The organism is Bartonella harrusi (genome assembly GCF_024297065.1).
In the GTDB taxonomy this organism is placed as follows: Bacteria; Pseudomonadota; Alphaproteobacteria; order Rhizobiales; family Rhizobiaceae; genus Bartonella; species Bartonella harrusi.
Window position 1 is genome coordinate 689,716 of sequence record NZ_CP101114.1, and the last position, 230,686, is coordinate 920,401.

The 230,686-nt window shown below is 39.0% G+C and carries 192 protein-coding genes, 7 tRNA genes and 28 pseudogenes (2 of these 227 running past the window's edge); 121 read left to right on the top strand and 106 right to left on the bottom strand.

The window, feature by feature from the left end; genetic code table 11:
- The 5 genes and pseudogenes from NMK50_RS03170 to NMK50_RS03190 form a co-directional block, all read left to right on the top strand.
- Positions 1-1,582, top strand: a pseudogene (locus tag NMK50_RS03170) (DUF637 domain-containing protein); its annotated part reaches 359 nt to the left of the window's first position; the annotation flags it as partial.
- A complete protein-coding gene (locus tag NMK50_RS03175; RefSeq protein ID WP_254770847.1) occupies positions 1,579-2,043 on the top strand; it encodes an SMI1/KNR4 family protein in 465 nt (154 codons plus the stop codon). The pseudogene NMK50_RS03170 and the gene NMK50_RS03175, both read left to right, overlap by 4 nt.
- A 105-nt stretch (positions 2,044-2,148) precedes the next feature.
- On the top strand, positions 2,149-2,727 hold the full coding sequence (locus NMK50_RS03180; RefSeq protein ID WP_254770848.1) for an SMI1/KNR4 family protein: 579 nt from the start codon (positions 2,149-2,151) through the stop codon (positions 2,725-2,727).
- 152 nt (positions 2,728-2,879) lie between these two features.
- A pseudogene (locus tag NMK50_RS03185) lies at positions 2,880-3,998 on the top strand (DUF637 domain-containing protein); the annotation flags it as partial.
- 936 nt (positions 3,999-4,934) lie between these two features.
- The gene (locus NMK50_RS03190) at positions 4,935-7,463 is read left to right on the top strand and encodes a DUF6990 domain-containing protein (protein WP_254770849.1); all 2,529 of its coding nucleotides are present in this window, start codon (positions 4,935-4,937) and stop codon (positions 7,461-7,463) included.
- Between the two features lie 1,438 nt (positions 7,464-8,901).
- Here the strand turns inward: NMK50_RS03190 and NMK50_RS03195 are convergent.
- A pseudogene (locus NMK50_RS03195) lies at positions 8,902-9,156 on the bottom strand (type ISP restriction/modification enzyme); the annotation flags it as partial.
- An 841-nt stretch (positions 9,157-9,997) separates the two neighbouring features.
- On the opposite strand from NMK50_RS03195, the pseudogene NMK50_RS03200 reads away from it, so the two are divergent.
- The 20 genes and pseudogenes from NMK50_RS03200 (at position 9,998) to NMK50_RS03300 (ending at position 31,207) form a co-directional block, all read left to right on the top strand.
- Positions 9,998-11,798 (top strand): annotated as a pseudogene (locus tag NMK50_RS03200) (ShlB/FhaC/HecB family hemolysin secretion/activation protein).
- 23 nt (positions 11,799-11,821) lie between these two features.
- A pseudogene (locus tag NMK50_RS03205) lies at positions 11,822-19,917 on the top strand (hemagglutinin repeat-containing protein).
- Complete coding sequence (locus tag NMK50_RS03210) at positions 19,914-20,321, top strand: hypothetical protein (protein ID WP_254770851.1); 408 nt, start codon at positions 19,914-19,916, stop codon at positions 20,319-20,321. Before NMK50_RS03205 ends, NMK50_RS03210 begins: the two are co-directional and overlap by 4 nt.
- A 132-nt stretch (positions 20,322-20,453) precedes the next feature.
- Complete coding sequence (locus NMK50_RS03215) at positions 20,454-20,813, top strand: hypothetical protein (protein WP_254770852.1); 360 nt, start codon at positions 20,454-20,456, stop codon at positions 20,811-20,813.
- A complete protein-coding gene (locus tag NMK50_RS03220) occupies positions 20,797-22,566 on the top strand; it encodes a hemagglutinin repeat-containing protein (protein WP_254770853.1) in 1,770 nt (589 codons plus the stop codon). Before NMK50_RS03215 ends, NMK50_RS03220 begins: the two co-directional genes overlap by 17 nt.
- Complete coding sequence (locus NMK50_RS03225; protein WP_254770854.1) at positions 22,563-22,970, top strand: hypothetical protein; 408 nt, start codon at positions 22,563-22,565, stop codon at positions 22,968-22,970. The genes NMK50_RS03220 and NMK50_RS03225 overlap by 4 nt, the downstream gene beginning before the upstream one ends.
- Before the next feature lie 15 nt (positions 22,971-22,985).
- A complete protein-coding gene (locus tag NMK50_RS03230; protein WP_254770855.1) occupies positions 22,986-23,735 on the top strand; it encodes a hypothetical protein in 750 nt (249 codons plus the stop codon).
- A complete protein-coding gene (locus tag NMK50_RS03235) occupies positions 23,732-24,130 on the top strand; it encodes a hypothetical protein (protein ID WP_254770856.1) in 399 nt (132 codons plus the stop codon). Before NMK50_RS03230 ends, NMK50_RS03235 begins: the two co-directional genes overlap by 4 nt.
- A 148-nt stretch (positions 24,131-24,278) precedes the next feature.
- A complete protein-coding gene (locus NMK50_RS03240; RefSeq protein ID WP_254770857.1) occupies positions 24,279-24,638 on the top strand; it encodes a hypothetical protein in 360 nt (119 codons plus the stop codon).
- Positions 24,622-26,355 (top strand): annotated as a pseudogene (locus NMK50_RS03245) (hemagglutinin repeat-containing protein); the annotation flags it as partial. The gene NMK50_RS03240 and the pseudogene NMK50_RS03245, both read left to right, overlap by 17 nt.
- Before the next feature lie 20 nt (positions 26,356-26,375).
- On the top strand, positions 26,376-26,792 hold the full coding sequence (locus NMK50_RS03250; protein WP_254770858.1) for a hypothetical protein: 417 nt from the start codon (positions 26,376-26,378) through the stop codon (positions 26,790-26,792).
- A gap of 131 nt (positions 26,793-26,923) precedes the next feature.
- Complete coding sequence (locus tag NMK50_RS03255; protein ID WP_254770859.1) at positions 26,924-27,670, top strand: hypothetical protein; 747 nt, start codon at positions 26,924-26,926, stop codon at positions 27,668-27,670.
- Positions 27,667-28,074 carry a hypothetical protein gene (locus NMK50_RS03260; RefSeq protein WP_254770860.1) on the top strand — a complete coding sequence of 136 codons (408 nt, stop codon included), beginning with the start codon at positions 27,667-27,669 and terminating at the stop codon, positions 28,072-28,074. The genes NMK50_RS03255 and NMK50_RS03260 overlap by 4 nt, the downstream gene beginning before the upstream one ends.
- Before the next feature lie 133 nt (positions 28,075-28,207).
- On the top strand, positions 28,208-28,867 hold the full coding sequence (locus tag NMK50_RS03265) for a hypothetical protein (RefSeq protein ID WP_254771171.1): 660 nt from the start codon (positions 28,208-28,210) through the stop codon (positions 28,865-28,867).
- A 2-nt stretch (positions 28,868-28,869) separates the two neighbouring features.
- Positions 28,870-29,079 (top strand): hypothetical protein, encoded by a 210-nt coding sequence (locus tag NMK50_RS03270; protein WP_254771256.1) that lies wholly within the window; start codon positions 28,870-28,872, stop codon positions 29,077-29,079.
- Positions 29,021-29,409 (top strand): annotated as a pseudogene (locus NMK50_RS03275) (glycoside hydrolase family protein); the annotation flags it as partial. The gene NMK50_RS03270 and the pseudogene NMK50_RS03275, both read left to right, overlap by 59 nt.
- Positions 29,406-29,632 (top strand): annotated as a pseudogene (locus NMK50_RS03280) (hypothetical protein). The pseudogenes NMK50_RS03275 and NMK50_RS03280, both read left to right, overlap by 4 nt.
- 105 nt (positions 29,633-29,737) lie before the next feature.
- Entirely contained in the window at positions 29,738-29,968 is a 231-nt protein-coding gene (locus NMK50_RS03290) for a hypothetical protein (RefSeq protein WP_254770862.1), read from the top strand.
- A gap of 107 nt (positions 29,969-30,075) precedes the next feature.
- Positions 30,076-30,825, top strand: a pseudogene (locus tag NMK50_RS03295) (DNA adenine methylase).
- Positions 30,826-30,890: 65 nt separating this feature from the next.
- Positions 30,891-31,207, top strand: a pseudogene (locus tag NMK50_RS03300) (XRE family transcriptional regulator).
- A gap of 164 nt (positions 31,208-31,371) precedes the next feature.
- On the opposite strand, the gene NMK50_RS03305 reads toward NMK50_RS03300, so the two are convergent.
- Positions 31,372-31,446: transfer RNA gene (locus tag NMK50_RS03305), tRNA-Glu, on the bottom strand.
- Positions 31,447-33,046: 1,600 nt separating this feature from the next.
- Here NMK50_RS03305 and NMK50_RS03310 point away from each other — a divergent pair.
- A complete protein-coding gene (locus NMK50_RS03310) occupies positions 33,047-34,357 on the top strand; it encodes a homoserine dehydrogenase (RefSeq protein WP_254770863.1) in 1,311 nt (436 codons plus the stop codon).
- A 148-nt stretch (positions 34,358-34,505) separates the two neighbouring features.
- Positions 34,506-35,495, top strand: a complete 990-nt coding sequence (gene glpX / locus NMK50_RS03315) for a class II fructose-bisphosphatase (RefSeq protein ID WP_254770864.1) — start codon at positions 34,506-34,508, stop codon at positions 35,493-35,495.
- Between the two features lie 125 nt (positions 35,496-35,620).
- On the opposite strand, the gene NMK50_RS03320 is transcribed toward glpX, so the two are convergent.
- Positions 35,621-36,727, bottom strand: coding sequence for a branched-chain amino acid aminotransferase (locus NMK50_RS03320; protein WP_254770865.1), 1,107 nt, complete (start codon positions 36,725-36,727; stop codon positions 35,621-35,623).
- A gap of 294 nt (positions 36,728-37,021) precedes the next feature.
- Here NMK50_RS03320 and NMK50_RS03325 point away from each other — a divergent pair, with 294 nt between their 5' ends.
- Complete coding sequence (locus NMK50_RS03325) at positions 37,022-37,315, top strand: hypothetical protein (RefSeq protein WP_254770866.1); 294 nt, start codon at positions 37,022-37,024, stop codon at positions 37,313-37,315.
- 137 nt (positions 37,316-37,452) lie between these two features.
- Here NMK50_RS03325 and NMK50_RS03330 read toward each other — a convergent pair whose 3' ends face one another.
- The 3 genes from NMK50_RS03330 to NMK50_RS03340 form a co-directional block, all read right to left on the bottom strand.
- The gene (locus tag NMK50_RS03330) at positions 37,453-39,984 is read right to left on the bottom strand and encodes an SPOR domain-containing protein (protein ID WP_254770867.1); all 2,532 of its coding nucleotides are present in this window, start codon (positions 39,982-39,984) and stop codon (positions 37,453-37,455) included.
- 174 nt (positions 39,985-40,158) lie between these two features.
- On the bottom strand, positions 40,159-41,916 hold the full coding sequence (gene argS, locus NMK50_RS03335) for an arginine--tRNA ligase (RefSeq protein ID WP_254770868.1): 1,758 nt from the start codon (positions 41,914-41,916) through the stop codon (positions 40,159-40,161).
- A 30-nt stretch (positions 41,917-41,946) separates the two neighbouring features.
- On the bottom strand, positions 41,947-43,149 hold the full coding sequence (locus NMK50_RS03340; RefSeq protein WP_254770869.1) for a deoxyguanosinetriphosphate triphosphohydrolase: 1,203 nt from the start codon (positions 43,147-43,149) through the stop codon (positions 41,947-41,949).
- Positions 43,150-43,441: 292 nt separating this feature from the next.
- Here NMK50_RS03340 and NMK50_RS03350 point away from each other — a divergent pair, with 292 nt between their 5' ends.
- From NMK50_RS03350 to glmS, 5 genes are all read left to right on the top strand, one after another.
- Positions 43,442-43,765, top strand: coding sequence for a HesB/IscA family protein (locus NMK50_RS03350; RefSeq protein WP_254770870.1), 324 nt, complete (start codon positions 43,442-43,444; stop codon positions 43,763-43,765).
- Positions 43,766-43,834: 69 nt separating this feature from the next.
- Positions 43,835-44,803, top strand: a complete 969-nt coding sequence (locus NMK50_RS03355; protein WP_254770871.1) for an RgsD C-terminal domain-containing protein — start codon at positions 43,835-43,837, stop codon at positions 44,801-44,803.
- A gap of 45 nt (positions 44,804-44,848) precedes the next feature.
- The gene (locus NMK50_RS03360; RefSeq protein ID WP_254770872.1) at positions 44,849-45,637 is read left to right on the top strand and encodes a cytochrome c biogenesis CcdA family protein; all 789 of its coding nucleotides are present in this window, start codon (positions 44,849-44,851) and stop codon (positions 45,635-45,637) included.
- A gap of 14 nt (positions 45,638-45,651) precedes the next feature.
- Positions 45,652-47,001, top strand: a complete 1,350-nt coding sequence (gene glmU, locus NMK50_RS03365) for a bifunctional UDP-N-acetylglucosamine diphosphorylase/glucosamine-1-phosphate N-acetyltransferase GlmU (RefSeq protein ID WP_254770873.1) — start codon at positions 45,652-45,654, stop codon at positions 46,999-47,001.
- Between the two features lie 170 nt (positions 47,002-47,171).
- Positions 47,172-48,995 (top strand): glutamine--fructose-6-phosphate transaminase (isomerizing), encoded by a 1,824-nt coding sequence (gene glmS, locus NMK50_RS03370; RefSeq protein ID WP_254770874.1) that lies wholly within the window; start codon positions 47,172-47,174, stop codon positions 48,993-48,995.
- A 396-nt stretch (positions 48,996-49,391) separates the two neighbouring features.
- On the opposite strand, the gene recG is transcribed toward glmS, so the two are convergent.
- Positions 49,392-51,500: an ATP-dependent DNA helicase RecG gene (recG, locus tag NMK50_RS03375; RefSeq protein ID WP_254770875.1), complete on the bottom strand. Its 2,109-nt coding sequence runs from the start codon at positions 51,498-51,500 to the stop codon at positions 49,392-49,394.
- Between the two features lie 403 nt (positions 51,501-51,903).
- On the opposite strand from recG, the gene dnaE reads away from it, so the two are divergent.
- On the top strand, positions 51,904-55,392 hold the full coding sequence (dnaE, locus tag NMK50_RS03380; RefSeq protein WP_254770876.1) for a DNA polymerase III subunit alpha: 3,489 nt from the start codon (positions 51,904-51,906) through the stop codon (positions 55,390-55,392).
- Positions 55,393-56,150: 758 nt separating this feature from the next.
- Here the strand turns inward: dnaE and NMK50_RS03385 are convergent.
- Both NMK50_RS03385 and NMK50_RS03390 read right to left on the bottom strand, forming a co-directional pair.
- A complete protein-coding gene (locus NMK50_RS03385; RefSeq protein WP_254770877.1) occupies positions 56,151-57,401 on the bottom strand; it encodes an FAD-binding protein in 1,251 nt (416 codons plus the stop codon).
- Between the two features lie 35 nt (positions 57,402-57,436).
- The gene (locus NMK50_RS03390; protein WP_254770878.1) at positions 57,437-57,685 is read right to left on the bottom strand and encodes a zinc-finger domain-containing protein; all 249 of its coding nucleotides are present in this window, start codon (positions 57,683-57,685) and stop codon (positions 57,437-57,439) included.
- 327 nt (positions 57,686-58,012) lie between these two features.
- Between NMK50_RS03390 and NMK50_RS03395 the strand changes: the two genes are divergently transcribed.
- Both NMK50_RS03395 and ppx read left to right on the top strand, forming a co-directional pair.
- The gene (locus NMK50_RS03395; RefSeq protein ID WP_254770879.1) at positions 58,013-60,193 is read left to right on the top strand and encodes an RNA degradosome polyphosphate kinase; all 2,181 of its coding nucleotides are present in this window, start codon (positions 58,013-58,015) and stop codon (positions 60,191-60,193) included.
- A 6-nt stretch (positions 60,194-60,199) separates the two neighbouring features.
- Positions 60,200-61,711 carry an exopolyphosphatase gene (gene ppx, locus NMK50_RS03400; RefSeq protein WP_254770880.1) on the top strand — a complete coding sequence of 504 codons (1,512 nt, stop codon included), beginning with the start codon at positions 60,200-60,202 and terminating at the stop codon, positions 61,709-61,711.
- A gap of 499 nt (positions 61,712-62,210) precedes the next feature.
- On the opposite strand, the gene rnd is transcribed toward ppx, so the two are convergent.
- Positions 62,211-63,365 carry a ribonuclease D gene (gene rnd / locus NMK50_RS03405; RefSeq protein ID WP_254770881.1) on the bottom strand — a complete coding sequence of 385 codons (1,155 nt, stop codon included), beginning with the start codon at positions 63,363-63,365 and terminating at the stop codon, positions 62,211-62,213.
- A gap of 134 nt (positions 63,366-63,499) precedes the next feature.
- Here rnd and aspS point away from each other — a divergent pair, with 134 nt between their 5' ends.
- Both aspS and parC read left to right on the top strand, forming a co-directional pair.
- Positions 63,500-65,293 carry an aspartate--tRNA ligase gene (aspS, locus tag NMK50_RS03410; protein ID WP_254770882.1) on the top strand — a complete coding sequence of 598 codons (1,794 nt, stop codon included), beginning with the start codon at positions 63,500-63,502 and terminating at the stop codon, positions 65,291-65,293.
- An 850-nt stretch (positions 65,294-66,143) separates the two neighbouring features.
- On the top strand, positions 66,144-68,393 hold the full coding sequence (gene parC / locus NMK50_RS03415; protein WP_254770883.1) for a DNA topoisomerase IV subunit A: 2,250 nt from the start codon (positions 66,144-66,146) through the stop codon (positions 68,391-68,393).
- A gap of 73 nt (positions 68,394-68,466) precedes the next feature.
- Here parC and NMK50_RS03420 read toward each other — a convergent pair whose 3' ends face one another.
- The 10 genes from NMK50_RS03420 to rpe form a co-directional block, all read right to left on the bottom strand.
- On the bottom strand, positions 68,467-69,723 hold the full coding sequence (locus NMK50_RS03420; protein WP_254770884.1) for a multidrug effflux MFS transporter: 1,257 nt from the start codon (positions 69,721-69,723) through the stop codon (positions 68,467-68,469).
- Positions 69,724-69,815: 92 nt separating this feature from the next.
- Positions 69,816-70,148 (bottom strand): Grx4 family monothiol glutaredoxin, encoded by a 333-nt coding sequence (gene grxD / locus NMK50_RS03425; protein ID WP_254770885.1) that lies wholly within the window; start codon positions 70,146-70,148, stop codon positions 69,816-69,818.
- 98 nt (positions 70,149-70,246) lie between these two features.
- Positions 70,247-70,480 (bottom strand): BolA/IbaG family iron-sulfur metabolism protein, encoded by a 234-nt coding sequence (locus NMK50_RS03430; RefSeq protein WP_254770886.1) that lies wholly within the window; start codon positions 70,478-70,480, stop codon positions 70,247-70,249.
- Between the two features lie 60 nt (positions 70,481-70,540).
- On the bottom strand, positions 70,541-72,751 hold the full coding sequence (gene purL / locus NMK50_RS03435) for a phosphoribosylformylglycinamidine synthase subunit PurL (protein WP_254770887.1): 2,211 nt from the start codon (positions 72,749-72,751) through the stop codon (positions 70,541-70,543).
- A 299-nt stretch (positions 72,752-73,050) separates the two neighbouring features.
- Entirely contained in the window at positions 73,051-73,722 is a 672-nt protein-coding gene (purQ, locus tag NMK50_RS03440) for a phosphoribosylformylglycinamidine synthase subunit PurQ (RefSeq protein WP_254770888.1), read from the bottom strand.
- 13 nt (positions 73,723-73,735) lie between these two features.
- Complete coding sequence (purS, locus tag NMK50_RS03445) at positions 73,736-73,975, bottom strand: phosphoribosylformylglycinamidine synthase subunit PurS (RefSeq protein WP_254770889.1); 240 nt, start codon at positions 73,973-73,975, stop codon at positions 73,736-73,738.
- An 80-nt stretch (positions 73,976-74,055) separates the two neighbouring features.
- The gene (purC, locus tag NMK50_RS03450; protein WP_254771172.1) at positions 74,056-74,820 is read right to left on the bottom strand and encodes a phosphoribosylaminoimidazolesuccinocarboxamide synthase; all 765 of its coding nucleotides are present in this window, start codon (positions 74,818-74,820) and stop codon (positions 74,056-74,058) included.
- A 172-nt stretch (positions 74,821-74,992) separates the two neighbouring features.
- Positions 74,993-75,541 (bottom strand): RBBP9/YdeN family alpha/beta hydrolase, encoded by a 549-nt coding sequence (locus tag NMK50_RS03455; RefSeq protein WP_254770890.1) that lies wholly within the window; start codon positions 75,539-75,541, stop codon positions 74,993-74,995.
- 77 nt (positions 75,542-75,618) lie between these two features.
- On the bottom strand, positions 75,619-76,923 hold the full coding sequence (gene purB, locus NMK50_RS03460; protein ID WP_254770891.1) for an adenylosuccinate lyase: 1,305 nt from the start codon (positions 76,921-76,923) through the stop codon (positions 75,619-75,621).
- A 10-nt stretch (positions 76,924-76,933) separates the two neighbouring features.
- Positions 76,934-77,608 carry a ribulose-phosphate 3-epimerase gene (gene rpe, locus NMK50_RS03465; RefSeq protein WP_254770892.1) on the bottom strand — a complete coding sequence of 225 codons (675 nt, stop codon included), beginning with the start codon at positions 77,606-77,608 and terminating at the stop codon, positions 76,934-76,936.
- A 145-nt stretch (positions 77,609-77,753) separates the two neighbouring features.
- On the opposite strand from rpe, the gene NMK50_RS03470 reads away from it, so the two are divergent.
- Both NMK50_RS03470 and dksA read left to right on the top strand, forming a co-directional pair.
- A complete protein-coding gene (locus NMK50_RS03470) occupies positions 77,754-78,287 on the top strand; it encodes a flavin reductase (RefSeq protein WP_254770893.1) in 534 nt (177 codons plus the stop codon).
- A gap of 332 nt (positions 78,288-78,619) precedes the next feature.
- Entirely contained in the window at positions 78,620-79,036 is a 417-nt protein-coding gene (gene dksA / locus NMK50_RS03475) for an RNA polymerase-binding protein DksA (protein ID WP_254770894.1), read from the top strand.
- A gap of 48 nt (positions 79,037-79,084) precedes the next feature.
- Here dksA and NMK50_RS03480 read toward each other — a convergent pair whose 3' ends face one another.
- Entirely contained in the window at positions 79,085-79,603 is a 519-nt protein-coding gene (locus NMK50_RS03480) for a flagellar biosynthetic protein FliO (protein ID WP_254770895.1), read from the bottom strand.
- Positions 79,604-79,812: 209 nt separating this feature from the next.
- Between NMK50_RS03480 and NMK50_RS03485 the strand changes: the two genes are divergently transcribed.
- Positions 79,813-82,356: an ATP-binding protein gene (locus NMK50_RS03485; RefSeq protein ID WP_254770896.1), complete on the top strand. Its 2,544-nt coding sequence runs from the start codon at positions 79,813-79,815 to the stop codon at positions 82,354-82,356.
- A 270-nt stretch (positions 82,357-82,626) separates the two neighbouring features.
- Here the strand turns inward: NMK50_RS03485 and purN are convergent, their stop codons facing one another.
- Positions 82,627-83,238: a phosphoribosylglycinamide formyltransferase gene (purN, locus tag NMK50_RS03490; RefSeq protein WP_254770897.1), complete on the bottom strand. Its 612-nt coding sequence runs from the start codon at positions 83,236-83,238 to the stop codon at positions 82,627-82,629.
- A complete protein-coding gene (gene purM / locus NMK50_RS03495; protein ID WP_254770898.1) occupies positions 83,235-84,320 on the bottom strand; it encodes a phosphoribosylformylglycinamidine cyclo-ligase in 1,086 nt (361 codons plus the stop codon). Before purM ends, purN begins: the two co-directional genes overlap by 4 nt.
- A 169-nt stretch (positions 84,321-84,489) precedes the next feature.
- On the opposite strand from purM, the gene NMK50_RS03500 reads away from it, so the two are divergent.
- The 5 genes from NMK50_RS03500 to NMK50_RS03520 all read left to right on the top strand — a co-directional run bounded on the left by NMK50_RS03500 (position 84,490) and on the right by NMK50_RS03520 (position 87,389).
- Positions 84,490-85,701, top strand: a complete 1,212-nt coding sequence (locus NMK50_RS03500) for an AI-2E family transporter (protein ID WP_254770899.1) — start codon at positions 84,490-84,492, stop codon at positions 85,699-85,701.
- Positions 85,698-86,387 (top strand): DnaA regulatory inactivator HdaA, encoded by a 690-nt coding sequence (hdaA, locus tag NMK50_RS03505; RefSeq protein ID WP_254770900.1) that lies wholly within the window; start codon positions 85,698-85,700, stop codon positions 86,385-86,387. The genes NMK50_RS03500 and hdaA overlap by 4 nt, the downstream gene beginning before the upstream one ends.
- A gap of 414 nt (positions 86,388-86,801) precedes the next feature.
- Positions 86,802-86,878, top strand: a tRNA-Pro gene (locus tag NMK50_RS03510).
- A gap of 91 nt (positions 86,879-86,969) precedes the next feature.
- Entirely contained in the window at positions 86,970-87,275 is a 306-nt protein-coding gene (locus NMK50_RS03515; RefSeq protein ID WP_254770901.1) for an ETC complex I subunit, read from the top strand.
- Positions 87,276-87,312: 37 nt separating this feature from the next.
- Positions 87,313-87,389 (top strand) — tRNA-Arg (locus NMK50_RS03520).
- A 90-nt stretch (positions 87,390-87,479) separates the two neighbouring features.
- Here NMK50_RS03520 and NMK50_RS03525 read toward each other — a convergent pair.
- From NMK50_RS03525 to bgtA, 5 genes and pseudogenes are all read right to left on the bottom strand, one after another.
- A complete protein-coding gene (locus tag NMK50_RS03525; protein WP_254770902.1) occupies positions 87,480-87,872 on the bottom strand; it encodes a helix-turn-helix domain-containing protein in 393 nt (130 codons plus the stop codon).
- A gap of 125 nt (positions 87,873-87,997) precedes the next feature.
- Positions 87,998-88,216, bottom strand: coding sequence for a hypothetical protein (locus NMK50_RS03530; protein ID WP_254770903.1), 219 nt, complete (start codon positions 88,214-88,216; stop codon positions 87,998-88,000).
- Positions 88,209-88,415 (bottom strand): hypothetical protein, encoded by a 207-nt coding sequence (locus NMK50_RS03535; protein ID WP_254770904.1) that lies wholly within the window; start codon positions 88,413-88,415, stop codon positions 88,209-88,211. The genes NMK50_RS03530 and NMK50_RS03535 overlap by 8 nt, the downstream gene beginning before the upstream one ends.
- Positions 88,348-88,576: pseudogene (locus tag NMK50_RS03540) on the bottom strand (hypothetical protein). Before NMK50_RS03540 ends, NMK50_RS03535 begins: the two are co-directional and overlap by 68 nt.
- On the bottom strand, positions 88,573-89,235 hold the full coding sequence (gene bgtA, locus NMK50_RS03545) for a gene transfer agent endolysin BgtA (protein WP_254770786.1): 663 nt from the start codon (positions 89,233-89,235) through the stop codon (positions 88,573-88,575). Before bgtA ends, NMK50_RS03540 begins: the two are co-directional and overlap by 4 nt.
- 185 nt (positions 89,236-89,420) lie before the next feature.
- On the opposite strand from bgtA, the gene NMK50_RS03550 reads away from it, so the two are divergent.
- From NMK50_RS03550 to NMK50_RS03565, 4 genes and pseudogenes are all read left to right on the top strand, one after another.
- The gene (locus tag NMK50_RS03550) at positions 89,421-89,645 is read left to right on the top strand and encodes an antitoxin MazE family protein (RefSeq protein ID WP_254770785.1); all 225 of its coding nucleotides are present in this window, start codon (positions 89,421-89,423) and stop codon (positions 89,643-89,645) included.
- Positions 89,642-89,968, top strand: coding sequence for a type II toxin-antitoxin system PemK/MazF family toxin (locus tag NMK50_RS03555; RefSeq protein WP_254770784.1), 327 nt, complete (start codon positions 89,642-89,644; stop codon positions 89,966-89,968). Before NMK50_RS03550 ends, NMK50_RS03555 begins: the two co-directional genes overlap by 4 nt.
- 56 nt (positions 89,969-90,024) lie before the next feature.
- Positions 90,025-90,348, top strand: a pseudogene (locus NMK50_RS03560) (type II toxin-antitoxin system RelE/ParE family toxin).
- A gap of 12 nt (positions 90,349-90,360) precedes the next feature.
- The gene (locus tag NMK50_RS03565) at positions 90,361-90,672 is read left to right on the top strand and encodes a helix-turn-helix domain-containing transcriptional regulator (protein WP_254770783.1); all 312 of its coding nucleotides are present in this window, start codon (positions 90,361-90,363) and stop codon (positions 90,670-90,672) included.
- Between the two features lie 68 nt (positions 90,673-90,740).
- On the opposite strand, the gene NMK50_RS03570 is transcribed toward NMK50_RS03565, so the two are convergent.
- From NMK50_RS03570 to NMK50_RS03605, 8 genes are read right to left on the bottom strand one after another with little or no spacing between them, the layout of a single operon-like run.
- Positions 90,741-92,051, bottom strand: a complete 1,311-nt coding sequence (locus NMK50_RS03570; protein WP_254770906.1) for a phage late control D family protein — start codon at positions 92,049-92,051, stop codon at positions 90,741-90,743.
- The gene (locus tag NMK50_RS03575) at positions 92,048-92,272 is read right to left on the bottom strand and encodes a tail protein X (RefSeq protein ID WP_254769780.1); all 225 of its coding nucleotides are present in this window, start codon (positions 92,270-92,272) and stop codon (positions 92,048-92,050) included. Before NMK50_RS03575 ends, NMK50_RS03570 begins: the two co-directional genes overlap by 4 nt.
- On the bottom strand, positions 92,269-92,649 hold the full coding sequence (locus NMK50_RS03580; RefSeq protein WP_254769779.1) for a phage tail protein: 381 nt from the start codon (positions 92,647-92,649) through the stop codon (positions 92,269-92,271). The genes NMK50_RS03575 and NMK50_RS03580 overlap by 4 nt, the downstream gene beginning before the upstream one ends.
- 5 nt (positions 92,650-92,654) lie before the next feature.
- Positions 92,655-94,790 carry a phage tail tape measure protein gene (locus NMK50_RS03585; RefSeq protein ID WP_254769778.1) on the bottom strand — a complete coding sequence of 712 codons (2,136 nt, stop codon included), beginning with the start codon at positions 94,788-94,790 and terminating at the stop codon, positions 92,655-92,657.
- Positions 94,787-94,975, bottom strand: coding sequence for a GpE family phage tail protein (locus NMK50_RS10585; RefSeq protein ID WP_374112203.1), 189 nt, complete (start codon positions 94,973-94,975; stop codon positions 94,787-94,789). The genes NMK50_RS03585 and NMK50_RS10585 overlap by 4 nt, the downstream gene beginning before the upstream one ends.
- Entirely contained in the window at positions 94,900-95,184 is a 285-nt protein-coding gene (locus tag NMK50_RS03595; RefSeq protein WP_254769777.1) for a phage tail assembly protein, read from the bottom strand. Before NMK50_RS03595 ends, NMK50_RS10585 begins: the two co-directional genes overlap by 76 nt.
- Before the next feature lie 2 nt (positions 95,185-95,186).
- A complete protein-coding gene (locus NMK50_RS03600; protein ID WP_254769776.1) occupies positions 95,187-95,693 on the bottom strand; it encodes a phage major tail tube protein in 507 nt (168 codons plus the stop codon).
- A complete protein-coding gene (locus NMK50_RS03605; protein ID WP_254769775.1) occupies positions 95,693-97,084 on the bottom strand; it encodes a phage tail sheath subtilisin-like domain-containing protein in 1,392 nt (463 codons plus the stop codon). The genes NMK50_RS03600 and NMK50_RS03605 overlap by 1 nt, the downstream gene beginning before the upstream one ends.
- Before the next feature lie 356 nt (positions 97,085-97,440).
- On the opposite strand from NMK50_RS03605, the gene NMK50_RS03610 reads away from it, so the two are divergent.
- Entirely contained in the window at positions 97,441-97,989 is a 549-nt protein-coding gene (locus tag NMK50_RS03610) for an antA/AntB antirepressor family protein (RefSeq protein WP_254771146.1), read from the top strand.
- A gap of 66 nt (positions 97,990-98,055) precedes the next feature.
- On the opposite strand, the gene NMK50_RS03615 is transcribed toward NMK50_RS03610, so the two are convergent.
- The 10 genes and pseudogenes from NMK50_RS03615 to NMK50_RS03660 form a co-directional block, all read right to left on the bottom strand.
- On the bottom strand, positions 98,056-98,397 hold the full coding sequence (locus tag NMK50_RS03615; protein WP_241438005.1) for a HigA family addiction module antitoxin: 342 nt from the start codon (positions 98,395-98,397) through the stop codon (positions 98,056-98,058).
- A gap of 10 nt (positions 98,398-98,407) precedes the next feature.
- Positions 98,408-98,686: a type II toxin-antitoxin system RelE/ParE family toxin gene (locus NMK50_RS03620; protein ID WP_241438006.1), complete on the bottom strand. Its 279-nt coding sequence runs from the start codon at positions 98,684-98,686 to the stop codon at positions 98,408-98,410.
- Positions 98,687-98,809: 123 nt separating this feature from the next.
- Positions 98,810-99,037: a hypothetical protein gene (locus tag NMK50_RS03625; protein WP_254770907.1), complete on the bottom strand. Its 228-nt coding sequence runs from the start codon at positions 99,035-99,037 to the stop codon at positions 98,810-98,812.
- 9 nt (positions 99,038-99,046) lie between these two features.
- Positions 99,047-100,441, bottom strand: a complete 1,395-nt coding sequence (locus NMK50_RS03630; protein WP_254770908.1) for a Bgr_08870 family protein — start codon at positions 100,439-100,441, stop codon at positions 99,047-99,049.
- 59 nt (positions 100,442-100,500) lie between these two features.
- A complete protein-coding gene (locus NMK50_RS03635; protein ID WP_254770910.1) occupies positions 100,501-103,644 on the bottom strand; it encodes a DUF4815 domain-containing protein in 3,144 nt (1,047 codons plus the stop codon).
- 1 nt (position 103,645) lies between these two features.
- Entirely contained in the window at positions 103,646-104,752 is a 1,107-nt protein-coding gene (locus tag NMK50_RS03640; protein WP_254770911.1) for a phage tail protein, read from the bottom strand.
- Positions 104,752-105,563 (bottom strand): annotated as a pseudogene (locus tag NMK50_RS03645) (baseplate J/gp47 family protein). Before NMK50_RS03645 ends, NMK50_RS03640 begins: the two are co-directional and overlap by 1 nt.
- On the bottom strand, positions 105,560-105,901 hold the full coding sequence (locus NMK50_RS03650; RefSeq protein ID WP_254770588.1) for a GPW/gp25 family protein: 342 nt from the start codon (positions 105,899-105,901) through the stop codon (positions 105,560-105,562). Before NMK50_RS03650 ends, NMK50_RS03645 begins: the two are co-directional and overlap by 4 nt.
- Positions 105,898-106,587, bottom strand: coding sequence for a phage baseplate assembly protein V (locus NMK50_RS03655; protein WP_254771147.1), 690 nt, complete (start codon positions 106,585-106,587; stop codon positions 105,898-105,900). The genes NMK50_RS03650 and NMK50_RS03655 overlap by 4 nt, the downstream gene beginning before the upstream one ends.
- The gene (locus NMK50_RS03660) at positions 106,568-107,116 is read right to left on the bottom strand and encodes a hypothetical protein (RefSeq protein ID WP_254770589.1); all 549 of its coding nucleotides are present in this window, start codon (positions 107,114-107,116) and stop codon (positions 106,568-106,570) included. The genes NMK50_RS03655 and NMK50_RS03660 overlap by 20 nt, the downstream gene beginning before the upstream one ends.
- Before the next feature lie 59 nt (positions 107,117-107,175).
- Here NMK50_RS03660 and NMK50_RS03665 point away from each other — a divergent pair, with 59 nt between their 5' ends.
- The 3 genes from NMK50_RS03665 to NMK50_RS03675 are packed head-to-tail and all read left to right on the top strand — an operon-like array spanning position 107,176 to position 107,936.
- Positions 107,176-107,448 carry a toxin HicA gene (locus NMK50_RS03665; RefSeq protein WP_254769765.1) on the top strand — a complete coding sequence of 91 codons (273 nt, stop codon included), beginning with the start codon at positions 107,176-107,178 and terminating at the stop codon, positions 107,446-107,448.
- The gene (locus tag NMK50_RS03670; protein ID WP_254769764.1) at positions 107,438-107,755 is read left to right on the top strand and encodes a type II toxin-antitoxin system HicB family antitoxin; all 318 of its coding nucleotides are present in this window, start codon (positions 107,438-107,440) and stop codon (positions 107,753-107,755) included. The genes NMK50_RS03665 and NMK50_RS03670 overlap by 11 nt, the downstream gene beginning before the upstream one ends.
- A gap of 34 nt (positions 107,756-107,789) precedes the next feature.
- On the top strand, positions 107,790-107,936 hold the full coding sequence (locus NMK50_RS03675) for a CopG family antitoxin (RefSeq protein ID WP_254770591.1): 147 nt from the start codon (positions 107,790-107,792) through the stop codon (positions 107,934-107,936).
- Between the two features lie 42 nt (positions 107,937-107,978).
- Here NMK50_RS03675 and NMK50_RS03680 read toward each other — a convergent pair whose 3' ends face one another.
- The 13 genes and pseudogenes from NMK50_RS03680 to NMK50_RS03740 all read right to left on the bottom strand — a co-directional run bounded on the left by NMK50_RS03680 (position 107,979) and on the right by NMK50_RS03740 (position 117,521).
- On the bottom strand, positions 107,979-108,257 hold the full coding sequence (locus tag NMK50_RS03680; RefSeq protein ID WP_254770592.1) for a hypothetical protein: 279 nt from the start codon (positions 108,255-108,257) through the stop codon (positions 107,979-107,981).
- Entirely contained in the window at positions 108,254-108,991 is a 738-nt protein-coding gene (locus NMK50_RS03685) for an antA/AntB antirepressor family protein (RefSeq protein WP_254770593.1), read from the bottom strand. The genes NMK50_RS03680 and NMK50_RS03685 overlap by 4 nt, the downstream gene beginning before the upstream one ends.
- A 436-nt stretch (positions 108,992-109,427) precedes the next feature.
- Positions 109,428-109,721 (bottom strand): type II toxin-antitoxin system RelE/ParE family toxin, encoded by a 294-nt coding sequence (locus tag NMK50_RS03690; RefSeq protein ID WP_254770594.1) that lies wholly within the window; start codon positions 109,719-109,721, stop codon positions 109,428-109,430.
- Positions 109,722-109,736: 15 nt separating this feature from the next.
- A complete protein-coding gene (locus NMK50_RS03695; protein WP_254770912.1) occupies positions 109,737-109,961 on the bottom strand; it encodes a hypothetical protein in 225 nt (74 codons plus the stop codon).
- 130 nt (positions 109,962-110,091) lie between these two features.
- The gene (locus tag NMK50_RS03700) at positions 110,092-110,448 is read right to left on the bottom strand and encodes a head-tail joining protein (RefSeq protein ID WP_254770595.1); all 357 of its coding nucleotides are present in this window, start codon (positions 110,446-110,448) and stop codon (positions 110,092-110,094) included.
- 1 nt (position 110,449) lies between these two features.
- Complete coding sequence (locus tag NMK50_RS03705; protein ID WP_254770913.1) at positions 110,450-111,526, bottom strand: major capsid protein; 1,077 nt, start codon at positions 111,524-111,526, stop codon at positions 110,450-110,452.
- Positions 111,527-111,538: 12 nt separating this feature from the next.
- Complete coding sequence (locus NMK50_RS03710; RefSeq protein WP_254769757.1) at positions 111,539-111,907, bottom strand: head decoration protein; 369 nt, start codon at positions 111,905-111,907, stop codon at positions 111,539-111,541.
- Positions 111,904-112,284 (bottom strand): hypothetical protein, encoded by a 381-nt coding sequence (locus NMK50_RS03715; protein ID WP_254771148.1) that lies wholly within the window; start codon positions 112,282-112,284, stop codon positions 111,904-111,906. Before NMK50_RS03715 ends, NMK50_RS03710 begins: the two co-directional genes overlap by 4 nt.
- Positions 112,167-113,233 (bottom strand): annotated as a pseudogene (locus NMK50_RS03720) (S49 family peptidase). The gene NMK50_RS03715 and the pseudogene NMK50_RS03720 overlap by 118 nt, the downstream one beginning before the upstream one ends.
- Complete coding sequence (locus tag NMK50_RS03725) at positions 113,223-114,767, bottom strand: phage portal protein (protein WP_254770914.1); 1,545 nt, start codon at positions 114,765-114,767, stop codon at positions 113,223-113,225. The pseudogene NMK50_RS03720 and the gene NMK50_RS03725 overlap by 11 nt, the downstream one beginning before the upstream one ends.
- The gene (locus tag NMK50_RS03730; protein WP_254769754.1) at positions 114,767-115,015 is read right to left on the bottom strand and encodes a phage head-tail joining protein; all 249 of its coding nucleotides are present in this window, start codon (positions 115,013-115,015) and stop codon (positions 114,767-114,769) included. Before NMK50_RS03730 ends, NMK50_RS03725 begins: the two co-directional genes overlap by 1 nt.
- A 3-nt stretch (positions 115,016-115,018) precedes the next feature.
- Positions 115,019-116,947 carry a phage terminase large subunit family protein gene (locus tag NMK50_RS03735; protein WP_254770916.1) on the bottom strand — a complete coding sequence of 643 codons (1,929 nt, stop codon included), beginning with the start codon at positions 116,945-116,947 and terminating at the stop codon, positions 115,019-115,021.
- The gene (locus NMK50_RS03740; protein ID WP_254769752.1) at positions 116,940-117,521 is read right to left on the bottom strand and encodes a hypothetical protein; all 582 of its coding nucleotides are present in this window, start codon (positions 117,519-117,521) and stop codon (positions 116,940-116,942) included. Before NMK50_RS03740 ends, NMK50_RS03735 begins: the two co-directional genes overlap by 8 nt.
- Before the next feature lie 52 nt (positions 117,522-117,573).
- Here NMK50_RS03740 and NMK50_RS03745 point away from each other — a divergent pair, with 52 nt between their 5' ends.
- Both NMK50_RS03745 and NMK50_RS03750 read left to right on the top strand, forming a co-directional pair.
- Positions 117,574-117,888, top strand: a complete 315-nt coding sequence (locus NMK50_RS03745) for a type II toxin-antitoxin system RelE/ParE family toxin (protein ID WP_254770917.1) — start codon at positions 117,574-117,576, stop codon at positions 117,886-117,888.
- Between the two features lie 16 nt (positions 117,889-117,904).
- Positions 117,905-118,201 carry a HigA family addiction module antitoxin gene (locus NMK50_RS03750; protein ID WP_004861504.1) on the top strand — a complete coding sequence of 99 codons (297 nt, stop codon included), beginning with the start codon at positions 117,905-117,907 and terminating at the stop codon, positions 118,199-118,201.
- A 41-nt stretch (positions 118,202-118,242) separates the two neighbouring features.
- Here the strand turns inward: NMK50_RS03750 and NMK50_RS03755 are convergent, their stop codons facing one another.
- The 6 genes from NMK50_RS03755 to ssb all read right to left on the bottom strand — a co-directional run bounded on the left by NMK50_RS03755 (position 118,243) and on the right by ssb (position 122,019).
- Positions 118,243-118,521 carry a hypothetical protein gene (locus tag NMK50_RS03755; RefSeq protein ID WP_254770918.1) on the bottom strand — a complete coding sequence of 93 codons (279 nt, stop codon included), beginning with the start codon at positions 118,519-118,521 and terminating at the stop codon, positions 118,243-118,245.
- Complete coding sequence (locus NMK50_RS03760) at positions 118,518-119,246, bottom strand: antA/AntB antirepressor family protein (protein WP_254770919.1); 729 nt, start codon at positions 119,244-119,246, stop codon at positions 118,518-118,520. The genes NMK50_RS03755 and NMK50_RS03760 overlap by 4 nt, the downstream gene beginning before the upstream one ends.
- Before the next feature lie 558 nt (positions 119,247-119,804).
- Entirely contained in the window at positions 119,805-120,347 is a 543-nt protein-coding gene (locus tag NMK50_RS03765; protein WP_254770920.1) for a hypothetical protein, read from the bottom strand.
- A 42-nt stretch (positions 120,348-120,389) separates the two neighbouring features.
- The gene (locus NMK50_RS03770) at positions 120,390-120,710 is read right to left on the bottom strand and encodes a hypothetical protein (RefSeq protein WP_254770921.1); all 321 of its coding nucleotides are present in this window, start codon (positions 120,708-120,710) and stop codon (positions 120,390-120,392) included.
- Between the two features lie 316 nt (positions 120,711-121,026).
- Positions 121,027-121,569 (bottom strand): hypothetical protein, encoded by a 543-nt coding sequence (locus NMK50_RS03775; RefSeq protein WP_254770922.1) that lies wholly within the window; start codon positions 121,567-121,569, stop codon positions 121,027-121,029.
- Between the two features lie 9 nt (positions 121,570-121,578).
- Positions 121,579-122,019: a single-stranded DNA-binding protein gene (ssb, locus tag NMK50_RS03780; protein WP_254770923.1), complete on the bottom strand. Its 441-nt coding sequence runs from the start codon at positions 122,017-122,019 to the stop codon at positions 121,579-121,581.
- A gap of 235 nt (positions 122,020-122,254) precedes the next feature.
- Here ssb and NMK50_RS03785 point away from each other — a divergent pair, with 235 nt between their 5' ends.
- Together NMK50_RS03785 and NMK50_RS03790 are read left to right on the top strand one after the other, a co-directional pair.
- The gene (locus NMK50_RS03785; protein WP_254770924.1) at positions 122,255-122,446 is read left to right on the top strand and encodes a hypothetical protein; all 192 of its coding nucleotides are present in this window, start codon (positions 122,255-122,257) and stop codon (positions 122,444-122,446) included.
- Between the two features lie 70 nt (positions 122,447-122,516).
- Positions 122,517-122,945, top strand: coding sequence for a type II toxin-antitoxin system HicB family antitoxin (locus NMK50_RS03790; protein ID WP_254770925.1), 429 nt, complete (start codon positions 122,517-122,519; stop codon positions 122,943-122,945).
- Positions 122,946-122,995: 50 nt separating this feature from the next.
- Here NMK50_RS03790 and NMK50_RS03795 read toward each other — a convergent pair whose 3' ends face one another.
- The 5 genes from NMK50_RS03795 to NMK50_RS03815 form a co-directional block, all read right to left on the bottom strand.
- Complete coding sequence (locus NMK50_RS03795) at positions 122,996-123,529, bottom strand: antA/AntB antirepressor family protein (RefSeq protein ID WP_254770926.1); 534 nt, start codon at positions 123,527-123,529, stop codon at positions 122,996-122,998.
- Positions 123,530-123,820: 291 nt separating this feature from the next.
- A complete protein-coding gene (locus tag NMK50_RS03800) occupies positions 123,821-124,159 on the bottom strand; it encodes a hypothetical protein (protein WP_254770927.1) in 339 nt (112 codons plus the stop codon).
- A gap of 169 nt (positions 124,160-124,328) precedes the next feature.
- Complete coding sequence (locus NMK50_RS03805; protein WP_254771173.1) at positions 124,329-124,835, bottom strand: hypothetical protein; 507 nt, start codon at positions 124,833-124,835, stop codon at positions 124,329-124,331.
- The gene (locus tag NMK50_RS03810) at positions 124,750-125,832 is read right to left on the bottom strand and encodes a YdaU family protein (protein ID WP_254770928.1); all 1,083 of its coding nucleotides are present in this window, start codon (positions 125,830-125,832) and stop codon (positions 124,750-124,752) included. Before NMK50_RS03810 ends, NMK50_RS03805 begins: the two co-directional genes overlap by 86 nt.
- Positions 125,825-126,301, bottom strand: a complete 477-nt coding sequence (locus tag NMK50_RS03815) for a crossover junction endodeoxyribonuclease RuvC (protein ID WP_254770929.1) — start codon at positions 126,299-126,301, stop codon at positions 125,825-125,827. Before NMK50_RS03815 ends, NMK50_RS03810 begins: the two co-directional genes overlap by 8 nt.
- A gap of 129 nt (positions 126,302-126,430) precedes the next feature.
- On the opposite strand from NMK50_RS03815, the gene NMK50_RS03820 reads away from it, so the two are divergent.
- Positions 126,431-127,207: a hypothetical protein gene (locus NMK50_RS03820; protein ID WP_254770930.1), complete on the top strand. Its 777-nt coding sequence runs from the start codon at positions 126,431-126,433 to the stop codon at positions 127,205-127,207.
- A 19-nt stretch (positions 127,208-127,226) separates the two neighbouring features.
- On the opposite strand, the gene NMK50_RS03825 is transcribed toward NMK50_RS03820, so the two are convergent.
- Together NMK50_RS03825 and NMK50_RS03830 are read right to left on the bottom strand one after the other, a co-directional pair.
- Positions 127,227-127,604: a hypothetical protein gene (locus NMK50_RS03825; RefSeq protein WP_254770931.1), complete on the bottom strand. Its 378-nt coding sequence runs from the start codon at positions 127,602-127,604 to the stop codon at positions 127,227-127,229.
- Positions 127,605-127,660: 56 nt separating this feature from the next.
- Entirely contained in the window at positions 127,661-127,936 is a 276-nt protein-coding gene (locus NMK50_RS03830) for a helix-turn-helix domain-containing protein (RefSeq protein WP_254770932.1), read from the bottom strand.
- 95 nt (positions 127,937-128,031) lie between these two features.
- Between NMK50_RS03830 and NMK50_RS03835 the strand changes: the two genes are divergently transcribed.
- The 9 genes from NMK50_RS03835 (at position 128,032) to NMK50_RS03875 (ending at position 134,719) form a co-directional block, all read left to right on the top strand.
- Positions 128,032-128,685 carry a LexA family protein gene (locus tag NMK50_RS03835; protein WP_254770933.1) on the top strand — a complete coding sequence of 218 codons (654 nt, stop codon included), beginning with the start codon at positions 128,032-128,034 and terminating at the stop codon, positions 128,683-128,685.
- A gap of 19 nt (positions 128,686-128,704) precedes the next feature.
- Positions 128,705-129,760: a type I restriction endonuclease gene (locus tag NMK50_RS03840; RefSeq protein ID WP_126603683.1), complete on the top strand. Its 1,056-nt coding sequence runs from the start codon at positions 128,705-128,707 to the stop codon at positions 129,758-129,760.
- Between the two features lie 409 nt (positions 129,761-130,169).
- A complete protein-coding gene (locus tag NMK50_RS03845; protein ID WP_254770934.1) occupies positions 130,170-130,541 on the top strand; it encodes a hypothetical protein in 372 nt (123 codons plus the stop codon).
- A 70-nt stretch (positions 130,542-130,611) separates the two neighbouring features.
- Entirely contained in the window at positions 130,612-131,355 is a 744-nt protein-coding gene (locus NMK50_RS03850; protein WP_254770935.1) for a Rha family transcriptional regulator, read from the top strand.
- Positions 131,356-131,367: 12 nt separating this feature from the next.
- On the top strand, positions 131,368-131,868 hold the full coding sequence (locus NMK50_RS03855; RefSeq protein WP_254770936.1) for a hypothetical protein: 501 nt from the start codon (positions 131,368-131,370) through the stop codon (positions 131,866-131,868).
- 71 nt (positions 131,869-131,939) lie between these two features.
- Entirely contained in the window at positions 131,940-132,695 is a 756-nt protein-coding gene (locus tag NMK50_RS03860; protein WP_254770937.1) for an ERF family protein, read from the top strand.
- A gap of 1 nt (position 132,696) precedes the next feature.
- On the top strand, positions 132,697-133,320 hold the full coding sequence (locus NMK50_RS03865; RefSeq protein ID WP_254770938.1) for a lambda exonuclease family protein: 624 nt from the start codon (positions 132,697-132,699) through the stop codon (positions 133,318-133,320).
- A 110-nt stretch (positions 133,321-133,430) separates the two neighbouring features.
- On the top strand, positions 133,431-133,673 hold the full coding sequence (locus NMK50_RS03870; protein ID WP_254770939.1) for a hypothetical protein: 243 nt from the start codon (positions 133,431-133,433) through the stop codon (positions 133,671-133,673).
- 2 nt (positions 133,674-133,675) lie between these two features.
- The gene (locus NMK50_RS03875) at positions 133,676-134,719 is read left to right on the top strand and encodes a tyrosine-type recombinase/integrase (RefSeq protein ID WP_254770940.1); all 1,044 of its coding nucleotides are present in this window, start codon (positions 133,676-133,678) and stop codon (positions 134,717-134,719) included.
- A 173-nt stretch (positions 134,720-134,892) separates the two neighbouring features.
- Here NMK50_RS03875 and NMK50_RS03880 read toward each other — a convergent pair.
- The 4 genes and pseudogenes from NMK50_RS03880 to NMK50_RS03895 all read right to left on the bottom strand — a co-directional run.
- Positions 134,893-135,136 (bottom strand): annotated as a pseudogene (locus NMK50_RS03880) (tyrosine-type recombinase/integrase); the annotation flags it as partial.
- A gap of 1,055 nt (positions 135,137-136,191) precedes the next feature.
- A tRNA-Val gene (locus tag NMK50_RS03885) sits at positions 136,192-136,266 on the bottom strand.
- A 96-nt stretch (positions 136,267-136,362) separates the two neighbouring features.
- Positions 136,363-136,725 carry a cell cycle two-component system response regulator CpdR gene (gene cpdR / locus NMK50_RS03890; RefSeq protein WP_254770941.1) on the bottom strand — a complete coding sequence of 121 codons (363 nt, stop codon included), beginning with the start codon at positions 136,723-136,725 and terminating at the stop codon, positions 136,363-136,365.
- 676 nt (positions 136,726-137,401) lie between these two features.
- Positions 137,402-138,320, bottom strand: a pseudogene (locus NMK50_RS03895) (serine aminopeptidase domain-containing protein).
- Positions 138,321-138,592: 272 nt separating this feature from the next.
- Between NMK50_RS03895 and NMK50_RS03900 the strand changes: the two are divergent.
- Together NMK50_RS03900 and NMK50_RS03905 are read left to right on the top strand one after the other, a co-directional pair.
- Positions 138,593-139,087 (top strand): Hsp20 family protein, encoded by a 495-nt coding sequence (locus NMK50_RS03900; protein WP_254770942.1) that lies wholly within the window; start codon positions 138,593-138,595, stop codon positions 139,085-139,087.
- An 875-nt stretch (positions 139,088-139,962) separates the two neighbouring features.
- The gene (locus tag NMK50_RS03905) at positions 139,963-140,454 is read left to right on the top strand and encodes an NADPH-dependent FMN reductase (RefSeq protein ID WP_254770943.1); all 492 of its coding nucleotides are present in this window, start codon (positions 139,963-139,965) and stop codon (positions 140,452-140,454) included.
- 1,892 nt (positions 140,455-142,346) lie between these two features.
- Here the strand turns inward: NMK50_RS03905 and NMK50_RS03910 are convergent.
- Positions 142,347-142,423, bottom strand: a tRNA-Pro gene (locus NMK50_RS03910).
- Positions 142,424-143,056: 633 nt separating this feature from the next.
- Here NMK50_RS03910 and NMK50_RS03915 point away from each other — a divergent pair.
- Entirely contained in the window at positions 143,057-143,410 is a 354-nt protein-coding gene (locus NMK50_RS03915; protein WP_254771174.1) for an iron-sulfur cluster assembly accessory protein, read from the top strand.
- 96 nt (positions 143,411-143,506) lie between these two features.
- Here the strand turns inward: NMK50_RS03915 and mazG are convergent, their stop codons facing one another.
- From mazG to NMK50_RS03955, 8 genes are all read right to left on the bottom strand, one after another.
- The gene (gene mazG / locus NMK50_RS03920) at positions 143,507-144,328 is read right to left on the bottom strand and encodes a nucleoside triphosphate pyrophosphohydrolase (RefSeq protein WP_254770944.1); all 822 of its coding nucleotides are present in this window, start codon (positions 144,326-144,328) and stop codon (positions 143,507-143,509) included.
- 29 nt (positions 144,329-144,357) lie between these two features.
- Positions 144,358-145,287, bottom strand: coding sequence for a lipid A biosynthesis lauroyl acyltransferase (locus NMK50_RS03925; RefSeq protein WP_254771175.1), 930 nt, complete (start codon positions 145,285-145,287; stop codon positions 144,358-144,360).
- Between the two features lie 6 nt (positions 145,288-145,293).
- The gene (locus tag NMK50_RS03930; protein ID WP_254770945.1) at positions 145,294-146,322 is read right to left on the bottom strand and encodes a zinc-binding dehydrogenase; all 1,029 of its coding nucleotides are present in this window, start codon (positions 146,320-146,322) and stop codon (positions 145,294-145,296) included.
- Between the two features lie 65 nt (positions 146,323-146,387).
- Positions 146,388-147,662, bottom strand: a complete 1,275-nt coding sequence (locus NMK50_RS03935; protein WP_254770946.1) for a beta-ketoacyl-ACP synthase — start codon at positions 147,660-147,662, stop codon at positions 146,388-146,390.
- 14 nt (positions 147,663-147,676) lie between these two features.
- Positions 147,677-148,852, bottom strand: a complete 1,176-nt coding sequence (locus NMK50_RS03940; RefSeq protein ID WP_254770947.1) for a beta-ketoacyl-ACP synthase — start codon at positions 148,850-148,852, stop codon at positions 147,677-147,679.
- 9 nt (positions 148,853-148,861) lie between these two features.
- The gene (locus tag NMK50_RS03945) at positions 148,862-149,146 is read right to left on the bottom strand and encodes an acyl carrier protein (protein ID WP_254770948.1); all 285 of its coding nucleotides are present in this window, start codon (positions 149,144-149,146) and stop codon (positions 148,862-148,864) included.
- A 185-nt stretch (positions 149,147-149,331) separates the two neighbouring features.
- The gene (locus NMK50_RS03950; protein WP_254770949.1) at positions 149,332-151,659 is read right to left on the bottom strand and encodes an NADP-dependent malic enzyme; all 2,328 of its coding nucleotides are present in this window, start codon (positions 151,657-151,659) and stop codon (positions 149,332-149,334) included.
- A gap of 944 nt (positions 151,660-152,603) precedes the next feature.
- Positions 152,604-157,166 (bottom strand): hypothetical protein, encoded by a 4,563-nt coding sequence (locus NMK50_RS03955; RefSeq protein WP_254770950.1) that lies wholly within the window; start codon positions 157,164-157,166, stop codon positions 152,604-152,606.
- 683 nt (positions 157,167-157,849) lie between these two features.
- Here NMK50_RS03955 and hfq point away from each other — a divergent pair.
- The 4 genes from hfq (at position 157,850) to NMK50_RS03975 (ending at position 162,615) form a co-directional block, all read left to right on the top strand.
- Positions 157,850-158,089 carry an RNA chaperone Hfq gene (gene hfq, locus NMK50_RS03960; RefSeq protein WP_010705211.1) on the top strand — a complete coding sequence of 80 codons (240 nt, stop codon included), beginning with the start codon at positions 157,850-157,852 and terminating at the stop codon, positions 158,087-158,089.
- 56 nt (positions 158,090-158,145) lie between these two features.
- Positions 158,146-159,486: a GTPase HflX gene (hflX, locus tag NMK50_RS03965; RefSeq protein ID WP_254770951.1), complete on the top strand. Its 1,341-nt coding sequence runs from the start codon at positions 158,146-158,148 to the stop codon at positions 159,484-159,486.
- 142 nt (positions 159,487-159,628) lie between these two features.
- Positions 159,629-161,395 (top strand): hypothetical protein, encoded by a 1,767-nt coding sequence (locus NMK50_RS03970; RefSeq protein ID WP_254770952.1) that lies wholly within the window; start codon positions 159,629-159,631, stop codon positions 161,393-161,395.
- A gap of 128 nt (positions 161,396-161,523) precedes the next feature.
- On the top strand, positions 161,524-162,615 hold the full coding sequence (locus NMK50_RS03975) for a COX15/CtaA family protein (RefSeq protein ID WP_254770953.1): 1,092 nt from the start codon (positions 161,524-161,526) through the stop codon (positions 162,613-162,615).
- Between the two features lie 20 nt (positions 162,616-162,635).
- Here NMK50_RS03975 and argC read toward each other — a convergent pair whose 3' ends face one another.
- A complete protein-coding gene (argC, locus tag NMK50_RS03980; protein WP_254770954.1) occupies positions 162,636-163,571 on the bottom strand; it encodes an N-acetyl-gamma-glutamyl-phosphate reductase in 936 nt (311 codons plus the stop codon).
- A 338-nt stretch (positions 163,572-163,909) separates the two neighbouring features.
- Between argC and glyA the strand changes: the two genes are divergently transcribed.
- From glyA to nusB, 6 genes and pseudogenes are all read left to right on the top strand, one after another.
- Positions 163,910-165,223 carry a serine hydroxymethyltransferase gene (glyA, locus tag NMK50_RS03985; protein WP_254770955.1) on the top strand — a complete coding sequence of 438 codons (1,314 nt, stop codon included), beginning with the start codon at positions 163,910-163,912 and terminating at the stop codon, positions 165,221-165,223.
- A gap of 13 nt (positions 165,224-165,236) precedes the next feature.
- Positions 165,237-165,719, top strand: a complete 483-nt coding sequence (gene nrdR / locus NMK50_RS03990; protein ID WP_254770956.1) for a transcriptional regulator NrdR — start codon at positions 165,237-165,239, stop codon at positions 165,717-165,719.
- Positions 165,712-166,838, top strand: a pseudogene (gene ribD, locus NMK50_RS03995) (bifunctional diaminohydroxyphosphoribosylaminopyrimidine deaminase/5-amino-6-(5-phosphoribosylamino)uracil reductase RibD). The gene nrdR and the pseudogene ribD overlap by 8 nt, the downstream one beginning before the upstream one ends.
- Positions 166,820-167,437 (top strand): riboflavin synthase, encoded by a 618-nt coding sequence (locus NMK50_RS04000; protein WP_254770957.1) that lies wholly within the window; start codon positions 166,820-166,822, stop codon positions 167,435-167,437. Before ribD ends, NMK50_RS04000 begins: the two are co-directional and overlap by 19 nt.
- Positions 167,438-167,518: 81 nt before the next feature.
- Positions 167,519-167,977: a 6,7-dimethyl-8-ribityllumazine synthase gene (locus tag NMK50_RS04005; RefSeq protein ID WP_254770958.1), complete on the top strand. Its 459-nt coding sequence runs from the start codon at positions 167,519-167,521 to the stop codon at positions 167,975-167,977.
- Between the two features lie 2 nt (positions 167,978-167,979).
- On the top strand, positions 167,980-168,450 hold the full coding sequence (gene nusB, locus NMK50_RS04010; RefSeq protein ID WP_254770959.1) for a transcription antitermination factor NusB: 471 nt from the start codon (positions 167,980-167,982) through the stop codon (positions 168,448-168,450).
- An 82-nt stretch (positions 168,451-168,532) separates the two neighbouring features.
- On the opposite strand, the gene NMK50_RS04015 is transcribed toward nusB, so the two are convergent.
- Positions 168,533-169,012, bottom strand: a complete 480-nt coding sequence (locus NMK50_RS04015; RefSeq protein ID WP_254771176.1) for an outer membrane protein assembly factor BamE — start codon at positions 169,010-169,012, stop codon at positions 168,533-168,535.
- 216 nt (positions 169,013-169,228) lie between these two features.
- On the opposite strand from NMK50_RS04015, the gene NMK50_RS04020 reads away from it, so the two are divergent.
- From NMK50_RS04020 to NMK50_RS04040, 5 genes are all read left to right on the top strand, one after another.
- The gene (locus tag NMK50_RS04020) at positions 169,229-169,786 is read left to right on the top strand and encodes a DUF177 domain-containing protein (protein WP_254770960.1); all 558 of its coding nucleotides are present in this window, start codon (positions 169,229-169,231) and stop codon (positions 169,784-169,786) included.
- Between the two features lie 155 nt (positions 169,787-169,941).
- The gene (plsX, locus tag NMK50_RS04025; RefSeq protein ID WP_254770961.1) at positions 169,942-171,012 is read left to right on the top strand and encodes a phosphate acyltransferase PlsX; all 1,071 of its coding nucleotides are present in this window, start codon (positions 169,942-169,944) and stop codon (positions 171,010-171,012) included.
- 49 nt (positions 171,013-171,061) lie between these two features.
- Positions 171,062-172,036, top strand: coding sequence for a beta-ketoacyl-ACP synthase III (locus NMK50_RS04030; RefSeq protein ID WP_254770962.1), 975 nt, complete (start codon positions 171,062-171,064; stop codon positions 172,034-172,036).
- 77 nt (positions 172,037-172,113) lie between these two features.
- Positions 172,114-172,431: an integration host factor subunit alpha gene (locus tag NMK50_RS04035; RefSeq protein ID WP_254770963.1), complete on the top strand. Its 318-nt coding sequence runs from the start codon at positions 172,114-172,116 to the stop codon at positions 172,429-172,431.
- 187 nt (positions 172,432-172,618) lie between these two features.
- Complete coding sequence (locus tag NMK50_RS04040; RefSeq protein ID WP_254770964.1) at positions 172,619-173,122, top strand: MerR family transcriptional regulator; 504 nt, start codon at positions 172,619-172,621, stop codon at positions 173,120-173,122.
- Positions 173,123-173,154: 32 nt separating this feature from the next.
- Here the strand turns inward: NMK50_RS04040 and thrS are convergent, their stop codons facing one another.
- The 3 genes from thrS to NMK50_RS04055 form a co-directional block, all read right to left on the bottom strand.
- Positions 173,155-175,131, bottom strand: coding sequence for a threonine--tRNA ligase (gene thrS, locus NMK50_RS04045; protein ID WP_254770965.1), 1,977 nt, complete (start codon positions 175,129-175,131; stop codon positions 173,155-173,157).
- 118 nt (positions 175,132-175,249) lie between these two features.
- A complete protein-coding gene (gene yidD / locus NMK50_RS04050; protein WP_254770966.1) occupies positions 175,250-175,603 on the bottom strand; it encodes a membrane protein insertion efficiency factor YidD in 354 nt (117 codons plus the stop codon).
- A complete protein-coding gene (locus NMK50_RS04055) occupies positions 175,604-176,032 on the bottom strand; it encodes an iron-sulfur cluster assembly scaffold protein (RefSeq protein ID WP_254770967.1) in 429 nt (142 codons plus the stop codon).
- 138 nt (positions 176,033-176,170) lie between these two features.
- Here NMK50_RS04055 and folE point away from each other — a divergent pair, with 138 nt between their 5' ends.
- From folE to NMK50_RS04095, 8 genes and pseudogenes are all read left to right on the top strand, one after another.
- A complete protein-coding gene (gene folE, locus NMK50_RS04060) occupies positions 176,171-176,788 on the top strand; it encodes a GTP cyclohydrolase I FolE (protein WP_254770968.1) in 618 nt (205 codons plus the stop codon).
- A 127-nt stretch (positions 176,789-176,915) separates the two neighbouring features.
- Positions 176,916-177,000 (top strand) — tRNA-Leu (locus tag NMK50_RS04065).
- A gap of 172 nt (positions 177,001-177,172) precedes the next feature.
- Positions 177,173-178,357 carry an alpha/beta hydrolase gene (locus NMK50_RS04070; protein ID WP_254770969.1) on the top strand — a complete coding sequence of 395 codons (1,185 nt, stop codon included), beginning with the start codon at positions 177,173-177,175 and terminating at the stop codon, positions 178,355-178,357.
- Between the two features lie 133 nt (positions 178,358-178,490).
- The gene (locus NMK50_RS04075) at positions 178,491-179,006 is read left to right on the top strand and encodes a hypothetical protein (RefSeq protein WP_254771177.1); all 516 of its coding nucleotides are present in this window, start codon (positions 178,491-178,493) and stop codon (positions 179,004-179,006) included.
- A gap of 51 nt (positions 179,007-179,057) precedes the next feature.
- A pseudogene (locus NMK50_RS04080) lies at positions 179,058-180,384 on the top strand (phage tail tape measure protein); the annotation flags it as partial.
- A 30-nt stretch (positions 180,385-180,414) separates the two neighbouring features.
- Positions 180,415-180,861, top strand: coding sequence for a phage tail protein (locus NMK50_RS04085; RefSeq protein ID WP_254770971.1), 447 nt, complete (start codon positions 180,415-180,417; stop codon positions 180,859-180,861).
- On the top strand, positions 180,858-181,112 hold the full coding sequence (locus NMK50_RS04090) for a tail protein X (protein ID WP_254769893.1): 255 nt from the start codon (positions 180,858-180,860) through the stop codon (positions 181,110-181,112). Before NMK50_RS04085 ends, NMK50_RS04090 begins: the two co-directional genes overlap by 4 nt.
- Positions 181,103-182,110, top strand: coding sequence for a phage late control D family protein (locus NMK50_RS04095; protein ID WP_254770972.1), 1,008 nt, complete (start codon positions 181,103-181,105; stop codon positions 182,108-182,110). Before NMK50_RS04090 ends, NMK50_RS04095 begins: the two co-directional genes overlap by 10 nt.
- 856 nt (positions 182,111-182,966) lie before the next feature.
- Here NMK50_RS04095 and NMK50_RS04100 read toward each other — a convergent pair.
- Positions 182,967-183,042: transfer RNA gene (locus tag NMK50_RS04100), tRNA-Thr, on the bottom strand.
- 449 nt (positions 183,043-183,491) lie between these two features.
- On the opposite strand from NMK50_RS04100, the gene NMK50_RS04105 reads away from it, so the two are divergent.
- Positions 183,492-183,695 carry a SlyX family protein gene (locus NMK50_RS04105; RefSeq protein WP_254770973.1) on the top strand — a complete coding sequence of 68 codons (204 nt, stop codon included), beginning with the start codon at positions 183,492-183,494 and terminating at the stop codon, positions 183,693-183,695.
- Between the two features lie 338 nt (positions 183,696-184,033).
- Here the strand turns inward: NMK50_RS04105 and NMK50_RS04110 are convergent, their stop codons facing one another.
- The gene (locus NMK50_RS04110) at positions 184,034-184,366 is read right to left on the bottom strand and encodes a hypothetical protein (RefSeq protein WP_254770974.1); all 333 of its coding nucleotides are present in this window, start codon (positions 184,364-184,366) and stop codon (positions 184,034-184,036) included.
- A 179-nt stretch (positions 184,367-184,545) separates the two neighbouring features.
- Here NMK50_RS04110 and NMK50_RS04115 point away from each other — a divergent pair, with 179 nt between their 5' ends.
- From NMK50_RS04115 to NMK50_RS04130, 4 genes are read left to right on the top strand one after another with little or no spacing between them, the layout of a single operon-like run.
- A complete protein-coding gene (locus NMK50_RS04115; RefSeq protein WP_254771178.1) occupies positions 184,546-185,973 on the top strand; it encodes an amino acid permease in 1,428 nt (475 codons plus the stop codon).
- 37 nt (positions 185,974-186,010) lie between these two features.
- On the top strand, positions 186,011-186,691 hold the full coding sequence (locus NMK50_RS04120; protein ID WP_254771179.1) for an energy-coupling factor ABC transporter ATP-binding protein: 681 nt from the start codon (positions 186,011-186,013) through the stop codon (positions 186,689-186,691).
- Positions 186,688-187,344 carry an energy-coupling factor transporter transmembrane component T family protein gene (locus NMK50_RS04125; protein ID WP_254770975.1) on the top strand — a complete coding sequence of 219 codons (657 nt, stop codon included), beginning with the start codon at positions 186,688-186,690 and terminating at the stop codon, positions 187,342-187,344. The genes NMK50_RS04120 and NMK50_RS04125 overlap by 4 nt, the downstream gene beginning before the upstream one ends.
- The gene (locus NMK50_RS04130) at positions 187,341-187,892 is read left to right on the top strand and encodes a biotin transporter BioY (RefSeq protein WP_254770976.1); all 552 of its coding nucleotides are present in this window, start codon (positions 187,341-187,343) and stop codon (positions 187,890-187,892) included. The genes NMK50_RS04125 and NMK50_RS04130 overlap by 4 nt, the downstream gene beginning before the upstream one ends.
- 898 nt (positions 187,893-188,790) lie before the next feature.
- On the opposite strand, the pseudogene NMK50_RS04135 reads toward NMK50_RS04130, so the two are convergent.
- The 7 genes and pseudogenes from NMK50_RS04135 to NMK50_RS04160 form a co-directional block, all read right to left on the bottom strand.
- Positions 188,791-189,027 (bottom strand): annotated as a pseudogene (locus tag NMK50_RS04135) (phage major tail tube protein); the annotation flags it as partial.
- A pseudogene (locus NMK50_RS10505) lies at positions 188,996-189,157 on the bottom strand (phage tail protein); the annotation flags it as partial. The pseudogenes NMK50_RS10505 and NMK50_RS04135, both read right to left, overlap by 32 nt.
- A gap of 1,176 nt (positions 189,158-190,333) precedes the next feature.
- Positions 190,334-191,047, bottom strand: a pseudogene (locus NMK50_RS04140) (hypothetical protein).
- A 76-nt stretch (positions 191,048-191,123) separates the two neighbouring features.
- Positions 191,124-191,567, bottom strand: a complete 444-nt coding sequence (locus tag NMK50_RS04145; protein WP_254770977.1) for a hypothetical protein — start codon at positions 191,565-191,567, stop codon at positions 191,124-191,126.
- A 72-nt stretch (positions 191,568-191,639) separates the two neighbouring features.
- Positions 191,640-192,185: a hypothetical protein gene (locus NMK50_RS04150; protein WP_254770978.1), complete on the bottom strand. Its 546-nt coding sequence runs from the start codon at positions 192,183-192,185 to the stop codon at positions 191,640-191,642.
- Between the two features lie 315 nt (positions 192,186-192,500).
- Positions 192,501-192,893: a hypothetical protein gene (locus tag NMK50_RS04155; protein WP_254770979.1), complete on the bottom strand. Its 393-nt coding sequence runs from the start codon at positions 192,891-192,893 to the stop codon at positions 192,501-192,503.
- 1,981 nt (positions 192,894-194,874) lie between these two features.
- A pseudogene (locus NMK50_RS04160) lies at positions 194,875-195,492 on the bottom strand (type ISP restriction/modification enzyme); the annotation flags it as partial.
- Positions 195,493-195,998: 506 nt separating this feature from the next.
- Between NMK50_RS04160 and NMK50_RS04165 the strand changes: the two are divergent.
- The 11 genes and pseudogenes from NMK50_RS04165 (at position 195,999) to NMK50_RS04215 (ending at position 216,044) form a co-directional block, all read left to right on the top strand.
- The gene (locus NMK50_RS04165; protein ID WP_254771170.1) at positions 195,999-197,759 is read left to right on the top strand and encodes a ShlB/FhaC/HecB family hemolysin secretion/activation protein; all 1,761 of its coding nucleotides are present in this window, start codon (positions 195,999-196,001) and stop codon (positions 197,757-197,759) included.
- A gap of 93 nt (positions 197,760-197,852) precedes the next feature.
- Entirely contained in the window at positions 197,853-205,475 is a 7,623-nt protein-coding gene (locus NMK50_RS04170) for a two-partner secretion domain-containing protein (protein ID WP_254770980.1), read from the top strand.
- A gap of 6 nt (positions 205,476-205,481) precedes the next feature.
- On the top strand, positions 205,482-208,022 hold the full coding sequence (locus NMK50_RS04175; RefSeq protein WP_254770981.1) for a DUF6990 domain-containing protein: 2,541 nt from the start codon (positions 205,482-205,484) through the stop codon (positions 208,020-208,022).
- Positions 208,000-209,373, top strand: a pseudogene (locus tag NMK50_RS04180) (HNH/ENDO VII family nuclease); the annotation flags it as partial. The gene NMK50_RS04175 and the pseudogene NMK50_RS04180, both read left to right, overlap by 23 nt.
- A 17-nt stretch (positions 209,374-209,390) precedes the next feature.
- Complete coding sequence (locus NMK50_RS04185) at positions 209,391-209,861, top strand: SMI1/KNR4 family protein (RefSeq protein ID WP_254770983.1); 471 nt, start codon at positions 209,391-209,393, stop codon at positions 209,859-209,861.
- Complete coding sequence (locus NMK50_RS04190; protein WP_254770984.1) at positions 209,858-210,328, top strand: SMI1/KNR4 family protein; 471 nt, start codon at positions 209,858-209,860, stop codon at positions 210,326-210,328. Before NMK50_RS04185 ends, NMK50_RS04190 begins: the two co-directional genes overlap by 4 nt.
- Positions 210,325-210,924 carry an SMI1/KNR4 family protein gene (locus NMK50_RS04195; protein ID WP_254770985.1) on the top strand — a complete coding sequence of 200 codons (600 nt, stop codon included), beginning with the start codon at positions 210,325-210,327 and terminating at the stop codon, positions 210,922-210,924. The genes NMK50_RS04190 and NMK50_RS04195 overlap by 4 nt, the downstream gene beginning before the upstream one ends.
- Positions 210,925-211,076: 152 nt before the next feature.
- Positions 211,077-213,065, top strand: a pseudogene (locus tag NMK50_RS04200) (DUF637 domain-containing protein); the annotation flags it as partial.
- Between the two features lie 60 nt (positions 213,066-213,125).
- Positions 213,126-213,716, top strand: coding sequence for an SMI1/KNR4 family protein (locus NMK50_RS04205; RefSeq protein WP_254770986.1), 591 nt, complete (start codon positions 213,126-213,128; stop codon positions 213,714-213,716).
- Positions 213,717-213,892: 176 nt separating this feature from the next.
- Positions 213,893-215,857: pseudogene (locus NMK50_RS04210) on the top strand (DUF637 domain-containing protein); the annotation flags it as partial.
- Between the two features lie 61 nt (positions 215,858-215,918).
- The gene (locus NMK50_RS04215) at positions 215,919-216,044 is read left to right on the top strand and encodes a hypothetical protein (protein ID WP_374112198.1); all 126 of its coding nucleotides are present in this window, start codon (positions 215,919-215,921) and stop codon (positions 216,042-216,044) included.
- A 147-nt stretch (positions 216,045-216,191) separates the two neighbouring features.
- Here NMK50_RS04215 and NMK50_RS04220 read toward each other — a convergent pair whose 3' ends face one another.
- Positions 216,192-216,746, bottom strand: a complete 555-nt coding sequence (locus tag NMK50_RS04220; RefSeq protein ID WP_254770987.1) for a helix-turn-helix domain-containing protein — start codon at positions 216,744-216,746, stop codon at positions 216,192-216,194.
- 153 nt (positions 216,747-216,899) lie between these two features.
- Here NMK50_RS04220 and NMK50_RS04225 point away from each other — a divergent pair, with 153 nt between their 5' ends.
- The 5 genes and pseudogenes from NMK50_RS04225 (at position 216,900) to NMK50_RS04240 (ending at position 219,145) form a co-directional block, all read left to right on the top strand.
- Positions 216,900-217,193: a helix-turn-helix domain-containing protein gene (locus NMK50_RS04225; RefSeq protein ID WP_254771180.1), complete on the top strand. Its 294-nt coding sequence runs from the start codon at positions 216,900-216,902 to the stop codon at positions 217,191-217,193.
- Between the two features lie 200 nt (positions 217,194-217,393).
- Positions 217,394-217,786 (top strand): annotated as a pseudogene (locus NMK50_RS04230) (hypothetical protein); the annotation flags it as partial.
- Between the two features lie 96 nt (positions 217,787-217,882).
- Positions 217,883-218,611: a transposase domain-containing protein gene (locus NMK50_RS04235; protein WP_374112208.1), complete on the top strand. Its 729-nt coding sequence runs from the start codon at positions 217,883-217,885 to the stop codon at positions 218,609-218,611.
- A 20-nt stretch (positions 218,612-218,631) separates the two neighbouring features.
- Positions 218,632-218,730 carry a hypothetical protein gene (locus NMK50_RS10590; RefSeq protein ID WP_374112209.1) on the top strand — a complete coding sequence of 33 codons (99 nt, stop codon included), beginning with the start codon at positions 218,632-218,634 and terminating at the stop codon, positions 218,728-218,730.
- 97 nt (positions 218,731-218,827) lie between these two features.
- Positions 218,828-219,145, top strand: coding sequence for a hypothetical protein (locus NMK50_RS04240; RefSeq protein ID WP_374112199.1), 318 nt, complete (start codon positions 218,828-218,830; stop codon positions 219,143-219,145).
- Positions 219,146-219,368: 223 nt separating this feature from the next.
- On the opposite strand, the gene NMK50_RS04245 is transcribed toward NMK50_RS04240, so the two are convergent.
- Positions 219,369-219,572: a helix-turn-helix transcriptional regulator gene (locus NMK50_RS04245; protein ID WP_254770524.1), complete on the bottom strand. Its 204-nt coding sequence runs from the start codon at positions 219,570-219,572 to the stop codon at positions 219,369-219,371.
- 217 nt (positions 219,573-219,789) lie between these two features.
- Positions 219,790-220,957, bottom strand: a pseudogene (locus NMK50_RS04250) (tyrosine-type recombinase/integrase).
- A gap of 781 nt (positions 220,958-221,738) precedes the next feature.
- On the opposite strand from NMK50_RS04250, the gene fabD reads away from it, so the two are divergent.
- The 6 genes and pseudogenes from fabD to gmk all read left to right on the top strand — a co-directional run bounded on the left by fabD (position 221,739) and on the right by gmk (position 227,238).
- Positions 221,739-222,683 (top strand): ACP S-malonyltransferase, encoded by a 945-nt coding sequence (fabD, locus tag NMK50_RS04255; protein WP_254770988.1) that lies wholly within the window; start codon positions 221,739-221,741, stop codon positions 222,681-222,683.
- Positions 222,684-222,703: 20 nt separating this feature from the next.
- Entirely contained in the window at positions 222,704-223,441 is a 738-nt protein-coding gene (fabG, locus tag NMK50_RS04260) for a 3-oxoacyl-[acyl-carrier-protein] reductase (RefSeq protein ID WP_254770989.1), read from the top strand.
- Positions 223,442-223,708: 267 nt separating this feature from the next.
- A complete protein-coding gene (locus NMK50_RS04265) occupies positions 223,709-223,945 on the top strand; it encodes an acyl carrier protein (protein ID WP_220717519.1) in 237 nt (78 codons plus the stop codon).
- Between the two features lie 101 nt (positions 223,946-224,046).
- The gene (fabF, locus tag NMK50_RS04270) at positions 224,047-225,309 is read left to right on the top strand and encodes a beta-ketoacyl-ACP synthase II (RefSeq protein WP_254770990.1); all 1,263 of its coding nucleotides are present in this window, start codon (positions 224,047-224,049) and stop codon (positions 225,307-225,309) included.
- Between the two features lie 128 nt (positions 225,310-225,437).
- On the top strand, positions 225,438-226,508 hold the full coding sequence (gene mltG / locus NMK50_RS04275) for an endolytic transglycosylase MltG (protein ID WP_254770991.1): 1,071 nt from the start codon (positions 225,438-225,440) through the stop codon (positions 226,506-226,508).
- A gap of 65 nt (positions 226,509-226,573) precedes the next feature.
- Positions 226,574-227,238 (top strand): annotated as a pseudogene (gene gmk, locus NMK50_RS04280) (guanylate kinase).
- An 86-nt stretch (positions 227,239-227,324) separates the two neighbouring features.
- Here the strand turns inward: gmk and rsmA are convergent.
- The 4 genes from rsmA to NMK50_RS04300 all read right to left on the bottom strand — a co-directional run.
- Positions 227,325-228,155 carry a 16S rRNA (adenine(1518)-N(6)/adenine(1519)-N(6))-dimethyltransferase RsmA gene (gene rsmA / locus NMK50_RS04285; RefSeq protein ID WP_254770992.1) on the bottom strand — a complete coding sequence of 277 codons (831 nt, stop codon included), beginning with the start codon at positions 228,153-228,155 and terminating at the stop codon, positions 227,325-227,327.
- Entirely contained in the window at positions 228,142-229,155 is a 1,014-nt protein-coding gene (pdxA, locus tag NMK50_RS04290) for a 4-hydroxythreonine-4-phosphate dehydrogenase PdxA (RefSeq protein ID WP_254770993.1), read from the bottom strand. The genes rsmA and pdxA overlap by 14 nt, the downstream gene beginning before the upstream one ends.
- Positions 229,155-230,111 (bottom strand): SurA N-terminal domain-containing protein, encoded by a 957-nt coding sequence (locus NMK50_RS04295; RefSeq protein WP_254770994.1) that lies wholly within the window; start codon positions 230,109-230,111, stop codon positions 229,155-229,157. The genes pdxA and NMK50_RS04295 overlap by 1 nt, the downstream gene beginning before the upstream one ends.
- A gap of 102 nt (positions 230,112-230,213) precedes the next feature.
- On the bottom strand, positions 230,214-230,686 hold the final stretch of the coding sequence (locus NMK50_RS04300; protein WP_254770995.1) for an LPS-assembly protein LptD. Its footprint extends 1,897 nt past the window's final position; 473 of the gene's 2,370 nt are visible here — the last part of the coding sequence; its start codon lies beyond the right edge, outside the window; it ends in the stop codon at positions 230,214-230,216.

Here is a 230,686-nt window from a genome sequence, read left to right on the forward strand (position 1 = left end):
GGCAGGGGTTGGTCAATCTTTGCCCAAAACGGCTCCTTTTGCAGAGCGGATTGCCCATGAAGCAGAAAAGAACCTGATCAAAGCCTCCATTGGCGCGGGTGTGCAAACGGTTCTTGAAGGTGGCTCTCTTGAGAAGAACTTTTTTACCAATCTGCGCACTGCTCTGTCTGATACGGTTGGCAAGACATTGGCAGAAGAAATTGGCACGGCCAAGGCTGAAGGAAAGATTGACACGGTCACCCAGATTGTTGCCCATGCTGGTCTTGGTTGCTTAAAGGGCGCTATTGCAAACGGTGCTTGCTCTTCTGGAGCCGTGGGCGGCGCTGTGGGGGAAGCCACCGCAATGCTCCAGTTTAAACTGTGGGTGAAGGGCATTGTAAAAGAGGAAATGGGCGACCTGAAGGGTCGCACACCAACCCCTGAAGAACAAGCCCGCATCACGGCAAGGATTGATGCTGAATTTGCTTCCTTTAGAGACAACACCATTAATGTTGCACGGGCTGCGGGAGGCTTTGCTGTGGGTCTTGCTGGTGGTGATGTGAATAGCGGTGCTGATGCGGCAGGAAATGCCGCGGAAAACAACTACCTCAGCAGCGCTCAACAAGCACAGAAGAAGAAGGAGTTAGAGGAGTGTCCAGATAAGTGGTGCCGAAGAGACGTTGAAGAAAAATGGCTCGAGATTGATGACCAACAAGATGTGTTTTTTTCGGTAGGTGTGGTTGCTGGTGCACCCGCTGAATTATATGAGACGGCTCAAGGTTTTTGGCAAATGGTGCGCCATCCCATAGAGACTTTGGAAGCACTTAAATCTCTAGTAACGAGTGGAAATGTTACAGAAACAATAAAGCAGTCTTATCTAGAGCGTATTAATTATTTAGAGGAGGAATATCAAAGAGCGGGAATTAGCGGATCGTTTCATGCTGGAGTTGAACTTGGGAAACTATTGACTGAAGCAGCATCTCTAGTGGCGGGAGGTGCTGGGCTAGCCAAGGGTGGTGTGAAGCTTATTGGCAAGCTTACCGAAAAGGCTCTTAACAAACTTGCTGTTAAGGCTGAAACAACGGCTGCAAAAGTAGGTAGCGAAGTTTCTCAAACACTCGGAAAGATGAGCGATGAAGCTATTGCAACTCAATATTTGGGGCAGGAAAGAAAATTCTGGTCAGCTGATCCCATTGAGGTTGAGTTTGGAATGACTTACAAGGGAGAGAAAATTACTCAAAAAAACAAAGTTTATCAAAGAGATGATCTGTTCGATCCTAATAGAATTTCTGAGTGGACAGCCAACAAGAAAAAAGTGACAGGTACAAATATTGAAAGGATGAAAGCAGGAAAAGCCCCTATAGGCTTTGATGGTAGGTCTGTAGAGTTGCATCACATGCTGCAAACGCCAGATGGCCCTATAGCAGAGGTCAGCAGAACATTCCATAAAAAGCATACTTCCATTATTCATATTAATCCCAATACGATGGAATCGGCTATTGATAGAGATATGTTTGGTCAGTGGAGAGAGGAGTATTGGAAGGAACGGGCGAAGGGGTATATAGAGTATGAAAAAAATAATTTAACGGAGAAAAGTCCATGAAAACTTATAATTTATCCGATGTTGCACAATTAGTTGATAAGTATAGCGATCGTATCAATTTTGGTACTGCTGATGATGGAGTTGATGATGTACTAATTGAAAAAGCAGAGAAAACTCTCGGTTTGCAGTTTACAACTTCCTACAAGAGTTTTTTAAAAAATTACGGAGGAGGAGAAATTGGTTATGAAGAAATAATGAGCGTTTATCTTATAGACTTTGAGATTGCACGTAGTGATGATATTGTTTACAACCATTTGACGGATATAAAAAATGGTTTAGCAAAACCACAGCGGCTCGTCGTTTGTACAAATGATTTGGATGAGTCATTTTATTTTGATTATTCTCAATTTCGGGATGGCGAATGCCCACTCTATATTGAAATTGCATCTGGAGATTCAGAGTATTACGCAAATAACTTCTATGAATTCCTTTGTAAAAGAATTATAGCTAATTTGGAATAACGCTTTTTGTCGGGCAGTTTCCTTTTGAAATACACTGTTAAAACCGCCCCCCTTTTTTGTTTTCAAAAATGCAAGAATTGTTAATCACTTTTAAGGGGATCGTCGATGAAAACCTATACCTTAGATGATGTCAGAGAATTAGTTGATAAATATGAAGGTGATATTGTCAATTTTTGTTCTGAAGAAAAGGCGGTTGATGATCTCGTGATTGAAAAGGCGGAGAAAGCTCTCGGTTTACAATTCACAACGTCTTACAAAGCTTTTTTAAAACATTGTAAAGGTGGTGATATTGGAGGTGATGAAATCTATAGTCTTTATGAGAATCCTGTAGGTATTCCTGCTGGTGATATTGTTTTCCAAAACTTAAATGATAGAAAACGTGGTTTTGTAACACCAAAACAGCTGGTCGTGAGTAGAACTGATTTTGGTGAAACCTTTTATTTTGATTATACGCAGTTTCAGGATGGTGAATGCCCACTCTATGTCATGTTTGCGGATGAAGAGTGCGAATATTACGCCAGTAATTTTTATGAATTTCTTTGCAAAAGAATTAAAGAAAGCGTGGGAACTGAGATACCTGATGGTGATCAACCGATTGCAAAGATGGAGAAAACACCCCATCCGCAACCTCTCCCTTTTTACAAGCGTTTTTGGAAAAAAATATGGAGGAGGGACAATTCCTGAAAACCTATAACTTAGTATATTTTGTACAATTGGTTGCAAAGAGAAACCTTATGCAGACCAAAGAAGCAACAAAGATAAAAAACGTGGCAGAGACCTCTATCGTGATGAAATAGGGAGACGCATGTCTTTTATTCTCTCCTTGATCGCATTGATCCAAACAAGTTTCTTGGCACTCTTTTAAATCTGAATTTAAACACTGGGATTATAAATCCCAAGGTCTGACAGAAGCTGGTGCGGCTTTGGTGGCCTTGGTTGTGACAGCAGTGACAGCTGGTGCTGCTTCCATAGCTGCTGGTGCCATGACCAGTGCTTTGGGTGTTGGTTCTAACACCGCCATGAATGCGGCGATGCAAGCCGGTGTGCAAGCTCTGATCAATAAAAGCGCTGTAGCGCTTGTCAATAATCGTGGTGATATTGCCGCCGCATTGCATGAGCTTGGCTCTTCCAAGACACTCCTCAGCATTGTCTCTTCGATGGTGACAGCGGGTTTGACCAGCCAATTGACAGACATGGCAGGGGTTGGTCAAACTTTGCCCAAAACGGCTCCTTTTGCAGAGCGGATTGCCCATGAAGCAGAAAAGAATCTGATCAAAGCCTCCATTGGCGCGGGTGTGCAAACGGTTCTTGAAGGTGGCTCTCCTGAGAAGAACTTTTTTACCAATCTGCGCACTGCTCTGTCTGATACGGTTGGCAAGACATTGGCAGAAGAAATTGGCACAGCCAAGGCTGAAGGAAAGATTGACACGGTCACCCAGATTGTTGCCCATGCTGGTCTTGGTTGCTTAAAGGGCGCTATTGCAAACGGTGCTTGCTCTTCTGGAGCCGTGGGCGGCGCTGTGGGTGAAGCTACCGCAATGCTCCAGTTTAAACTGTGGGTGAAGGGCATTGTAAAAGAGGAAATGGGCGACCTGAAGGGTCGCACACCAACCCCTGAAGAACAAGCCCGCATCACGGCAAGGATTGATGCTGAATTTGCTTCCTTTAGAGACAACACCATTAATGTTGCACGGGCTGCGGGAGGCTTTGCTGTGGGCCTTGCTGGTGGTGATGTGAATAGCGGTGCCGATGCGGCAGGAAATGCCGCGGAAAACAACTACCTCAGCAGCGCTCAACAAGCACAGAAGAAGAAGGAGTTAGAGGAGTGTCCAGATAAGTGGTGCCGAAGAGACGTTGAAGAAAAATGGCTCGAGATTGATGACCAACAAGATGTGTTTTTTTCGGTAGGTGTGGTTGCTGGTGCACCCGCTGAATTATATGAGACGGCTCAAGGTTTTTGGCAAATGGTGCGCCATCCCATAGAGACTTTGGAAGCACTTAAATCTCTAGTAACGAGTGGAAATGTTACAGAAACAATAAAGCAGTCTTATCTAGAGCGTATTAATTATTTAGAGGAGGAATATCAAAGAGCGGGAATTAGCGGATCGTTTCATGCTGGAGTTGAACTTGGGAAACTATTGACTGAAGCAGCATCTCTAGTGGCGGGAGGTGCTGGGTTGGTCAAGGGTGGTGTGAAGCTTATTGGCAAGCTGACCGAAAAGGCTCTTAACAAACTTGCTGTTAAGGCTGAAACAACGGCTGCAAAAGTAGGTATCGAAGTTTCTCAAACACTCGGAAAAATTGGCAATGAAAACAGTGCCAAGGGTAAAATTTCTAAAAAGCCTTCAAAAAGCAATAGCAATCGTGAAACACTCGAAAAAAATAAGGAGCATCATGACGGAAAGCGTACAGAAGAAATGCAAAAATTACAGGAAGCAGGATGCACAACGTGTACGCAAGAAGCATCGTTTCAAAAAATAGTTGAGAGACCTGATGGTAAAGGAGGGACAAAGAATGTTGCAGTCAGATCCCGTCCTGATATTATATATATAGAGAATGGTGAATTAAAAATTGTTGAGGTAAAAACGGGTAATGCTGGTCTAACCGAAAACCAAAAGATTTTGGAAAAGGAGTATAAAACAGGAGATGCACAACCAACAGGAGATGTTGTTTTAAAATTCCTTGAGAAAAACAAAGAAAATCTAAATAAATATCAAGAAGAACTCGAAAAATTTATAGAAAGAGAAAAACCAACTCAGAAACAACTGGATAATTTTAAGAAAAATTGGTCGAAAGAACAACTGGGCAAGCCGTGGAGGAGACCGATAAAATACGAAGTTATTCGTCATCCGAGCCGTTTAACAGAGCTTCTTGCACAAGGAAAGTGAGTCATGATGCAAACCAAAGATGTCACAGAGATTTTAAAAAGACAGGGGTGGGAGCCTTATCGTGATAACGTGGGGGATACTTTTGCGCATTATCATCTTCCCGATCGTATTGTCGGTATTGGTTATGGTGTAAAAAATTATGGAGAGAGAGGTAAAGAGTTTTTGCTTTCGGCTGATCTCACCACCGCTGCTTATTGTCTTGCTTGGGAATATTCTAGAGGTGAAAAATCACAGCGTAAATATGAAGATGTGCTGTTTTACGCGAAGGAGGATTTTAATGTTAAAGCCCCAGATCTTTCCGAAAGCCATATCACAACCGCTTTAAACAAAGTGATTGCATGGGCGCAAGCACAGGATATTGAAAAAAAGTTGTGCGAGGAAGCTATTAATCATTCTGCCGTTGCACAAGCATTACTTGGTGATATGGAGGCTTTAATGAGTGATAGATCTACTCCAAAACTACCTGTTCCAGAATTTGCTAACTATAAAACAATGACATCGGATGATCGCCTGCTTTTTTTTGCACAGGCCTATAAAAATGGGGAATTAGACGATATTCTAACGCGCAAGAAGCCGAAACAGCGCTCGATAAGCCTCACAGCAGCAATGCGCATTCTCAAAACACAAGGGTGGTTTGCAACGGAGCCTGGGAAAATGTGGTTGGTTTTGCCGGATCGTTTTATTCAATTTGATTTTGGTTTTATACGTCTTCATGATAATTACAATGTCCGTATTGAAGCTGAGATATCTAATGAAATGATTTCTGTCGCTTGCAATTGTATTCACTATAGTAGGGAATATTGGTGTGTTTCTCCTACTGGGCTTTATGATTCTTTTAATACGATTGGGGGGGGGATTTTTAGTGGTTTTGGTAAAGGCATTGATATTTGTGTAGAGACATTAAATGAGCAAGAGCTTATCAAAATCTCTGAGCGGATAATACAATGGGCACGCGCCCAAGATTTACAAGCATCAATAGAAAGCAAAACGCTTATCCAAAAATATAGTTACTATATAGATATAGTCTGGCATTTGGCTTGTTTATCATTGACAGGTCAAATTGATGTGCTGAAATCTTATCAAAACTTTTTAGAAACAGGTACGATTTCTGAACATTTGGATGACAGAGAAGTAGAGAGATATATTAACCAGGCCGTTCAATTTGCTGAAGAATATCTGAAAATCCTTAATGAGCGAAAAGCCATAGATGATCGTCTTAGTTTGCAAGATTTGTCTTTTCTTAATATAGTTTCTGAAGACTTAAAAAGGATGGGGTGGACAGTTTATCGCGATAAGGACTATGATCGCAATGCTTATTTTATAAAGAAAGATCGTATCATTAATATAGTGTACGACCTTGATAAAAAAGGAGAGACACCACTTGTTACCTTCAAGGTTTCTCTTTCAACACTTGGTTTTTCTACAGCTTATCGATCTATTTTCATCAATACTCCCCAATATACCGTTCTTAAAGAATCAGAAGAAGTTTATGCTGTTTCTAGTACTGAATTGGATGAAGGCAAGCTGAAACAAATTTGTGCGGATGTTCTTGAATGGGCTGATCGGCAAAATGTCAATCAAATCATTTATGATTATGCGGCTTTGTCCCCAGACAGTGAATATGATTTTGCGAAGTTACACCTTATTGCACTTATTCTTATTGGGGATGTTGAAAAACTCAAATTTTATAAGGAAAGTTTGAAGGATAAAAACTTTTCAGATTTGATAAGGGAAAACATAGCACATATTATTGATAACGTCCTTACTCTTGCACGGCGTTATCGGACCGGTTTTCCAAAAAATGCTCCGATTTTATCCCTTGATCCACAAACAACGACTCTTGTCTCCAAGACAGCATCTGTTGCTGAGAATGAGGAGGTGGATGAAGTGGATGATAATGATGATCGTCTTACCATGGAAAGTGCAACGGCACTTTTGAAAAGCTTGAATTGGTCAGTTAAGAAAATCAATGAAGACGATTATATGGCGAGCTATCAATTGGCCGATCGTGAAGTTGATATTCTTTATAACGACGAAGTTGCTAAAGATTACCCGCAATTTGATAGCGCCTTTTTAATTAGTACCGGCATACTTGCCGCTGCTTGCAAAGTCATTGATCCTACTCATTCTGAAGATTTACCGGATTTAAACCTTAATTTTGAAGCCAAGGGATTGGAAATCTTTGAAGCAGAGGTGAGTGCGGATCGATTAAAGCAGGCACTTGATGATGCATTAGAATGGGCGGTAAACGCCATTGATCTTCATGAAGAACTCCGCTCTCACTATGGTACTGCGTCTTGGGAAGTAAGCAATGTAAATGAAAAAACCGATGCGCATTATGGCTTGCTTCATATTGGTGCCCTTGCTTTATTGGGTGATATTGAAAGCTTACAGTCTTATCAACAAAGCTTTTTGACAGGAGATCATCTAGGCTTTGATGAGAACATCAACCAAACCCATCTTGAACGTGCACTGATTTTAGCCAAAGAAGTAAAAGGAAGCAAACAACTCAGCTACGCTTTGATTAAATAGGTAGCAGAAAAGCTTGATGATCAACGAAAAGTTTCCAGTAAGGAGCAGCCATCCCACTCTTGGAAAGAGAAGATCACTCAGTTTATCGGAAAAAAAGACAAGAAATAGTATTTTTAAAAAATATCGAAAAGGTTTTAGAGATTTTAGAGAAGATGAGGGAGAGTTAAAATTTTTCCTCACCAGTTGAGTGAACGCAATAGCGGCGATAATATCATTATCCTTGGGAAAAAACAACCTCATTACTGACGGAGCTGAGGCTAAGAAAGTAGAGGGTGGTGCAGATTTCAATAACAGCGATGTTCTTTCACTGAATGCTATGCAAGAGTTTAGAGGTGATGATCTAAACTTGAAGAGAAAGATGGCGACAATCTCTTAATTCATGCAGGCGAGGATTTTATAATTGTTTCTCAGGCGAGAATCCTTCCAACTATCAATCGTCAATGATCTATTTGTTCAAAAGTTTTTCTCTATTTATTATGGAATGTAAAAATTTTGAAAAATAAAGTTTTTTCAGTATGCTAAGCAAATTCAAGATCTCTTTTACGGGGTTGCACTATTGTTTTTATTCATTCTCTATAGAGAGCATATCATTCTCATAAAGGATAATATGATCATGCGGTTTTGATTTGTTATGAAAACATTTCGAATTCTTATATCCTTATCAAAATACCTTTTAATGGGCTTTTGTCTCTTTTGTTAGTTTTGTCTGTTGATTTATCCCCCCATCTATTAAAAAATTGAGAGAAAAAATAAAAATATTCTATTTCAATATGTTAGTATTTTTCAAAATTTTGCAATTTCATGCATAAAAGCAATGTGAGTAAGATAGACAATTAATGACACGCATTTTGTCTGTTTTTGTCAATTTTTGTCAGTAAATTTAACAAACAATTGTTATGATTAAAGTGCGTGTTTAAATCCTGTTTTATAAGAGGGCATATGAATCTTTAAAGCCTTCAAAAGACAGCTCGTGATTATGAGGCATGTTATAAAGAGTAACTTAGAGATTTAAAGGGGGTTTTGAGTTTTGAAACTTTGTGTCTTAAAGAAAAAAACACTAAAAAGATAAAAAACATTATTTTTCAATATATTACATTTTATCAATTGTTCAAAAAACAATCTCTATTGATAAATACAACCTATTAATACGCATAATTCTCTTTAAAGAGAGTTTTTGAAAGATATGAAAGACATCATTTGAGATTGCGATATAATCTTTTAAAAGCAATGTAAAAAAAATCTCATTCTATTTAAGATAGAACTTCTTAAAAGCCTTAAAGCAACCAAGATGAGAGTGTCTAAAAGTGCAAGGCTTCTTTTTTTAGAGTATCGCATGGTAAATCTTTCCTTTTAAGACTATAGGTAAGTAACCTAATAAGAGAGTATAGATTATGGTTTTAAGATCTATACCTCTTGTAATTAGTGTATCTTAAAAGCTTTATTTATCATCTTTAATTTCTAATTCAGGTAGGTTTTTAACAATCTTCATTGTTTCTAAACTTACCGTAATAACCCTTTGAAACAATTCCAATGGATAAGCAGGGTTTCCAATTGTTTCAATAGTATAGCGATTGGTATTATTAACAATGCCACTCTTTTTATCATTTTTTACACATTGACGCCCCATAACCCATTCAAGAGTAGATTTACCATTTACAATATAGTTATAAGCTTCAAGAGGAATATCTTGCATGAGGTATAGAGCAATTCCATTGCTTATGACATTGACTCATTAACAATCGAAAAGAATTGCAATGGCGTTTTATAAATACATTTAGAACAAATATCGAGTGCCCAATAAACCAAAATGGCGCGAAAATCTATCAATTGCTTCAAAAAAATTTACCAAGATGCAATTATAAACAGCCTATAAACAGCAAAGTAATGAAATTTGCTATTCGTTTTTGCGACAATAAAGACAAATTTGAACCGTATTTTAAGTGATCAAAATGGTTATTTTGAAGTATTTTATTACCTCTAAAAAACATAACAATTATTTGTTAAATTTACCGATAAAAATTGACAAAACAAACAAAACTCAAGTCACTGATTGTCTATTTTGTTCACATTGCTTTTATGTATTGGATTGCAAAAGTGTATAAAATGCTAACCTATTGAAATAGAATATTTTTATTTTCTCTCTCAACTTTTTTAAATGGGAGGGGGTAAATCAACAGACAAAACTAACAAAAGAGGCAAAACTCTTATTTCAATAGAATTGTGATCATTCGCTTTGCAGAGAGGTGAGCGAACAGAATGCCATTGAAAAGAATTTTGCAAAATTGTTTTGAAGATCTTTAAAAGCACGCGCTTTTTTATTGATGGGGATAGGGAGCATTAAAGATTGACACTCCGAACAGTTTTGGTTAAGAAGTACATGATAAAAGCGTGGGGGAGAGATTTTCACAAAATTAAAATCAGGCAAGGTTTTGGTGCCAATTGTATTGAGATGCTGATATCTCTGGATGCGAACGCATGTACTTTTTTGCTCAAAATTTTCAAATATTTATGAAGCGTTTTTAAAGAGCGCTTTACTGGATGACCAAAAGTGGGGGCGTCTTTCATTGTTTTTTGGATATTTACGTCAAACTTATCGCTTAAGGCTTTTTCTAATCGTTTTTATCTTCTTTTGCATGTTTTGTGGTGGAAGGGGAGTTTTGGCGCGCTCTTCGGCTGTTTTCCAGTCTCCAGCAGATGTTTTTTCACGTCAACAGGCTGAGCAGCAAAGATTAGAGAAGATAGAGAGTTTGCGGGCTTTAACGCCCAAAGGAATGACCTCTTCTTCTGAAAGAGAGCAAGGCGCGCTGTTGGGTGGGGGACCGTGTTTTGCCATTCATCATATTGCTGTTGAGGGTGTGCATCATCTCAAAAAGCGCAGCATCGCAACCGTGACGAATCCTTATGTTGGGCGATGTCTTGGGCTTTCTGATATTCAGGGATTGATGAAACAGCTCACCAAGCTTTATTTAGAGAAAGGCTATGTGACGGCGCGTTTTTATATTCCCGATCAGGATATCAAAAGCAGCAAAACTCTCAAATTTGTTGTTGATGAGGGGCAACTTTCAGAGATCTATTATAATGGTTTTCCGGCTTCTGCTTATAACAATATTGTGTGGAGTGCTTTTCCTGGCCTTAAAGGGCACATTCTCAATATGCGCGATATTGAACAGGGCCTTGATCAGATCAACAGGCTTCATTCAGCGCATGCTAAAAGTGAACTTTTACCTGGTCGTGAAGAGGGCAGCACCATTGTCAATATTAGCCATCATCCTGGTCACACTTTAAGTATGACTGTTAGCCATGACAATTTGGGACCAAGCCTCGACGGGCTATGCGCGTTATAGTGCGGGGATAAAGGTTGAAAATCTTTTGCAGATTAATGATGCGTGGGATTTTAACTATCAACGCAGTGCAACAGATTATTGGGGTGAGAGCAAACAAGAGGGGCATAGCAATAATTTTTCGGCAAGTGTGAGTGTCCCTTACGGTTATTGGACATTTTCTTTGCATGGTTCTGTTTATGATTACCTGAGCATTATTAAGGGCAATTTTACAGAGATTGAGACGACGGGCAATTCCAGTGAATTGCACGGCAATGTGAGCAGAGTGATTGATCGTGATGGTCTTTCGTTAACGACGTTAAATTGGGGTCTTTCTTATAAAAGAACCAACAATTATCTGCTTGGCAATAAGATTGAGGTGGGCAGCCGGCAATACAGTGTTGCCAATATTGGTGTTTCGCATTCGCGCCAGATGTTTGGTGGGACTTGGACATTTGATATCAATTATTTGCAAGGGCTTGGTTTGTTTCATTCTGTCAAGAAGCATCAAGCAGGTGCAGGGGATGGGGAGCCTCAATTTACAAAATTTACAGGCACACTGAGTACGATGACACCCTTTAAGGTGGGGGGATTGGACTTTATCCTCAACACTCTTTTGGTAGGGCAATATTCCCCGCATAATTTATTGGGTGCGGAGCAGATTTCCTTGGGGGGTGCTTCCAATGTGCGGGGTACGCGTGAGAGTTTGCTCTTTGGCAATAACGGTTTTTTCAGCCGCAATGATTTGTCTTTGCGTGCAGTGCCTTGGAGCAATAATGCTTCTTTGCAAAAGATTTTTGGTGAACTTCGTCCTTATGTTGGTTTGGACTATGGGCGTATTTTTTCACAAGCGTGTTATGGCTTGAAGAGTGAACAGCTTGCTGGTTGGACAACAGGGGTCAAGCTTGTGGGGGGAATTGTCTCTCTTGATGCAAGCTATTCGAATATTTTGTGGAGCACCGTAAAACACAACAAGTCGGGCACGGTTTTTGTGACGATGACAGTGAGTCTTTAAACACAGCGATGGGGAGTTAAAAGATGACACACAATCAGAGAACAAAAAGAACCGCTTTCTTTGGAGTTTCAGTCACAAGGAGCATGCTGAAGAAAACTTTGCTCGCGGGGCTTGGTTCTACTTTTCTCTTACAGGCAACAATAATTCAGGCACAGATTACTGTTGATCCTCACGTAGGTAGCGTACATCGTCCTAATATTGTAGAAGCCCCCAATGGGGTTCCCTCGATTGATATTGTCACCCCCAATGGCATGGGTTTATCACACAATAAATATCACGATTTTAATATCGGTCATCCAGGTGTTATTTTCAACAATCATACCAGTGAAGTTGGACAATCGCAGTTGGGGGGCATTATGCCGGGCAATCCGCATTTACGCTCTTCTGGTTGGGCAAAGGTGATTTTAAATGAAGTGACCAGCGGTAACCGCAGTGCCCTTGAAGGTCCAGCGGAGGTTTTTGGGCATCAAGCCGATGTGATTATAGCCAATCCCAATGGGATCAGTTGTAATGGCTGCGGCTTTATTAATACGCCTCGTGCAACCTTAACCACCGGTGTTCCCGAAATTGACGTGAGCGGTTTTCTGAAAGGATTTGCGGTCAAGGGAGGGGATATTAACTTTGGAGAAAAGGGTGCGAATTTTTTCTCTGGCAAGGGTTTGGTTGATATTGTCGATATTGTTTCACGCACAGTGCATTTTGAAGGACCTGTTGCGGGTCGAGAGATAGGGGTGAGTGCTGGGACGGGTCACTTTGATTATGCTTCTCGGCAAATGAAAGATCTCATGGATATTACCGGTAAACCGGAATATGCGATAGATGGTTCTGCGTTGGGCGCCTTACAGGGGGATCGCATTAAACTTGTTGCCACGGAAAAGGTGTAGGGGTTCGCATGCGTCATGATATGGCGGCGAATGTGGGGCAGTTGCAGCTTTCTGCGGATGGGAAAATTTCCTTGAAGAATGTTTTTGGTCATGGCGGTGTTGTCCTGAAATCAAAGAGCAAGAGCATTTTGGCAAAAAGCATTGCCTCGAAAAAGGATGTTGAGATTGCCGCAGCCAAGGATGTTACGTTAGAAAAAGTTGGAGCGGATGGTCATTTGAAAGCCGATGCGCAAGGTGGGGTTTTAACCATTTCAGGAAAAGCAACCTCTGCGGGCAATATGCATTTGTCATCACGGGGTGCTCTGAAAGTTTCTCAAGTTGGCTCTGGAGCGGATTTGACCTTTGCCACAGGGGGTGATCTCACCATTGATGGGATTGTTTTAGCACAAGGGGCTCTTAAAGCACAAGCTGGTGGCAATCTTCAGGCAGGTCTTTTCGCTGGTGGTGTTGATATGGAGGCAACGGGTGCTGCGGGTATTGTTGTTCTTGGTAGCAAAGGGGATGTTGCTCTTGAAAGTGTTAGAGGAAGCATTCATGCCGCCAATATTTATGGGGCAGGAGATGTGCGATTGGTTTCGCATGATGGGCTTTTTGTTTCGCAAACGATTCTTTCGCATCACGATGTATCCATTCATGGGCAACCAAACAGCAATGCTCCTGTTCATTTTGGGCAGCTTTTAGCCTATGGCAAAGCCAACATTGAGGGTGGAGTGGTTGATTTTTACTCTTTAATGACGGGCGATGATGCCCTTTTAAAGGTTGGAAGTTTGGCTGCTGGAACCGTTATGACAGCTGTTGATTTCGCACAATCGACCGAGGATGGGAAGATTGTTTTGCATGATAAAGGCTCTTTTGCGGTGACAGCGCGCGAAGGGATAAAAGTTGGGCAGATTGTGAGTGGTGAGAATATTGACCTTTTTGCCGGCAGCGACATTTATTATGATCATGTCATGGGCTATGGCACAGCAACCCTGACATCCGTGTCTGGAGGGATCAGTGTTGAAAATGAGCTGTCTGTTATGGGGGATGTGCGATTGACAGCCAAGACCCTTGATTTAAGCAATAATCGTTCGCATATTTGCACGCCGCAAACGCTGTTTTTGCAGGGGGATCATATTAATGTTTCAGGCAGCACGTTGACTTATGGGGGATTAGATTTTAACAGCACCAATGCTCTTGATATTCATCATGCTCTTTTACGAGCCATAAGGGATGAAGTGGGGACAGGAGATATTCTCTTTGTTGCTCCAGGCGTTATGGTGGATGAGAGCACATCGGTTTTAGCGGCGCGCGATTTTGTGATCAAAGCGGGGCGATTAGACAATAGCGGTCAATTGGCAGCGGGACAGGATTTAGCCTTTATGGTGAAGGGTGATGTCACCAACAGCAAAACGGGTTTAATCTATGCAGGGGGGCGTGGTGCCCTCAAAGTTGATGGTGCTTTGTTGAATGCTTTTGGCGCCATTATAGCCGAGGGAGATTTGCTATTCAGCAATGCAGAGGGCACGGGCAAGAGCCTTTCGCTTGTCAACAAAGCAGGTTTTATTCAAGCTGGTGGAAACTTGAATATCCAAACCACTACACTTAAAAATGAAGCTGATAGCACGCCGGTCATCACGGAAACATCGGAATATGCAAACATTGCCTTCGAAAAACCAGAGGGTGCTGATCGGCTCAGTGATGGAATGTTATATCAAGATGGACCTAACCTTTGGGGAAAGGGGCATGAACATCAAAGTCATACTGGGCCTTTTAAAGGGCACGTAAAAATCTTTTTGGATGTTCCTCTTTGGACGAGCAAAGAAGAAACTTATGGTACAGTAACCTTGGAAGATGGAACAGTTTATAAGGCATTTACTTGGGAATTTAAACCTGTCTATGATCAAAAGTCCGTAAAACAGTATTCTTGGAATGGTTCTCGGCGGAAGGCAGGATGGTTATGGTCAATAAACGAAAACTGGTCGCATATGACAAAGCAAACTGTCACGCAAGGGCTTTCGCATAAACCAACCGTGCCGGGGATGATACAGTCGAGCGGTGATCTCACCATTAACGCTGATAATATTGACAATCATTATAGTCTTATGAGTGCGGGTGGAAATGCCGATATCCATGCCGATGTGCTGACCAATTTAGGGGCAACAGCCTATAAAAATACGTATATGCATTGTAATGCCAATACAGACAATTGTTATGGCTATAAAGCTGATGGAAGCCGCGATGTTTCTTTAGACATAGCCAATGGCAAGAATCGCCAAATTAGCTCAGAAGCTCTTGATACGGTTTCTGGTCTTGTCCAAGCAGCGGGCACGTTGAATTTGGTGGTTGGGACGCTTAATAACACAGCGGCACAAGGTTCCATTACGGGGGATGCGCATTTTGAAGCCAAAGCCGTTGGAGGAAATCCACTGGATGCCTTAAATGGCTTAACTGCAAATGGCTTAACTGCGGCGGATGCTTTATTTATACCAAAAATCGCCTTGAATGGGACAACGGGTGTTTCCGATGGCAGTTCTTTGCCTGTACCAAAACCGCAATCGGGTGGAGTGGGTGGCACTTTGCCAAAACAAAATTTCCTTTATGAAACGCGGGCAGAATTCCTTGATGTTGGCAAGTTTTATGGCTCAGCCTATTATTTACATAGAATTGGTTACAATCCTGATCGGGAGATTTTTTTCTTAGGGGATGCTTATTTTGAAAAGCAATTGATTGAAAAACAAATGCGTGATCTTGTTGGTCAAGGTTTGGGTAAGGGCGCGTTTATTCCAGGCAAGGATAGCATTGAACAAGTCAAAAACTTGCTGGATGTGGGGGCAGAATATGCAAAAACACACAATCTTCCCTTTGGTGAGGCTTTAACAGCAGAACAATTGGCTTCATTAGAAAGCCCGATGGTGATCTATGTACAGCAAAAGGTAAAGGGTATGGATGTTTACGTACCCGTGCTTTACATTCCAGAAAAGGACAGAGCCTCCTTTGTTTCTGCTGGTGCCTTGATCATGGGGGATGATGTCAATATCACCAGCGAGAATACCAGCAATTCAAGGATTACCAATTCAGGGCGGATTGCGGCATCGCACAATTTATCTGTCAATGTTGGGGATATTCTTGCTCAAGGGGGGCATTTTGCTGCGGGTAATGATGCTGTTATGGTTGCAGAACACAATATTGGTTTTGCAGCAGGGCGCACAACGGTTGACGGTGTGGAGACTGTTTTAAACACGAAGGCGCTTTCTGCGGGGGGCAATGCGAGGGTGATTGCCAAACAAGATCTCACCGCTTCAGGAGTGGGGATCACCACAGGGGGTGATCTTGCCATGACCACAGAGCAGGGCAATTTGACGATAGGCACAGCCAAAACCCATCACCACACGGGGCGCAGTGATGCCACCATGCATCATAAATCGGAAGTTCAGTCTGGGGGGGCAACAACGCTTCTTTCTGGCAAGAAACTTAATGTTTTAGGTTCTGATGTTCAAGCAAAGGATGCACTTCACTTACAAGGCAAAGAGACCGTTTCGATTGATGCCACGCGCAACACTATGAACAATCAGAACGGCAGTGAAACATCCCATGTTGCCTTACATAATGGTTCTCATTTGCGTTCTGGACAAGAGACCATAGTTCTCTCTGGTCAAGATATTCACATAGCTGCTTCTGATATCGATGCCAAGGGCAATGTTGCTCTTGGTGCTCAAGGGGAGATCAGTATAGGGGTGAGAGAAGATGAGATGGAGTATCATCTTCATACCAACAATGCGAAAGCGGATATGCAAGCCTCTATTTCTCAGGGTTCTTTGATAAAATCGGCAGGGGATGTTAGTGTTGTTGCAGGGCAGGATGGCAAACAGCATGATCTCACCATCACGGGTAGTGATGTTGCCGCTGAGGGCAAGGTGGGGCTGAAAGCGAGTAACGATATTGTCATCACCAATGCAGAAGACAGCCTCCATTATGAGATGGAGTACCACAAAAAGGGAGGAACATTTAGCAGCAGCAAATCAGCGCACAACAAGATTGATGCGACAACAGTGGTAGGCTCAAGTGTTACAGGGGGTGAAGGGGTTGCCCTTGACTCTGGCAGAGATACCACCATCATCGGATCAACGCTTGTAGCTGGTAAAGTAGCTGGTAAACAAGAGAAAGCAGCAGATCAGGCAAAAGCGGAGATTTCCATTCATTCGGGTGGCAATATTACCATCAAAGGTGCAAAACAACAATTTGACCAGCAACAACAATCCTCGTCCAGCAGCTTTTTTCACGAGGAATCCTCAGAGAAATCTGAAGCGCACACCACAACGGTTGCTTCTGTTCTTGGCGCGACAGGCAATATTGACCTAGAAGCCCAAGGGAAAGGCAAAATTACGGCGTCTCATCTGGTGTCAAATCAAGATATCAATATGCGTGCGCAAGATGTGACGATTGATGGCATGACAGAGCACCATAGCAGCCATTCAGAAGAGCATAAATCTGGTTTTGGTGTGGGATCAGGAAGTGGCTTTGTGTCGATATACGGGAGTGAGGGAAAAACACAAAATGGAGAGCGTTTTGAATATCAAGGCTCTTCTTTAAATGCGGACGGAAATGTCAACATCATTGCTAGGGAAAAAGATGTGAACGTGGTCGGCTCTGATTTTAATGCGCAAGAAAATATTCATGTTTCGGCAGCCCGCAATATCAATGTTTTACCTGGTCACAATAGTCATAGCGCAAGTTCAAAGGAAGAACGCACAGGTTTTGGCTTTCAGTTTACCAAGAAGACCAGTGGTGCCTCTCTTGGTATTGGGATTGCCAGCACGAAAGACACGGGCGATCAATGGGAAACAACAGCAGTTCAATCGCATCTGATGGCAAAGAATGATGTGCAGATCAGTGCCGGCAATGATGTGAATTTACAAGCGACAAATGTTTCGGCAAATCGTGATGTCAACATTGATGCTGGCAATAATATCACGCTTTCGCAAAGCTATGATACCTCTAACGCAAAAGAAAGCCATGAAAAGTCTTTTGCCGGTGTTACAGCCTCTGTTAATATTGGTATTCTTGGCACCATACAGGATGTAAAGAATGCAGCAAAACGTTTTGACCATGGGGATACCAAACATAAAATTGGCAATGCCATTCTTGGCGGTCTAAAAGGCTATGATTTCTATGATAAAAGCCAAGGTTTTTATCATGGGATAAAGAATGGCTCCCCAAAAGGGGCTCTTGCCAATATCGCTGATGTTTCAGCCAATGTCTCCGTGGGCTTTCAGACTGAGAAAGCAAGTGCCTCTTCTCAGACATCAACCGCAGAAACCACAACAATAGAAGCAGGGCGTTCTGTCACGATGCAAGCCCATCAAGGCAACATCCATGGTGTTGGAACGGATATTATTGCCGGTACCAATCCACTTTATGCAACGGGTAGCGATACACAGAGTGGAAATATCAACTTGGCAGCAGGGAAAGATATCATCCTTGAAAGTGCCAAAAACACCCAAGACACACAAAGTCGCATGCAAAGTGCTTCGGTCAATGTTGGATACAGCTATGGTACGGGTGGTACAGGTTGGATGGGCAATGCCTCTTTTGGTAAAGGCAAGGGCTCCAGTGAACAGGTTCAGCAGAAGAACAGCCATGTCATTGGCACCGGCACGGTTCACACTTCCAGTGGCGCCAACACTACATTGAAGGGTGCCGTGGTTTCTGGGAATCGTGTAGAAATGGCAATTGGTGGGGATTTGACCATTGCCAGCATCAGTGATACGGGACATGCTACCAACGAGCAGAAATCTGTTTCTGTTGGGTTTGATAGTGCGAAGAGTACGGATACAGCTTCAACCAATGTTTCCTTACAAAAGGATCAATCCTCCAGTGAGTATAGCAGCGTTATAGAGCAGTCGGGGATTAGAGCGGGGAAGGGTGGTTTTGAAATCACTGTAAAGGATAAAACAACCCTGACAGGGGGTCTCATTGCCAGCAGTGCACCGGCAGAAAACAACCGTTTGACCACCGGAAGTATTATTGCCACGGATATTGATAACCATGCTGAGGCAAAAGCCAACAGCCGTGGGATTAGCATTGCTATGGGTGGTGCAATGCAAAAAGGGACATATGGTGTTGCGAAAAATGTTGCCAAAAATATTTTAGATCATGCCAAAGCGCAAGATACAAAGGAAGGCGCAACCAAATCCGCTATTAGCAATGGCACTATCGTTATTACCGATGCAACGGGGCAGCAGGCATTGACAGGGCAAGGGGTTGAACAAACCATCGCCTCCCTCAACCGCGACACTGCGACAGCCCATCAAGCTGTACAACCGCTTGATGTCGCCAAGCTAGAACAGATCGTGCATGAAAACCGTGAAATGGCAACCCAATTGCTAGAAGAAGGGTTTAAATACAGTGATGAAGCTTATAAAACCATGTTTATCAAAAAGCACCCCATCTCTGTGGTGGCCCGTGATAAAAATGGCAAAATCATCTATAAAAAAGATGAAAATGGGCAATATATAAGAGACGCTCGTGGTCAACAAATTCCCGAAACGCGTCCTTTAACGGATGAGGATAAGCAGCATTTACAGAAAGGCGCTGATGGCAAAGTGCATATCTCTCTCAATGGGATTTTTACATCGCCTGAAGAGGCTGCTGTTTATGCGGTTCAGCATGCCAATAATCAAAATGATCCGATTTATTTTGTCAACTTTCCGCAAGCAGATTCGGCCATCTCAGAGCTGCTGGTCGCAGGCTATCAAAAGTTTCTAGAAAATGACTTTTGGGGTTTGAGCAATTCAACACAAGAAGCAAAAGATTTGATGTATGGCTACGGTAACAGCGGGTTGGAACTTTATGGCCATAGCCGTGGTGGCATGACAATTTATAACACGTTGAGTTCTTTAAAACATCAAGGCGTGCATGATATAGCAGAAAACACCAATATCAATCTTTATGCGCCAGCTGCTAATGCCGCAGCTACAGCCGGTCTGTTAGCTTATGTGAGCAATGGCAAACAAACAACAGTTGGCTTTGATGGGCATAAAGATGATTTTGTGAGCAGATGGATCGGAGGCAATGGTTATACCTATGAGACAAAGCCTGCTGGCAGTAGTACTTGGAACGAAATGTCGAAAATGTTCAAAAATCCCATAAGTGTCCATACTTGTCTTGGAGATGCAAGTCCAAAATGCCAAAAGCTGTATGGCACATCCCATTTAGAACAAGTTCCTTCAAGAAAATCGTGGAGTAAAAAATGAAACAAATTTTAAAATTATTAAGTACTATAATTCTGTTGAGTATAGTGGGATGCCAGTTTAATAAACCTCCTCTAGGAGAGATAGCTGCGTGGGAGAAACCTGGAGCAGATTTTACTGAGGTTGGAAAAGCATTGCTAGAATGTGGCATGCCAACCCCTTATGATGTCGATCCAGAAAGCAGAAAGCTAAGTATCAATGCGAAAGCATCCATTGATGCATGCATGATTCAAGCAGGTTTTCGTGATAAATATGAGATGAAGGGAGGGGGGTGGTGTTATACTTTTAGAGAGAAAAACCTCCCCATCTGTCGTCCAGGTGCTGTTATTCCGCAGCGCAGTGTCAAGAGGCGCTTAAACAGCCCTTTTTGTAAACAGCATCCAGAACAATATGAATGTTATCCCTAAGTCTTGCTGATGATAATGAACAATCCTGCTCTATGGCGGGATTGTTTTCTTATTTCACCATCGCAATACACAAATATCAACAGGCTTACCAGCCATCTCACCGTAAAATAGATCCCTTAAAGGAGGGACAAAATGAAGAAAACTTTAAAACTATTGAGCTGCATAGTTCTCTTAAGTACGGCTGGATGTGTTAATTCAATTCCCTCACTTTCTCCAGAATTATGGAGAAAGAAAATACTTTTAGAATGTGGAGTACCGGATTTTGATAAGGTTGTGGCGCTAGATTTGAATCAATACGCCAGTATTGAAATGTGTATGGCACAATCAGGTTTCCGCCCTAGCTTTCCAATACAAGGTTTTTGTGAGAATCACAAAGCCGAAAATCTTCCCATTTGTCGTACAGGTGCTGTCATGCCTCAACGAAGTGTTGAGAGACGCTTAAAGAGCCCTTATTGTAAAAAGCATTCAGAACAATATGAATGCCAACCTTAACAGTACCCAAAGCGCTTCGGTCAATGTTGGATACAGCTATGGCACCGGTGGCGCAGGGGGAACAGGCAATGCCTCTTTTGGTAAAGGCAAGGGCTCCAGTAAAGAGCTTCAGCAGAAGAACAGCCATGTCATTGGCACCGGCACAGTTCACACTGCAAGTGGCGCCAACACCACATTGGCAGGCGCTGTAGTTTCTGGAAATCAGGTCAAAGTGGATGTGGGGGAAAGCTTGACCATTACCAGCCGCAGTGATAGTGGACAGACTTCCAACAAGCAGAAATCTATTTCTGTTGGTTTTGGTGGGAGCAAAAGTTTTGATGCAGGCTCAACAAGCCTCTCCTTACAAAAGGATCAATCCTCCAGTGATTATAGCAGCGTTATAGAACAATCAGGCATCAAAGCGGGTGATGGCGGCTTTGATATCAACGTTAAAGATAACACAACCCTGACAGGTGGTCTCATTTCCAGCAGTGCACCGGCAGAAAACAACAGTTTGATCACTGGAAGCATCACAGCCACAGACATCACCAACAGTGCGCATGCCAAAGCGAGCAGTCATGGGGTTAGTGTTTCTGGTGGTGGTCTTTTACAACAGGGGACATCTGGTATCCTAAAGAATCTTGCTAAAAATGCTTTAGGGCATGGCAAAGCCAAGGATGCAGCGGAAGGGGAAACCAAATCGGCTATCAGTGAGGGCACCATTATCCTGACAGGTGCAACCAACCAAAGAGCGATGGGGCAAGATGCTGGACAAATCATTGATGCCCTCAACCGCAACACCGCGGCAGCCCATCAAGCTGTAGGACAGCTAAATGTAGCACCACTTGAGGATATATTGCGTAATCGTTTAGGTATGAAAAATCAATGGGTAGATGAATGGTTTGATTATTGGGACAAAGTACGCGAAATCGCATTTATCAAAAAGCATCCCGTGGGTGAGGTTGAGCATGCTGAAAATGGCAACGTACTCTATTTAAAAGATAAAAATGGAGAGTACATAAAAGATAGCAATGGAAAATATATTACCCTGTATCATTATTTAAAGCCTGAAGAAGAGCAGCATTTGCAAGCTGGCTCTGATGGAATCAGGCGTATGTTCTACAATGGCATTTATAACACACCAGATGATGCGGCCCGTAATGCAGTTCAATTAGCTGATAATAAGAATGAACCACTGTATTTTACGTACTTTCCACAAGCAGAAGACAAGCTCGTAGAATTTGGGGTAGCATTTTATCAAAAGTTTTGGGAAGGTGATACTTGGGGGCTGAGTAATTCAACCAAGAAGTTCCAAAATTTTGTGCGGCAATATGGCAATAAGGGGGCGATAGTTAGTGCGCATAGCCGCGGTACCCTAACAGTAAGCAATAGAGTGAATAACTTTAAAAAGCATGGTGTTCATGGCGTAGCTAAGAAAACAGACTTCTATCTTTTTGGAGCGGCTGCTCACAATCAATCGATAGCAAATACAGTAGATGAGATAAGCTATGGCAAAAAAAATTATGTCTACACACAAGGCCATCTATTAGACCCTATTAGTACGGTTGTTGGTTACAATTGGCCTACAGCTTATAAGGTACCCAATCTATACCTTCTACCAGCAATTCCAACGATAGAGCAGGGGAAAGCACTATTAGGCTATGATCCAAGTACCCATAGGTGTTATGGTGATGCGAGTCGTGAGTGTAAAACTAATTACGGTTCATTTCCTTTTAAAAAAACTCATTCAACGAGAACAGGAAATAAAAAATGAAACAAACCTTAAAATTATTAAGTGGGATCATTCTATTAAGTGTCTCTGGATGTGACATTGAAAATATTGACAAGTCTCCTCGAGGAGAGACGGCTGTGTGGGAGAAGCTAGGAGCAGATTCTACTGAGATAGGAAAAGCATTGCTAGAATGTGGTCTGCCGCACCTTAATTATCTTGAGGATGAAGTTCAAAAGTTAAGCGATAATGATAGTGCAACGATTGATGCTTGCATGATCCAGGCAGGTTTCCATTATAAAGGGAGGGGTTACTGGTGTTCTCCTTTTAGATGGGAAACCCTCCCCATTTGTCAGCGTGGTGCTGTCATCCCAAAACGAAGTGTCGAAAAGCGCTTAAACAGCCCTTTTTGTAAAGAAAGTCCAGTACAACCTGAATGCAAGCCTTAATTTTTTTTGGTGATAATGAACAATCCTGCTCTTTTGGCGGGATTGTTTCTCTGGAGGCATCCTTTAACAGATGAGGAGAAACAGCATTTACAGAAAGGCGCTGATGGCATCAGGCATATGTTCTACAATGGCATTTATAACACACCAGATGAGGCAGCGCGTAATGCGGTTCAGTTAGCTGATAATGAGCATGAGCCGCTTTATTTTACAGTTTTCCCACAAGCAGAAGACAAGCTCGTAGAGTTTGGGGTAGCAGTTTTTCAGAAGTTTTTCGAAGGTAAACTTTTTTTTGGATTGACCAATTCAACCAAGAAATTCCAGAATACCATGTCTCTTTATGGCAATACAGGATTGCATGTTGATGCGCATAGCCGTGGCGCTTTGACAGCGGGCAATGGATTGCGTGACTTTGAGCAGCATGGCATCCACGGTATAGCGGAAAACACAAGTATTAATCTTTTTGGTCCAGCTTATAACGCTCAAAAGATGGCAAATACGTTGTATATCTTAAGTAATGGCAAGCAAACTTATGTGAACTTGGAAAACCACGCTGATGATTTTGTTGGTGTAGTATTTGGTGGAAATCCCGCTACTTTTGACCAGAGACCCCTTGGTAGTAACGCAGCAAAAGAGGCAGGAAAAGTGGTATTTGGTTATCCCAGTCCCCATGGTTGTTATGGTGATGCGGACAAAGCGTGTACAAAGAGTTATGGTTCACCCCATCGTAAAAAAGTTCATTCAACGAGAACAGGGAGCAAAAAATGAATACACTGTTTAAATTATTAAGTGGGATAGTTCTACTCATTATAGCTGGGTGTGATTTTTTTAAGCCTGCTCCAGGTTATATATACATGTGGGAGAAGCCAGGAGCAGATTTTACTGAAGTAGGAAAAGCCTTATTAGAATGCGGAATGCCAACACCTTATGATGAGGATCCAGAAAATAGAAAGCTGAGTATTAATGAGGATGCGACAATTGATGCTTGTATGGTGCAAGCAGGATTCCGCTATAAAGGGAGAGGTGACTGGTGTTATACTTTTAAAGAGGAAAACCTCCCCATTTGCCGTCCCGGTGCTGTCATCCCGCAACGAAGTGTCGAAAAGCGCTTAAACAGCCCTTTTTGTAAACAATATAAAAACAGTCGTAAATGCCAACCCTAAGTCTTGCTGGTGATAATGAACAATCCTGCTCTTTTGCTTTCGCTTGAAATGGCGGGATTGTTTTTTCACTCCACTATCGCAATACAAAAATATCAACAGGCTTACGAGCTATCTTACCGTAAAATAAATCCATTAAAGGAGGGACAAAATGAAGAAAACTTTGAAACTATTGAGCTGCATAGCTCTCTTAAGTACGGCTGGATGTGTTAATTCAATTCCCTCACTTTCTCCGGAATTATGGAGAAAGAAAATACTTTTAGAATGTGGAGTACCGGATTTTGATAAGGTTGTGGCGCTAGATTTGAATCAATACGCCAGTATTGAAATGTGTATGGCACAATCAGGTTTCCGCCCTAGCTTTCCAATACAAGGTTTTTGTGAGAATCACAAAGCCGAAAATCTTCCCATTTGTCGTACAGGTGCTGTCATGCCTCAACGAAGTGTTGAGAGACGCTTAAAGAGCCCTTATTGTAAAAAGCATTCAGAACAATATGAATGCCAACCTTAACAGTACCCAAAGCGCTTCGGTCAATGTTGGATACAGCTATGGCACCGGTGGCGCAGGGGGAACAGGCAATGCCTCTTTTGGTAAAGGCAAGGGCTCCAGTGAACAGGTTCAGCAGAAGAACAGCCATGTCATTGGCACCGGCACGGTTCACACTTCCAGTGGCGCCAACACTACATTGAAGGGTGCCGTGGTTTCTGGGAATCGTGTAGAAATGGCAATTGGTGGGGATTTGACCATTGCCAGCATCAGTGATACGGGACATGCTACCAACGAGCAGAAATCTGTTTCTGTTGGGTTTGATAGTGCGAAGAGTACGGATACAGCTTCAACCAATGTTTCCTTACAAAAGGATCAATCCTCCAGTGAGTATAGCAGCGTTATAGAGCAGTCGGGGATTAGAGCGGGGAAGGGTGGTTTTGAAATCACTGTAAAGGATAAAACAACCCTGACAGGGGGTCTCATTGCCAGCAGTGCACCGGCAGAAAACAACCGTTTGACCACCGGAAGTATTATTGTCACGGATATTGCTAACCATGCCGAGGCAAAAGCCAACAGCCGTGGGATTAGCATTGCTGTGGGTGGTGCAATGCAAAAAGGAAAATATGGTGTTGCGAAAAATGTTGCCAAAAATATTTTAGATCATGCCAAAGTGCAAGATACAAAGGAAGGCGCAACCAAATCCGCTATTAGCAATGGCACTATCGTTATTACCGATGCAAAGGAGCAGAAGGCATTGACAGGGCAAGGGGTTGAACAAACCATCGCCTCCCTCAACCGCGACACTGCGACAGCCCATCAAGCTGTACAACCGCTTGATGTCGGTAGGCTAGAACAGATCGTGCATGAAAACCGTGAAATGGCAACCCAATTGCTAGAAGAAGGGTTTAAATACAGTGATGAAGCTTATAAAACCATGTTTATCAAAGAACACCCCATTTCTGTGGTGGTCCGTGATAAAAATGGCAAAATCATCTATAAAAAAGATGAAAATGGAGAGCCTCTAGAAGACGCTCGTGGTCAACAAATTCCCGAAACGCGTCCTATAACGGATGCGGAGAAACAGCATTTACAGAAAGGTGCTGATGGTCTGGTTCATATTTCTTTCAATGGGATTTTTACACCGTCTGAAGAGGCTGCTGTTTATGCGGTTCAACATGCTAAAAATAAAAATGATCCGATTTATGTTGTTGAGTTTCCGCAAGCAGATTCGGCCATATCAGAGTTGCTAGTTGCAGGGTATCAAAAGTTTTTGGAAAATAATTTTTGGGGTTTGAGCAATTCAACACAAGAAGCAAAAGATTTGATGTATGGCTACGGTAACAGCGGGTTGCGACCCTATGGCCATAGTCGTGGCGCTATGACATTGGGGAATATGCTTTATTCTTTCAAACAAGAAGGCGTGCATGGTATAGCCGACAATACGCATATCGATTTCTATGGACCAGCCTTTAATGTTTCTGTTGCAGCCGGTCTGTTAGGTTATGTGAGTGATGGCAAACAAACAACAGTTGGCTTTGATGGGAATAGATATGATTTTGTAAGCAGGGTGATTGGTGGCAATGGCTATACCTATGAGACAATGCCTGCTGGCAGCAACGTTTGGATGGAATGGTGGAGAGTGGCCACGAACCCCATAAGCTCCCATACTTGTCTTGGAGATGCAGGTGATATGTGTAATGCGCGTTACGGCACATCTCATCTAGAACAAAAACCTTGAATGAGATCATGGAGTAAAAAATGAAACAACTTTTAAAGTTATTAGGTGCGATAATTCTGTTAAGTATTATAGTTGGGTGCCAGTTTAACAAACCTCCTTCAGGATATTTAACTGCATGGGAAAAACCAGGAGCAGATTTTACGGAGGTAGGAAAAGCATTGTTAGAATGTGGCATGCCAACCCCTTATGATGTTTTTCCAGAAAATCAAAAGTTAAGTAACAATGCACTAGCAACAATTCATGCTTGCATGCTTCAATCAGGGTTCCGCTATAAAGATGAAGAGGTGTGGAGGGCTGGGGGATGGTGTTATACTTTTAGAGAGAAAAACCTACCCATTTGTCGTCCAGGTGCTGTCATTCCGCAGCGAAGTGTCAAGAGGCGCTTAAACAGCCCTTTTTGTAAACAATATAAAAATAGTCGTAAATGCCAACCCTAAGTCTTACTGGTGATAAGGAACAATCCTGCTCTTTTTGCTTTTGCTTTAAAGAGCGGGATTGTTTCTCTGAACACATCCTCTAACAGATGCGGATAAACAGCATTTACAAGCCTTCTGATGGCATCAGGCGTATGTTCTACAATGGCCTTTATAACACACCAGATGACGCAGCGCGTAATGCTGTCCACTTATCCGATAATGAGCATGAGCCGCTTTATTTTACATACCACCCACAAGCTGAAGACATGATAGTAGAGGTAGGAGTAGCGATTTATGAATATTTTGGGGGATGGAGTAATTCAAGCAAGAAGTTCCAAAATTTTGTGAAGCAATATGGCAATACGAAGACACGTGTGAGTGCGCATAGCCGTGGCGCTTTGACAGTGGGCAATGGATTGCGTGACTTTGAACGGCGTGGCATCCATGGTATCGCACAAGAAACAGATATCTATCTTTATGGACCAGCAGATAACTCTCTATGGATAGCAAATGCACAATATTATGTAAGTGATGGCAAAAAAGATCATATTTATTTACAAAACCATATATTCGATCCCATTGGTATAGTGTTTGGTCATAATCCACCTACAACTTATAAGATACCTTTAAATCTAGATGCTTCACTTTTGAAGAAAGCTACAAAAAATCCTTTATATATGACGCAGTTTGTAGCAAACAGTTTATTGACTATAGCAACCTCTCCACTGAGAGAGGAAGGGAAAGCATTAGCGGGTTTCAAACCTAGCACCCATAGGTGTTATGGTAATGCGAGTGATAAATGTAAAAATGATTATGGAACCCCTCATGATACAATAATTTATGCACCACATGCAATTTTAGATAATTCAGGTTTAGGTTATTTATGGAGGAAAAAATGAAACGAACTTTAAAATTATTACTTGGGTTAGCGTTTTTAACTATCGCTGGATGTGACATTGAAAACATCGACAAACCTCCTCCAGGGTATGTGAATATGTGGGAGAAGGCAGGTGCGGATTCTACTGAAGTAGGAAAAGCCTTATTAGAATGTGGAATGCCGAGTCTTATTGATCCTGATTCAGAAAATAGAAAGAATAGTATTAATGCTAAAGCAACAACTTATGCTTGTATGGTTCAAGCAGGTTTCCATTATAAAGGAAGCGGTGACTGGTGTTATACTTTTAGAGAGGAAAACCTCCCCATTTGTCGTCCAGGTGCTGTCATCCCAAAACGAAGTGTCGAAAAGCGCTTAAACAGCCCTTTTTGTAAAAGAAGTCCAGTACAACCTGAATGCAAACCCTAAGTCTTGCTGGTGATAATGAACAATCCTGCTCTTTTTGCTTTTGCTTTAAAGAGCGGGATTGTTTCTCTGAACACATCCTTTAACGGATGAGGAGAAGCAACATTTACAGAAAGGCGCTGATGGCAAAGTGCATATGTTCTACAATGGCATTTTTAACACACCAGATGAGGCAGCGCGTAATGCGGTCCAGTTAGCTGATAATGATCATGAGCCACTTTATTTTACAGTTTTCCCAAAAGCTGAAGACATGATCGTAGAGGTAGGAGTAGCGATTTATGAGTATTTTGGGGGATGGAGTAATTCAAGCAAGAAGTTCCAAAATTTTGTGAAGCAATATGGCAATGAGGGGGCGATTGTCAGTGCGCATAGCCGCGGTACCCTAACAGTAAGCAATGGAGTAAATAATTTTAAAAAGCATGGTGTCTACGGTGTAGCTAAGAAAACAGACTTCTATCTTTTTGGAGCGGCTGCTCACAATCAATCGATAGCAAATACAGTAGATGAGATAAGCTATGGCAAAAAAAATTATGTCTACACACAAGGCCATTTATTAGACCCTATTAGTACGGTTGTTGGTTACAATTGGCCTACGGCTTATGGGATACCTTTCAGACTATATTATTTATATCCACCAGCAATTCCACCAGCAATTGTAGTGAGAGAGGGAGGGGGAGCATTAGCGGGTTTCAACCCCAGTACCCATAGGTGTTATGGTGATGCAAGTCCTGAGTGTAAAGATAATTATGGTTCATTTGATTTTAAAAAAGTTCATTCGACGAGAACAGGGAGCTAAAAATGAAACAAACCTTAAGATTATTGAGTGTGCTCATTCTATTAAGTATCACTGGATGTGACATTGAAAACATCGACAAATCTCCTTCCGGAGAAGTAGCAGGGTGGAAGAAGCCAGGAGCAAACTTTACTGAGGTAGGAAAAGCTTTGCTAGAATGTAGGCACGCGGGCTTTTTACAACTCGACTTTGTTAAAAAGACTGAATCAGGGTGATTATGCGTCTGTTTCTTTTGAATTGCAAAAATGGAATAACACTGGAGGAAAAGTTCTAAAAGGTTTAGCCAATCGGCGCGCTGCTGAAGCGGGATTATGGGCTCGAGGGTTTTATGTTTCTTCTAACTATCAAAGAGTTCAAGTGAAGGAGGCAACGGGGGCACTTAAAATAAAAGCCTTAGCAACGATTATAGGCTCTTGCTCTGGTCTTGGGGGCTCCTTAGCAGGCAATGGTTCCATTCAATGGGCTTTTTAGCCGATCTTATGGTTTTAGTAGCTTGTGTTGGTTTTGTGTTTGTCGCCAAACGGTTTCGGGAGCAACGGCTATGATTGTTCATTTCAAGAAATATCACTTGATGTTTACAGCGGTTTTAGCCGTTTTTTTATGGCTTTAGCGAAAGCGTTTCATTTAGGCAAGAAAAGCGAACAGCACAAGCAAACAGAGGAAGCTTTAAAGCAAGTGAAAACGCGTCTTGAGGTTGGAAATGAAGTTAATCAGAAGAGTGATGGTGATGTGCGCCGTGAGCTTTCTCGTTGGGTGCGCAGCGAATAGGATTGAGAGTTGTGGTGGTTAGTTGCCGATTTATTTGAACCAGCAGGATGTTGGTGTGATCAGTGCCAATTTAGCAAGAGATATTACAAGCATGAGCCCATTTATGTGGTTGGAAAGATGAACAGAAAGCACAAGAGTGAAGAGCAAGACCTTACAGAGAGAGGACGACAGCTTCTTCATGAGATGATCACCACCTATCAGGGTGTGAAGATGATGTCACGCTTTATGAAGTGGATTGCGTTGATTGTCTTTATGTTTGTTATCGATTTTGCTCGCCTTATGGATGCGCTCGACAATATCTTCACACACCTCAAAAGATGGATAAGCAAAAGTTAGACACTCCAAAGTTCTTCTAAAAATTTAAAACAATGATCAGGCTTGTAAAAGCTTCAAGGATTGTATTTTGTTATGAAAGAAGAAAGTTTTACACAAACGCTTTTTACATGGATGGGGGGAAACACTATTTACGTCGTAAAATTGTACCTATTTTAAATAGTATCGAACATGAAAGTTATGTTGAACCTTTTTTAGGTTCTGGTGTTATTTTTTTTAACAAGTGCCCCGCAAAATATTCGGTTCTCAATGATTTGAATGGAGAGATTACAGATCTGTTTCAATGTGTTCAAAATCATTTTTATGATTTAGCCAAGCAATTAGAGTGGTTTGTTTGTTCAAGACAGTTATTTTTTGATCTAGCTAAAGTTAATCCTGTTGGTTTGTCTCCAGTTGAAAGAGCGGCGCGCTTTTTATTTCTTCAATGATGTGTCATGTATGGCAAAAAAGATTATAGTACTTTTGGCTTTGGAAGAAAAAAACCGACGAGTTTTAATCCCGATAAATTTTTAGAACGGATGAGGCGAGTTAGACGCAAGCTTGTTGATACAACGATATTAAACTTTTCATGGGAGCGTGTTGTTAAAATTTTTGATGCACCAGACAGTTTGTTTTATTTAGACCCTCCTTATTATCTGAAGGGTGATTATTATTCCTCTGGTAATTTTAGAGAAGATGACTTTGTTGAGATGTCGCGCATTCTTAAGACTATAGCAGGTAAGTTTGTCTTAAGTCTCAATGATTGTCAGGAGGTACGTGAAATCTTCAAAGATTTTGATTTTTTAGAAATGGAAACACTTAGAGCATCTGGTTTTTCTAAAAAAAGGCCCCGAAAAGAACTGTTGATTCGCAATAATTAAGAGAAAAATCTAAAAGTTTTTGCTAGAATCAGAGCAAATATTTATTTTATTAATAGGATTTTTAGATGGTTACCCCCTTTGGTAAAAGCTTATGCAAACTTCGCATTGATCATTCTGAACGTCTTATAGATATGGTAGAGAGATTAGACATCTCTGTCTCATTTTTATCATCAGTAGAAATTGGCAAAAAATCTGTACCAGTTGGCATGGAAGAAAAAATCATAGAGCTTTACGCTTTAGATCAAGAGGCAGAGCAGAACGTTTAAGGCAAGAAACTGATGTTTGTCGTCATAGTTTTACGATCAAGCCGTCTGATCAGTTGAGGTGTGAAATCACCGGCATGTTTGTGAGAATGTTGAATAGTTTTTCACAACAGGATTGAGAAGCTTTTAGGACATTATTAGAAATGCTTAGGGAAGAAAAAAAGAGAAGATGCATCTGTTGTGGAGGCGTAATTCAAAATTCTATTCCCTAACCTTTATTCACACATCCCGAACCCTAAAAAACATATCGAAAATCAATGAGTTATTTATATAAAAAAGGATGTGGTGCGCCCAAGGGGAATCGAACCCCTGTTTCCGCCGTGAAAGGGCGGCGTCCTAACCGCTAGACGATGGGCGCAAACCAATGATGAGGCTTATAGAGAGGATCTTTTTACTTCGCAAGCCCTCTGTGTGATTTTTTTGAAAAAAAACACTTTTTATTGAATTATTTTGTATATGTTTCTTTCACTTTTAGCTAGATTTTTTTATTTTTTGGAGTTGTTCGTAAAAAAAATAGGAAGAATAATTGTTATAGTTGATAAAAAGTTTTTTGGCACTACATCCGTTGAATGATATTTTTTGTACTGATTCATTTTGAGGGAGAAATCAAAATAATAAAATCAGTATTCTGAATATACTGGTGTTTTTGGGGATATACTCTTTAGCACTTTATTTGTTCAAAAATTTTCTACGAAGAGAGCTGCTATTGAGATTTTTGAGAAAATTACAAATCACTGCAAAATTTAATACACTGCGCTGTTTGTTGAGAAGAGTGATTATAAGCTTAAAAATGATACGAATGATGTAAAACTTATCTTTACAGAGGATTGTAGATTCATTTTATTTAATTCAATGAAAGAAAACGCATACCATAGGTAAAAAGTGTTGAATCATCTTTATAGAAAAACGGAAGTTAATTACTATTTTTTTCATTTTTAGTTTTATGTTGTTGAATAAAAAACTTTGGAAAAAATGAAATTTTGTTCTTTTCTCTTCCACTATGTATGAAACAATACTCTGTTTGAGAGTTTTTATACATGTCGATAAGTGGGTACGCTTAATTGTAATGTATTAAAACTCTGACTATCAATGATGCATTGATGTAAAATAGTTTAGATTTATAAAAGCTACCGTTACATTATATTGATATTGCGCAATATTTCATGATGATGTTGTCTATAAATTAAAACTTATGATTTTTGTTTTGATGTAAAATATTGGTACATATGTGAGAGATAATAAATTTCCTATTTAAGGAGAAGATATTTCTATTATAGCTTACAAAGCACAACAACAGGAAGAGATATATCGTTTTCTCTCATTAGATTGTTTTCTTAGTTACCTTAAATTTATCTGAAGGAATGTTGTTTGTTCAATATTTGTGAGACTGGAAGAGAAGCTTTATATGTGATTTTTAAGTTTTTAATTGCCGTTTTTTGATGATCGTTTGCATCTGTAAATTTGAAAGATTTCTAGTAAAAATACCTGTAATAATTTAGCTTATATATTTTTTTCAATCTATCGGCCAATAAGTTTTTTTATTGAAAATGAGAGATTTATAATTTTTATGTATATAAAATTTTGTTGAGGTTATAGAGAGCTTTGTATTACTATAAAATGGATTGTGATGCTTTCTTTTAGAAACAATGTTTCTTTATGTTGCTATTGTTTAGAAGATCTATACAAAGCAATGCAGAATTTATGATTGAAAATTTTTCATGGATATATTCAGTCTTCAATACCTAAAGCAGTTGTTTTTATTAAGGCTATTACTCTTTGGAAAAAAGAAATATTTTGTTTTAGAAATTTAAATGCGTAGTATTGTTGTCTTAGCGGAAAAATGGGTTGAATAGAATGGGGGAGTTTTTTAAATGATCTTTATTTATAAGCATCATATTGATTGATTTTCGCATCATTTAAATATTTTTCAAAAGAAGATAGGGATGAGTAGTTAGATAATGGCAGAAGCTTTAAAGGTTGGCATTGCGGGGCTGGGTACTGTTGGTAGCTCAGTGATGAGAGTTCTACAAGAAAAGGCGAGTAGTTTAGCTTGCCAATGTGGGCGACCAATTAAAATTGTTGCGGTTAGTGCACGTGATAAAAGCCGTAATCGTGGCATTGATTTGAGTGATGTGAAATGGTTCGATTCACCTGTAGATATGGCTGTGTCTGATGAGATTGATGTTTTTGTTGAATTAATTGGTGGCGAATTAGATGTTGTGTATGAAGCTGTAAAGAAAGCGCTTGAGAGAGGACATCATGTTGTTACTGCTAATAAAGCACTGCTTGCTCGACATGGAGTAACACTTGCTGTCATTGCAGAAAAAAAAGGTGTTTTTCTTCATTTTGAAGCGGCTATTGCTGGAGGAATTCCTGTTATAAAAGCGATACGAGAATCACTTGCTGGAAGCTATATATCGCGGATTTATGGTATTCTCAATGGAACTTGCAACTATATATTAACACGCATGTTTGCGGAAGGACTTTCATTTGAAGATTGTTTGGCAGACGCACAGAGACTTGGTTATGCTGAAGCTGATCCAGCTTTTGATATTGGGGGAAATGATACTGCTCATAAATTAGCTTTATTGACAAGTTTGGCATTTGGAACTGCAGTTTCGTTAGATGATGTTTATGTTGAAGGAATTAGCAATATTTCGCAAATTGATATCCGTGCGGCTGATGAATTGGGGTATCGGATTAAGCTTTTAGGGGTTGCATTAAAGACCGATTCTGGAATCGAGCAACGTGTTCATCCAACAATGGTACCGACGTCATCAATGATTGCACAGATTCATGGTGTAACAAACGCTCTTTCTATTCAAAGTGATTTATTAGGGGAATTGCTGTTTTCTGGTCCTGGAGCTGGAGGGGTGGCAACAGCATCAGCGGTTATTGGTGATTTGGTTGACATAGCGAAAGTGCGTCACGGTTTTCAATATGCACCTGTTTTCAGAAGTCCAGCATTGGAACTTTCTCCTCATAAAAGAGCGCGTATTTCCCATCATGCTGGTGGTTATTTCATTCGTTTGAATGTTCATGATCGTGCTGGTGTTTTTGCCGCAGTTGCACAGCATATGGCTGATAATTATATTTCATTAGAGTCAATTGTTCAAAGACCTTTCGTAGACAGTCAGATTGTAAAAACAATTATTTTAATAACCCATGAAACAACAGAGGTTAATGTACGACAAGCGCTTGCAGCAATTGAAAAAGGTGGTCATCTTGTTGCAAAATCTCAATTCATTCGTATCGAACCTATGGCATAGAATGGATAATTTGTTTTATAATGACAAAACGATAGACTTGAATATTTTTCTTTTGTGGAAAGTTCTTGTCTTTGCTAAAAGCTTACTTCTTAATGCTTTGCAATAAATGCTCATGCTTTTGTTAGTACTCATTTGGTAGGATTTTTATATGCCCACAATTCAGAAGAATTTAAATGGACTTGATCGTATTTTAACACTTGAATTGGTCCGTGTCACTGAACGTGCTGCCGTTGCAGCTGCACGATGGCGCGGTCGTGGTGATGAAAAAGCCGCTGATCAAGCTGCGGTAGATGCAATGCGTCAGGAACTTAATCGATTGCCCATTGATGGTACAGTCGTGATTGGTGAAGGGGAACGCGATGAAGCTCCTATGCTTTATATTGGAGAAAAAGTAGGTCTTCAAAAAAATGGGTTAGCGATTGATATTGCACTTGATCCACTCGAGGGAACAACAATTTGTGCCAAAAATCTTGCTAATTCCCTTGCTGTTATTGCAATTGCTGAAAAGGGTAATTTGCTTTACGCTCCTGATGTTTATATGCAAAAAATTGCTGTTGGACCTGGTTATCCTGAAGGAGTTGTCGATATAGATGCTTTGCCGGCTGATAATATTCACGCCCTTGCAAAAGCTAAGGGTGTTGCTGTGAATCAGGTGACTGTTTGTATTATGGATCGATCGCGCCACAAGAAATTAATTGAGGAAGTACGAGCAACAGGGGCATCAATTCGTTTAATTGGCGATGGAGATGTTGCGGCCGTTATCGATACAACTGATCCAGATGAAACGGGTGTTGATATATATATGGGGATTGGTGGAGCACCAGAGGGCGTATTAGCGGCAGCAGCTTTGCGTTGTATTGGTGGGCAGATACAAGGACGTTTGCAGCTTGATACAGAAGAAAAAATTGCACGTGCAGCCAAAATGGGGATCGATAACCCTCATAAAGTTTATACAATGGAAGAAATGGCAAAGGGTGATGTGCTGTTTTCTGCAACAGGTGTAACCGATGGTAGTATGCTTTCTGGTGTTAAATTTACCTCTCGTTATATTCAAACGGAAACGCTTGTAATGCGTTCACATACCGGTACAATTCGTCATATTAAAGCGCAGCATAGGGATTGTACAAAATTTGATTAATGTTTTTTTCCATGTAACACTTAAAAAGTGAAAGAAAATTGTTTTTTTGGAAGGTGTCTTTCCATAAAAGCTCTAAAAGGTACCTTTATGGAAGGATTGACGGTATGTTGAAGAATTGTTTTCTGTTATGAGAGTGGGACAGAATGTACCCAGCCATTTTTATCTTCTATATTGCCTTTTTGAAGGTTAACAAGCTGTGTGCGAAATTGCTTTGTAATCTCACCAATTATTTCATTTCCGATAGTAAACTCACCATCTTTGTATTTAAAACGTCCAATTGATGTAATAACAGCTGCTGTACCACAAGCAAAGACTTCCTTAAGGCAACCATTTTGTGCATCTTTTTTGAGAGATTCAAAAGAATAGGGGCGTTCTTCTATCTTTAATCCCATTTGTTGCGCCAATTGTAAAATTGAGTGACGTGTTATTCCTGGAAGGATAGTGCCGTTAAGTGCAGGTGTTACAAGTGTATTATTTGCCATAATAAAGAAAACATTCATACCGCCGAGTTCTTCAATCCATTTATGTTCAACCATATCAAGGAAAAGTACTTGGCTACAATTATTTTGTGCTGCGCTATTTTGTGCTAGTAAGCTTGCTGCATAGTTGCCACCACATTTGGCTGCGCCTGTGCCTCCTGGACCGGCACGACTATAATCTGTTTCGATCCATACGCTAATAGACTTTTCTTCTCCTTTAAAATAGGATTCGACGGGAGATGCTATGATACAAAAAAGATATTCTTGAGAAGCGCGAACACCTAAAAAGGCTTCATTACCAAACATGAATGGACGTATGTAGAGGCTCGCATTTGGAAGGTCTGAAACCCATTTTTGATCAATTTTTACCAATTGATTAACGGCTTCTAAGAAAATACCCTGTGGCAATTCTGGCATAGCCAAACGCTTTGCCGATTCTATCAAACGCTGTGCATTGGCTTCAGGGCGGAATAACAAGATGCGCCCATCTTTTGCGTGATAGGCTTTTAAACCTTCAAAAATCTCTTGCCCATAATGCAAAACAGTGCTTGCTGGATTAATCTCTAAAGCTTTGTGTTGAGAAATAACAGCGTTATGCCAACCTTTCTCTTCAGTCCATTGTATGGTACACATATGATCTGTAAAAAATTGACCAAAGCCGGGATTTTTTAGAATTTCCTCACGGTTCTCGTCTGATAAAGGAGAGGGATGTTTTTCTATTTTAAACGGAAGCAGTGATGTAGAAATTTTCATAAAATTAAAACCTTTTAGAAGATGCTTTGTTGTGACATGTTTTTTATTATAAAAATAATGAAATACCTTCATTATAACTTTATTATTAGCAAAACAGTTGTGTCAATGCTTTATTATAGAATTAATTATCCAAGACTATTGAGAAATCTTTTTTTTTTCATATTCTTTTTTCTTTTAAATAATCTGGAACTTTTAGGGATATTGAGCGTTTTTCAAAACAAATACCTAAATAATTTCGTCTATGTTTATGTATATTTTGTAACTTAGGTAGGGAAATTGAAAAAGGAATTCACTATGATTGATAGAAATTACCACACATATGAGAAACGTATAGCTGATGAAAAAAAAGAGCGTGAACAGCTTAATTCAATTGGTAGAGGTATTCTTGCTATTCTTCTTGGAGTTTTTATTATTTGGTTTGTTTTTGGTTTTTTAGGATCTTTTTTTGAAAAATCCCCTGAACATATATCCCACCATAATGCTACACAATCAAATCAAACGATAACAGGTCCTAAAAAAGATCTAAATTCGACATCCCAAATACCTGATACTTATAAACACACAACGCCCTCTTTATTTCATGAATAACTCTTTAGATAAAAAAATCGGATGAAGCAGAGATTAAAATATAAATCTTTGAAATATATAAGCTTAAACAATTGAGACGAATTAAATTATCGAAATCAATCATGCAGTGGCTTTGAAAAGGTGCTGCATGATTCTACTTAGCGTGTGATGAAGCAACTTCCTCCAGAATTTTTTATGTCTTCACAAAGATTTATGGCATCATTCCGATTGTGTGTTTGTATGCGAACACGATAATAGGTTCCTTTTTCTGGTATGAGAGCAGATTGAATATTTAAAGGCCGATCACCAATGAGGAAGCCGAATCTGAGTTTTATGTTTTTCAAAGAAATAGTTGCCAATGCATGAGTTGGTTGGGATGCAAGTTGTACGTAATAATTTTCTGAATTTTGTGTGGTTACGTGGCTTGATGATGGCGGACGAGAATCAACATGTTTTTGTTGTTCTGCGTTTCTTTCTGGATGTGAAGGAAGTGGTATAACTTTTCCTTCAATATTAGAAAAAGAAGTGTTCTCAGCTATTACTTTATCAATATCACTTGTAAAAGTCTGTTCTGTTTCTTCGTTGTTTATATTGGATTCATCTACAGAAAGAGCAGAAGAATCTTGAGGTTGATTATCAGCAATTTGATCAATTTTTTCTTCTTGTTCATCCGTCGGTTTTTCTTCTGTATGCTGTTTGGGCGCTAGTACAACTGTGCCGTCTTGGTTTACAATAACAGTTTGTACTTCTCGTGTTGGAATGGTGTGATTAATAGCTTCAGTCACGGCATCTTCAACAGCAGATTGATTAAGAGAAGAGGAGGAAAGACTTGTCGCTTCTTGTTGGTCTAATTCCGTTAAATCTTCAGGTTGTTCAGAACTATCAATAAGCGATTGTTGTGTATTTTCTTGTTTTTCACTTTCTTCAGTTGTTTGTTTATAAATATCTAAATTATGTGCAACATCATTCTTTTTTTCCGTTGTTTCTTGCTTGAATTTAAAAGGTGTATCATCAGCACGGATGATGGGGGCATTTTCATTCTTTTGTGATGGCACAAAAAAATGAAAATAACTAAAAAAACCAACGGCTATTAAAGTAAGAAGAACAACACTTTTAGTAAGATTCTTACCAAAAATAAAATTTTTTAAGGGAGAAGTGTTTGATGCATGCGTGGAGATTTCATCTGTCCCTCTGTATAATGGATCTGCTGTAAAAGAGGAAGAATGATATTCCACATTGTCTGTAGGGGAATAGTTGGTATTTTGATTTTGGGAGTTTATGTGTATATTTTCTTTTGGATTTTCCATAGTTTGATGAAAGATTTCATTGAAAACATCACTGTGTTGTTGGTGGCGTGAAAAATCGTCTGCTGAAACATTTCCTACATTGAGTACATCAGCAAATTCTTCTTTTAAATCATCGGTTGGCACATCATATTCTGGAGCTTCATATGGAACTTCAGGAACCATAATTGGTCCCGTTTTTTCTACAATTTCTTCTGCAAATTTATAAGTATTGACATTGGGAGGGGGAGAGTCCCTATCTGTAGAGTTATGAGCAAAAAAACGCTCTTTTTGTCCTGTATGAGGCGTCTCCGATGAGGAGTGGATATGATTTAAATTGTTTTGACTATATGTTTTCTCTTTTTCATTGTTTTGCTCAGAAATATTTTCAGCGCTGTTGATGTATGGTGTTTGAATATTATGATATTCTTGAGTGGTTTCAGCATAAGTTTCTTGCTTAGAGAATTCTTCTTCATAAAATTGAGGATAATCAGTGGTATGGCGCTTTTGTGAAAAACCTTCTCGCTCAGACTGTTTGTTGACTTGTGTTGAATCCAAAGGTAATGGAAAGTCAGTTACTCTTTCATTTCTTGCAGTGTCCTGTCTTTCTGAAACAAGATCAGAGGATGAGGAAAATGTGTTGGTCTCTTTGGAGGAGTGGGAAAGATCAGAGTAATATTCTGTCGCCCAAATTTCTTGATCAGCAGAAATTTTATAGGGATGATTCACAGGAGTACTGTAGAAGTTTTGATTACTCTCATGATTTTGTTGTATCTTTGAACCCTCTTTTTGTTGCGAGGCTGTTTGTGGCAAATGGTGCGTTTGTTCCGCCGATTGTGTGGTCGTTTCTTTGATATTGTCGTGTTTATCCAATTCATCAAAAAAGAAATTTTCTGATCGTTCATTAAAACCACTTTTTCCAAAAGAAGGATCCGTACGGGTTGGTATCGTTCTCTTTGGAGGTGTTTGATTCTTTTGGATGGGTAAGGGAGAAAGTGCGTCTAAAATTTGCTCTTCATCATGATTAATAGCTGTATAGTGCCGCTCTTCAGGCAAAAACTTGTTTTGTTCTAAACGATTTAAGGAAGTTTTTGACAAAGTATCTGAGTTTGTTTCACGGTTGCCCCATTGTCTCCTTTGATTATCAAGAGGCAAGTTATTCGTTAGATTATTTTCAAGCTCTGCTTCTAGAAAAGACAAATCAAAATCATCATCATGAGATGGCGGTGGAGAGGATGCAGATTTAGGGAGATGAGATGCTGATTGATCAGTCTGTAAGGAAGAGTGATCATTTTGATTTCCGTTTTGTTTATTTGGATTAAAAATTCGCGTAAGTCTACCTAAAGGATCATGATGTTCATGATCGTGTCTTGTTTCGTGCGGATTTTTGCGATCGTTATCGCTCATAGCTTTTCTCACATAATGATCTGCATTTGCGTGCAATAAATGGTTAATTTTGATTTATTATCTTTTAAATTTGATTTATTATCTTTTAAAATTGTAAATTTCCCCCTCCTGCAATAAGAATATATGAAAAAGTTTAGCAATACGGTACTTATTTTATGTATTTATAGAACTTTTTCAACGCATTTCTATTGGTGCTTTGACTCCTACAATTGTAAGTCCTGATGATAAAACGTTTATGACAGCTTGTATCAACCCTAATCTAGCGAGGGATAGTTCTTTATCGTTAGGTTGAATGAAACGTAAATTGAGATTATCGCTTCCTTTATTCCAATGTATATGAAAGCTGGAAGCAAGGTCATAGAGATAAAAAGCTAATCGATGGGGTTCTTTATGGATCACTGCTTGTTCAATGATACGGGGATATTCAGAAAGTTTGCGTATTAAGAATATTTCATTATCATCGGTTAATCGGTTAAGATGCGCGATCATTGTATCGTTGGAAAGCTTTTCAATATGAAGGGTTTCTTGTGCTTGACGAAAAACGGAATGACAACGTGCATGTGCGTATTGTACGTAAAAAATGGGGTTATCTTTTGATTGTTCTGTTACTTTGGCAAAGTCAAAATCAAGAGGTGCTTCACATTTACGGTAGAGCATCATAAAACGCACGGGATCGCGGCCGACTTCTTCTACAACATCACGCAGTGTAACAAACGATCCTGCTCTTTTCGACATACGTACAGGTTGACCATTGCGAAAAAGCTTCACCAGTTGACATAAAAAGACACTTAATTCTGCTTTATCACCAGAAACTGCTTTTGCCATCGCTTCTAGCCGCTTTACATAACCAGCATGGTCAGCACCGAGAATATAAATCATTTCATCAAAATGACGATTGAATTTATCATGAAAATAAGCAACATCCGCAGCAAAATAAGTGTAAGAACCATCAGACTTTACTAAAACACGGTCTTGGTCGTCTCCTGCATTTGTTGAGCGAAATAAAGTTTGTTCACTTGGTTCCCAGTCTTCTCTATTTTGCCCTTTTGGTGGAGGAAGTTGGCCTTTGTAAATATAGCCATTTAAGGTGAGTGCATTGATTGTATTACGAATAGCACGCGCATTATCTGCATAAAGCATTCGCTCAGAGAAAAAGATATCATGATAAATATTAAGGGCAGCTAAATCTTCGCGAATCATTGACATCATGGCATGAATTGCACGTTCTTTTACGATAGAGAGAGCTTCATTTTGGCCCATAGTGAGTAATTGGTCACCAAACTCTTGGGCAAGTGATTGTCCCAACGGTATTAAATATTCACCAGGATAGAGCCCTTCTGGAATTGCATTGATTTTTTGTCCAAGAGCTTCGCGATAGCGTAATAATACAGAGTGAGCCAGTACTTCGATTTGTTGACCAGCATCATTGATGTAATATTCTTTTGTAATGTCGTAGCCAACAAATTGTAACAAATTAGAGAGAACATCTCCAACGACAGCTCCACGGCAATGTCCCACATGCATTGGCCCTGTTGGATTTGCTGATACATACTCAACATTGATGCGTTTTCCTTGTCCGATTGGAATACGACCATAAGAGGCGCCTAATTCAAGTATGGATTTTATTGCATCTTGCCAAAATTGTCTCGTAAGCTTTATGTTGATAAATCCAGGACCGGCCACATCAATGTAGTCGATAGAAGGATCATTTTGGAGAAGTTCTATGATTTTTTCTGCAAGCACACGTGGATTAAGCCCTATAGATTTTGCAAGCACCATAGCAGCATTGGTTGATAAATGACCATGGAAGGAATCACGTGGAGGATCAACAGTGATTTTTGATAAGTCTAAAACTTCCCCATTCTTTCCTTTTATAGTAGATAATTCGAGTGTTTTTTTAATTTTATTCTCGAAGCTTTTAAAGACATTCATATCGCGCTTCCATCATATATTCAAAAGCAATTAAACAAAATCATCTGTACGGTCAAATAAACGGTGATATTCGCGTAGAGCATAATGATCGGTCATACCTGACAGAAAGTCAGCAATGAGACGTGCCAGCTCTTGATCTGTTAAGTGCGCTGTTTTGCCGTACCAACTTTCAGGCATTCTATCTGGACTCTGATAATAACAGTCGAATAATTTTTGTACAATGCATTTTGCTGTATTGCGACGACTGAGGATTTGCTCATGATAATAAAGATTTTTAAAGAGGAAATCTTTTAGTTCTTTTTCATAAACTGCCATTGTAGGAGAAAAAGTAACAATGGTTTGTTTTGCTTGGTGAATGTCGTCTATGCTTTTTGGTTTGATATTGGCTAAATTCTTTTGTGATTGCTTAATAACATCCTCAACCATAGTTGTTATCTGTTTGCGCACCAGTTCGTAACCGCGCCGAGTTTGAGAAAGCTGTGGATACTCTGCTTGTATATCTTCTAATAATATTGCGGTTAACGAAATCTGCTTGAATTGATCGAGTGTAAAAAATTGTGAACGTAAACCATCATCAATATCATGGGCATTGTAAGCAATATCATCAGCAATAGCAGCGCACTGCGCTTCTAGACCAGCAAAGCAATCGAGCTCAAGATCTTGCTTGGCATTGTACTGTAGAATATCGAGAGGAACCTCTTTTTTTTTCGCATAAGGACCTAAAAGAGGGCCATTATGCTTGACAAGGCCTTCCAGTGTTTCCCAAGTAAGGTTAAGTCCATCAAAATTTGCATAGCGCTGTTCTAGTTTTGTGACAATGCGTAATGCTTGTGCATTATGATCAAAACCACCATAAGGGATCATTGCTTCATTAAGGGCATCTTCGCCCGCGTGGCCAAAAGGAGGATGGCCAAAGTCATGAACAAGGGCAATAGCTTCGGCAAGATCTTCATCAAGATAGAGCGCACGGGCTAATGTTCGTGCAATTTGGGAAACTTCTATTGAATGTGTCAGCCGGGTACGATAATGATCGCTTTCATCGGCAATAAAGACTTGCTTTTTATGTTTAAGACGCCGAAATGCATTAGAATGAATAACACGATCTCTATCTCGTTGAAAAGGTGATCGGAGATCACTGGTTGTTTCATTGAATAATCTACCACGACTCGTTTGCGGGTTGGCACTATACAGCGCTCGAGATTGGTACTTGATATTAATATTGCTTATATTCATTGTAAACTGTCTATTCTCATCTTAAAATTGCAGTTTGTCTCTCTTTATAAACTGCTTCTTTCTCGTTGAAAAGGTGATCGGAGAGTACTGGTTGTTTCATTGAATAATCTACCACGACTCGTTTGCGGGTTGGCACTATACAGCGCTCGAGATTGGTACTTGATATTAATATTGCTTATATTCATTGAAAACTGTCTATTCTCATCTTAAAATTGCGGTTTGTCTCTCTTTATAAACTGCTTCTTTTGTTGGGGATACCCTTTCTTGATGATTTAATACAAGGATATATAGAATGTGTGTGAATATTTCAGATGTTGCTGCTCAGAGGGTTGCACAGATACTTTTGAATGAACCAGATAAAATAGCTTTACGTATTTCTGTTGAAGGTGGTGGATGTTCAGGCTTTTCTTATAAATATAATTTGGTTTCGGAAATGCATGAAGATGATTTTATCCTTAAAAAAGGTGGGGCGGTTGTCTTTATTGATTCCTTATCGCTTCCCTTTATGGAAGGGGCTGAAATTGATTTTGTTGATGATCTTATCGGGCAGTCTTTTCAAATTCGGAACCCCAATGCCGTTTCATCATGTGGGTGTGGAGTAAGTTTTTCAATTTAGCGTGGTAACTTTGTAATATTACTAATATTGTTTCTTGAAAAAAGGATCACTTTGGTCAACAATGTAAGAATGAGTATTCTTACAAAAATATTGCGCTGGTGGTTATGGTTATGTGTGGCGTTTAGCATATTGATCTGGAGCAATTGCGCCTTTTCTGAAGGAGGAAAAGGGCAAGATGAGCAACAAAAACAATCAACGAACTTTCTTTCGCAATCTCAAGATCTTGAAAAAGAAAATTCTGTTCCTCAAGCCAAACTTATTTTACATGCCCATTTGAAAAATAGCAGTGAAAATATTGCAAAAGGCCTCGTATGGCGGGTTTATGCTCCTGTTTTAGAGATTGATAATAAATTACCACTTATTGCCACTTATGAAGGTGGTAGTGCATATTTTAACTTAGAACCAGGGCGTTATCTTGTTCATGTCTCCTTTGGTCATGCAAGTGGTATGTCCCGTGTAAGTTTAGACAGTGGACAAAATCTTGTTAAGAATTTTAATCTTGATGCTGGTGGTGTTATTCTAAATGCTACACTGCTCAATGGTACAATTAATGAAAAAGAATTGCGCTTTATTCTCTATGAAGATGAAAAAGAAAATGATGATACTGGTGTCATTTTGTCAAATATTAAAGCCCAGTCAATTGTGCGTTTGAAAGCTGGTCACTATCATGTCGCCTCTCATTATGGCACCATTAATGCTATTGTTCGTTCTGATATCCAAGTCGATGCAGGAAAAATTACAGAAGTCACTCTTGAACATCAGGCTGCTCAAATCGTTTTAAAGTTGGTACGGCAAGAAGGAGGGGAAGCGCTTGCAGATACAAGTTGGTCTATTACCAATGATTCTGGTGATATTATTTATGAAACCGTTGGTGCTTATGTTTCGCTGGTGTTAGCAGAGGGTGAATATATTGCGATTGCTAAAAATCAAGATAAAATTTATCAAAAAGTTTTTTCTGTTGTCTCTGGGCATGATGAAGATGTAAGTGTGATAGCAAATACACAAAATATGCAACAAATCAATGAGGAAGTAGATTAAGCGTAATTCATGACACAGGTTGTAATGAAAGACAGGTAGAAAGTTTTGGCTATAGAAATTTCAACAGTTAGTGTGTTTTTTGCTGGTGCGTTATCTTTTTTATCACCGTGTGTTTTGCCACTCGTTCCTCCTTATTTGTGCTATATGGCAGGGATTGGTATTGATGACTTTCGTTCAGAAAAGCGTGAGGGGAAATCGTTTATACGGTGGGGGTTGTTTGCGTCTGTTTTTACTTTTGTCCTTGGCTTTACAACTGTTTTTGTTGCTTTGGGTGCTAGTGCAAGCACTATCGGCAAGTTTTTAGGGTATTATCGTGACTGGTTTGCGTTTGTTGCTGGAATTGTCATTATCATTTTTGGTTTAAATTTTTTAGGTCTTTTCAAGATTGCTTTTTTATTTCGTGAGTTACGTTTTCAAACACACAAAATGTCAGCTGGACCTTTTGGAGCTTATGTTATTGGTTTAGCTTTTGCATTTGGTTGGACACCGTGTATTGGTCCAATTTTGGGACCTGTTATAACCCTTGCTGGAACAAAAGATACTGTAGGTGAGGGAGCCCTCCTTCTAGGCGTTTATGCGTTAGGTCTTGGGGTGCCTTTCTTCTTAGCAGCTTTATTTTCCAGTAGTTTTATGAGATTTTTGGGAGTTTTTCGTGTTCATTTAGGAAAAATTGAAAAAGTTATTGGTCTTTTTTTAGTTGTAACGGGTATTTTGTTTTTAACAGGTTCTATGCAGGATTTTTCCTTTTGGTTTCTGGAAAAATTTCCTTTGTTGAGCAATGTTGAGGCTATTCGTTGGCATGATATTATAAGTTTTTTTGGATTTTCTCGTTAGCGTTATGTGTTTATATGGTTAGAAATTGCCTTTCTATTATTCTTGCAGCAGGTGAGGGGACGCGGATGAAGTCGTCTCTTCCCAAAGTGCTGCATAAAATTGCTGGATTACCCCTTATATGCCATGTCATAAAACAAATAGAATTGGCAGATGTTACACAATTAGCCGTTGTTGTGGGAAGAGGAGCAGAATGTGTTACTGAAGTTGTTCACTCATTTGTAAAAAATGTGATGATTTTTGAACAAAAAGAACGTTTAGGAACTGCTCATGCTACTCTTTGTGCTCGCTCAGCTTTGCAAAAAGGGGTGGACGATGTTCTCATTATTTTTGGTGATACCCCTTTGATTGAGCAAGATTCATTGCTAAAAATTCGTATGTCGCTTGCTGATGGAGCAGATATTGTTGTTGCTGGTTTTCATGCTTTAGATCCAACGGGTTATGGGCGTTTGCTGGAGAGAAATGGTAAACTTATTGCGATTATAGAAGAAAAAGATGCAAGTGATGAAGAAAAAGGAATTTCTTTTTGTAATGGTGGAATAATAGCCATTAATGGAAAGCATGCCCTTTCTCTTTTAGAGAAGGTTAATAATAATAATTTGAAAAAAGAATATTATCTAACAGATATTGTCTCCATTGCATCGCGTCAAGGATTAGATATCCGCGTTGTTGAGGTGCCTTTTGATAATGTTATAGGGATTAATAATTGTGTGGAGCTTTCTAAAGCTGATGCTTTGTGGCAAAAGCGTAAAGTACGTGATTTAATGCTCTCTGGTGTTATGATTCTTAAACCAGAAACGGTTTATTTTTCTCATGATACAGAAATTGAACCAGACGTGATCATTGAACCAAATGTTTATTTTGGGTTGGGGGTAAAAGTACATTCTGGTGCAGTTATCCATGCATTTAGTTATCTAGAAGGTAGCGTGGTTGGTGTGGATGCACAGATTGGCCCTTATGCACGTTTGCGTCCTGGAACGGAATTAGCACGATCCGTGAAGGTTGGCAATTTTTGTGAAATTAAACAAGCAAAAGTGGGTGAAGCGACTAAGATTAATCATTTAAGTTATATTGGCGATGCAGAAATTGGTGCCTATAGCAATATTGGAGCTGGTACCATTACTTGTAATTATGATGGATTTCACAAATATAAAACTGAAATTGGTGATAATGCTTTTATTGGTTCCAATTCAGCCCTTATTGCTCCACTCATTGTTGGGAAAAGTTCTTATATCGCTTCAGGAAGTGTTATTACCGAAAATGTGCCGGTAAACAGTATAGCTTTTGGGCGTGCTCGACAGGTGATAAAAGAAGATTATGCAGAAAGATTACGCGCACGTTTGTCTGCAAAAAAACAGAAAAAATAGTCATTTTCAGTGTATTTCTTTACTTTATAATGATTTCATAATTGGATAGGGGACTTATTCTTAAGTATTCCCGTATACTATATTTTATTTATTGATACCTTAAAGTTTTGAATAAACGATGTTGGATTGTTTGTTGGATATAAATCTCGGATGTGTATTGGAGTTTTTTAATGTGCGGAATTATCGGAATTCTTGGAAATAAGAGTGTTAGATCCTCTTTGATTGAAGGTTTGAAACGCCTTGAGTATAGAGGCTATGATTCCTCTGGTATAGCAACAGTTCATAATGGACACCTTTATCGTATGCGTGCTGAAGGGAAGCTTATTCATTTAGAAGAAAAATTAAAAAAGAACTCTTTGGAAGGAAATTTAGGGATTGGTCATACACGTTGGGCCACGCATGGCGTTGCTGTAGAACGAAATGCTCATCCTCATATAACTGAACGTCTTGCTCTTGTTCATAATGGTATTATTGAAAATTTTGTAGAATTGCAAAAAGAACTCATTGAGGATGGTTATCTCTTTGCAACAGAAACGGATACCGAAGTTATTGCACATTTAATTACACGTGCTTTAGAAAGTGGTCTTTCACCACGAGAGGCTATGCGCACAAGTTGGAAAAGGTTGCAGGGTGCTTTTGCCATTGCTGTTATTTTTGCAGGTGAAGATAATCTTATGATTGCTGCTCGCTCTGGTCCGCCACTAGCGATTGGCTATGGAGAAGATGAATTTTTTATCGGGTCTGATGCAATTGCTTTGGCACCATTTGTGAATCGGATTAGCTATATGGAAGATGGTGATTTGGCTGTTCTCACGCGCGAGGGAGTAACGATTTATAATGTAGAAAATCAACAGGTAGAACGCCCTATTAGTCCATTGTTTGAAGAATCCTTATTCGTTTCTAAGGGTAATCATCGTCATTTTATGCACAAGGAAATGTTTGAACAACCTGAAGTAATTTCTCACAATTTGGCGCGTTATCTTAATCTTGGAAATTATACGGTTCGTTTGCTTGATAATTTGATGGATTGGAAAAAGATTAACCGTTTATTATTTGCAAGCTGTGGAACAGCTTATTATTCAACCTTAGTTGCACGCTATTGGTTTGAAAAGTTTGCTGCTTTAAGTGTTGATAATGATGTTGCTTCGGAATTTCGTTATCGTGAACCCTCTATAACTCCTGATATATTATCGGTATTTGTTTCCCAATCTGGCGAAACAGCAGATACCTTGGCTTCTTTGCGTTATTGTCGCGAACGTGGTGTGAAAACAGCAACAATTGTAAATGTTGAGCAATCGACAATGGCGAGAGAAGCTGATTTTATTCTACCAACATTAGCGGGACCAGAAATTGGTGTTGCTTCAACAAAGGCCTTTACTTGTCAGTTAGCAACCCTTGCCGCTATGGCGCTTAGTGCTGCTAAACAACGTGGATCCCTTTCGGAAAAAGAAGAGCATCAGTTTGTTCAACAGTTAGCAGAGGTGCCGCGGATTTTAAATGAGGTTTTAAAGCTAGATGATAAGATTGAACGAATGTGTCGTCATTTAGTAAATGTGAAAAGTGTTCTTTATCTTGGCCGTGGTACTTCTTATCCTATTGCTTTGGAAGGAGCCCTTAAACTGAAGGAACTTTCTTATATTCATGCCGAAGGCTACGCAGCAGGTGAGTTGAAACATGGGCCTATTGCACTGGTGGATGAGACGATTCCAGTAATTGTTGTCGCACCTTATGATCGGTGGTTTGAAAAGACTTTTTCTAATATGCAAGAAGTGGCAGCGCGCAATGGTCGTATTATTTTGATAACAGATGAAAGAGGGGCAGAAGCTGTGCATCTGGATATGTTATCGACTATTATTTTGCCAAATATTCCGGAATTTGTTGCACCTATTGTTTATGCTTTACCCATTCAGTTAATTGCATACCATACCGCTGTTTTATTGGGAACAGATGTTGATCAGCCTCGTAATTTGGCAAAATCAGTCACTGTTGAGTAAAAATAAATTTGCTATCTTTGAAAGATTTTGAAGAATCATGAAGAGAACAAAAAAATAATTTATAATAATAATTTGTCATTTTCTCATGAAAACATTGGAGAGAGGGATATTTTTTCTATTTTAGAATCAAAAAATGTTTTCTTACATCGCATAAAACAGAATGGGTGCGTGGAGAGAAAACAGTTTTAGAAAAGCTTAATATTGTCTTTTATATTTGTCTTCATGGAGAAGCGCTGCTCCCTTGGGCGTATGGTGATAGAGAATGGTATAATTGGCTTATGTTACACCATAAGTTATATAGACAAAGAATCTCGCATTATATCATTTACGGGGGGGGGAAGAATAAATTATAAGGGAGATGCGAAACAGATGTGTGGAACTTTGCCTTTTTTATTGTTACCCTGCTCGTAATAACCGTGTAGCGTCGTCTTGTCCGAAAAGGTAAAGGAGCAAACGTAAAGTTTGTCCTCGTTTGGAAGAAAGAGTAGGATCATGTTGTAAAAATAAACGTGCATCTCTTCTTGCTATTGATAAAAGATCACTATGTACGGCAAGGTTTGCCATGTGGAACTCAGGCATACCGGACTGTTTTGTCCCTAAAAGCTCCCCTTCTCCTCGCAGGCGCCAATCTTCTTCAGCAATTTTAAAACCGTCTTCTGTATTGCGTATAATATGAAGGCGCTCTGCGGCCATTTTTGTTAAGGGATCTTTATAGAGTAAAATGCAGGAAGATTTTTTTTCTCCTCGTCCAACACGTCCACGCAATTGGTGCAATTGTGAAAGGCCAAAATGTTCTGCGTGTTCTATAATAATGATTGAAGCATCAGGAATATCTACGCCTACTTCAATAACCGTGGTGGCAACTAAAATACGAATATCTCCGCATTTAAAAGAGGCCATAGCTGCTTCTTTTTCATCTGTAGACATTTTCCCATGGATCATACCAACCTGGGTTCCAAATCGTTCTTGGAGAATGGCAAAACGACTTTCAATTGAAGTGAGCTCAAGAGTGGTGGATTCTTCTACTAAAGGACAAATCCAGTAAAGTTTTTCACCTTTTTCTAATGCAAGAGTTATTCGTTCTATGAGTTCATGAAGACGTTTTAAAGAAAGCGTTGCTGTTGTAATTGGTTGTCGTCCAATTGGTTTTTCAGTAATTTGGGAGACATCCATATCACCAAAAGCCGTTAAGACGAGTGTGCGTGGAATAGGGGTGGCTGTCATGACCAGCATATCAGGTTTATGACCTTTTGCTGTAAGGGCAAGGCGTTGATGTACACCAAAACGATGTTGTTCATCGATAATGGCTAAGGAAAGGTTATTGTAAGAAACACTGTCTTGTATGAGAGCATGGGTTCCGATAATAATAGAAGCTTGGCCTGATAAAATATCGTTTAAAATATTTGTGCGCAATTTTCCTTTTTCTCGTCCTGTTAGAAGAACTGTTTGTAGCCCAATCTTTTCAGCAAGAGGCGCGATGGTTGCAAAATGTTGCCTAGCAAGAACTTCTGTAGGAGCCATTAAGGCTGACTGTCCTGAATTTTCAGCAATTTGTATCATTGCCATGAGTGCAACAACGGTTTTGCCTGATCCTACATCTCCTTGAAGCAGCCTTAACATTGGCTCTGGTGAAGCAAGATCGTTTGTAATATCTCGTATTGCTTTTGTTTGTCCATTTGTTAGCTGGAAGGGAAGGGCTTTCAGCAACTTTTGAGTGTAAGTTCCTGTTGGTGGTCGGGAAGTTCCAGAAAGAGATTTGGTTTTAAAACGCATAAGTCCGAGAGCTAGTTGACAAGCGAGTAATTCATCATAGGCAAGACGTTTTCGTGCAGTACTTTCTAAGCTTAAATCATTAGGGTTGATAGGCGCATGGATGCGGTGTAAAGCAACAGGAAAAGAGGAAAAATTTTGCTGTTTTTTAATGCTTTCTTCTATCCATTCTGGTAAGAGAGGGATATAATCTAAAGCGTTTTGTATCGCACGCCTTAGTGTTTTTGCCGATAATCCGGCGGTAGAGGGGTAAATAGGTTCAATGAAGGGAATTTGATTGGATTGCTCGCTTGGTATGATGTAATCTGGATGTATCATTGAAAGTTGTCCATTAAATCGTTCAACCTTACCTGATACAGTGATTTTTTTTCCTTCCGGTAATTGTCTTTTGAGCCAAGAATGTTGAGCATGAAAAAAGACTAAATTTATTTTTCCCGTTGGGTCATGGGCAATAACACGATAGGGTAAACGTTTATGACCAATGGGTGGTGGTTGATGCTGGTCAATAACAATTTCGAGAGTAATAGTAGACCCTTCTTGTGCACAGGCAATACTGGGGCGTATTCTACGGTCTATAACAGAGTAGGGCATTAATTGCAGAAGATCAATCAGGGTAGGTTCACGTTGTGTAGGGCTAATATTTAAGACTTTAGCCAGTAAACTATATACTTTAGGCGTAACCCCAGAGAGGGTGCGGATAGAATTGAAAAGAGGGGTAATAAGACTTGGAACCATAAGGAAATTTAGCTTGCTCTTATTATTTTTTCTAGTCCTTTAAAAGAGCTTTTTGGGGATAATTTATAGAAGAGAATTTTTTTATTTATATTTTGCGCTTTAAGCAGAAAAATGAATATTTTTAAATGTATAAAGTAAAGAGAAAGTAGGAAAAATATCAATATTCGTAATATTTTGTACAATTTTTCCCTTTTTATTTTTATCTATTTATTTGCTGTGCATAGACCCATTTTCTTAATGGAAGTCTTCTCTAAATAGCAATAAAATTAAAATATTTTATTAAGGCAATAGGAGCCATTTGGTGATGTGTTTATAGATTTAAGGGGATAATAAGTTAGAGCGTTTTCTCTTATATAGATAAAGGTTGCAATTTGGTATTGATTTTATAGTGGGAAATTTGAGAGTGACAAAAGATAAAAGTAAAATGCGAGATAAAAAAAAATCTCTTCCTCGCTTTGTTCATTTGAGAGTCCATTCTGCTTATTCATTGCTCGAAGGGGCTTTAAAAATACCACAAATCATTCAACATGCAATTTCAGATCATACACCAGCGGTTGCTATTACCGATACGAATAATTTATTTGGTGCTTTAGAGTTTTCGCAATATTGTTTTTTTCATGGAATTCAGCCGATTATTGGCTGCCAGCTCGCAGTTGATTTTGGTGATGAAAATGACAATTCACATTTTGCGAAAGGGCGCCATTCTTCTGATCTCTGCTCTCTTGTTTTATTGGCTTCTAGCGAGATTGGTTATGCGCATTTGGTTCGTCTTGTCAGTCGGGCTTATCTTGATAAGTGCGATACTGATCCCCCTCATATTAAAGTGAGTTGGCTTTCATCACACAGTGAAGGAATAATCGCTTTAACGGGTGGAAGGGGGGGCCCACTTAATTTTTCTTTGGCGGAAGGTAGAAAAGAATGCGCTGTTGAACGTTTAATTTCTTTGAAGAAAATTTTTTCTGATCGTCTTTATGTGGAATTACAGCGGCATAGCTCTTTTGATAAACAAATAGAGGCTGCGCTTATTGAATTAGCGTATAAATATGAGATTCCTCTTGTTGCCACCAATGAAGCTTTTTTTCTGAATAGGGAAGGGTATGAAGCACATGATGCATTGATGGCAGTTGCAGAGGGACAGATTGTTTCGAATCCAGAGCGTAAACGTGTCACACCAGATCATTATTTGAAATCACAAGATGAAATGGTTGCATTGTTTTCTGATCTTCCAGAAGCTCTGGAGAACAGCGTTGAAATTGCCTTGCGTTGTCATACTGCTACACCTATTAGAAAGCCAATTTTGCCACGTTTTGTAGAGCAGTCTATTGATTCGAACCGTGCTTTAGAACTGGAAGATAGGGAATTATTAGATCAAGCTAAGGCTGGTTTAAAAATGCGGCTTGAGACTGTTGGATTGGCCGAAGGATATACAATTGCAGATTATGAGCAGCGGCTTGATTATGAAGTTTCCGTTATTACGCGTATGCAGTTTTCTGGCTATTTCCTTATCGTTTCAGATTTCATAAAATGGGCGAAGTCTCACGATATCCCCGTTGGTCCAGGGCGCGGTTCTGGTGCTGGTTCACTTGTTGCCTATGCGTTGACTATTACTGATGTTGATCCATTACGTTTTTCTCTTCTCTTTGAACGCTTTCTTAATCCAGATCGTGTTTCTATGCCGGATTTTGATATTGATTTTTGTCAAGAACGACGCGAAGAAGTTATTCATTATGTCCAAAAAAAATATGGACGCGATCAAGTTGCCCAAATTATTACTTTTGGTAAACTACAAGCACGTGCGGTGTTGCGTGATGTTGGACGTGTCTTAGAAGTACCTTATCGACAGGTTGATTATCTTACAAAATTAGTTCCTGCTACACCTGGAAGCCAAGTTGAATTGGCTGATGCTATCAAGGATGAACCTAAATTTGAGGAGGAAAAGAAAAAAGACCCTGTTATCGGGCGAACATTGGATATAGCGCTTCAGCTCGAGGGGCTTTATCGCCATGCATCGACTCATGCGGCAGGAATTGTTATTGGTGATCGTCCGCTTGCAGAGCTTGTTCCCATGTATCGTGATCCTCGTTCTGATATGCCCGTGACGCAATTTAATATGAAATATGTTGAACAAGCAGGGCTCGTAAAATTTGATTTTCTGGGATTAAAAACACTTACTATTTTGAAAATGGCGGTAGATTTTGTCGCACGAAAGGGGATTAAAATAAATTTGTCGAATATCCCTCTCGATGATGAAGCGACCTATGCTATGATGGCACGTGGTGAAACAGTTGGTGTGTTTCAAGTTGAAAGCTCTGGTATGCGCAAGGCGCTGATTGGGATGAAACCAGATCGTATTGAAGATATTATTGCTCTTGTCGCACTTTATCGTCCTGGTCCAATGGAAAATATCCCAACCTATAATGCACGCAAACACGGGGAAGAGGAAATTTCTTCTATTCATCCTAAAATAGATCATCTCATTCAAGAAACACAAGGTGTTATTGTTTATCAAGAACAGGTAATGCAGATTGCGCAGGTCCTTGCTGGTTATTCGCTTGGAGAAGCGGATTTGTTGCGTCGCGCTATGGGAAAAAAGATTCATGAGGAAATGCAAAAACAGCGTACGCGCTTTGTAAAGGGTGCTGTTGATGGCGGTGTTGATAAAGATCAGGCGGATATTATTTTTGATCTTTTAGCAAAATTTGCAGATTATGGTTTTAATAAGTCACATGCCGCTGCTTATGCGATTGTTTCCTACCAAACAGCTTATATGAAAGCACATCATCCCGTTGAATTTTTAGCCGCCTCAATGACATATGATATGACAAATACAGATAAGTTAAATGATTTTCGACGTGAAGCATTAAGGCTAGGTATTAAGGTGATTGCACCTTGTGTGCAAACATCACATCGTGTTTTTGAAGTTGGTGATAACTGTATTTATTATTCTCTTGCTGCTATTAAAGGGGTAGGGGAAGCCGTTGTTGATCATCTTGTCGCTTGCCGTGGAAATAAACCTTTTAGAGATTTAGAAGATTTTTGTGAGCGTATTGATCCCCGTATTGTTAATAAGCGTGCGATGGAAAGTTTGGTTTGTGCTGGTGCTTTTGATTGCTTTCATATTGCCCGTGAGGTTTTATTGGCAAGTCTTGAAACACTTCATGCACGTGCACTTCGTATTCTCGAAGACAATGCTAGTGGACAGATTGATATATTCGGGATGACAGGTGGATTAAAAGAGCCTTTGATTTTATCGCAAACATCTCCTTGGTTATCAGATGAAAAGCTTCATCGAGAATTTCAAGCAATAGGTTTTTATTTTTCTGCGCATCCTTTGGATGAGTATCAAGCGATTCTTGCTAAAAAACGCGTACAGACGTGGGCTCATTTTGCCAATGCCGTTAGAGGAGGAGCTGTTGCCGCTAGACTTGCTGGAACTGTTGTAGCAAAACAAGTTCGTAAAACAAAATCCGGTAAGAAAATGGGGATTATTCATTTTTCTGATACGAGTGGACAATATGAGACAGTTCTCTTTTCTGAGACGCTTTCGGATTATGAAGAGATATTAGAGCTTGGAAAATCTTTTATCATTACAGTGAGTGCTGAAAATCGCTCTGAAGGTGTAAGTTTGCGACTTGAGACAGTTCATTCTTTGGAACAAGAGGTATTACAGCATCATAAAATGATGCGCCTTTTTATAAAAAAAGTCGATATGCTTGCACAAATTGAGAAAAATTTGCATCCTAGTGGAAATGGAGAAGTTGGGATTATTCTTCTTCAAGAGGATGGAGTAAAGGAGGTCGAATTTGCACTTCCAAACCGATATAAGGTTAATTCACGGGTGGCAAATGCTATGAAGGCAATTCAGGGTGTTGTTGATGTGGAATTGGTTTAAATCAAGAGTTGTAAGGTGATTGCTTATTGGGAACTATATTTTTTGCGCGGGAATTTCATTTTATTTGAATCAGATTCTCAATTTTGAAAGTTCTTACTTTATTGGATAAATGAGATAAGTTACTCATTCATAATAATAATTTATCATTTTTTTATATTGAATTAACCTCCGAGTATTACAAGATTCTTTCATCTTAAATCTTCTTATTTTGAGTGAGGTAGAATAATGTTTCTGCATGTCATAAGCAGGGCTGATGTGTGGGTAAAAAACGTTTAGAAAGAAGTAAAAGTGTCTGTTATGAATCAACTTAATGCAAGGGCTGTCGCAACATTGGGGGGCAGTAGAGAGCATGATAGTGTCAGCTTACTCTTTCATAAGTTTGCAAGATATTGATTTATAAAGATAATTTACTGTTTTGCCTGTTGAGTCAGACCCCCAAATATTGTAAGATTCTCTCATCTCAAATCATTTCATTTTGAATCAATTAAAGTCACTTATTTGCACGTCATAAGCGGGGTTATCGTATGGGTAAAAAACGTTTAGAAAGGAGTAAAAGTTCCTGTTATGAATCGTCTAAATAGCAAGAACTGTTGCAACATTGGGGAGCGTATCGGCTTGCTCTTTCATAAGCGTAGAGATGGTGGTGCATAATGATTTTTACACTATATTTATCCACTGGCGGTGCCGTGAAATGAGACACATCTCAGCGTTATAAGTTTAAAAAAATATTTTTGATTTATGGAAAATGTGAGGGAACTTTATAAGTTTTTATGATATCTCTTTGTGCGATCCATAGCGTCGTACATATAAAGCCAATTAAGGCTAGACATGATACTTTCTGGTGTACGAATTTTCATGATGAAATTACGGGCAATTGCCATAGGTCCAGTTGCATGGTAGGTCATTCTATTAAAATCTCCGCGTTTTTTTACGGCTTTCATTCGGGGAGACCGTATTTTTTCGTAAAGTAAAAGCGCCCTGGTTAAGGAGAGATCTTTACAAGAAAGTGCTTGTGCTAATATAGCAGCATCTTCGATCGCCATAGCAGCACCTTGCGCTGCAAAGGGTAAAGTTGCATGTGCACTGTCCCCAACGAAGACTTGTCTTTCTAAACCTAAAAAACGATTCTTTTTCATATGAAAGAGTGGCCAATAACTCCACTCATCAATGTGATCAAAGATTTGCAAAATTTGCCGATTCCACCCTTTAAAAAGAGATTTCAAATTTTCTTTATTGCCTTTATGAGCCCATCCTTCCTTTGCATTTTTTCCACGCGTAATGGCCACAAAATTAAAAACCTTTGCGGATGATTGAATGGGATAGACAACAAGATGGTTTTGGGGTCCCATCCAGGCGGTAATTGTCTGCGTATTTTGTAATAAAGAACGAAAGTTTTGAGGAAGATTGTCAAATTTTGCTGTAGCGCGCCAAGCAATAAAGCCACTAAAATCTGCTCTTTCATGAAAAGGAGCCAATTTTCGGAGTGTTGACCAAACTCCATCGCATCCGATGAGAAGCGATGTTGAATACAACTGCGGTTGTTGTTTAGTTGATGTATCTGTCTTTTTTGTTTTTATATGAATACTGTTGTTAGCAGCCGTTTGGGTAGATGATATAAGCGTTTCGCCTGTTTTGTATTTGATAAAAGGATTCTCTATAACAGCATTGTATAAAACTTTTTGTAAAGCTGCGCGGTGAATTGTAATATAAGGGGCTTTCCAATTTTTTTCTGTTAAATTGATAAGATCAATGTGCAGTCGCGTTTTTAGAGATACCCCTTCTCGTAACTCAAAAAAATGTGGTATTGTTCCTTCGTTAATAAGTTTATTAAGAATCTCCCAATGTGCTAAAATACGGGTTGCATTTGGGGTAAGCTGAATACCCGCTCCTACAGCGTCAAGCTGTTTGCACTTTTCTATAAGTGTACTTGTAATTCCTTTATGGGCAAGAGCCAAAGCAGTGCTTAAACCAGCAATACCTCCTCCAATGATTATTGGGGCGTGGTCCATGCATTTTCCTTTATATTGAAAGAGCAGAAAATGCGCTATAATGCATTGTTTGGATGGTATAAACATCCGGGTGGATTTGTTTGATCGTACAATAATGAGAAATTATAGCGATAAAGTGTTGAACAATAAGGGCAGATTTTTTCATCCATTGATCCCATATCAATAAAAATATGAGGATGATCGAATGGTTGTGTTGCGCCTACACACATGAACTCTTTTACACCAATTTCGATTGTTTTATATCCGAGATCATTTTGGAAGTGGGGAATGTTGTGATCGGCCATGATAGACAAGCTCCGAATAAATTGCTTAAATCAGATATGACTTGGGTTGTTTATTTTACATGTATGAGTTTGTAATAAAGCTTATAACAATGCAAGGTGCTTTTTAAGATAAACCAAAGATCTTTTTATTACTCATATTCGTTACCGTATTTTTAGTATTTTGTGCACTTGAATATTTTCAAGTACTTTGCAAGTTTACATGCAAATAACATAGGAAAAATTGATCAGTTGAATATGTTATTATTACAGTAACATATCATAAAGTGTTCTATGAGAAAGTGATCAATCATGGGCTTAGAAAGTATAGAGAAAGATTAGCTAGAATATATGAAACAGAGGGTTGAAGATCAGATTACTCTATCGGATATAACAATGAAAAGTTCGATGCGGTTTATTAATAGAGAATTTTCATGGTTACAATTTAATACTCGTGTATTGATGGAAGCTGCAAATACAAAGCATCCTTTACTAGAACGCCTTCAATTTCTTTCGATTTCAGCAGCAAATCTTGATGAATTTTTTATGGTTCGTGTTGCTGGCCTTGCTGCTCAAATTCGTGATGGAATTACAACATGTAGCGCAGATGGGCGCACACCACAGCAGCAACTTGATTTTGTGTTAGGTGAAATTTCACGTTTACAGCTTCATCAATTACAAGAACTGCGTATTTTAGATCACGAATTAAGACAGAATGATATTGAAATTGTTGGTTCTGAGAGACTTTCAGAAAGTGAAAAATCATGGCTTGAACAATATTTTTTTGAGACAATTTATCCTGTTTTAAAACCTTTCCCTCTTGATTCCTCTCATTCTTTTCCCTTTATCCCTAATTTAGGGCTTTCACTTGCTCTCCAATTGTCGCGGTGCGTTGATCAACATACCCATAGAGTCTTGTTACCTGTTCCAGTGAACTTGAAGCGTTTTATTCTTCTTCCTCAAGAAGGCAATCACTTTCGTTTTATTGCCTGTGAAGATGTTATGAGCCTTTTTATCAACCGTCTATTTCCTGATTATAAAGTTGATGGAATGGGGACATTTAGAGTGATTCGTGATAGTGATATTGAAGTGGAAGAAGAGGCTGAAGATCTTGTTCATTTTTTTGAAAATGCTCTGAAAAGACGCCGCCGTGGGCAGGTTATTCGCGTTGAATTTGATGCGAAAATGCCAAAGGGTTTATGCCAATTTATAACCGATGCTCTTTCTGTTCCTGATAATTGCATGAGTGTTCTTGATGGATTATTGGCGCTTAATATGCTGTCAGAAGTTGTATCTATTCCACGTGATGACTTAAAATTTTTACCTTATAATCCTCGTTTTCCTGAATATCTTCGGAAACATAATGGTGATTGCTTTGCGGCTATTCGTGAAAATGATATGATCATTCACCACCCTTATGAATCCTTTGATGTTGTTGTGCAATTTTTACGTCAGGCTGCTAGCGATCCTGATGTTATAGAAATCAAACAAACCCTTTATCGCACATCAAATGATAGCCCCATTGTTAGCGCTTTGATTGAAGCTGCTGAAAAGGGGAAATCTGTGACGGCTTTGGTAGAACTTAAAGCACGTTTTGATGAGGAAGCAAATATTCGTTGGGCACGTGATCTTGAGCACGCAGGTGTGCACGTTTTTTTTGGTTTTATTGCATTAAAAACACATGCTAAGATGTCATTGATTATGAGGCGTGAAGGAAAACGTCTTTGTTCTTACGTTCATCTTGGCACTGGAAATTATCATCCAGTGAATGCCAAGGTTTATACCGATCTTTCTTTTTTTACTACTGATGATGATATTGCCCATGATGTTGCATTATTGTTCAATTATATTGCTCAATATAAACGTCCAAATAAAGCAATGAAGATTGCTTTTTCTCCTTTAACATTGCGGAGTCGTATTCTTCAGCATATTGAAAAAGAAATTACTAATGCACAACAGGGATTGTTTGCTGCTGTCTGGATGAAAGTTAATGCATTGGTTGATCCTGAAATTATTGATGCTTTATATCGTGCTAGTCAAGCGGGTGTGCAGGTTGATCTGGTGGTGCGAGGCATATGCTGTTTGCGTCCTGATATTCCAGAAATTTCAGATAATATTCGTGTAAAATCAATTGTAGGGCGGTTTTTAGAACATAGTCGCATTTTTTGTTTTGGGAATGGTCAAGATCTGCCCAATGAAAGTGCAGTTGTTTATTTGGGATCGGCTGATATGATGCCTCGAAATCTCGATCATCGTATTGAAATACTGGTACCAGTTGTTAATAAAATGGTTCGTAAGCATATTCTTTTACAAATTATGCTTGCTAATATTATTGATAATCAACAAAGCTTTGATATACTAAACAGTGGAACATCAAGACGTATAACACCACAAAGAGGTGAAAGTCCGTTTAATGCGCAGGAGTATTTTATGGCCAAAGCAGGTCTTTTAGGGTGGAAGGAAACGTTTGAGTCTTCTGCTTCGCATTTGGTTGCGTTGCATCGGCAGTATGCCAAATTGCGTAAAGACTGAAATCCCATGACATATATAAATGCCCAGGGCCGACTGAAAGGGTGTAAACCTGTCGCTGTTATCGATATTGGTTCAAATTCTGTTCGACTTGTTATTTATGAAGGTTTTGTTCGTTCACCTACAGTCTTATTTAATGAAAAAGTTCTCTGTGGTCTTGGTCAAGGTGTAGCAGAAACTGGATTTTTAGAAGAAAAATCCATGAAAATGGCTTTGCGAGCATTAAAACGGTTTCGTGCACTTTGTCGACAGATTGGAGCAGAAGATATCTATACATTAGCAACAGCAGCAGCGAGGGAAGCTAAAAACGGATCAGCATTTATTCAAAATGCGGAAAATATTTTGCAAAATAAAATATATCTTCTTTCAGGAAGTGAGGAAGCTCTTTATTCAGCATATGGGGTTATTTCTACTTTTTATCAACCAAAGGGTATTTGTGGAGATCTTGGTGGTGGAAGTCTTGAACTCATTAATATTGATAACTCTCATGTAGGTGAGGGCATAACTCTGCCGTTAGGTGGTTTACGACTACAATATATGTCCAATAATGATATTGCGGTTGCTACAAAAATTGTCCATGAGCATTTTGCTAAAGCTGCTGTTATTCGTAAAGGTATGGCGCGTTGTTTTTACGCAGTAGGAGGAACTTGGCGTAATTTGGCAAAACTTCATATGGTAACAAAACATTATCCGTTACCTGTTATGCATGGTTATGAAGTTGATGCTGTTGAAATGAAGGACTTCTTACGTTTTGTCGTGAGTGGCAGTATCGATAATATGAAAGAGATTTCAGCTGTTTCAAAAAATCGCCGTCAACTCTTATCTTATGGAGCGATTGTTCTTATTGAGCTCATTCAGTCTATGGGATTTGAAAAAATAATCTTTTCTGGAGCTGGAGTTCGCGAAGGTTTTCTTTATTCAAAATTGCCACAAGAGATTCGTGTTTCAGATCCTCTCATTGCTGCTTGCACTGAAATGGCTATTCTACGAGCGCGCTCACCAAAGCAGGCAGAAGAACTTATTGATTTCACTACCAATGCTTTTGATGTTTTTGGAATTTCAGAGACTGAAAATGAATGTCGTTACCGTAAAGCAGCTTGTCTTCTTGCGGATATTGGTTGGCGTATACATCCAGATTATCGAGGCAATGAAGCGGCTCATCGGATCGCATTGGGATCTTATCCGGGAATTTCTCATGAGGGGCGCCTTTATGCTGCGCTGGCGGTTTTTTTTCGCAATAAGGGGTTGTTGATTGATGCAGAATCCATACCTCTTTTTCAATTAGCAAGCAGAAGTATAATTGAGAGAGCACACATTCTTGGTGAGATCATGCGTCTTGCTCATCTTTTTAGCGCGTCTACCGCTGGAATTTTACCCCATTTTTCATGGCATAAAAAGACAGATCATATTGTTTTGTGTGTTCCAAGGCGTTATGTTGATTTATTAGGGGAACGCCCCCTCACGCGTCTCAAAAAATTATCAAAAATAATAAAATTGCCTCTTTCTTTTGAAACTTTCTGATTCTCTTTCTACTATATTAGGTTTATGTGTTTTGACCGCTCTACAGTTCTATTTTTGACTTATTGAGTTGTTCTTTTCATAAAGCATTTAATTTTTATGGTATTCTATGTAGAATATTATATCTCCTTACTTTTCTTTTTACGCTAAGCTGCAATTTTTAAATACAACAGGCTATGTTTATAAAAAATCTATTGCTCTTTAAAATTGAAAGTTTTTTTTGTTGTTAAGATTTCATTATTGTTTGGGGAGCATCTTTCAGTTCATTGAAAATATGGATGGTATGATAGTGTAAAGAATTTTTCAAAATAGGAGTCCTTAAAATTTAATGAAAGCTCTTCTCTCTTCTTTAAATAAAACCAACTTAGTAAGTCGCTTGCTCATTTTTCTCTTTTTGATTTTCCATTAACTTTTTATATTACATGAGACATATAAGCTTCGTTAGAAGACTTGTATGACGATAATCACAGTATGCAATATGCAAATGGTTGTTTTTTGTAAATTAAAACTGTTTAGTTGTTATTTTCCCATCATGAAAATAAAACCCTATCTGGCCCTTGAGCATTTGTTCAGCTTTTTGACCAAATATTTCGTAGCGCCAACCATTCATAGCAGGGATCTTTTTCTTTATACAGCCATTTGCAATTTTTTCTAAATCATTGGAAGTTGCAATAATTTTAGGTGCAATACCGTTTTCGTTCGCAACGAGCTTTAATAAGACTTTGAGAAGCTCAATAACAGCCGTTGATGTTTCACCCAGTGGATTATATTTAGGAAGGGGAGGTAAGGTAGCAAGATCGATCTCCAATCCTTCATGGATAGCTTTGATTAATGTTTGTGTGTTGGAAAATTTATCCCAATTTTTATTTAGACTGCGCAAACGTTTTAAAGCAGATTCATCCTTTGGTTGTTGGGTCGCAATTTCGATAAGACATTCATCTTTCATGATATGACGACGTGGGATATTATATTTCCGTGCTTTGCGTTCACGCCAAGCGGCTATTTTTTGTAATACGGCAAGTTCACGCAGTTTTTTTACTTTGCCTTTTACTTTTTTCCATGCTTCATCTTCGGGCATATCATAAGTTTTTGGATTTAAGAGAATTGCTATTTCATCATCCATCCAGTGAGTGCGTTGGTTTTTTTCTAATTGCTTTTTTAAGAAGAAGTAAACGTCTCTTAGATGGGTTACATCGGCAAGTGCATAGAGGAGTTGTTTTTCGGAAAGAGGGCGGTAACCCCAATCTGTAAAACGAGATGATTTATCAATTTGATGCCCCGTGCAGCGTTGTACAATTTGATCATAGGAGATAGAATCACCAAATCCGCAAATTGAGCCTGCGATTTGCGTATCGAAAAGAGGATAGGGAATGATGCCCTTAAGATGATAAATAGCTTCGATGTCTTGACGTGCAGCGTGAAAAACTTTGATGATTTTTTTATCGACCATGAGATCAAAAAATGCTTGTAAATTAATATCTGGTGCTTTTGGATCAATCAGCAGTGTGACATCTGGTGATGCAAGCTGAATTAAACACAGTTGAGGCCAAAACGTTGTTTCGCGGATAAATTCAGTATCTACTGTTACAAAATCTGAGTTACGTAAAGCAGCAATGGCAATTTCAAGATCTGTTGTTTGTGTAATAAGATTCATCATTATTTTATTATAGCTAGATAAATTAAATTTGTCTTTTATTGACTTTTTTTTCGAGTCTTTATCCTCATATCTTGACAAACGGTTATTAAAAAGCGTTTGTAGCGCATATGAAATTATAATAAAAGGCAAAAACTATGCATCGTTATCGCAGTCATCATTGTGCTGCTCTTCGTAAATTTGATGTAGGAAAAAAGGTTCGTCTTTCGGGATGGGTTCATCGCGTTCGAGATCATGGCGGAATCCTTTTTGTAGATTTACGTGATCATTTTGGAATCACACAGATTGTCGCTGATCCTGCTTCACCAGCTTTTAAAATTATTGAAACAGTGCGTTCTGAATGGGTCATTCGTGTGGATGGGGAAGTGTCAGCGCGTTCTGATGAAGTGATTAACACATCTCTTCCAACAGGGGAGGTTGAAATTTTTGCACAAGAGGTGGAAATTCTTTCGAAATCTGATGAACTTCCTCTCCCTGTTTTTGGTGAGCCTGATTATCCAGAAGATATTCGATTAAAATATCGTTTTCTTGATTTACGTCGTGAAACTATGCACAAGAATATCATGCGCCGTACTGAAGTGATTGCTGCTATCAGACGCTCTATGCAGGATAATGGTTTTACGGAATTTACGACACCACTTTTGACAGCTTCTTCACCGGAAGGTGCACGCGATTTTTTGGTTCCAAGTCGTATTCATCAGGGAAAATTTTACGCATTGCCACAAGCGCCTCAGCAGTACAAACAGTTATTGATGATGTCGGGTTTTGATCGTTATTTTCAAATTGCACCATGTTTTAGAGACGAAGATCCAAGGGCTGATCGTCTTCCTGGAGAGTTTTATCAATTAGATGTTGAAATGAGTTTTGTTGAACAGGAAGATGTTTTTGTAACAATGGAACCCATTATGCGTTCTCTTTTTGAAGAGTTTGCAAATGGAAAATCTGTAACACAAAGCTTTCCTCGTATTTCTTATGATGAAGCCGTAAGAAAATATGGTACTGATAAGCCTGATTTACGCAATCCAATTATTATGGAAGATGTTTCACAGCATTTTTATGATTCTGGTTTTAAAGTGTTTGCTCAAATTTTGGCAAACGATGAGAATGCGCAGGTGTGGGCTATTCCGGCTAAGACAGGAGGAAGCCGCGCTTTTTGTGATCGTATGAATGGGTGGGCACAAGGTGAGGGGCAACCGGGACTCGGTTATATCTTCTGGCGTGAAGAAGAAGGAAAGTTTGAAGGAGCTGGTCCTATTGCCAAAAATATTGGTGAGCAAAGAACTGAAGCGCTCCGTATGCAGCTTGATCTTGAAAGTGGTGATGCTTGCTTTTTTGTAGCAGGAGATCCAAAGAAATTTGCTTCTTTTGCAGGAGCAGCACGTACACGGGTAGGGGAAGAATTAGGCCTTATTGATTTGCAATGCTTTTCTTTAGCGTGGATTGTTGATTTTCCATTTTTTGAATGGAATGAAGATGAGAAAAAGCTTGATTTTGCACATAATCCTTTTTCTATGCCTCAAGGTGGAGAAAATGCTCTTGCGTGCCAAGATCCTCTTACTCTTAAGGCTTTTCAGTATGACCTTGTTTGTAATGGTTATGAGATTGCATCCGGTGGAATCCGTAATCATTCACCAGAAATGATGCTTAAAGTTTTTAATCTTGCTGGTCTTTCTAAAGAAATCGTGGAAGATCGTTTTGGTGCTCTTTATCGTGCGTTCCACTATGGGGCGCCACCGCATGGTGGTATGGCTGCGGGCGTTGATCGTATTATTATGCTTTTGCAAGGTGTTAAAAATTTACGTGAGGTTGCTTTATTTCCTATGAATCAACAAGCGCTCGATCTTTTGATGAGTGCTCCATCTGATGTTTCTCTTCAACAATTACGTGATTTAGGGATACGAATTGCTCCTGCTGTTAAGAATGGTTCATAAATCAATGGTGTGTTGTTAGCATTCTTATCTACAGTAAGGCTTTAGGGTCTTTAAATCGTATTGGTATGTGTTGTTTATAGCAAGCTTATGATATATGCTTTGTTTCAGTTTTTTAACTTGGGAGAACGAGAAGAAATAGCCTGCTATCTTAATGTTAAAAAAATAACGCACTGTGGCTAAAGATTATATATTCTAGGAGGTTGGGTTTTATAAGCTTTAAATGCTTTGTGAATTTTATCATATAAAAATTGAATTGCGTGTTTATACAATACGTGTATTTAATTAAAATATAAGGTTAGAGAACGCATTTATGAGCAGATTTTCAAAAAAATGCTGTAGGGTTTTCTTTTGAAGGTTTGTACTTAAAATACTGATAGAATTATTATTGATAATAATTTGTTTTAAAATAGTTTTTCTTGTCTTCAGGAAAAAATTATTTCATATTTTTCGTGTATCCCGTCTCATTATGTGCCAGATTTAAATGAGCAATAATATTATTTTTTAGATTTTCTATATATTCTGAAAGTGTCAATCATTATAGGTTTGATAAATCTATTGATTACTTTCTTTTGGTGTATTTGTTACTTTTGGTTGTTCTTAAAGACGATATTTCATTCTTTTTTCAAAGAAATTTTAAATTAACACATCAAGTGTTTTCGTCTATTAGTCAATTGAATTATAAAACGCATGTATCAACTTTTCAAATTGATATAATTTTCTGTTCATGTTTTAATCGTGATGTTTTTTTATATAGTCGATTTTTAATAAAAATAGTCGACTTATAGAAAATTCACTGGAAAAATCTTATAGAATAATTGCTTATTATTTTGTGAATTGTTGTCCTCACATTATGTCTGATGAAATGAATTTACCTTTTGATAAAGAACATATCGAACCAATAGAATTACGTTCTGCTTTACAGGAGCGTTATTTGGCTTATGCACTTTCTACTATTACGCACCGTGCATTGCCTGATGTGCGTGATGGTTTGAAACCAGTGCATAGGCGGATTGTCCATGCTATGCGTTTGCTCAAACTTCATCCTGGGCAGTCCTATGCGAAATGTGCACGGATTGTTGGTGATGTCATGGGAAAATTTCATCCGCATGGTGATGCATCTATTTATGATGCCTTAGTGCGTTTGGCTCAGAGTTTTGCTGTGCGTTATCCTTTGATTGATGGACAAGGCAATTTTGGGAATATTGATGGTGATAATGCTGCTGCTATGCGGTATACGGAAGCACGTATGACTGAAGTGGCTGCATTGTTGCTTGAAGGGATTAATGAAAATGCTATTGATTTTCGTTTAACCTATAATGAGGAAGATGAAGAACCCGCTGTTTTACCGGGAGCTTTTCCTAATCTTTTAGCAAATGGTTCATCTGGTATTGCTGTTGGTATGGCAACATCTATTCCCCCTCATAATGTTGCTGAACTTTGTGATGCCGCGCTCCATTTGATTGCTCATCCCGATGTTAATGATGAGGAATTGAATCAGTTCGTGCTTGGTCCTGATTTCCCAACAGGGGGTATTTTAGTTGAGCCGAAAAAAAGTATTGAAGAATCCTATCGTGTTGGGCGTGGTTTTTTTCGGTTACGTTCACGTTGGCATCAGGAGATCGGCAACCGTGGTTCTTATGTCATCGTTGTTACTGAAATTCCCTATCAAGTTCAAAAATCACGCCTTATTGAAAAAACAGCGGAATTATTGCTTGCTCGGCGATTACCAATGCTGGAAGATATTCAAGATGAATCGGCAGAAGATATTCGCATTGTGCTTATTCCCAAAAATCGTACAATTGATCCTGAGCTTCTTATGGAGTCTCTTTTTAAATTGACTGATTTTGAAATAAGATTTCCTCTTAATCTTAATGTTTTGTCCTTGGGAAGAATACCAAATGTTCTCTCTCTGCGGGAAAGTTTGCAGCAATGGCTTGAACATCGTCAAGAAGTCTTGATTCGTCGTTCTACTTATCGACTTCAAGAAATTGATCGCCGATTAGAAATTCTCCATGGCTATCTTATCGCCTATTTAAATCTTGATGAGGTTATTCATATTATTCGTGAAGAGGATGAACCGAAAAAAGAACTTATCAGTCGTTTTGAATTAACGGAAAATCAAGCGGAAGCTGTTCTTAATATGCGCTTACGTTCTTTACGGAAGCTTGAGGAGTTTGAAATTCGTAAAGAATTTGAAAGTTTGAAAACTGAAAAAGAACAATTGCAAAATTTATTGTCCTCTCATGCTAAGCAATGGCAAATAATTTCAGAAGAAATTATAAAAATTCGCAAAACTTTTGGTCCTGATACGGTTTTAGGAAAAAGGCGTACAACATTTGAAGAAGCACCAAGGCATGATATTGATGATATCCACCAAGCGATGATTGAAAAAGAGCCGGTAACGATTGTTATTTCTGAAAAAGGTTGGATGCGTGCTTTGAAAGGACATTTAAGTGATTACAAAGTACTCTCCTTTAAAGAAGGGGATGGCTTAAAGATAGCATTTCCAGCATTTACCACAGATAAAATTATGGTGATAAGTACTGGTGGAAAGTTTTTTGCTATTTCTGCAAATAATTTGCCTGGAGGGCGAGGACATGGTGAACCAATTCGTATTTTAGTGGATATGGATGATGAACACGATGTCTTGACTGCTTTTGTTTATAATGCACAGGAAAAACTTCTGTTAGTTTCCTCTCATGGAAATGGCTTTATTGTATCAGCATCGGAAGTCATTGCTAATACACGAAAAGGTAAGCAAGTTATGAATGTGAAGTCTCCTGATAAAGTAAAGCTTTGTGTTCCGGTAAAAGGGGATCATATTGCAGTGGTTGGTGAAAATCGCAAAATGCTTGTTTTTGCTATTGAACAAATCCCAGAAATGATTCGCGGTAAAGGTGTTCGTTTACAACGTTACAAAGAGGGGGGCATTGTTGATGCAAAAACTTTTAATTTATCAGAAGGTTTAAGTTGGCAAGATACGGCTGAACGCTGCTTTAATCGTCAAGCTGATGATCTCATTGAATGGATGGGAATGCGTGCAGGAAGTGGACGTTTGGTACCAAAGGGTTTTCCAAAATCAGGAAAGTTTACCAACTGAATTTATAGAAACTTAATTTTTTAAATTACATGTTTCTTATCACAACAGTGTTATTCATTTTTCATAGCAGCATCTATTCATTAGGATTATGATGATGAGGTCTAAAAAGATGTCCACGTTCGGCATATAAAACGAGCAGAATGGCTATGAGGCTGAGAAAGAAAAACGCTGCTGAATTGGGTATTGTTGTTTCATCAAATTGTTGTGCAATAAAAAAGCCAAGACTGGTAGCGATAGATGTTTGAAGAAAACCAGAGACAGAAGATGCTGTTCCAGCAATTTCACCGACAGATTCGAGAGCAAGCGTGTTGAAATTGGCCATAATGCCGCCGCAGGCAAACATCAATATACAAAATAACAGCATGTAAAGGGGAAAAGGCATAACGCCATTTGTTAAGAGAGAACCAATAAACCAAATACATGAAGTGATGCAAAAGAGTAAAAGCATCGTATGGGCGATACGCCGCATGCCAAGACGTCCAACAAATTGAGAATTAAAGAATGATGATAGAGCTTGAAAAGCAGCACCGACAGCAAAGGCGATTGGAAACCAGAGTCCTAGATTATAAATCCCTTCATATGTTTGTTGCGATGTATTAACAGAAGTAAAAATACAGCCTAAAATAATAGAAGTTGCTAGTGTGTAGCAAAGTGTTGTCCGATTGGTGATGACAACCCACAAGTTATGTTTGATTGAAGAAAAGGAAAGAGAACGTTGTCTGTAAAGAGTTTCAGGCAAGCGCAGTTGAATCCAAATCATCAGCGCAAAAGCAATAATGGCCATGACGATAAAAATAATCTGCCAGTTTCCAAATAATAAAATGAATTGTCCTGTTGCCGGTCCAATCATGGGTGCAATAAGAAAAACCATCATAGCAATAGACATAACTTCTGCCATTTTTCGACCATTATAAAGATCGCGTACAACAGAAACGGTAAGCACGCGCATAGCCGCTCCTCCTATACCTTGTAAAATACGCAAAATAAGCAATAGAGAAAAATGAGAGACAAAAGCACAACCAATGGCCGTAAAGGAATAAAATGCAAGGCCAATGAGAATAAGTTTACGACGTCCATACCGATCACTTATGGGACCAAAAAATATTTGTGAGATGCCATAACTTATCAGATAACCAGAGATGATATAATGTTGATCATTTTCATTGATGACATTTAAACTGTTCAAAATATCTGGCATGGCTGGAAGCATGATATCAACGGCTATAGAATTGATAGCCATGAGTGCACCAATGAGAATAACAAATTCTTTATAGCCAATTCTTTCTCTAATTGTATTACTATGCTCTTGTTCGTCGATTGAGTATGACATATGGCATCCTTGAAATAAAAACTTCGACTGAACACAGCGCTACAACTGAACACAACTCTATAAAAGAATAAAAAATCTACTTTAAGAGATCTCTATAATTTACTGCAAGAAATGCCTTTCTCTTTTAGCAGTTCTTGCAATTCATTATTTTGGAACATTTCTTTAACAATATCACAGCCTCCAACAAATTCACTTTTGATATAGAGTTGTGGAATCGTTGGCCAATTTGAATAATCTTTGATTCCTTGACGCACTTCGTTAGAAGCTAAGATATTAATCCCTTTATATTCTACTCCTAGATAGTCAAGGATTTGAACAACTTGTCCTGAAAATCCGCATTGTGGAGCATCGGGTGTTCCTTTCATGAATAAAATGACATCATTTTTTTTAATTTCATTGTCAATAAAATCATGAACAGCGTTCATCTCTTTTCCTCGATATTGCAGATTTTTGTAAGCGTGTATTTACGTTCAGGTTATTTTGTAATCGTATTCAGTGATTGAATGCAAGAAGAAATTTTAGATTATTTGGGAATATTTGTTTGTAGCATTAAAGCATGAAGGTCATTTCCCATATTGCCTTTAAGAGCATCATAGACCATTTTATGTTGCTGAACACGGCTTTTACCGCGAAAACTTTCGGAAATAACTTCTGCGGCGTAGTGTTCTCCATCGCCAGTGAGATCCCGAATTGTTACAGTTGCGTCGGGAATACCTTCACGAATAAGCGTTTCAATTGTATGGGCACTCATTGCCATGATTATTCTCCTTTATTTACTTTTAAGAAAGGTAGCATATTAAGGGAGACAAATAACTCTTTATTCTTCACCCATAAATTGTGGAAACCAACTTTCATAGGCTTTTGTAAGTTTTTCTACTGAAAGAGTTAATACTTCATCTATACTGAGAGAACTCCCTTCAACTATACCAAGCTCTGTGAAAGGAATAGCGCTTACTTGTGCAAGTTCTTTAAGTTGATCGAGAGCATGAGGTTTGATGGCTAAGAGATAACGGCCTTGATCTTCTCCAAAAAGCTCTGCATGATGCGGTACTTTGTTGCTTAATTTGGCTTTAATTCCTTTCCCTGCTTTAATGATCATTTCTGCAAGTGCAATGGCTAATCCTCCATCAGAAAGATCATGAGCGGCATGGATAAAACCGCGATGAATAACATCTCGAACAAATTGACCATGCTTTTTTTCAAGCTGTAAATCTACATGGGGGGGAGCGCCTTTATCAATATTCAAAATGTGACGTGCGTAGATTGATTGTCCCAAATGAGAGCCACATTCTCCAATTAAAACAATACTATCTCCATTTTGCATACCATTGATTGTTACCATTTTGGACCAGTCGTCAAGAAGCCCTACACCAGCGATGGTTGGTGTGGGAAGGATTGCTTCTCCATTGGTTTCATTATAAAGGGAAACATTGCCTGAGACGATAGGGAAGTCGAGAATTCTACAAGCTTCACCTATGCCTTTAATGGCGAATACCAATTGTCCCATAATTTCTGGTTTTTCAGGATTACCAAAATTAAGATTGTCTGTCGCTGCGAGTGGTATTGCACCTGTTGTACTGATATTTCTCCAGCATTCTGCGACAGCTTGTTTCCCTCCTTCGTAAGGATCAGTTTCACAATAGCGTGGTGTAACATCAGAAGAAAAAGCAAGAGCGCGTTTGTCACTGTTGCTTATGCGAATGATTCCTGCATCACCTCCTGGATGAACAAGAGTATTTCCTTGAATAAGCGTATCATATTGTTCATAAACCCATCGCCGTGAACTTTGATTAGCAGAATTTAATAAGCTAATGAGTGCATTACCAAGATTTTCAACTCTCTCAACATCTTCTATTTTAAGCGTTGGTTGTTTTTTTGGTTCACTCCAAAGGCGATCATAAACAGGTGCTTCATTACCGAGCTCTTTAATGGGAAGATTGACGACCTCTTCTCCTTGATGCAATACACGGAAACGCAAATCATCTGTTGTTTTTCCAATAATAGAAAAGTGAAGCCCCCACTTATGAAAAATTGCCGCTGCTTGTTTTTCTAATTCTGGTTTTAGCACCATAAGCATGCGTTCTTGGCTTTCGGAAAGCATCATTTCATAGGCGGTCATATGTTCTTCACGAACAGGTACTTTATCAAGGTTAAGCTCTATTCCTAAATTTCCTTTTGCTCCCATTTCAACCGCAGATGATGTTAGCCCCGCAGCGCCCATATCTTGAATAGCAACAACAGCTCTAAGTTCCATGAGTTCTAAGCAAGCTTCAAGAAGACACTTTTCTGTAAAAGGATCACCGACTTGAACGGTTGGGCGTTTTTCATCGATTGAATCATCAAATTCGGTGGAAGCCATTGTTGCTCCACCAACGCCATCACGTCCTGTTTTGGCTCCAAGATAAACAACAGGAAGCCCTACGCCTTGTGCTTTGGAATAAAAAAGAGAGTCTGTTTTCGCAATACCAGCGACAAAAGCGTTAACAAGGATATTGCCATTGTAACGCTCGTCAAAATTTATTTCTCCACCAACCGTTGGAACACCAAAAGAATTGCTATAGCCACCGATTCCAGAAACAACACCAGAAACAAGATGGCGTGTTCGTGGGTGGTTAGGAGATCCAAAGCGCAAGGCATTCATAGCTGCAACAGGGCGGGCTCCCATGGTAAAGACATCACGTAAAATACCTCCTACACCTGTTGCCGCACCTTGATAAGGTTCAATGTAAGAGGGATGGTTGTGACTTTCCATTTTGAAAACGACACATTGGCCTTCACCAATATCAACAACGCCAGCATTTTCACCAGGTCCTTGAATGACACATTTTCCCTCTGTTGGGAGAGTTTTAAGCCACTTTTTAGATGATTTATAGGAACAATGTTCGTTCCACATGGCAGAAAAAATTCCAAGTTCAGTAAATGTTGGCTCTCTTCCAATTAAAGTGAGAATACGTTGATATTCATCATCTTTTAAGCCATGTTGGGCAATTAATTCTGGTGTAATGACGATATTATTGCAAGGATTCATGAGGACTTTACCCGTTCAATTAATTGAAATTTAGCATTTTTATTATTTTAAATCCAACAGCTCAAGTTTTAAGTGTTTTGGTGGTTTGATAAGACAGAAGTTCATAAAACATCCACTGAAATATTGGTTATTTGCAGCGTGAATTTAAAAATGAGAAATAGTTTTTGAATATTTTTTGTATGTTAAAAGAAATACCATCTATTTTATCCATAAAATGTTTGATTGAGACATTTACTTTGTGTAGGAGATGCTCAAATTTTTGACTTTAAAACAATGAAAAAATACCCTACTTTTTATCGTCATCCATTTGCTAATTCTAAAGCACTTTGAAAAAGTAAACGGCCATCCGTACCACCATGTGCAGGTTCAATGAAGTTTTCAGGATGAGGCATCATACCAAGAATATTACCAGCTTTATTGATGATACCGGCAATATCGTGAATTGAACCATTAGGGTTTGTTTTTTCTGCATAGCGAAAAACAACTTGTCCATTGTCTTCGATTTTTTTTAAGGTTTCATTGTCAACAAAATAATTTCCATCGTGATGTGCAACAGGACAGCGAATGATCTGTCCTGTCGAATAGAGACGAGAGAATCTTGTCTTGGCATTTGCTACTTCAAGCTTTATTTCACGACAAACAAATTTTAATGAAGCGTTACGCATTAAAGTACCAGGCAACAATCCAGCTTCCAACAAAATTTGAAATCCATTACATATGCCGATTACTGTAACACCTTTTTCTGCTTTCTCACGAACAGCTTGTAAAACCGGTGTTCGTGCACCAATAGCTCCACACCTTAAATAGTCTCCGTAAGAAAAACCGCCAGGGATAACGATGACATCGACGTTTGGAATTGTCGTATCCGTTTGCCAAACCTTAAATGGCTCAGTTCCTGTTATATGATGTAATGCAGCAACCATATCTCGATCACGATTGAGTCCAGGTAACTGAATGATGGCCGTTTTCATGAAGAGTCCCCACTTAAAGAAGTTCTATAGTATAATTTTCAACGACAATATTTGCCAGTAACTCTTCACACATCTTTTCAAGTTTTTGCTTTGCAGCTTCAGAAGGCTGATCATCAAGCACGATATCAAAAATCTTTCCTTGGCGAATGGAATGAATGTCTTTGAAATCTAAACTTTTTAAAGCACCGACAATTGCTTCTCCTTGTGGATCAAGGACGCTGTTTTTTAAAGTAACTGTAACGCGTGCTTTCATTTCTTATTTCCTGTTTACAAAATCTCTCTTTCAAGAGATGTCTTTACTGATGATAAGGTAACATAACGTCACCTTGTTGTTTATTTTACCAAAACTGGACCACTTGGTCGTGGAGGCTCATTTTCATTGATGATACCAAGGCGTTTTGCAACTTCTTGATAAGCATTAATAAGCCCCCCCATATCACGCCGAAAACGATCTTTATCCATTTTTTCTTGTGTTTGCATGTCCCATAACCGAGCAGAATCAGGTGAGATTTCATCAGCAAGAACAATGCGCATTGCTTCATCTTCCCATAAGCGGCCAAATTCCATTTTAAAATCAATAAGTTGAATATTAACGCCGGCAAAAAGTCCAGAAAGAAAATCATTAATACGAATCGAAAGTTGCATAATGTCTTCTATCTCTTGTGGAACAGCCCAACCAAATGCCGTGATATGTTCCTCCGTCACCATTGGATCGTCAAGAGAATCATTCTTATAATAAAATTCGATAATAGATTGTGGCAGAGCCGTTCCTTCTTCTAACCCCAAACGTTTAGCAAGGGAGCCAGCGGCAACATTACGAACAACAACCTCCAAAGGGATAATTTCAACAGCTTTAATAAGCTGTTCGCGCATATTTATACGCTTGATAAAATGTGTTGGAATACCCAAACGACTAAGATGGCTAAAGATATGTTCCGAAATGCGGTTATTTAAAACCCCTTTGCCATCGATAATTTCATGTTTTTTTGCATTAAAGGCCGTTGCATCATCTTTAAAAAATTGAATATAGGTTCCTGGTTCAGGTCCTTCATATAAAATTTTAGCCTTGCCTTCATAAATACGGTGGCGACGATTCATCATGATTCTCTATTTATTTGAGAGGTTTTAATAGCATTGATAACTAAGACTATCCTAATTGGTAGAAATTCTCAATGATTGCTATAGCATTTCTTGTCATTTTTTTCATGGAGACTTTAGCAAAAGGAAATGAAACTGCATAGAGACAATGAGAATATTTATTTCCCTTGAATCAGATTTTTGCGAGGAAATGGGAAAGAACCATAAGTCCTTCAGGCCAAGGTCCATGCCCAGATTTTGCATTAATATGGCCTGATTGTCCCGCATCAATAAACAGTGCCCCCCAATCATTGGCAAGTTTTTCTGCTACTGAGAAGTGACAAAACTCATCATTTCGGCTAGCTATAACGACAGAAGGGAAAGATAACTTTTTGCAATGGTAAGGACCAAATGTCATTAAATGTTTGGGGCGTATTTTTTCATTCGTTACATCTGGAGGTGCAACCAAAAAGGCGCCACAAATTTTTTCTGCGTTTTGTTGTATTGCATGAAGAGCTGTCGGAACACCTAAGGAGTGAGCAATAATCATAATGGGTTTTTGAGCTTGTGCAATGGCACTTTTAACTTCATTGACCCATTCTTCATAAATAGGTTTTGACCAATGCTTTTGTTTAACACGGCGAGCTGTAGATAGTTTTTTTTCCCATCGTGTTTGCCAATGATCAGGACAAGATCCTTTGTAACCAGGAACAATAAGAATATCGAGTTGATTTGCTTTCATAAATTGTTTCTTTCATTACAACAGGTTTTGTATCATAGATGAAAAATAAGATGCTGGTTTCTTGTAGAAGAATTTCGTTATTTTCCAAAAACGCGTTTAAAAATTGTATTGATATGTTTTGTGTGGTAGGAAAGGTCAAATTTTTCGCGGATTTCTGCTTCACTTAAAGCCTTTGTTACCTCTTTGTCGTTGAGCAACTCTTCTAAAAAATCTTTTCCTTGTTCCCAAACCTTCATCGCATTTCGTTGGACAATTTGATAAGAATCTTCACGACTGATTCCAGCTTGCGTGAGAGCTAAAAGTACGCGTTGTGAATGAACAAGTCCTCGAAACTTATTGAGATTTTTTTGCATATTTTCTGGATAGATAATTAAATTTTCAATGACAGATGTGAGTCTGTCAAGAGCAAAATCAAGTGTAATGGTTGCATCAGGGCCAATATAACGCTCAACAGATGAATGAGAAATATCACGTTCATGCCAAAGTGCGACATTTTCCATTGCTGGGATTGTAAAGGCACGTACCATACGTGCTAATCCCGTTAAATTTTCTGTTAAGACTGGATTACGTTTGTGCGGCATAGCAGATGAGCCTTTTTGTCCAGGTAAGAAGTGTTCTTCTGCTTCAAGAACTTCTGTTCGTTGTAGATGGCGTATTTCTATCGCTAATCTTTCAATAGAGGAAGCAATAACACCAAGTGTGGCAAAAAACATGGCGTGACGATCGCGTGGTATTACTTGGGTAGAAATCGGTTCAGCACGCATTCCCAGTGCTTTTGCTACATGTTCTTCAACGCGTGGGTCAATATTAGCAAACGTTCCTACAGCTCCTGAAATAGCACAGGTAGAAATTTCTTCTCGTGCGGTAAGAAGACGTTTGCGACATCGAAAAAATTCAGCGTAGGCAAGGGCGAATTTTACTCCAAATGTTGTCGGTTCGGCATGAATACCATGACTCCGTCCAATGGTAATTGTTTCTTTATGTTCAAAAGCACGTTTTTTTAGCGCTTCAAGAAGTAGATCTATGTCTTTTAGCAAAAGATCACTGGCGCGCATCAATTGAATATTAAGCGTTGTATCTAGAACATCGGATGAGGTCATCCCCTGATGAATAAAACGTGCTTCTGGTCCAATAAATTCAGCGAGATGTGTTAAAAATGCTATCACATCATGTTTTGTAATTGCCTCAATTTCATTAATGCGATTGACGTCAAATTCTGCTGCTGTTCCTTTTTTCCAAATGATCTTTGCTGCTTCTTTTGGAATAATTCCTAGTTCAGCTAAGGCATCACAGGCATGTGCTTCAATTTCAAACCAAATACGATATTTTGTTTGAGGCGACCAAATTGCGACCATTTCAGGACGAGAGTAACGCGTTATCATGATTTTTTCCTTATTGTGAGAGAGTTGCTGCTTGGCGCAATGCATTAATACGTGTTTTATAAAGTTCTTTACTGCCATTTTTATAAATTGCAGAGCCAGCAACAAATACATTTGCACCAGCTTTTGCAGCAATCCCGATTGTATCAACGGTGATACCACCATCAACTTCAATATCAATAGGTCTGTGAGCAATCATGTTTTTGACACGTTTGATTTTATCTTGCATTGTTGGAATGAAACTTTGCCCGCCAAAACCAGGATTGACGGTCATGATGAGAATAAGATCTAAATGATCAAGCAAATATTCAAGGATATATTCTGGTGTGCTTGGATTAATCGCAATGCCTGCTTTTTTCCCACTTTTTTTGATTATTTGTAATAAACGATGAAGATGGGGACTTGCTTCAGCGTGAATGGTTATAATATCTGCACCCGCTTTTGCAAAAGCTTCAAGATAAAAATCTATGGGTTCAATCATCAAATGAACATCAAAGATTGCTTTGGTTAATGGACGGAGTGCTTTGACGACATCAGGACCAAAAGTGATATTAGGAACAAAGTGGCCATCCATGATATCAAGATGGAGCCAATCTGCACCAGCTTCAACAACGTCCACTATTTCCTGTCCAAGTTTGGAAAAATCAGAAGCTAAAAGTGAAGGTGAAATGAGATGAGAATGGGGCATTAATGTCTCCTCGATTGGCTCTCTTTATCATGTAGTTTCGTATACTAAAATAACTTTTATGTTATGACATGGAAGAAAAATATGTGTAATAGATCTTTTTATAACAAAGAGCATTTGAAATTTTAAAGCTGTATAAGTGAAGGATATGTCAAATCATACAACACATTTAATGTCTGAAATTCAACATAATATTACTGTTTCTTCGCAAGAATATCGGGATGCTATGAGCCATTTCGCAGGTGCTGTGCATATTGTGACAACCGATGGTCTTAAGGGAAGGCGAGGGGTAACTGTTTCAGCATGTTGTTCTTTATCTGATGATCCCCCAACGCTCCTTGTTTGCCTTAGGCGGCATAATCCTAAGAATCAGTTATTTGTAGAGAATGGAATTTTTTGTGTTAATAGTTTGTCAGGGAAACATCGTTTATTAGCAGATGCCTTTTCTAGGCGTTGTAGCTCCACACAAAATGAATATTTTGATATAGAGCAATGGGGGACTTTACAGACTGGTGCTCCTAGTCTCTTAGATGCTTTAGCATCTTTTGATTGTCGTTTGATTTGTTGGCATGAACATGCAACCCATAGTGTTTTGATTGGTGAAGTTGTTGCTATCAATCGCAGTCAAGAAAAAGACGCTTTGATGTATTTAAATCGTGAATATCATACTCTTCTTTTGTAGGGATTTTTATTTTTTGCATATTAAGATGATTTGTTGTTGATACATTTGAAGCTGAGCTTAATCAATAGGGAGGATTGTTTTACATGATGTTGAATGTCTGCGTTTTCTTCTATTTATAGGCTTATAGGTGTTTGTTACAAGAAAAGGGTAGAAATATCTTGACCTAGAGTTATGACAAGAGAGTGTGTGTTATACAAAAAGTGGCTACAGATTTTCATTATGATGGCTTTAAACCTATTTATCGGTTGTTATAAAAAGGCATTTTACTCTTGTGTTGATCGTTGTTGCACAATATATAGACCGCACATACCATATACGGAGGTTTTTATGGCATGAGCGAAGAGGTTGGTGATCAATATCGCCCTAGTGAAGATGAGCCTTTTATGAATGAACGGCAAAAGGCATATTTTCGTGCTAAATTGGTTTCTTGGAAGAATGATATATTAAGAGAGGCGCGTGAAACTTTAGAAAATTTTCAGGAGGAGAATGTTGGTCAGCCTGATTTGACTGATAGAGCATCTTGCGAAACGGATCGCACAATTGAATTACGTGCTCGTGACCGTCAGAGAAAGCTTATTTCAAAAATAGATGCTGCTTTGGAGCGTATAGATAATGGAACTTACGGTTTTTGTGAGGAAACGGGTGAACCCATCAGTATAAAACGTCTTGAGGCGCGACCAATTGCATTTTTATCGTTAGAAGCACAAGAACGCCATGAGCGACGGGAAAAAGTTTATCGTGATGATTAGAGTTGATGAGGGTGATAGATAAATACAGAGTGGTAAAATTTATGTATTTTATTTTTTAAGGGGAGGGATAAACAAAGAGGGTTCTTGTCGTCCTTCAATTTCGGCGGTAATTGCTGAGTCTTCTACGTTTTGATTCGTAAAAGGATTGGAGTTTTCCTCCTTCATCTGTTCTTTTTTTACGGAAAAGGATTTTTCTTCGCTAAGATTGAGAGGAGAATTGGTTCCTGTTGTTATTAAGGTTGGCTGTGTTTCGCTTCTTTGTATGATAGACGTATTGGTGATATTGGATTCTACAACAATATCTGTTAATCCGCCAATAAGAAGTAAATGCTCTTTATCATCACAACGGATCAAAACAAGGCGACGTGTGCGGTCTATGGCAATTGTCTCGCAAAGTGTTAATCGCGATAGGGACTTTTTTCTGTTGAACATGGATTTTCCTCTTTTTAAACGGCGTAAAAAGAGGATGATTGTAGCAATAGCTGTGATTGTTATTATGAAAAATATAAAGCTTATAGTTACGTTAGCGGTGGATGCGCCTATTTGGCTTGATAACCAGACATACATAAAACTTCTCCCATTTGAGAATGAAATAATATTTTCTATTGAGATGTTTGTAAATATACCTTCAAAAGGTTCACTTTTGATATAGGAAGAGAGACTTTTAACATTGAGTGATTTTCTTTAGAAAGATATATATTGATATACGCTTCATAAAAATGATTATAAAGGGAGTTTGTGGCATAAAAAACGGCTATAATCAAGGCAAAGTGAAGATGGATAAAGGTTTTGAAAAGAGCGAGAGATCGTCGTCTTTTTCTCTATATCGAAGAGGCGTGATTCTCTGTATTGTTTTTATAATAGTTTTTCTATTTATTATAGGAATTTTAAATTTTTTTTATCCGCAGAGTTATTTACAAAAAGCTGGATTAGTCTCTTTTTTGACTTTAGCTGTTATAGGGGTTGTTGCGCTTGTTTTGTGTGGGATTGGGGTGTTAAAATATAATGCAGCGCAGTGGTACGATGAACTTGATCTTAGTATCTTTAATAACACTGATGATGCAATCATTGTCTCTGATTTGTCAGGTTTTGTTCATTATTCTAATCAATGTTATCGGAAAATTCTTACTTATAAGCCTCAAACCTCTTGTTATGTGGTTATTGCTGATCTTCCAGGAGCTGGCGCACTTTCGTATCGTTTAAAGGTTGCGGCATGCAGTCATCTTGCCGCACAGGAAGAATTAAGAGTAGAGCAGTCGATTTTTACCCATTCTACAGATAAAAAAATATTTTGGTATAATATCTCTGTTCAACCAATCACAAAACGTGGGAAAAAGCTGTTATTTTGGCGCATTGTTGATATTTCGCATCTACAGGAATATCGTGAAGTTTTTTTCTCAAACCTTCAAGAAGCTATCAATCACTTAGATCAAGCTCCTGTTGGTTTTTTATCCGTTAATACACAAGGGGTGATTCTTTATGCAAATGCGGTTTTTGCTGAATGGTTTTCCATTGATTTGGCAAATTTTACTGTTGGTCAATATCGTTTTGATCAATTTTTAAAGAGCGTTGGCGCTCATAGCACATGGAGTGATATTTGTTTGCAAAGCAACAAATATCAAAGTTTAGGTTACTCCTTGCCTTATATGTTTTCGTTATGTTTAAATTCAGAGGCTGCTGAGAAGAAAACATTGAATTGTTTTATCTGTGCTTCTTCTCTCTCAGAGAATGAAGCTATTTATCGTATTGTAATAATCCCACAACAAATACAAAAGAGAGAAAATGATGATCAATTAAAATTACCCAGTGCATTGTTAGAGTATTTTGATGGGAGTCCCTTTGCGATAGCTATGGTCGATCAGACAGGACAATCCCTTCATATGAATAATGCCTTTTCATCCCTTATGGGATGTATGGGCAAAACGTTTAATTTTTATGATGTCATCTCTCATCGTGATCATGCGCAGTTAGAACGTGCATTGCAAAAAACTACGACAAATAAAAATTATACAACTTCGATAGAAACCGTTTTAAAAAATAATGAAGAACGTCATGTGCGTCTCCATATTATGTCTGTAAAGTTATATGATGATGATGTCTTAAGAGATTTTGCTATTCTCTCTGTTATAGAAACAACAGAACAAAAAACACTTGAAGATAAAATGGTGCAAAGTCAGAAAATGCAGGCTGTTGGGCAATTGGCTGGCGGCATTGCGCATGATTTTAATAATGTGTTAACAGCAATTTTGATGTCATGCGATCTGCTTTTAAATACACATCGTAGTTCTGATCCAGCTCATGCTGATCTTATCAATATCAAAAATAATGCCAATCGCGCTGCTGCACTTGTACAGCAATTATTGGCTTTTTCTAGAAAGCAAACGCTTCGCCCTGAAAAGGTTGATTTTACAGATTTTTTATCAGATATGCGCAATCTCATTTTGCCTCTTTTAGGCAATAATATTCAATTGAAAATTGTTCATGGCAGAGATTTGTGGAGTGTTGAAATCGATCAAGGGTCTTTCCAGCGTGTTATTATGAATTTAGTCATTAATGCACGGGATGCCATGCCAGATGGAGGTGTTGTTACAATTGCAACAAAAAATATCACAAAGCAACAGAGTGCGGAATTTGATCATGTTGGTTTTGGAATTGGTGAGTATGTGCAATTAACTATTTCAGATACAGGAACTGGTATCTCAGCTGCTGCACAAGAAAAAATGTTTGAACCATTTTTTACAACAAAAGAAGTTGGAAAAGGAACAGGACTTGGTTTATCGATGGTTTATGGAATTATCAAACAGACAGGTGGTTCTATTTACTGTGAGAGCCAAGAAGGCGAAGGGGCAACATTTCATATCTTTCTTCCTCGTTATATTCCTGATATCCGTGATGAAATCCCCTCGCAGAATGAAAAAGTGGAAGAGCAAGAAAAAAATACAGATTTAACAGGATCTGCGACTGTTTTATTGGTTGAAGATGAAGATTCTGTCAGAATAGGTGGTGTAAGAGCCCTTCAAATGAGAGGGTATACTGTTTTGGAAGCAGCAAGCGGGGTGGAAGCACTTGCTGTTCTTGAAGAAAATAAAGGCGCTGTTGATATTATTGTTTCCGATGTTGTCATGCCAGAAATGGATGGTCCTACTTTGCTCAAAGAGTCGCGTAATAAATATCCTGATATTAAATTTATTTTCGTTTCTGGGTATGCGAGAGACGCTTTTACTAAAAATCTTCCACAAGATGCTGTTTTTGGCTTCTTGTCTAAACCCTTTACACTCAAACAGTTAGCGATAACAGTGAAAGAAACACTTGAACAATAAAAAAATTATTTAATAGAGAAGTGCTTTATTTTAAGATTTTTGAGACAAAAAGTCAGACTGTCTTAAAAGGATAAACAAAAACAATGTATAAAATGCGTAAAGAAAATCAGTAAAGGTATTGTGGAAATTGAATATAAGAAATTTAAAAAAAGCTTATAGGTTCTTATGAAAGATTTGTTAGGACAGCAAATTCTGTTATTTAAAAACGTTGTCATAGAGGATGTTGAGATAAATTCTAAATGCAATCCTGAAAGGTGCTGTTTGATATAATCAAAAGGACAAAAGCTGTTGTTGAGGATCTAGCATTGTGTCGTTTCCTTCGATGAAAGCTTTTAGAGCCGCGGAATAGAGTTTATGTTCCACTTTAAGAACTCTTTGGGTTAAGCTGTCAGGGGTATCATTTGGACAGACTGGAACGGCTGCTTGAGCAAGAATCTTTCCTGCATCCATGTCTTCTGTAACAAGGTGAACAGTGCAACCAGTGATTTTAACGCCTGCTTGTAAAACTCTTTCATGCGTATTTAAACCTTTAAATGAAGGTAAAAGAGAAGGATGAATGTTTAAAATTCGTCCTTCATAAAGTTTTACGAAATGTTGTGAGATAAGACGCATATAACCAGCAAAGCAAAGCAGATCCGGTTGATATTGGGCTAAGACCATCAAGATAGATTCTTCATGTGCTTCCTTTGTCGGATAACTTTTGCGATCAATAACATGAACAGACAAGCCATTATGATGCGCCTTTTCAATACCAGCAGCATGAGGACTGTCACAAATAACCGCAACGATTTCCGCAGGATATTCCTGTTGTTTGCAGGCATCGGCAAGGGCAACCATATTGGACCCGTTGCCAGAAATAAAAACTACAATCTGTTTTTTCATAAGTGAAGTCTACCTTCGTAGAGTATTCTTTTATATTGATGTTTTTTCAAAATGCCAAGAAGGGTGACGGTTTCTCCTTGCATTTTAAGTGCTTGTGTCACTTTTTCAACTTTATGTTGTGCTACAATAACAATCATGCCAATGCCGCAATTAAATGTACGTAGCATCTCTGTTTCTTCTATTTTTCCTTGTTTTGCAATCCATGAAAAGACAGGTGGAACATTAATGGCAGAAAGATTAATTTCAGCACACAGAGAAGAAGGAAGTATCCGTGGAATATTTTCGGGAAATCCTCCCCCTGTAATATGAGCAAGAGCTTTTATTCCCATATCATTTTGCATGATAGGAAGAAGCGCTTTTACATAAATGCGTGTTGGTGTAAGCAATGCTGTACCAAGGCTGCTTTGAGGATTAAAAGGGGCTGGCGATTCCCATTTTAGATTACTTTGTTGAGTGATTCGTCTTATGAGAGAAAAGCCGTTGGAATGAACTCCAGATGCGCTGAGGCCTAAGATGATATCGCCTTCTCTAAGGTCTTTTGAAGGAAGTAATGCGTTCCGTTCGCATGCTCCTACAGCAAAACCTGCTAAATCATAGTCTCCTTCTGCATACATCCCCGGCATTTCTGCAGTTTCTCCGCCAATGAGAGCAGCGCCTGCTTGTTTACACCCTTCCGCAATACCGGAAACAATTGCGGCCCCCTGATCAGGATTAAGTTTACCAGTTGCAAAATAATCGAGAAAAAAGAGAGGTTCAGCACCTTGCACGAGGAGATCATTGACACACATAGCGACGAGATCAATACCTACAGTATCATCAACACCTATTTCAATGGCAATTTTTAACTTTGTTCCCACACCATCATTGGCGGCTACGAGAATGGGATCTGTGAAGCCCGCTGCTTTTAAATCAAAGAGGCCCCCAAAGCCACCAATTTCAGCATCAGCTCCTGGTCGCTTTGTTGAGCGTATGAAGGGTTTAATTTTTTCTACCATGGCATTACCCATATCGATGTTTACACCGGCCTTTGCGTAGGTAAGTTCACATTTGGATTCATCATTTATGATTTCTTGATTGCTCATTGGAGCCTTCCTTATGAAAAATCAGGTTTTGACGTTATGCAATGCCATGATAGAGTTATCTCTGCAAGAGATATTGATTATTTACCATTTAAGAGAAAATAAGCAACTCTGCTTAAGACCTATGTTGAAGAAGTTTATAATTTTTGTGAAGAGTTTTTTAGGATATTTTATGAGCAAGATATCAGATAATCATGGACATTCTTCTTGGCAGCTAATGAAAAAGAAAGTTAGTAAGAGTGTATCCCATGATCGTTATAAGACTTATGTGCCAGCTTATACTCAAATGCCGCTACCGAATAATATAAAAAAACAAGTTTTTTTCTGGCTTGGTACGTTGATCTTTTTCATTCTTTTTATGTTTGTTTTTGGGTCTATTTTGCTTCCTTTCGTAGCAGGTATTGTGTTGGCTTATTTTCTGAATCCTATTGTACAATTGCTTGAAAAAATTGGTATTCGTCGTGTTTTTGGCACTATTCTTATTACCTTGTTTATCATTGTTTTTTTTGTTGCTGCTTTAATCATTTTAATTCCTATTATCACTTGGCAAATACAGCAATTTATGAGTGACGGTTTGCCTGTTTATGTGAATCGTATTCAAACTTTTTTTGTTGAACATGATTTTGATTGGGTTAGACGCTATTTTGGCAGTGATCCAAATGAATTACAGAGTAATATTAAAGGGCTTTTGGGAAAAAGTTCTGATTTTATTACCTCTCTTTTAAATTCACTTTTGAAGTCAGGAAAGTCCATCGTTAATCTCGTTAGTCTCTTTGTGGTCGCTCCTGTGGTGACATTTTATATGTTATTAGATTGGCCGCGTATGGTTGCAACTGTTGATTCGTTGATACCGCGAGATCATCTTGAAACTGTTCGTAGTATTTTTCATGAAATAGATCGAGCTATTGCTGGATTTGTTCGGGGACAGGGAACAGTCTGTTTAATATTAGGAGGATATTACGCTATTGGTCTGACGATTACAGGACTCAATTTTGGTCTTTTAATTGGTATGTTTATTGGCCTTATCAGTTTTGTCCCTTATATTGGTACAATGAGTGGTTTTTTACTTTCAGTTGGTGTTGCATGGGTTCAGTTTTATCCGGATAATTGGGGATGGATTATCGTTGTTGTTGTTCTCTTTTTAATTGGCCAATTTATTGAAGGTTACATTCTTCAACCAAAACTTGTAGGGTCATCAGTAGGACTACATCCTGTATGGTTGATGTTTGCACTTTTTGCGTTTTCTTCACTTTTTGGATTCACGGGTATGCTTGTTGCTGTTCCTGCGGCAGCGGCTGTTGGTGTTTTAGTTCGTTTTGCTCTTCATACTTACCTTAATTCTCAGTTATATTCGCGAAATGGAAACTCGGAGTCACTAGAATGAATGGGAGTGAAACGCAATTACCCTTAAACTTTTCTTATAATTCAGCTTTTCAATTTGATGATTTAGTGGTGACGGAAAGCAATCGTATGGCTTTTCAACTTATTGATCATTGGCCAAACTGGATCTTACCTATCGCAGTGTTGGTTGGAAAGGAAGGATCTGGAAAAACCCATTTTTCTCGTGTATGGGCACAAAAAGCTGAAGCCTTCATTGTTCCCTGTAATGAAATTGATCAGGCTGTTGTAGTGGCTTCTTCAGGAAGATCTTTTTTAATTGAGGATATTGATGCAGGTGAAATCAGTGAGACAGGACTTTTTCACTTAATTAATAGCATTAAGCAAGCAAATCTTGATGCTTGTCGCGCTACTTTGTTGATAACAGCACGTACAGTTCCTTCTTTGTGGGATTTAAAGTTAAAAGATCTAAAAAGTCGCCTTAATTCGGTTATGTTAGTGACCATTAATCAGCCTGATGATGCATTGTTAACAGCTGTTGCTTTTAAACTTTTTTCTGATAAACAGATTATTGTTCATCCAGATGCTGTTTACTATCTTGTAAGGCGTTGTGAACGTTCTTTATTTGCATTGAAACGTGTAATCGATTCTGTTGATCGGTTAGCATTACAGAGAAAAAGTAAAATAACGCGTGCTGTTATTGGTGAAGTTCTTAACATGCAAATACAGTAAACGCTTTTTATCATGGTTCAGATTATTCAAGAAAAAGTGCTTGTGTTCTCTTGGTTGTTATAGTGTGAAGACAGACAGTGCCATGATTTCAGTTCTCAGCCTTTTAAACATTTATCGAGGGTAAAGAAACACGTGTTTTCATTTATTTTTTTCCAGGGTGTATTTTTATCATGTGTTTAATATGCATTATTTGAAGAATTATGGATAAGTGCATTGTTTGTTGACATGGGTCAATTCTTTCTCTTGTGAATCCTCTTTTCTTTTTTCTGTAATCAATGTGTTCTTTTGCAGAAATTTTTTTTAAAAGTCATTTTTCCTGTAAAGAAAAGCAATAAAATTAAATAAAAATGTGTTTTTCTCTTGCACTTCTGTTATTAAGATTTTAGGAAATATGCATTGGATCAATGTAGATGGCGGAGCGTAGCGCAGCTTGGTAGCGCACCTGATTTGGGATCAGGGGGTCGTAGGTTCGAATCCTATCGCTCCGACCATGTTTGATGTTATATGAAAAAATGGCCCAATTGGGTGCGTGTGATGGGAGGGTTATCGTTCAAGCCCTGTGTATTCTGAAGGAAAGTGATCATGATCGCACGTATTTATAGTCCTGCGAAGACAGCAATGCAGTCGGGTAGGAGGAATACTGGTTTTTGGATTTTGCAATATGAGCCGTTACAGGAAAAGATGCGTGATCCTCTTATGGGATATACGGCGACATCTGATATGAGTAATCAGATAAGAATCCAATTTAATAACAAAGAAGAGGCAATTGCTTTTGCACGCAAGAATGCTATTCCCTATCGTGTAGAAAAAGCACATAGGCTGATTCGGCGTGCTGTTTCTTATTCTGATAATTTTCGCAGCGATAGACAGCAATCTTGGACGCATTGAGTGAAAGGTGTTATGAGGAATTGGGAAATGATCAGTTGGTCCCGTAGCTCAGCTGGATAGAGCAACGGCCTTCTAAGCCGTGGGTCACAGGTTCGAATCCTGTCGGGATCGCCATTCAATCTTTAAGTATAAATAACTTATTGATTTTCCATATGTTTTTTTAAGGTGCGGGATACATGAATAAAGGTTAGGGAATAGGGTTTTCTAACATTCCTCCGCAACACGAACATTTTTTTGGCTTTTCTCTTCTCTAATCGCTTCTAATATTCCTTTGAAGGATTCCAAATCCTGTTGTGAAAAAACCTTTAAAAGTCTCGTAAACATGCCAATGGTTTCACGACACAAGGGATCAGACGACTTGATGGTAAAACTGCTGCGACAAGCATCTGATTCTCTCCTTAAACGGGCGGCTGCCTCTTGATTTAAAGCGTAAACCTCTATGATCTTTTCTTCCATGCCAACCGGTACAGATTTTTTGCCAATTTCTACTGATGATAAAAATGGGACAGAGATGTCTAATTTCTTAGCCATATCTAAAAGACGTTCAGAGTGATCTATGCGAAGTTTGCGTAAGGTTTTACCAAAGGGTGTAATCATATAAAAAATCCTATGAAACAAATGAACATTCACCCTGATTCTAGCATATTTGAAAATTATTTCTCTCAATTATTAAGAAAGATTTCTTTTCAAAGGGAAACTATTTTAAGAGAGATGTGGAGGAACTAACTCTTTGAAAACCACTGTTTTAAATGGGCAAAAACATTGTCTATCGCATCCATAATCCGAGCAAAATCAAGGATGAGTAAAAAGAGAAAAAAGGCTATCCACTTCATCAAACGAGACATCATTTTTACATTTTGATAAGTGATGATTATTTCTTGAAGCATTTCTTTTTCTGCTTCTGTAAGCGCGGTGTTTTTTTTAGTGTTTTTTCTAGCCATGTTTCCACCCACATAAATATTCACCCTGCTTGTTATGCTTTAAGATCTCTCTTGCTAAGTTTGAACTGATGGCGTGGAGATCTTGGCGCTCCAAATATATCGGCAACCACCCTACACAAGAAGAAGCAACTTTATTTGTCGCGCAACCAGTGAGAGAGATCAGTACGCACATCAGCATCACTTTTTTGATTAATTTCATTTTCTACCTCAAGCCGTGTTGTCGCACTCTTTAAAGTCTTTTCTGTTTGCTTTTGCTGTTCAGTTCTTTTGCCAAGAACAAAAGCTTTTGCTAAAATCATAAAAAAAGCGGCTAAAGCCGCACCTGTTAGCATCAGATTTTTTTTTCATCCATAAGATCATAATTTGTGTTCCTGAAAGCGTTTGGCGACACAGAAAAGACCGGCACAGGCGGCTAAAACCATAATGGTTGCCAATGCCCATTGGATAGGGCCATTGCCCGCTAACAAACCTCCAAGTCCTGAGAAAGAACCAATGATGGGGGCAAGGGCTTCTGCTTTGAAAATCCCCATTGGCTGTTTGGTTTCTACTGGTTGATAATTGGAGGAAACATAAGCGCCTTTTGCCCATAAGCCTGCTTCTGCTGTCCGCCGGTGGACGAGACCTTGAAGGCGCTTTCCATCCGCTTTGGTCCATTTCTGTAATTCAGAGGGCACTGCTTCATATTCACCTTGATTGAGTTTTTTTAACAGTGTCGAATTGCAAAAGGCTGCTGTTCCTACATTATAACAAAAGGAGACGAGTGCTGCGAATTGTTCGTCTGTTAAGGAAACTTGAACGGCTTGTTCAACAGTGTTCTCAAATTGTTGCAAATCACGGCAAAGAAACTCTTCGGCTTGTTCTTCAGTGATTGTCATGCCCTTATGAACAAAGGGTTTTCCAGCAGCGTTTGTATGCCCATAACCAATGGTCCATATACCAATGGCATCTTTATAGGCGTGTAGACGCAAGCCCTCCCATTGTTTAATAAGTGCAAGTCCTTCTGATGATATTTTTCTCATAGGTTTCTCCATAAAAAAAGCTCTACACAAGGCAGAGCTGGATTTAAAAGGTTGATCTCTTTCCTCTTCTAAAGGATGATATTTTACGATGTAACGGGGGCATTTCCGCGAAGATTATTAAATTTTTGTTTCATGTAACTTTTTTTCGTGTTATACGTTACATGAAACATAGTGGAGGTTTTCTTATGGCTACAATGCACGTCAATGAACGCGTTCAAAAACATCGTAACGCACAAAGGAAAGCAGGATTGCGCTTGATGCAAATTTGGGTACCAGATACACGCCAACCAAACTTTGCAGAAGAGTGCCGCCGGCAGTGTCGCTTGGTAGCAAAAATGGATAAAACAGATACATCTATGCAATTATTTATGGATCAATCTTTAGTGGAAGTTGATGGCTGGACAGAATGAAGCGTGGATCTCTCGTAACAATAGCGATGCAGGGTGATTTTGGTAAACCAAGACCTGCATTAATAATTCAAGCCAATCAATTCAGTGAACATACAAGCGTAACAGTTTTACCAATTACAAGTACACTTATTGCAGCGCCATTACTTCGCATTACTATTCAACCAGATGCCAAAAATGGTTTACAAAAGCTTTCACAAGTGATGATTGATAAGATCATGACGGTAAGATGCGAAAAGGTTAGCCCAGCTTTCGGTTCTATTCATGCAGATAAAATGGTAGAAATTGAACGCTGTTTGGCTGTGTTTTTGGGAATAGTAAAATGAAAATAGTGAAGACATTTTTGTCTTGACAAATATTCGTTTATAAACGAATATACATCATGTTTGAAATACGTCACTACCTTACTTCTGATGGCAAAAACTTGATAACTGATTGGCTGCGAAAGCTCCGTGATGTACAGGCTAAAACTGCTATTATTCGCCGTCTTAATCGCTTAGAGCAAGGAAACTTTGGCGATTTTTAGCCGCTTCGTGATGGTGTTCATGAACTGCGTATTAATATTGGTCCTGGTTACCGAGTTTATTATGCACAGTCTGGAAAGACCGTATTGTTGCTATTATGCGGCGGTAGCAAAAAAACACAAGATACTGATATCACTCGCGCATGTGCTTTCTGGCGTGATTGGCAAAACCGTGAAGATTAAAGGAGTGCAAAAATAAAAGACTGTAACCATGATGATGCAATGGCGGGAATTTTCTATGATGACCCTGAGATAGCAGCAGCTACCCTTGATGCAATCCTAGCAGATGGTGATCAAGGTGAATTGCTTGTAACACTTCGCCAAATGGCTAAAGCTTATGGTGGTGTTCAAGCTGTAGCTAAAGCAGCCAACTTGAATCCCACACAGCTTTACCGTACACTTTCAGAAAAAGGCAATCCAGAGTTTCGCAGCTTGAATGCTTTACTGCGTACCATGGGATTTCGCTTAGCTGTACAGCCTCTTGAACGACCAGTTCCACACGTTTAATCTGTTGTATTGAGTGTATTAATTGTCTTTTTAAACAACAGTGTTTTATAGCAAAACATGGTAGCTTATTATGTATCTCCCTCATCCATATGTATGACGCCTTCACCTTCATCATATGCATTTTGTGGAGCGTTTGGATCAAGAGTATCATCCTTATCTGGCGTTGTGTTTGCAACAATTCCAGCTGCATCTTCTTGTCCTTCATCAAAAAGTTCGCACTCTATTTTTGTGGTGTAACCACCCGTTTTATCAAGCTTGTGCTTGACGCTTTTGATGCGCCATTCTGCTGGTATATAAGGACGGAAAGGGGGATCTTGAACAAGTTTTGCCTCTGCTTGCACAAAGGGATCACCACCAATATCACAGGAGAAAGAAGATTTCCCCCGTGACGATTTGTTACGATAAGCGGCAATAGCTGCAACAGCCTCTGATTGATTATGGTAGGTATATTTGAGTTCATGAAACGGCGAATGACCGGATTTGACTTCTTTCTTTTCACCACTGCGTAGATCATAATAGGTTGCGATAACGCCGCCTTTTTTCTCTTGTTCTTGCTTCTCCGCTTCTTTTTCTGTTTTTTCTCCTCTTTCTGGTTCAGATGGTTCTGGTAGATCATTTTCATCCATATGGATGGCGTTTTCATCCTCCTCTATCTCTTCTGGTGCACGTGCATCCGCTGCGGCTTTTTGGTCCTCACCATCATCCGTTTCTAAACCATTGGCTGCACCTGCTTCATCCCGTGCACTGTATTTAAAATCCCAAGAGGTGCACTGTTCCTCATGAAGAACCACTACGGGAAGTGTCTCGCCGGTGATGGCTTTGCCTTCTCCCCGTTTGGCAAGGACTAGCTTACCATCAACAGGCTTTGCTACCGCATCATATTCCTCTGCAAGGCGGGCGGCAAAAGCCATATCACTTTCAGCGGTTTGATCAATATGACGCACAACAATTTTTGCAAGAGAAGGGTCAACTTTTGCGGTGTAACCATTACGCTGTGCGATTTCTTGAACAATATGGCCAAGTGTTTGCTGGTGATAAGATTGGCTTTTGGGTGTTCTATAAGACGTGTTCATTGCTGCGGCGCGCCCTGTAACAGTTAAGCTTTGCGGTGGACTGCTTACAGAGATTTCATCTATCAGATATGCTCCCATATCGCGTATTTTGCCGCTTTCATAGCCAAGTGTTACGGAAAGAACTGTTCCAATGAGGGGTATATCAAGAAAGCCATTATCACTATTGCGTGCACGGTCATCAAGCTCTATGGTGATACGGTCGCTTTTGTCTTCTGCCTCATCGGTTATTTCAATTGATAAAACATAATTCATGAGAGTTTTGGTGATGTCTTGTCCATTTGCCATAACCATGCAAAAAGGTTTCATGATTTGCTGCCCCAAATTCTCATCACCGGTGTGGCCTTGGGATAGGGGAGGGAGGGCAAAATGATTGTGATGCCTGCTGTCAAAATGGGTCCATGGTCTGCAAGCCCAAAATTTGCTGCATAGACCCGTTCGACAGCAAGCGCTTGTTGACCTTTGGCATAATATTTCCAACAAATGGCATCAACCATATCGCCTTGTTTTGTTCTATAAAGATCACTCATAGGTCTTCACCATACTCTCTCAGTTTTACTGTAAATTCTTGTTTTTTGGGGGCACCGTTATGATGAAAAACGCTTTGCTTTTCCTCCACGGAAAGGATAACAAATTTGCCTAAAATTTTGCCTTGCCCTGTTACAAGAATGTGAGGTCCCTGATGGGCGATTTGCCGCAAATATTCGAGTTGTCCATGCCCACCTTTGAAGTCTGGATAAATCACACCCGTTAAGAAAAATTCCGCATTTGCAACAGCAGGCAATTGAAGAGCCGCTTTTCGTCCCAATCGTCCTTGCTCGACCCATGGCACGCCATAAGACAGATCAAGAGTTTGATAGGCTGCTGTTTCAATTGAAAAAATAAAACCACCCAAAGCAAGCATCATGGTCTTTAATCCGAAAGGCTAGAGGCTATCGCCAAACGTTGCTGTTTGGCATAGCGTTCAAGGGCTTGATTGACAGCGTCTCTGATTTCATCTTTGAGACCATTTGGCACTGAAATATTGAGATTTGTAATGGTTACACGGGCGTCTACTTCAACAGCTTTATGACCCGCAATTGGTTTGGGAGCTTTGAAGGCATCTGCTTTTGCATTGGGAGTTTCTATATGCTTTGTTGCAATTGCCCCTTTATTAAAACCACTGTTGCTTTGTCCAAAGGGGGACTTGGTGACAACAGCGGTATCCATTATTCTTTTTGCACGTGCATTGGTTTCATCGGTAAAGGTTTTAATCGTTTCTGTTGAAGTTTTGTTGATTGAAACATTGAAACCAAGTTTTTCTTTCATCCAATCAGGCATCCAACTGGTTAATTTGCTTATCATGCCGCTAAACCAATTGCATAGAGCGGTCCATTGGCTTTTGATGCCGTCCCACAAGCTGCCAATCAGATGAGCCCCTGCGTCCATTAAATTGACGCCGAACAACCAATCAATCAATGCGTTGACCTTTTTTGCTATCCAGAAGAGGGGTGAAAACTCTTTAAAGAGCGTAAAGAGTTTACTGAAAGTGTTACTGAACAAACTGGCAAAAGAATCCCATAACTTGCTTATGAAATTTACGACTGTATTCCAGTTTTTATAGAGCAGATATCCAGCTGTGACAAGCGCCGCAATGTCCCCGATTATCCAGCCTACGGGAGTGGTCATGATTGCGACCCCAAGCGATATAAAAGCAGAACCAACGGCAGTTATTGCTGGAATAAGTGAAGTGACAAGAGTTACAGCAAGACCAGCAACTGTGGAGGCAGCTGGTGCCATTGCCGCAATGAATGCTCCGGTAAGAACTGCTCCAACTGCGGCTAAAGAAGCAGCAACCCAACCATTGATTTTATCCCAATATTTATAGAGTGCAACAAGTGCCGCAATACCACCAATGAGCCAACCAATAGGAGTTGTCATGATTGTATAGTCAAGCGTGACAAAAGATGCGCCCACGGCAGCTAATGCGGCAATGAGTGGACCAAAAATAAAGCAACCAAGTGCTATAAGTCCTACTTTTAACAGGGTTATTTCACCAACAAGCGGTTTCATCCAGAAAAACCAGCCTTTAATCCTCTCGGTAAGATCACTGATGCCTTTTCTCAAATCAGAGGTAGGATCAAGCAAATCATGAAAGACTTTTTTTAAGGTTTTAGCCCATCCAGCAACGGTTGTTTGTATGAGATCACGGTTTTCATCAATCAGTTTTGAAAAACTGTCAATCATATCGTTGAGAATAGGCATAAAGCGTGTGCCAATAAAGCGCGCGATACCGCCTATTTTTTTCTTAAAAGCACCAAGCTTATCACTGAGATCTGCGGCATAGCGTGCGACATCGGCACCAATCAACCATTTTCCTTTCCGTGCTTTTGCAAACAGCTCTTTGATGGGTGCCATCCCTTGCGCAAGCATGGCTGCCATTTCCTTGCCATCACCACCAAACAGCAGAGCAGCAATATGCTGTCTTTGCGCTTGATTTTTCATTTTACTCATCTTGTCGGTGATTTCTTCTAACAAGGTAGAGTTTGATTTGAGTTTTCCAGAAGCATCTTTGACAGAAATGCCAAGTGCCTCAAACCCCATAATGCCTCTTTTTTGTCCGGCATATGCTTGTGCCGAACGCCTATTTAAAGTTGCTAAGGATTGTTGAAAAAGTTCAGCAGAATATCCTGAATTGTCTGCCGCATCCCCCCATAACTGAAGCGCTGTGACACTCATGCCTAAATGCCGTGATGCGTGATGAAGACTATCCCCAAGATGCATGGTTTTCATGGTGACGGCGGTGACACTTGCGATAAGACCTCCACCGGCAAGCCCTAAAGCACCGGTAAAGAGTGAAGCACGGCTTGCCGCTGTGCCAAGGGCACTTTGAACGCCTTGCAAACGTGATGTCATATTTTTGACTGCAGCAGAAAAGCGAGGGATACTCAATCTATGGGAGAGTGTTTTTGACAATGTATCAAATCTTTTTTGAAGATGTTTAAGAGGCGCGGTAAGTTTGTCTTCAAGAGACAATTTTACCTTTGCATCAGCAACTTTTTCACTCATTTTGATTTATACCTTTCTGCTGCTTGTTTTCGCCAGAAGATTAATTCTTGCGGATCCATTTCCATCATGTCTGCAAGGGACCAATGAAAAACAATGGCAATGTCCGCTATCAGTTGAGCGGCGGTTTCCCAGTCGAGGTATCCCGCCGCTTGATAAAAGACTCTAAAATTTCTCCAATGCTCGATAAGTCACTCATATCGAGTTCCCCAACAGCTTCATGGGGCCATCCAGAAAGGCGTGCAACCATAGCAATTGTTTGTTCAACACCTTCCTTTTTGTCGATTGCTTGCACATCTTTTGTTTTGGGGCGCTGTAAGGTAATTGTGGTATGCTCTTTTCCTTCAAAGGTCACAGGGATAAGCAATTGATGCGTGATGCTTGTTTGTATGGTCATTTTTATATTCCTAAAAAGTTTTTATGTTCTGCTAATTGATTAACACCATTGAATTTTCTGATTAAGTTGAGGACATCTATCTCAACAATTTCAACATCCTTTTGGACATATTTGAAATACTGCAATGTAAATGTAGCAGTGGATGTTGCTTTGCTTCCCGGTTGCCATTCTGCCATTTCAAAGCCTTTGCAAAGCCCCCTCATAGTGATGACAACACCTTCTGCTGGTGTGCCTTGTGCTTGCATTGAACTTCGCAATGAAATGTTCACATCAGAGCGCCCTAACAGTGCCATCAGTTCTGGAGAACAATCAGAAATGGTCATAGTGAGGATGAGTGTTTCAAGGCCAAGATCAATCTCAAGAGAGCTATCCATGCCACCACCGCGATACTCTTCAACAACCAAACTTAAATTTGGCAGCGTCACGCTTTCGCATTTTGCTTGATAGGGAATGCCATCAACAAAAATGTTAAAATATTTTAGAACTCTCGGTAAAACGGGTACAGTCATTAAAAGATCTCCTCTAGGTAATCATTGATGATGCGTGAACGGAAGGTGATATGTTCTGCTGGTGTTGTTGGTGTAAATTCAACATTGAAATAGACTCTGCCGCTCTCAATGGCGCTTGCTGTATTCAACTCTGGATCAGGCGTGCACTGCCCACCAAGAATGGCACCTTGTGCTTTCAAATCACGCAAATAGGCATTGACGCTTTCACTCACATCACTCATGTAGGTTTTTTTGATATTGCGGTCGACCGCCCACATGTGCCCACGCAAGATGGCGTCATTGATCATATCCGCGGTTCTCACAACGGATAAGAAAGCGAATTTTGTATCGCTTGAAAGGGTGCGATTGCCCCAAAGACGATAACCATTCTCACGAATAATTGTTGTGATGTTTTGTTCATTGAGAAGGTTGGCACGGCTTGATCTGTCACCAATGGAAAAATCAATCGGGCGGGTAATTCCTACAATGCCATTGATCACTTTGTTTGAAGGGGAATGCCAAAAACCATGTGTGAAATCTGTTTTGGCAATGACACCAGCAACCGCCGCACTTGCGGGCTGTTCTATGATTTCTCCATCACGATTCACCTTTACAAAAGGATCAACAATAACAGCGCGTTTTGAATCAAAATCCTTTGCAGCATCAAGAGCTGCTTCATCGGTTGTGTTTGGTGCGTCAATGACCACAATAGCGCGCAGACGTTCGGCAATGCCAATCAACTCTGCTGCTACAGGATTAGAGGTTGCACTGATTTCGGCTTTTGCTGTTGCGCCAGTGCCATCACCTTCAATCACTACATTGGGGGCGGTTTGATAATCAAAGCCATTGTCCTTGAGAACAATCGAGGTTACTTGTCCATTGGCAAGGATTGCTTCTGCTTTTGCACCGCCGGCAATTTTAACAGTTGCTTGGGTATAACCGCTGCCTTTGTTGGTGACATCAATCTTGCTAAGGCTAACGGGGCGTTTATGGGTAAAGCCTGGAGCAATCAGAATGCGTGGTGTTTGTCCAAGCAGGGATTGTGCTCCAATCAAAGCATGCACACCTTCATAAGCACCATTGGTGTTCACACCGCCTAAAACATTGGTCAATGTTGCATTTTCGTTATCACCTTCTTGCACACGCACGACAACAACAATGGCACCCACTTGCTTAAAAATAAGATCAAGAGCATTGGGTAGGGTGCCTTGACGTTTTCCTGTTTTATCCAGTTTTGCTGCTTGTGAAAGTGAACCGGTAACCAACACCGGTGTATTGAGGGGAAAAGCCTGTTCATCGGCATCGGGTGCTGTGCCGACAATGCCGATAACTGCCGATTGAACCGCACGAAGGGGACGCGTTCCATCGTCCACCTCGACAACTTCAACACCGTGTAAAAAACCTGTTGTCATTATGATGCTCCTTTGCATGATTGGTGAATGAAAATGAATGGGAAAAAATGAGAGACAAAAAACCGTTCTTGAGAACGACTTGACAAAAACTTTAAAACCGTTAGATTCATAAAAAGGTGCTTAACAAACACCTGAAAACAACAAGCGGATTGGTTACCGAAATAATCAGTCTTCTGTACATTAAAGACTTTGACTCGTTATATGTTACACGCATATAATAGCTTTGTCGGGTGTGGTTATGCTATACAATACCCTTTCGGGGGAAAGGCATAACGACGGGCTTGTTGCCGTGTTTGTTAGCACCCGGCACTCTTTTTGAGTGTCATTAACAAACATTTATCAACAAGGAGTTCATGATGAACACTCTTATTAAAATTACAGAACAAACCATTGATCAAGAAACTGTTCAAACCGTCAATGCACGCGAATTACATATATTTTTGGAAATAGGAAAACGCTTTGCTACTTGGATTACAGATCGTATTCGTCAATATGAATTTGAAGAGGGAAAAGATTTTATAAAAACACAAGATTTGCGGTTCCCAAAATTGGGAAGCACAAAATCTAGGGCTGTTACAGCAATTAACTATCTTATCACTCTAGATATGGCGAAAGAACTTTCTATGGTTGAGAGAAATGAGAAAGGTAAGCAAGCTCGTCGTTACTTTATTGAGTGTGAAAAGAAACTAAGAAACCAAGCTGTTGATTATGATAATGATACACGTTTTTCTTTTCCAAAAGATTGGGAAAAAATGTCCCCTACTAAAAAGGCTGTTTACATTTATGGACCTCTCCATATGCATCTTGTTAAAGCCTTCACATTAGCAGAAGAGAGTAAACATTATAAAACGCTTATTGAAGAAGCCAAACGTGTTTTAGCAAACCCTGTTGCAAAAGGTGCTTAGATTAAAACATAATATCATCTCCTCGTCTTGAAGGGCGGGGAGGTGATAAAAGCTCTATCTATTTTATTAACAACTATGGTCCATTTGTACATTGACTTTTTTACTAGCTTCTAGTGTTGGAATAGAAGAAACATCAATATCACGCTCTGCATGCCAAGCGTCATAATTGGCTTGCATACGTAACCATATGGAAGCTCCATCACCAAACATTTTGCCAAGACAAGCAGAAATAGAAGGAGAGACAGGCTTTTTTGTATTCAGGATATCATAGAGATGTTGGCGTGATATACCGAGCATTTGTGCAATTTCTGACTTTGTTTTGCCAGTTTCAGGAATAATTTCTGCTAAAATTTCTCCTGGATGAGTAGGACAACGGTTTTTGTCTCTTTGTGCAGGAATGTCATTCATAACTGTATCCTTAGTGGTATTGTTCAAGATCAACACGGTAAGCATTACACGAGTCAAATTCAAAAGTGATACACCATGGTCCATTAACGTGAACAGTGTAACGGGTAGGTGAATATCCGATTAAAGAATGAAAGTTAAACCCTGGAAGATTCATATCTTCTGGTCTTTCACAAATATCTAAACGATCAAGACGAATAATGATACGTTTTATAAGTCTTTTATCAATCTTAGATGATTTTCCCGTTTTGAATAATTCTGCTAGTGTTTTGCTTTTAAACGTTTTAATCATTACTTTATATAGCGTAAAAAACCACTTGTGTCAACAAATAGCTTACAATATAAATATTAAAATGGAAAAAACATAAATGTCCTGCTAGAAATCCTTATCGCCTATATTTGGTCAATCTTTCTCTTATCGTTCTTTCATAGATTCTACTGATGCGTCTGTCTCAACCCTTTCAGAAGACAAAGAATTGTTTTCTTTATCAATGATGGGAGGAGAGAACACCCCATCTTTATAAGTCCAGCCGATTTGCGCTTCGCTTGAGGGGATTGCCTCACCATCAAAGGCATGAACATAATTTTCTGAGGCAATAATAATGTTTGTTACCACACCCTTTTCAACAACTGCATATTCCATAAAAAACTCCTATATAAAAAATCTCAACAACACTGCTCCGTTGCCACCATTGCCACCTTCGTCACCAGACTTTCCTGGAAAATAGCCTCCACCTCCACCAGCTTTATTGCCACCACTATTTCCACCATTTCCTCCTTTCCCACTGTAGCCTCCTTGGCTCTTTTGTGCACCACAACCACCTCCAGCACCACCATAAATAGAGCTTCCACCATGACCAATAGATGTAGAGTAGCGGGCATTAAAAGTGCCACCACTGACTTTATAGTGTGCATAGCAGCCACCACCACCGCCTCCGAAAGTAGAACTACTACCATTGACACTGGTATTGGTAGAGTAGGAGCCGCCACCGCTACCGCCGCGACCATTGCCATTTATTTCTCCATCGCCACCACTGCCACCATAACTACTCAAATTTCCAGTACCACCGCCGCCACCACCTGCACGGATAATGTCTTTAATAATTGTACTTCCACCTCCGCTGCCACCACCATAGGAAGCATCACCACCTTTTCCACCACATCCAATTTGAACGCTTCTTGAGAATTTCAACTGAGATCCTTTAATTTGAACACGCGCGCTTCCTCCACCGCCACCTCCACCACTGCTATTTCCATATCCACCACCTCCTCCGCCACCCCACGCCCATATTTCGATATCGGTGTTATCGCTAACACCTTCAGGCCATGGAATGGGACCACTTTCTGTTACAAGAACTTCTAGGGGAGAGGTCGCTTTCCTCAGTTTTGTGATTTCATCACGTATTTCTTGAAGAGCAATAACAGCTTCGTCTTTGCTATAAACTTCCGCACCATCAACCTTGAGCGGTCCTTTAAGCTTGCTGCCCGTGATGCTGAGACTTGTGACGATTTCCCCATTATGCATGAGATTCAATGACGAATTGCTTATGAGTTCCAAATCACCAGCAATGGTGACTTTACTGGTAAACTTGTTATAATTCTGCCATTCATTGGCTTGTGCTAGGCGCCCATAGCTTGTCAGATCTTCATTAATCTTGGCTCTAAATCTATCAAGACCAACAATATCTTCAATTTTATGTTGGTGCGCTCCAAGAAGGGAGACAGCACTGCCAAAGGTAAAATGATTGTTGCTTGCTTTGTAGAGAACATAATTGTTCGCAGCATCCTTAGCGCCCTCAATATCGCCCAAATCAGCAAAGGAAAAGGTTTTATTTGCTGGCATCTTGCTTTTGAGGGCTGCCTCAAGATTTGTAACATCCCCTATGCTATGCGTGTGTTTTGCAGGAGCTTTTTCGTCTAGCTTTTCCTCAACTTCCATTATGGCTTGATCAAGTTTTGTCAAGTTCTCACGCAAAATAGGAAATTCAGAACTGATAAAACGCCCTTCTTTGGGCAATTCCATTGCAAGCTTTTTGGTTTTTGTCATTTCTTATTCTCCAAGTCTCTAAAGCAGCCCCAAATCCCATTTTTCAAAGCGAGGGGGTATCACAAAATACCCGCACCAAAATCACGCAGCATTGACCGTGCGCAAGGTCCACCGGTGAGCGTCAGCTTCAAGCGTGCTTGCCTTGCTGTCTTATTGCTACTGACAAATTTTCGCTCTGTCCAAAGGGGTTCAGAAAGCTGTTCTGTTTCCTCTAAGGTGAGGGGGGTAAAGGCACCATCATCCCGTTGCATCTCGAGGGTGAATGTGGAGCCGCCTGGTAAAAAGGTCTTGATATAGCTGGTCAATCTTGCCTTCTCACCAAAGGCAAAAGCACGGGTAACATAGGTTGCTGTGTTATGGATCTTGCCGGCAATCAACTGAACAGGAGCAAACAGAATGGGGGAGAGTTTCTCCGTGCCTTTGAGAATAGCACGAAGCTGAACCTTTTCATTGATATATTCGGTAAGACTAAGCAATTGAAAGGGAAGAAGTTGATAAATTGTGCCATTGTTTCTTTCAATTTCAAAGATCACCGAACAATCACTGGAAGGCAATTCAACCGTGCTACGTATTTGCAAATCAGAACAGTTAACAAGATTAAAGGTACCAAGATCAATGGTTTTTGTTGTTTGTCTGTAGCGTGCTGCCAAGACACGAAAAGCCAAAGCCTCATCTTGATGGGCACTCCATGTTTGCGCATTGACAGAGGAAAAACGAGGACCGGTCACATAAGGGTGGCTTGAGACAAATCTTTGCTGTTCTTCATCAAATCCTCCAAGCTTTGCGAGTGAGAGGGAATGATCACTATCATCGGTTTTAATGACAAAAGCCGTTAACCGATCATTGGGGACAAGGAGTGGGACATCATAGCGTGCCTGTGCCCATCCGGTTTTTGCCCCCTTCATGGAATAAAAGCTTTGGGCTTGGATATCGGCGGTGGGATAACCGTTTTCGGTTGTCACCAAGTCAATGACCAGATCATGATTGGGATTGCCGATTTTGCAAAGATGAAAGTCAAGACCGGTGATTTGCCGTGTTTCTTCTGGTGTAAAGACTTGCGCTTGCGGGTCCACTTGCGTCCAGATCTTGACTGTTGTGGTGTGCCGCATCACTTTCACATCAATAACACCTTGCCCGGTAAAGAGACCTGTCGCAAGAGTTCCCCCTTTGCCTCGTGCTACAACATTTTTGGTGCCGGCAGGAATATTTTCAGGGATTTTAAAACTACCTTCCAAAATGCCATTGCCATTGGCAACAAGGCGGCTTTTTGGCAAGACATTCACACCATCAAAGGTGAGACTGTCTAAAATTTCCCCCTTGCCAAAACCTTCAATTTTAAAGCCAAGGGTAATTTGTCTTAAGAAATCGATTTGTTCATGCGCAACATTGATCAGTTCATCCTTTGCCTCTTGCTTGCGAATGCTGCTCCCACGGTGCGTTCCCATAAACAATTGATTGGTGACACTTGAGAGCCAATCGGTGCGCTGCTCGTGCCAAAAATCTGTCGCGGGTGTGAGGGTCACTGTACCAGGCAGAGGAGCAAAATTTTGATAGGGGTTGATTTTTTCGCAAGCGGTTGTCAATTCTTGGGCAATGATTACTTCATTGGTCCAGTCAAGGGTGACAGGAGCCCTTAAGGGGGCGGTGTAAAAGGTTGGATCAATAGCCAGCTGTAAAATACCATTGCCAACAGCTCCTGTTTGCGTGAACCCTTCATCTCTGTAAGTATCATCAAGAAACGGGTCAGCAAACATGCCTTTTTTGGCAACGGGCTCTTTCGAGTCAACATTGCTTTTAATACGCTCTAATTGCATCAAGCGATCAAGGGACAGCACCCGTTGAAAATAACGCCACATCTCATCATAGGGGGCAACGCGCGTGCCATCATTGACCACAAGCGGCGTATCCAGCCAACTGTTGGTGATGGTGGCAAGGGAGAGAACATCTTCAGGAACACTGGGCGCCATGGGATGATCAGCGGAGATTCCTTTGATATAGACAACCGTGCCTTGTGTATTAAGCCCGATACGGTCGATACGGGGCAATTTGTAGGTGTAACTGACAATGATATCCCCCCCTTGCGCCCCCCCTGAGAGCGTGATTTCCTGTGCCGTGACCTTATCGGCGGTCACTTGTGCACGATAGCGGTAGGTTACCGTGTAACTGCTGCCAGGACGCGGTTCATCCCCCATCGGTGCCCAGTCAATGGTATCACCGGTCTTCTTAAAATCTGTTCCTTCTTTAAATTCCTTGTTGCCTTGCATGACTTTGAGAAAAGAGGTGATGCTTTTATCGGGAACACCATCTCGCCCAGCAACGACCGCACCGCGTGTAACTGTGACGGTTTTTTCTTTTGTCAACAAAAGAGAGTGGATATCGGCAATGGGAGCATAATAGCTTTTAAAGGTAAAGCTTGTTTTGCCTTTTTGCGGGGCAAAAATATGCGTTTCACTAGGCACAACGCTTGTCGAAAACTCTTCCCTCTCTTCATGGCGCAAAGCAGCAAGGCGTTTGCGCTTAAAGCCATTGATATTGGCTTCTCCTTCTTGAATGCTAAACACTTGGCATCCATTCTTTCGTCCCAGAGCCGTCACCCGGCATCCATTGACGATATAATGACCATGGGCACGGTCATAAGTAGCAATGGCTTGCATGGCGGGTTCAAGCAGTGAGGGGGACTTTTGGTCAATCAAAATGCCGTCTTGTAAGATATAAACAGGAAAGAACGTGCCTTGCTGCCCATCCTCTTTTAAGGCCCAAACAAGCTTTGCTGTTTCGCGTGCCGCACCGGGTTCTCCTTGTGCCAAGGTGCCGGGAACTTGCCCCAACAGTTCTGGATTATCCTCATGGGTAATCCATGTTTTTTGCAACTTCACACCGATTTCAAGACGCCCAACCATCGAAACAGCATTCAGAACCGCTTGTGAGACCGGAAAGATATCCCCTGCGATATAGATTTTGCCTTCTGTTAAAGTAACGGTCTTTGCGTTTTTATTGACAAAGGCATCGGCTCGTTCAACACGGTCTCCCTCTTTGGCGACCAAGCGCCCCAAACGGTCATGGCGCCCCCTGATGATGGTTTGCATCTCATTGAGTTCACCACTTTGGATAAAGGGACGTTGCCCGTAGAAAACAACGCTTTGTTGGTCGTCTTTGCCGCAAGATCTGTCAATTGCAAAGGGTAAACCGCTTTCATGCTTCATGTTAAAACCTCAATAAAATCTTGAATTGCTCGCGAACATCACCACGCAAAGGAATATTGATGGGCGTTTTGATGATCTCCACCCCGCCAATCAGTTCATTGCACGCACACCAAAGTTTACCCAAAGGGATATGTTGTTTAGGGGTCGCATGCACGAGAACAGCAATAGAGGCGGCTTTTCTGCCGTCAACATTTTGAAAATCCGTGCGTGCTGCAATAAGAAGGGCTGTGCCCATCGAGGAGGGTTGATAACGATCGCCCAAATGGTGATAAACACCCGCCAAATTCTGTTCTACTGGTTTGACAATGTTGCATCTGCGAGTGCCAATGACATCATCCTCACAGTCTCTTAACACGAGATAAAGGGTGCGGTTATAAAACCACTCTGCCATCAGTATATCGCGTTGATGTTTTTTAACAGAACACCAGGGAAAATTTGCCATATCCCATGGATAATCAATTTGGTCGAAGCTTAATTCCCCATCCCCGTCATCCATCCAATTGCCAATCAGTGTGCCTTCTTGTTTGGTAAGCCTGTGCATAATTTCTGTTGTGCGCCCAAAGGAAAACAGTGTGTCCCCCGCTGTTAAGCGTACACCGCTCTCATAGTCCAGCAGACTGTCATCAAGGCGTGACATATTGCCTTCCAGTGCTTGCACGTCATAACCATTGACACCACGGCGAAAATCAGAGCGTAAGCTTTTGGAAAGCTCTGTGATGGCTTCAATGGCTTCAAGAGCACTTTGTTCAGGCAATTGATCAAAGTAAAGTTGGAAGGAATTCCACCATAAACGCCCCGACCATGCTGGTGTAAAGCGTGCTGAAATCTGAAGCCATGCAAGCCCTCTCTCAATAGCCGCTAAAGAACCGCGAATATTTTGCCATTGGAGCCCTTGGTCAATCAAATCATAGAGGTTTGGAACATAAGGTGTAAGCTCTCCAAGCCCATATTCTTCAATCAACCATGGCAAGAAGCGAGGAGGGCGGGTGATAAGCTTAGAGCGTGAAATCCCCAAAACAGCACCATCAACATCTTGATGAAAGTCGCAAACATCGGCAAGGCGCCTTTCAAATTCTGTTGCATTGTTTGGGAGGAGGGCGCCAATCATTAGCGTGCCCGTCCTTTGAAGTTTAAGGTGACCTTGCCAATCGCTAAAACTTCTTCATCACCGACGGTTCTGTCTTGTGTTGGTGTAATGGCAATCACTTTCTGGACACCCGCAATCATCAGTTTAGAAACCCACCATGAGAGGCTTAATTCACGACCAATGGCTTGTTCTTTTCGCCATGCTGCTCTTAAATTTGCTTCCATTGTCATGAGAATTTTCAAGGATGTTTCGGGTAACAGCCAAACATCGGCTTGCAAATCCACCACTTTTTTGACAGCAGCGTGCACAATGATTGTATCATTGGTCATGATGATATTTTTTCTGTGAAGGGCTTGTGAGACTGTTTGTATGAGATCTTCAGATGCCGTTCCTTCTTCATTATTGCCAAAAAGCGCAACATAGATGGTTGGATCTTTGCCTTTACGGTAAATAATGGCATCTTTAACACGGCTATCAGTTTGTAATAGGGTTCTGTTCCGCTTCCCTTGCCACCACGGGCATGAAGCCTTATGCGTTCGCGATATCTCTCGTCACTTTCACCCTCCATGCGGGCAATTCCATGCCAGTTTCCCAAAGCGTCAAGAGATTCACCGGTTGCAAAATCAAGAATATTGTTGCGCGCGGCTTCGTTAATACGTTGCCTTAAAAGCAGTTCTCGATAGCTAAAGGCTTCAATAACTTTTACGGCTGGATCACTTTCAAGAACACTATATCCGGGCAATAGTTCTTTTAAGTGGTCGAGAGCTGCTGCGCGTATTTCTTCAAAGGAAATTTCTGTAATGATTTCTGGTTTTGCAAGTGCTCCATTCATTTTATCAGCAATCCTTCCATGGTGATGGGCTTGCCTGAAGGCAAATAAAGACCTTCAAAGGACAAGGAAACTTGCCCATTCTCATTCCATTTACAATCAATCTTGTTCAGTTTAAAACGTGGTTCCCACTTGTCTAAAGCCTCGGCAATAGCGGCATAAAGGCGAACAGCAAAGGCGTCATTGACCGGTGCATCAATAATATCCGCAACGTGTGAACCATAATCACGACGCATTACACGCGTGCCAATGCGTGTTGATAAAATATCAAGGATGGATTGGCGCAAATGTTCAATGCCGGTCAAGGATTTTCCTGTGCTACGGTCCATTCCTATGTTCAATTGGGACCTCCTGTCATGGAGCCACCGGGAACAACACCACCGTGAACATGGGTTGCTCCTACATTGGTGCCGTTATGGATCAAACCACTTGAGTTCATGGCAACATTGTGAGCAGAATGAAGAGAGAGACTCTCATCCGAATGAAGTGAAACACCACCACCAGCCTGTAAAGAAATATTGCCCTTTGCATTGAAAGTGATATCGCTTTGTGAAACAATTTTTATGCCTTCTGGTGCGGTAAGCTCTAGCTTGCCACCATCACCTTTAAGAGACGCGCCATCCGTAATTGTAAGAATGAACTTTCCACCTGATTTGATCTGAATGCTATAGCTGTTTTGTTCATCATCATATTCAAGGATGGTGCCATCGGGATAAATTGTTCTATGAATATTGCCTTTATCGGCTGCTTGATGAGCATCGGTATGGATGGAACCAACAATCACCCCTTGCGCTAAATCCCCTGATGATGCAACCACCACCACTTGTTCTCCAACATCCCGCCCTTCATAAGAGCATGTTTTACCGGCGCGGGCTTGGGTATCTGGAATCCAGTCACTGATAAGATTGCCGCTTTTTACCCGATAGCGTGCGTTTTTATGGTCGATATGGCTAATTGTGCCCACCATAACCATATTTGCGAGGCGTCTTTTTAAATCGGTGATGTCTTTATCGCGCCGCTCTAACATGGGGGACCTCAATTTTATGATATTTGTCTTCATTGCCCACGCCTATTTGTGGTGTAATCCTCAAGAAAGGTTCAACAGGTTTTGCGTTTGCACCATCTTCTTGTGTCTCAGGGGAGGGGATATTGGTCACATAAGTAACCTCAAAGGTTAAAATTGCCCCATGGAGTGCTAGAGCACCATTATCGCCAAAGGCAAAAGCAATATTTTGCAGGGAGCATGTTTCCACGGTGTTATTGAGATTGGGATTGGCGTAGAAGATCTCTTCAACTTCCCATGCTAATTGGTCGACAAAACGCGCACCATCTTCTTGTGTCGCATAACATTCAACATCTACGGTTAAGACACGGCGCCTTACTGCATTCTCATAGCCATCTTCAATTGTTTCGCTTTGTGTTGAGATATTAATTGCCGGTGTGTTCTCAGCGGAAAAGTTGAAATCACGCATATTAAACACATTGTCACCAGCCGTTGTCTTTGCTGCTTTGATCAACGCAACAAAGCTTTCTCTTATCGTCTCTCTCGGATGCATAAAAGCTCCTGTTTAATTGATGCCATTTTTACTCTAAAAATGGTTGACTAGGATTAATAATGATACTATTATTGGTTATGAACAATAAAGTTGAAAAAATAATCAGCTTGATGAAAGCCTCACCAAAGAACATCAAGTTTTCAGATTTGTTAGCTGTGTGTGTGCATTTTTTTGGAGAACCGCGGAACAACGGTACAAGCCATTTTGTTTTTAAAACACCGTGGCTTGGTGATCCCCGTGTGAATATTCAAAAAGATACTGGTAACAAAGCAAAAGCTTATCAGGTCAAGCAAGTCTTACAAGCGATAGAAAGGATAAAACATGAACAATAATCATTATACATATCGTGTTTTGTGGTCGCAAGAAGATAAGGAATATGTCGGTTTGTGTGCAGAATTCCCATCCCTTTCATGGTTAGACGTTCAAGCAGAGAAAGCTTTAAAAGGTATTATGGATCTCGTTTCAGAAGTTGTTGAGGACATGCAGCACAATGGAGAAGAAGTTCCTGTGCCTTTGTCACATGGTAAATACAGTGGTAAGTTCCAATTAAGAATACCACCAGAACTCCATAGGAAGCTTGCAATTCAAGCTGCTGAAAATGGTGTGAGTTTAAACAGATATATTTCTTCTAAACTTTGAAAAATTTATACGTACTAAAAGAAAAATAATTTTTATGAAAACCTCTCAATTAAAACAAATGCCTGTTTTTAAAACAGATGAAGAAGCAGAAAACTTTGTTGATACTGCTGATCTCACGGATTATGACTTAACTGATTTTAAGCCCGTTCATTTTGAATTTTTACCTAAAGAAGCCTCTTAACCACCTCCCCATTTTTGAGAACGGGGAGGGGATATGTTTTACTTAAGCAACCTTTTTAATAGGGTTTTCCCAATTCGGCTGGTAAGCTTTTAAAAAAGGATCTATCGCTGCGGGAAACTCTGAAGCTCCAAAATCTGTAAGAACTGCTAAAATCTTTGTAATATTTGGCACGTCATCTTGAAGTTTTAAAATCAAAGCTTTCTCTACCATGTCCATAACCTCAACTAAATTATTACAATCTTTATCTCCAAGTCCTGGATAGTTAGAAAATTGAGACAACGCCATCCACAAATCGCATAAAAAATCGATACTGGTATTCATTGTACACCTCCATGGATTTGTTCTCTCAAGCAAGCCAATCCTCTGGATGTTATTTTTGTTGAAGGCAGGACCTTTTCTGTACCATCCGGTCTTTGAATAGTAATAGCAGGGCAATCCATCAAACCTTTCTTGATCTTATCCTGATAAGGTAACAAAGGAGCACCCGGAGCCCGTCTATAGACCCAATCATGTTTACGCAAATAATCGGTTAGATCTTTTGGTCGTATTTCTAACATTTTTGCAGATTCAATCAAACCAAACAGACCATCAGAGCGTTTTAAACCATCAAGTGCCTTTGCCTTAGGTTCTAACTCAGCAATCACGTGATCTTTCTGCTCGATTTGGTTTTGTAGATGATTTAAGACACCAAGTAAGGCTTGAGGACTCGAGTAATCTATTTGTGGTGTGGCTACTTGCTTTGCAAGTTTTTCACATTCAATGAAGTACAAACGAGCTTCTCTACCTTTCTTATTGTTCTCAAGCATAGAAAGTTCTTTGGCTACATTTAGTATGAGGTAATATTCTTTCAATACCACATTTTGACGTTCGCCAATTTTGGCGAGCGTTAAAATATAATCTCTTCCCTCTTTTAAATCGTATTTGTTTATGCGATCTTTAATCCAATTAGAAAAATCTCGTTTTACTTCTAAAAATGCATGCAGCTCACGTGCGTTAACAGTTTTGACGGTTTCATGGTCAATAATTTTTTCTGATATTGTTATAAGAGTATTCATATGAACTCCTTGGTAAAAAGATGTTTTTCATTGACACTTTTTAAAAGTGCCGGGTGCTGAAAAACACGGTACCAAGTCCGTCGTTGTGCTTTTCCCCTAAGGGTATTGTATAGCGCAACTACACCCGACAATGCATTATACGCATGCAGCATATAATGAGTCAAAGTCTTTAATATGCGGAGAAGAGATTATTTCGGCAATCCATCCGCTTGGTATTTAAAGTGTTTTTCAAGCACCTGATTCGATTATTCATATTCCAATAACATTGTCAAGAAGTAATATAAGATTTTCTAAAAATGATAGACACATATTTACTTTATCTGTCGACTTACTTTGAATTTATTAGCCTTAATTTATAGCGGAGGGGAGAATAATGCTCGATATACTTGATACAATTACGATAGTTGTTGTTTAAAAGTAGAAAAGTTTTTTTAAATTAAACCTTAAAAGGCCATCTTTGAGCACTGTGAAGCACACGCAGAATGGTTATAATTTCATTTTCAACTGAATAAATCGTAACATAATTCTTAGCAGTTAGCATTTCACGAGTATTATCGACAATTCCTTCACGATAGCGAAATGGATATTCTAACAAGCCATCAAATTTTTCAATTATTTCTACTTTTAATCGCTTAGCTGCAATAGAGTTATGGATATTAATGTACTCAATGATTTTTTCTAAATCTCGCACAGCATCCTCAGCAATGACGATACGATATTTATTACCCATTATTGCTGATTTTTTCTAATTTTTTTTAAACTCCTCATAAGATAGACGAGGCTTTTTATCATTAAATGCTGCTGTCACATTTTCATAAACATATTCAATATATCCTTCAGGATAATTATTTGTTTCGCATGATTTCATCTCGCTAACCTTTAAAGTCCTAACAACAGAAACATCGCTATGCAAATGACAATGGTCCATTTTATTGTTCAGTGTCCCTGAAATCGAAAACTTTTGTACCATAAACCTCACTCCAGGACATAACGAAATCTTTTCCTAATGGATGCATACTAATACAAATTTCTATAAAAAACACTCATATTTTTGTTTAAATACTTAAAAAAACACATATTTATTTTTTTTTTATGTTTGCTTAGCTACCATGAACCTCCCTTAAAATAAGCTTATACATACCGGATTCTGAGGCTTGGACATCTGTGACAACGAAGCGCTCTTGGGTTGTCTCTTCAATATTTTCAGGGGCGAGCACTACGACACTATCTTCAGCTTTTGGTGGCAATCCGCCAATATCATTGATAAAAAGATCAAGTTCTTTTCTTGGGATTGTTGTTGGTATTCTGCCACCAGCATCCGATTCCGAATGTTTGATGCCGTAAATTGCTGTAATCCGAAAAGATTGCTGGTTATCTTTTCGCGTATAGATGACGGGCTGCCCAAAGGTGTTGCGTACCTCTTTTACCATTTTGTTAAGCAGCCCGTGCCATAGCATGTTATTTCCCTCCAATGACGGCTTTGAACAGCATTTCAGGACGTGTGCAAATGTAAAGCGGATAGCTGTAGACTTCAGGCTTTACCCATGCATTACGGTCGTGATCGACGATTAGCATCGTGTAGAGAGGTTTTCCAACCGTATTGGCAAAATCTAAGCTTTCACCAGGTGCAAAGGTTTTCTGGAATACACCAGGCGCATTAACAGGAAAGAATTGACATTCATCAGGCTTAATTCCTATCGCACGCTTTGTCCCAGCCTTTGCACTCACATTAGAGTTATGAATACTGCGATAATTGATAAAGGTCACACCGGCAAAGTCAAAACTGCCAAAGCTCCCCGTACCAAGAGCACTTGGTGTTGCAACACCTCCTGCGCTATTGAGTGTTTGCGCTAAGGTTGTGTTTAAATAGGTTTCACGAATGGTTTTATGGTTTTTTAGTTTGGAAAAGAATTCATTCCCACAAAGTCCAATAATCCGTGAACGGTCAGAGAACGCTCCTTTTGAAGCTTCAATCATTCTCATAATGACCTGATCAACATTATCAGCAACATTGGTTGTTTCACTCTCCAGTTTAAAGTCAATTGGCTTTGGTGGTGTAATTTCCCATTCCTTGTACCAATCGACAATCACCGAACCATCAGCATCAAGGACAACACCTTGAACAGCACCAAGCTGCATATTTTCCCATGTCAATTCGATTTCAGAAATCAGTTTCTTTTGTTTTCTGGCAATATATTTCATTGCCGTCTCTAACTGATCTTCTGTGCCAAATTCACGCCGGTCTTGGATTTCTTCTGATTTCACAGTATCACTTTTGGCAATACGGGTTGTTTTAAAAAACCGAAGATTACGACTGTCTCTGTCACCTTCTGCTAAAGGGGCTCCGCGTTCACTGGTTTGAATAAGCGAAAATGTATTGTCACGCCGTTCAATACCAACCACTGTGGTGCTGGTTTCAACGTCTTCAAAAAGATTGAGAGAGCTTACAAGACCCGGTTGAAACTCATAGTTTTCAATCGCTTTCATCATTGTTATCGTTGAGAAAGCATCATGTTTAAAAAAATTCATATCCATGTGCGCATTCTCCTATCGCAACAGAATTTTATTGTTGTCTTCTAAAGACTGAATAGCTGCCATTTTTTCTTGCTCGAGTATTGCATCGGGCCAGATCAGTTCCGAAGCTTTTACAGTACTCAAACGCGCTGTAATGACGGCATGTTGTTCTTCACCTGTTGCATCAACAGTAGCATAAGAAATCCCTGCGAGCACCGCACTGCCATCTGCTGCTGCCGGATTAAGAGGGACATATTTTTCCGTTTTTGTTATCTTTCCCATGACAGTCCCCGCCTCAATGAAGGCTCCTGATGCAAATACCACTTGTTCATTTGACATGTCAGGGTCGTAGCGCCCAAGATAAGCGCCATTGCGAACATCTTCATAAATAATATGACTCATTTTATTACCTTCCAAATTGATTGCCATTTTGTATGAATTTTTGCCTTGCTCTCTCCATCAGCATGAGGAACATAAGGCGATAGTTTTAAAGAGGCGCTTTGAGAGCTAGCCTCTGTCAAGACGCACTGGCGTGCTTTCTCGATACTCATACCGTTTTGAATAGCCTTTGCGGCATCGAAAGAAACGCTGAGGCGCTTTGCTTGCCTTTCAAGGGTTGTCAGGGCTTGAGCGCGCTTTCTTTCTTGTTCAAGGATGGCTTTTATGTTTTCGCGCTTGTCCTCATTGTCTTCATCCTCCTCTTCGTCTTCGTTGTCGTCAAAGATTTCGGCGTTTTTATCGATGTCGTGATCATTTTCATCCTCTTCTTCATCGAGGATGTCGACAATCCTTTCATCATCTTCTTGTTGGGCGCGATATTGTGTGCGTGCCATGTGTTTTGTCCTTCTTTTGCTGTTACTGTTGGGTTTGGTGAGATGAAATCCGTTAAGGATTCCAAAGCTTGCGCAAGAGTGCCTTGCGCATCTGCTAATCCAAGCGCGATAGCTTGGGTGCCTATAAAAGTTTCTGCCTTTGTGTCACGAATAGCATCAGTATTCAGGGGTCTATTTTGTGCTACCCAATCGACAAACATTTCGTAGAGCAGGGCGCAATCTGCTTGCATTTTTTAAGCGCGGTATCAGCCAATGGTTCGTGAGGATTACCATGAACCTTGTGATCACCTTCAAAGACAAAGGTCCATTTAAGCCCTTGTTTTTCATCGGCGCTTGATTGGTCAAGATGTGCACAAACCACCCCAAGTGAGCCGACAACGCCTGTGCGAGCAACCCATATTTGCGAAGCAGAACAGGCAATGGCATAAGCAGCAGAACAGGCAAATTCATTGGCATGCGCCCAAATTGGTTTCTGATGGTGTTGTGAGAGTGCTTGGAATTCTTCAACCAAATCAAACACCCCGCCGGCTTCTCCACCACCACTGTCAATATCGAGCAAAACAGCTCGGACATCAGGTTGTTTAATGGCTTCACGAAAGGAGGCGCTTAAGCCTTCATAAGAGGTTAACCCTGAAAGGGCACCAAGCCATGCACCGCGGCGCACCAGTGTGCCATGAACAGGTAGGATGGCAACATTATTGCGCACCACGTAACTCTCAGGTGGTTTGAAAGATGCGCTATCCCCTTGCGAAAAAGCCTGAGGGGTAAACTTTTCTCCAGCAAAAAGACGCGGTGCAAGAGCATTAAGAATGACATCAAGCTTTGTCGAGGCAAGCATATGTGGAACACCAAAAAGCCGTGATACTAAAAACGGCATGTCAAGATTATTGGTCATTTTTGTGCGCCTCACTGCCTTGGTTGCTTTCATAAGTCTCAGAAGGATCTGAATCTGTGAAATTCGTCGTTTGATTTTCACCAGAGGGTGCCGCCATATCGGTATCAAAAGATAAACCACGGGCGCGAGCATCGGTGTGCTCTTCTTCAAGTTCGGCATGAATGCTGTCGATATCAAAACCCCGTTCGGCAAGTGCCATTCGTCGTGTTTTTAAACCGGCGCGAATTTCTTCTTTTTCTGCCGAGATATCTTTGTTTGGATCAATCATTTCAAGCGGGGGCGCAAAGCTTTCACATTGAAGCCATGGCAAGGGATTTTCTTCCCATCCCGGTAATTTTACGCATCCAGCAAGGACAGCCATTTCCACAAAGCGCTCCCAGACAATACGGTTGAATTGAAAGGCAATGATATGTTCGCGCCATTGTTTGACGTGACGTCTAAACTGAATAATGGAGGTGCGCACATTGGAAAAATTACCCCGCGTAACGTCTCCAGTGACAACGGCATAGGGCATATTGAGAGCCGAGCAAATTTTTAAAATATTGCGAAATTGAAAGGCTTCATAAGAACCACCAACTTCAACAGGATTTGAAAATTTTATCTCTCTATTCTCTCCTAAATAAAATGATCCACCTGGTTCAATGACAGGTAATTCGGATTCTTCTTCAACGTCTTTTTCGTTACGATTATCAAGTAATTTGGCGTCGTTTGGGGGATTTCTTGAGATAAATGCCGCGAAAAGAGCTGCTGTTCTTTTTCGATCAAGCTCTGCATCATCATAGGATTCCAGTTGAAAGATCTTTGTCATACTGCGTGTTATTTTAGGAGAACCGCGCAATTGTCCGGCAATACGGCGCTCTTTGATATGAAGGACCATTCTTGCGGGGATACGCACGCGCTCTTGGCTCTTAAATGCACTGTTTGCAGGGCAATCATCATAGGGGTGGTATTCCCAGAAATGATAAGCAACACGCTTGCCACTGGCATCAAATTCAATACCCATACGAATGTAATTGCCTTTAATTTCCGCAGGTCCATTGTAAGTGAGGTCCAGCATTTCGGTTGGATAGATTTGTAATTGAAGAGGCACCCCAGAGCGTCCATAAAGGTCAACATAATGCAGTCTTACAAAACATTCGCCGGTTAAAAAGACTTCTCGTGCAATTGTTGCTTGCAGACCATAAAAGCTCGCATCCTCATCATAATCCGCCTCATCAACCCATTGCCACCATAAGTCTAAAAGCTTTTTCTTTTCTTCTTGAAACCCTTCAATGCGAGGATAAGGTTTAATCCCATCACTCACAGCTGCGGAAACCCATTCTTCTGTTGCCGAGCCATAAAGAGATTCATTGTCATAAAGCCATCTTGAACGAGCAGTAATGGTATCACCGCATTCTTCAATTGCTTTATTGATGTGTTTTTTTGCGGGGTCAAACCCACCCATGCGACGGCTTTTGCTTGCAGCCTCAAAAGGCGGATTGTGTTGACGATAAATTTTAAAAAAGTCCGTGAGTTTATTGATAAAGCCAGCCATTAATAGCCTCGTGATATATTAAAATAGAAAACACGTGAACGCTTGCGTCCTTCAAGGTTGGCTATTTGTGTATTCAGCATCTCAAGTGCTCTGCGCAATTCTTCAACAGAACGGTTGCTTACTTGCTTATCGCCATGACGCACTGATTGTGCTCCCGAATAGAGAGCCTCTTCAATTTGTTCGCGCCGCCTTTTTAAACTTTCCAGTCTGTCAGTTTTGCTGTTTATTTGCTTCAATTCTTCATCCACAAATTACCTCCAATCCCCTTGCATATAAGGGCTGATCACCATTCTGATTTTTTTCTTTTGAGGCTGTGCTGCCTGTGTTCTTTTGGGAGAAGTGGATGAAGAAATCCCTGATGTTGGCTGCTCTAAAGAAGCGTCAACTTTAAGTTTTTCCAAACGCTCTTCTAAGATATCAACTTCTCGATTAAGATTTATTCCTGCCGAAATTAGCCCCTGTAAAGCGGCATAAGCATAGACCCTACAATCCAAAGCCTCGTTTCTTGCTTTCTCACTTTTTTGCCATTCTATGCGCTTGAAGCCTTTAAAATATTTGATGACTTTTCTTTCAGCCGTGAGCTGGTCAAAATATTCCCGATCAAGGCTTTTATGAAAGTGTGTTGCACCAGCCCCCGATGCTTCAGGACCGGATTTTTTTAATCGTGCCGTGATAATATCTTTTGCTGCATCAACACCAACAATATAGAGATTAATCTGTCCTTTATTGTTTCTGCTTGGACGGCGTGGCCATACCGCACGCCATCCCGCCTGTCCTTTAATTCCCCAGATGCGTCGTCCTTCACGGGGGCGTACATAATTGTAAACGGCTTGTGTATGTCCACCACCGGTATCAATACAAGCCGCTGTTATTCTGATGCCATCTTTGTAACCAGGGTGTGACCAGCGTCTTGTCAGATATTCATCCAGTTGGTCCCATACTTCAAAAGAAGATGGATCACCGGGAATGACTTGATAATCAATGTGCCAGCTTTCTTCACCACGCCCCCATCCAACCACTTCAAGCTCTAAGCGGTCGTTTTGCACATCGATGCCGGCGGTCAATAACACGGCTTGCGGCGGTGCAATGGGATAATCTTCGCGTTTTGCATAGAGGCTATCAGGATCAACAACTTCACCTGTTCTGTCCTCCCATGGCTCTCCAAGCACTGTGTTAACAAAAGGTTGCAAAAGCGCTGGATCATCTTTCGCTTCTAAAAACTCTCTTGCGCATTCTCCCCACGTTAGCCAAGGTGAATAGAGTGCCGAAATATGATAAGAGCGTAAATTCGGTCTCGTTGATTCACTTGTAGGAACCCAGCACGCACCTCTTTCCTCACTCATGAGATCAGTTTTTCTGTGCTCGGCATGTTCATGACCACAATGGGCACAAACAAAAACAGCTTTTTCGGGGGCACCTTTCGGCCACTTGATTTGCGACCAAACAATGGGCTGTAGAACCCCACACTTATCACAAGGGACGTTGTAATATCTTTGATCACCAAGCACGAAATCTTTGGCAATACGGCTTGTGTCACGGTGTGTTGGCGTGGACAATTTAAAAATCTTTCTCTGCACAAAGGTTGAGGTACGCTTTTCGGCAATCATCACGGGATCACCTTCGTTATCCACACTGAGAGGATAGGCATCAACTTCATCCAAAATCAGATAACGAATAGGCATGGAACGCAAACCAGCAGCACTGTTTGCTCCGGTAAGCATCAATGCTCCCCCATCAAATTCTTTCGAAAACATTGTATTTCCGCTGTCGCGTGCACGGGCAGGGGCAATGCGTTCACTTAAAACAGGGCTTGCCATAATCATTGGATCAAGACGCGTTTTTGACAGTTTCTTCGCGGTCTCGACAGTAGGCATCACATAAAGAGCGGGTCCCGGACTATAATGAATAGCATAACCGCAGAAGTTCAATCCTGCTTCAGACATTCCAATTTGCGCTCCTTTCATGACAATTGTTGTTTCAATTGGCATGTAAGAGGAAAGGTTATCCATGATTTCGCGCAAATAAGGGGTACGCTTTGTTCTCCACAATCCAGGCTCTGCACTTGCTACGGTGCTAAGGTATCTATTCTTATCCGCCCATTGCGAAACCGTGTACGGTGGATCTGGTTGTCGTGCGTCATTGGCATAGGCGAAAAATTCTTTGATTGCATTTTCATCCATTATTCGTTTCTTGCAAGATTTCTAACTCCGGAGAATGAGGATCATGAAAAGGCACTGGAATGTTAACTGCCTCAAGCAAAGCTGTTCTCATGTAATAATCAATGGCACCAATAAGGCTCGCCGCATCACATCCCACTTGTGCTGCAATGCTTGCACCGAAACGGTGAGGAAATTTTAACATGGCATCACGGTGTGCTCTTCCAAATTCACGCGCTGCTTTTTTCATTTCTTCACGGTCAACAGTTGTTTCGCGTAACTTTTCCAGAGCAATCTTCTCTCTTTCAAGTGCAACTTGCATTCTCTCCAGTTTGATCTTGTATTCGTTGGCTCCATCTGTTGAAGCTTTTTTGATCTTTGTCCGCCGTTGTCCATCAGGTGCTAAAAGTGAAGCAGTGCGCTTTGTAGGATTCTCATTCCATATCGCTGTTGCAAGGGTTTCATCAATTGAACCATCTTCAAAAAGAGCAGCATCAAATTTGCCTGTTTTAATCCGAGAAACCACCGCATTATGCGACACACCCATCTTCTTGGCAAAAGCGCGAACCGAGAGACCTTCACGATGCTTCTTGTTCATTTTTATTTCCGTTATTAAACATTTATTCTTTTCTTTAGATTGGTATCATGGTATGATACATAAAAGAACGAATGAAGGTGATTTTGTGATTGAATCTTTTGCGGATAAGCGGTGTAAAGATCTTTTAGAAGGGAATCCGCCCAGAGGCTTTCCTCCAACTCTAGTGCGTATAGCCCAAAGAAAATTATTTATGCTTGATAAGGCAGTTGATCTCAAGGATTTGCGCAGTCCTCCGGGAAATCGTCTAGAGGCATTGAAAGGAGAGCGTAAAGGTCAATATTCTATTCGTATTAATGATCAGTTTCGTATTTGTTTTGAATGGCGTTCTAATGGCGCCTATGAAGTTGAAATTGTAGATTATCATTGATTTGCAGGAGGTCGAGATGAAAAATTATATAGCAATACACCCCGGAGAAATTTTACGAGAAGAATATTTAAAAGAATATGCTCTTTCTGCTTATGCTCTTGCAAAAGCATTGAATGTTCCACGCACGAGGATAGAACGGATTGTTGCTGAAAACAGTCCAGTCACTCCCGATACAGCACTAAGATTAGCTTATTTTTTTGATACCACTGCTGAATTTTGGCTTAACATGCAAGCTGCTTACGACGTTAGTATATTACAAACTGAAAAAGCAGATGAATTTGCTAAAATCAATAAATTTGAATGTAGGGTTTAATCACCTCCCCACTTTTGAAGTGGGAAGGGATATGTTTTCACTTAAGCAACCTTTTTAATAGGGTTTTCTAAATTTGATTCGTAAGCTTTCAACAAAGAGTACATAACTGTAGGAAATTCTGAAGCTCCAAAGTCTGTGAGAACTGCTAAAATCTTTGTAATATTGGGCACTTCATCTTGAAGTTTCAAGATCAAAACGTTTTCCACTACGTTCATGACCGCAACCAATGTCTTACGGTCTTCATATCCAAGGTCTGGATGGTTAGAAAATTGAGACAACGTCATCCACAAATCACATAAAAAATTGGTATCTACTTTCATTGCACACCTCCATGGATTTGTTCTCTCAAGCAAGCTAATCCTCTGGATGTGATTTTTGTTGAAGGCAGGACCTTTTCTGTACCATCCGGTCTTTGAATAGTAATAGCAGGGCAATCCATCAAGCCTTTCTTGATCTTATCCTGATAGGGTAACAAAGGAGCACCCGGAGCCCGTCGATAGACCCAATCATGTTTACGCAAATAATCGGTTAGATCTTTTGGTCGTATTTCTAACATTTTTGCAGATTCAATCAAACCAAACAAACCATCAGAACGTTTTAAACCATCAAGTGCCTTTGCCTTGGGTTCTAACTCTGCAATCACATGATCTTTCTGCTCGATTTGATTTTTCAAGTGATTCAAGACACCTAATACAGCTTCAGGGCTCGAGTAATCAATCTGTGGTGTTGTTACCTGCTTTGCAAGTTTTTCGCACTCAATAAAATACTCTCTTGCTTGATGACCCTTGTCATTACGCTCGATCATGGCAAGGTGTTTAGCCATATCTAACGTGATGTAATATTCTTTCACTTTCCCACCCCGGTAAAAATTTACCGTAGTTACAAAGTCTTGATTTTCACGAAATTTACATTCTTTAATACGGTTTTTTATCCAATTTCTAAACTCAGACTTTATTTCTAAAAAACTATGTAACTCACGTGCGTTGACCGTTTGAACAGTTTCCTGATCAATGATTTGTTCTTTAATTTCTATAAGAGTGTTCATGTGAACTCCTATGCAGTTAGATGTTTCTTAATGACGCTCTCAAAGAGCGCCGGGTGTTAAGAAACACGGTGCATAGTCCGTCGTTATGCTTTCCCCGCAAGGGTATTGTATAGCATAACCACACCCGACGAGGTCATTATATGCGTGTAACATATAATGAGTCAAAGCTTTTAATTGGCGGAGAAGAGACTGTTTCGGCAACCAATCCGCTATGCATTTAAGGTGTTTCTTAGGCACCTGATTCGAAAATATATATTACAGAAATAATGTCAAGTCTCTTTCGATAATTTTTGTCTTTAAATAATCATATATTGTACAGTGTACATATTGAAATCGTTATTTATCAATGGGTTATGTGTACAATGTACAGTCAATTTAAAAAATTCTAACGCTAGCGATAGTTCGCGCTGTCCTGCCCCGCAACACTCCCAACCCGCTGGAAAGTACCTTTTGCATTGATTTTATTGCATTTTTTATGGAAAAAGCCAAAGTGTAAGTGATAATTTTCTTTAAAAATTACAATTAAAGTGAGTAGTGTGTTTACATAGCTTAAAAACATTATTTCTTTTTCTTGTTAGCGGCATATTTTTGACGATCAAGTTGTCTCTGGATATTTTTGATTAATCTCTCATTGGCATATTGTGTAATAGTATTTGCAATTTCTGGCTTGGACATTACTCTAGCAATTGATGGTCCTTCTTGTTTTGCAATAGGGAATTGATCACCATCGGCTCTTTGAAAAACATTGTTGCCCATTTTTAATTCAACACGCTTTGGAAAACTCCCACCTCGAATAAAAGCATGGGGTAAGATTTCTTTCTTGCCAAACATTGTGTAGGTCACACCATGTTTTGTTTCTCTTGCTTTAAAAAATTTAAGAGGTATCGGTGTTCCAGAGCCAATGATATCTGTCTCGAGAAGCTGTGCTGTAGCTTTTCCTTTAATATAAACACCTTTCTTGATACGCTTTGATTTTGCTGATGTAAGTTCAGAAACTTTCTTTTCGGCAAAGCGCTCCACTTGTTTTGCTGCAGTATTTACAGCATTACACAAAGCCCAATTCAGGCGTGGTGCTTGAAGACTTGTAAAGGTATCTTTCATTTGTTGAAGATACCATTTTTGGTGGATAATTAATTTCAACTTCTAAGCCTTTTTTGGAGTAGATGTTGCTGGCTTAGAAACTTTAGATGTTTTGGTTTGTTTGGGTGTGTTTTCCTCTACCACTGCTTCAGTTGATGTTTGGACCTTTTCATTTTCTTCTTTTTCAACCTTTTCACTTGTCTTATCAGGTTTTGCATTTGTTTTGCTTTCAACAAAAGGTTTTGCAGCATTGGCACGCTTGAGACGAGCATAGAGTTGATTTGAAACTTCAACAAAAGGGGTATTTTGTGTAGAAGGTTCAAAACGAACGGTGCTTTTATTGTCGCCAACGACACAGATTGGTTTAGTGATGACAGCTTTCATTATTGCTCCTTTTGAGGAATGATTTAATGACATCATGCGTCAAATATTGATATTTACACTGTGAAAAATGGACAAGCCGGAATTACCAAGAAAACAGGGCTCTCTAGCCCTATTTCAGGTACATATTTTACTAAATTTTTAGGGAACATTTTTGAATTTTAGACGCAATACGACTAGTGCAGTATTGTCATTAAATAGGATTTTTTACACGATGTCAACAGAAAAAATCATCATCTAGTGTTTTTTTATTTTTTTAATCAAAATCTGGTGTTTTTAGAAAGAAGTTACCATTCATATTCAAGATGCCGCTTGACGACTACCGGTTTTGCGTAAAATGTTTGTGAAGCGCATCAAGTACAATACAGAGTGAATTAACAAGATGCGGTAGCATTTGATCTTCTATAACAAGGCATTGTAACGCAGCATAAAAATTGTGTTGGCGATATAGATATTGTGCTTCTTTTATTGCCTCTTGCATATTTAAAAACCGCTCTGTAGTAAGTTTTACCCATTTCTCTCTTGCACCATCATCAGAAGTTGTAGGCATTTCATTATAAACAGCATTAGGTAACGCTTTTGCACAGAGGTAATTGTTTTTCACTTCAAGGTACTTTTGTGCAGCCTCATATTGATCTTGAGTAAGTTGACCTTGCAAATAAAGCCGCCCGATATAGGTACCAGCAAGTGGATTTTTGGCATCTTCTATGGACAAACCAAAGCGTTTAGCACGCATTTCTATAGCCAATTGATCAACAGGTTTACGCGGTGTTTTTGCTCTTGAGATGCGTCCATTTGGTTCTCTTACACATCCCTTAATTCGTGGACGTCCACGTTTTGCTCGTTTCTTTTTCTTTGTCATATTTTTCAATCAGAATGGAATAGCATCATTGACAGATTTGCCGTAATCAGCAGCTCCTGAAGCGGCGGCATAACTTTGGGAAGTGACAGGTGAAGAAGATTGGTCTTTCTTTGCATCAAGTAAATACAATTCACCTTTGAATTGTGGCAAGACAATCTCTGTTGCAAGATGTTCGCCACCATTTCTATCTTTCCATTTGCGAGTTTGTAATTTGCCTTCTACATAGACCTTTGAACCTTTATTGAGATACTGAAGAGCAATTTTTGCCAGATGTGGATTAAAAACCAAAACAGAATGCCATTCCGTTTTGTCGACTCTTTGATTGGTTGCCTTATCAGTATAGCTTTCAGAAGTAGCCATACGAAAATTGACCACCTCAGTCCCATTATTCATTGTTTTGCTTTCGGGATTAGCACCCAAATGCCCGATTAGCATCACTTTGTTCAGCATGTTTTTTTACCTTAAATTTGCACCTTTTATACGTACAAAATTTTAACATTATTTGCATGTTTTATCAAATAATTCAGTAAATTAATAACACATATTTAATGTATTACATTATAATTTTATTTGATAAATTCACCAAATATCTATGCCATAAAAAGGCAAGGTTTTTTCTTGATTTATTATTGACAATCGAACTTTTTTGTGCGATAGTCATTTTATGAGTTGAGGAGGAGGGGAAATGAAACGAGAAGCACTGCTTAGAGAATTACGTAAAGAAGCTAGAAAAAGAGGCATTCATTACAGTGAAGCTCCTGATGCAGGAAAAGGATCGCATTATTTGGTAACTTTTGGAGACAAAACAACCGTTGTAAAATCTGGTAAATTGACGCCACTTTATGTGAAAATAATAAAAAAACAGTTGGGGGTATGAAACTTCAATTCAAACGGTTTGATTACTTTTCGTTTCAAATCCATCTCAGTAATGATAAGGAGACTTAAATATGGAATATACCTATCAGGCAAAGCTGGAATCTGATCCAGATGGTGGTTTTGTCGTAACTTTTCCCGATGTACCTGAAGCAATAACAGCTGGAGAAAATCGAGCCAAGGCATTAGAAAATGCTGTTGAGGCATTGGGACTAGCGTTACGTAGCTATCCTATGCGTGGTTTACCTTTACCTACACCACAGCAGTATAAAGGTCTTGTAGCAGTAACGGTAGACGCATGGAATGCTCTCAAACTAGCAGTAGTAGAAGCCTTTAATAATGCTAATATCACAAAAACAGAATTAGCTAATCGTCTTGGCAAGAAAGAAACAGAAGCGCGTCGCATTCTTGATCTAAACTATCCAACTAAACTTCAAACATTAGAGCAAGCACTAGCTGTGCTAGGTAAGCAGGTTGTGATTATAATCAAAGATGCAGCTTAAGATCATCCTCCCCACTCTGAAAGTGGAGAAGATGAGATCATATTTGAAATTTAAGCAGCTTTCACGACAGATCTTTCTAACACCTGTTTTGCTTCTTTGATTAAGGCTTTGTATTGCCTGTTTTCTTCATCTACTCTAAAAGCATCTATAAGACGCATATGAATTGGAGCTAAAAGATACAAAACTTTTTCACTAGCGTTCATACCCTCCCAATAGCTTGGTAAAGCAAAGCGTATATCACCATCATAATCAACAGATTGGCTTTTTAGTTTCTTTTCGCACTCAATAAAATAACGACGTGCTTGCCTACCTTTCTCGTTGCGTTCGACCATAGAAAGTTCTTTAGCCATGTCCAAGGCAAGTGCATAATCCTTAGAAGGTCTGCCTCCTTGTAGGTTTTCACCCATTTGGGGGAAAACTATATAGTCTTGATTTTTTAGAAAATTATATTCCTTAATGCGCTTTTTTAGCCACGTAGAAAAATCTTTTCCTACTTCTAAAAACTTATGTAATTCACGCGCATTCACAGTATGGACAATTTCCTGACCAATGGTCTGTTCTGATATTGTTATGATGTTGTTCATGATAACTCCTATCGATTAAAGGTTTTTGATTGACACTCTAAAAAGAATGCCGGGTGCTCAAAAACACGGTCGATAGTCCGTCGCTATGTTTTTCCCGCGAGGGTATTTTATGACATAGCCACACCCGACAAGATCATTATATGCGTGTAACATACAACGAGTCAAAGCCTTTAATGTGCGGAAGAAAGATTGTTTCGGCAATCCATCCGCTATCGATTTAAGGTGTTTTTGAGGCACCTATGTACAAATCTAACAATTTTGAAAACATTGTCAAGCTGTTCCTTAAATCATCTAGCATTTCATTGTGTCCTTTTGGGTTACAAGGGCTTTAATTTCCTTGTTGATTTCATCTATGAGGGGCTCGTAATTCAAGACGCTTTTAGGCACTCTACCGCCATAAACCCACGCTTTCACTTGCGCTTTGGTACTGTAATCTGCATTTTTTGGTATTTCATGATATTGCCCACCATCAAATTCCTCATATTCTCTTGCGCCATCTTCATATTCATAAAGGTTATAAAAATACTCTGTAACCCCTAATCCCCATGGTGCATGCCCTCTTGCTGTTGCAACAAACTTTTTTTGCGGTTGTTTACGCTTTGTTAAAAAGAGATCTTTAAAAATTCTCATGCTTTTATTCCATAATTTTACCACTTGGTCTATTTGCCTCAAAATTGACTGTACAAAGTGTTTTTAGATTTTTATGTGATCAACATCAAAAAATCTCTAAATCGCTTTGTAATGTGCCTTTTTATCGATTTAAACACATATCTAATCACAAAATGATCAGCATTTTTCACTATTTTGCTATCTCGTCTTCAAGACCCTTTAAAACTTCACTCAGCTCTTTTTGAAGCTTTTCTAAGCGCTCTGGTGCTATAGGTGTCTCTTTTTCCTTGTCCTGTCTCTCAGGTCTTTGAAGGTACCTAAGTATTTGATCGACACTCATGCGTATACCGTTTTCAAGCTTTTCACAGTAACGATAAAAATCGGCTGTTGATGGCATAAAAGTTGCGTTTAAACCTTCTGCTTTGCCTCTCAAAGCGTTCTTTGTTGCTGTTTGCAATGCCCAGCTGCTTATACCGTCCAGCGTATAAAAATACGCAAGCGCTGTTGATTTTTCATCATATTCTGATGGGCTTTTGAGACCATTTGATAACACAAGATACGTTGTTTGGATTTCCTCTTCAGTTGCTTTGTTTTCAAGTTTTTTCAACGCATCATTGGCTAATGAGGTAATTCGCTCCGCTTCTGCAATCGAGGGTTTTTGTCCCGGTAACCAAAGGAATGGTGGTTCTTTCGTCATCACCGAATAAAAACTTGTACGCACTGTCTGAATTTTTGATATCGGACATGTATTGTGCAACTCGATAAGATTTGCCACGCTGTTGTTCTGTTTGTGCAATATTGGGTTTTCCATAGTTTCTTCCTTTCGTTAAATCATCAATAGCCCTTCGTACCCAATTGCGCCACGTTGCTTGCCAATCCGTTTTGGTCGCATCCTTACCTGTCTTGGCTTTCCAATAATCTCGAAACTTTGCGATTTCGACTTTCACACGCTCTGGAGGCAAGCCCTCTGCAATTGCGAAATCGTAATCCGGTTCAAAATCGTCCGGTAATCGACAGCCTCGATTGGCTTTAGACCGTTTTGCTTTTTTGGGAATGTTTTCTTGCTCGTGAATGGGAGATTGATCCTCTGCCACCGTTTCGATTGCATCTGCTCGCTTTTCGCAATCATGATCTTCTGATGGTTCATAAGCCTGATCAACAATTTCTGTATTTTCAAAATCAAAATCGTTTTCTTTTTTTGCTAACACGATAGTGTTAGTTTTTTTATATATATTCTTATTCTGGTTCTTTATAGCTTGATTTTGCTTAGCATTTGCTTCAGCAAAAAAAGTGTTTTGCTTGTTATTTGCTTCAGCAAAATTATTAACATGTTGTTTTATATTGTTTTTTGCTTGTGCACCTTTTTTGCCAGCCTCACTACGGATTTGCGATATGTGCTCTTTTTTATCAGCAAAATCTTTCAGCTCTTCTTCAACACGCGTGTTCCACAAACCATTATCTGTCTCAACAAGTTTATTATTCCTCACGAGATATTCGACAATAGCTACAAACTTTTTCTGCGAACAATGACAAACGCGTGCAAGTGTTTCAAAATCTGTTTTAAGTGGTTCTTTTTTTTCATACATGCAAACGAGAAGGGTTATATAAACCCCTCGTTGTTCAGATGTCATTCCATTTGTACCACTGATCCAGTCATACAAATAAAATCTTACCCACGGCATACCATTAGACATGCGCATCCCCTTTTTTCATTAAATATAAAATTGCTAAAGCATCTGCTTCATTATCATCCTTAGGTTTGTGTCCCTTTGCACACATCGCCTTAATCATTTCTTCTTTTGAGGCATTTCCTTTTCCTGTCGTTACCTTCTTAATTGTGCCAACAGGGATGCCTTCATAAGGTATTTCATGATGTTCACACCAAGCTGTTAAATGACCTAGGAAACCACCGTAAACATGCGCCGCATCAGTACCAACATGCCGGCGCACCTCTTCAAAATACACAGCATCAATACCACCGGCTGTTGCCTTCATTTCTGTAAGCCATTGTTTAAAGCGCAGATAACGCATACCACCGCCTTCAAAACGGCGTGGTTGAAAATTGACCGTGCCACTAAAGATGTGACCATCCACACCACGTATTGCCCAGCCTGTTGTGGTACCTAGATCAAGGCAAAGAATGGTTGGTGCGTTAGTGATCATATTCCCCCCTTAAGGCTGTTGTGTATTTATACGTGCGCTATGACAGAGCGCGTTGTGATTGGCTGTCTTGAAAAAATGTTTGTGAAAAAGTAACCTCTCAACGATTCGAAAAAAGTGGGGAGGGGAAAGATGCAAGAATGGATAAAGATATTTCTTACTGGTTGTGTATCATTTGCCGGATCACTTTTAGTAGCGCTTATTTTAAGAAATAAAGACCGTAAAGAAGCAGCCAAAATCCGCAAAGATGATTTAGAAACAACTGCAAAAAAACGAGAAGAAGATAGGGAATGGATAGGCAAGCAATTTGCAGAAAGCCAAAAACAGACGATAGCCCTTAAAGAGCAAGCGATGTCGACAAAAGATCTTGCCAAATGGTCAGAAGAACATATTAAAATTTTGTTAGATAACAAAAGAGTAGAGGATTTAGGAACACCACCTTCCATATATATAACTGGACCCCATTTGCCAACAATGGGCAAGTGGACGCTTCTTTGTTTAAAGATAAAAAACAATGCACAAACTGTCATCCACGTTTTAAATATAAAGCTAAAAGATGGTTCTCGCTTTATTCTTGGATATGGCATCAGATACAAACGTGGAGAAAAATGGCGGCAAATGCAATCACCATATGTTAATTCTAATGCCAAACCAAAGTCACACACAATATCATCCGGATACTGTGATAAAGCAAAGAATTTTCGAACGGGACAAGAAGTCGATGTTAATATTCCTATAGATCCCTCAGAAGATAAGTACACAACAATAGGGATTGTTGTGGCAGCGCGTGAAGAAAATATAAAAGACCAAGTTACTTTAATCATTACCCACACATCCCCACTGCAACCAGAAACAACAATGACTGTAACTACACAAACCAACCTCATAGACTTTAAAAAATTGGATTAATTCACTTAGGCAAACATTTTTATGCGTCATCTATTAATTCGATTTCTTCTTTTCTTTTTTCGATGAGGTCATCCCTTAAGATATCAAGCTTATTTTTGACTGAGACCATAAACAAGATCAGCCCATTTAAGCGATAAAAAGATGACAACTCTTGAGAAAAATAATTATCAAACCAATCCGTAAAAGCTTGCGTAAACACAGATGAAAACCATTGATCAAAGTCATCGTACGGCAATAACGGAAAATAATTTCTATCATCACGCACAAAAATACTACACAGCGTACAAACAAGAGAACCTTTTGATGAGGGATCTATGCTTGTTTCATGTGTACTATGAGGCGAGCGGACACTACAATATATGTCTTTCTGTCCAATCTTATTAACAAGATCAATCAACTGGACTTTGCTTATAGTGATCTGTGGAACATCTATCATCTCTTAATCTTTCTTCTTTAAGAGTGTGAATTGGGTTGTTGGTGTTTGTTATCAGCTGTAGTCAGTGGCACGCCTACCTCTTCAAGAGAGGGGCGTGGGTATAAATCGACATACCAGTCAACGGGACGAACAATACCATTGGTTGTCTTTTCAATCTTTAAGACAATTTCAGGCTCAGGAAACCGCAAGCCGCGTAAATACCTGTTAATCGTACTCTGTGCTACGCCAACTTGCTTCCCAAATTCGGCTTGAGATAGTTTATTTCGTATGAGATATGATTTCAATTTTTCCATGATTCAAATAAATACCATAAAGGACTGCTTTAGTCAATAAAAAAATACCTTTATGGACTTTGTTAAATAAGCAGTCTTGGTGTAAGGTTTAGAGCATGCATATAATTAAAAAATTGAGGAAAGATTTGGGACTCACACAGGTGAAATTGGCTGAAAAAGCTGGTACCACGCAACCTCAAATAAAACGGCTTGAAAAAGGTGAGCGAAAATTAACCAAAGAGTGGGCGGAAAAGTTAGCACCACATCTTGGTGTAAAGCCATTTAATCTTCTTTTCCCAGAAAACAAGGAAATACATCCCATATCTAATGCTATTGGAATGATACCGGTGATAGGAAAAGTTGCTGCTAGCTCGTGGATGTCGGTCGAAGATATGGATTTTGGATTTGATGACATAGAATATGTACCCAGCACCTCGAAATACCCAGCTCACTTTCAATTTGCTTTAAAAATCGAGGGCAACTGCCTTAACAAAATTGCTCGTGATGGTGATCAACTTATTTGCGTAGACATAATAAAAGCCGGCATTGATGTGGAACCTAACGATCTTGTGATAGTTGAACGCAGCCGATTCAATGGTCAAATGATTGAGCGTACAGCTAAACGTATACGTCAAACTATTAGTGGATTTGAACTATGGCCTGAAAGTACTGAACCCAATCATCAAGAACCTATCAAAATAAATGGGGCAACTGATGGAGAGGAGATTCGTGTAGTTGGGAAAGTTCTTTGGATTTTAAGAAAACCCTGAAAACAAAGGAGAAGCGGGAATGGGGACAGTAGACGAGAGCTTAAAAATAATAGCTGATAAAGTCAAAAATCATTCAGATACTATGTTAACTGAAGAAGCGGTCAAAACAGCGGTCGTTTTACCCTTTCTGCGCGCACTTGGGTATGATATTTTCGATCCACTTGAAGTCATTCCCGAGTTTACTGCTGATGCCGTTGGTAAAAAAGGTGAAAAAGTTGACTATGCTATCCGTATAGACGGTGAGATACGTATTCTTTTTGAGTGCAAACCGATATCTTGCGAATTGAGTTCAAAGCATTTAAGTCAATTATATCGATACTTTAGTGTAACGAATGCTAAATTCGCGATTTTGACAAATGGTCGATTTTTTCATTTTTACACAGATCTTGATGCTGCAAACAAGCTCGATAATAGGCCATTCCTTACTTTTGATGTAATAGAATACAATACTGTGGTACTTACAGAGCTTAAAAAGTTTGAACGCTCAGCATTTAATATTGAAAATATATTGGTGACAGCCGAGCAGCTCAAATATGTATCTGGAATAAAACAAAACATCCAAAAAGAAATAGAAAATCCGTCCGAAGGTTTTGTTCGTGTTGCTTGTGCGGATGTTTATGAAGGGCGCCTGACTGCTAATGTCTTAGAAATGCTCACAGGTGTTACTAAAAATGCGTTTCGCGAAGTAATATCTGATGCGGTAAAAAGTCGGCTTTCTAGTGCTTTACAAACAACAACTGAAACCGACAAGCAAGATAATATTGCTACATCTATTGGTAATGAACATGCCATAATAACGACCGAAGAGGAAGTTGAAGGCTTCATGATTGTCAAGGCAATTGCGCGTGAAGTTATTTCTGCCGACCGTATTGTTATCAGAGATGCAAAGTCGTACTGCGCCATTTTAATTGACAATAATAACAGAAAGCCGTTGGTTCGACTGCACTTTAACAGAAAACGTAAGCAACTAGCCCTTTTCGATACTGATATTGATGAAAAAGTCGGTATTGAAACGCTAGATAATATTTATGATTTTGCAGACAGAATAAGAGAAACAGCAAAAAAATATTTATAAGATATTCTAACAACCTATGTGTGCCCCGCTGAAGCGGGGTTTTTTTGTTCGTCCGCAGTTTTTATAAAAAAACTACGGCGTTATCTACCCATCGATTGGCTCTGTCTGCACACTGCCCCAATTTTTCCTGCATATAAATTTCAAATACAGCTAACTGATTTATTTTTTTACGGGATACTAGGAAGTATCATGCCTCTACACTGAACGCTACAATACCCAAACCGATTCGTAATAAATATTAAAGTTCATTTATAAAAAAACCATTTTAGCATAAAATGACTTGACTATAATAATCCTTTACGGTATACTTCTCTATAACAACATATCACGAAGAAGCAAAAGCCGATCTGGTGTAGATTAAATTACATTGACACAAACAATCGCTATTAGGCGTTAGGGAGGGGAAATTATGGATAAGCCAATTCTTATTAATTCCAATGAAATTTTATTAGTTATTTGTGATGATGAACACATTGGGCATTCGGGTCCACTTGATGAAAGCCAAGTTTTAGACATGATTGACGAGGCGGATAATGCCATAAAAATCTTTCGCATAAATCCTTCTGAAAACAGTTGTGAAGATATTTCTGAAGATATCGCAGAATCCTATCTTATAGAACGTGAAGAACAGTGCTTTTACGGAATAATACCTCATGACTTTATTCTACATAGCACAGCATATGGGATTTTTTTAGACGATATCGAACAGCGTGAATATGAAGATAAAATGTACGGTACTTATGAAGAACAGCACCGTTTACGTCTTTGTGACGTGATTTAAACTTCTAAGGGCGTTTTTTAAAACGCCTCCTTTTCTTTCTTTCAAATATTATCACAAATGGAGTGCAGGCATGCATAATCTTGTCACAACAGCAGAAAGTACTTTTAACAACGAAGCTATTCAAACCATGTCGAGTCGTGAAATTGCAGAATTGTGTAGTAAACAACATAAACACGTTATGCGTGATATTAAGCAAATGCTTGAAGAGCTACACTCTAAAAGTACTGAGCCCAAATTTGGGCTGAGTGATTTTTCTGGATTTTACAAGGATTCAACAGGTCGTACTCTTCCTTGTTACCATCTTCCCAAGCGCGAATGTTTAATTCTCGTCTCAGGTTACAGCACAGCATTACGAGCAAAGATTATAGATCGGTGGCAACAATTAGAACAGCAAGTAGTGGCACCGCAAATCGATTACTCTAGTCCACAAGTCATGTTAGGGGTTTTAAATTATCTCAAAAATGAGAATGAACAAAAAGACAATATGATTGCAGAATTAAAACCAAAAGCAATGGCTCTTGAAAGTTTACAACGCCATGATGGGCTCTTTGGTCTTACCGAGACTGCTAAAATACTCGAAATGCAACCAAAACAGTTCATTCTCTTCTTACAGCAAAAGGGTTGGGTCTATCGACGCATGGCAAATGGGCATCTGTTGCCTTATCAAGACAAAATCCAAAAAGGTCTGATGGATTGTCCTACCATCACTATTCAAACTTCTGGTGGAATGAATAAAGTTATTCCTTCGGCAAAAATCACAACAAAAGGCATTGGTGTGCTTTCTCAAGAAATCAAAAGACAAAGCGTGCATTAAGGGGTGACCATCATGGAAAAGAAATACGAATTTACTGATGAAATCGATATAGTTTATAGGCGTAAGGTTCGCCGTATCCGTGCATTGAAAAACTTTAGTGATGTAAAAAAAGGTGATTTAGGCGGTTGGATAGAAAGGGAAAAGAACCTCAGTCACGAAGGTAATTGTTGGGTTGGAGGCGATGCTAAGGTTTACAGTGATGCCCATGTTTTTGGAGATGCTCAGATTTATGGTGATGCCGATGTTAGCGGCGATGCCTATGTTTATGACAATGCCAAAGTTTATGGCAATGCTAAAGTTTATGGTAGTGCGCACATTTATCAAAATGCACAAGTTTATGATCATGCTACTATATCAGGCGCTTTTTTGAAAAGTGTTGAGATTTTTGGAGATGCACAAGTTTATGATAGTGCTTATATCCGTGATGAAGTCAAGATTTTTAGAAATGCTAAGGTTTGTGGATTGGCTAATATTCGCGGCAATACGAGAATTCCTGAAGATATAAAACTTTAGCAACAAACAACCATTTTAACAAAAGCGTGATTCACGCAACGGGTGAATTGCACGCAATGGAGGAAATCAAGATGAGTGAACAAAACACGAACCTAACAGAAGTTAAAGAAAATCCAAATTTAGCAGTTAAACAAACAGCTATGGATCTTATTTTAACAAGAGCCCTAGAAAATGATGTTGATATGGATCGTCTCGAACGCCTTATCTCCTTAAGAGAAAAGGAAATAGAACGACAGAATTACCAAAACTTTGTCCGTGATCTTTCTTTAATGCAAACGCAATATCAAAATATCCAGAAAAACTCTATAAATACTCATACAAATAGCCAATACGCTACTCTTGATCAGCATATTGATGCTGTAAAGGAGACCCTTTCAAAATACCACTTCGCTTTGTTTTCTCGTATCAAAGAACAAAATCATGACAATATCGTCATAGAAATGACTTTGACACATCCATCAGGAAACAAAATATCGACAGAAGGGAAATTTCCTTATGACGCTAAAGGGTGCAAATCAGTCATTCAATCTGTTGGCTCTACTATCACCTATGCACGCAGATATCTGTTAAGCATGCTTCTCAATGTCGCAAGCAAAGAAGACGATAAAGATGGGAATATGCCTGAAAAACCAGCTTTTCCGCAACAAATCAATGAAATCAGAAGGCTTATGGTACAAACAAAGGTAGAAGAAGAAAAGATACTTTCTTATGCGAATGTCGAAAAGCTTGACGATATCTCTGATCAGAAAGCACAAACCATTTTGCACCTTTTAAAAGATAAACAAAATAAGCAAATGGCATCAACACAACAACAAACGGCGGTGTGATATGGAACAAAGAACAGCAGAATGGTTTCAAGCAAGATTAGGGAAAGTCACTGCTTCGAATGTGTACAATGTCCTCAGTAAAACAGCTAAAGGATTGCCGACAAGCAAATATGAAGACTACAAAATCAAACTCATGACAGAACGCTTAACAGGGGAAATAAGCCAATCTTATATAACCCCATCTATGCAATGGGGTATTGAACATGAAGAGGACGCCCTGAAAGAATATGAATTCATTTATGATGCCGATGTCATAAAATGCGGTTTTATACCACATCCTACCATAGAGATGGCAGGGGCTAGTCCTGATGGCTTGATTGGAGAAGACGGTTTAGTTGAAGTCAAATGTCCACAGTCAACGACGCATCTTCGTTTTTTTATGTATGACGAGATTAAACCTGAATATATAGCGCAGATGCAATTCCAAATGGCTTGTACAGGGCGCAAATGGTGTCATTTCATTAGCTATAATCCACAATTTGTAGGCAGATCTACTGGTTTGAGGATGAAAGTCAAACGCATCCACCGTGATGATGAACAAATTGAACAGCTTACTAAAGCAGTCGAGGTCTTTTTAGCAGAAATAGAGCAAGACATGGAGCAGATCTTGACAAAAGCTGCTTAACCTATGGGGGTGCTCTCTCCTCCCAGCACCCCCGCCCTCTCACAACAACTTTCAAGAAATGCGTGATTCACGCTACAGGGCAAATTGTACCTAAATTAAGGGGAATAAACATGGGACACCGTCCACCTACTATAACACAACCTGCTATTGCACGTGCTTTAAGAGAAGCCAAAAAACAAGGAGCAGAGGTCGTAGAAATCAAACCTACCGGTGAAGTACTTATTCATATCAATAAAATCATACCTCCAACAAACATGGATAATGCTTATAGCATTGATGATTTTCCTCCGCTTGAAAATGAAGAAGCTAGTACTAAGAAAATTTGTCGCCCTGTCGACGATATAAAGTTTTAGCCATGCCAAAACGTCGTCCACCACATCTTGTTCGTGAACGAACGCGCCATGGGAAAATCATATGGTATGTTCGTATTGGTCACGGACCACGATTTCGCATTGAAGGAACCTACGGAACACAAGAGTTTGTTGACAATTATACAGTTGCTATTAAACAAGCGCAAAGTGGCTCATCAAAAAATACGAAACGCACCACACTTACAGAAGGGTCTTTTGATTGGTTGTTGCATCAATATTTACAAAGCATGCAATGGCATAATCAATCAGAATCAACCAAAAAAGTTAAGTATAGAATTCTGAAAAATGTTTCTAAACATATTGGCGACCGCGCTTATAAAAGTATAGCAAAACAACATATCCTTGATGCCGTAGACAGAAGACGAGAGACCCCAGCCGCGGCTAAGCATTTTTTAACGGCTCTAAATGGTCTTTTAAATTGGGCGGTTGATAATGCTCTTTTAAACATAAATCCTGCCTTGAGTGTTAAAGCACCAAAAGCTTTTAATACAGAGGGATTAGCGCCATGGTTAGAAGAAGATATTGAGAAATACTATCATCGCTGGAAATTAGGAACGCATGAACGTGTTTGGATTGACGTTCTTCTGTACACCGGCTTGCGTCGTGGTGATGCCGTTCGTATCGGTTGGAAAGACGTGAAAGAGAATATCATTCACTTAAAAACAGAAAAGAGCCAATTTAAAACAGATGTTTTTCTACCCATTTTGCCTGAATTAGCAGAAACTCTTAAAATTTGTCCTATTGGAAATGAAACGTTTATTTGCGGAAAAAGTGGAAATAAGCTTGTCAAAGAAAGTTTTGGTAACCTGTTTCGTGAGGCATGTAACGCTGCAGGAATAAAAAAATCAGCCCATGGCTTAAGAAAGTTAGCAGCAACGCGTGCTGCTAATGCTGGTGCTACAGTTTCACAAATGAAAGCGCTTTTTGGCTGGACAGAAGATAAAATGGCATCGCTCTATACTAAAACGGCGGATAGAAAACGATTAGCTATAGAAGCCATCAAAAAGCTTCAAAAAGGTTCGGGATAGATAGGAAAAAAAGTTAAAAGAATCAGAGGATTCAAAATTCCCTAACGTTTCTATAATACCTTGATTTTATTAATATATAGCGCAACTGTCGGGATCGCCATATCTAGGTAGAATGAATAGGTTATAGAAAAGTTAGGAAATTTCGAATCCTCTGATTCGTTTAACTTATTTTCCTATCTATCCCGAACCTTTTTGACGGCTTCTCTTGCACATCGTTTTCTGTCAGTCTTTTTAGTATAGAGTGATGTCATTTTATCTTCTGTCCACCCTAAAAGGCTTTATTTGTGAAACTGTAATACCAGCATTCGCGGCGTGTGTTGCTGCTAATTTTCTTAAGCCATGGGCTGATTTTTTTATTCCTGCTGCGTTGCATGCCTCACGAAACAGGTTACCAAAACTTTCTTTAATAGATTTATTTTACTTTGTACGACGGGCAAAAGTTTAATCTTTAATAGAAACGATTTTAAAGGATGCTTCTTGTTTAAAAAAAGTCAAAAATACCTATTTTGTTTTTCATGAATAATATGATCAATTATGTCGTTTTAGATTATCTAAATCATATTCCTACGATGTGAGTACATCCACAGAAGGATTTTTACTCTCAATACCTTCGTGCATTCCATACAGTTAAAAATGCTCGTGTTTATCAATCTTTTCTTAAGTTATGGTTGAATTTTTCTGCGTTAAAGGATTTTAATAAGTTTATATTCACAGCAGGATTTTTCTTTAAGAGAGTATTATGAATTACCTAAGTGAAAAGCTTATTTAAAGTATTATCAAATATCTTAATGCGGGGGATATACTGCTTATGATATTCCCCTATAAATACTAACATAAAATTATTTATATTTATTTTGAGTATAGCAAGTTTGAATTGGAGCAGAGTAACATTCTTATTTTAGAAGCTTCGTTGGTATGAGAATAGAAAAATACTAGTTTATTACGTTTTTTTGATAAGAAACAACATTCTTCTTCGATAGAAGATGTTATTGATCGAACGCTTATTTTTTAGAGAATGCCTTGTTATTTTCAAATGTTTTTCTTGTTTGCTTTTTTATAGCTTTTCATGTGATGTTATTGGATACTTTTATATTGAAAAACGAACAATCTTTCTCCGTTATGCATTAAAATATTATGAAATAGGATTTACGTCTTTGAATCCAAGCACAACAGAGTAGTCATTGAGGTTATTTTAAAATTTTATAGGAATGCAATATGGATACAGAAACTCAGCTTTTATGTGGTTTCTCATTCATTAATTTTATTCCCTAAGATAGCTATATTACCGCTTTAAATCAATTTTTTAAAAGTAGAACACCTTTGGATAGCTCGTCTTTCTAAAAAACAACGCCAAAAGGACCCATGATTCGTAAGAAATATTAAAAACTCTATTCCCTTATTTTTATTTGTGCATCCCGAACCTTAAAAAAACATCCATAGAATCAATAGGTTTCATGCAGTCCAAAATCCTATGGTGGGCGTGACAGGGATTGAACCTGTGACCCCTACGATGTCAACGTAGTGCTCTCCCGCTGAGCTACACGCCCATTCAATGATGTTGCATACACCACATAGAATTACAAACGTCAATGCTTAATTTAATTTCCTATTTAATTAAGCATGAATAATTTAGAAAATTTTTTTTAAGCAGCTATAAGTATTTTTTCAACCTCATTTACGAGTTCACGTAAATGAAACGGTTTCGAAAGAACTTTTGCATCAGGAGGGGCATCACTGTTTGAGTTGAGTGCAACGGCTGCAAAACCTGTAATAAACATCACTCGTAAATCAGGATCAATTTCAGTTGCGCGTCGTGCTAGTTCAATTCCATCCATTTCTGGCATTACAATATCAGTAAGTAGAAGAGAAAATGGCTCTTCTTGTAAACGTTTATATGCGCTAGCACCATTATCGAAATCGGCAACTTCATAGCCTGCACGTTCTAAGGCTTTTGCTAGAAAGCGACGCATATCATTATCATCTTCTGCAAGCAGGATTCTTTTCATGAGTATGTTCCAATGACTCCATTCATCATAGTTTTTTGCCTCATCAATTATACAATAGCGAGTATTTATAAAAAAGATGATAAAATGCTTATAATTGGAATGAATGGCAAAATGGTTAATTCTTACATCCTTTATCAAGAATACAGCATATTAGTTGTTAGTTGGTTAAATTCGAAATGTATGTGACATTGAAAAAGAAAAGAAGTGTTGAAATATTTCAAAAGCGATTCATTACAGCTTCTTGTTTCTATTTGTTCTTTTATTCTGACCCGTGCTCCTTTACAGGAATTATAGGATATGCACTTTAAAAACTATCTCTACCGGGAAATCAGAGTGGTGTTATATTAATCACTCCTTTTGAAAAGCTCATAGGATAAAGGAGAGCTCTTATTGCTTTTTATTTTCATATACCCTTGTATGCAGATTATAAACGTTTAGAGTGTCATTATAAAACAATCACTCTAAAGAGATAAAAAATCATATTACCTTTGTATAACAATTAAATCATATTGCAAGTAACTATTTGGTCTCTATTATTAAAACAGCTTTTTTACAGTGTAAACAAAAGACCTTAAAAGGGCCTTTCATATAAAAAAGACCTTTTTAAATCCTATTGTTCATTTAAATATCAATATATTTTTTCTATAAAATTGAATTATGGTTTTATTAAGAAACGTTACTTTAGCACTATATCATTGGGAATAAATGCATCAAATGCAGCCCAAAATTGTTTTTTGTAATTTTCTTCATGCATGATTGTATCAAGTTCAGCACCTGTAATGGTTATACTCTCTGTCAGCCGTGCGTGTTGGCATAACCGTCGTGTTTCAATGTTGTTGGCAATATTATTTTGATTCGCAAGAATAAACAGTGTGGGAATTTGTAGATGCCCATGAAGTATATTTTTTTTTATAGAATCAATTGCATTAAGTACTGATGCCATCCATTTGGATGTTGGAGCTTTGATCAAGGGAATGTTTTTTTTTTTGAGGGTGTTTCAATTGCATATTTGCTTGTTTTGTGTGTGTGAGTTTTTTTCCCCCTTTAACTGGTAAGAATCCAAGGCCTATATCAGTAAGAAGTTGCGTTAATTTATGCTGAAAGCCATTTGTGTTATTGCCCAATGGAGCAAAGAGAGGAGAAACGCAGAGCATTCTATTAAATTGATGATTAATAAAATCTAATCCGCCAAGGGCTATCAAACTCCCCATACCATAGGTTAGCATATAGTAAGGTGGTGGACAATCACGACAAACAATCTTTTTAAGAAATACATGTAAATCATTGATATCACTGTTAATATCAAAATAGTTGTGTCGGATTTTTTGTTTCTTATTGAATTGCAATTTTTCTCGACCAAACCAATCAAATATTGCTGTAGAAAAACCGCGTTTAGAAATTTCATTTATTGGTAATAAATATTCTTCTATAGCATTTGCATAGCTTTCGAGAATAACAATTGTTCCCTTAGAATTTTTTCTTTCGGGATATGTTACTACAAAACGAATTTCACGATCCATGGCTATTTTAAGGTAGTTATTATGGATATGAGAAGAAGAGAGAGTACAGTTCGTGGAATAAAGAGGTGTTTCCAATTGGCATCCTTTACAGAGTATTTTGCAACTTATTGCAAAGTGAGATAATGAGAGGATAGACATTTATGTCATGATGAAGAATGGTTAAGAAACGGTTATGTTGCTTTTCTGTCTTATTACAAATTAAACACAAAAGGGTTGAAATAGCATAAAACTATTACCAAATAAACAATGTGGTCGCCATTTTGGGGTCGCTGGTTCACAAGTTAAGTTTGCCATTTGGGAGCTTTGTGAATCATTTAATTGTAGTCGCTCTAAAGGAGGGCAATGTTATGCGTCAAGTAGACTTTTCACCATTTTATCGTTCAACAGTGGGTTTTGACCATCTTTTAAACTGGTTTGATTCCAGAACACAACCAGATGATATTTCTTCTTATCCACCCTATAATATTGAGCGTTTAACTGAAGATTCTTATAGAATTTCTATGGCTGTTGCTGGTTTTTCTCAAGATGAAATTGATATCGAAACGCATTGTAATCAGCTGATCATTAAGGGTGAGAGAAAGCCTGACAATGATGATAAAGAACGGGAATTTCTTTATCGAGGCATCGCTTCGCGTGCTTTTGAGCGGCGTTTTCATTTAGCTGATCATGTTAAGGTTATTGGAGCAGAACTTGGTGATGGACTTCTTCATGTTCAGCTTAAAAGAGAAATGCCGGCCGAACTCAAACCAAAAAAGATAACGGTGCAGACACCATTTTCTGTAAAAAATGATAACAATCATGCTATACATAAAGCAAGTTTAGAAACTGAGAAAACTGAATAATTATCAATATCTTAAGAGAGTGATGTGACGCGAGACAAGAGTCTCGCGTTTTTTATATTCTTATTGAAAAGAAAATTCTTTATCCTCAATTTATAATCGTTATTCTATCACACTTCATTGTAAACTGAAAAAACGGAGTAGGTTTTAAAAAATTCATATCTGTATAATAAAACAATAATTATAATTTAGCATGAGATTTTTACGAAATTTGTATTCAATAGGAACAGAAAGATTTAGGTGGAAATATGTGATAGTTCTTTGTTTTTATGCATATTTTTTGTCATTAAATGTGTTGTTTATAAAAGTGTATGTTGATACCTAAAAATTTGAAAATATGAAAAACTATAAGAGGCAAAATTTTTGAGGTGAAAAGTAAAAAAAGCAGAAGGTTTTGAAAAATTCAAATAAAAAATGAAAATCACACTGAAATTAGTGTAAAAAATATTTGATATATAAAAGGATTTCTTTATTTTTTATGAAGTAAATATAAAAGATATTAATAAATTTTTATGTATTTATCTTAATAGATAATGTTCTTTCTAATTTTTTATAGTTTTTTTATATATTTTAAATAATTATTGTTTGTTTTATATAAAAAATTAATTAATTATTATTTGATAATTTCATTATTTATATATCTTATTAATATAAAAATATTATATATTTATTGATATAAGATTTTATAATTAGCTATATTTATGAGTATTATTTTACTTTAAAATAATTTATTATTTTTTATGTTTATTTATTTTATACTACGTGATGCAATCACGATTGATGTTATTATAGATGGCGTATTTATATCAACCATTTTATTTACGATCCTTTATAAGCATTTAGTCAGACCTGACGGGAAAATATAAAGGAGAATCCTATTGAATATTGCAATTATTTTGGGGTCAATACGTCAACCATCATTAACACGAACCTTAGCGAATTACTTGGCTGATTGTCTATTGATGCGGAGGGCATCACTTCATTGGGTTGATTTTCGTGAACAGCCTTTGCCGATTGCTGATCCAGATTATCATCATTGTGTAGAGGATAACCCAAGTGTTGTGGTACGTCAGTTTGTTAAAAAAATCGCAGCAGCTGATGGTGTCATTCTCGCTAGCCCCCTTTATCAAGGGTCTTATTCGGGTGTTTTAAAAAATGCTCTTGATAATTTGGCTTATGATACTTTTTTAAATAAACCTGTTGGGCTTATCTCCCATGGTAGTACAACCAAAAAATGTGCACAACCGTGTGAGCATTTATTACCAGTGGTGCGTACACTTTATGGTTATGCGCTACAATGTCAAATTGCTTCGGCTAAAGAGGATTTTGCATCGGATGATAAAGGTCTGTACATGGAGAGTCATAAGTGAAAAAGTACGGACACGTTGTGAACGGCTTGCTAATGAAATGTGCGCATTTTTAAGCCAAAATGGTGGGAGATATGATAAAAAATGATGAGCAATATTATTCTTTAGGATAGGTGGTTAGGGATATTTATCTCTTTGTGTCAATCGCTAGCGCTACAATAAGTGAGTGTTGCAGCGTGCTTTCTTTTTTATCTTGAGTAGATTGAGGTATTACAAAACTATATGTGTATGCCGTTGGATTATGTGCGTGCTTCATGGCTCAGTTTTTAGAAGTTGTGTAGCAAGGATATGGGATAACATATTGTATATTGTGGATTCATTCGTCTATCTATATATTTTCTTCCGCGTTAATTGAGAGCAATTGGTTTTTTTTTGCTAAAGCAGCGCGTGTTTTGCATATTTTGGATTCCAATGCTCTTGATAAAATGATTGTTGATTGCGTGTGCAACAAGAAGGTTGATTTCATAGCAGTGAAATGAGGATAAAAAACAATAATAAATGGTTGGCAGTGGCTTATCCATCAGGAAATAAGCTAATCGGTATGGGATGTAATGAAAGGTTGTGGAATAAAGAAAGTTGTGATTATTTGAGATGGCGAATTAGGGTAGGGATTTTTTTCTATTTTTTTGAAGGGTGAATACTCATTCTGATAAAGACAATATCAAATCAGTCAAAATCTTTCTATGGTTCAGCTGTATGGTGTCGTATAAACGGCAGGAATCCATTAAAAACGAAGCCCCATATCTACCTGACTAAAAAACGTGTAAGACATGTTTCTTTCGATATAATCAGTAAGCAAAAAAATAACCTTATAAAATAAGGAAGAAAAAATTATAGAAGAATTATGCCATAAATCATTAATGATTAAAGAGAAAAATTATCATACACGGAAAGTGCAAAGGGTGTTATAATACAACTTGGTTTAAATATGTGTTTTCTGATGCATAAGTTCAGCTTGTTGATGGCATTATCTATTCAAATTAGCTGGTTAAGGATCTTGTATGCAGGTGCTATTTGTAATGAAGAATTTCAGGGTTAATTTCGAATGAAGAGCGACTGAAAGCGACAAAACCATTATGATCATGTAAATTTATGAGGGCTATGTTGAAAAAGATTTGCCCAAAACGTAAATTGTGATCTGAATTATACGTTGTTTTTTTAATTGCTGCGAATCTTTAAAATTAACATTACACCATGCCAATGATACTATAGTGCCGACGTGTTGATATTTTAGAATTGCCTTGAGAAAAAAATCTATTTTGTATTATACACTAAGGCTTTGCAAAGAGTGAATTGGATTTTTTCTTAAAAGAATATGGAAAATTAAAAGATGGCAAGGCATGTTTTGAAACCCTAGGAATGGGGATAAAATTTACTGAAAAAGCTGTGGTGAATTGACGGAAATTCAAAATAGGGGAGAAAAATTGTTGTGTGCACGTAAGGATGCTTTGTAAATTATGATTGGGTGAATTCTTGGTGCTTTTGGATAAGTCTTCCTTCAAGAGTATTTTATTTAAGGAAACAATGTTTATTTTTAGGGGGCAAAGCCGTATTAAAAAAAAACGGTAGTTATTTTAAAAAATTACTCTTCTCTTTGTAAAAAATTGAGATTAGAGATGGTGTTCTTTTCGGTAACAATTTCCCCTTCATATTCTACATTTGCTTATTTTAGGCAATAAATTGGGGTTTTATGCATAAAAGGATGAGATCTGAAATCTTTATTTTGCAATTGAAATTGCCTGTTTAATTTTCAAAGAGGGCTTTAAATAACCATGTTGTAAAAGTTTCTTTGAAAGGCACTGTAAAATCCCTTAAAATAAATTGGTACGAAATTTCATAATTAAACTTGGTGAAAAGATTAGGCATATCTTATATAATGTGTTTTCTCAGAAAGATGGTCGGAGCGGCGGGATTTGAACCCACGACCCCTTGACCCCCAGTCAAGTGCGCTACCAAGCTGCGCTACGCTCCGAGCCTGCATAAAACGACTAAACGACTGTTTCTTTAAAGGCAAGAGAAAAATAAACAGAATGAAATCTAAAATATTCTTGCATTTTTTAAAAAAGCTCACAATCATAAAATGATTTTTTTACTTCATTTTATGATTTGTTGAGAGATATTATTAATTTTTTTTCTGTTGGATTTATTGATTTTATAGTGCGTTCTATGCATGTGTTTATTGAGTTATTTTTGATGATTGTGGAGATATAAGGTAAGTTCTATGCACTGCTGATTCTATTCTTTTTTTCGAATGTAATTGTTTCGAAAGAAAAATAATGCCTTTTAAAAGTTTCAGTTGGTTCATTGAAATTTTTTCAAAAAAGTAAGCACTTTTATAAGCATAATAGCAAATTTATAATATAGAAGATTCTTTTGGGTTGGTGATTTTTAGAGAGTATTTTATAGCTCTTGAGAAAAATAAAAAAGAAATATTGAAAATTATTCAATCAATAAATCCAAATCATCCAATATGAGGCTTTTGTCATGATAAAAAGAGCAAAATATTTCCATTTATATCTTGTGATTTGGTTTTTAATATACCAGATAAATGCGTATAGTAGGTGAAACATTGTCAAAGGTTTTGTTGAGCAGAAAAGAGTAAATGATGAGCCGTTTTTCGGTAGTAAATTTAACGGAAGCAGCAGTGAATCGTGTTAAAGCGATTATGGATGCCAAAGGGGCGCGGGGTATTCTTATTGGTATAAAAAAAGGTGGTTGTGCGGGGATGGAATATACAGTTACCCTTGTAAAAGAAGAGGGGATAGATGCTGATGTTGTTGAAGTGAATGGTGCCCGTGTTTTTATAGCACATGATGCCGTTTTGTTTTTATTAGGAACGCAGGTGGATTACGAAGTGACAGCATTTCGTTCTGGTTTTGTATTTAAAAACCCTAATCAAGTTTCAGCATGTGGATGTGGTGAATCAGTAGAACTCCGACCTGTCATACAAAATCAGTGAAATAAAAGATATAAAGCCAATTGAGCGCTATAAAGAGATTTTATTAAGTAATTCAGTATTTTAATAATTTTTTAGGTTGGTAAAATCTGATTTTTCTTATTTCTCAGTTTTGGCCTTATTCCAGAGGCCTTCCATTTCGCTCAAAGAGGTATCAGCCAGTGTTTTAGATTGCATGGATATATTGTCTTCAATATAGCTAAAACGATTTCGAAATTTTTTGTTGGTTTCTTTTAATGCTTTTTGTGGATTAATATTTAAGTGGCGTGCAAAATTAAGTAGGGTGAAATAAAGGTCACCAAATTCTTCTTCTATATCTGATGTTTTATTCTCTTTGATTGCTTCTTTAAGTTCAGTAAGTTCTTCTTCTATTTTTGCAAAAAAATGATGATTCTCATGCCAATCAAATCCCACTTTAGCAGCGGTTTTTTGTAAAGCGAGTGCTTCTTGTTCTGCGGGCTGAATTTTTTTTACTTCTGCAAGAATGCTTGTTGTAAAATTGTTTGAATAACCTGTTTCTTTGCACCATTTTTTCTGTTCAGTGCGTTCTGTTTTTTTTATCTGTTCCCATTCTTCCGCTATAAAACCACGTTTTTTTTGCTCTGCATTTCCAAAAACGTGGGGATGACGACGAATCATTTTTGCAGTGATTGCGTAAACAACATCCTCAAAAGTAAAGCTCTCTTCTTCTTGCGCAATTATAGCATGGTAGACGACTTGTAAAAGAAGATCACCGAGTTCATCGCAAAGATCGGTTCGGTTTTTCCGTTCAATAGCATCGATAACCTCATAAACTTCTTCGAGCATATAGGGGATAAGGGATTCAAACGTTTGTTTTATATTCCAGATACATCCGTTATCAGGATTGCGTAATGCTTTAACAATTGCGATCAGATCATTGATATCTTTTGACGCGATCATTTATGCCTTTCCTATAAATCTTTCATATATTAGTTGTCCCAACGTCTGTGTAACCAAGTCCATTGTCCAGGATATTCACGTATCCAGCTTTCAACAATATCATTTAATTTTTGCGTAGAAGCAGCTATATCAATTTCATTGTTTTCATCAAGAGGAAGTTTTATACGTTCATACAATTCTAAACGATGACGCCCTCCAGCTAACCGGATACAACGTGCTGGGTAAATATCGCAATCATATTGTCGTGCAAGTTTTATAATTAAGGGGTTTGTTTTCAGAGGTCTATTAAAAAATGTTCCTAAAACACCACGGCGGAATTTTTGATCAACGAGCATACCAACATTTTTTCCCTCTGCTAATTTGGCTGCTAATGTCCAAGCAGCACCTGCTTTGGAAGGGACAAGATGTCCCATAGAAGTTTGTCGCGCTTTTAGGACTTGTTTTGCAATATAGGGATTATTAGGGGGTCTAAAGAGCACTGTGATATTAAGACCAAAACTCTGCGCACATATAGGAAGAAGTTCGAAATTACCAGTATGCGCTGTAAAAAAAATATGCGGCTTTTCTTCATTTTTTAATCGTTGAAATATTTCAATACCCTTCACCTCAATGCGTCCGGGTTTGTCTGCATGAGGATCAAAATCAAAGATTGTATCAAGAAAAATATATTCAGCGAGAAATTTTCCTATATTCTCCCACATTTCTGTTGCAGTTGCATGCAGTTCTTTTTCTGTTTTTTCTGGGTAGGCAGCTCTAAGATTTGTGAGCGCGATTTGATGACGATGGATACGAGGGCCAATTTTTTTTGCCAACCAAGAAAAGAAAGAAATTCCAATATTACTAGGAAAAAATTTTAAAATATTTAAAGAACCAATAAGCAAGCATGCCCATAAAAAGTAAAATATTTTTTTTACTATAATTTTAATAGGATAAATAAAAAATTTAATATAAGTCTTTATCATAATTTAATCGATTTTAAGAATAATTTTACCAAAAACATCACGACTTTCCATGCGCTTTAAAGCTGTCTCTATTTCATCAAATCCAACAATTGTATCAATGACGGGATGTACAACACCTTGTGCCATTTTTTGCATGGCATTTTGCATATTTTCTATGCGACAGCCAAATGAACCAAAGATCTTCAATTGTTGTTGAAAAAGATGCATGAGGTTTAGTGGTGCTGTAACTCCAGAAGTAGAACCACAAGTGACTAATCGTGCTCCTCGTTTCATACACAAAAGAGAACCATTCCATGTTTCAGCCCCTACATGTTCAAAAACAACATCTACACCTTTTTTTTGCGTTAATTTTCGGACCACACCTTCAAAACGATCTTTACGGTAATTAATAACATGATCTGCTCCAAGAGATTGTGCTTTTGCAATTTTTTCATCGGAACCTACAGTTGTAATCACTGTGCATCCGATATGTTTTGCAAGTTGAATGGCCGTTGAGCCAATACCAGAACCACCCGCCTGTATCAGGATTGTTTCTCCCGCTTGGAGTTTTGCATTATCGAAAAGCATATGTTCGACAGTGCCAAAAGTAATTGGAGCGACCGCTGCTTGTAATTCATTACATTTTGGAGGAGCAGAGACCAATAGGCGTGCTGGCAGATTAACAAGTTCACAGGCAAAGCCATCAAGATGAAAACCGTAGACACCTTTTACATGACTACAAAGATTGTCACGTCCTTCACAACAAGCTTGGCATGTTCCACAGGTTTGTGCTCCATAAATTGAGACGATCTGTCCGCGTTGTAAATTTTTAACATTACTCCCGAGTTGTATAACCTCACCGGAAGATTCAGCACCAATTATGAGGGGCATTTTTCTTTTAGCAAAGGCCATCCCACGCCAGCCCCATACATCAATATGATTAAGAGCGACGGCTTTTATCCGCACGGTTACTTCATCAGGGTTAGGCGGCGGCGGGGGGGCAACATTGGTAATTTCAAGCTGGCGTTCATTCAATAATTGCAGTGCACGCATTATCTTTTCCCTTAAATGTATATGGCTTTTAGGTTAAGTGTGCCAAGTTTGCTCAGTATGAAAATTTAACTTTTATATGCCGTGATAACAAGACTCATATTTTGACCACCAAATCCAAATGAGTTTGATAAAACAGCATTGACATCAGCTTTACGGCTATGGTTAGGAACAACGTCTAAAGGGATGGTTGGATCAGGATCATCATAATTGATTGTAGGGGGAAGGATTCCCGATTGAATCGTTAAAAGTGAAAAAACAGCTTCTATGGCGCCAGCGGCAGTGAGTGTATGGCCAATCATTGATTTATTAGAAGAAACGGGAATATGTTTTAAAATGTCACCGAAGACTGATGATAATGCGAGATATTCCATCTTTTCATTTTCAGGTGTTGAGGTTCCATGTGCATTAATATAGTCAATTTCATTGATGGTTATTTGAGCATCATTTAAGGCTTTGCGAACGGATTCAATTGCTGGGGATGCATCAGGCTTTGAACGCGTACGATGAAAATCGTCTGCTGTTTCTCCGCAACCTGCTAAAATTCCTAAAATCGTGACATTACGATCTAATGCGCTTTTAAGAGACTCAAGAACAAGAGCGCCGGCTCCCTCTGCCATAACAAAACCATCTCTATCACGGCTAAAGGGTTTTGCCGCTTTTTCTGCAGGATCATTTTGGGTTGAAAGAGCAGATAATAATGAAAAACGAATAAGAGATTCTGCCGAAACTGAACCATCCGTAGCAATCGTAAGCGCACGATTGGTTTCTCTTCTTCGAATAGCTTCAACGCCTAATTGAATAGCTGTTGCACCAGATGCACAGGCGGTAGAGAGTGTAACAGGAAGTCCCTTTGTGCCAAATTGTTTTTGAAGATTTTCTGCAATGGCACCAAATTGTGTGGTTTCAAAGAGTTGTTCATGGGAGTTATTACGGCAGATTTCAAGAAGACGTGTATAAGAAGGTTCTCTATTGAATGTTTCTTCTTGATCAAGGGCAAAACGCGCTGTCCATTCGAGCTCAACAGGAGGAGCTGCTAAAAAGAGTGGCCCCTCAAAATTTGTTTTATCAAGAGCGGCTTGCGTTATAGCTTCCTCTGCTACGAGAGAAGCGAGTTTTTTAGAGAGAGCTGAAGCGCCAAGTGTACTTTCTTTAAGAAAATCAATGGTTCCAGCGATACATGTCTTTAATCCCTCAATAGGAAAACGTGTTATTTTATGAATGCCGCTAACACCATTTGTCAATTTGTGCCAATTTTCATGTTTGCCTTGTCCCAGTGATGTTACAACTCCCGCTCCAGTTATTGCGACAAGTGGACGTCCGAGATGATCATCATATTTCACTATAGAAATCTCCCTCAAACAGCAGTTAGGCGGACTAAACCTTCAGCTCTTGTTATGCCAATGGTCGTAATAAATGCTTCTTGTACTTCTTTAAAAAAAGGCTTTTCATGATCACTTAACGCTGGAAAACTACGTTTTTTTTCAACAGAAATGGCGGCAAGTGCAAGTGCTAAAGGAAATTGCATTTCCCGCATATAGCCAAATAATGTTGTAATACCGCGGTAAGAAATATCCGCAGCCTCAAGAGCTCTTTTTTCTGCTTTTGTTACTTCATGAAATCCTGAAGTAGCTGAAATGGTTAAAGTAGATTGCGCTGCCATTGTTTGCAGCATTGACATAATTGATTCTTCAAGCGGGATTTTTGTTCTGTCTGTTTGATCTGTCAGTATCTGATCAATTTTAGCATAAGCACGTGCATTCCGTTTTTCTGCGTGTGCTTCGCTTTCAAGGACCAAAAAGACAGCACCAGAACCAGTTATAACGCCGCCACCTGGGTACTTTTGACGCTCCCACACCGGTGTCCATCCACCCCACGTTAAAAGATTTCCAAGTTCATGCGCTAACAGTATATCATAACCTTGTGTGTTATAGGAGCTTCCAACCAGTGCATGTGTACTTTGTCCTGATCGAATGCGGGCTACGGCAATTTGAAGTGCAGAAAGTCCACATCCTTCTTCTCCCATAAATGTGCGAGAAGATCCGGTAACTTTGTGAACAATAGAAATATTTCCAGCTAAAAGATTGGATAATTGTGCTAAAAACAACGTGGGACGAAGTTCAGTCGAAAGGATTGAATTTAACATGGAAGCAGGATCAGTTGCTATACGTGCCTGTGAAAGAATTTGTGTATCAACGTCAATATCACGTTCTCCTCCACTTGCGGCAACAATCATATCCATTGTTGATGTTAATTGTTGATTATTTTTCATACCTGCATCATCAAGAGCAAGTCCTGCTGCATAAGTACCAAGGCGTTGCCACGTACCCATTTGCCGTTGATCACTTTTTTTGGGAATTTGTAAACTCCAATCAATTTCAGATAATTGATGGATAGTGTAGGGTGGAAAAGATGTACAATCAAGATTTGGTGTAACCGTAGGATCATTTAAGAGATCCCAATGATGTTCAACTCCTTCTCCCAGAGAGGTTATAAGCCCTATACCAGTAATAAACACAGCTTGATCATGCATGAAAAAAAATTATTCTGCCTGTTTTAAGGCAACGAGTTCATCAATTTTTGTACAAAGGTTTTTAAGAACAAAGTATTCTTCAGTTGCAACTGAGCCTTCGTTAACTTCTTGTGTCCACTGTTCTAGTGGAATTTTAATCCCAAAAGCTTTATCAATAGCGAAAACAATATCAAGAAAATCAAGGCTATCGATTCCTAAATCATCAATAGTATGGCTTTCAGGTGTGATTGTGCTGCGATCAATTTCACTAATTTCTGCGATAATATCTGCAACTTTATCAAACGTAGAGGGCAATGTGCGGTTCCTTATTATAGAGTTATAAATTCAAAATACACTTATTTGCTTTCTTTTAGCCTTTTTTCTCTTAAAAAAAAAGACTCCAACCAGAATATAGTTGTCTTTTCTATAGAGAAAACGAGTTTGCAGTGTTTGAAATGCTACATTTCAAGGTTATGAAAAAAATTAAAATTTTGTTGTGTTTACTTACTTTCGTTTATTATGGAATTTTTTCTATTGGCAGCAAGGACAGCAAGAGCTGTCATATTAACAACGCCTCGTGAAGTTACTGAAGGTGTCAGAATATGTACAGGACGTGAGGCTCCGATTAAAATAGGTCCTACGTGAAGTGCATTGGTTAGATTCTTTACGAGATTGAGTGTTATGTTTGCTGCATCAAGTGTTGGAAAGACAAGCAAATTTGCTTCACCTTTGAGGCGTGAATTGGGAAAAACACGATCACGAAAAACTTTGGAAAGTGCAGCATCACCGTGCATTTCACCATCGGCTTCTAAATTTGGATATAATTTGGCAAGAATTTCTGTTGCACGGCGCATTTTTTGCGCACTTTCTGTATTTTTCGAGCCAAAGTTTGAGTGTGATAATAATGCTGCTTTTGGTGTTATACCAAATGCTTCAATTTCTTGCGCAGCTAGCACGGTCATTTCTGCTATTTCTTCTGCTGAAGGATTTTCATTGACGTAAGTATCTGTTAGAAAAAGAGTACGACGTGAGGAAATCAACAAACTTACAGCAGAAAAATGACGAACATTTGCATCAAGGCCAATAATTTGTTCAATTAATTCTAGATGACGTTCAAAACGCCCTTCTAAACCGCAAATCATCGCATCAGCTTCTTTACGCATCACAGCAAGCGCTGCAATCGCTGTTGTTGATGTTCTAACAATTGTTTTTGCAACGTCGGGTGTCACACCACGTCTTCCTGTGTAGTGAAGAAATAAATGAACATAATCACGAAAACGTGGATCATCTTCTGGATTTGTAAGTTCAAAATCTATACCGGGGCGTATTCTTAAACCAAAGCGTTTTAGTCTTGCCTCCACGACATGTGGACGGCCAATGAGGAGTGGTATTGCAGTTTGCTCTTCAAGGACAATTTGTGCCGCACGAAGGACACGTTCATCCTCACCATTGGCATAGATGACGCGTTTACGTTTTGCTGTTTTTGCCGCAGCAAAAACAGGTTTCATCATTAAACCAGAACGGAAGACAAATCGATTAAGGATATCATGATAGGCTTCCATATCTTCAATTGGCCGCAGTGCAACACCCGTTTCCATTGCTGCTTTCGCAACAGCAGGGGCTATGCGCAGTATTAAGCGTGGATCAAAGGGGGAGGGAATCAGATACTCTGGACCAAAACTGGGTGGTTTTTTTGCATATGCACGCGCTGCAATATCTGAAGTTTCTTCACGAGCGAGAGCTGCAATTGCATGAACTGCTGCCATTTTCATTTCTTCATTGATCGCAGTGGCGCCAACATCTAATGCACCACGGAAAATATAGGGAAAACAAAGAACATTATTGACCTGATTGGGGTAATCAGAGCGCCCTGTGCAGATCATTGCATCTGGTCGTATGGAGCGTGCTTCTTCTGGCATAATTTCTGGTGTTGGATTAGCAAGTGCTAATATTAATGGATTTGGAGCCATTTTTTTCAGGTATTCAGGTTTTAAAACACCACCTGCTGATACACCTAGAAAAATATCTGCATTATTAATAATTTCGGATAAAGTTCGGGCATCAGTTTTTTGTGCATAACGCGTTTTCCAATGATCCATAAGAGTCTTGCGACCTTTATAAACAACGCCCTCTAAGTCGCTAAGCCAAATATTTTCAACTTTTGCTCCAAGGCGAACCAAAAGATTAATACAAGCTAAAGCTGCGGCACCTGCACCAGAACCAACTATTTTGGCGTCTTCAATTTTTTTTCCAGCTAGATTTAGGGCATTTAATACCGCTGCTGAAACAATAATAGCAGTTCCATGTTGATCATCGTGGAAAACTGGAATGTTCATTCGAGAACGAAGCTTTTCTTCTATTTCAAAACATTCAGGAGCTTTGATATCTTCAAGGTTAATACCACCAAACGTAGGTTCTAAAGCAGCTATAGTTTCTACCATTTGCTCAATATGAGGTGCATCAACTTCAATATCAAAGACATCAATATTAGCAAATTTTTTAAAGAGAACAGCTTTTCCTTCCATAACTGGCTTTGAAGCAAGAGGACCAATATTTCCTAAGCCAAGAACAGCAGTTCCGTTTGATATAACAGCGACTAAATTAGAACGCGAAGTATATTGGGCAGCAAAATTTGGATCTTTATGAATTGCAAGACATGGCGCAGCAACTCCTGGAGAATAAGCAAGAGCCAAATCACGTTGATTATCAAGAGGTGTTGTTGCTTGTATTTCTAACTTTCCAGGTTTTGGATACTGGTGATAAAAAAGTGCGGCACTATCAAGTTCAGATTTTTCTAAACTGAAATTACTATTTCGTTTTGTAGACATTTTTATGATATCCGAGTTATAGTATATGTTTATATGAGTGTTCCATTGACGATAAGACCTTATCCACTGTTAGAGTTTACTTTCTCTAACCACACAAATGCAATGCGTTGAACAAATTCTTCTAGATTGTTAAGTTAGTTTAATATTTCTTTGTTCACCATTTATGAACAATTTATTTGATATCAGCACAATGAATCTTTGCTCCTTAACCGAAATTCATGGAAATTGGTTCGTTTTTTAATAAGTAAAATATTACTGATGATTATACATTACCAAGCAGTTGTTTTTTTTGCAATGCTGGTAAGATATGCAAAGAAGAGAAGAGTATTATTATTCATATAAAATGATTGTCATAAATACTTGCTTTATATTTATATTATACAAGTAAATGTGTGATTTATAAATCCTAGTTTTTTAGATCATTTTAAAAATTTTTCTCTTGTAGAAAGAATGTATACTTCAATGAATAAAAATTGATTTGGAAAATCTTTCATTGAGTATTTTGTAAACGTATTATTTTTTTTCTATATCCACTATTAGAGTTTACTTTCTCTAACGACAAGCAGGCAATGCATGTGAACAAATTTTCCTAGACTGTTAAGTTAGGTTGATATTTCTTTGTTCGCCATTCATGAACAATTTATTTGATATCAGCACAATGAATTTTCTTTACGAGCTCTGTATAAAAGAGAAGAAGTAGGGGCTAACAAAAAAGTAGAAAAGAGGCATCATTATCCCTCTTGGATTCGTCGGTTTGATCGTTGATTATGCTCTTTTGATAGGCGTGTTGTTTACAATATCACAGAACACTGTATACAAATCATTTTCTTAATTTTTAAGACACAAGACTCCATAAAAAAACGCGCATTATATGATGATAGGCTATGTATATAACTAAAAAAAAGAAAAGGTGGAAAAAACATTTTCTCCACCTCTGTTGTTCTCTATTGGATTCGACCACTTGCATGAGCAAGCATAGTATAGACTTTTCCAGTATCTGATATCAGATATTTTCGAACGGAGTGAGAAAAACCGGAACCCTGCGAGATTTCACGTAAGAGTTTTTCAAAATCTGCAATATACTGATTAACTGAACGTTTAAAATCAATATCACTCATATATTTTTTCTTAATCATTTCAAAAATATTTCTTCCGTTCACAGTATAAAGACGTTCTGTGTCGATATTTTTTTGTCCACGCTGATAATAATTCCAGAGTTCAACGACAGCATTGTGGTTAATCGCTTGTAATATCCCTGTTGCTAATGAATTAAGAGACATATTTGCAGGGCGTGTTTTTGTTTGTATGGGTGCAAAAACAGCGTTATCAGGTATTTCATCATGCCAAGTCTCTTCACGCGAAGCTCTTTCTAGGAGATTTGATACCCATTTATTTTGCCTTTTCTTGCTTTGGTCTTGTTGTAAAATAGGTTTAGGCGGCACAATTTTCTTGATGACGTCAGAAGCAATACTGTCATTTCTCTGAAGTGTTGATGATGTAGGAAGTGCTGATATGAGTCGTTCATTTACATTCTTTAGATCAGCTTTTTGTACAATATTTGCTAATTCCTTTAATACTGTAATCTGTTCATTGAGAGCAGTACGAATTGTTTGCGTTGTTTCTTTTGTTGTTGCCGGTATTTTTTGAACGCTTTCATGAATGTCATTATTAATTTGTGAAAGCTCTAAACGAATCTCATCAGCTGAACGACGGATATCTTCTGCTGCTCCTGAAAAGCGCGTCGAAGCTTCATTTATCATCTGATTAAGGGACTGTTGGAGTGAATGTGTGGAATTACGTGCATTTTTATCAGTACGTTCAAGGGCTAAGTTGAGAACATTTTCATAATGCTCAATGAGTTGATTGATTTCATTAGACTTAGCAACAAGCGCATCGCTTAATGCAGAGAGTGTATTATGTTTTTCTTCAAGTGTTATGTTCAAGGATTTTTCGGATTGTTCAAGAACGTGAACAGTTTCAGAGAGTGTTTTAGCATGTTCACCAAAACTACCTGTTATATGACTAATTTGTTCAAATGTATTTTGCGAAAGTCCTTGCAGAACTGCAACATTTTTATTGAGCGCTTGATTTGATGCTGATAAACGCTCTGTTACTTGTTGAGTGTTGTGGAAGAAATTATTTGCAGTTTCGTTAAATTGACCATCAATATTTTGAACGGTCGATAATAAAACATTGCTATTTTCGTGAAAGCTGTAAACAGATTGATTCAATTGTTTCAGGAGAGAAGAAACATTATTGACAAGATCCTCCTTTACAGTGGTCACTGCTTGAAGTGTTTCAGAATTGGTTTGTGTTAAGCTATTCACTAAAGATTCGCTGTGTGCATAAATTCTTTGTTCAACATCTTGTGTTGAGAGAGAAAGTTGTTCACCAATATGCTCTGTTAAATAACCAATTGACTCCGTTGTACTTTGTGCCGCTTGGTTTAAATGATTTGTCAATTCAGTAATTTTTTCTACATGTTCTGAAATTTGAGTAGCTGTTTGATTTTCTACTTCTTCTAAACGATTACCTACATCAGAAAGTTGATATCCTAAATTGTTTTTAAGATTCTGCATAGAATGATGAAGAACATTGCAGCGTTCGCTAAGAACTTGCTCAATTGCTGTTGTTGAAGTATGAATTGTTTCATTCAACAATGCTTGTGCATTCTGACTGGCCGTTGTGAAAGCTTCGACGGTATGTGCTGTTTGCTCAGATAAAACAGACAGAACTTTTTCACTGGTATCATAAACCGTTTGTTTTACATTTGATACAATGCGATTACCAGATTCAGAGAGAACATTTTCTGCTTTTAAAGCGACATCCGTAACAGAAGAAATGATTTGTGCACCTGTAGAAGAAAGAATATCAGAGGCTTTTATAATCTTATGATGTAAGTTATCGGTGGCGCTATTGACAGAATCCTCTAATGTAAGGCGCATATTATCAATGTTTGTTTCCAACGCTTGTTGAATTATCTGACTTTGTTCATTATTAAGCATGATAGATGTTTTTAATGTGTCAGAACGCTCTTCAAGAGCAGATGCTTGCATCGCGATTGTTTCACAGACTTGGCCAAGCTTTTCCGATAAGGTTTCCTCTAGCGTGGTTGCATGTTCAAAAATCCTGTGTGCATGAACTTCCAGATTTGTATCAAACGACTCTATGCGTGTATCAAGATTTTCAAAGAATGTACCACTCGATTGAGAGAGAGTATTCCTTAAAATTTCGCCATGGTTTTCTAAGTTTTTAATATGGCTTTGAACAGTTTCAGTAATATTCTTGTTGTTGGTCGTAATTGCATTCTCAACCAAATCGATCTGTTTCTTTAAGGCAACATCAACACGTATATCACTTTTTTCGATGAGATTATGGATTGTTTCCATCCGTTGTTCTAGTGTACGTGCTTGATCTGCAAGAACCTCGTTGAGAGAAAAACTATTAATAGCTAAAGAGTCACGCAGAGCATCAGCTCTTATATCTATATTGCGAGCTTGTGCTTCTAAGGCTTCTTTTGTTGTATTACAGCTTTGTACAATGACTTCTTGTAGTTTTTCTGTGCTTTGAACTATATTTGCAACATGGCTTTCAGCATGCTGATCAACGATTTGCATATTATCCATCAAAACTTGTCCAAGACTTGAAGTGTTTTGAGTTAAGACATCAATTTGACTTTTCAGTGTATCATCAATTTTATTTTTTTCTTTATCAAGCATGTCTGCTATCAGCTCTCTTTGATCAGAAAGCTGTAATTTGAAGTCTTTTGAGCGCTCTTGTATGATATCAACAATAGCACTATCGACATGTTGAACTTCTTCTCTTAGTCTTTCTTTGCTTTTGTCAATTGCAGAAAGAATAATTTCATGTCCGTTTGTAAATGCTTCGGTAATATCAGCTGTTTTTTCTTGGAGATTTTCATTAATTTGTAAAACATGAGACTCTAGGAAATGACCAAGTTTTTCAGCATTATCTTCGAGTATTTGACTACGAGAAATAAAGGACTCGATGATAGAATCACTGTGTTCTTTAAGAGAAAGATCAACAGTTGCTAAACGGTTTTCAAAAGCTTTAATTGCTTCTGAAGTGACGTTGTCAAATTTAGAAGAGAGATTGTATGCTTTCTCATCGAGCTGTATGATTTTTTCATCGAAACTGTGTAAAAATTGATTGTTACGATTAATAATGGATTCATCCAGCGTTTTAAATTTTTCACCAACATTTTGGAAAGTTTGGTCCGTTGCTGTTTGTATATGCGCTGCAATGTTAGCGATATGCATTTCAGCTTTAGCTGCTGTTTCATTAAAAGTTTTTTCTATTTGTTTTTCATTATTATCAAAACGCTCTGAAAAACCATCAAAGTTTTTTTCTAATTCGTGAAAAAACTCTGTGTTTTTTTGCTGAATTTGTGTTGTAGTTTCATTAAATTTTTCAACGAGCTGATCTGTTACGCCATCACCTGCGTAGGAAAGTTTTGCAACAAGATCTTCTCCCTGTTTTTGTAAAGTCTGAGAAAGGGTTTGTGCAAGCTTTTCAACATTGGTTACAATTTTAGAAGTCACTAAACCAAATTCATCACTTAGTTGCTCTTGTGTTCCTTTAATTGTTGATTGTACGCGGTCAGCATGATTTAAAATGGCTATACGTTCATTGCTCAATTCTTTAATTAATGTGTGAATGCGTGATTCATTCTCAGCATAAGCTTGTTCTAGATTATGAACTTCCCCTTGAATAATTGCTTCAAGCTCAACAGCACGCCCAAGGGTTCGTTCGATTCCCTCATTCATGGCGGTGACTTCTTCACGGATGGTTTGTCCTATCGCAAGAGCTTGTTTTTCAGAGATATGCTGTGGTTCACTAAGGCGCTGTGCAGCGTTTGTCATAAGAAGAGCAATATTATGTAATTCATTTGAACGTTTTGTTAATTGAGCAACCCCCCAAGAGATAAGAATAGGGATCGCAGTTCCAGCTGCGACTGCTAGTCCCACTGGAGATGTCATGAAGGTAGTGATATTTGATAACGAACTGAACCCTGCAGGGGCAAGCTTATGAGCAACAAAAGCACCTCCTGTTGCCCATAGAGCACTGAGCGCTGTTGTACACCAATAAACTCGAGAGGTAGAGCGCTGTTTTAATAAGCCAAAATTTGCAAGAGTTGTTATATCATCGTTAGCAGGAAGAAGTTTTGTGGACAGCAATGTCTTATGATCAGTTCCACCTAAAATGTCAGGATTAGGTTGCGAGGAAAAAAGCTGTTCAACAACGGATTCATCAATTACAGCGCTATCATGAATATTGGAAACAAGAGTTGAATTACCATTTTCAGCAAAAATTTCTTCTTCTGCCATTGCAATCTTTTGAATCAACTCATCTACATTAATGACATTTTCAGAATTGTCAGATGATATCCCTTCAATTGCTGCGTCATCAAAATCAAAGTTCATAGCTTTTGAGAGAGCTTCTTCGACTTCAATGTCAAATGTTTGTAACTTTGTTCTGCGTGCCATACTCGCCTCGTACTCTTACAGATGAAAAAGGGATACATCCTCCTTCAGAAATGTCTACATACTAACCATTAATTATTTAGAAAGGAATATGCTCTGGGTAAAATTTTAAAAACTTATCAAGATAAAGTTAACGTGATTTCTTTAACCTCTTCTAATATGATATAAAATACAATAAAAACAAGCTATTATTTTATTGTAACAAAAATAAAAATGTTGTTTACAACTTTCGTTTATAGGAAGCATTACCGGTTTGTTGTATTTGAGTAAGGGGAATTAATGGTAGTTATGCACAAGATTAAAAGAAATCTAGAGTGTGTGGAGGCAACTTATCATCTTTATTATTAAGGATCATTGAATTGGGCTATGCTTCCTGACCGTTTTTATTGAATCTAAATGGAAAAAATAAACCTCTCTTATTTTAAAAACTGTACGTTGTGAATTTAAAAGATATTGGCAAAATCTTAGGATGCAAAAAATGCCACTTTTTTTAAAGTGAGTACAATAATTTTGTATTTTCTGAAAAGTTTTTTTTAACTATTGTGTTTTTTGCCTTGAATCATGTTTTTTGGATATTAGGTTATCTTTTGCTAAATTTTAAAGCTCCTACGTTGACAATTGAATGTTTTTCAGTCGATATGCATGCACGAGTATTTTATGCAATTCGAGATAAAGGTGTAAGAATAATGGCAGAACGATCACAACACCTGCAAGATGTGTTTTTAAATACAGTGCGCAAGCAAAAAATTTCTCTTACAATTTTTCTTGTAAATGGCGTTAAATTAACGGGTATTGTAACTTCGTTTGATAGTTTTTGCGTTCTTTTGCGTCGTGATGGACACGCGCAATTGGTTTATAAGCATGCTATTTCTACAATTATGCCTGGACAGCCTGTACAAATGTTTGAAGGTGAAAGTTCGGAATAAAAAAATCACTTTAATTCTAAACCTCTAATCCCATTTTATAAAGTGCTTAGATCGTCATGATAAATGAAAATGAGAGATTGAGAGGGGTTTCTTCACAGATTGAAAAACAAGTGCGCGCGCTTGTTTTGGCCCCCATTTTTCGAAAAAATAGTGAGAGTGATTCAAGGAGTCGATCAGTCTCTTCTCGAGTCGAAGAGGCATTGGGATTAGTGCGTTCTATAAGGTTAAAAGTTGTTCATTATGAAGTCGTGCATATCTTTATGCTCCGTCCTGCAACGTTATTTGGAAAGGGTAAAGTAGATGAACTTGCCCATTATATAAGTGAAGAGGATATTGAACTTACAATTGTAGATTATTTTTTAACACCAGTGCAACAACGTAATTTAGAGAAATTATGGAATTGTAAAGTTATTGATAGAACGGCTTTGATTCTTGAAATTTTTGGGGATCGTGCACGGACAAAAGAAGGAGTTTTGCAAGTCAAATTGGCGCATTTGTCTTATCAGAAAAGCAGGCTCGTGCGTAGTTGGACACACTTGGAAAGACAACGTGGTGGAGGCGGTTTTTTAGGTGGTCCTGGTGAAACGCAAATTGAAGCGGATAGGCGTCTTTTGCAAGAAAAAATTATTCGTATCAAACGTGAATTAGAAACAGTGATGAAAACACGGGCTCTTCATAGAGAAAAAAGAAAAAAAACATCTCATCCTGTTGTTGCGTTAGTAGGGTATACCAATGCAGGAAAATCAACTCTTTTTAATCATTTAAGCGGTGCAAATGTCCTAGCAAAGGATATGTTATTTGCAACGCTTGATCCCACTTTGCGTAAAGTTATTCTCCCTCATGGAAAAGCTATTCTTTTATCTGATACTGTCGGTTTTATCTCTAACTTACCAACGCACTTGATTGCAGCTTTTAGAGCAACCCTTGAAGAAGTAGTTGAAGCTGATCTCATTCTTCATGTGAAAGATATGTCAGATCTTGATCATCGTGCGCACGCTCAAGATGTTTTAGAAGTGCTTTCAAGTCTTGGTATCGATATTGATGACACAGAGCATATTCTAGAAGTTTGGAATAAGATTGATATATTGGATGAGCATGCGTTAAATGTTTTGCAAACAAGCGCGAAAACACGGTTAAATCCTGCAGTTATGGTATCAGCACTCATGAGTGATGGATTTGATCAATTGTTAATGGCAATTGAAAAGCGAATTTTTGGAGAACTACAAAACGTTGAATGTCTTTTAAGACCTCATGAAATGTCACTTATTGATTGGTTTTATGCAAACTCTGGTGAAATAATGCAGGAAGGTCATGAGGATGGGTCAGTGACCATTAGAGCAGTCATTACCTCTGAAGCAAAAAAACAACTAGACTACATCAAGCAAAGTATGAATTAAATTTTTTGAGATATTTCTTTCTCTTTATTTATTAATTTTTACGTTTTTCTTATCGCAAAATAATATGACGTCAAGTTAAGAGGATAGTTACTACTTTCTCTTAATAAGGAAATATGAGGTCATTTTACTGGTTGAAATAAAAATGAGTCTTAAATGTAATAAAAGACTGCTTGTACACACGGTCCTACGCAATTTTTTTGTCGTTTTGCTGTTAGCGGCGTTGTGTACATTTTTTATTTGGTTGTATTACTTCATGCAGCCACGGATATACCGGGCAAGCTTGACTTTCTCACTCTCTGATTCTGTAGGAAAGCCATTGCCAACGGATAAACAAAACAATATCCTCGCCTTCCTCTTTTCACAGCCGATGTTTTTAAGAAATTCAAGCTTACAGAATTTTTCTTCAGATTCTGCTCAACAGCAAGGTTTTCATGAAAATATCCGTTTATCCCGTAATGGTGATTTTATCAATCTTACTTTTGAAGCGGGAACTTTTCAAGCTGCTGAACATGGGGTGGAAACTTGGTTTTCTGCATTTTCACAAGCAATTATAGAACAGAAAAAAAAATTATTGCTCATGCAATGGCAGGCTGGTGAACAATATGACAAGACTGAGATACCTCATATAGTGCAGGAATTTCGTTCATCTGTTGATTCTTTTATTTATGACAATGTAAAACAAACAGAGTCTGATGATCTTTCTATACAATTAACACAAGCAGTTTTAAAACGTATTCATTTAGCGAGTTTAAATTCAACTATTAATATGATGCGTGAAAATGGACAACCTTTATTATCCTTATCCTTTATTGCGGGTAACTCAGTGGTTTCTGCATTAGAATCTAAACGTGATCTTTTGGAAACACAAAGGGCGCATATGGTTGCACAATTAGGTTGGACACATCCTCAAATTAAGGCTATGACGGCAGAATTAGAAGTGATTTCTCAGCAATTAGAGAATAAGATTTTACAGATTATTCATCAAGTTCGTTCAGATGAGCTTATTGCAACGGAATTTGAAAAACAGCTCAAAAAAAGGATTAGCGTTTTCGTAAAAGGCCAATCTTACTCTTTGGATCAAATGTTTGATGCGTTCGAAAATAAAATAACAGCAGTTGTGAATGCGCAAAATAAAAAGATGGATAGAGCTTTTCCTTTGTTGCAGAATATGAAAATTCACGTAATTGTACCAACAACATTAGTTCCTCTTTCTTTTATGGAGCTTTATGGAAGAAGTGTTATTGTGAGCGTATTTGCGAGCTTAATTACTTTGTTGGGAGGAATGGTGTTTTTTTATCGACGCTCTGAAATAAAAAAAGAGCAATCAGAAGAAGATCGCTTTAAAAAGAATGAAAATACTTTAGTCGCTAAGAAAATAAAGAATTTTGAATCTTTTATTACAATAGAAGGGTTGTCCGATTTTTTGCAATGTCGTACTTCAACGGTTGTCTCAATAATTGGAACAGAAGCAGCACGAACAGCAGCAAAACTCTCTTTACATCTTATAAAAGAACGTAAAACAATCTTATTGGTAGATATTTCTGGTCAACAAATAGAAAAAGTTATTGGTCCCCATCGCGGAATGAGCGATGTTTTAACGAAGAATGCTCAGTTGCATGATGTTATTTATCGTGATTATGACACGGGCGTTGATATTCTTCCTCAAGGATTAACAAGTGCTGTTTGTGCACAAAATTTTTCAAATGAGATTCCTCATCTCTTACAAGAATTTAAAAAAGAGTACGATTTTATTATTTTAGAAATGGCGAGTGAACCCAAATATGGATTTGATCAATTTGCGGAGCTTACAGACTATTATATTTGTAGTCTTGCTCTTAACGAACAGGATTGGATGATGCAAATGGTGAATAAGTTTCCCAAAACTGTTTATCGTGTGGTTGCGTCGTAAATGTCGTAAACTACGAATGATACGCTTTAATGCTACGCTTGTTTTCTCATAAAGTTGTAGTACATATTAAAAATACTAAGAGTGATAATGTTTAGATTTTGAAATGAATTGCATGGTTGGAGAGAGACGTGGGGCAATCAGAGATGACAGTAAAAAAATTGAACGAGAGTATTTTAACATCCTTGCAAAAGAAAAATCGAAAACAAATTCAAGTGTGGCTTTATTCTATTTTGTTGCTGTGTTTGGCTATTGTTTTAGTGGGGGGCGCTACCCGTTTGACAGGGTCAGGGTTATCTATAACAGAATGGAAGCCAATTCATGGTGTCATTCCACCGATTGGTGTAGAACAATGGCAGGAGGAATTTTTAAAATACCAACAGATAACGCAATATAAGCTCCTTAATCCCGATATGACATTGAGTGCGTTTAAGACCATCTTCTGGTGGGAATGGGCCCATCGTGTTTTAGGGCGTCTTGTTGGTCTTGTGGCTTTATTCGGTCTCATTTGGTTTTGGGCGACAAAACGTATTGAAAAAAATATTTTGTTTCAGCTTGTTGTTGTACCAATTCTTATTGCATTTCAAGGCTTTATTGGTTGGTGGATGGTGGCTTCGGGTATTGGTCAGAGTCATTTGACAAGCGTAAGCCAATATCGTTTAGCATTTCATCTTATAACAGCATGTTTTGTTATTATTTTTGTTACTTATTTAGCGCGAGGACTCACGCAATATTCAGAAAGACCAGCAAATCAAAAGATTCAGTCTTTTTCTGGTTGGCTTGTTATCCTCATTTTAATTGAAATTTATTTGGGTGCCTTGGTTGCTGGGCTCCATGCTGGAAAAGTTTATAATACATGGCCACTTATGGATGGTCAGATCGTTCCTGATGGATTATTGCAGCATAATCCTGTTTGGCTCAATTTCTTTGAAAATCCTTTGACTGTTCAATTTATTCACCGTTTTTTTGCTTATTTTTTATTTATTGCAGCAATTATTCATGCTTTCTATGTCCAAAAGAGAGTTCCTCATTCAACACATTCTCGTCGTGCGTTTTTTCTATGTATTATGATAACCATTCAAGCAATGTTGGGTGTTCTCACATTGTTACATGAAGTCCCCATAAGCTTGGGGCTTGTTCACCAAAGTGTTGCCTTAGGAGTATTGTGCTTTTCAGTTGCACATTGGCGTGCAACAAAAGGGGCATATCGTGTTGTTGAATAAAAATTTGTCTCCAGAGAAGGTTAGTACTCTGAAAGCATGAGGTCGAGATTTTGAACCGCAGCTGCGGCTGCACCTTTCCCTAAATTATCTAATAGGGCACAGAGGTTGAAAATTCCTTTATGTTCATTGCCAAATACGAACAATTTCATTCCATCTTTATGTGCTAAGCATTCTGGATTGAGTTTAGTAAGAGCCTCCGTTTCTTCTTGTGATGCAACGGATATGATGTTTTGTCCACTGTAATGGTTTTCAAGGATTTCGCGCAAATCGGAACAGTTTGCTGATTTTGTCAATAAGTGACGGTGGAGTGGAATGTTGACAATCATCCCTTGAGGAAAACGACCAACACTTGGTAAAAAAATGGGTGTGTGATTGATTTGTCCATAGATTTTAATTTCTGGCACATGTTTGTGTTCAAGATTGAGTCCATAGAGAAAATAATTATCCAAAACTTCATTTTGACGAGATTGGTTTTCCATTTGTGCAATTAACTGTTTCCCACCACCTGTATAGCCGGATATTGCATTAATTGATATGGGATAATAAGCATCGAGCAGGTCTGCTTCACGGAGTGGCCGAATCAAGCTAATTGCACCGGTAGGATAACAGCCAGGATTGCTTACATAATGAGCGGCTTGGATACGTTCTTTTTGTCCTGCCGTCATTTCAGGGAATCCGTAGACCCAATTTGGTGTAACACGGTGGGCTGTTGAGCTATCGATAATTCTAATTTTTTTATTATTTTTAAGCCAATGAACTGTCTCGCGTGCGACATCATCTGGAAGACATAAAATGGCAATGTCAGTTTGATCAAGACAGTCTCGCCGAAGATCAATGTTATGTCGCTGTGTATGATCAAGGGAGAGTAATTTAAAATCTGAACGTTCGGCTAGTCGTTTTTGTATTTGTAATCCTGTGGTTCCATGTTCACCATCAATAAAAACTTTCGTTACCATTTTCTTTGCCTATTTGCCTTGAATTAATTTTTTCTACTGTACACTGTTTCTCCTATTATCAATTGTTTTAAATTATTACCAATTGAAATAATAGTCATTAACTTATTGAATTTCCTAAAATTATAGATCTTTTTTTGTAAAAGTAGGATAGAAAAAAAAGCTTTGTTCCCATTTTAATTCTTTTCGTGGGGGAAGTGCCTTTTTGTTCATATGGAAAATAAATAATAAGATAAATGTTTGCACCATTTTTGGATGAAAGTGAATGAAAATATTTGGTTTGCGCGGTTTGCTGTGTTATCGTTTAAAGACTTTATTTTTTAATATTAGGAATGTGTTTTATGACTCAACAAGAAAACGACACACAAAAGCGCTTTTTTAATGATAAATTACAGATTGCTGATGGTGCAATCTTTGAGGCAATTAGGGGAGAATTTGAGCGTCAACAACATGAAATTGAGCTGATTGCTTCAGAGAATATTGTTTCAAGAGCGGTTCTTGAAGCACAAGGGTCAGTCTTAACTAATAAATATGCGGAAGGCTATCCAAGAAAGCGCTATTATGGTGGTTGTCAGTTTGTTGATGTTGTTGAAGACTTAGCAATCGAACGCGCAAAACAGCTTTTTGGGGCTGCTTTTGCGAATGTTCAGCCTAATTCTGGTAGTCAGATGAATCAAGCTGTTTTTTTAGCCTTACTCAAGCCTGGTGATACATTTATGGGGTTGGATTTAAATGCTGGTGGCCACCTCACACATGGTTCACCGGTCAATATGTCAGGAAAATGGTTTGATGTTGTTTCCTATGGTGTGCGTCCAGAAGATCAAATTCTTGATATGAAGGAAGTTGAACGACTTGCAAAAGAACGCAAACCAAAACTTATTATCGCAGGTGGTTCATCTTATCCTCGCTTATGGGATTGGAAAAAATTCCGAGAAATTGCGGATGAAATCGGTGCTTATTTCCTCGTTGATATGTCTCATATCGCCGGTTTGGTTGCTGGTGGTGTTCATCCTTCTCCTGTTCCACATGCTCACATTGTAACGACGACAACGCATAAATCGCTACGAGGTCCTCGTGGGGGGTTGATATTAACAAATGATGAAGTTTTAGCCAAAAAAATGAATTCAGCGATTTTCCCAGGTCTTCAAGGTGGTCCTTTAATGCATGTGATCGCGGCTAAGGCTGTTGCATTTGAGGAGGCTTTGCACCCTTCTTTTAAGAGTTACAGCGCTCATGTTGTTGCTAATGCGAAAACTTTAGCAAAAACATTACAGAGTAATGGTTTTGATATTGTTTCTGGTGGGACAGACAACCATTTGCTGTTGGTTGATTTACGCTCCAAGAATGTAACAGGAAAACGCGCTGAATTGGCTTTGGGACGAGCGCATATTACTTGTAATAAAAATGGTGTTCCTTTTGATCCTGAAACACCTTCTATAACATCAGGAATTCGTTTGGGATCACCTGCTGCGACGACACGTGGTTTTGCAGAAAAAGAGTTTATTCAAGTTGGTGAACTCATCTCAGAAGTTCTTGATGGTCTTAAGGGTGCAAAAAGTGATGAGGAAAATCATGCCGTTGAAATGGCTGTTCAGGACAAGGTAAGAGACATCACCAATAAATTTCCTCTTTATTCTTATCTTACCACTTGTTAAGGATACAAAAGGGATGCGTTGTCCTTACTGCCAATATGAAGATACACAGGTGAGAGATTCTCGTCCTGCCGAGGAGGGAGCAGTTATCCGCCGCCGCCGAGTCTGTTCTGTTTGTGGTGGTCGCTTTACAACTTTTGAACGTGTTCAGCTGCGTGAGCTCTTGGTTTCTAAAAAAAGTGGTCGATGTGAGCTTTTTGATCGTGATAAGTTAATGCGATCAGTTGATGTAGCTGTGCGTAAACGCAACATTGATCCCGACTATATTGAACGAGCCGTTTCTGGTATTGTCCGTCAACTCGAGAGTTTAGGAGAGCCAGAGATTGCTTCAGAAAAAATTGGCTGTCTTGTGATGGAAGCATTAAAAAGCATTGATGATATTGCCTATATTCGTTTTGCTTCTGTCTATCGAGATTTTCGTAATGCAAGCGATTTTCACGATATTATAGACGAGTTGTCAAAGGGTGTAACGGATACAGAATCTCGTTTTGATGAATAAAAAGTTACAAGATGAGCGGTTTATGGCCGCTGCTATCCGTTTAGCAGAACGTCATGTCGGCCTTACAGGTGAGAATCCTTCGGTTGGTACGTTAATTGTGCAAAAAAGGAATGATACGGGGGCATCTATTGTGGGCTATGGTGTAACAGCCGTCGATGGAAGGCCTCATGCTGAGGTACAGGCTTTACGTATGGCTGGGACTTTAGCCCACGGTGCTACTGCTTATGTGACTTTAGAGCCTTGTTCGCATTATGGTAAAACTTCACCCTGTGTAGATGCTCTTATTGAGGCGGGTATTTCACGGGTTGTTATTGCTTTGACTGATTTAGATAAGCGCGTTGATGGTCGTGGCATTGCTCTTTTACGTGCTGCTGGTATTGAAGTGGTTGAAGGTGTTTTAGCTGAAGAAGCTTTTGAAGCGTTATGTACACATTGGTGTATAAGGACGTTACAACGCTGTGCCGTTACTTTGAAAATGGCTATTTCTGCTGATAATGGTGTGGGGAAAAAGGGACAGGGGGGAATCAAAATTAGTGGAATGATTTCTCATACCCATACGCATATTTTACGCGCTCAGAATAATGCTATTCTTGTTGGTATTGGCACTATACTAGCGGATGACCCTCAATTGAATTGTCGTTTACCAGGGATGGAAATGCGTTCGCCCATACGTATTATTTTGGATGCAGATTTATGTATTCCTCTTGATGCAAAAGTTGTTCAAACAGCAAAAAAAATTCCTACATGGATTATTTGTGATAAAAACCTTGCAAAGAAAAGCAAAAAAATGCGCTAGAACAGTATGGTGTCTCTGTGTATTCGGTAACAATGGATGATGGTTGTATGCAACCTTTTGCTCTTTTACAGATGCTTTATCAACATGGAATCAATAGCGTTTTACTTGAGGGAGGTGTAAAGACAGGAGAAAAATTTTTAAATTCTGGTTGTGTGGATCATTTGGTGTGCTTTTATGCTCCCGTTATTTTGGGAGAAAACCGTGTTGAAGCCCCTCATTTTGGAAATTATCTCTCGCAATTCCATAAGGTTGAAACAAGAATGTTTGGAAATGACCGTTTTTATAAATGGAGGCGTAAGACATTATGTTCACAGGGATTATAACGGATATCGGTTATATTGAAGACGTCCAATCTTTAAAAAAAGGGGTCCGTTTAAATATTTCTACACGCTATGCACTGGAGAGTTTAAAAATTGGTGCATCAATTGCGTGTTCAGGAATTTGTTTGACTCTCGTTGAGAGAGGATCAAAAGAAGCGAATACGCGTTGGTTTGTTGTGGAAGCTTGGGAAGAAGCATTGCGTTTAACGAATCTTGTACAGTGGACAAAAGGAACTTGCATTAACTTAGAGCGTTCCCTCCGATTAGGTGATGAAATGGGGGGACATTTGGTTTCTGGTCATGTTGACGGTTTAGCTGAAATCATTGACAAAAAAAATGAAGGGGATGCCGTTCGTTTTTTTCTACAAGTTCAAAAGCAATTTGTCCCTTTTATTGTAAGTAAAGGTTCTATCGCACTAAATGGTGTATCTTTAACCGTTAATAGTGTTGAAGATTGTATTTTTGATGTTCTTATTATTCGTCATACACTTGAAATGACAACTTGGGGGCAAGCTAAAATTGGCGATCAGGTCAATTTAGAAATCGATCCATTGGCTCGTTATGTTGCAAAGTTTTCTGGTTTTAAAGGGATAGATACGTAAGTTGAAGTGTGTTGCAGTTTTTAAAATTTTGCACTCTATAAGTCTAGATTTTTGGGTTAATTTTTCTTATGGAATTCTGTTATGATAAAAGGGATACATAAAAAAATGCATCTATTAATTGTTGAAGCGCGTTTTTATGATGGGATTTCTGATGCACTTCTTACAGGTGCAGTAAACGTTTTGCAAAAAGCTGAAGCAAGTTATGATATCGTAACCGTTCCAGGAGCATTAGAAATACCAGCGGCAATAGCGTTTGCTGAAAAAAATAATAAGGTGTCTTATGATGGTTATATTGCACTTGGCTGTGTTATTCGCGGTGAAACGTATCATTTTGAAATTGTTGCGAATGATTCTTGTCGTGCATTAATGGATTTAACTGTTCATAAACACTTGGCTATTGGAAATGGTATTTTGACTGTTGAAGATGCAAAACAAGCATGGGTGCGTGCCAAACAGGATGAAAAAAATAAAGGTGGTTTTGCTGCTAAAGCTGCTTTATGTATGATCGCTCTGAAGAAGAAATTTGGAGAGAATCATTAAATATGGCTGATATAAAAGACAAATATTCTTCGCGTTCAGCCAATAAACGTGGAGCAGCAAGACTCGCTGCGGTTCAAGCACTTTATCAAATGGATGTCGTTGGTTCTGGAGTCATGGAAACGGCAGCTGAATATAAGGCTTATCGTTTAGGAAAAGATATTGATGGAGATCAGTATCTTGATGCAGATTTTCAATGGTTTTTGGCTATAATCACTGGTGTTGTAAAAGATCAAAAACAACTTGATCCTATGCTTCATCAACAGCTTTCTGCGGAATGGTCACTTTCACGTCTTGATTCTATACTCCGTGCGATTTTGCGCGCAGGGTTATGGGAGTTGATCAACCGCCAAGATGTGCCTGTTGCTGTTGTTATGAGTGAATATGTTGATATAGCAAAAGCGTTTTTTGAAGGTGATGAGCCAAAGCTGGTTAATGCGGTTCTTGATAGCATGGCCAAAAGCATTCGCTTCTAAAAATATTCCTGCAAACCTACCTTTCTCAGAACTGGTAACAATCAGTTCTGAGAGTAATAGAATTTTCTATAGCCGTTATAACTTAATTATGCGTTGGCAAATTTGCAGGGCCTTTAATAATTTGTATTAAGAAAGGCTGCTCTTTTGTAGCGGTTGGAGTTGTTTGTGTGATAAAATCAAACACCTGTCCATTTTGTAGACCATAATTGGCTATTTTAGAAACTTGGTTATTCTTATTAAAGTAAATAGCTAAAACTTTACGGTCGATAATTTTTGTTTTCATAAATTGCATCGCACGATAGCGCGTTTGTGAGATATAATAGAAGACCTCATTATCATATTTTGTTTTTAAAGAAGGAGTTCCTAAACTTAAAATAACTTGCTCTTGGCTTGATCCAACGGAAACAGAATTAAGAGCATCTCTATCAAGGACGTAACCTTCCTGATATATCTGACTTGAACCCGAAGTATCAAGAATACTACAACCAGAAACCGCTACTATACTTGCTATTGACAGACTAATTAATAACTTACGCTTGACCAAGACCGTTATTTGGGACATTTGAAACAATGATATCTCCTATAACTTAGATATACGAAAAAAGGCAACCTCAAGTTTTTCCTCATTTTAGCTTAATCTGCCTAGCTTACATTGAGCTTCCCTGTTATAAAGTAAATTATGCCATACAGAGTTGCTTTAGAAAAGAAAAAAATGAATAAAATGTACATTGGCTCAATAAAATTGCCGTGCATACCACCCTCTATTCGGGAGACCTTAATGAATGTTCAAAATATTCCTCAAATGACATTTGCTTTGGCTTATCCAATATCAGTCCGTTCTCTCCCTGCTAAAGGTATAAAGGTTTCTATTTGTACAAACCAGCAAGAGTGTGCTCATTTGGCTAAGAATCACGATTTAGTTGAAGTGAAATCTTGTGAGGGAAAATTTCATATTTTTCCGTGGAAAAAGCGCGGGATACGTATAAAAGGTCTATTGCGGGCTCGTATAATACAGTTATGTGTCATCACATTAGAGCCATTAGAAAATATTCTTCGTGAAAATATTGAGGTTGTTTTGCTTCCTGAAAATTCAAATTTGATAAAGCCAAAAATACCAGAGGATACACAAGAATTGTTTTTAGATGCGGAGGGGATGGATCCGCCAGAAGTATTTTACGGAGATAAGATTGATATTGGTACCATTATGGAAGAATTTTTTGAGTTGTCCATTAATCGTTATCCACGCAAAGAGGGGGTAGAGATGCATATGATTGAAAATTTAGAAAAAGTTGAACAAAAGTTATCGCCATTTTCTGTTTTAAAAAGTTGGAAGTGATTATAAAAACATAAAAAATTATCTATTGTATAGCATTCTAAAAACAGTATTTTCTGCAGAGCTCTTTTTGCACGGTATGTTTTGTGGTTGTTCAATAGCAAGAAATCATAATATGCGTTTAAAAGCGCAGATAAAAAGATGTAGGATATGCAAGCGTGATTAGAATTTCTGTGGATGTAATGGGCGGTGATTATGGTCCAGAAGCGACTATTGCAGGAGCAGCAATTGTACAAAAATATTTGCCAAATATTTATTTTCTGTTCTATGGGGTAGAGGAGGTTGTGATACCGGTTTTAAAAAAATACCCTTCTTTAGCTTCCATTTCACGTTTCTATCCTACGGAAAGTTATACGCGCATGGATGAAAAGCCAAGTCAGGCACTGAGAAATGGGCGTGGTAAATCATCAATGTGGTATGCAATTGAAGCAGTGAAAAATGGGAATGCTGATGCTTGTATTTCTGCGGGAAATACAGGTGCACTCATGGCAATGTCTTATTTTTGTTTGAAAATGATGGCAGAGGCTGAACGTCCTGGAATTGCTGGTATTTGGCCAACACTTCGTAGTGAAAGTATTGTTTTAGATATTGGTGCAACGATTGGTGCGTCTGCTAATCAGTTAGTTGATTTGGCAGTTATGGGCGCAGGTATGTTTCGTGCTCTCTATCACACTGAAAGGCCGAGTGTTGGTCTTTTAAATGTCGGTGTTGAAGAGGTTAAAGGTCTTTATGAAATTAAAAAGGCCGGAATGATATTACGCGAAGTGCACTTAGAAGGGTTAGAGTATAAGGGATTTGTTGAAGGAAACGACATTGGTAAGGGAACGGTAGATGTTGTTGTAACAGAAGGTTTTTCTGGTAATATTGCTTTAAAAACCGCAGAAGGGACTGCGCGACAGATAGCTGAGATTCTAAACTCCGCTATGCGCAGTTCTTTTTTTTCATCGCTCGGTTATTTTTTATCGCGGAGTGCTTTTCGGACGCTGAAACACAAAATGGATCCAGATAGGGTAAATGGCGGGGTATTATTGGGATTGAACGGTGTTGTGATCAAAAGTCATGGGAGTGCAAATTCTAAAGGTTTTGCTTCTGCTATCCGTGTTGGTTATGAGATGGTTCATAATGGGCTTTTAAAAAAAATAACGGCTGATTTACGGCGATTTCACGAGAATAAAGAAACACTCTTTGATCAAGAAGGTGAAGCAATAATAAATGAGAAGAGATTATGATAAGCTTTTATCGTATAAGTAAAAAATATAAAAAAAAAGGTGGGGATGAATGATTCGATCGGTTGTGCGTGGTGTAGGAAGTGCCTTGCCAAAAAAAAGCTTATCGAATGATGAGATTGCGGAGTTTGTTGAAACATCAGATTCATGGATTGTGCAGCGTACAGGTATACAACAACGTTATATTGCCAATGAAAATGAGACAACTGTTTCTTTAGGAATTGAGGCTGCGCAAGCAGCACTTATCAATGCAGGGCTAACAATAAAAGATATTGATTGTATTCTTTTAGCAACCTCAACGCCAAACCGCACTTTTCCTGCTTCTGCTGTTGAAATTCAGCATGCTTTAGGAATGAGTCACGGATTTGCTTTTGATATTCAGGCTGTTTGCTCTGGTTTTATTTTTGCTTTAGCAACAGGAGATGCTTATTTACGCTGTGGAGCAGCTAAAAGAATTTTAGTTATCGGATCTGATACGTTTTCTCGAATTGTAGATTGGAAAGATCGCACCACATGTGTTTTATTTGGTGATGGTGCAGGAGCTGCTATTTTAGAAGCACGAGAAAGTAAGAGTAATATAGCTCTTGATCGTGGTATATTGGCGACAAAATTGCGCTCTAATGGTGCGTATAAAGATAAGCTTTATGTTGATGGTGGTCCTTCGACAACACAAACAACGGGCTATTTACGTATGGAAGGACGAGAAGTTTTTAAATATGCTGTTGGTATGATAACCGATGTGGTTGATGATTGTTTTGCAGATGCTGGTATAGATTCTTTACAATTAAATTGGTTTATACCTCATCAGGCCAATAAACGTATTATTGAAGCATCAGCTAAAAAATTAGGAATTGCTATCGATAAAGTTGTGATTACTGTTGATCAACACGGTAATACATCTGCGGCATCAGTGCCTTTAGCATTAACAATGGCTGTTCATGAGGGAAAAATTAAAAAAGGAGATCTTGTTATGTTAGAAGCTATGGGAGGTGGGTTTACGTGGGGAGCAATTCTTATTCGTTGGTAGATTGTAGTCGCTTGACCATATTTGAATAAAACGTATAAGTCATTTTGTAATTTTTAATTTTTAAATAGGTGGTTATAATGACAAGTAAGACAGTAACGCGTGCAGATTTAGCGAGCGTAGTTTGTAGAAGGGTAGGCTTGTCACATACTGAATCAGCAGCCTTGGTTGAGTTGGTTTTAGATGAAATTTGCAATTCACTTGTGAGGGGTGAAGCCGTTAAACTTTCTTCTTTTGCAACTTTTCAAGTTCGAAGTAAAAATGAACGTGTTGGACGCAATCCCAAAACCGGTATTGAAGCGCCTATCCCGCCACGACGTGTTGTGACATTTAAAGCTGCAAATGTACTTAAACAAAGAGTTTTGGATTCGCATCGTGTGAGACAAAAAATAACATAAATAAATGCTGTTACAATCTTTGATATTTGTTAAAAAGATTGAGTCGGCTGATTTTTGTATTTTATCTTATACAAAAGGCTTTTTAGTTTGAGAGTATGGTTCTCTTTTTGGCTAATTTTATTGAAAAATTAAAAATTGATGGGACATTGTCGAAACATTGGTATTGTTTTAGATAAGGTGTGGCAAAATGGATAAGAGCTCTGATGCTTTTCGCACAATTAGCGAAGTAGCCGAGTTGTTGGAGATTCCGCAACATGTTTTGCGATTCTGGGAGACGCGTTTTCAGCAGATAAAACCAATGAAACGTGGTGGAGGAAGGCGCTATTATCGTCCGACAGATATTGATTTGCTCAATGGTATTAAGCGGTTGTTGTACGATCAGGGTTATACCATAAAAGGCGTGCAACGCCTTTTGAAGGAGAATGGCGTTGCTTTTGTTACGGCATTTGGTAATGGTGACCTTGATTCTATGAATGTTGTCATAGAGAAGAAACAGGCCGGACAATCTTTTGAAAATTCTCATAATAAGCCTAAAAAATCTTCTTTTGGGCTTTTAAGTTTCATGAGGAGTGAGGGAGAAGCATCTGTTGGATCTGTCAATACGCATAAAGACAAAACTGATAAAGCATTGTTGCAGGAAACACTGTTTGAATTAATCGAATGTAAACGTGTACTTGATAGAGTGCGATAACAACGGTCCTTTCTATTTTTTAGCGTTGTTTTTTAGATATTTATTAATCGGTGTAAATCTGGTGGTGTTGCTTCCTGCGTGAGTTGCTTAATTGCTTCTTCTGTAGACAAGGAAACAGGATTTGTGCTTCCTAAGCGGCGCATGTTTACACTGTTCGTCTCAAATTCACGTTTGCCACATACCAAAATTATCGGAACTTTTTGTAAAGAGTGTTCACGTATTTTATAGTTAATTTTTTCATTACGCAGATCTAATGTTGCAGAAAGTCCAGCAGCTTTAAGTTTCGCTGTTATTTTTTTTGCATATTCATTTGCTTCGGATGTAATTGTTGCTACAACAATTTGTTCAGGGGCAAGCCAGAGTGGTATATGTCCAGAAAAATTTTCGATTAACATACCAAGAAAACGCTCCATTGATCCAAAAATAGCTCGGTGAATCATAACAGGTTGGCGTTTTTCTGAATCTTTATCAATATAAAATGCACCAAAACGTTCTGGGAGATTAAAGTCTATTTGTGTTGTTCCACATTGCCATTCACGACCGATAGCATCTTTTAATGTATATTCAAATTTTGGACCATAAAATGCACCTTCACCTAGAAGAATACTGGTTTTTATTTGTCCGGCAAATTTTGTTTCAATAGTTTTGAGAACGGATTTCATGATATTTTCTGCATGTTCCCATAACGCATCAGATCCAACTCGCTTTTCTGGACGTGTTGAAAGCTTAAGGCTGATTTCTTTAAAACCAAAATCAGCATAAGTTGATAAAATTAAATCATTAATATTGAGGCATTCATCTTCTAACTGCTCATCTGTACAGAAAATATGTGCGTCATCTTGTGTAAAGCCGCGTGCACGCATAAGACCATGGAGAGCCCCTGAAGGTTCATAACGATGGACAAGACCAAATTCAGCAAGTCTTATAGGCAAATCACGGTAAGATTTTAAACCATGTTTAAAAATTTGTACGTGACCAGGGCAATTCATTGGTTTAAGAGCATAAACAGTTTCATCATCCCAATCCTCAGCTGCTGGAATTGTTTTGAACATATTCTCCTTATACCATCCCCAATGTCCAGATATTTCCCAAAGCGATCTATCGAGAACTTGTGGTGCATTTACTTCAGCATATTGATGATCATCTAGACGCCTACGCATATAGTTGATCAAATTTTGGAACATTTTCCAGCCTTTTTTATGCCAAAAAATCATTCCTTGTCCTTCTTCTTGGAAATGAAATAAATCCATTTCACGTCCTAAGCGGCGATGATCACGTTTTTCAGCTTCTTCTAGCATGTGGAGATAAGCTTTTAAGTCATTTTCATTGGCAAATGCTGTGCCATAAATTCTCGTGAGCATTGGATTATTGGAATCACCGCGCCAATAAGCTCCTGCGACTTTCATCAGTTTGAAGGCGTTTCCTATTTGCCCAGTAGATTGCATGTGTGGTCCACGGCAAAGATCAAACCAATCACCTTGATAATAAATTTTTAAATCTTGATTTTCAGGGATACTGTCAATAAGCTCTATCTTATAAAGTTCGCCCTTTTCAGAAAAAACCTCTTTTGCTTTTTTACGAGACCAAATTTCTTTTTTAAAAGGCTTATTGCGTTGAATAATTTCACGCATTTTTTTCTCAATAATCGTGAGATCATCCAATGTAAAAGGTTGTTGGCGTGCGAAATCGTAATAAAAACCATTTTCAATGACAGGACCAATTGTCACTTGTGTGTCAGGAAAGAGTTCTTGCACTGCTTCAGCTAACACATGTGCACAATCATGGCGGATGAGTTCAAGAGCACGTGGATCTTCTCGGGTGATGATTTCTATTTGACCAGATTGTTCTAATGGATCTGATAGATCTCGAGTGATTCCGTTGAGATTGTAGGCGACTGCTTTTTTTACAAGTGATTTAGAAATGGTTTGTGCCAATTCTAAACCAGTCATTTTGCTAGGATAATCACGTTGTGAACCATCAGGAAAAGAAAGAGAAATAGAACAAGACATAAAACACCCTTTTAATCCAATTCCGCTAACGCTTGCGGATGGTTTCCTGAAAACTGAATTATATTTAATTTAAAGCTTATAGGCTTTTTTTATCAATAGGCATGGAAAAAGAAAAGAACTATTTATTGTATTTTGTAGAAATTTTCCAGTAACGCCAAGGTTTATAAAAACAACAACTTTTTTCAAGAGCGGGAGGTACTGGATCAAATCCATATGTTCCAAATGGACCACAACGTATGATACGAAAAAATCCCATCCATGCACCAGCCCATAGTCCGTGGCGTGCGATTGCTTCATAAATATATTCTGAACAGGTTGGTGCATGACGGCATTGATTTCCTATAAGGCTGGAAAGCGTTATTTGATAGAAACATATCAAGAAAATACCCAATAATCGTCCAGGCGTTTTTCGCCAAGGCCCTCTATAATTTCGCGTTCTCCTGTTTTTCTGTCGGGGCTGGAATGTGAGCATTTATTTTTCCTCAATTTGTTCAATACAATCGATGACGGCATCAAAGGGAAGCATGACTGATGTATGACGTGCTTTAAAGTTTTTAATCGGTTGCAAACAAGAAAATGCTTCAAATGGAGCTTGAGGAGGTGGTCCACCTTTCGTTAGCATATGATGAATAATTTTACGTAACATTTTAAGATCTTGTGTTGTTTGTCCTATAATATGGGATGCTAAAAGGGAAGCCGAAGCTTGTCCTAGCACACATGCATGTCCTTCGTGAGCAAACTCTGTGACGATATTATTTTTTATTTTTAGATCTACAGTAATTGTTGACCCGCAAAGGCGTGCGTGTTTTTTTGATGTTGCATCCGGATTATTAAGACGTCCAAATTTGCTTATATGGGCGGCATATTCAAGTATTTTATCACTGTAGAGACTGTCAATCATGAGTTGTCGCCTGAAATTTTGAGAGTTTTGATTGCTTAACCTTTTCATTCGTTTATATAGAGATTATACAAAATGAAATAGATATGAAGCAAATCCTTTGCAGAGCATAAATGAAGAGGATAAAATTGGAGTTTTTAAATGCATGATATTGTTAAAGGAGGTTTTGTAGATCCATTTTCATCTGAAAAGCCTCCTAGTTTTGGAGAGGTAGAAGAAGCGATTCGTACATTGTTATTATGGATGGGGGAAAATCCAAATCGAGAAGGGCTTGTCAACACTCCAAGACGTGTAGCTAAAGCGTATCGTGAGCTTTTTATTGGTTATAGAAAATCTGTCGAAGAAATTTTAGATACAGTTTTTGAAGAAGTCTCAGGATACAATGATGCAATAATCATGAAAAATATTCCTTTTTATTCACATTGTGAGCACCATATGATCCCCATTGTTGGGAGAGCTCATATTGGGTATTTTCCTGGCTCAAAGATTGTTGGCCTTTCAAAAATTGCCCGTGTTGTCGATATTTTTGCTCGTCGCTTACAGACACAAGAAGCTATGACCTCTCAAATAACTGATGCTTTGGCAGTGCATTTACAGCCTCGTGGTGTTGCGGTTTTGATTGAGGCTGAACACATGTGCATGACTATGAGAGGAATTCAAAAGCAAGGTACGACAACGATTACAACAAGTTTTCGTGGTTGTTATGAAGAAGATCAAAGTGTACAGGAAAACTTTATAAAGATGACGCAAAGATTATAATTTAAAAAGTGTATTGTCTATTGCACTACAATCATTTAGGGAAAATAAAAATCATAGGAAAAAAAAGAGGCTTGTACCTAGCTTTATGATTTGTTAAAGCCAGAAATGAGTATACTTTTTTCTCCGTGCGGTCGTGGCGGAATTGGTAGACGCGCAGCGTTGAGGTCGCTGTGGGGCAACCCGTGGAAGTTCGAGTCTTCTCGACCGCACCAGTTAGATTTTCTATCTAAGAGGGGTGCTTTTGTGCATTGCAGTGGGTAGGAGCTTCGTGTATTATCCATTAGTGCATTTTTAGTGATGCTTTATTTCAGGGAGAATGGAAGTGTTATTTTTGCCTGTAAATTTGAAAGATTGATCTTTTCGTTGGGGCTGCTTGGTATTGTCGTGAGAATTACAGTGTTTTTAAAGTATTTGATATTCTTCGTTTGTCTTTCTTTATTAACGGCGTGTAGTACATCCCGTGCTGTGCTTTGGCATGGGGTCCACGCAACACCGTCTATGATTGCAGTACAAAGAGAAGTTGAAGATAGGCAGATTCTTCCAAAAACTGTTGTTCCAGTGTATGTTGCAACAAGTCGTATGATGCAAAATAACTATTCTCAGCCTTATGGAGCAGAGCGATCAAATAAAGTGCACTATAACCGCGTTGACGTAGGGATCCCTCAGCTACATGTAAAGGGTCTTGTTGAAATAAACGCTTATAAACCTACCCATGATAAGTATTTTGCAGCAGTAGCGTTACAAAAATACGATAACAAAGAACAGTTTAAGCAGCAATTAAATGCTGCTTTAGCAAAAAAGCCCAAAGGAAAAAGAGAAATTTTTCTTTTTATTCATGGCTATAATAACAACTTTGCTGATGGTGTATTCCGTACAGCACAATTTTCATACGATTACTCTTTGGATGTTGTTTCCGTACACTATTCTTGGCCGTCTGCTGGATCAGTTCCTCTTTATCTTTATGACCGTGATAGCGCTAATTTTGCGCGTGATGGACTGATAGAACTTTTGAAAGTCATCAGTGAAACTAATGCTGATCAGATTTCGGTTATTGCGCACTCTATGGGCAATTTTGTTATAATGGAGTCATTTAGAACTTTAGCATTACAGGGGAACTGTAAACCTATTCGCCGTATTACAAGTTTTTTAATGGCAGCGCCGGATATTGATGTTGATGTGTTTGAACGTCAGCTTAATGATATTAAAAAATTGCCTCAACCTACAGCCATTTTAGTCTCTCGTGCGGATAAAGCGCTCGCTGTTTCCGGACGTCTTACGGGAGGACATCATCGTGTGGGAGATGGTTCAGACATTGAAATGTTGCGTAAAAATGGAATAGCTGTTCTTGATGTCTCTAATGTTGATGGTGGAGCGCATAATGTTTTTGCATCTTCACCAACATTGATGGCTCTTTCTCGAGAAGGTTCGTTGGCTTCAAAAATTATGCAAGGTACAGAATTATCACCTAGTCAGGCGCTTCTTGCTGATAGTAGTACCGTTTTGGAGAAAACAACCCATCTTATTCTTTATACACCTGTACGTTTTTTAACTTCTACGGTGCAACATTGAGTGTGAGAAAAATTGAATTTTCTATTAAATACAAATGAATACAGATAATATTTTTTAGCACTTTCTTTAGAATAGCTTTGTAAAATACAAACGAATAGTGGAATGAATGTAAACAGTCATTAGTGAGTTCATGATGGTTGCACGAAAACGCTATGTTGATACGCCTACATTGGTTGATTATTTATCTCATTCTGCAATTAAGTTATTAGATATTCATAATATGCTTTTGAAGGCGAGAGAAGGTCATATGGGGGATAAACCAAATTTATTGCATCAAATTGATTCTACAAAAAAACAACTAGATGAGATAAGCCATGCTCTTATCTTAGAATATCGCAAACGCCAAGAAAATGAGCGTTTTCTAAAACAAATTTTAGTATCGATTTCTGATCAGCTTTTTTTACTTAATAATGGTTTTAAGGAATCTGGACGTCTCTTCTTTCAGGAGATTAGAATGCTTCAATCGCAGATGCAATGTTTTTATGAGAGAAAGGAAAAGAAGAATGTGTTGGATAGCAAAGAATCTTTTTATTCTCCATCAAAAATTGATGAAGTCATTCAGCAGTTACAAAAAGCACGACAAAAACTTATTGTTGAAAGCCCACATCTTTTTGAAAAGGAACAACCAAGATCTGAAAAAAATAGATAAAAATATTTTCAATTTATAGAAGAGAATACAACCCATAATTAATGCATTATATCCGTAGAACAAGAAGCGGATAAACAAGCAACCGGTGCCATCCGGCAATTTGAACTTTTGCAAAACTGCATCGTGGCTTTGGGCATTAGCATTGGCAACGTGTTGTTGCCCCATGTCAACAGTTTGATGGAAAGTGTTGGAAATTTTATCAATGGCTTGATGGCATGGGCCAATGCCCATCCCGCCTTAACCAGTGCGATTGTCAAAACCATTAGCACCTTGATGGCTTTTAATATTGCTCTGCGGGTATTGCGCTTTACCATGGCTGGCACACGCCTTGGTTTGCTTCAGTTGATGAGCTCTTTGATCAAAATTGGTGGTGTGAGTCGTGCCCTTAAAACAAGTTGGCGAGGTTTAATTATCTCAGGGCGCTCTTTGGGACTCATGGCGGCAACTCTTGGTGGGAGCACGCTTCGTCTTCTGCGACCCATGACTTTATTGGTGGCAGCCTTTCGCGAGCTTATGGTCTTGAGTTCTTCATTTGCTGCTGCTTTTGGCTGGGTTGGCACAGTGATAGAAGTGGTAGCAACAGGCATTGCTTCTGTTGTTGGTGCTGTTTTTTCCCCGATAGGGGCTTTGATTGCCGCTGTTGTCGCAGTGATCATGGCGGCTTGTTTTGCCTTGTGGAAATATTGGGATCGGTTTTCCTCTTTTGTCAAAGGTTTTGCTCGCGGGCTGGTCCACGCTTTTGGCCGTATCTTTGAAGCTGTCATGCGCTTTTTTGGTGCTGATACCGCAACCATTACTAAGTGGAAAAACACCCTTGCTGCTGCCTTTGATTTCTCTGAACATTGGCAAAAGTTCAAACAGGAGCTTAGCGCTGTTGGCGAGTGGTTTGGCAATATATGGGAGGGTTTTAAGCAAAGCATTGCCAATTTTTGGAGCTGGTTGGGAAGCTTTTTTGCCCGCGAAAAGCTCTCAGAAGAAGCCAAGGCGGGTATGGAACAGGCCGGAGAAGATCTAGCCAATGGGATTGTCGATGGCTTTCTGTCCTCCATCACAAAGTTGACTGATTTTTTTAAATCTTTATCTGGTCGCATCAAAGGATGGATTGGTTCGATTGATATCTCTAACATGTTTCATTTTGCCCAGTTGGCTTGGTGGCAAAACAGCTTTGCAGCCAATTGTACAATTTGCCGGTCACTCGCAAACCAGCCCTGTGACAACGCAGGCAACGGACAAAAACAAGCAGAGCGCATCCGTTTATCACCATCAAAATGTCACGGTGCATGTCAATGGGGCGCGTGATCCTCTTGCTACAGGACGTGCGGTAAGTCATGCCCTCCAACGGGCAAAAGCCAATGCCTTGCATGGCGGGACAGAATAAGGGGGGAGAAGCAATGAGGGGAGGGGGAAAATGAAAGATCCTTTGATGATGCTGGGTCCGCATCAGTTTTATGTCGATTGGCTGAATTTCCAATCCTTTGAGGAAGAGTTTTCCGCCTCATGGGTGTCTATGGAGCGTTTTGGCAAAGCCCCCAGCTTGCAATTTACCGGCTATGGCAATGATGCCAAAACCATCCATGGCGTGTGGTTTCCAGAAGAGTTTGGTGATCGTGTAGCCATCGATGCACTCACCATGACCATTAGAGCAGCAAAACCGGTGCAGATGCTTCGTTGGGTCAATGATATAAGCTATAGTGCCATATTCCATGGTCCCGTGGTGATCACCTCGATCACCAAAGACCACGATTATATCAGTCGCTCTGGTCAATCGCAGCGTATCCGTTATTCCATCAGTCTGGTGCCCTTTTTTGATGGGGGCAAACCGCAAGGATATTTCCAAGAGGGACGACAGCTATGAAGCTACCAGTAAAGCACATTGTTGTAGAGTTAGAAGATCTCAGTCTCGATCTGATTTGCTTTCAACATGCCATGGCGGTGTTAGGAGACCGTCAACAGGCTGGATTCTTAGAGGGCTATTTAGAAGCCACCTTGAGAGCCAATTCAGGGATTGCCCAATATGGTGCTGTTTTGCCACGGGGTTTAGAGATCACTTTGCCTGAATTTGTCTTTGTTCCTCCTCAAAGCAGAGTGAAGCGGTTATGGGATTAAGGCGGAGCACTCCTTTTATTGTGGTTAAGGTGGGAGAAAAAGCCGTCCATGAGGTTTTCTACCAGCGTCTTCTTAGCACCACCATTACCGATCATGCCGGCAATGAAGTCGATCGTTTTGAAGCGGAGTTTGATGATAGGGACAATGATTTAGAGATTCCGCAAAAGAACAGCACCCTGCAGGTGATGTTTGGTTATCAGGACAGCATCAGTGCTGTTATGGGGCGTTTTGTTGTCGAATCGGTTGTCAGTATCGGGGGCAGTGATGGAGAGGTTTTGCGCCTTTGCGGCAAAAGCGCTTCGATGCGTGGTGAACTCAAAGAACAGATAAGTGAGCATTTTGACAATCAAACCATTGGTGAGATTGTCGAAAGCTTAGCCAAGCGTCATGGTTATCAAGCCAAAGTCGACCAAGAGTTTTATAGCAAAACCTTGCCTTATGTGGTGCGCACCAATCAGTCGACAATTGATTTTTTAACCCGCCTTGCGGAGCGTATGCAGGCACGTTTTTTTATCAAAGACAATAAGTTTTTATTTTTAAGCGGCAACAATTTACCGGCAATCACTCTTTCCAAGCATGATTGTTCCAGTTGGGAATTTACCCTCGAGCCACGCACCCAATATGGCAGCGTTGAATCAACCTATTTTGATCGCTCGCAAGGAAAACAGCTGTCTGTCAAATATCAAACGAATCTCCAAGGCCCCACACGGCGTTTGCGTGGTTGCTATCCTTGCAGAGAGGAAGCTTTGGCTGCTGCCGCATCAGAATCGGACCGGCTTTGTCGTGGTATGGGCAGTGGTTCTTTGGCTTTAGAGGGGCGTCCAGAAATCATGGCCGATCAACCTCTCATTTTGCAAGGGTTCCGCGAGCAAATCAATGGAGCATGGAAAGCCGCAACCGTCACCCACCGCTATGAGAAACAAAGCGGCTATACCACAGAAATCACCTTAGAGGCACCAGAAAAGGGAAAACAGCCATGGGAAGAGGATAGCTCCTAGAATGAGAAAATCAAAAAGTAAAGTTTACCCTTTGATCGGTGATGCGCATGTGAATCAAAGTGGAAACATTGCACTTTGGTTTGCTGATGAGAAATAGGGTCAAGTTGACCGAATTATTTGTTATCATGCAATAGGTGCAAGTTGCCCCAATTGCTCAAGGAAGCGATAATGCATTTTTAAATCACAATATATAAAGTGTGAAGGGGATAAAAAATCAAAGGGTCAACTTGACCTTTTGATTGATGATGATAGGCATTTGAAGAAATTGGTGTAGGTTGCACCAAGTGCGTGAAGATGAGCAATAGGGTAATGTTTACCCAATTCCTTACACCAACAATAGTGCAAACATTGCACAATTGCATGCTAAAGAGCAATAGGGTCAAGTTGCCCCAATTGCTCAAATGCTTTTTCTCTTTTTAGTAATATGCTTGGGATAGGAAGAAACGATTATTCAATTCCCCTAAAAGAGGCAATAAGTGACCTTTGAAAGGCCTTTGAAGACCCTTTGAGAGCCCTTTAAAAAAATGAAAATCCTTTGAAAATGAGGTTATTTTTACAATATATGATGCAAATGATACAAAATTTGTTGGTCTCTGCATGCATGTTTTACAGATTTTAGGTGTCAAATAAGCGGATTGCTGGAAGAAATGAAACATCTCAAATTGTGATTCTGGGTAGAGAAAAATAAGAACTCATAAAAGCCGTTCTAAACACCTCTTAAAACTTCTTTAAAACCGCTTAAAAACTCTATGAAAAAAATAAATTGCTGCAAAACCTGGTGTCAAATTGTGCAAAACCTAGTGGCAAGCTACATTAAGAAAAAGATTATATATTTCAATATATTATGATAATAATATGGTGCCGCATGCCGGATTCGAACCAGCGACCCCATCATTACGAATGATGTGCTCTACCAACTGAGCTAATACGGCATCGATTTGTGTATTCATTAGCCAAAAGTTCGCGCAAAAGCAAGTATGCATCTTTTCAATAATTTACTAAGGTGCTTTAATACTTGAGGTAGGAGGAGGGGCGCAAAGGGTAAGAGCAGAACAGTATTTTTTTAATCTTTATCCTCTTAAAGTGCTTTGCAATTTAAGACCACTCTCAAGCTGATAATATTATTAAAATGCATCTTTGGAGCAGAATGAGAAGTTAAGATTTTTCATAAAGATAAAAACATCTGTTGCCTTCTATGAAAATGAAGAAGTTTATTGAACAAGAAATTGAGGGAATAAAAAGGCATCATCAACCTTTATGAGATAAAGATAAGATCAGTAAAATGAGTAGAAAAGTTATTTTTTATTTTTATAGAAATGAGAATAAAAGTAGTGACATAATGAATTAAATACATTTTTCTATTTAAGATGGAGTAAAAGCTATGTCTGTTGAAAATAGGCTGATAGAATTAGAAACAAAACTAGCTTATCAAGAAAAATTGATTGATGAGCTCTCTTGCGTGGTAACTGATCAATGGAAAAGTTTAAATGAGATATCCAAAAAACTTAATATTTTAATGAGGAGGTTTTCAGATTTAGAAGAACAGGGTGTTTCCGAAGATGTTTTGTCATCTTTTCATCAATAGAGAGATTAGGTATTTTGGGAAAGCTTTCAAATTTTTTTATTTACAGTCATTTACTGTCTACTCTTTTAGATATGGAGCACAGTTTTTATAAGATTGAATTTTCCTTCATTTTTTCAAAAAAATTAAATCTTATAAGGGATGGATATTATGGGAAGACAAGCCCTATATATGATTTAGATGCTGAAAAACGAAAAAACTTTTAGAGAGCTAAATGAGTGATTATGGGTAATTCATTTACTCTTCTTAACAAAATAATTCTCAGCTATCTTGTAGGATTAAATTCTCTAAAACGTATTGAGTGTATATAGTATATAGATACTAGAAGAAGCTTATAAAAATCAAATATATTCTTCTGTATATGATATTTTATGAAAATGTTTTTGTTGTTCATTACTCAAGATACAACATATTAGTGCAAAAGCACCTAAGATAGACCATGCTGGTAAACAAGTAAGATTAATGCAAATTGGAGATAAGAAAGTTGGTATGCTATTATATAGAGACTGGTTAAAACGATAGATATCTGTTTGTAGAAGGTTTGCTAGCATTTTATTGAAAGGGGTTGTGACCCAATGTGATGTGCTCACAGAGTGTGCACTATCAATAACGAGTGTTATAATTGTTAGTGTAAAGAAAATAAAAGCCATTAATTTGAATAAAGGACGGAGCATATTTCTTCCTATAATTTTAACGGAATGTTTACATAATGCATACGAAAATAATGGGTTGCGTTATGATCAAAAAAAGTTTACGTCTTTCTTGTCTTTTTTTGAAAAAGTTGCATAAAAACGAGGGTTGTTTTATCTCGAAAAATTAGATTACATTCAATAAAGATAATGTGGGAGGAATGATGTTCGAGGAAAAAAACAATGAGTTGAAGCGTAATCTTCAAAATCGTCATATTCAAATGATTGCTTTAGGCGGGGTTATTGGAACAGGTCTTTTTTATGGGTCAACAGAGTCTATAAAATTAGCTGGCCCTTCAGCTATTCTAGCATATCTTTTGGGAGGACTTATTATTTATTTCATCATGCGAATGCTTGGTGAGATGTCAGTAGAAGAGCCAACATCAGGTGCCTTTAGTTTTTTTGCCTATAAATATTGGGGGAGTTTAGCTGGTTTTATAACAGGTTGGAATTATTGGTTTCTTTATATTCTTGTTAGTATGACTGAACTTACCGTTGTGGGGTTTTACCTTGATTATTGGATTTTGATTGATCATTGGAAGTCATCTCTCATTGTTCTTTTGCTTGTAACCTTGATTAATTTGTTGAATGTTCGTTTTTATGGCGAGTTTGAATTTTTCTTAGCTTTGATTAAAGTGGTTGCCGTTGTTGGTATGATTATTTTTGGAATTTTTCTCATTCTCACCGGAATAGATGGATATCAAGTGGGCATTCATCATCTTTGGACCCATGGCGGTTTTTTTCCTTATGGTGCAACAGGAGTTATTTTGGCTACATGCGTAGTGATGTTTTCTTTTGGAGGAACAGAATTAATTGGTATTGCTGCTGGAGAGGTATCAAATCCACAAAAGACAATACCCATTGCTATTCGTAAAGTAATGTGGAGGATTATTATTTTTTATATTGGTTCTATCAGCGTCATTATGATGATAAGTCCGTGGAATACAATTGGAAAAGATGGTAGTCCTTTCGTCACCATTTTTACAACCGTTGGAATTCCCGCAGCTGGACATATTTTGAATTTTGTGGTGATTATGGCTGCTATTTCGGTTTATAATAGTGGTATTTATTCCAATGGTCGTATGCTTTATAGTTTAGCAATACAAAAAAATGCACCACGTATTTTTGGGAAGCTTAATGCTGCTCATATTCCTTATATTGCTATCCTTTTTTCATCGTTGTGTACTGCGATAATTGTTGTTGTTAATGTTCTTGTTCCCGATAATAGTTTTATGCGGATTATGGCTCTTGCAACTGCGGCAGCAGTTATTACTTGGGCTATTATTGTTATTGTTCATTTAAAGTTTAGAAGAGCACATAAGGACAAAGAAGGATCATTTATTTATCCGTTTGGTCTGTATCCTTACGCTAACTATTTTTGCATCTTCTTTCTCGCTTTATTATTTTTGATTATGTTTTTAAGTGGCTTTGGAAAAGATGGATTAATGGTTCAAATTTTCGATATGTTAGGAATTAGAACAACCTTTATTGAATCATATATTCCTGCGCAGATGCCTGATATGAGCTTATCGGTTATTATCATTCCTCTGTGGTGTTTGCTTTTGCTTTTAGGCTATAAGCTTAAGAGATAACGTTTGGGTAATATAAGGGGCGTGATTGGATGAAGTCTTGGGGATCATAAAATTTAATAATGTCACACAAATTTTTGGTGATTTGTGCGTTTTAAGAGATATCACTGTAGAGCTTACAGAAAGGCGAATCGCTATTATTGGTGCAAATGGTTCTGGAAAAAGTACATTTGTTCGTCTTATCAATGGGTTGCAGTTACCATCTCATGGTTTTGTAAGCGTTGATGGGCTTGATACAAAGCAAGATGCAAAGGCAGTGAAGCGTAAAGTAGGGTTTATTTTTCAAAATCCTGATAATCAAATTGTTTTACCATTAGTAGAAGAAGATTTAGCTTTTGGTCTCAAAAATCTAAAACTTAGCAAAGATGAAATTCAGAAGTGTGTAGATGAAATTTTACAGCGCTATGATCTCCAAGCTTTCAGAAATCATGCGGTTCATTTATTAAGTGGTGGACAAAAACAATTGATTGCCATTTCGGGTGTAGTGGCGATGAAACCTGATTATATTATTTTTGATGAGCCAACGACATTGCTTGATTTGCGAAATAAGCGTCGTATTACACAAGTTATAGAGGAATTATCACAAACGGCGCTTGTCGTATCACATGATTTGGAATTTCTCAGAAACTTTGATAGAGTGCTCATTTTTGATAGGGGGAAAATAGCTGTTGATGATGTACCTTGTGTTGCCATCAAAGAATATATGAGAAGAATGTCTTGATCGGCTTATATCTTCCTAAGGATACACTTATCCATCGGCTTAAACCAGAGATTAAGTTGGTGTTTCTGACTTTATGTGGAACTATTATATTTATGGTTTCATCTGTATTTGTGCTCTCGTTGTTTTTATTGTTTGTAGCTTTGTTGTATGGAATTGCGAAGATTCCCTTCAACAATATTTTAAAACAACTTAAATCTATGATTTTATTTTTAGTACTTATATTTGTTTTTCAAGTTATTTTTAAAAGTTGGCTTACTGGTTTTGAGGTTATATTGCGTTTAATTTCTCTTGTTTTTTTGGCATCTCTTGTGTCTTTAACAACTAAAGTTTCAGATATGGTGAATGCAATTGAAACATGGATTCAACCATTTCAACGCTTTGGTATAAATCCATCAAAATTTAGTATGGTGTTATCTATGGCAATCAGGTTCATTCCGGTTGTTAGTGAAAAATTCAATGAGGTGCGTGAAGCACAGCGGGCACGTGGATTTGATACGAACATTACTGCTCTTGCAATGCCATTAATTATACGAACAATAAGGATGGCTTCAGAAGTTGCTGAAGCACTAGAAGCACGTTCTTATGATGCTGATTTTGATGATAAAATATTTGACGATAATAAAGTTATTCATAGTAAGGGGATAATTCAATGAATACAAAAGATCTAACTTATATTGCTTTATTTGCAGCAATTTACGCAATTTTGGGACTTTTCCCTCCTATTTTTCTTCCTTTCTTGCTTGGGACTCCTATTACTGCTCAGTCAATGGGCCCGATGTTAGCAGGATCTATACTCGGAGCAAAAAGAGGAGGCTTAGCATCTCTTCTTTTTCTTGTGCTTGTAGCTATTGGACTGCCTCTATTAGCTGGTGGACATGGAGGAATTAGTGTTTTTTTAGGAGCTACGAGTGGTTATCTGATAGGTTTTCCATTTGCAGCATTTTTTATTGGTTTTATGGTCGAGTTGTTTTGGCGACGGTTAAATTTTATTACATTGTTTATAATAAATACTGTCGGTGGAGTTGGGATTGTTTTTCTTTTTGGAATTCCTTGGATGGCTTATATTACTCAGATTTCTTTGCTGACAGCTTTAACAAGTTCCTTAGGTTTTTTGATTGGCGATTTTCTGAAAGTATTGATTGCATCCTTTGTAGCACTTACAGTTAAAAAATCTGTTCCTCTCATTGTACCCAAAAGATAGCTTTTGCGGTGAAAGAAGGTTTTATATTGCGATATATTTAGGATAAAGAAGAGAGAAATAATAGAGAATAGAATAATCTTATTATATTGCTATCTAAATGAGCGTCTAAAAAAGGGATAATATAAAATATTATTTAATAGATATAACCATAACGAGCTATTTCTGATGATAAAAAGATTTTAATTTTTTTATTTAAAATAAATTTATTTCATTATATTTAATTATTTTATTAAATACAAATAGTAATATTAATTTCAGTAAATTTTTATTGTTTTGTGTTATGTTTATTGCAATATATGTATTAAATATTATTATATTATGTATTATTTATTAATAAGACAATAATAAAAAGATATGAATATAATATACTATTTTGCTTTATGCGCTCTTATTTTATGTTTATCATCTATTGCAAGAGCGTCTAAGCAAGCGTGTTTTTAGAAAGAATAATCTATTGTTATTTTTCCTACTGTTTTTTTTCAACAAATACATTTTATGATGATCAGGTAAATTTTTTATTCAATAGAACTGTTACATCCGATTATTCATTTAATCAGAATAATTTTTGAAACAGTATAGTATCAATATTTTATAAATTAATACATGTATATTCTGATTTATGTTTATATTTATACAATTACATATTATCTATATTTAATTGATAGAGTATAAAAGAATTCATTTTAGCTTTTTTTGATAGTTAAGATATTTTATATTTTAATATTACTGTAGAATATAAAAAGAATTTTATGGCTTTGGTATAATTATTAAAATGATATTTATCCTCAAGATTGCTCAAAGGAAGTTTTAAAATTCTATCCCCTTACTTTTATTCATACGTCCTATAAATTTAAAAATATGAGTAAAAACAAAAAATTACATGCGATAAAAAGAGTATGCTGCCTTGTGCTTGCATTGAATTTCGTAATGAAATGTTCACATCAGAGCGCCCTAACAGTGCCATTAGTTCTGGAGAACAATCAGAAATGGTCATAGTGAGGATGAGTGTTTCAAGCCCAAGATCAATCTCAAGAGAGCTATCCATGCCACCACCGCGATACTCCTCAACAACCAAACTTAAATTTGGCAGTGTCACGCTTTCGCATTTTGCTTGATAGGGAATGCCAAAAAACATGTGTAAAATCTGTTTTGGCAATGACACCAGCAACCGCCGCACTTGCCGGCTGTTCTATGATTTCTCCATCACGATTTACCTTTACAAAAGGATCAACAATAAGCGCGCGTTTTGAATCAAAATCTTTTGCTACTCTGAAATAGGTTTAGAAAAACTCTTAACCAATTGGATCAGCAGTATCTCGTAAGATCTATTATCCACCATAAACAGTTTTTTTGTTCAGGAGCTTCGTGTGTATATCCAAGGGTAACCTAAAGATACGAAGAGACTACATTGGTTCAGTTTTTCTAGCTCTGGATACATGATTTATAGAAAAAAGGAATCAATATTATGAACAATTTAGTAACAATAAATAGTACTGGTATTGCTCTTACAACCTCTTTGAAAATTGCTGAAGGCGTAGGAATATGGCACCATATTGTATAAAATACAATAAAATCAATATCTTGAGTGTATTTATTTTATGTGAATCCACACTTTTATGCACGATTCAATTGACTATTTTTTACAAACAATAGCCATCTATAAAGAGAGCATAAAAAGCAAATCATGATGCCAATATTATAACGCATGAGAGCATTCAAATGAAATGTAAAGCAGTTATCATTCATAACAGCTCATAAATTTTACAAGACGTTTTTATCACATAATCGCATTGTTAAAATGCAATCGTTTAAAATTATCGATAACATAATTGTATAGACGTAAAGAATGATAAAGATTTTGAAAAATATCGATTGATAAGTTTTTCTAAAAATTTAGAAAACAGTAGATGGCTATCATGTTATCTCTTATGAAATCGATATGCTTTTAATGATATAACGTAAAACACATATCAAAAACTGTTTTGATAATTACGGTTTAAAAGTAAGAATTAAAATTGGATTGTGTAATTTTAGTCACCTCAAAAATGAGCTTAATATTTTAATACTTTTTAAAGAAGCGTTTTGAGAAGGTGCTTTATTTTAAATTGACCGCCTCAAATATGAGGGCATTGTTATGAATAGGTTTCAAAAAGAGAGTTTATAACCATCACAGAGCTAATAGGTTTTTTCATTCAAATGCGATGATCTAAAAGAACGCTTTCATAATCATTCTTTTATATTATTTTGGATAAGTTTTTATAAATAGACTAGAGAGCTTGCAATGTAATACGTTTTGTATACATGTGCTTATGAATCCTTATGGGTTATTGATTCAACATATGAGAGATATGAAAGCTGCGTTTGTAAAATTGGTACGGCTTTCTTTTTTGCACTCTTGTCTTTTAAGATGGTATTAAACCAATCCCCTCCGCATTTGTTATTTATTCTTCAGTATCAATAATCTCTATAAGAATATCGCTCTTATTAACCTCCTTATTTTTTGGAACCTCTCTTATCTCACTTTTTCGATTGAGTTTTGCACGACCACAAACATGACCAAAGACCTTGACAGTATGAGTAACCTGAGATTTTCCATAAACCTTGCCATAAATTTTTGCACGGCTATTAACAACAGCATAGCCATAAACATGCGCATAACTAAAGAGACAAGCAGAGCCTAACACCCTAGCGTTGCCATAAAGCCTTGCATATTCAAAAAGATAACTATTATGAGCAAGATGCGCGTTGCCATAAATATGGGCTTCAATCGAAATGCGGCTATTGCTATAGACACGAGCCTTGCCATAAACATAGTTAGCCACATGCGCATTGTCATAAACAAATTCATATTAAGAAATGAACACCTTATCATGCACCTGAGCATTGCCATAGACATGACCACAAACTTGCGTATTGCCTCGTATTTTTGCATTCTCATAGACACGGGCATAACCATAAACCCATGCATTATCATAAACCCAGCAAAGACCATTATGAGAGAGATTTTCTTCCTTTTCAATAAAACCGCCGAATTGACCAGCCTTGGCATCAGAAAAGCTTTTTAAAACCCGAATGCGATAAAGCGTTGTTATTTTTTGTGTAATTTTATCTTTCAATTGTTTTATTTCATTGGTTAATTTGTATTTTTTAGACATCATAAGACCCCTCACAATCTCTATTGTGAAATAATTTGCATGGAAAATGTTAGAAAGAGGAAATGACCGCCGCACCTTAAAGGTTTAAAAAGGCTTTATTACGGAGCCAGAAGATTTTTATTTCATTATTGGAAAGCAGTTTGATATAAGACCTTGTATCAATATTGTTACCAACTTTCTCAAGAATGACAACAATGCCGTGACCATTAGCATTTTCACAAATATGGACATGATTGATAACACGGGCGTGATCATAAATTTTTGCATTACCATAGACATAAATCAGCGATAATAGCGTTATGATAGACCCTACCTTCTCAGAAACACGACCGGAGTTTAAAACCAGAGCATCGCCATAAACACAGAAATTGCCCTCATGGGATAAGTTGCTTTCATTTTCGATAAAACCACCCAATTGATCAGTCTTTACATCAGAAAAGTCTCTTAAAGCTTTAATGCGATAAAGTATGTGATTAGCAAAGAGACGCGTTTCATTTATGAATGCAAATTTCTTTTGCATAGAAACAATCCTTATAGAACCATAGATTTGAAATGAAAGAATTTCGAAAGTAGGCATCCCCCGCGCCATTATTTATGCTACTTTCTCTACAATCTTTTCACAACTATTGATTATAACATCATCACTCACTTCATTACGAACATATGCATTTCCAAATATTTTTGCATTGCCATAAATCTTGATATTTTTTTCAATGAGCGCTTTTCCATAAACTCTAGCATTTTCAAAGATATGAGCACCCTCACTTACATAAGCAGAGCCCGATACTTTTGCATTGCCATAAACAGAGCCATTCACATAAGCACTATGCAAAACCTTTGCATTGTCATATATTTTTGCCTCTATAGTAATAAAGGCTTTTCCACAAACCACGGCATTGTCACAAACTTGACCACAAACCTTGGCATTATCACTAACCACGCACTTGCCATAAATCCAGCCCTTGTCACGAAACCACATATTCCCTGAGATACTAGCATGATCGTAAATATGGGTATTGCCATAAACATGGGTATCATGACCATAAACTTTAGCGTGATCACTAATAACAGCATTCCCATAAGCTTTAGCGTGTTTAGCAACAACGGCTTCATTACGAAGTTTTGCATTTTCAGACACAACGCATTGTCAGCAACCCACGCATCATCATAAGCCCAACAATCACCCTCATGAGAGAGGTTGCTTTCATTTTCGATAAAACCACCCAATTGACCAGCCTTTACATCATCAAAATCCCTTAAAGCTTTAATGCGATAAAGATTTATAGGCACAAATTTACCATCCTTATTTTGGTAAATTTCTTTGATTTCATTTGTGATTTCATATTTTTTAGTTACAACTGTACTAATTATGAGAAAACCCAATCTAAATATCTAATAAATTTTGAATGGAATGTTCTTAAGAAGGTGCGCCCCGCTGTGCCCGCGGTGTTATTTATGCTGCTTGATTTGCATCTTCAGAATTGCAATCATATTCGTAATCATCATCATAACCATAATCATCATAATATTCGTGACGATAGTAATCATCTTCGCTACCAAATTCGGGATATGCATCATCACAGATATCTTCATTAGCAGTTAAAGAAGCATTGCTATGAATATAAGAATTGCCTGAGATAAGAGCATCACAAATATAAGCAGGGCCCTTTATTTTTGCATTGCCACCAAAATGGGCATCATCATAAACCCTAGCATTTTCATAAATTTTAGCACCATCAGTAATAATAGCTTTATTACAAACCACGGCATTACCAAAAACTTGACCAGCGATTTTTGTATCATCATAGATTTTTGCATGATCATAAATGCAAGCATCATTACCCAAAAACCATGCCTTGCCAGTGACTAAAGCATTTCCATAAACCTTGGCTTGTCTAAAAACTTTAAATTCTTGATAAATTTTAGCATTCTCATAAAGCTTGGCATCAAAAAAAACGCAGCATCATCATAAATCCAAAATTGCCTTCGTGTGATAGGTTGCTTTCCTTTTCGATATACCCCCCCCTAGATCACCTTTTTTAACATCACCAAAATCTCTTAAAGCTCTAATACTGTATAAATAATGATCATCTATTAATTCACAATCATCAATAAATTCATATTTTTTACAGGCTCTTGTTTTGCAAGGGATGTAGTGTCATTTGCATTGGAAGCGATAACAGGGTGTTTTTAACTGTAGATTTCATCATTAAATCCTTACTGATTAGATGTTTTTCATTAACAACCCTATAAGGGCATCGGGTGTTGAAAAACACGGCAGTAAGTCCGTTGCTTACACTTTTCCCTAATAAGGGTATTGTATGGTGTAAACACACCTGACAGAATCTTCATATACTAACAAGAGCATAAAAGACAGCCAGTATTTTAAAGACATGGGAGAGGCTATCTCGTAACCTATCTACTAACGGTTTAGTGTTTGAAACACTTAAGTATTTATATAACAAAATACGTATTTATTATCAATCACATTTTATTCTTTTTTGTATTTTTTGTAATTATTTTTTATGCCATTGTGTATAAATATGCATCATATGCTTATGAATATTTTACGTTTTATTTCCTATATTTGAATCTATATTACATAATTGCGTTATTTTTCTCTTTTAAACATCATAATAACTAAAATCGCTTTTATGATGCGTATTTTTAAATTTATAAAGCATCATTATTTTTATGAGATAACTTGTGAATATTTTTGTGATTTTTTTATAAGAGGTTGGTAATTTAAACAGCCTTAATAGAGATCGCATTTTTATAACCAAAGCTTTTGATTCATTATCTATAGCCATCGCATCATTTTTATAAAACAAAGGGTAAATATAATCATGCGGTTTTGATTTGTTATAAAAAGATATATAGATACCTATTGAATTCTTATAGCATTATCAAAATACCTTTTAAGGGGCTTTTGTTTCTTGTCAGTCATGTCAGTCATGTCAGTCATGTCAGTCATGTCAGTCATGTCAGTCATTTTATCCCCTCATTTAAAAAAACATCATATTTCAATATTTTAGTATTTTTCAAAATTTTGAAACATCACGTATAAAAGCCATCACGTATAAAAGCAATGGGAGTAAGATAGACAATTAATGACATGAGTTGTGTCTGTTTTGTCAGTATCTGTCAAAAAATTGAACTGACAGCATTTATGATTAGAGTGCGTGTTTAAATCATGTTTTATGAGAGGGCATATGATCGTTTAAAGCCTTTCAAAAGACAGCTTGTGATTATGAGAAATGCTATCAAGGCTTTTATAGCTATTAATTTAATAGGTTTTGGGGTGTTTTTTTAGCTCATTTTAAAAAAATTTAGCAAAAAATAAAAAGTGTTATATTTCAATATGTTAAAATTTATCAATTTTCAATAAACAACTCATAGTTGACGATAATTGACAATATAGTGTGTAAATACAATCAATATTATAGGTTTTTGGGGGGAGTGTGATTTATTTTTACAAAAATAAGTCATTAAAAGAGTAACGAATAGAAGCATTCATTCTTCTTTTTAAAGAGAGCTTTTGCAAGATATGAAAGGCATCATTTGAGATTGCGAGTTAATCTTTTAAAGGCAATGTAAAAAATCTCATTCTATTTAAGATAGGATTTCTTAAAAGCCTTAAAGCAATCCAAATGAGAGTATCTAAAAGTGCAAGGCTTCTCTTTTTAGAATAGCGCATGGTAAAGAATTTTCCTTTAAGATTGTACATAAGCAACATAACAAGAGGGGTATAGATTATGGTTATAAGATCTATACCCCTTATGAGATTGGCATGTTCATATGATAGGCATGCTTCATAAGTCTTAAGTCTATTCAGTTTCTCTTAATTCCAAATTTGGTAGGTTTTTAACAATCTTCATTGTTTCTAAACTTACCGTAATAACCCTTTGGAACAATTTCAATGGATAAGCAGGGTTGCCAACGGTCTCAAGTGCATAGCGATTGGTATCATTAACAATGCCACTCTTTTTATCAGTTTTTACACATTGACGCCCCATAACCCATTCAAGAGCGGGTTTACCATTTACGATATAGTCATAAGCTTTAAGAGGAATATCTGTTATTGTGATATTGCTATTGTAAATAACAGTGGTTTTATTCTTTTCCTTGCTATTGCCAGCGAATTTCATTTCTGTAACGTAATAAAACTTTTCGGGGTTCTTGATATCTGTCAGTTTTGGATTGCCTTTTTTAAAGGTCACGAGATAAGGTTCTATGGTTTTATAATTAACGTGTAAATTTTCTAATTCACGACCAGCATTAACAAATTCCCAGAAATCTTCAGCACTCTTTACACAAGGGATGCGAGGGAGCTCTTTAGAGAGATTATCAGCATAACAAGCACGATAATCTTCTGAATGCAAGAGCCCGTAAACATAATAAAAGATATCTTCTTTAGTGATGTTCTCATTAGGATAAGAAGATTTAGAGCCTTATATTGAAATTTCTTTAAACCCGCATCTGGAATCCCATCATGATTTTTTTTGCTTTGATAGGCTATAAGCTTTGGTCATGATGTTTAATTGATCCGATGATAATAAAACTATAGCTACTTGCTATAGCTCATCTATAGTTGCTGTCTCTCAGATGTAACAGTTAAACGATTAAAATGAATAATATTGTTTATTAAACTGTTATGAATGGATTAAAGTCTTTTTTTATTCTCTGAATAGGTTTACACACTCTACCTTGGTAAATTTGTACAAGTGCGTTCTTGCACTTTAATAGAGAGATGAAAGTCTTCATGGGGGGAGATAAGATAGTTTTTATAGCCAATAAAGCGGGGGCAGACAGTACAGTTTATGTTTTTTCCCTTCCTCTTCAAAGAATTGTTTTCTTCAGAACATTACAACAATGTTATGCATTTTGTTTTTCTTTCTTAAGGAAGCATAAGGTGTATTGTTTTGCCCTTCCTGTTGAGTGTAAAAAATTAATGATCCGGTTATTTTGTTGTTTTGTGCTTGCCATGGTTTTAAGTGTTATCGCATTGCCGGGTTTTGCAGAAAATATACGGGATCAAGTGATCCATCAATCAGAGACTATTCAACGTCAACAAACGCAACAGCGACGTTTTCAGGAATGGCACAAAAGGACAAGAAAGCCTGAAGTATTTTTTGAGGATGATGAGGAAAGCACCTCCGATAATGCTTCGAGATCAAAAACCTGTTTTATGATCAAAAATATTGCGTTGATGGGTGCTAGGTTGATTTCTTATAGAGATCTTCATGGCAGCATTTCCCGTTGGGAAGGGCACTGTTTAGGCATTGATGATATCAACAAAGTGCTCAAAGCGGTAACCATGCTTTATGTCAAGCGTGGTTATATCGCGGTGCGGGCTTATTTGCCTGAGCAAGATTTAAGGGGTGGTCATCTCAAAATTGTTGTTGTTGAAGGTCGTGTAGAGGATATCACCCTGGATGGTCATAAAGTTGAGAGGAAAGATCGCGGCGAAATCGCCACGGCTTTTCCAAATCTGATTGGTCATCCGACCAATTTACGCGCGATAGAACAAGGGCTTGATCAAATTAATCGGCTGTTTTCTCGTCAAGCCACTCTTAATCTTGAAGCTGGAAAAGTTTCTGGTGATTCTATTCTTGATCTTCATATAGTCAAACAGAAACCTTGGAGTTTTACAGTTTCCAGTGATAATCTTGGAGCTCAGGCAACAGGTCTCTACCAAACACGCTTGAGCCTTTCTTTTGATGATTTATTAGCTTCCAATGATCAATGGTCGTTTAGCTATCAGCGCTCCATGGATGGTGGTGTGTATTATTTCACAGACGCGCGTCCCAACAGTGATACGGTCACGGGCTCCTTTTCCATTCCCTATGGTTATTGGACAGCGGGTTTTGATGGCACGTGGAGCCAATATCATTCGAGTGTTAAAGGAATATTTTCTGACATTTTAACATCGGGCAAGTCGTTATCGCTTACCCCTTGGATTTCGCGGGTTATTGCCCGTGATCAGGAGGGCAAGACATGGCTTACGGGACGATTGACCTGGAAATATGCCGATAATTTTATTCTGGGCAGTAGGATTGATGTATCGAGCCGTAAATTGGCTATTGCGACCTTTGCATTTGATCATATGCGCCAATGGCTTGGAGGAGAATTGAATGTTCATCTAGGGTTTCATAAAGGTTTAGCGATCTTAGATGCCTATGATGATAAAGAGCAAGAAAATGTCTCGCTCAATGCGCCCAAAGGGCAATTTAGAAAATGGTCTTTTTCCTTGAGCTATGTGCGTCCTTTTTCACTCCATTCATATCATTTTCGCTACAATAGCCTGTTTTCAGGGCAGTGGTCTCCCGATAGTTTGTTTGGTTCAGAACAAATATCGCTTGGCGGCAACTCTTCTATACGCGGGGTGCGTGAGGCGGTTTATTACGGCAATAACGGAGTGTTTTGGCGCAATGAATTGTCCCTGTTATTGCCAGGTTTTACCTCCAAGAGAGGTCGTAAATTGATGAGCCAATTTTCCCCTTATTTGGCGCTTGATCTGGGGGCTGTGGCCGATGATGCAAGCAAAAACAGTTTTGGTGGTCGCTTGGTTGGCGCAACGCTTGGTTTTCATGCGGCTGGAGAGATGATGGATGTTGATTTGTCTTATTCCAATCTTTTGAAGGCGTCGACACCGCTGGAGAAAGGGACTAGGGGTGGAGTATTGCAAGTACGGGCTTTGTTAAGGTTTTAGAGGAAGGGGCGGTAAAGGATATCGCTTTGTTGTTTACACCCTTTGGGGGCTTTTTTTACAAAAAGATTGATAGGATTTGATGAGGAGTGAAAGATGCGGGGATTGAAGGATCAACAGCATAAATTGGGATATGAAGCCAAGCTCGGGCAGCATGCTCTTGGTATTTTGCAGAAAGGGGCGCACAAGGGGCTTTCTCTGGTTTTAAGCTTTTGCTTGGCCTTTCAGCCATTTTTATTGCAAGCACAAGCGCTTGGCACGCAAGGCCCTGTTGGGCAAGAGAACCAAGGGATTAAAGCGGCTGATGGGGTTGGCTCTGTTTTCCGCCCAACGGTGGGCGTAGCAGGCAATGGTGTGCCGCTGATTGATATTGCGCGTCCCAATGGACACGGTCTTTCTCATAATAAATATGACACTTTTAATGTTGATGCCCATGGTGTGATTTTAAACAATTCCACCAAAGAGGTTTCGCGTTCACAGCTTGGGGGATTGGTGCCTGGTAACGGCAATTTACGCGGTGTTGGGGCAGCAAAGGTTATTCTCAATGAAGTGGTGAGCGCCAATCGCTCGCGTCTTGAAGGGATGACGGAAGTTCATGGGCAAGCGGCAGATGTGATTATCGCTAATCCCAATGGACTGACCTGTAATGGTTGCGGTTTTATCAACACACCACGGGTGACCTTATCGACTGGGCAGCCGATTATTGGGGCTGATGGTTCTTTGAGTGGTTTGCGTGTTGAAGGTGGTAACATCACCATAGGTGCGCATGGGGTTGATGGAAGTTCATTGGATATTTTTGATCTTGTTTCGCGCAAGATCCGTATAGAGGGACCCATTCAAGTCAAAGGGGAATTGGCGGTTATAGCAGGGCATAATCATTTTGATTATGGGAAGCGAGAAGCAACGTCACTTGGTTCTGATGGCAAAGAGATGGAATTGGCAATCGATTCCAGCGCGTTTGGTGGCATGTATGCGGGGCAGATCCGGGTTCTTGCCAATGATAAAGGTGCGGGCGTCAAGATGCTGGGCAATATGGCAGCCAATGCCGGCGCCATGAAGTTGACCAGTGATGGCAAGCTGGTGTTTGCCAAAGCACGTGCTAAAGGATCTGTCAAAGCGCATTCTCATCATGACAGTGTGCATGTGAAAGATCTGGTTTTTTCAGAACAGGCGGTTGAGCTAAAAGCTTCGAAGCATGTTGAACTGGCAGAGCATGCTCGCGTTGCGGCAAAGGATGCTGTTGATGTGCAGGCTTCTACTATTGCCCTTAAATCGGATACTTTGTTGGCGAGTGGCATTGACAATGATGGCACACAGTCAGCGACGGGTTCTTTACACCTCAAGGCAGGAAGACTTGAGGCGGGGAATGGACGGATAGCCGCCGGTGGTCTTTTAGAGATCCAAGCAGCAAATATTGATTTTTCGCGTATAAAAGACAATGGGCAAACAGGGATCTCTTCCCTTGGTGATATGACCATTAAAAGCAATCACATCCATGCTTTCAACAACCATATTGGTGCGAGCGGGACTATTGTCTTGAGAGCCGATGAGGCTCTCAGCGTAGGGGGTGGTCATTATAGTGCTGGCGGTTTTCTTTTGATGGAAGCCGCACAATTGTCTTCTCGCGCCAAATTAGGAGCAGAGCAAAAAATTGACCTTTATGCGCATAGTGGTGATCTTCTTCAAGAAGGGACTGTCTCGTCTAATGGGGAGGTCACGCTTAAAGCCCATGACGCTCTCAATCACACCGGTGCGATTGTCAGTCTCCAGAAGGTTTCCTTGACAGCGGGCGGCATGCTGACAACCGGACAAGAGAGTGCAATTTTAAGTCATGATATTGCTATGAACGTTGATGCTCTTACCCAAGCGGGGGTTATGGAAGCGCAAGAGGGCACATTAACCCTTCAAATGCGTGATGGGGTCATCAATAGCGGCACAATGCGCGGTGATAGCGTTGATGTCCATGCTGGTGCTTTGACCAATCAAGGTTTGTTGATTGCTCACAATGCTATGCAACTGACGATCCGTGCCAAGGAAGGGCCTGGGGCGCAAAAAGCCTTTGTTAAAAATGCCTCTGAAGCCGTTTTGCAAAGTGGTGGCGCTTTTGTTTTATCAGCAGGACACTTAACCAATGCCGGTAGCATGGGCTCCAGTGGTGAGAGTGTTGCCCTCAATGTGGAGGGTGATGTCAACAATAGTGGGCTGATCTATGGCAAAAAATCCACAACGCTTGCTGTGGATGGTGCTTTAACCAACAAGCATGGCAAGATAATTGCTGAAGAAGATCTCACCCTTGGTGGGTTGAAGAGAGAACGTGCTGGGCATGTGGTTAATGAAGAGGGAGTCTTGAACAGCTTTACCGGCAAGATGAAACTTGTCGCAACTTCTTTAACCAATAAAAGTGCAAAATCAGCTGATCCATCCCGACAAGATGCAACATTGCAAGAGCAACAGAGCGCTAGACTCGATGAGGGGGAGGCAGCCTACATCTTAGCACGTGGTGGTTTACTGATAGATGTTGGTGCTTTTGAGAATCGTGACAGTCTGATCTCTACGCAAGGTGCTACCAGTGTTGTTGCCGACAGGATAGCGCAGGCTGGCATTGTGGAAAGTGAGAGTGGTGATCTTCAACTGACCAGCCATGGTGCGCTGATCAATAGCGGTTTGATTGCAAGCAATGGTGCAATCACTCTTGAAGCAGGAAAGGATCTGCTACAGAGCGGACGGATTGTTTCGCAAAAGGGGATAGAGCTCTCCAGTAATGGCACATTAACAATGGAAGAACCAAGTGAGGTTGCTGCCTATGCTGTTGTCCTTAAAGCGAAGACACTAAACCAAGCAGGGCATATGGAAGCCCAAGGTGGCACGCTTACCCTCAAAAGCCATGGTGTTTTAAGCAATACCGGTACCATGGTGGGTGGTGTTATTGAAGCACAACTTGGTTCTTTAACAAATTCCGGTCAGCTTTTAGCCAAGGATTCCTTGACGCTTGTCGCAGAAAATCATGATCCGTTATGGGAGCAGGGTGGTCTGCTTTTAAATGGGAAAGGTGGGGTTCTCAAAAGTGGTGGTGCTTTTGTTATAACTGTCGCTGCCTTGAGCAATGCTGGTAGCATGGGTTCGAGTGGTGATGGCGTTACCCTCAATGTGACAGGGGATATCAGCAATAGTGGGCTGATTTACGCCAATAAGTCAGCAATACTCTCCTTGGATGGAACATTCCTCAATAAATTTGGTGATGTCATTGCCGAAGACAGTTTCACTGTGCGTGGTTTAAGTGGAGAGTGGGCTGGTTCTGTGATCAACAGTTCTGGGCTTTTAGAAGCCGTCTCCGGTGATATGATTTTTAATGTCTCTTCACTTACCAATATGCGTGAAGGTGGGGTTAAGGTAACTGACAAGGTGGTTGGTCACAGTTACAAGCGAGGACATTGGGAAGGAACGAATGTTAAGCACCACCAGATCAAGGAAGATGTGAAGACCACCATTATTCGTCAGCAGCCTCATTTTACCAATAACGCAGCACAGATTTTGGTAGGGCGTCATTTAACAGTTCATGCTGGTGATATCAGCAATAGCTATAGTTTTATTGCCGCCAATGGCAATATTGCGATGCAGGGTGATAGCCTGCTCAATGAAGGGTATGATTTAATTGAAACAACCAAAATTGTAACAACAACACACCGCAGACGCAAACATTGTACTGTTGCCAATGGGGGCTGTTCTTGGGGCGGTATCACAGATTTAGGGAGTATTACGAATACAGCCATAAATACACGCACCTATGATACTTTTTACGGCACGATAGAAGCAGGTGGCACTCTTGATGCAAAGGTGACAGGCACTCTTAACAATCATGCGGTGCGTGAGGGGGCAGGCCAAGTTGGTTTAAGCTCTGGTGATAAAAGTTTGGCTGGCGTTAAAAATACCGATTTTGATAGTTCAAAACAACTGATCAGCAAGGACCGGTTGGAGGGCATTATCAAGGGTTTGACGGGGCACAAAGCACTTTTTGTTCCAAGCCCGCAAACACCAGCAGCACAATTCATACAGGTGCCTACACAAGAGGGGCTTCGTTCTGTCAAAACAGAGTTGAGTGGCACGCAAACCCCGCAAGTGTCGTTTGTGGTCGAAACACGCCCAGATTTTATTAATCCCAGCAAATTTTTAGGGTCTGACTACTACTTAAAAAAGATTGGCAATTATAAGCCTGAACAAGCGTTTAAAAGGCTAGGGGATGCTTATTTTGAATATCGCTTGGTGGGGGAGCAAATCTTTGAGTTGACCGGCAATCACACTCTGCTTGAGGTTGAAGATCCCAATGCCCAAATGCAAAGGCTTTATGACAATGCTGTCGAGCAGCAAGGTCCCTTGGGGTTAGAGCTAGGAAAACCCTTAACGCAAAAGCAGATTGCTGGATTGCAAAAGGATATCATCTGGCTTGAGACAATTGAGAAGAATGGACAAGAGGTTTTGGTACCGCGGGTTTATTTAGCGCCAACCTCGTCTCTTACACAGGGTGTTGAAGGAACACAAAGATCCCAACAAGGAAACCTTGCCAGTGCTCGCCTAAAGGGAAAAGGGGTCAGCTTCAATGCAAACAGCCTTACCAATAGTGGTGCTGTAGTCAGTCACGATGCATTGCATGTCACGACCAAGAAAAGTTTGTTCAATGATGGTGGATTTTTAGATGCTTCTGGGTCTCTAGAGCTCACCAGTGATGATTTTTTAGCCAATTATTCCGGTGTTGTTCATGGTGATATCATCACCCTTACTGCTCAGAGCATAGCCAATGGAACGGCTAAAATCCGTGAGAATAATGAATATGGTTTTGTTGATCGGGCGGGGCAGAAGGGACAAATCCTCTCTGATCATCACTTAAACATCCACAGCCTTGGCGATTTGAGCGTTGAAGGAGGGGAGTTTACCAGTGGCGGTCCGATGACAATGATTGTCGATGGTTCTGCTAACTTTAGTGCCTTGGCGCTAGAGGGTGAACACAAGCAGACATTGGAAAAAGGCCATTATGATGCGCAAAGCAGGACGCATCAGTTGAGTGAACTCAACAGTGGAGATGATCTTACCATTGTTACGAATGGCGACCTCACCATGGATGGGGTGAAGGCTCAAGCAAAGGGCGATGCGCGTTTTGACAGTGGTGGTGCTCTGAGTATGACTTCAGTGCAAGATTTGAGCAGTTTTGATTTAGACCTTAGGGGCAAAGAAGGTGATAAATCGAAGCAAAAGAATAAGTTTCGTCAACAATCCACACAAGTGACCACAAACAAAACCACAGCAGAGGCTGGTGGCAATCTCTCAATCTCTGCGCAAAACGGTGACCTCACCTTTGCTGCGTCTGGGTTGTCCAGTGGTGGTCAAACGCATCTTGTTGCAGAGAAGGGTAAGATCAAGCTTCTGACCAACAAAGATCAAGACTTTGAGGAGATTTATCAGCGTAATGAAAATTTGGTTTGGTGGAGTGAGAGTGACAAAGGTTACTTTGAGGAGATCATCAAACATGTCACCATGGAAGCTGGGGGTGGTGTTAAGATTGAAGCAGGCAATGGCATTGTTGCCGAATATAAGGCAACGGGTGATTTAGACAAATCCCTTGAACAATTGTCTCGCTCGCCGGGGATGGCATGGATTAAGCAACTGCGTGATGATCCCCTTTTAGCCAAACAAGTGGATTGGCAAGCAGTTAAGGCTGAGTTTAAACACTGGGATTATAAATCCCAAGGTCTGACAGAAGCTGGTGCGGCTTTGGTGGCCTTGGTTGTGACAGCAGTGACAGCTGGTGCTGCTTCCACAGCTGCTGGTGCCATGACCAGTGCTTTGGGTGTTGGTTCTAACACCGCCATGAATGCGGCGATGCAAGCCGGTGTGCAAGCGCTGATCAATAAAAGCGCTGTAGCGCTTGTCAATAATCGTGGTGATATTGCCGCCGCATTGCATGAGCTTGGCTCTTCCAAGACACTCCTCAGCATTGTCTCTTCGATGGTGACAGCGGGTTTGACCAGCCAATTGACAGATATGGCAGGGGTTGGTCAATCTTTGCCCAAAACGGCTCCTTTTGCAGAGCGGATTGCCCATGAAGCAGAAAAGAACCTGATCAAAGCCTCCATTGGCGCGGGTGTGCAAACGGTTCTTGAAGGTGGCTCTCTTGAGAAGAACTTTTTTACCAATCTGCGCACTGCTCTGTCTGATACGGTTGGCAAGACATTGGCAGAAGAAATTGGCACGGCCAAGGCTGAAGGAAAGATTGACACGGTCACTCAGATTGTTGCCCATGCTGGTCTTGGTTGCTTAAAGGGCGCTATTGCAAACGGTGTTTGCTCCTCTGGGGCCGTGGGCGGCGCTGTGGGCGAAGCCACCGCAATGCTCCAGTTTAAACTGTGGGTGAAGGGCATTGTAAAAGAGGAAATGGGGGAGCTGAAGGGTCGCACACCAACCCCTGAAGAACAAGCCCGCATCACGGCAAGGATTGATGCTGAATTTGCTTCCTTTAGAGACAACACCATTAATGTTGCACGGGCTGCGGGAGGCTTTGCTGCGGGTCTTGCTGGTGGTGATGTGAATAGCGGTGCCGATGCTGCAGGAAATGCCGCGGAAAACAACTACCTCAGCAGCGCTCAACAAGCACAGAAGAAGAAGGAGTTAGAGGAGTGTCCAGATAAGTGGTGCCGAAGAGACGTTGAAGAAAAATGGCTCGAGATTGATGACCAACAAGATGTGTTTTTTTCGGTAGGTGTGGTTGCTGGTGCACCCGCTGAATTATATGAGACGGCTCAAGGTTTTTGGCAAATGGTGCGCCATCCCATAGAGACTTTGGAAGCACTTAAATCTCTAGTAACGAGTGGAAATGTTACAGAAACAATAAAGCAATCTTATCTAGAGCGTATTAATTATTTAGAGGAGGAATATCAAAGAGCGGGAATTAGCGGATCGTTTCATGCTGGAGTTGAACTTGGGAAACTATTGACTGAAGCAGCATCTCTAGTGGCGGGAGGTGCTGGGCTAGCCAAGGGTGGTGTGAAGCTTATTGGCAAGCTGACCGAAAAGGCTCTTAACAAATTTGCTGTTAAGGCTGAAACAACGGCTGCAAAAGTAGGTAGCGAAGTTTCTCAAACACTCGGAAAAATTGGCAATGAAGTAAACGCTACCCATGCTGAGGAAGAAATTGCTCAACTGCCTAAAAAAACTAACACTGGTAAGCTTGGAAAAGCCAGAGAACATCATAACAGAAAACGTGCAGAAGTTATACAAGATTTAAAGCAGAAAGGTTTTTCGCCGAGCAAGAAAGAAATAACTTATAAAATCAAGATTGAAAAAAATGGAAAATTGATTGAGACGACAACTCGTCCTGATATTACCTATATCGATGAGAATGGTAGATTAGCGTTTATAGAGATAAAAACGGGTGATGGTGAGTTAACTAACAACCAAAAAGTTTTTGTAGGAAATTGTGAAGTAGGATCAATAACGCCTTGTGGTTCTAATGCTAAAGAGTATTTAAATGAAGAAAAAGAGACACTTACTCGGTATCAAGCAGAACTTGAAAAAAATGCAAATAATTTTAAAGGGGATATAAAACAATGGGAGGATAAATTGAAAAAATTTAACGAAAAGTGGATTACAGAACAATTAGGCATGGAATGGAAAGATGAATTATATACCCATAAAGTCAACAGATATCCAAGCTATTTAGAAGAAAAGTGAATGTTTATGCGAACCAAAGATGTAACAGAAATTTTAAAAAGATGTGGTTGGGAGGCACATCGCGATGAAGTGGGCGATACATTTGCTTATTATTATCTCTCCGATCGTATTATACACATCCTTTATGATATCGTAGATTATGGGGATAATGGGGAAAGTTTTCGGTTGTCTGTTAATCTCACCACTGCTGCTTATTGTCTTGGCTGGGAATATGATAATGGCGAAAAATCTCAATATAAAAATACACTAATTTCCGCAAAAGAGGACTTTGATATTATAGAATCGGATCTTTCGGAAAGTCATATCAAAGATGCTTTAAATAGAGTAATAGTATGGGCACAGGAACAAGATATTGAACAAAAATTACGTGAAGAAGCTGCCGATCACTCTCTTGTTGCAAAGGCTTTGCTTGGTGATATAGAAGCTTTAAAGGATTCTGAATCTATACCTCAGTTGTATGTACCAGAATTTGCTGATTACAAAATAATGACGCGGTACGAGCGTCTCTTTCTTTTTGCACAAGCCCATAAAAATGGGGAGTTAGATGATATTCTGGCACGCAAAAAACCTAAACAACGTTTGATGAGTCTTACAACAGCAAATTGTATTCTTAAAACGCAGGGGTGGATCTCTACGTTGCTAGGAAAAATGTGGCTCTCTTTGCCAGACCGTTTTATTAAGTTTGATTTGGGCTTTGTATATCTCCATGATCAGTACAATATCCATCTCGAATCTGAAATATCTAACGAAGAGATTTCTAAGGCTTGCTGGTATGTGCATTTTCATGGACAACGTAATCTCGTACGACCTACAGATATTTATGAGTCTTTTAATATGATTGGGGGGAAGGGTATTCTTAATAAGGGAATTGATATTTGTGTAAAGACATTGAATGAACAAGAGTTGGCAAAAATCTCTGAGCGGATAATACAATGGGCACGTGCTCAAGACTTGCAAGGATCGATAGAAAGCAAAACGCTTGTTCAAAAATATAACTACAATACAGATATAATTTGGCATTTGGCTTGTTTAGCATTGACCGGAAAAATCAATGTGCTGAAATCTTATCAAAGTTCTATTGCTGTAGGTACTATTTCTGAATATTTGGAAAGCAATATTGTAGAGAAGTCTGTTAAGTACGCGGTTGAATTTGCTGAAAAATATCTAAAAATTCTAAAAGAGCGAGAGGTAGCAGAAGCGCATTTTAGCCCACATGCTTTAGTGATTTTCAATAAAATTGCCGAGCACCTAAAAGCGATGGGTTGGACAGTTTATCGCGATAAAGATTACAATCGCAATGCTTATTTTATCAGTAAAGACCGTGTCATCAACATAATGTATAGCTTTGACATGGAAATGGAAGCACCAATCATTGCGTTCAAAGCTTCATTTTCAACACTTAGTTTTTCTACTGTTCATCGGCATATATTTCCTGATAAACCCCAATATACACCGATTAAAGAGGCAGAAGAAGTTTATACATTGTCTGGTGCTGAATTGGATGAAGGCAAACTGAAACAAATTTGTGCGGATATTCTTGAGTGGGCAGATCGGCAAAATGTCAATCAAATCATCTATGATTATGCCGCTTTGCCACCAGACAGTAAACTTGACCTTGTGCTGTGCCACTTTGTTGCACTTGTTCTGATTGGAGATATTGAAAAGCTTAAATTTTATAAGGAAAATTTTAGGGCAAAAAACCGCCTAGGTTTTGTAGATTATATCACAAAATATGATATCGACAATGCGCTTACTCTTGCACGGGATTATCGAAAAGGTTTTCCAAAAAACGCTCCGATTTTATCCCTTGATCCACAAACAACGTTCCTTGACATGAAAACAGCATCTGTTGCTGAGAATGAGGAGGTGGATGAAGTGGATGATAATGATGATCGTCTTACCATGGAAAGTGCAACGGCACTTTTGAAAAGCTTGAATTGGTCAGTTAAGAAAATCAATGAAGACGATTATATGGCGAGCTATCAATTGGCCGATCGTGAAGTTGATATTCTTTATAACGACGAAGTTGCTAAAGATTACCCGCAATTTGATAGCGCCTTTTTAATTAGTACCGGCATACTTGCCGCTGCTTGCAAAGTCATTGATCCTACTCATTCTGAAGATTTACCGGATTTAAACCTTAATTTTGAAGCCAAGGGATTGGAAATCTTTGAAGCAGAGGTGAGTGCGGATCGATTAAAGCAGGCACTTGATGATGCATTAGAATGGGCGGTAAACGCCATTGATCTTCATGAAGAACTCCGCTCTCACTATGGTACTGCGTCTTGGGAAGTAAGCAATGTAAATGAAAAAACCGATGCGCATTATGGCTTGCTTCATATTGGTGCCCTTGCTTTATTGGGTGATATTGAAAGCTTACAGTCTTATCAACAAAGCTTTTTGACAGGAGATCATCTAGGCTTTGATGAGAACATCAACCAAACCCATCTTGAACGTGCACTGATTTTAGCCAAAGAAGTAAAAGGAAGCAAACAACTCAGCTACGCTTTGATTAAACAGGTAGCAGATTGGCACGGCCAAGGCTGAAGGAAAGATCGACACGGTCACTCAGATTGTTGCCCATGCTGGTCTTGGTTGCTTAAAGGGCGCTATTGCAAACGGTGCTTGCTCTTCTGGAGCCGTGGGCGGCGCTGTGGGTGAAGCTACCGCAATGCTCCAGTTTAAACTGTGGGTGAAGGGCATTGTAAAAGAGGAAATGGGCGACCTGAAGGGTCGCACACCAACTCCTGAAGAACAAGCCCGCATCACGGCAAGGATTGATGCTGAATTTGCTTCCTTCAGAGACAACACCATTAATGTTGCACGGGCTGCGGGAGGCTTTGCTGCGGGCCTTGCTGGTGGTGATGTGAATAGCGGTGCTGATGCGGCAGGGAATGCCGCGGAAAACAACTACCTCAGTAGTGCTCAACAAGCACAGATGGAGAAAGAATTAAAAGAATGCCATGATTATTTGTGTAAAGCAAAAGTTTGGGCGAAATGGTCTGCGATTAGTGGAGGGCAAAATATAAGTCTTGCAGCTGGTGTAGTTGCTGGTGTGCCTGCTGAAATATACGATACGGTTGATGGTTTTGCGCAGATGGCTAGCCATCCCATCGATACTTTGAAGGCGCTCAAAGAGTTCTTCACAAGTGGTGAGGTATTGGCGACCATTGGGCGGTCCTATGTAGAGCGTATTGATCATCTGACGGCAGAATATGAAAGAGCAGGGGCAAGTGGCGCTTTTAATGCTGGTCTTGAAATCGGAAAATTATTGACTGAAGTCGCAGCATTGTTTGCTGGAGGTGCTGGGTTAGCCAAGGGTGGTGTAAAGCTTATTGGCAAGCTTACCGAAAAGGCTCTTAACAAACTCGCTGTTAAGGCTGAAAAAACTGTTGTAAAAGCAGGTAGCGAAGTTTCTCAAACACTCGGAAAGATGAGCGATGAAGTTATTGCAACTCAATATTTGGGGCAGGAAAGAAAATTCTGGTCAGCGGATCCCGTTGAGGTTGAGTTTGAAATGACTTACAAGGGAGAAAAAATTACTCAGAAAAATAAAATTTATCAGAGAGATGATCTGTTCGATCCTAATAGAATTTCTGAGTGGAAAGTAAAAGGAGAAACGGTGTGGGGTACAAATATTGAAAGGATGAAGGCAGGGAACGCTCCTATTGGTTTTGATGGTAAGTCTGTTGAATTGCATCATATGCTACAAACGCCAGATGGTCCCTTAGCAGAGGTTACTAATGCATTTCATAACGAACATCACTCTGTTATTCATATTAATCCCAACACCATGGGATCAGGTATCGATAGACAGCAGTTTAATAAATGGAGAGAAAAATATTGGAAAGATCGCGCTAAGACTATAGAAGAAAAGATGCAGATAGAAAAACAATAAGTTATGGAGAATAATCGATGAAGATTTATACTTTGGATGATGTTGTACAATTAGTTGATAAATACAGTGATGATATCAATTTGGGTACTTCAGATCATGGACCTGATGATATAGTGATTGAAAAGGCTGAGAACGCTCTTGGTTTGCAATTTACATCTTCTTATAAAAGTTTTTTAAAAAGTTATGGAGGAGGAGACATTGGTGGTGAAGAAATCTTCAGTCTTTATGAGAATAGTGTAGGTATTCCTGCTGGTGATATTGTTTACTACAACTTACAAGATAGAAAACATGGTTTTGCAACACCAGAACAGCTTGTTGTGAGTAGAACAGATTTTGGTGAGACATTTTACTTTGATTATACTCAGTTTCGGGATGGTGAATGTCCGCTCTATCTTAAATTTCCACCTAGAGATCCTCAATATTATGCGAGTAATTTTTATGAATTTTTATGTAAAAAAATTAAGGATAATCTTGGTTATGATTCATGAAAATTTATACTTTAACTGATGTTGCACAATTAGTTGATAAATATGGTGATGATGTCAATTTTGCTACTGAAGATAAGGCAGTTGATGATATAGTGATTAAGGAGGCTGAAGAAATTCTCGGTTTGCAGTTTACAATTTCTTATAAAGATTTTTTAAAAAATTATAAAGGGGGAGATATTGGTGGTGAAGAAATCTATAGTCTTTATGAGAATCCTATGGGTATTCCTGCTGATGATATTGTTTACTACAACTTACAAGATAGAAAACATGGTTTTGCAACACCAGAACAGCTTGTTGTCAGTAGAACAGATTTTGGTGAGACATTTTACTTTGATTATACTCAGTTTCGGGATGGCGAATGTCCACTCTATCTTAAATTTCCACCTAGAGATCCCCTTTATTATGCAAGCAATTTTTATGAATTTTTATGCAAAAGAATTAAGGAGCATGCAGGGGAGGATTCATGAAAACCTATACCTTAGATGATGTCAGAGAATTAGTTGATAAATATGAAGGCGATATTGTCAATTTTGGGGCTGAAGACGATGAAGACAATGAAACTGATGATCTTGTGATTGAAAAAGCGGAGAAAGCTCTCGGTCTACAATTCACAATATCTTATAAAGTTTTTTTAAAAAAATATGGAGGAGGAGAAATTGGTGGTGAAGAAATATATAGTCTTTATGGTGATTGTGGGGAAGGTATTCCTGCAGGTGATATTGTTTACCGAAATTTGATCGATAGAAGAGATGGTTTTACGACACCAGAACAACTCGTTGTGAGTTATGATCTTGATGAAACCTTTTATTTTGATTACACGCAGTTTCGGGATGGTGAATGCCCACTCTATGTCAGGTTTGCGGATGAGGAGTGCGAATATTACGCCAGTAATTTTTATGAATTCTTGTGCAAAAGAATCAAAGTGCATGCAGGAGAGGATATAGAACAGGTCTATGTGGGTGATGAGACAGGGCATGAAAAGACTGAGCAAACACCCCCTCCGCAACCTCTCCCTTTTTACAAGAGTCTTTGGAAAAAACTATGGCGGAGGGACAATTCCTGAAAACCTAGACCTCAGATGATATTGTACAATTGGTTGCAAAGAGAAACCTTATGCAGACCAAAGAAGCAACAAAGATAAAAAACGTGGCAGAGACCTCTATCGTGATGAAATAGGGAGACGCATGTCTTTTATTCTCTCCTTGATCGCATTGATCCAAACAAGTTTCTTGGCACTCTTTTAAATCTGAGTTTAAACACTGGGATTATAAATCCCAAGGTCTGACAGAAGCCGGTGCGGCTTTGGTGGCCTTGGTTGTGACAGCAGTGACAGCTGGTGCTGCTTCCACAGCTGCTGGTGCCATGACCAGTGCTTTGGGTGTTGGTTCTAACACCGCCATGAATGCGGCGATGCAAGCCGGTGTGCAAGCGCTGATCAATAAAAGCGCTGTAGCGCTTGTCAATAATCGTGGTGATATTGCCGCCGCATTGCATGAGCTTAGCTCTTCCAAGACACTCCTCAGCATTGTCTCTTCGATGGTGACAGCAGGTTTGACCAGCCAATTGACAGATATGGCAGGGGTTGGTCAATCTTTGCCCAAAACGGCTCCTTTTGCAGAGCGGATTGCCCATGAAGCAGAAAAGAACCTGATCAAAGCCTCCATTGGCGCGGGTGTGCAAACGGTTCTTGAAGGTGGCTCTCTTGAGAAGAACTTTTTTACCAATCTGCGCACTGCTCTGTCTGATACGGTTGGCAAGACATTGGCGGAAGAAATTGGCACGGCCAAGGCTGAAGGAAAGATCGACACGGTCACTCAGATTGTTGCCCATGCTGGTCTTGGTTGCTTAAAGGGCGCTATTGCAAACGGTGCTTGCTCTTCTGGAGCCGTGGGCGGCGCTGTGGGTGAAGCTACCGCAATGCTCCAGTTTAAACTGTGGGTGAAGGGCATTGTAAAAGAGGAAATGGGCGACCTGAAGGGTCGCACACCAACTCCTGAAGAACAAGCCCGCATCACGGCAAGGATTGATGCTGAATTTGCTTCCTTTAGAGACAACACCATTAATGTTGCACGGGCTGCGGGAGGCTTTGCTGTGGGTCTTGCTGGTGGTGATGTGAATAGCGGTGCTGATGCGGCAGGAAATGCCGCGGAAAACAACTACCTCAGCAGCGCTCAACAAGCACAGAAGAAGAAGGAGTTAGAGGAGTGTCCAGATAAGTGGTGCCGAAGAGACGTTGAAGAAAAATGGCTCGAGATTGATGACCAACAAGATGTGTTTTTTTCGGTAGGTGTGGTTGCTGGTGCACCCGCTGAATTATATGAGACGGCTCAAGGTTTTTGGCAAATGGTGCGCCATCCCATAGAGACTTTGGAAGCACTTAAATCTCTAGTAACGAGTGGAAATGTTACAGAAACAATAAAGCAGTCTTATCTAGAGCGTATTAATTATTTAGAGGAGGAATATCAAAGAGCGGGAATTAGCGGATCGTTTCATGCTGGAGTTGAACTTGGGAAACTATTGACTGAAGCAGCATCTCTAGTGGCGGGAGGTGCTGGGTTGGTCAAAGGAGGCGTGAAGCTTGGCGAAAAGGCTCTGATCAAGTTCATAGCTCGGAAAGATTTTGCCCAATTTGCTTCTAAGAAAAACCTTGCCAAACTTGCTGCTCAGGCAGATCCTGCCAAATATGCTGCGAAGAAAGGCCTAACCAAACTTGCTGCTAAAGACAAAAAACTTTGGTTAAAAGAAAAACCCACTCAATTTACCGATAGCAAAACGGGACAGACAAACAAAGTCTATCAGAGAAACGATCTGTTCGATCCTGACAGAGTTTCTAAATGGACTGAGAAAGGGAAAACAATATGGGGCACCAATATTGAGAGAATGGCAACAGGAAGCGCACCTAAGGGTTTTGATGGTAAGTCTGTTGAGTTACATCATCTGAAGCAAACGCATGATGGTCCCCTAGCAGAAATGAGTAGTACAGATCATAAAAAATATACTTCCGTGATTCATGTTGACCCCAAGACACATCAGTCACTTATCGATAGAACAAAATTTGATCGGTGGAGAGAGGAATATTGGAAGGAACGCGTTCAAGGGTATAGAGAACAAAAAAACAATAATTTAGGAGGAATGATTGATATGAAATGGGGTATCATAGGGATAGATTTTGGAAAATGGGGACAAACGAAGGAGCAGAGATAAGCTGCGGTTAATTGAAAAGAGACAAAAAAAACTTATAGAAGAATGTATGGAGAATGATCGATGAAAACTTATACCTTAGATGATGTCAGAGAATTAGTTGATAAATATGAAGGGGATATCGTTAATTTTGCTAGCAAGGATAAGGAGGCTGATGAACTCATGATTGAAAAAGCTGAAAAAGCTCTCGGTTTGCAGTTTACAACGTCTTACAAAGCTTTTTTAAAATATTATAAAGGGGGAGACATTGGTGGTGAGGACATTTATAGTCTTTATGAGGATTGTGCACCCACTTCCGATTTTAGTATTGTTTTTCAAAACTTAAATGATAGAAAACGTGGTTTTGTGACACCGGAACAACTTGTTGTGTGTGATGCTGATTTTGGTGAAACCTTTTACTTTGATTATACGCAGTTTCGGGATGGTGAGTGCCCACTCTATGTCATGTTTGCGGATGAGGAGTGCGAATATTACGCCAGTAATTTTTATGAATTCTTGTGCAAAAGAATCAAAGTGCATGCAGGAGAGGATATAGAACAGGTCTATGTGGGTGATGAGACAGGGCATGAAAAGACTGAGCAAACACCCCCTCCGCAACCTCTCCCTTTTTACAAGCGTTTTTGGAAAAAACTATGGCGGAGGGACAATTCCTGAAAACCTATAACTTAGTATATTTTGTACAATTGGTTGCAAAGAGAAACCTTATGCAGACCAAAGAAGCAACAAAGATAAAAAACGTGGCAGAGACCTCTATCGTGATGAAATAGGGAGACGTATGCCTTTTATCCTCTCCTTGATCGCATTGATCCAAATAAGTTTCTTGGCACTCTTTTAAATCTGAATTTAAACACTGGGATTATAAATCCCAAGGTCTGACAGAAGCTGGTGCGGCTTTGGTGGCCTTGGTTGTGACAGCAGTGACAGCTGGTGCTGCTTCCATAGCTGCTGGTGCCATGACCAGTGCTTTGGGTGTTGGTTCTAACACCGCCATGAATGCGGCGATGCAAGCCGGTGTGCAAGCTCTGATCAATAAAAGCGCTGTAGCGCTTGTCAATAATCGTGGTGATATTGCCGCCGCATTGCATGAGCTTAGCTCTTCCAAGACACTCCTCAGCATTGTCTCTTCGATGGTGACAGCAGGTTTGACCAGCCAATTGACAGATATGGCAGGGGTTGGTCAATCTTTGCCCAAAACGGCTCCTTTTGCAGAGCGGATTGCCCATGAAGCAGAAAAGAACCTGATCAAAGCCTCCATTGGCGCGGGTGTGCAAACGGTTCTTGAAGGTGGCTCTCTTGAGAAGAACTTTTTTACCAATCTGCGCACTGCTCTGTCTGATACGGTTGGCAAGACATTGGCAGAAGAAATTGGCACGGCCAAGGCTGAAGGAAAGATTGACACGGTCACCCAGATTGTTGCCCATGCTGGTCTTGGTTGCTTAAAGGGCGCTAGTGCAAACGGTGCTTGCTCTTCTGGAGCCGTGGGCGGCGCTGTGGGGGAAGCCACCGCAATGCTCCAGTTTAAACTGTGGGTGAAGGGCATTGTAAAAGAGGAAATGGGCGACCTGAAGGGTCGCACACCAACCCCTGAAGAACAAGCCCGCATCACGGCAAGGATTGATGCTGAATTTGCTTCCTTTAGAGACAACACCATTAATGTTGCACGGGCTGCGGGAGGCTTTGCTGTGGGTCTTGCTGGTGGTGATGTGAATAGCGGTGCTGATGCGGCAGGAAATGCCGCGGAAAACAACTACCTCAGCAGCGCTCAACAAGCACAGAAGAAGAAGGAGTTAGAGGAGTGTCCAGATAAGTGGTGCCGAAGAGACGTTGAAGAAAAATGGCTCGAGATTGATGACCAACAAGATGTGTTTTTTTCGGTAGGTGTGGTTGCTGGTGCACCCGCTGAATTATATGAGACGGCTCAAGGTTTTTGGCAAATGGTGCGCCATCCCATAGAGACTTTGGAAGCACTTAAATCTCTAGTAACGAGTGGAAATGTTACAGAAACAATAAAGCAGTCTTATCTAGAGCGTATTAATTATTTAGAGGAGGAATATCAAAGAGCGGGAATTAGCGGATCGTTTCATGCTGGAGTTGAACTTGGGAAACTATTGACTGAAGCAGCATCTCTAGTGGCGGGAGGTGCTGGGTTGGTCAAAGGAGGCGTGAAGCTTGGCGAAAAGGCTCTGATCAAGTTCATAGCTCGGAAAGATTTTGCCCAATTTGCTTCTAAGAAAAACCTTGCCAAACTTGCTGCTCAGGCAGATCCTGCCAAATATGCTGCGAAGAAAGGCCTAACCAAACTTGCTGCTAAAGACAAAAAACTTTGGTTAAAAGAAAAACCCATTCAATTTACCGATAGCAAAACTGGTCAGACATACAAAGTTTACCGAAGAGATGACCTCTATGATCCTAACAGAGTTTCTTACTGGATGGAAAACAAGAAAGAAATGTGGGGCAACAATGTTGAGAGAATGAATGCAGGAAGAGCACCTATTGGTTTTGATGATAAACCTGTTGAGTTGCATCACCTGAATCAAAAGCATGATGGTCCCCTAGCAGAAATTAGCCATGAATTTCATAAGAAATATACTTCCGTGATTCATGCTAATCCCAAAACACATCAATCACTGATCGATAGAGAAAAGTTTAAGAAGCAGAGAGAGGAATATTGGGATAAACGTGGTAATGGGTATGGAGAACAAAAAAACAGTAACTTAGGAGGATTAATTGATATGAGATGGGGTATCATAGGGATAGATTTTGGAAAATGGGGACAGGTGAAGGAGCAGAGATAAGCTGCGGTTAATTGAAAAGAGATAAAAGAAACTTATGGAAATAATTAATGGAGAGTAATTGATGAAAATCTATACTTTAGATGATGTTGTAGAATTAGTTGATAAATATAATGATATTATCAATTTTCGTACTGAAGAAAATGTGGCTGATGATCTACTGATTGAACCGGTTTTGAAGACTCTTTGAAAAAAATGTAATTACCTTCAAAATCAGCCCAAAATGACCAAAAAAGCAAAATAGAAACGCGTCATATGGTGCATTTCTATTTTTATCGCATATAATCTTTTAAAAACAATAATTTAATTTATTTTGTTAATGTAAGAAGAAACGCGCCTACATTTTTCCTTTTAGAGGGACATTAGACCGTATTTGTGTGGTTGTTAGATGTGCTTTTTCAGCTTCAATTTGTCGCTTTAAATGCAACTTTAGAAGAGAAAAAGTCGCTTCGACTTCTTCTGGGTCATTGATGTTTTGAACAAGCTCTTGCAACTTTATACAAAGCTCTGCCGCTAATTCCGCTATATCTTCAGGGGGGAGTTTTATTTTTGCGTCGCGATAGGTTGTATAAGCTATGCGACCGAGCTTTTTCATGAGTCCAGGAGGGATAGTCTGTGGTTTAAAACCCGCTGCTTTTGCCTTTGCCATGTCACTAAACATCTCACCTTCACCAGTGAGAAGCCAATGAAAGTCTATGCCATAAATTGTGTGATAGGCAATTATGATAGAGGAGGGTGGTTCACTTACGCCGAGCTCATAATTTGCGAGTGTACCTTTCGCTAGATCAAGAGATTTTGCAAAAGTACCGCGTTCTTCATTTCCAAGCATTTTTCTTATTTCACGCAACCGTTTTGCCAGCGGCGTTTTGGGTTCTGAATCGGGACGTGCCAAAAAAATACCCCATAAATTTATTTTTTATGTTTATAAAACATATAAAATGAGTTAACTATACTATTACAGCCCGTTATGAAGGGCAGTTATTACACAAAGAACCCCACAAAAGACGGATGGTTGCGACATCCGTTTCAAGCAGGAGCGAAAGTTATGACTCTCACACACACATGGGATCGCCATAGTATTTTAGCTGAGCTACGCCGCCGTAACATGACCTTGGCGGAACTCACGAAAGTTTATCAAATCCCGTCATCCAGTGTCAAAAACATTTGGACACGGCCCAATGAAAAAGCCGAACGTGCTATTGCCGATTTTATCGGCTTGCCCGTCGAGCAGGTTTTTAGCGACCGCTACCCTAAAACGAACCGTCGCATTTTTAAAGCAGCAAAACATGCCAATACGGATTTGAGTGCACATTCCACATTGCGCGGTAATGCCGCTTGAACTTTGTTGCAAGGTTGTGCGTGTGTTTTACGCATTTCCCATGAATTTAAATATCATAAGATAAAAAGAGTTATCAATGTCTAAACATCAATACGAAATGGGCAAGATAAATTGCAGAGAGTTGCATAGCCAAACGGCGGTTTGGATAGGTTTGTTTTGGCGCTTAGGTGATAAGCAGTTTCTCTTTAGAGGGGGGTGTTATGGTTGCAGCTTGTAATTTATGGACCCCAGAGGCCAAAAGAAAAATCGTCAATCCTTATTCAGAAGTTGAACGGATAGAAGCAATGCTTGCTTGTTGTTTTAAAGCGGTAAATGGAGGCTTTAGGCATCTTCCAATCCGGTATATTATTGATCCGCCGCATGGTTTGTTTGATGCGGCATTAGCACGGCAGATTGTGATTCATATTTTGCATTATCAGTTTGAGATACCGCGGCGGCGTCTTGTTGCTATGCAAGAGCGTGAACGCACTGCTGTTGCTCGCTCTTTGCGTACGATTAATCGTCGTTTAGAGGAGCCCGTTTTTGCTAGGGCTTATCGAAGATGGGTGTGTCGTGCGATGGATTTGTTTTTTAAAGAAATTTCCAAGGCGGCTGTGGTGTTGGCACGTGAGGGAGAAGAAAAGGCAAAAAAGCTTTATCCAGCACAACGGCGTGATCGCTCGAGCCTGCATGCTTTGCAAGCGGTGAATATGGATGGGCATAAGTTGGATGTTTTTGTGACTGTTCCTTGGGCTCAAAGACCTGTGCGCCTTTATTTGATAGCTATTCAAGATCTTTATTCTGGGAAGATTTTATCGTGGCGCCTATCGGATGTTGAAAGCTGGGAAATCGTTCGTTTGGTGATAGGGGATATGGTTGAAGCCTATGGGATACCGGAGCGCATGACTTTGGATAATGGGCGTGCCTTTACCAGCAAATGGATTTCTGGGGGTGTGCAAAACCGTTTTTGCTTTAAGATTAAGCCGGATGATCCGCAAGGACTTTTGACGAGTTTGGGTGTGCAATTGCAATGGACGACGCTTTATAGTGGGCAATCGAAACCGATTGAACGGGCATGGCGTGATTTGGCGGAGGGGATTTCGAAACATCCTTTTTGTGCGGGGGCTTATACGGGCAATAAGCCGGATGCTAAGCCTGAGGATTATGGTAAGCGTGCGATTTCGTTGGAAGAATTTAAAGCCCATGCTGGCGCGCAGATTATGGCGCATAATGAGCAAACGGGGCGCAAGGCGGTTAATTGTGCGGGACGCAGTTTTGATGTGACCTTTGCTGAGAGTTTAAAAGCCGATGGGACGGTTGTTCGGCAAGCAACAGCGGCGCAACGGGCTTTGTGGCTTTTGACTTCACAAGCGCTTCGGGCGCAAAAGGGTACGGGTGAGATCCATTTTATGGCAATCGTTACTGGGCGCATGCGTTGAATGAATATGCGGGGCAGAAGGTGATTGTGCGCTTTGATCCGGATCATTTGCATCAGGATTTGCGGGTTTATGATTTGAACAAAAAGTTCATTCGACGAAGAACAGGGAGGAAAAAATGAAACAAACCTTAAAATATTATTAAGTGGGATCATTCTATTAATTATCTCTGGATGTGACATTGAAAATATTGACAAGTCTCCTCGAGGAGAGACAGCTGTGTGGGAGAAGCTAGGAGCAGATTCTACTGAGGTAGGAAAAGCATTGCTAGAATGTGGTATGCCGCACCTTAATTATCTTGAGGATGAAGTTCAAAAGCTAAGCGATAATGATAGTGCAACGATTGATGCTTGCATGATCCAAGCAGGTTTCCATTATAAAGGGAGCGGTGACTGGTGTTATACTTTTAGAGAGGAAAACCTCCCTATTTGTCAGCGTGGTGCTGTTATTCCGCAGCGCAGTGTCAAAAAACGCTTAAATAGCCCTTTTTGTAACAGGTATAAAACGCACCTGAATGCCAACCCTAAGTCTTACTGATGATAATGAACAATCCTGCTCTTTTTGCTTTCGCTTTAAAGAGCGGGATTGTTGTTTCAACTGCTAATTTCCTACACTATCTATCAAGCAATGTGATTGTAGGGAGTTCTTTTGAGTATAAGTTCATATTCTCATCTATGATATTGCATCACAGGACAGATTTTGCACCCTTAAATTTGCGATAATTTGAGAAAGTCTTGTCCGTCCTTACGTGACAAGTTTTTTATGCCACATCACTGAGATGTTGACGTTGCGTTTTGGCTTTTTCAATCACATTCAGCAGATCGGATTGTAACCAGCGCGATAAAGAACCAAATTTTAAGGATTTTGGTAAAGATCCATTGGTTACATGCCGACGGAATGTTGAAACGCTATGCAATAATTTTGCACTTTCACGGTCTGTAAGAAGAACATCATTTTCAGTCATAACTGATCCTTTCAATCTAAAAAAGAGTAACAAGTCATAAGCGTTTGTTAACCATATTTTCTTAAATTGGAAAGTAAGTTTATTCATAAAAAACAGCACTTTATGATGTATTTTCTCATTTGATAATTTATGAGTCTTATTGAAACGGAATGAGAGAACGAAGAGAGAAAGTTATCCACAGATAATGAAATAAAAATGGGGTACAAGACTCCATCTTTTAAGATTTGCTCGTGACATAAGCCGCCCATTTATCCATATAAACACGGCGCTGCTCTAAATAGTCAGTACGACGGTAGGCACGCTCTACTTTACCCCCAACCGTATGACCTAGAATGGTTTCTGCGACCTCAAAAGGAGCATCAGTTGTTTCTGCGAGCCAATCTCGTAGACTAGAACGAAAACCATGCGGACAGGCATCAAGTTCAGTTTTTTTCATATATTGTGACATACAAGTTTCACCAAGGGGACCACGACCAGTTGCAGAGAAAAAGAAATCATTGCGAAAAAGCAAGTGTGCTTGTTTTAAAATTTCCAATGCTTCATTTGATAAAGGCATGCGAAACTCTGTTGTAGCATCACGCCTTCCTTTCATATTTTTAGCAGGGATGGTCCATATATCTTCATCAACTTGATCTTTATGGATATGACGCAAAGGATATGTACGAACCCCTGTCAGAATAAGCAGACGCAAAGCCAGTTGTGTCATGATTGCTTTTTGACAGAGCATTTTATAAAAAGCCGGTATCTCTTTCCAATCCATAGCCGGTACGTTTTGCGTTTTATGGCGTTGTTTGCCTAAAAGAGCTTTTGCTTTTTCTGTTGCTTGTAAATCAACATCCAAACCCAATGCAGCAGCATGTTTGAAACAAATATTAAGGCGGTTTAGTGCTCTATAAGCTGTTGCAGCTTTTGTATGCCAGATGGGAGCGAGAACTTTGCGTATATCATTTTGTGTAATTTCTGAAACGGGGAGGCAGCCTAATTGGGGGAGAATATGAAGTTGTAAAGGTGAAAACCAACGCCCATCTTTAGCATCATTTTTGAGTTCAGCTTTACGCGTTTCGAAAGTGTCTAGAGCAATATCTTTTAAATAATGGAGATTACGCATTGCCTCACGTTTTTGTTTGTCACGTTCTTTAATGGGGTCACGACCCTCACGTAAAACAGAACGCCACCCAGTTGCCAATTCACGGGCTTGTTTTAAAGAGACATCTCTTAAAGCCCCCAAGCCCATTTCACGACGCCGCCCGTGGATGGTATAGCGATAAAGCCATTGAGCACCCCCATCTTTACGCTTATGAAGGTGCAAGCCGGCACCATCATACTATTTACCGGCCCCCAATGTTGCGACAGCTCTTGGTATTGAGACGATTCATAAGAGGCATTTTTGTTCCTTTCTAAACGGTTTTCACCCCACACACCAACCCCACTTGTGACGTGCAAAGGAATGGTTTTGATTGATTCAAGATAAGCAGGTTTGAAATGAGAGAATCTTAGAATATTCGAGCCTCTCATTCAACATGCAAAACAATAAATTATCTTTATAAATCAACGCGTTATCTCATGAAAATTCAACAAAATAAAAATATATAAACTATTAACTTTATTGTATTTTTTATAAAATGATTCATAATCGTTACGCGGAAGCTATCATTTTACCTAAAGACAAAGGCGATTTGAAGCTTCTAGATGGCAAAGTAATGATGATCAAGAGCAATCATCATCGCATTATGACAGAAGCTACCAGCATGACAGAATCTACCAGCGATCTCTGAATCTGTCGCATGACGTTATGAATGATGAGGTTCCTTTTTAGATAAAAGGCAGTTTTGTAAAAAAATAAAAAAGAGAGGATACCCTAAAATATTAGGGTAATGAAGAGAAGAAAATGGGTGCATATTACGTGCAAAATCACCACATGAATCTGTTGATCAATTGGTAAGAGGAATGGGTGCTAAACGCTTTTATTTAATGCTATAAAAGGAGAAAAACCACTAACTGGTATCTATATCGGGTGTTTTTTTGTGGGGCGTGCTTATTCAAGAGGAATATGATACTGCGCAACATATCTACAGATAAAAAACAATTATCTCTGTATAACTTGATTTGTATTGATGAATGAGATCAAAAGAAAAGAATTTAATTGCATAATTTAGGAGTCGAATAATGGTTGCAGCTTTTATTTTTCCAGGGCAGGGGAGTCAGCTTGTTGGTATGGGCAAAACGCTTGCAGAACAATTTGTTGCAGCTCGGATGGTTTTTGAAGAAGTTGATGATGCCTTAGGTGAGAAGTTATCAGATATCATTTTTCAAGGACCTGCAGATGTTTTAATGCTAACAGCAAATACTCAACCAGCATTAATGGCTGTATCGATAGCTATTATTCGTGTGATGGAACAATTGGGGCTTGCTATAGAATCAAAAATAAAGTTTGTTGCAGGTCATTCTTTGGGAGAGTATTCGGCTCTTTGTGCTGCCGGTACATTTAGTCTTACTGATACAGCAAGGCTTTTGCGCATTCGTGGCAATGCTATGCAGACTGCTGTTGCTGTTGGTAAAGGCTCTATGGCAGCCCTTATTGGTTTGGATGAGCAAGATGTAGAAGAAATTTGTGAGGCTGTTTCTGGAGAAGGAATATGCCAGATTGCTAATGATAATGGTGGGGGGCAAATTGTTATTTCAGGTGAAGCAACAGCTGTTGAAAAAGCAGTAGAAGTTGCGTCACAAAAAGGTGCTAAACGTGCGCTTCTTCTTCCTGTTTCTGCGCCTTTTCATTCATCCTTAATGCAACCTGCTGCTGATGCCATGAAGAAAGCACTTTTGACTGTTAATAAAAGCTTTCCTCTTGTTCCTCTAATTTCCAATGTTTCTGTTGCACCAGAGAGTGATCCAGAGCGTATTGTTTCACTTCTTGTTCAACAAGTGACAGGGAGAGTGCGGTGGCGCGAAACAATAGAATGGATGAGTGCTCATGGGGTTGATACGCTTTTTGAAGTTGGTTCTGGAAAAGTATTAACGGGTTTAACACGTCGTATTAACAAGGACATAAAGGGATTAACAATTGGAACAGCGGGAGAAATAGAAACAGCACTACAAATACTTAGCGTTTAATCTATGAAGGAGTCTAAAAAATGTTTAAATTAACAGGCCGTAAGGCTCTTATAACAGGAGCATCGGGAGGGATTGGTGAGGCAATAGCGCGTTGTTTTCATACGCAAGGAGCAATTGTTGGGCTCCATGGAACACGTGAAGATAAGCTTAAAGAAGTGGCTACAGATCTGGGAAAAGACGCTTTTGTGTTTCCTGCTAATCTTTCTGACCGTGAATCGATTAAGCAATTAGCTGAAACAGCAGAAAAAGAAATGGGTGGTGTTGATATCCTTGTTAACAATGCTGGAATCACACGAGATGGTCTTTTTGTACGTATGCAGGATCAAGACTGGGATAATGTTTTAGCGGTTAATTTAACTGCTGCTTCTATTTTAACACGTGAATTGATACATTCTATGATGCGGCGACGTTATGGAAGGGTTATTAACATCACATCTATTGTTGGTGTTGTAGGAAATCCCGGGCAAACCAATTATTGTGCTGCAAAAGCTGGTTTGATAGGCTTTTCTAAAGCATTAGCGCAGGAAATTGCTTCACGGAACGTCACGGTGAATTGTATTGCTCCAGGATTTATTAAGTCCGCAATGACTGATAAACTCAATGACAAGCAAAAAGAAACGATTATGGCTGCGATTCCAATGAAGCGTATGGGGAGTGGAGAAGAAATAGCTTTTGGTGCTGTTTATTTAGCGAGTGATGCGGCGGCATACGTAACAGGTCAAACGCTACACATTAACGGTGGGATGGCAATGATTTAAGTGTTTTTTTTCACATTGATTTATAAATTGTATTATTTTAGTAGTATAAGTGGAGTATAAAAATAGGTGTGTTTCCTTAATCCTCTTAATATAGTAGATTAATCAATTTGTGTTGGAATTTCAGATTGATTCATTATTTTAGGGGATATCCACAGGAAGTTTTAAATCATTGCTAAAATCTTTAGAGGTAATGCATCTATTGCTTGATTAGATGAGCCGATATAGCTAACCAAATTATAGAAAAAATATAAATTTGAGGATTTCAATATGAGTGATACAGTAGAGCGCGTTAAGAAAATTATTGTGGAGCATCTTGGGGTTAATGCAGATAAGGTGGTAGAGAATGCAAGCTTTATCGATGATCTAGGCGCAGATAGTCTTGATACAGTTGAGCTTGTGATGGCTTTTGAGGAAGAATTTGGTATAGAAATACCAGATGAGGCCGCTGAAACGATTTTCACAGTGGGTGATGCAGTGAAGTTTATCGATAAGGCTTCTACATAATGATTGAAAGGCAAAAGCATTTTACGCTTTTGCCTCTGTTTTTTGGAACTATTTTGAAAAGTAAACTTTGAGAGGTAAGTCTCAATTCAAGGTTGTAGGTTATGAGACGTGTTGTTGTTACTGGTTTAGGATTGGTATCCCCATTAGCTGGTGATGTCGAATATAGTTGGAAACGACTTCTTGAAGGGAAGAGTGGTGTTCGGCGCATTACTGAATTTGATGTATCCGATTTGGCATGTCAGATTGCTGCCCGTATCCCTTTGGGTGATGGAACAGATGGTACGTATAATGCCGATTTACATATGGCGTCCAATGAGCAGCGTAAAGTTGATGCATTTATTGTTTATGCAATAGCTGCTGCTGATCAAGCACTTTCAGATGCTGAGTGGTTCCCCAACAGTGATGAAGATCAAGTTTGTACAGGTGTATTAATTGGTTCGGGTATTGGCGGCATTGAAGGTATCGTTGAGGCTGGTTATACGCTTCGTGATAAAGGTCCACGACGTGTTTCTCCTTTTTTCATTCCAGGACGTTTGATTAATCTTGCTTCTGGTTATGTGTCTATTAAATATGGTTTGCGCGGTCCCAATCATTCGGTTGTAACGGCTTGTTCGACAGGTGCACATGCAATTGGTGATGCCGCGCGTTTGATTGCTTTGGGTGATGCAGATGTCATGGTAGCAGGTGGTACTGAATCTCCGATCAATCGAATATCTCTTGCTGGTTTTTCAGCTTGCAGAGCGCTTTCTACTTGTCGTAATGATGATCCTGAGCGAGCATCACGCCCTTATGATACTGATCGTGATGGTTTTGTGATGGGTGAGGGAGCCGGAATTATCGTTTTAGAAGAACTTGAGCACGCAAAAAAACGCGGTGCGCGTATTTACGCTGAGATCATTGGTTACGGTTTATCTGGTGATGCTTATCACATTACTGCACCTTCAGAGAGTGGTGAAGGTGCGCAGCGTAGTATGATGGCTGCTCTTAAGCGTGCACAGGTAAATGTAAGCGAACTTGATTATATTAATGCCCATGGGACTTCAACAATGGCTGATACCATAGAGTTAGCAGCTGTTGAGCGTGTTTTAGGGCATTATGCATCACAAGTATCCATGTCATCAACAAAGTCATCTGTGGGGCATTTACTTGGTGCGGCTGGTGCCGCTGAGGCCATTTTTTGTGTTTTAGCTATACGAGATAATATAGCTCCAGCAACACTTAATCTTGATAATCCATCCATGGAAACGAAGATTGACCTTGTTCCACATAAACCGCGCGAGCGAAAAATTAATACGATTCTTTCCAATTCTTTTGGATTTGGTGGTACGAATGCATCTTTAGTGATGCGGCGCTTTGGGGAATAAAACTCCTTTTTTTGTTTCTGAGTTTTCTACTTTGTAGAGATATAAGTGAGAAATGTGCGCTATGATATTTAAAAGTTTCAAGGCTAAGAGTTGTGTTCGATGTGAGAAATGGAAAATCATGAAAGGATGTGAATGATTCTTCTACAGGTCATCTCACAGAGAATGATATGTTAGCACATAAGAAACAAAAGAAGTCATCTATCGTAAGGAATCCCTTGGTCATTCTTGGTCACTTTTTTTTAATGCTCATGATGGTTATTATTTTAGCCATAAGTATTCCTCTTTATATTGGAAAAAGTATTTTTGAGGGAAAAGGTGTGACAGAAGAAGAACAGGTTGTTCTTATCTCTCCTGGAACAGGGATTCGTAAAATTGCTTCGCTACTTGAAAAGCGTGGTCTTATTCGGTCAGCTGACGTTTTTGTTTATGGGGTTGGATACCATCAAAAAACAACACATCTTAAAGCAGGTGAATATTTAATTCCAGCGCATGCTTCGATGCGGGATATTATGGATATTCTCGTGAAAGGCAAATCTATTGAATATACCTTTACAGTACCAGAGGGGTTGACTGTTCAACAAGTCTTTGATCGATTAGCCGCTAATGACATTTTAATTGGGGATCTGCCGAAAGTTTTACCTCCAGAAGGCAGTTTAATGACGGATACAGTTCGTTTTATTCGTGGAACAACGCGTAAAGAAATTATTAACAGATTGCGTGAAGGACAGACAAAATTAATCCATGCTATATGGGCTACGCGCTCACCTGATTTACCAATCAAATCCATTGAGGAATTTGTTATATTGGCCTCGATTGTTGAGAAGGAAACAGGAATTGCAGCAGAGAGATCGAAAGTTGCTGCGGTGTTTTATAACCGTCTTGCAAAACATATGCGTCTTCAGTCTGATCCGACAGTTATTTATGGTCTCTTTGGTGGAAGAGGAATACCATCTGGTCGTGCCATTTATCGTTCAGATCTTGAAAAGAAAACACCCTATAATACTTATAAAATTAATGGTTTGCCCCCAACGGCTATTGCAAATCCAGGGAAGGACTCGTTGCAAGCGGTGGCACATTCGCCAAGCAGTGATGTGCTCTATTTCGTAGCTGATGGTTCGGGAGGGCATGTTTTTTCTAGAACTTTAGAGGAACATAATGAGAATGTTCGCAAGTGGCGTGCATTAAAGACAACGCATTAGTTTTTTGAGACTGTAGAAAATGTATTCTTGAAGTTTGTAGGAAAGTAAAAAAGCAGAGCAGTATGATGACATTCTTTGAGGATGAGTTAGGTACTAAAAAAAAGAACAGCGTCGTGGTTTTTTATTTATTCTCTCTTCACCTTCGGGAGCAGGTAAATCAACGCTTTCTCGGTTACTCTTGAAAGAGGGACAATTAGAGCTTTCTGTCAGTATGACAACACGGCAAAGGCGTCCCAGTGAGGTAGACGGCCTTCATTATCATTTTATTTCAAAGAAAGAGTTTGAACGAAAACGCGATAATGATGAGTTTATTGAATGGGCAGAAGTTCATGGAAATTATTACGGAACGTTACGTGAAAGTGTTGAAAATGTGTTAAAAGCTGGACGCGATATGTTATTCGATATTGATTATCAAGGTACAGAACAGCTTCAAAAAAAAATGCTAGGGGATACTGTCTCTGTTTTTATTCTTCCTCCATCAATGAAAGAGCTTATTTCGCGTTTGCATCGTCGAGCAGAAGACAGTCAAGATGTCATTAATTTACGATTGAAGAATGCACGAACGGAAATGCAACATTGGCGTTCTTATGATTATGTTGTTATCAATGAGGATTTAAATCAATCCATGTCGCTTATTAAAGCGATTTATTTAGCCGAAACAGCAAAACGTGAGAGAAATTCTTTTCTAGAATCTTTTATTGGTGGGCTTATTACTGAAGAGGTTAATTAATATTTTGTTATTTTAAAAAGTGATAAATAAACAAATGAATATTATTGTTTGTACAACAGCAAAAACGGATAATAAAGTTATGCTTTTTAGATCAATAAATTAGCTAAAGTGATAAATTCAGAAATTGAAAGTGTTTCAGCGCGGCGTGTCCCATCAATTCCGGCTTTTCCTAGAAGCATTTCTCCTCCAACTGGTTTAAGATTTTGACGAAGCATTTTTCGTTTTTGTCCAAAAGCAATTTTTGTAATAAAGCTTAGATTTTTCGTAGAGCAGCAAAGAGGTTCTGTTCGTGGAATGATATGAACAACCGAAGAAATTATTTTAGGGGCTGGTATAAAGGCCTGAGGAGGTACATCAAAAGCAATTTTAGCAATGGTACGCCAGCCAGTTAAGACACTAAGACGTCCATAATGTGTGGATTGAGGTGTTGCTGTAATACGTTTTGCTACTTCTCGTTGAAACATTAATGTCATTGATTCATAAAAAGGAGGCCACGGTTCAGCCAACAGCCAATTTAATAAGAGTTGTGTTCCAATATTATAGGGAAGATTGGCAATAATGCGTGGTTTTTCTAAAGATTTTTCAAAGAGTTTTGAAAAATCTTGCTTCAGCGCATCATTACAAATCAGTTTTAGTTTTTGCGGATAATGTTTTTCTAGCTCTAAGAGAGCAGGTATACAGCGCTCATCGCGCTCTATAGCTGTTACCATAGCACCCTTTGCAAGCAAAGCACGTGTCAAACCACCAGGACCAGGGCCGACTTCAATAACAGGTTTTCCTTCAAGATTTCCTGCTTGATGCGCAATTTTAGATGTGAGATTAAGATCAAAAAGGAAATTTTGCCCCAAGGATTTATGAGCTTGCAATCCGTACATATTAATAACCTCACGCAGAGGAGGAAGATTATCTATTTGCATGAAAATTACTGTCCGCAAGTTGATTTGCAAGTTTAAGAGCAGAAATAAAGCTTTCAGGAGAGGCAATTCCTTTATCGGCAATATCAAAAGCAGTTCCGTGATCTGGAGAAGTACGAATAAAAGGTAGTCCTAAAGTGATGTTGACGGTGGTATCAAAGTCCAGTGTCTTAACAGGAATAAGAGCTTGATCATGATACATACAAAGAGCAACATCATATCTCTTTCTTGCAGATTTATGGAACATCGTATCGGCAGGTAATGGACCTATAACATTGAGTCCTTTCTTTTTAAGATATTCAATAGCGGGGATAATAATTGCAATCTCTTCTTTTCCCATTGTACCTTTTTCTCCCGCATGAGGATTAAGTCCAGCAACAGCAAGACGGGGTGAAGTTATTTTAAAGCGTGTTCTTAAGTCACGTTCAGTAATAAGTGCCGTTTGAATGATGAGCTCGCGCGTAAGGTATGAAGGAACTTTTTTGAATGGAATATGAACAGTAATGGGAACTGTCTTTAATCGAGATCCTGATAACATCATAACCGGATGATAACATTTATGCGAGTTTTGATAAGCCAAATCGGCTAAAAACTCTGTATGACCTGGAAATTCAAATCCAGCATCGTAAAGGTTTTTTTTTGCAATAGGACAAGTAACAAGTGCACATGCATAGCCACTTTGGATCAATTGAACGCTACGTTTAATCGCTTCAATTATTCCAGCAGCATTCTTTGGTGAAGGTAAGCCTAGTTGATCACTTTGTCGATTTTCTAGTGGTATTACAGGAAGAGCGGCTTGAAAATTTTTTACAGGATTATCTATAGAAACAGATTCTACTTCAACATTAATTCGTAAAAAATGAGCACGCGCACGAATGACATCTGGATCAGCGAGAAGAACAAAAGGCGGAATTTGACGCGTAACACGTAAATTCCAAGCTTTTAGTGCTATTTCAGGACCAATACCAGAAGGGTCACCACTACTAACAATAAGTGCAGCCATTATGAGTTTTGAATACGTGCTGACTTCCGCAATTCTTCTAAATATTTTTCGCTTAATTTCTCAAGTTTTTGTGGGCTCTTTTGTTTATTATCTTGAATGGAAAATATCAGCCGAGCCACGTAATCATCAGAAACTCTTTTGATTTTGCAGACAGCAACCGCTTCAATTCCATCAGATGTTTCTTGGAATTTTGTCATTTTTCCAGCAGGTGTTGCAAGGATGGCCTGCTCCCATGCACTGGGAAGTTGGGGTTCAAGAAATTTTCCCAAGTGACGGATAGTAACATCTAAAATGCTTCTCGCTTGATTTCGTGCATTAGCACATCCCCGAAAATGTGCGCGAAAATTGTTTGCTTCTCTTTGACGTTTTGCAAAGATTTCTGAACGAAGGTGTGCAGGAATAACAAAAACAATTCGCTGGAGTGTATATTCATTGGTTGAAGGTTTAACTCCACCATTTTTTAATATTCTGCGGACAGCTTCTTGTTCTGTAACCATACTTGTTTCGGCTTGATAGCGTGCATTAACAAGACGCCCCCATCCTATTTGTCCACGGATGTAATCTTTAAAGTGTTGCACTGTGATATCGTTTTGAATCAGAATTTGGTCGAGCTGTTCAATGGTCATATTATTTTGCGTTGCAAAATTTTCAAAAGCACTGTCAACCTCATCATTACTTACCTCAATATTTCTGCGCTTTATTTCGATATTTTTGAGAGTTTCATTGATAAGATCAGTTTTAGCCTGTGCAAGAAGATTACCTTGTTTTTGTTGGAGTCTGAGAAAAGCAGCACGTCTTTGAATATCGTAGTTTGTGATAGGACTACCGTTGACTGTGACAACAATGACAGTCTGTGCGAAAACCGGTGAAATTAAAAATCCCCTTATCAGCATGTTGCTTGCGCTCAAAGATGCAATACAAAGTAAAGCAAGAATACGCTTTTTCAATTTATTCATGTAAATAGGCCTTCGCGTTATTTATTAATTTTCATCAACTACTTAAAATATACGTTTTTTTTCATAAAAACAATAATAAGTTAAATTGCTTATACATTCTCTTTATAAATCTAATTTTGCCTTTTTTCCAATATCCGCAATTGTCCGTAATGAAAGAGAAAAATTAAAGTTTCGCAAAGGTGTTTTCTTTCTTGGAGTGTTTATTTGCTGATAACCGAATGTTAGCCCAAAACATTCATCTGTGTAGTTTAAGCTGATTCCTCGTTTTACGAATGTGCCAGATACCAAGTCATAACCGGCATTGCTATTAATAAACCAATAGTTAGCCAGTTTCATACCAGTTTGAAAAGAAATTTCTTGTCGCTCTTGTGGATATTCATAATCTGGTTGGCTAGCAATATAGGCATACTGTATAGCCACCGCCAAATTTTGCCATTTCTGTGATGCTTCAATTTCACTACGGCGGATTTTTCCAGTTTTTTTATCAAAACGTCCACGAGCTTCTAGGGCAAAACCACTCTTATGGTTTGCACCAAGCATTGCAACATAATCTGAACGTGCCACTTCGAGACTGG

Coding starts and splice junctions, on each gene's coding strand:
- NMK50_RS03710 (WP_254769757.1), bottom strand. CDS start 111,907: ATGAGTCATATTATTTATGAAGATGTTCGCAATGGCGCTTATCTTGGG.
- NMK50_RS03785 (WP_254770924.1), top strand. CDS start 122,255: ATGAAACGAGAAGCACTGCTTAGAGAATTACGTAAAGAAGCTAGAAAA.
- dksA (WP_254770894.1), top strand. CDS start 78,620: ATGAGCGAAGAGGTTGGTGATCAATATCGCCCTAGTGAAGATGAGCCT.
- thrS (WP_254770965.1), bottom strand. CDS start 175,131: ATGTCTTGTTCTATTTCTCTTTCTTTTCCTGATGGTTCACAACGTGAT.
- NMK50_RS03330 (WP_254770867.1), bottom strand. CDS start 39,984: ATGAGCGATAACGATCGCAAAAATCCGCACGAAACAAGACACGATCAT.
- NMK50_RS04000 (WP_254770957.1), top strand. CDS start 166,820: ATGTTCACAGGGATTATAACGGATATCGGTTATATTGAAGACGTCCAA.
- NMK50_RS03235 (WP_254770856.1), top strand. CDS start 23,732: ATGAATACACTGTTTAAATTATTAAGTGGGATAGTTCTACTCATTATA.
- NMK50_RS03550 (WP_254770785.1), top strand. CDS start 89,421: ATGGCTACAATGCACGTCAATGAACGCGTTCAAAAACATCGTAACGCA.
- NMK50_RS03395 (WP_254770879.1), top strand. CDS start 58,013: ATGAAACAGAGGGTTGAAGATCAGATTACTCTATCGGATATAACAATG.
- NMK50_RS03680 (WP_254770592.1), bottom strand. CDS start 108,257: ATGAATACCAGTATCGATTTTTTATGCGATTTGTGGATGGCGTTGTCT.
- NMK50_RS03500 (WP_254770899.1), top strand. CDS start 84,490: ATGAGCAAGATATCAGATAATCATGGACATTCTTCTTGGCAGCTAATG.
- NMK50_RS03585 (WP_254769778.1), bottom strand. CDS start 94,790: ATGAGTGAAAAAGTTGCTGATGCAAAGGTAAAATTGTCTCTTGAAGAC.
- NMK50_RS03420 (WP_254770884.1), bottom strand. CDS start 69,723: ATGTCATACTCAATCGACGAACAAGAGCATAGTAATACAATTAGAGAA.
- NMK50_RS03705 (WP_254770913.1), bottom strand. CDS start 111,526: ATGGATATGAATTTTTTTAAACATGATGCTTTCTCAACGATAACAATG.
- NMK50_RS03455 (WP_254770890.1), bottom strand. CDS start 75,541: ATGAAAGCAAATCAACTCGATATTCTTATTGTTCCTGGTTACAAAGGA.
- glmS (WP_254770874.1), top strand. CDS start 47,172: ATGTGCGGAATTATCGGAATTCTTGGAAATAAGAGTGTTAGATCCTCT.
- NMK50_RS03955 (WP_254770950.1), bottom strand. CDS start 157,166: ATGGCACGCAGAACAAAGTTACAAACATTTGACATTGAAGTCGAAGAA.
- NMK50_RS04040 (WP_254770964.1), top strand. CDS start 172,619: ATGGATAAGAGCTCTGATGCTTTTCGCACAATTAGCGAAGTAGCCGAG.
- purN (WP_254770897.1), bottom strand. CDS start 83,238: ATGAAAAAACAGATTGTAGTTTTTATTTCTGGCAACGGGTCCAATATG.
- NMK50_RS03580 (WP_254769779.1), bottom strand. CDS start 92,649: ATGATGCTTGCTTTGGGTGGTTTTATTTTTTCAATTGAAACAGCAGCC.
- NMK50_RS03875 (WP_254770940.1), top strand. CDS start 133,676: ATGCCAAAACGTCGTCCACCACATCTTGTTCGTGAACGAACGCGCCAT.
- NMK50_RS03575 (WP_254769780.1), bottom strand. CDS start 92,272: ATGAGTGATCTTTATAGAACAAAACAAGGCGATATGGTTGATGCCATT.
- NMK50_RS03270 (WP_254771256.1), top strand. CDS start 28,870: ATGAAACAAACCTTAAGATTATTGAGTGTGCTCATTCTATTAAGTATC.
- NMK50_RS03635 (WP_254770910.1), bottom strand. CDS start 103,644: ATGAAGCATGAAAGCGGTTTACCCTTTGCAATTGACAGATCTTGCGGC.
- parC (WP_254770883.1), top strand. CDS start 66,144: ATGTCTGATGAAATGAATTTACCTTTTGATAAAGAACATATCGAACCA.
- NMK50_RS03600 (WP_254769776.1), bottom strand. CDS start 95,693: ATGACTGTACCCGTTTTACCGAGAGTTCTAAAATATTTTAACATTTTT.
- NMK50_RS03855 (WP_254770936.1), top strand. CDS start 131,368: ATGGAAAAGAAATACGAATTTACTGATGAAATCGATATAGTTTATAGG.
- NMK50_RS03695 (WP_254770912.1), bottom strand. CDS start 109,961: ATGGTACAAAAGTTTTCGATTTCAGGGACACTGAACAATAAAATGGAC.
- NMK50_RS03735 (WP_254770916.1), bottom strand. CDS start 116,947: ATGGATGAAAATGCAATCAAAGAATTTTTCGCCTATGCCAATGACGCA.
- NMK50_RS03830 (WP_254770932.1), bottom strand. CDS start 127,936: ATGGAAAAATTGAAATCATATCTCATACGAAATAAACTATCTCAAGCC.
- NMK50_RS03480 (WP_254770895.1), bottom strand. CDS start 79,603: ATGTATGTCTGGTTATCAAGCCAAATAGGCGCATCCACCGCTAACGTA.
- NMK50_RS03610 (WP_254771146.1), top strand. CDS start 97,441: ATGAACACTCTTATTAAAATTACAGAACAAACCATTGATCAAGAAACT.
- NMK50_RS03570 (WP_254770906.1), bottom strand. CDS start 92,051: ATGAAACCTTTTTGCATGGTTATGGCAAATGGACAAGACATCACCAAA.
- NMK50_RS03190 (WP_254770849.1), top strand. CDS start 4,935: ATGATGCAAACCAAAGATGTCACAGAGATTTTAAAAAGACAGGGGTGG.
- fabD (WP_254770988.1), top strand. CDS start 221,739: ATGGTTGCAGCTTTTATTTTTCCAGGGCAGGGGAGTCAGCTTGTTGGT.
- NMK50_RS03840 (WP_126603683.1), top strand. CDS start 128,705: ATGGGGACAGTAGACGAGAGCTTAAAAATAATAGCTGATAAAGTCAAA.
- purQ (WP_254770888.1), bottom strand. CDS start 73,722: ATGAAAACGGCCATCATTCAGTTACCTGGACTCAATCGTGATCGAGAT.
- NMK50_RS04195 (WP_254770985.1), top strand. CDS start 210,325: ATGAAAACCTATACCTTAGATGATGTCAGAGAATTAGTTGATAAATAT.
- NMK50_RS03970 (WP_254770952.1), top strand. CDS start 159,629: ATGAGTCTTAAATGTAATAAAAGACTGCTTGTACACACGGTCCTACGC.
- NMK50_RS04020 (WP_254770960.1), top strand. CDS start 169,229: ATGAATGTTCAAAATATTCCTCAAATGACATTTGCTTTGGCTTATCCA.
- NMK50_RS03815 (WP_254770929.1), bottom strand. CDS start 126,301: ATGATCACTAACGCACCAACCATTCTTTGCCTTGATCTAGGTACCACA.
- NMK50_RS04095 (WP_254770972.1), top strand. CDS start 181,103: ATGGGATTAAGGCGGAGCACTCCTTTTATTGTGGTTAAGGTGGGAGAA.
- NMK50_RS03515 (WP_254770901.1), top strand. CDS start 86,970: ATGATCGCACGTATTTATAGTCCTGCGAAGACAGCAATGCAGTCGGGT.
- NMK50_RS03900 (WP_254770942.1), top strand. CDS start 138,593: ATGCGTCAAGTAGACTTTTCACCATTTTATCGTTCAACAGTGGGTTTT.
- NMK50_RS04085 (WP_254770971.1), top strand. CDS start 180,415: ATGAAAGATCCTTTGATGATGCTGGGTCCGCATCAGTTTTATGTCGAT.
- glmU (WP_254770873.1), top strand. CDS start 45,652: ATGGTTAGAAATTGCCTTTCTATTATTCTTGCAGCAGGTGAGGGGACG.
- NMK50_RS04035 (WP_254770963.1), top strand. CDS start 172,114: ATGACAAGTAAGACAGTAACGCGTGCAGATTTAGCGAGCGTAGTTTGT.
- NMK50_RS04115 (WP_254771178.1), top strand. CDS start 184,546: ATGTTCGAGGAAAAAAACAATGAGTTGAAGCGTAATCTTCAAAATCGT.
- NMK50_RS04130 (WP_254770976.1), top strand. CDS start 187,341: ATGAATACAAAAGATCTAACTTATATTGCTTTATTTGCAGCAATTTAC.
- NMK50_RS03260 (WP_254770860.1), top strand. CDS start 27,667: ATGAAACGAACTTTAAAATTATTACTTGGGTTAGCGTTTTTAACTATC.
- hfq (WP_010705211.1), top strand. CDS start 157,850: ATGGCAGAACGATCACAACACCTGCAAGATGTGTTTTTAAATACAGTG.
- NMK50_RS03605 (WP_254769775.1), bottom strand. CDS start 97,084: ATGACAACAGGTTTTTTACACGGTGTTGAAGTTGTCGAGGTGGACGAT.
- NMK50_RS03485 (WP_254770896.1), top strand. CDS start 79,813: ATGGATAAAGGTTTTGAAAAGAGCGAGAGATCGTCGTCTTTTTCTCTA.
- NMK50_RS03265 (WP_254771171.1), top strand. CDS start 28,208: ATGTTCTACAATGGCATTTTTAACACACCAGATGAGGCAGCGCGTAAT.
- cpdR (WP_254770941.1), bottom strand. CDS start 136,725: ATGAAAAGAATCCTGCTTGCAGAAGATGATAATGATATGCGTCGCTTT.
- NMK50_RS03535 (WP_254770904.1), bottom strand. CDS start 88,415: ATGAAATTAATCAAAAAAGTGATGCTGATGTGCGTACTGATCTCTCTC.
- bgtA (WP_254770786.1), bottom strand. CDS start 89,235: ATGAGAAAAATATCATCAGAAGGACTTGCACTTATTAAACAATGGGAG.
- purM (WP_254770898.1), bottom strand. CDS start 84,320: ATGAGCAATCAAGAAATCATAAATGATGAATCCAAATGTGAACTTACC.
- NMK50_RS03670 (WP_254769764.1), top strand. CDS start 107,438: ATGAACAATAATCATTATACATATCGTGTTTTGTGGTCGCAAGAAGAT.
- NMK50_RS03350 (WP_254770870.1), top strand. CDS start 43,442: ATGTGTGTGAATATTTCAGATGTTGCTGCTCAGAGGGTTGCACAGATA.
- NMK50_RS03835 (WP_254770933.1), top strand. CDS start 128,032: ATGCATATAATTAAAAAATTGAGGAAAGATTTGGGACTCACACAGGTG.
- mazG (WP_254770944.1), bottom strand. CDS start 144,328: ATGATCGCGTCAAAAGATATCAATGATCTGATCGCAATTGTTAAAGCA.
- aspS (WP_254770882.1), top strand. CDS start 63,500: ATGCATCGTTATCGCAGTCATCATTGTGCTGCTCTTCGTAAATTTGAT.
- NMK50_RS04190 (WP_254770984.1), top strand. CDS start 209,858: ATGAAAATTTATACTTTAACTGATGTTGCACAATTAGTTGATAAATAT.
- NMK50_RS03870 (WP_254770939.1), top strand. CDS start 133,431: ATGGGACACCGTCCACCTACTATAACACAACCTGCTATTGCACGTGCT.
- NMK50_RS03660 (WP_254770589.1), bottom strand. CDS start 107,116: ATGCATCCGAGAGAGACGATAAGAGAAAGCTTTGTTGCGTTGATCAAA.
- purC (WP_254771172.1), bottom strand. CDS start 74,820: ATGAATCGTCGCCACCGTATTTATGAAGGCAAGGCTAAAATTTTATAT.
- NMK50_RS03745 (WP_254770917.1), top strand. CDS start 117,574: ATGATACATAAAAGAACGAATGAAGGTGATTTTGTGATTGAATCTTTT.
- NMK50_RS03700 (WP_254770595.1), bottom strand. CDS start 110,448: ATGCTATGGCACGGGCTGCTTAACAAAATGGTAAAAGAGGTACGCAAC.
- purS (WP_254770889.1), bottom strand. CDS start 73,975: ATGAAAGCACGCGTTACAGTTACTTTAAAAAACAGCGTCCTTGATCCA.
- NMK50_RS04005 (WP_254770958.1), top strand. CDS start 167,519: ATGATAAAAGGGATACATAAAAAAATGCATCTATTAATTGTTGAAGCG.
- NMK50_RS03740 (WP_254769752.1), bottom strand. CDS start 117,521: ATGAACAAGAAGCATCGTGAAGGTCTCTCGGTTCGCGCTTTTGCCAAG.
- NMK50_RS03555 (WP_254770784.1), top strand. CDS start 89,642: ATGAAGCGTGGATCTCTCGTAACAATAGCGATGCAGGGTGATTTTGGT.
- NMK50_RS04175 (WP_254770981.1), top strand. CDS start 205,482: ATGCGAACCAAAGATGTAACAGAAATTTTAAAAAGATGTGGTTGGGAG.
- NMK50_RS03805 (WP_254771173.1), bottom strand. CDS start 124,835: ATGACGAAAGAACCACCATTCCTTTGGTTACCGGGACAAAAACCCTCG.
- NMK50_RS03630 (WP_254770908.1), bottom strand. CDS start 100,441: ATGACAAAAACCAAAAAGCTTGCAATGGAATTGCCCAAAGAAGGGCGT.
- NMK50_RS04205 (WP_254770986.1), top strand. CDS start 213,126: ATGAAAACTTATACCTTAGATGATGTCAGAGAATTAGTTGATAAATAT.
- NMK50_RS03675 (WP_254770591.1), top strand. CDS start 107,790: ATGAAAACCTCTCAATTAAAACAAATGCCTGTTTTTAAAACAGATGAA.
- NMK50_RS03220 (WP_254770853.1), top strand. CDS start 20,797: ATGAATGCCAACCTTAACAGTACCCAAAGCGCTTCGGTCAATGTTGGA.
- fabF (WP_254770990.1), top strand. CDS start 224,047: ATGAGACGTGTTGTTGTTACTGGTTTAGGATTGGTATCCCCATTAGCT.
- NMK50_RS03620 (WP_241438006.1), bottom strand. CDS start 98,686: ATGATTAAAACGTTTAAAAGCAAAACACTAGCAGAATTATTCAAAACG.
- NMK50_RS03950 (WP_254770949.1), bottom strand. CDS start 151,659: ATGTCTACAAAACGAAATAGTAATTTCAGTTTAGAAAAATCTGAACTT.
- NMK50_RS03685 (WP_254770593.1), bottom strand. CDS start 108,991: ATGAATACTCTTATAACAATATCAGAAAAAATTATTGACCATGAAACC.
- NMK50_RS03755 (WP_254770918.1), bottom strand. CDS start 118,521: ATGAAAGTAGATACCAATTTTTTATGTGATTTGTGGATGACGTTGTCT.
- NMK50_RS03175 (WP_254770847.1), top strand. CDS start 1,579: ATGAAAACTTATAATTTATCCGATGTTGCACAATTAGTTGATAAGTAT.
- NMK50_RS04225 (WP_254771180.1), top strand. CDS start 216,900: ATGACTCTCACACACACATGGGATCGCCATAGTATTTTAGCTGAGCTA.
- NMK50_RS03625 (WP_254770907.1), bottom strand. CDS start 99,037: ATGGAATATGCAGTTGTTGAAAAGGGTGTGGTAACAAACATTATTATT.
- pdxA (WP_254770993.1), bottom strand. CDS start 229,155: ATGGCTGCACTTATTGTTAGTAGTGGTGACCCTTCTGGTATTGGTCCT.
- ppx (WP_254770880.1), top strand. CDS start 60,200: ATGACATATATAAATGCCCAGGGCCGACTGAAAGGGTGTAAACCTGTC.
- NMK50_RS03210 (WP_254770851.1), top strand. CDS start 19,914: ATGAAACAAATTTTAAAATTATTAAGTACTATAATTCTGTTGAGTATA.
- rpe (WP_254770892.1), bottom strand. CDS start 77,608: ATGCCCCATTCTCATCTCATTTCACCTTCACTTTTAGCTTCTGATTTT.
- NMK50_RS03390 (WP_254770878.1), bottom strand. CDS start 57,685: ATGGCCGATCACAACATTCCCCACTTCCAAAATGATCTCGGATATAAA.
- NMK50_RS03530 (WP_254770903.1), bottom strand. CDS start 88,216: ATGGCTAGAAAAAACACTAAAAAAAACACCGCGCTTACAGAAGCAGAA.
- NMK50_RS04105 (WP_254770973.1), top strand. CDS start 183,492: ATGTCTGTTGAAAATAGGCTGATAGAATTAGAAACAAAACTAGCTTAT.
- NMK50_RS04235 (WP_374112208.1), top strand. CDS start 217,883: ATGGATGGGCATAAGTTGGATGTTTTTGTGACTGTTCCTTGGGCTCAA.
- NMK50_RS04055 (WP_254770967.1), bottom strand. CDS start 176,032: ATGATTGACAGTCTCTACAGTGATAAAATACTTGAATATGCCGCCCAT.
- hflX (WP_254770951.1), top strand. CDS start 158,146: ATGATAAATGAAAATGAGAGATTGAGAGGGGTTTCTTCACAGATTGAA.
- NMK50_RS03860 (WP_254770937.1), top strand. CDS start 131,940: ATGAGTGAACAAAACACGAACCTAACAGAAGTTAAAGAAAATCCAAAT.
- NMK50_RS03320 (WP_254770865.1), bottom strand. CDS start 36,727: ATGAAAATTTCTACATCACTGCTTCCGTTTAAAATAGAAAAACATCCC.
- NMK50_RS03640 (WP_254770911.1), bottom strand. CDS start 104,752: ATGATTGGCGCCCTCCTCCCAAACAATGCAACAGAATTTGAAAGGCGC.
- argC (WP_254770954.1), bottom strand. CDS start 163,571: ATGGTAACGAAAGTTTTTATTGATGGTGAACATGGAACCACAGGATTA.
- NMK50_RS04030 (WP_254770962.1), top strand. CDS start 171,062: ATGATTCGATCGGTTGTGCGTGGTGTAGGAAGTGCCTTGCCAAAAAAA.
- NMK50_RS03255 (WP_254770859.1), top strand. CDS start 26,924: ATGTTCTACAATGGCCTTTATAACACACCAGATGACGCAGCGCGTAAT.
- folE (WP_254770968.1), top strand. CDS start 176,171: ATGCATGATATTGTTAAAGGAGGTTTTGTAGATCCATTTTCATCTGAA.
- NMK50_RS04185 (WP_254770983.1), top strand. CDS start 209,391: ATGAAGATTTATACTTTGGATGATGTTGTACAATTAGTTGATAAATAC.
- NMK50_RS03230 (WP_254770855.1), top strand. CDS start 22,986: ATGAACAATCCTGCTCTTTTGGCGGGATTGTTTCTCTGGAGGCATCCT.
- NMK50_RS04015 (WP_254771176.1), bottom strand. CDS start 169,012: ATGTCCCAAATAACGGTCTTGGTCAAGCGTAAGTTATTAATTAGTCTG.
- grxD (WP_254770885.1), bottom strand. CDS start 70,148: ATGAACGCTGTTCATGATTTTATTGACAATGAAATTAAAAAAAATGAT.
- NMK50_RS03225 (WP_254770854.1), top strand. CDS start 22,563: ATGAAACAAACCTTAAAATTATTAAGTGGGATCATTCTATTAAGTGTC.
- NMK50_RS03310 (WP_254770863.1), top strand. CDS start 33,047: ATGGCAGAAGCTTTAAAGGTTGGCATTGCGGGGCTGGGTACTGTTGGT.
- ssb (WP_254770923.1), bottom strand. CDS start 122,019: ATGCTGAACAAAGTGATGCTAATCGGGCATTTGGGTGCTAATCCCGAA.
- NMK50_RS04110 (WP_254770974.1), bottom strand. CDS start 184,366: ATGCTCCGTCCTTTATTCAAATTAATGGCTTTTATTTTCTTTACACTA.
- NMK50_RS04215 (WP_374112198.1), top strand. CDS start 215,919: ATGAAAATCTATACTTTAGATGATGTTGTAGAATTAGTTGATAAATAT.
- NMK50_RS03525 (WP_254770902.1), bottom strand. CDS start 87,872: ATGATTACACCCTTTGGTAAAACCTTACGCAAACTTCGCATAGATCAC.
- hdaA (WP_254770900.1), top strand. CDS start 85,698: ATGAATGGGAGTGAAACGCAATTACCCTTAAACTTTTCTTATAATTCA.
- NMK50_RS04075 (WP_254771177.1), top strand. CDS start 178,491: ATGGTTGCACGAAAACGCTATGTTGATACGCCTACATTGGTTGATTAT.
- NMK50_RS03250 (WP_254770858.1), top strand. CDS start 26,376: ATGAAACAACTTTTAAAGTTATTAGGTGCGATAATTCTGTTAAGTATT.
- glyA (WP_254770955.1), top strand. CDS start 163,910: ATGACTCAACAAGAAAACGACACACAAAAGCGCTTTTTTAATGATAAA.
- NMK50_RS03810 (WP_254770928.1), bottom strand. CDS start 125,832: ATGTCTAATGGTATGCCGTGGGTAAGATTTTATTTGTATGACTGGATC.
- NMK50_RS03655 (WP_254771147.1), bottom strand. CDS start 106,587: ATGTTAGAGCGGCGCGATAAAGACATCACCGATTTAAAAAGACGCCTC.
- NMK50_RS03795 (WP_254770926.1), bottom strand. CDS start 123,529: ATGAACAACATCATAACAATATCAGAACAGACCATTGGTCAGGAAATT.
- NMK50_RS03470 (WP_254770893.1), top strand. CDS start 77,754: ATGTCAAATCATACAACACATTTAATGTCTGAAATTCAACATAATATT.
- NMK50_RS03760 (WP_254770919.1), bottom strand. CDS start 119,246: ATGAACACTCTTATAGAAATTAAAGAACAAATCATTGATCAGGAAACT.
- nrdR (WP_254770956.1), top strand. CDS start 165,237: ATGCGTTGTCCTTACTGCCAATATGAAGATACACAGGTGAGAGATTCT.
- NMK50_RS03765 (WP_254770920.1), bottom strand. CDS start 120,347: ATGAAAGATACCTTTACAAGTCTTCAAGCACCACGCCTGAATTGGGCT.
- NMK50_RS03750 (WP_004861504.1), top strand. CDS start 117,905: ATGAAAAATTATATAGCAATACACCCCGGAGAAATTTTACGAGAAGAA.
- nusB (WP_254770959.1), top strand. CDS start 167,980: ATGGCTGATATAAAAGACAAATATTCTTCGCGTTCAGCCAATAAACGT.
- yidD (WP_254770966.1), bottom strand. CDS start 175,603: ATGCTCACATTCCAGCCCCGACAGAAAAACAGGAGAACGCGAAATTAT.
- NMK50_RS03430 (WP_254770886.1), bottom strand. CDS start 70,480: ATGGCAATGAGTGCCCATACAATTGAAACGCTTATTCGTGAAGGTATT.
- NMK50_RS04145 (WP_254770977.1), bottom strand. CDS start 191,567: ATGCAAAAGAAATTTGCATTCATAAATGAAACGCGTCTCTTTGCTAAT.
- NMK50_RS03770 (WP_254770921.1), bottom strand. CDS start 120,710: ATGAAAGCTGTCATCACTAAACCAATCTGTGTCGTTGGCGACAATAAA.
- NMK50_RS03790 (WP_254770925.1), top strand. CDS start 122,517: ATGGAATATACCTATCAGGCAAAGCTGGAATCTGATCCAGATGGTGGT.
- NMK50_RS03930 (WP_254770945.1), bottom strand. CDS start 146,322: ATGCGTGCACTGCAATTATTGAATGAACGCCAGCTTGAAATTACCAAT.
- NMK50_RS03340 (WP_254770869.1), bottom strand. CDS start 43,149: ATGAATATAAGCAATATTAATATCAAGTACCAATCTCGAGCGCTGTAT.
- fabG (WP_254770989.1), top strand. CDS start 222,704: ATGTTTAAATTAACAGGCCGTAAGGCTCTTATAACAGGAGCATCGGGA.
- NMK50_RS04295 (WP_254770994.1), bottom strand. CDS start 230,111: ATGAATAAATTGAAAAAGCGTATTCTTGCTTTACTTTGTATTGCATCT.
- NMK50_RS03240 (WP_254770857.1), top strand. CDS start 24,279: ATGAAGAAAACTTTGAAACTATTGAGCTGCATAGCTCTCTTAAGTACG.
- NMK50_RS03325 (WP_254770866.1), top strand. CDS start 37,022: ATGATTGATAGAAATTACCACACATATGAGAAACGTATAGCTGATGAA.
- NMK50_RS04090 (WP_254769893.1), top strand. CDS start 180,858: ATGAAGCTACCAGTAAAGCACATTGTTGTAGAGTTAGAAGATCTCAGT.
- NMK50_RS03940 (WP_254770947.1), bottom strand. CDS start 148,852: ATGCATGATCAAGCTGTGTTTATTACTGGTATAGGGCTTATAACCTCT.
- NMK50_RS03845 (WP_254770934.1), top strand. CDS start 130,170: ATGGATAAGCCAATTCTTATTAATTCCAATGAAATTTTATTAGTTATT.
- NMK50_RS04245 (WP_254770524.1), bottom strand. CDS start 219,572: ATGACTGAAAATGATGTTCTTCTTACAGACCGTGAAAGTGCAAAATTA.
- glpX (WP_254770864.1), top strand. CDS start 34,506: ATGCCCACAATTCAGAAGAATTTAAATGGACTTGATCGTATTTTAACA.
- NMK50_RS04165 (WP_254771170.1), top strand. CDS start 195,999: ATGATCCGGTTATTTTGTTGTTTTGTGCTTGCCATGGTTTTAAGTGTT.
- NMK50_RS03595 (WP_254769777.1), bottom strand. CDS start 95,184: ATGACCATACAAACAAGCATCACGCATCAATTGCTTATCCCTGTGACC.
- NMK50_RS04170 (WP_254770980.1), top strand. CDS start 197,853: ATGCGGGGATTGAAGGATCAACAGCATAAATTGGGATATGAAGCCAAG.
- purL (WP_254770887.1), bottom strand. CDS start 72,751: ATGAATCCTTGCAATAATATCGTCATTACACCAGAATTAATTGCCCAA.
- NMK50_RS03820 (WP_254770930.1), top strand. CDS start 126,431: ATGCAAGAATGGATAAAGATATTTCTTACTGGTTGTGTATCATTTGCC.
- NMK50_RS03915 (WP_254771174.1), top strand. CDS start 143,057: ATGAGCCGTTTTTCGGTAGTAAATTTAACGGAAGCAGCAGTGAATCGT.
- rnd (WP_254770881.1), bottom strand. CDS start 63,365: ATGATGAATCTTATTACACAAACAACAGATCTTGAAATTGCCATTGCT.
- NMK50_RS03355 (WP_254770871.1), top strand. CDS start 43,835: ATGAGTATTCTTACAAAAATATTGCGCTGGTGGTTATGGTTATGTGTG.
- purB (WP_254770891.1), bottom strand. CDS start 76,923: ATGATAACGCGTTACTCTCGTCCTGAAATGGTCGCAATTTGGTCGCCT.
- NMK50_RS03775 (WP_254770922.1), bottom strand. CDS start 121,569: ATGACAAAGAAAAAGAAACGAGCAAAACGTGGACGTCCACGAATTAAG.
- NMK50_RS03385 (WP_254770877.1), bottom strand. CDS start 57,401: ATGGACCACGCCCCAATAATCATTGGAGGAGGTATTGCTGGTTTAAGC.
- NMK50_RS04265 (WP_220717519.1), top strand. CDS start 223,709: ATGAGTGATACAGTAGAGCGCGTTAAGAAAATTATTGTGGAGCATCTT.
- NMK50_RS03725 (WP_254770914.1), bottom strand. CDS start 114,767: ATGGCTGGCTTTATCAATAAACTCACGGACTTTTTTAAAATTTATCGT.
- argS (WP_254770868.1), bottom strand. CDS start 41,916: ATGAATGTCTTTAAAAGCTTCGAGAATAAAATTAAAAAAACACTCGAA.
- NMK50_RS03850 (WP_254770935.1), top strand. CDS start 130,612: ATGCATAATCTTGTCACAACAGCAGAAAGTACTTTTAACAACGAAGCT.
- recG (WP_254770875.1), bottom strand. CDS start 51,500: ATGGTTCCAAGTCTTATTACCCCTCTTTTCAATTCTATCCGCACCCTC.
- NMK50_RS03215 (WP_254770852.1), top strand. CDS start 20,454: ATGAAGAAAACTTTAAAACTATTGAGCTGCATAGTTCTCTTAAGTACG.
- NMK50_RS03615 (WP_241438005.1), bottom strand. CDS start 98,397: ATGAATGACATTCCTGCACAAAGAGACAAAAACCGTTGTCCTACTCAT.
- NMK50_RS03665 (WP_254769765.1), top strand. CDS start 107,176: ATGATACTATTATTGGTTATGAACAATAAAGTTGAAAAAATAATCAGC.
- NMK50_RS03800 (WP_254770927.1), bottom strand. CDS start 124,159: ATGAGAATTTTTAAAGATCTCTTTTTAACAAAGCGTAAACAACCGCAA.
- rsmA (WP_254770992.1), bottom strand. CDS start 228,155: ATGCAAATAGATAATCTTCCTCCTCTGCGTGAGGTTATTAATATGTAC.
- NMK50_RS03865 (WP_254770938.1), top strand. CDS start 132,697: ATGGAACAAAGAACAGCAGAATGGTTTCAAGCAAGATTAGGGAAAGTC.
- NMK50_RS03180 (WP_254770848.1), top strand. CDS start 2,149: ATGAAAACCTATACCTTAGATGATGTCAGAGAATTAGTTGATAAATAT.
- NMK50_RS03690 (WP_254770594.1), bottom strand. CDS start 109,721: ATGGGTAATAAATATCGTATCGTCATTGCTGAGGATGCTGTGCGAGAT.